The sequence below is a fragment of the Streptomyces sp. NPDC058678 genome (genome assembly GCF_042714835.1).
Lineage (GTDB): Bacteria > Actinomycetota > Actinomycetes > Streptomycetales > Streptomycetaceae > Streptomyces.
Genome location: NZ_JBHXSG010000001.1, coordinates 187172 through 415625 on the forward strand (window position 1 = coordinate 187172; position 228454 = coordinate 415625).

At 71.9% G+C, this 228454-nt stretch carries 187 protein-coding genes, 5 tRNA genes, 8 pseudogenes and 1 riboswitch (2 of these 201 cut by a window edge); of the genes and pseudogenes, 115 read left to right on the forward strand and 85 right to left on the reverse strand.

What is annotated here, in order from left to right:
• Window positions 1–223, reverse strand: the 5' portion of a protein-coding gene (locus tag ACFWWR_RS00770) for an ABC transporter substrate-binding protein (RefSeq protein WP_384301214.1). 746 nt of this gene lie to the left of the window's left edge; the window shows 223 of its 969 coding nt (coding positions 1–223); the start codon lies at window positions 221–223; the stop codon falls past the left edge of the window.
• 160 nt (window positions 224–383) lie between these two features.
• Here ACFWWR_RS00770 and ACFWWR_RS00775 point away from each other — a divergent pair, with 160 nt between their 5' ends.
• Complete coding sequence (locus ACFWWR_RS00775; RefSeq protein WP_383866265.1) at window positions 384–1202, forward strand: IclR family transcriptional regulator C-terminal domain-containing protein; 819 nt, start codon at window positions 384–386, stop codon at window positions 1200–1202.
• Here the strand turns inward: ACFWWR_RS00775 and ACFWWR_RS00780 are convergent.
• The 3 genes from ACFWWR_RS00780 to ACFWWR_RS00790 are packed head-to-tail and all read right to left on the reverse strand — an operon-like array spanning window position 1153 to window position 3334.
• A complete protein-coding gene (locus ACFWWR_RS00780; protein ID WP_384301217.1) occupies window positions 1153–2088 on the reverse strand; it encodes a PDR/VanB family oxidoreductase in 936 nt (311 codons plus the stop codon). The two genes, ACFWWR_RS00775 and ACFWWR_RS00780, sit on opposite strands and share 50 nt — an antisense overlap.
• Window positions 2085–2270: a hypothetical protein gene (locus tag ACFWWR_RS00785; RefSeq protein ID WP_383866269.1), complete on the reverse strand. Its 186-nt coding sequence runs from the start codon at window positions 2268–2270 to the stop codon at window positions 2085–2087. The genes ACFWWR_RS00780 and ACFWWR_RS00785 overlap by 4 nt, the downstream gene beginning before the upstream one ends.
• Window positions 2267–3334, reverse strand: coding sequence for a Rieske 2Fe-2S domain-containing protein (locus ACFWWR_RS00790; RefSeq protein WP_383866271.1), 1068 nt, complete (start codon window positions 3332–3334; stop codon window positions 2267–2269). The genes ACFWWR_RS00785 and ACFWWR_RS00790 overlap by 4 nt, the downstream gene beginning before the upstream one ends.
• A gap of 252 nt (window positions 3335–3586) precedes the next feature.
• Between ACFWWR_RS00790 and ACFWWR_RS00795 the strand changes: the two genes are divergently transcribed.
• Genes ACFWWR_RS00795 through ACFWWR_RS00825 form a run of 7 tightly spaced genes read left to right on the forward strand, consistent with a single transcriptional unit; the run spans window position 3587 to window position 10960 of the window.
• On the forward strand, window positions 3587–4888 hold the full coding sequence (locus tag ACFWWR_RS00795; protein ID WP_384301220.1) for an extracellular solute-binding protein: 1302 nt from the start codon (window positions 3587–3589) through the stop codon (window positions 4886–4888).
• Window positions 4889–4895: 7 nt separating this feature from the next.
• Entirely contained in the window at window positions 4896–5798 is a 903-nt protein-coding gene (locus ACFWWR_RS00800; protein ID WP_383866275.1) for a carbohydrate ABC transporter permease, read from the forward strand.
• Entirely contained in the window at window positions 5795–6676 is an 882-nt protein-coding gene (locus tag ACFWWR_RS00805; protein WP_383866277.1) for a carbohydrate ABC transporter permease, read from the forward strand. The genes ACFWWR_RS00800 and ACFWWR_RS00805 overlap by 4 nt, the downstream gene beginning before the upstream one ends.
• 14 nt (window positions 6677–6690) lie before the next feature.
• Window positions 6691–7821, forward strand: coding sequence for an ROK family protein (locus ACFWWR_RS00810; RefSeq protein ID WP_383866279.1), 1131 nt, complete (start codon window positions 6691–6693; stop codon window positions 7819–7821).
• A gap of 57 nt (window positions 7822–7878) precedes the next feature.
• The gene (locus tag ACFWWR_RS00815; protein ID WP_383866281.1) at window positions 7879–9405 is read left to right on the forward strand and encodes a GMC oxidoreductase; all 1527 of its coding nucleotides are present in this window, start codon (window positions 7879–7881) and stop codon (window positions 9403–9405) included.
• A gap of 14 nt (window positions 9406–9419) precedes the next feature.
• Window positions 9420–10031, forward strand: coding sequence for a nucleoside deaminase (locus ACFWWR_RS00820; RefSeq protein ID WP_384301224.1), 612 nt, complete (start codon window positions 9420–9422; stop codon window positions 10029–10031).
• Window positions 10028–10960, forward strand: a complete 933-nt coding sequence (locus ACFWWR_RS00825; RefSeq protein WP_383866285.1) for a sugar phosphate isomerase/epimerase family protein — start codon at window positions 10028–10030, stop codon at window positions 10958–10960. The genes ACFWWR_RS00820 and ACFWWR_RS00825 overlap by 4 nt, the downstream gene beginning before the upstream one ends.
• Here the strand turns inward: ACFWWR_RS00825 and ACFWWR_RS00830 are convergent.
• A complete protein-coding gene (locus ACFWWR_RS00830) occupies window positions 10949–12235 on the reverse strand; it encodes an MFS transporter (protein WP_383866287.1) in 1287 nt (428 codons plus the stop codon). The genes ACFWWR_RS00825 and ACFWWR_RS00830 overlap by 12 nt on opposite strands.
• Window positions 12236–12401: 166 nt before the next feature.
• Between ACFWWR_RS00830 and ACFWWR_RS00835 the strand changes: the two genes are divergently transcribed.
• Entirely contained in the window at window positions 12402–14453 is a 2052-nt protein-coding gene (locus tag ACFWWR_RS00835) for a phosphocholine-specific phospholipase C (protein ID WP_383866289.1), read from the forward strand.
• 64 nt (window positions 14454–14517) lie between these two features.
• Complete coding sequence (locus ACFWWR_RS00840) at window positions 14518–15333, forward strand: phospholipid scramblase-related protein (protein ID WP_383866291.1); 816 nt, start codon at window positions 14518–14520, stop codon at window positions 15331–15333.
• Window positions 15334–15351: 18 nt separating this feature from the next.
• Here ACFWWR_RS00840 and ACFWWR_RS00845 read toward each other — a convergent pair whose 3' ends face one another.
• Both ACFWWR_RS00845 and ACFWWR_RS00850 read right to left on the reverse strand, forming a co-directional pair.
• The gene (locus tag ACFWWR_RS00845) at window positions 15352–16365 is read right to left on the reverse strand and encodes a DMT family transporter (RefSeq protein WP_384301229.1); all 1014 of its coding nucleotides are present in this window, start codon (window positions 16363–16365) and stop codon (window positions 15352–15354) included.
• Window positions 16362–17159, reverse strand: a complete 798-nt coding sequence (locus ACFWWR_RS00850; protein ID WP_383866295.1) for a phosphatase PAP2 family protein — start codon at window positions 17157–17159, stop codon at window positions 16362–16364. Before ACFWWR_RS00850 ends, ACFWWR_RS00845 begins: the two co-directional genes overlap by 4 nt.
• Window positions 17160–17370: 211 nt before the next feature.
• Here ACFWWR_RS00850 and ACFWWR_RS00855 point away from each other — a divergent pair, with 211 nt between their 5' ends.
• Window positions 17371–17985 carry a TetR/AcrR family transcriptional regulator C-terminal ligand-binding domain-containing protein gene (locus ACFWWR_RS00855; protein ID WP_384301233.1) on the forward strand — a complete coding sequence of 205 codons (615 nt, stop codon included), beginning with the start codon at window positions 17371–17373 and terminating at the stop codon, window positions 17983–17985.
• A 156-nt stretch (window positions 17986–18141) separates the two neighbouring features.
• Here the strand turns inward: ACFWWR_RS00855 and ACFWWR_RS00860 are convergent, their stop codons facing one another.
• Window positions 18142–19182, reverse strand: coding sequence for a DUF2510 domain-containing protein (locus tag ACFWWR_RS00860; protein ID WP_383866299.1), 1041 nt, complete (start codon window positions 19180–19182; stop codon window positions 18142–18144).
• A 264-nt stretch (window positions 19183–19446) separates the two neighbouring features.
• Between ACFWWR_RS00860 and ACFWWR_RS00865 the strand changes: the two genes are divergently transcribed.
• The gene (locus ACFWWR_RS00865) at window positions 19447–22131 is read left to right on the forward strand and encodes an ATP-binding protein (RefSeq protein WP_383866301.1); all 2685 of its coding nucleotides are present in this window, start codon (window positions 19447–19449) and stop codon (window positions 22129–22131) included.
• Window position 22132: 1 nt separating this feature from the next.
• On the opposite strand, the gene ACFWWR_RS00870 is transcribed toward ACFWWR_RS00865, so the two are convergent.
• The 6 genes and pseudogenes from ACFWWR_RS00870 to ACFWWR_RS00895 form a co-directional block, all read right to left on the reverse strand.
• Entirely contained in the window at window positions 22133–22924 is a 792-nt protein-coding gene (locus tag ACFWWR_RS00870; RefSeq protein WP_384301237.1) for an SDR family NAD(P)-dependent oxidoreductase, read from the reverse strand.
• Window positions 22925–23000: 76 nt separating this feature from the next.
• Window positions 23001–24128 carry a 3-oxoadipate enol-lactonase gene (pcaD, locus tag ACFWWR_RS00875; RefSeq protein ID WP_383866305.1) on the reverse strand — a complete coding sequence of 376 codons (1128 nt, stop codon included), beginning with the start codon at window positions 24126–24128 and terminating at the stop codon, window positions 23001–23003.
• A complete protein-coding gene (gene pcaB, locus ACFWWR_RS00880) occupies window positions 24125–25456 on the reverse strand; it encodes a 3-carboxy-cis,cis-muconate cycloisomerase (protein WP_383866307.1) in 1332 nt (443 codons plus the stop codon). The genes pcaD and pcaB overlap by 4 nt, the downstream gene beginning before the upstream one ends.
• Window positions 25453–26058, reverse strand: a complete 606-nt coding sequence (gene pcaG, locus ACFWWR_RS00885; protein WP_383866309.1) for a protocatechuate 3,4-dioxygenase subunit alpha — start codon at window positions 26056–26058, stop codon at window positions 25453–25455. Before pcaG ends, pcaB begins: the two co-directional genes overlap by 4 nt.
• 6 nt (window positions 26059–26064) lie before the next feature.
• Window positions 26065–26838, reverse strand: coding sequence for a protocatechuate 3,4-dioxygenase subunit beta (pcaH, locus tag ACFWWR_RS00890; protein WP_383866311.1), 774 nt, complete (start codon window positions 26836–26838; stop codon window positions 26065–26067).
• 17 nt (window positions 26839–26855) lie between these two features.
• A pseudogene (locus ACFWWR_RS00895) lies at window positions 26856–27107 on the reverse strand (3-oxoadipyl-CoA thiolase); the annotation flags it as partial.
• 250 nt (window positions 27108–27357) lie between these two features.
• On the opposite strand from ACFWWR_RS00895, the gene ACFWWR_RS00900 reads away from it, so the two are divergent.
• Complete coding sequence (locus tag ACFWWR_RS00900; protein WP_383866313.1) at window positions 27358–27825, forward strand: MarR family winged helix-turn-helix transcriptional regulator; 468 nt, start codon at window positions 27358–27360, stop codon at window positions 27823–27825.
• Window positions 27826–27839: 14 nt separating this feature from the next.
• Here the strand turns inward: ACFWWR_RS00900 and ACFWWR_RS00905 are convergent, their stop codons facing one another.
• Window positions 27840–28856, reverse strand: a complete 1017-nt coding sequence (locus ACFWWR_RS00905; RefSeq protein WP_383866315.1) for a DUF3048 domain-containing protein — start codon at window positions 28854–28856, stop codon at window positions 27840–27842.
• Between the two features lie 193 nt (window positions 28857–29049).
• Here ACFWWR_RS00905 and ACFWWR_RS00910 point away from each other — a divergent pair, with 193 nt between their 5' ends.
• Window positions 29050–30240 carry a zinc-dependent alcohol dehydrogenase gene (locus ACFWWR_RS00910; protein ID WP_383866317.1) on the forward strand — a complete coding sequence of 397 codons (1191 nt, stop codon included), beginning with the start codon at window positions 29050–29052 and terminating at the stop codon, window positions 30238–30240.
• A 23-nt stretch (window positions 30241–30263) separates the two neighbouring features.
• Here ACFWWR_RS00910 and ACFWWR_RS00915 read toward each other — a convergent pair whose 3' ends face one another.
• On the reverse strand, window positions 30264–31334 hold the full coding sequence (locus ACFWWR_RS00915; RefSeq protein WP_383866319.1) for an ATP-dependent DNA ligase: 1071 nt from the start codon (window positions 31332–31334) through the stop codon (window positions 30264–30266).
• 74 nt (window positions 31335–31408) lie between these two features.
• Here ACFWWR_RS00915 and ligD point away from each other — a divergent pair, with 74 nt between their 5' ends.
• Window positions 31409–32446, forward strand: a complete 1038-nt coding sequence (gene ligD, locus ACFWWR_RS00920; protein WP_383866320.1) for a non-homologous end-joining DNA ligase — start codon at window positions 31409–31411, stop codon at window positions 32444–32446.
• 48 nt (window positions 32447–32494) lie between these two features.
• Here the strand turns inward: ligD and ACFWWR_RS00925 are convergent, their stop codons facing one another.
• Both ACFWWR_RS00925 and ACFWWR_RS00930 read right to left on the reverse strand, forming a co-directional pair.
• Entirely contained in the window at window positions 32495–34717 is a 2223-nt protein-coding gene (locus ACFWWR_RS00925; RefSeq protein ID WP_384301241.1) for an OmpL47-type beta-barrel domain-containing protein, read from the reverse strand.
• Complete coding sequence (locus tag ACFWWR_RS00930) at window positions 34714–37209, reverse strand: ThuA domain-containing protein (protein WP_383866324.1); 2496 nt, start codon at window positions 37207–37209, stop codon at window positions 34714–34716. The genes ACFWWR_RS00925 and ACFWWR_RS00930 overlap by 4 nt, the downstream gene beginning before the upstream one ends.
• A gap of 189 nt (window positions 37210–37398) precedes the next feature.
• On the opposite strand from ACFWWR_RS00930, the gene ACFWWR_RS00935 reads away from it, so the two are divergent.
• Together ACFWWR_RS00935 and ACFWWR_RS00940 are read left to right on the forward strand one after the other, a co-directional pair.
• On the forward strand, window positions 37399–38364 hold the full coding sequence (locus ACFWWR_RS00935) for a multicopper oxidase domain-containing protein (protein ID WP_384301245.1): 966 nt from the start codon (window positions 37399–37401) through the stop codon (window positions 38362–38364).
• Window positions 38365–38470: 106 nt separating this feature from the next.
• The gene (locus ACFWWR_RS00940; RefSeq protein WP_383866328.1) at window positions 38471–39505 is read left to right on the forward strand and encodes a LacI family DNA-binding transcriptional regulator; all 1035 of its coding nucleotides are present in this window, start codon (window positions 38471–38473) and stop codon (window positions 39503–39505) included.
• 31 nt (window positions 39506–39536) lie between these two features.
• On the opposite strand, the gene ACFWWR_RS00945 is transcribed toward ACFWWR_RS00940, so the two are convergent.
• Window positions 39537–40331 (reverse strand): VOC family protein, encoded by a 795-nt coding sequence (locus ACFWWR_RS00945; protein ID WP_383866330.1) that lies wholly within the window; start codon window positions 40329–40331, stop codon window positions 39537–39539.
• A 255-nt stretch (window positions 40332–40586) separates the two neighbouring features.
• Between ACFWWR_RS00945 and ACFWWR_RS00950 the strand changes: the two genes are divergently transcribed.
• The 6 genes from ACFWWR_RS00950 to ACFWWR_RS00975 all read left to right on the forward strand — a co-directional run bounded on the left by ACFWWR_RS00950 (window position 40587) and on the right by ACFWWR_RS00975 (window position 43706).
• On the forward strand, window positions 40587–40832 hold the full coding sequence (locus ACFWWR_RS00950; protein WP_383866332.1) for a WhiB family transcriptional regulator: 246 nt from the start codon (window positions 40587–40589) through the stop codon (window positions 40830–40832).
• An 86-nt stretch (window positions 40833–40918) separates the two neighbouring features.
• Window positions 40919–40990 (forward strand) — tRNA-Gly (locus ACFWWR_RS00955).
• Window positions 40991–41000: 10 nt separating this feature from the next.
• Window positions 41001–41075: transfer RNA gene (locus ACFWWR_RS00960), tRNA-Asp, on the forward strand.
• A gap of 28 nt (window positions 41076–41103) precedes the next feature.
• Window positions 41104–42432, forward strand: coding sequence for an SDR family NAD(P)-dependent oxidoreductase (locus tag ACFWWR_RS00965; protein ID WP_383866334.1), 1329 nt, complete (start codon window positions 41104–41106; stop codon window positions 42430–42432).
• On the forward strand, window positions 42429–43616 hold the full coding sequence (locus ACFWWR_RS00970; protein WP_384301249.1) for a ribonuclease inhibitor: 1188 nt from the start codon (window positions 42429–42431) through the stop codon (window positions 43614–43616). The genes ACFWWR_RS00965 and ACFWWR_RS00970 overlap by 4 nt, the downstream gene beginning before the upstream one ends.
• A gap of 17 nt (window positions 43617–43633) precedes the next feature.
• A tRNA-Trp gene (locus ACFWWR_RS00975) sits at window positions 43634–43706 on the forward strand.
• A gap of 13 nt (window positions 43707–43719) precedes the next feature.
• On the opposite strand, the gene ACFWWR_RS00980 is transcribed toward ACFWWR_RS00975, so the two are convergent.
• The 4 genes and pseudogenes from ACFWWR_RS00980 to ACFWWR_RS00995 all read right to left on the reverse strand — a co-directional run bounded on the left by ACFWWR_RS00980 (window position 43720) and on the right by ACFWWR_RS00995 (window position 47815).
• Window positions 43720–44697, reverse strand: a complete 978-nt coding sequence (locus ACFWWR_RS00980; protein ID WP_383866338.1) for an acyl-ACP desaturase — start codon at window positions 44695–44697, stop codon at window positions 43720–43722.
• A 210-nt stretch (window positions 44698–44907) separates the two neighbouring features.
• A complete protein-coding gene (gene ddaH, locus ACFWWR_RS00985) occupies window positions 44908–45684 on the reverse strand; it encodes a dimethylargininase (RefSeq protein ID WP_384301252.1) in 777 nt (258 codons plus the stop codon).
• A gap of 180 nt (window positions 45685–45864) precedes the next feature.
• Window positions 45865–46182, reverse strand: a pseudogene (locus tag ACFWWR_RS00990) (excinuclease ABC subunit UvrA); the annotation flags it as partial.
• Window positions 46183–46192: 10 nt separating this feature from the next.
• Window positions 46193–47815: an ABC-F family ATP-binding cassette domain-containing protein gene (locus ACFWWR_RS00995; protein ID WP_383866342.1), complete on the reverse strand. Its 1623-nt coding sequence runs from the start codon at window positions 47813–47815 to the stop codon at window positions 46193–46195.
• Between the two features lie 296 nt (window positions 47816–48111).
• On the opposite strand from ACFWWR_RS00995, the gene ACFWWR_RS01000 reads away from it, so the two are divergent.
• Both ACFWWR_RS01000 and ACFWWR_RS01005 read left to right on the forward strand, forming a co-directional pair.
• Window positions 48112–48747, forward strand: coding sequence for a GPP34 family phosphoprotein (locus ACFWWR_RS01000; protein WP_383866344.1), 636 nt, complete (start codon window positions 48112–48114; stop codon window positions 48745–48747).
• A gap of 508 nt (window positions 48748–49255) precedes the next feature.
• The gene (locus tag ACFWWR_RS01005; protein WP_383866346.1) at window positions 49256–49444 is read left to right on the forward strand and encodes a hypothetical protein; all 189 of its coding nucleotides are present in this window, start codon (window positions 49256–49258) and stop codon (window positions 49442–49444) included.
• Between the two features lie 143 nt (window positions 49445–49587).
• Here ACFWWR_RS01005 and ACFWWR_RS01010 read toward each other — a convergent pair whose 3' ends face one another.
• Window positions 49588–50004: an SsgA family sporulation/cell division regulator gene (locus tag ACFWWR_RS01010; RefSeq protein ID WP_307678515.1), complete on the reverse strand. Its 417-nt coding sequence runs from the start codon at window positions 50002–50004 to the stop codon at window positions 49588–49590.
• 243 nt (window positions 50005–50247) lie between these two features.
• On the opposite strand from ACFWWR_RS01010, the gene ACFWWR_RS01015 reads away from it, so the two are divergent.
• Complete coding sequence (locus ACFWWR_RS01015) at window positions 50248–51360, forward strand: WD40/YVTN/BNR-like repeat-containing protein (RefSeq protein ID WP_384301257.1); 1113 nt, start codon at window positions 50248–50250, stop codon at window positions 51358–51360.
• 71 nt (window positions 51361–51431) lie between these two features.
• Window positions 51432–51758 (forward strand): plasmid stabilization protein, encoded by a 327-nt coding sequence (locus ACFWWR_RS01020; protein WP_383866351.1) that lies wholly within the window; start codon window positions 51432–51434, stop codon window positions 51756–51758.
• A gap of 3 nt (window positions 51759–51761) precedes the next feature.
• Here the strand turns inward: ACFWWR_RS01020 and ACFWWR_RS01025 are convergent, their stop codons facing one another.
• Window positions 51762–52058 carry a YciI family protein gene (locus ACFWWR_RS01025; protein ID WP_384301260.1) on the reverse strand — a complete coding sequence of 99 codons (297 nt, stop codon included), beginning with the start codon at window positions 52056–52058 and terminating at the stop codon, window positions 51762–51764.
• Window positions 52059–52106: 48 nt separating this feature from the next.
• Between ACFWWR_RS01025 and ACFWWR_RS01030 the strand changes: the two genes are divergently transcribed.
• On the forward strand, window positions 52107–52796 hold the full coding sequence (locus tag ACFWWR_RS01030; protein WP_383866354.1) for an endonuclease V: 690 nt from the start codon (window positions 52107–52109) through the stop codon (window positions 52794–52796).
• A gap of 6 nt (window positions 52797–52802) precedes the next feature.
• On the opposite strand, the gene ACFWWR_RS01035 is transcribed toward ACFWWR_RS01030, so the two are convergent.
• On the reverse strand, window positions 52803–52985 hold the full coding sequence (locus tag ACFWWR_RS01035; protein WP_383866356.1) for a hypothetical protein: 183 nt from the start codon (window positions 52983–52985) through the stop codon (window positions 52803–52805).
• 134 nt (window positions 52986–53119) lie between these two features.
• On the opposite strand from ACFWWR_RS01035, the gene mmpA reads away from it, so the two are divergent.
• Window positions 53120–53266 (forward strand): morphogenic membrane protein MmpA, encoded by a 147-nt coding sequence (gene mmpA, locus ACFWWR_RS01040; RefSeq protein ID WP_383866358.1) that lies wholly within the window; start codon window positions 53120–53122, stop codon window positions 53264–53266.
• A gap of 7 nt (window positions 53267–53273) precedes the next feature.
• Here the strand turns inward: mmpA and ACFWWR_RS01045 are convergent, their stop codons facing one another.
• A complete protein-coding gene (locus tag ACFWWR_RS01045) occupies window positions 53274–54452 on the reverse strand; it encodes a saccharopine dehydrogenase family protein (RefSeq protein ID WP_383866360.1) in 1179 nt (392 codons plus the stop codon).
• Window positions 54453–54543: 91 nt separating this feature from the next.
• On the opposite strand from ACFWWR_RS01045, the gene ACFWWR_RS01050 reads away from it, so the two are divergent.
• From ACFWWR_RS01050 to ACFWWR_RS01070, 5 genes are all read left to right on the forward strand, one after another.
• Window positions 54544–54924, forward strand: a complete 381-nt coding sequence (locus ACFWWR_RS01050) for an MmcQ/YjbR family DNA-binding protein (protein WP_383866361.1) — start codon at window positions 54544–54546, stop codon at window positions 54922–54924.
• Between the two features lie 115 nt (window positions 54925–55039).
• Window positions 55040–56170 (forward strand): CaiB/BaiF CoA transferase family protein, encoded by a 1131-nt coding sequence (locus ACFWWR_RS01055; protein ID WP_384301262.1) that lies wholly within the window; start codon window positions 55040–55042, stop codon window positions 56168–56170.
• Window positions 56167–57309, forward strand: coding sequence for an acyl-CoA dehydrogenase family protein (locus ACFWWR_RS01060; protein ID WP_383866365.1), 1143 nt, complete (start codon window positions 56167–56169; stop codon window positions 57307–57309). The genes ACFWWR_RS01055 and ACFWWR_RS01060 overlap by 4 nt, the downstream gene beginning before the upstream one ends.
• Window positions 57310–57329: 20 nt before the next feature.
• Window positions 57330–58544: an acetyl-CoA C-acetyltransferase gene (locus tag ACFWWR_RS01065; RefSeq protein ID WP_383866367.1), complete on the forward strand. Its 1215-nt coding sequence runs from the start codon at window positions 57330–57332 to the stop codon at window positions 58542–58544.
• 47 nt (window positions 58545–58591) lie between these two features.
• Entirely contained in the window at window positions 58592–60766 is a 2175-nt protein-coding gene (locus ACFWWR_RS01070) for a 3-hydroxyacyl-CoA dehydrogenase NAD-binding domain-containing protein (protein ID WP_384301264.1), read from the forward strand.
• A gap of 60 nt (window positions 60767–60826) precedes the next feature.
• Here the strand turns inward: ACFWWR_RS01070 and ACFWWR_RS01075 are convergent, their stop codons facing one another.
• Complete coding sequence (locus tag ACFWWR_RS01075) at window positions 60827–61528, reverse strand: MerR family transcriptional regulator (protein WP_384301266.1); 702 nt, start codon at window positions 61526–61528, stop codon at window positions 60827–60829.
• 255 nt (window positions 61529–61783) lie between these two features.
• On the opposite strand from ACFWWR_RS01075, the gene ACFWWR_RS01080 reads away from it, so the two are divergent.
• Window positions 61784–63247 carry an amino acid permease gene (locus ACFWWR_RS01080; RefSeq protein WP_383870525.1) on the forward strand — a complete coding sequence of 488 codons (1464 nt, stop codon included), beginning with the start codon at window positions 61784–61786 and terminating at the stop codon, window positions 63245–63247.
• 42 nt (window positions 63248–63289) lie between these two features.
• Complete coding sequence (locus ACFWWR_RS01085; protein WP_383870522.1) at window positions 63290–63769, forward strand: macro domain-containing protein; 480 nt, start codon at window positions 63290–63292, stop codon at window positions 63767–63769.
• A gap of 18 nt (window positions 63770–63787) precedes the next feature.
• On the opposite strand, the gene ACFWWR_RS01090 is transcribed toward ACFWWR_RS01085, so the two are convergent.
• Together ACFWWR_RS01090 and ACFWWR_RS01095 are read right to left on the reverse strand one after the other, a co-directional pair.
• Window positions 63788–64732, reverse strand: a complete 945-nt coding sequence (locus ACFWWR_RS01090) for an arginase family protein (protein ID WP_384301268.1) — start codon at window positions 64730–64732, stop codon at window positions 63788–63790.
• Between the two features lie 36 nt (window positions 64733–64768).
• Entirely contained in the window at window positions 64769–66298 is a 1530-nt protein-coding gene (locus tag ACFWWR_RS01095; RefSeq protein ID WP_384301270.1) for a M1 family metallopeptidase, read from the reverse strand.
• A gap of 207 nt (window positions 66299–66505) precedes the next feature.
• On the opposite strand from ACFWWR_RS01095, the gene ACFWWR_RS01100 reads away from it, so the two are divergent.
• Together ACFWWR_RS01100 and ACFWWR_RS01105 are read left to right on the forward strand one after the other, a co-directional pair.
• Window positions 66506–68458 carry a Xaa-Pro dipeptidyl-peptidase gene (locus ACFWWR_RS01100; protein WP_384301272.1) on the forward strand — a complete coding sequence of 651 codons (1953 nt, stop codon included), beginning with the start codon at window positions 66506–66508 and terminating at the stop codon, window positions 68456–68458.
• Window positions 68455–69699 carry a M14 family metallocarboxypeptidase gene (locus ACFWWR_RS01105; RefSeq protein WP_384301275.1) on the forward strand — a complete coding sequence of 415 codons (1245 nt, stop codon included), beginning with the start codon at window positions 68455–68457 and terminating at the stop codon, window positions 69697–69699. The genes ACFWWR_RS01100 and ACFWWR_RS01105 overlap by 4 nt, the downstream gene beginning before the upstream one ends.
• Before the next feature lie 7 nt (window positions 69700–69706).
• Here ACFWWR_RS01105 and ACFWWR_RS01110 read toward each other — a convergent pair whose 3' ends face one another.
• Entirely contained in the window at window positions 69707–70660 is a 954-nt protein-coding gene (locus tag ACFWWR_RS01110) for an FAD-dependent oxidoreductase (RefSeq protein WP_384301278.1), read from the reverse strand.
• Window positions 70661–70726: 66 nt separating this feature from the next.
• On the opposite strand from ACFWWR_RS01110, the gene ACFWWR_RS01115 reads away from it, so the two are divergent.
• A complete protein-coding gene (locus tag ACFWWR_RS01115; protein WP_383870506.1) occupies window positions 70727–71746 on the forward strand; it encodes an oxidoreductase in 1020 nt (339 codons plus the stop codon).
• A gap of 51 nt (window positions 71747–71797) precedes the next feature.
• A complete protein-coding gene (locus ACFWWR_RS01120; RefSeq protein WP_384301280.1) occupies window positions 71798–73438 on the forward strand; it encodes an ABC-F family ATP-binding cassette domain-containing protein in 1641 nt (546 codons plus the stop codon).
• Here the strand turns inward: ACFWWR_RS01120 and ACFWWR_RS01125 are convergent.
• The 4 genes from ACFWWR_RS01125 to ACFWWR_RS01140 all read right to left on the reverse strand — a co-directional run bounded on the left by ACFWWR_RS01125 (window position 73435) and on the right by ACFWWR_RS01140 (window position 77710).
• Window positions 73435–73992: a putative glycolipid-binding domain-containing protein gene (locus ACFWWR_RS01125; protein WP_383870502.1), complete on the reverse strand. Its 558-nt coding sequence runs from the start codon at window positions 73990–73992 to the stop codon at window positions 73435–73437. The two genes, ACFWWR_RS01120 and ACFWWR_RS01125, sit on opposite strands and share 4 nt — an antisense overlap.
• A gap of 81 nt (window positions 73993–74073) precedes the next feature.
• Entirely contained in the window at window positions 74074–76467 is a 2394-nt protein-coding gene (locus ACFWWR_RS01130) for a Tex family protein (RefSeq protein WP_383870499.1), read from the reverse strand.
• A gap of 147 nt (window positions 76468–76614) precedes the next feature.
• Window positions 76615–76746, reverse strand: a complete 132-nt coding sequence (locus tag ACFWWR_RS01135) for an LPFR motif small protein (protein ID WP_252100478.1) — start codon at window positions 76744–76746, stop codon at window positions 76615–76617.
• A 94-nt stretch (window positions 76747–76840) separates the two neighbouring features.
• Entirely contained in the window at window positions 76841–77710 is an 870-nt protein-coding gene (locus ACFWWR_RS01140) for a hypothetical protein (protein WP_384301282.1), read from the reverse strand.
• Between the two features lie 126 nt (window positions 77711–77836).
• On the opposite strand from ACFWWR_RS01140, the gene ACFWWR_RS01145 reads away from it, so the two are divergent.
• Window positions 77837–78796 (forward strand): GlxA family transcriptional regulator, encoded by a 960-nt coding sequence (locus ACFWWR_RS01145; RefSeq protein ID WP_383870492.1) that lies wholly within the window; start codon window positions 77837–77839, stop codon window positions 78794–78796.
• A gap of 10 nt (window positions 78797–78806) precedes the next feature.
• Window positions 78807–79442 carry a DJ-1/PfpI family protein gene (locus tag ACFWWR_RS01150; protein ID WP_384301285.1) on the forward strand — a complete coding sequence of 212 codons (636 nt, stop codon included), beginning with the start codon at window positions 78807–78809 and terminating at the stop codon, window positions 79440–79442.
• Here ACFWWR_RS01150 and ACFWWR_RS01155 read toward each other — a convergent pair.
• Entirely contained in the window at window positions 79429–80184 is a 756-nt protein-coding gene (locus tag ACFWWR_RS01155) for an enoyl-CoA hydratase/isomerase family protein (RefSeq protein ID WP_383870487.1), read from the reverse strand. The genes ACFWWR_RS01150 and ACFWWR_RS01155 overlap by 14 nt on opposite strands.
• A 297-nt stretch (window positions 80185–80481) precedes the next feature.
• On the opposite strand from ACFWWR_RS01155, the gene ACFWWR_RS01160 reads away from it, so the two are divergent.
• Complete coding sequence (locus ACFWWR_RS01160) at window positions 80482–80991, forward strand: ATP-binding protein (RefSeq protein ID WP_383870484.1); 510 nt, start codon at window positions 80482–80484, stop codon at window positions 80989–80991.
• A 6-nt stretch (window positions 80992–80997) separates the two neighbouring features.
• Here the strand turns inward: ACFWWR_RS01160 and idi are convergent, their stop codons facing one another.
• From idi to galE, 3 genes are all read right to left on the reverse strand, one after another.
• Complete coding sequence (gene idi / locus ACFWWR_RS01165; RefSeq protein ID WP_383870481.1) at window positions 80998–81591, reverse strand: isopentenyl-diphosphate Delta-isomerase; 594 nt, start codon at window positions 81589–81591, stop codon at window positions 80998–81000.
• A gap of 187 nt (window positions 81592–81778) precedes the next feature.
• The gene (locus ACFWWR_RS01170) at window positions 81779–82714 is read right to left on the reverse strand and encodes a cation diffusion facilitator family transporter (protein ID WP_383870478.1); all 936 of its coding nucleotides are present in this window, start codon (window positions 82712–82714) and stop codon (window positions 81779–81781) included.
• Between the two features lie 152 nt (window positions 82715–82866).
• Window positions 82867–83838 carry a UDP-glucose 4-epimerase GalE gene (galE, locus tag ACFWWR_RS01175; protein ID WP_383870475.1) on the reverse strand — a complete coding sequence of 324 codons (972 nt, stop codon included), beginning with the start codon at window positions 83836–83838 and terminating at the stop codon, window positions 82867–82869.
• Window positions 83839–84125: 287 nt separating this feature from the next.
• Here galE and ACFWWR_RS01180 point away from each other — a divergent pair, with 287 nt between their 5' ends.
• The 20 genes from ACFWWR_RS01180 to ACFWWR_RS01275 all read left to right on the forward strand — a co-directional run bounded on the left by ACFWWR_RS01180 (window position 84126) and on the right by ACFWWR_RS01275 (window position 105284).
• Entirely contained in the window at window positions 84126–85958 is a 1833-nt protein-coding gene (locus tag ACFWWR_RS01180; protein ID WP_383870472.1) for a DUF5941 domain-containing protein, read from the forward strand.
• Window positions 85955–86707: a sugar phosphate nucleotidyltransferase gene (locus ACFWWR_RS01185; protein ID WP_383870469.1), complete on the forward strand. Its 753-nt coding sequence runs from the start codon at window positions 85955–85957 to the stop codon at window positions 86705–86707. Before ACFWWR_RS01180 ends, ACFWWR_RS01185 begins: the two co-directional genes overlap by 4 nt.
• Complete coding sequence (locus ACFWWR_RS01190; RefSeq protein WP_383870467.1) at window positions 86695–87756, forward strand: iron-containing alcohol dehydrogenase family protein; 1062 nt, start codon at window positions 86695–86697, stop codon at window positions 87754–87756. Before ACFWWR_RS01185 ends, ACFWWR_RS01190 begins: the two co-directional genes overlap by 13 nt.
• Window positions 87734–88513 carry a CDP-alcohol phosphatidyltransferase family protein gene (locus ACFWWR_RS01195; RefSeq protein WP_383870464.1) on the forward strand — a complete coding sequence of 260 codons (780 nt, stop codon included), beginning with the start codon at window positions 87734–87736 and terminating at the stop codon, window positions 88511–88513. The genes ACFWWR_RS01190 and ACFWWR_RS01195 overlap by 23 nt, the downstream gene beginning before the upstream one ends.
• Before the next feature lie 44 nt (window positions 88514–88557).
• Entirely contained in the window at window positions 88558–89403 is an 846-nt protein-coding gene (locus ACFWWR_RS01200) for a glycosyltransferase family 2 protein (RefSeq protein WP_383870541.1), read from the forward strand.
• A 96-nt stretch (window positions 89404–89499) separates the two neighbouring features.
• Complete coding sequence (locus tag ACFWWR_RS01205) at window positions 89500–90429, forward strand: ABC transporter permease (protein WP_383870461.1); 930 nt, start codon at window positions 89500–89502, stop codon at window positions 90427–90429.
• On the forward strand, window positions 90422–91210 hold the full coding sequence (locus ACFWWR_RS01210; protein ID WP_383870458.1) for an ABC transporter ATP-binding protein: 789 nt from the start codon (window positions 90422–90424) through the stop codon (window positions 91208–91210). The genes ACFWWR_RS01205 and ACFWWR_RS01210 overlap by 8 nt, the downstream gene beginning before the upstream one ends.
• 402 nt (window positions 91211–91612) lie before the next feature.
• Window positions 91613–92500 carry a squalene synthase HpnC gene (hpnC, locus tag ACFWWR_RS01215; RefSeq protein WP_384301288.1) on the forward strand — a complete coding sequence of 296 codons (888 nt, stop codon included), beginning with the start codon at window positions 91613–91615 and terminating at the stop codon, window positions 92498–92500.
• Window positions 92497–93447 (forward strand): presqualene diphosphate synthase HpnD, encoded by a 951-nt coding sequence (gene hpnD, locus ACFWWR_RS01220; RefSeq protein WP_384301291.1) that lies wholly within the window; start codon window positions 92497–92499, stop codon window positions 93445–93447. The genes hpnC and hpnD overlap by 4 nt, the downstream gene beginning before the upstream one ends.
• Complete coding sequence (locus ACFWWR_RS01225; protein ID WP_384301293.1) at window positions 93447–93587, forward strand: DUF6380 family protein; 141 nt, start codon at window positions 93447–93449, stop codon at window positions 93585–93587. Before hpnD ends, ACFWWR_RS01225 begins: the two co-directional genes overlap by 1 nt.
• Window positions 93584–95011, forward strand: coding sequence for a hydroxysqualene dehydroxylase HpnE (gene hpnE, locus ACFWWR_RS01230; protein WP_383870447.1), 1428 nt, complete (start codon window positions 93584–93586; stop codon window positions 95009–95011). The genes ACFWWR_RS01225 and hpnE overlap by 4 nt, the downstream gene beginning before the upstream one ends.
• Before the next feature lie 71 nt (window positions 95012–95082).
• Entirely contained in the window at window positions 95083–96147 is a 1065-nt protein-coding gene (locus ACFWWR_RS01235; protein ID WP_384301582.1) for a polyprenyl synthetase family protein, read from the forward strand.
• A gap of 119 nt (window positions 96148–96266) precedes the next feature.
• Window positions 96267–98258: a squalene--hopene cyclase gene (gene shc / locus ACFWWR_RS01240; protein WP_383870444.1), complete on the forward strand. Its 1992-nt coding sequence runs from the start codon at window positions 96267–96269 to the stop codon at window positions 98256–98258.
• Window positions 98258–98899 (forward strand): 1-hydroxy-2-methyl-2-butenyl 4-diphosphate reductase, encoded by a 642-nt coding sequence (locus ACFWWR_RS01245; protein ID WP_384301295.1) that lies wholly within the window; start codon window positions 98258–98260, stop codon window positions 98897–98899. Before shc ends, ACFWWR_RS01245 begins: the two co-directional genes overlap by 1 nt.
• Before the next feature lie 5 nt (window positions 98900–98904).
• A complete protein-coding gene (hpnH, locus tag ACFWWR_RS01250) occupies window positions 98905–99927 on the forward strand; it encodes an adenosyl-hopene transferase HpnH (RefSeq protein ID WP_384301297.1) in 1023 nt (340 codons plus the stop codon).
• 4 nt (window positions 99928–99931) lie between these two features.
• On the forward strand, window positions 99932–101089 hold the full coding sequence (gene ispG, locus ACFWWR_RS01255; protein ID WP_384301299.1) for a flavodoxin-dependent (E)-4-hydroxy-3-methylbut-2-enyl-diphosphate synthase: 1158 nt from the start codon (window positions 99932–99934) through the stop codon (window positions 101087–101089).
• A 27-nt stretch (window positions 101090–101116) separates the two neighbouring features.
• Window positions 101117–103036: a 1-deoxy-D-xylulose-5-phosphate synthase gene (gene dxs, locus ACFWWR_RS01260; protein WP_384301301.1), complete on the forward strand. Its 1920-nt coding sequence runs from the start codon at window positions 101117–101119 to the stop codon at window positions 103034–103036.
• Window positions 103033–104451 carry an aspartate aminotransferase family protein gene (locus ACFWWR_RS01265; protein ID WP_384301303.1) on the forward strand — a complete coding sequence of 473 codons (1419 nt, stop codon included), beginning with the start codon at window positions 103033–103035 and terminating at the stop codon, window positions 104449–104451. Before dxs ends, ACFWWR_RS01265 begins: the two co-directional genes overlap by 4 nt.
• Before the next feature lie 72 nt (window positions 104452–104523).
• Entirely contained in the window at window positions 104524–105165 is a 642-nt protein-coding gene (locus ACFWWR_RS01270; RefSeq protein WP_383870429.1) for a helix-turn-helix domain-containing protein, read from the forward strand.
• Complete coding sequence (locus ACFWWR_RS01275; protein ID WP_384301305.1) at window positions 105162–105284, forward strand: DUF6126 family protein; 123 nt, start codon at window positions 105162–105164, stop codon at window positions 105282–105284. Before ACFWWR_RS01270 ends, ACFWWR_RS01275 begins: the two co-directional genes overlap by 4 nt.
• 4 nt (window positions 105285–105288) lie before the next feature.
• Here the strand turns inward: ACFWWR_RS01275 and ACFWWR_RS01280 are convergent, their stop codons facing one another.
• On the reverse strand, window positions 105289–106086 hold the full coding sequence (locus ACFWWR_RS01280) for a tyrosine-protein phosphatase (protein WP_384301307.1): 798 nt from the start codon (window positions 106084–106086) through the stop codon (window positions 105289–105291).
• A gap of 181 nt (window positions 106087–106267) precedes the next feature.
• Here ACFWWR_RS01280 and ACFWWR_RS01285 point away from each other — a divergent pair, with 181 nt between their 5' ends.
• From ACFWWR_RS01285 to ACFWWR_RS01300, 4 genes are all read left to right on the forward strand, one after another.
• On the forward strand, window positions 106268–108340 hold the full coding sequence (locus ACFWWR_RS01285) for an alpha-galactosidase (protein WP_383870421.1): 2073 nt from the start codon (window positions 106268–106270) through the stop codon (window positions 108338–108340).
• A 303-nt stretch (window positions 108341–108643) separates the two neighbouring features.
• Window positions 108644–108804, forward strand: a riboswitch (cyclic di-AMP (ydaO/yuaA leader).
• Between the two features lie 4 nt (window positions 108805–108808).
• A complete protein-coding gene (locus ACFWWR_RS01290) occupies window positions 108809–109801 on the forward strand; it encodes a peptidoglycan DD-metalloendopeptidase family protein (protein WP_383870418.1) in 993 nt (330 codons plus the stop codon).
• Between the two features lie 250 nt (window positions 109802–110051).
• Window positions 110052–110768 carry a DUF6250 domain-containing protein gene (locus tag ACFWWR_RS01295; protein WP_383870415.1) on the forward strand — a complete coding sequence of 239 codons (717 nt, stop codon included), beginning with the start codon at window positions 110052–110054 and terminating at the stop codon, window positions 110766–110768.
• Window positions 110769–110913: 145 nt separating this feature from the next.
• Window positions 110914–111699, forward strand: a complete 786-nt coding sequence (locus ACFWWR_RS01300; protein ID WP_383870535.1) for an SGNH/GDSL hydrolase family protein — start codon at window positions 110914–110916, stop codon at window positions 111697–111699.
• Window positions 111700–111876: 177 nt separating this feature from the next.
• Here ACFWWR_RS01300 and ACFWWR_RS01305 read toward each other — a convergent pair whose 3' ends face one another.
• Window positions 111877–112488 (reverse strand): TetR/AcrR family transcriptional regulator, encoded by a 612-nt coding sequence (locus ACFWWR_RS01305; RefSeq protein WP_383870413.1) that lies wholly within the window; start codon window positions 112486–112488, stop codon window positions 111877–111879.
• A gap of 121 nt (window positions 112489–112609) precedes the next feature.
• Window positions 112610–113788, reverse strand: a complete 1179-nt coding sequence (locus ACFWWR_RS01310; protein ID WP_384301309.1) for a Glu/Leu/Phe/Val dehydrogenase dimerization domain-containing protein — start codon at window positions 113786–113788, stop codon at window positions 112610–112612.
• A gap of 144 nt (window positions 113789–113932) precedes the next feature.
• On the opposite strand from ACFWWR_RS01310, the gene ACFWWR_RS01315 reads away from it, so the two are divergent.
• Both ACFWWR_RS01315 and ACFWWR_RS01320 read left to right on the forward strand, forming a co-directional pair.
• The gene (locus tag ACFWWR_RS01315) at window positions 113933–115192 is read left to right on the forward strand and encodes an MBL fold metallo-hydrolase (protein ID WP_384301311.1); all 1260 of its coding nucleotides are present in this window, start codon (window positions 113933–113935) and stop codon (window positions 115190–115192) included.
• Window positions 115193–115382: 190 nt separating this feature from the next.
• Window positions 115383–116942: pseudogene (locus ACFWWR_RS01320) on the forward strand (diguanylate cyclase domain-containing protein); the annotation flags it as partial.
• A 562-nt stretch (window positions 116943–117504) separates the two neighbouring features.
• On the opposite strand, the gene ACFWWR_RS01325 reads toward ACFWWR_RS01320, so the two are convergent.
• Genes ACFWWR_RS01325 through ACFWWR_RS01340 form a run of 4 tightly spaced genes read right to left on the reverse strand, consistent with a single transcriptional unit; the run spans window position 117505 to window position 123414 of the window.
• Window positions 117505–118746 (reverse strand): toll/interleukin-1 receptor domain-containing protein, encoded by a 1242-nt coding sequence (locus tag ACFWWR_RS01325; RefSeq protein WP_384301313.1) that lies wholly within the window; start codon window positions 118744–118746, stop codon window positions 117505–117507.
• 32 nt (window positions 118747–118778) lie between these two features.
• The gene (locus tag ACFWWR_RS01330; RefSeq protein ID WP_384301315.1) at window positions 118779–121367 is read right to left on the reverse strand and encodes a hypothetical protein; all 2589 of its coding nucleotides are present in this window, start codon (window positions 121365–121367) and stop codon (window positions 118779–118781) included.
• Window positions 121364–122512: a hypothetical protein gene (locus ACFWWR_RS01335; RefSeq protein ID WP_384301317.1), complete on the reverse strand. Its 1149-nt coding sequence runs from the start codon at window positions 122510–122512 to the stop codon at window positions 121364–121366. The genes ACFWWR_RS01330 and ACFWWR_RS01335 overlap by 4 nt, the downstream gene beginning before the upstream one ends.
• On the reverse strand, window positions 122509–123414 hold the full coding sequence (locus ACFWWR_RS01340; RefSeq protein WP_383870396.1) for an AAA family ATPase: 906 nt from the start codon (window positions 123412–123414) through the stop codon (window positions 122509–122511). The genes ACFWWR_RS01335 and ACFWWR_RS01340 overlap by 4 nt, the downstream gene beginning before the upstream one ends.
• Window positions 123415–124028: 614 nt before the next feature.
• On the opposite strand from ACFWWR_RS01340, the gene ACFWWR_RS01345 reads away from it, so the two are divergent.
• From ACFWWR_RS01345 to ACFWWR_RS01400, 12 genes are all read left to right on the forward strand, one after another.
• The gene (locus tag ACFWWR_RS01345; RefSeq protein WP_384301319.1) at window positions 124029–126149 is read left to right on the forward strand and encodes a sensor histidine kinase; all 2121 of its coding nucleotides are present in this window, start codon (window positions 124029–124031) and stop codon (window positions 126147–126149) included.
• 68 nt (window positions 126150–126217) lie between these two features.
• Window positions 126218–126652: a roadblock/LC7 domain-containing protein gene (locus ACFWWR_RS01350; protein WP_383870390.1), complete on the forward strand. Its 435-nt coding sequence runs from the start codon at window positions 126218–126220 to the stop codon at window positions 126650–126652.
• Between the two features lie 2 nt (window positions 126653–126654).
• Window positions 126655–127026, forward strand: coding sequence for a DUF742 domain-containing protein (locus ACFWWR_RS01355; protein WP_383870532.1), 372 nt, complete (start codon window positions 126655–126657; stop codon window positions 127024–127026).
• Window positions 127004–127603 carry an ATP/GTP-binding protein gene (locus tag ACFWWR_RS01360; RefSeq protein ID WP_383870387.1) on the forward strand — a complete coding sequence of 200 codons (600 nt, stop codon included), beginning with the start codon at window positions 127004–127006 and terminating at the stop codon, window positions 127601–127603. Before ACFWWR_RS01355 ends, ACFWWR_RS01360 begins: the two co-directional genes overlap by 23 nt.
• A 61-nt stretch (window positions 127604–127664) precedes the next feature.
• Window positions 127665–128243, forward strand: coding sequence for a GAF domain-containing protein (locus ACFWWR_RS01365; RefSeq protein ID WP_383870383.1), 579 nt, complete (start codon window positions 127665–127667; stop codon window positions 128241–128243).
• Between the two features lie 324 nt (window positions 128244–128567).
• Window positions 128568–129596 (forward strand): L-threonine 3-dehydrogenase, encoded by a 1029-nt coding sequence (tdh, locus tag ACFWWR_RS01370; RefSeq protein WP_383870381.1) that lies wholly within the window; start codon window positions 128568–128570, stop codon window positions 129594–129596.
• Window positions 129597–129612: 16 nt separating this feature from the next.
• Window positions 129613–130812, forward strand: coding sequence for a glycine C-acetyltransferase (locus tag ACFWWR_RS01375; protein ID WP_384301584.1), 1200 nt, complete (start codon window positions 129613–129615; stop codon window positions 130810–130812).
• Between the two features lie 54 nt (window positions 130813–130866).
• Window positions 130867–131769, forward strand: coding sequence for a LysR family transcriptional regulator (locus tag ACFWWR_RS01380; protein ID WP_383870378.1), 903 nt, complete (start codon window positions 130867–130869; stop codon window positions 131767–131769).
• Between the two features lie 48 nt (window positions 131770–131817).
• Window positions 131818–133179: a B12-binding domain-containing radical SAM protein gene (locus ACFWWR_RS01385; protein ID WP_384301586.1), complete on the forward strand. Its 1362-nt coding sequence runs from the start codon at window positions 131818–131820 to the stop codon at window positions 133177–133179.
• A 51-nt stretch (window positions 133180–133230) separates the two neighbouring features.
• The gene (locus ACFWWR_RS01390) at window positions 133231–133815 is read left to right on the forward strand and encodes a helix-turn-helix domain-containing protein (protein WP_383870372.1); all 585 of its coding nucleotides are present in this window, start codon (window positions 133231–133233) and stop codon (window positions 133813–133815) included.
• Window positions 133812–134363 carry a GNAT family N-acetyltransferase gene (locus tag ACFWWR_RS01395; RefSeq protein ID WP_383870369.1) on the forward strand — a complete coding sequence of 184 codons (552 nt, stop codon included), beginning with the start codon at window positions 133812–133814 and terminating at the stop codon, window positions 134361–134363. The genes ACFWWR_RS01390 and ACFWWR_RS01395 overlap by 4 nt, the downstream gene beginning before the upstream one ends.
• A 30-nt stretch (window positions 134364–134393) precedes the next feature.
• The gene (locus ACFWWR_RS01400) at window positions 134394–134753 is read left to right on the forward strand and encodes an MmcQ/YjbR family DNA-binding protein (RefSeq protein ID WP_383870366.1); all 360 of its coding nucleotides are present in this window, start codon (window positions 134394–134396) and stop codon (window positions 134751–134753) included.
• 122 nt (window positions 134754–134875) lie between these two features.
• Here the strand turns inward: ACFWWR_RS01400 and ACFWWR_RS01405 are convergent, their stop codons facing one another.
• Together ACFWWR_RS01405 and ACFWWR_RS01410 are read right to left on the reverse strand one after the other, a co-directional pair.
• Window positions 134876–135796, reverse strand: a complete 921-nt coding sequence (locus ACFWWR_RS01405) for a transketolase family protein (protein ID WP_383870363.1) — start codon at window positions 135794–135796, stop codon at window positions 134876–134878.
• Between the two features lie 43 nt (window positions 135797–135839).
• Window positions 135840–136553 carry a transketolase gene (locus ACFWWR_RS01410; RefSeq protein WP_384301321.1) on the reverse strand — a complete coding sequence of 238 codons (714 nt, stop codon included), beginning with the start codon at window positions 136551–136553 and terminating at the stop codon, window positions 135840–135842.
• A 135-nt stretch (window positions 136554–136688) separates the two neighbouring features.
• On the opposite strand from ACFWWR_RS01410, the gene ACFWWR_RS01415 reads away from it, so the two are divergent.
• Window positions 136689–136762: transfer RNA gene (locus ACFWWR_RS01415), tRNA-Pro, on the forward strand.
• Here ACFWWR_RS01415 and ACFWWR_RS01420 read toward each other — a convergent pair.
• Together ACFWWR_RS01420 and ACFWWR_RS01425 are read right to left on the reverse strand one after the other, a co-directional pair.
• Window positions 136744–138921, reverse strand: coding sequence for a 2-oxo acid dehydrogenase subunit E2 (locus ACFWWR_RS01420; RefSeq protein WP_384301323.1), 2178 nt, complete (start codon window positions 138919–138921; stop codon window positions 136744–136746). The two genes, ACFWWR_RS01415 and ACFWWR_RS01420, sit on opposite strands and share 19 nt — an antisense overlap.
• A gap of 1 nt (window position 138922) precedes the next feature.
• A complete protein-coding gene (locus tag ACFWWR_RS01425; RefSeq protein WP_383870354.1) occupies window positions 138923–140065 on the reverse strand; it encodes a thiamine pyrophosphate-dependent enzyme in 1143 nt (380 codons plus the stop codon).
• Window positions 140066–140311: 246 nt separating this feature from the next.
• Between ACFWWR_RS01425 and ACFWWR_RS01430 the strand changes: the two genes are divergently transcribed.
• The 9 genes and pseudogenes from ACFWWR_RS01430 to ACFWWR_RS01470 all read left to right on the forward strand — a co-directional run bounded on the left by ACFWWR_RS01430 (window position 140312) and on the right by ACFWWR_RS01470 (window position 162826).
• The gene (locus tag ACFWWR_RS01430; protein ID WP_384301325.1) at window positions 140312–141658 is read left to right on the forward strand and encodes a cysteate synthase; all 1347 of its coding nucleotides are present in this window, start codon (window positions 140312–140314) and stop codon (window positions 141656–141658) included.
• Window positions 141655–149391 (forward strand): amino acid adenylation domain-containing protein, encoded by a 7737-nt coding sequence (locus ACFWWR_RS01435; RefSeq protein ID WP_384301327.1) that lies wholly within the window; start codon window positions 141655–141657, stop codon window positions 149389–149391. The genes ACFWWR_RS01430 and ACFWWR_RS01435 overlap by 4 nt, the downstream gene beginning before the upstream one ends.
• Window positions 149388–155258 (forward strand): annotated as a pseudogene (locus tag ACFWWR_RS01440) (amino acid adenylation domain-containing protein); the annotation flags it as partial. The gene ACFWWR_RS01435 and the pseudogene ACFWWR_RS01440, both read left to right, overlap by 4 nt.
• Window positions 155259–155309: 51 nt before the next feature.
• A pseudogene (locus ACFWWR_RS01445) lies at window positions 155310–155528 on the forward strand (phosphopantetheine-binding protein); the annotation flags it as partial.
• Between the two features lie 147 nt (window positions 155529–155675).
• Window positions 155676–157013: pseudogene (locus ACFWWR_RS01450) on the forward strand (condensation domain-containing protein); the annotation flags it as partial.
• A gap of 31 nt (window positions 157014–157044) precedes the next feature.
• Window positions 157045–160941, forward strand: coding sequence for an amino acid adenylation domain-containing protein (locus ACFWWR_RS01455; RefSeq protein WP_384301329.1), 3897 nt, complete (start codon window positions 157045–157047; stop codon window positions 160939–160941).
• Entirely contained in the window at window positions 160938–161150 is a 213-nt protein-coding gene (locus tag ACFWWR_RS01460; protein WP_383868200.1) for an MbtH family protein, read from the forward strand. The genes ACFWWR_RS01455 and ACFWWR_RS01460 overlap by 4 nt, the downstream gene beginning before the upstream one ends.
• Window positions 161151–161172: 22 nt before the next feature.
• Complete coding sequence (locus ACFWWR_RS01465; RefSeq protein WP_383868202.1) at window positions 161173–162399, forward strand: cytochrome P450; 1227 nt, start codon at window positions 161173–161175, stop codon at window positions 162397–162399.
• Window positions 162400–162493: 94 nt separating this feature from the next.
• Window positions 162494–162826 carry a DUF2218 domain-containing protein gene (locus ACFWWR_RS01470; protein WP_384301331.1) on the forward strand — a complete coding sequence of 111 codons (333 nt, stop codon included), beginning with the start codon at window positions 162494–162496 and terminating at the stop codon, window positions 162824–162826.
• Between the two features lie 241 nt (window positions 162827–163067).
• On the opposite strand, the pseudogene ACFWWR_RS01475 reads toward ACFWWR_RS01470, so the two are convergent.
• The 6 genes and pseudogenes from ACFWWR_RS01475 to ACFWWR_RS01500 all read right to left on the reverse strand — a co-directional run.
• Window positions 163068–163184: pseudogene (locus tag ACFWWR_RS01475) on the reverse strand (hypothetical protein); the annotation flags it as partial.
• A complete protein-coding gene (locus ACFWWR_RS01480) occupies window positions 163172–163699 on the reverse strand; it encodes an NUDIX hydrolase family protein (protein ID WP_383868354.1) in 528 nt (175 codons plus the stop codon). The pseudogene ACFWWR_RS01475 and the gene ACFWWR_RS01480, both read right to left, overlap by 13 nt.
• Window positions 163700–163741: 42 nt before the next feature.
• Window positions 163742–164911, reverse strand: coding sequence for an amidohydrolase family protein (locus ACFWWR_RS01485; RefSeq protein ID WP_383868206.1), 1170 nt, complete (start codon window positions 164909–164911; stop codon window positions 163742–163744).
• A 1-nt stretch (window position 164912) separates the two neighbouring features.
• A complete protein-coding gene (locus ACFWWR_RS01490; protein ID WP_383868208.1) occupies window positions 164913–166316 on the reverse strand; it encodes a glutamine synthetase family protein in 1404 nt (467 codons plus the stop codon).
• 45 nt (window positions 166317–166361) lie between these two features.
• A complete protein-coding gene (locus ACFWWR_RS01495) occupies window positions 166362–167174 on the reverse strand; it encodes an SAM-dependent methyltransferase (RefSeq protein WP_383868210.1) in 813 nt (270 codons plus the stop codon).
• Between the two features lie 116 nt (window positions 167175–167290).
• Window positions 167291–168142 (reverse strand): hypothetical protein, encoded by an 852-nt coding sequence (locus tag ACFWWR_RS01500; RefSeq protein ID WP_384301333.1) that lies wholly within the window; start codon window positions 168140–168142, stop codon window positions 167291–167293.
• Between the two features lie 272 nt (window positions 168143–168414).
• On the opposite strand from ACFWWR_RS01500, the gene ACFWWR_RS01505 reads away from it, so the two are divergent.
• Window positions 168415–169824 (forward strand): cytochrome P450, encoded by a 1410-nt coding sequence (locus tag ACFWWR_RS01505; protein WP_383868214.1) that lies wholly within the window; start codon window positions 168415–168417, stop codon window positions 169822–169824.
• 7 nt (window positions 169825–169831) lie between these two features.
• Here ACFWWR_RS01505 and ACFWWR_RS01510 read toward each other — a convergent pair whose 3' ends face one another.
• From ACFWWR_RS01510 to ACFWWR_RS01525, 4 genes are all read right to left on the reverse strand, one after another.
• Window positions 169832–170527, reverse strand: coding sequence for a response regulator (locus tag ACFWWR_RS01510; protein ID WP_384301335.1), 696 nt, complete (start codon window positions 170525–170527; stop codon window positions 169832–169834).
• A gap of 72 nt (window positions 170528–170599) precedes the next feature.
• On the reverse strand, window positions 170600–172618 hold the full coding sequence (locus ACFWWR_RS01515) for an FtsX-like permease family protein (protein WP_384301588.1): 2019 nt from the start codon (window positions 172616–172618) through the stop codon (window positions 170600–170602).
• Between the two features lie 32 nt (window positions 172619–172650).
• Entirely contained in the window at window positions 172651–173373 is a 723-nt protein-coding gene (locus ACFWWR_RS01520) for an ABC transporter ATP-binding protein (RefSeq protein WP_383868218.1), read from the reverse strand.
• A 19-nt stretch (window positions 173374–173392) separates the two neighbouring features.
• Window positions 173393–173761 (reverse strand): DUF4333 domain-containing protein, encoded by a 369-nt coding sequence (locus tag ACFWWR_RS01525; protein ID WP_384301337.1) that lies wholly within the window; start codon window positions 173759–173761, stop codon window positions 173393–173395.
• A 171-nt stretch (window positions 173762–173932) separates the two neighbouring features.
• On the opposite strand from ACFWWR_RS01525, the gene ACFWWR_RS01530 reads away from it, so the two are divergent.
• A complete protein-coding gene (locus ACFWWR_RS01530; RefSeq protein ID WP_383868222.1) occupies window positions 173933–175081 on the forward strand; it encodes a sensor histidine kinase in 1149 nt (382 codons plus the stop codon).
• 51 nt (window positions 175082–175132) lie between these two features.
• Here the strand turns inward: ACFWWR_RS01530 and ACFWWR_RS01535 are convergent, their stop codons facing one another.
• The 4 genes from ACFWWR_RS01535 to ACFWWR_RS01550 form a co-directional block, all read right to left on the reverse strand.
• A complete protein-coding gene (locus ACFWWR_RS01535) occupies window positions 175133–175972 on the reverse strand; it encodes an SAM-dependent methyltransferase (protein ID WP_383868224.1) in 840 nt (279 codons plus the stop codon).
• A gap of 170 nt (window positions 175973–176142) precedes the next feature.
• A complete protein-coding gene (locus ACFWWR_RS01540) occupies window positions 176143–176484 on the reverse strand; it encodes a DUF3140 domain-containing protein (protein ID WP_383868226.1) in 342 nt (113 codons plus the stop codon).
• Between the two features lie 66 nt (window positions 176485–176550).
• Window positions 176551–177033: a Dps family protein gene (locus ACFWWR_RS01545; RefSeq protein WP_383868228.1), complete on the reverse strand. Its 483-nt coding sequence runs from the start codon at window positions 177031–177033 to the stop codon at window positions 176551–176553.
• Window positions 177030–177308 (reverse strand): WhiB family transcriptional regulator, encoded by a 279-nt coding sequence (locus ACFWWR_RS01550; RefSeq protein ID WP_383868230.1) that lies wholly within the window; start codon window positions 177306–177308, stop codon window positions 177030–177032. The genes ACFWWR_RS01545 and ACFWWR_RS01550 overlap by 4 nt, the downstream gene beginning before the upstream one ends.
• A gap of 144 nt (window positions 177309–177452) precedes the next feature.
• Between ACFWWR_RS01550 and ACFWWR_RS01555 the strand changes: the two genes are divergently transcribed.
• The gene (locus tag ACFWWR_RS01555; protein ID WP_383868232.1) at window positions 177453–178640 is read left to right on the forward strand and encodes a thiolase family protein; all 1188 of its coding nucleotides are present in this window, start codon (window positions 177453–177455) and stop codon (window positions 178638–178640) included.
• 174 nt (window positions 178641–178814) lie between these two features.
• Window positions 178815–179588, forward strand: a complete 774-nt coding sequence (locus ACFWWR_RS01560) for a sulfite exporter TauE/SafE family protein (RefSeq protein ID WP_383868234.1) — start codon at window positions 178815–178817, stop codon at window positions 179586–179588.
• Here ACFWWR_RS01560 and ACFWWR_RS01565 read toward each other — a convergent pair.
• The gene (locus ACFWWR_RS01565; protein WP_383868236.1) at window positions 179568–180389 is read right to left on the reverse strand and encodes an HAD-IIA family hydrolase; all 822 of its coding nucleotides are present in this window, start codon (window positions 180387–180389) and stop codon (window positions 179568–179570) included. The genes ACFWWR_RS01560 and ACFWWR_RS01565 overlap by 21 nt on opposite strands.
• Window positions 180390–180473: 84 nt before the next feature.
• Between ACFWWR_RS01565 and ACFWWR_RS01570 the strand changes: the two genes are divergently transcribed.
• The gene (locus ACFWWR_RS01570; protein WP_383868238.1) at window positions 180474–181220 is read left to right on the forward strand and encodes a cobalt-precorrin-6A reductase; all 747 of its coding nucleotides are present in this window, start codon (window positions 180474–180476) and stop codon (window positions 181218–181220) included.
• On the opposite strand, the gene ACFWWR_RS01575 is transcribed toward ACFWWR_RS01570, so the two are convergent.
• The 3 genes from ACFWWR_RS01575 to ACFWWR_RS01585 all read right to left on the reverse strand — a co-directional run bounded on the left by ACFWWR_RS01575 (window position 181207) and on the right by ACFWWR_RS01585 (window position 183488).
• The gene (locus ACFWWR_RS01575; protein WP_383868240.1) at window positions 181207–181632 is read right to left on the reverse strand and encodes a hypothetical protein; all 426 of its coding nucleotides are present in this window, start codon (window positions 181630–181632) and stop codon (window positions 181207–181209) included. The two genes, ACFWWR_RS01570 and ACFWWR_RS01575, sit on opposite strands and share 14 nt — an antisense overlap.
• Before the next feature lie 146 nt (window positions 181633–181778).
• Window positions 181779–182549: a precorrin-6A synthase (deacetylating) gene (cobF, locus tag ACFWWR_RS01580; protein ID WP_383868242.1), complete on the reverse strand. Its 771-nt coding sequence runs from the start codon at window positions 182547–182549 to the stop codon at window positions 181779–181781.
• A gap of 411 nt (window positions 182550–182960) precedes the next feature.
• Window positions 182961–183488 (reverse strand): DUF309 domain-containing protein, encoded by a 528-nt coding sequence (locus ACFWWR_RS01585; protein ID WP_384301339.1) that lies wholly within the window; start codon window positions 183486–183488, stop codon window positions 182961–182963.
• A 142-nt stretch (window positions 183489–183630) separates the two neighbouring features.
• On the opposite strand from ACFWWR_RS01585, the gene ACFWWR_RS01590 reads away from it, so the two are divergent.
• Together ACFWWR_RS01590 and ACFWWR_RS01595 are read left to right on the forward strand one after the other, a co-directional pair.
• Window positions 183631–183704: transfer RNA gene (locus ACFWWR_RS01590), tRNA-Pro, on the forward strand.
• A 339-nt stretch (window positions 183705–184043) separates the two neighbouring features.
• On the forward strand, window positions 184044–185858 hold the full coding sequence (locus ACFWWR_RS01595) for an ABC transporter ATP-binding protein (RefSeq protein WP_384301341.1): 1815 nt from the start codon (window positions 184044–184046) through the stop codon (window positions 185856–185858).
• A gap of 223 nt (window positions 185859–186081) precedes the next feature.
• Here ACFWWR_RS01595 and ACFWWR_RS01600 read toward each other — a convergent pair whose 3' ends face one another.
• Both ACFWWR_RS01600 and ACFWWR_RS01605 read right to left on the reverse strand, forming a co-directional pair.
• On the reverse strand, window positions 186082–187578 hold the full coding sequence (locus tag ACFWWR_RS01600) for a tryptophan 7-halogenase (protein ID WP_383868248.1): 1497 nt from the start codon (window positions 187576–187578) through the stop codon (window positions 186082–186084).
• On the reverse strand, window positions 187575–195758 hold the full coding sequence (locus ACFWWR_RS01605; protein WP_384301343.1) for a type I polyketide synthase: 8184 nt from the start codon (window positions 195756–195758) through the stop codon (window positions 187575–187577). The genes ACFWWR_RS01600 and ACFWWR_RS01605 overlap by 4 nt, the downstream gene beginning before the upstream one ends.
• 196 nt (window positions 195759–195954) lie before the next feature.
• On the opposite strand from ACFWWR_RS01605, the gene ACFWWR_RS01610 reads away from it, so the two are divergent.
• Entirely contained in the window at window positions 195955–196617 is a 663-nt protein-coding gene (locus tag ACFWWR_RS01610) for an NUDIX domain-containing protein (RefSeq protein ID WP_383868252.1), read from the forward strand.
• Window positions 196618–196742: 125 nt separating this feature from the next.
• Window positions 196743–197729 carry an aldo/keto reductase gene (locus ACFWWR_RS01615; protein WP_383868254.1) on the forward strand — a complete coding sequence of 329 codons (987 nt, stop codon included), beginning with the start codon at window positions 196743–196745 and terminating at the stop codon, window positions 197727–197729.
• 72 nt (window positions 197730–197801) lie between these two features.
• Here the strand turns inward: ACFWWR_RS01615 and ACFWWR_RS01620 are convergent, their stop codons facing one another.
• The 3 genes from ACFWWR_RS01620 to iolC form a co-directional block, all read right to left on the reverse strand.
• Window positions 197802–198587, reverse strand: a complete 786-nt coding sequence (locus tag ACFWWR_RS01620; protein ID WP_383868256.1) for a GntR family transcriptional regulator — start codon at window positions 198585–198587, stop codon at window positions 197802–197804.
• Between the two features lie 35 nt (window positions 198588–198622).
• Entirely contained in the window at window positions 198623–200524 is a 1902-nt protein-coding gene (gene iolD / locus ACFWWR_RS01625) for a 3D-(3,5/4)-trihydroxycyclohexane-1,2-dione acylhydrolase (decyclizing) (protein ID WP_384301345.1), read from the reverse strand.
• Window positions 200525–200602: 78 nt separating this feature from the next.
• The gene (iolC, locus tag ACFWWR_RS01630) at window positions 200603–201595 is read right to left on the reverse strand and encodes a 5-dehydro-2-deoxygluconokinase (RefSeq protein ID WP_383868258.1); all 993 of its coding nucleotides are present in this window, start codon (window positions 201593–201595) and stop codon (window positions 200603–200605) included.
• 283 nt (window positions 201596–201878) lie between these two features.
• Between iolC and ACFWWR_RS01635 the strand changes: the two genes are divergently transcribed.
• From ACFWWR_RS01635 to ACFWWR_RS01650, 4 genes are all read left to right on the forward strand, one after another.
• Complete coding sequence (locus ACFWWR_RS01635) at window positions 201879–202898, forward strand: sugar ABC transporter substrate-binding protein (RefSeq protein WP_383868260.1); 1020 nt, start codon at window positions 201879–201881, stop codon at window positions 202896–202898.
• The gene (locus tag ACFWWR_RS01640) at window positions 202898–203974 is read left to right on the forward strand and encodes an ABC transporter permease (RefSeq protein WP_383868262.1); all 1077 of its coding nucleotides are present in this window, start codon (window positions 202898–202900) and stop codon (window positions 203972–203974) included. Before ACFWWR_RS01635 ends, ACFWWR_RS01640 begins: the two co-directional genes overlap by 1 nt.
• 5 nt (window positions 203975–203979) lie before the next feature.
• Window positions 203980–204897 carry an ATP-binding cassette domain-containing protein gene (locus ACFWWR_RS01645; RefSeq protein ID WP_383868264.1) on the forward strand — a complete coding sequence of 306 codons (918 nt, stop codon included), beginning with the start codon at window positions 203980–203982 and terminating at the stop codon, window positions 204895–204897.
• Window positions 204898–205108: 211 nt separating this feature from the next.
• The gene (locus ACFWWR_RS01650) at window positions 205109–206137 is read left to right on the forward strand and encodes a Gfo/Idh/MocA family protein (RefSeq protein ID WP_384301350.1); all 1029 of its coding nucleotides are present in this window, start codon (window positions 205109–205111) and stop codon (window positions 206135–206137) included.
• Window positions 206138–206201: 64 nt separating this feature from the next.
• Here the strand turns inward: ACFWWR_RS01650 and ACFWWR_RS01655 are convergent, their stop codons facing one another.
• The 4 genes from ACFWWR_RS01655 to ACFWWR_RS01670 form a co-directional block, all read right to left on the reverse strand.
• The gene (locus ACFWWR_RS01655) at window positions 206202–207224 is read right to left on the reverse strand and encodes a Gfo/Idh/MocA family protein (RefSeq protein WP_384301354.1); all 1023 of its coding nucleotides are present in this window, start codon (window positions 207222–207224) and stop codon (window positions 206202–206204) included.
• Entirely contained in the window at window positions 207221–208225 is a 1005-nt protein-coding gene (locus ACFWWR_RS01660) for a Gfo/Idh/MocA family oxidoreductase (protein WP_384301359.1), read from the reverse strand. The genes ACFWWR_RS01655 and ACFWWR_RS01660 overlap by 4 nt, the downstream gene beginning before the upstream one ends.
• Before the next feature lie 143 nt (window positions 208226–208368).
• On the reverse strand, window positions 208369–209145 hold the full coding sequence (locus tag ACFWWR_RS01665; protein WP_383868272.1) for an SDR family oxidoreductase: 777 nt from the start codon (window positions 209143–209145) through the stop codon (window positions 208369–208371).
• 15 nt (window positions 209146–209160) lie between these two features.
• Entirely contained in the window at window positions 209161–210324 is a 1164-nt protein-coding gene (locus ACFWWR_RS01670) for a phytanoyl-CoA dioxygenase family protein (protein ID WP_383868274.1), read from the reverse strand.
• Between the two features lie 105 nt (window positions 210325–210429).
• On the opposite strand from ACFWWR_RS01670, the gene ACFWWR_RS01675 reads away from it, so the two are divergent.
• Entirely contained in the window at window positions 210430–211464 is a 1035-nt protein-coding gene (locus tag ACFWWR_RS01675; RefSeq protein WP_383868276.1) for a LacI family DNA-binding transcriptional regulator, read from the forward strand.
• 36 nt (window positions 211465–211500) lie between these two features.
• Here the strand turns inward: ACFWWR_RS01675 and ACFWWR_RS01680 are convergent, their stop codons facing one another.
• On the reverse strand, window positions 211501–212166 hold the full coding sequence (locus tag ACFWWR_RS01680) for a hypothetical protein (protein ID WP_384301362.1): 666 nt from the start codon (window positions 212164–212166) through the stop codon (window positions 211501–211503).
• Window positions 212167–212287: 121 nt separating this feature from the next.
• A complete protein-coding gene (locus ACFWWR_RS01685; RefSeq protein WP_384301365.1) occupies window positions 212288–213451 on the reverse strand; it encodes a Gfo/Idh/MocA family protein in 1164 nt (387 codons plus the stop codon).
• A gap of 109 nt (window positions 213452–213560) precedes the next feature.
• Here ACFWWR_RS01685 and ACFWWR_RS01690 point away from each other — a divergent pair, with 109 nt between their 5' ends.
• Window positions 213561–214565: a LacI family DNA-binding transcriptional regulator gene (locus ACFWWR_RS01690; RefSeq protein WP_384301367.1), complete on the forward strand. Its 1005-nt coding sequence runs from the start codon at window positions 213561–213563 to the stop codon at window positions 214563–214565.
• On the opposite strand, the pseudogene ACFWWR_RS01695 reads toward ACFWWR_RS01690, so the two are convergent.
• From ACFWWR_RS01695 to ACFWWR_RS01705, 3 genes and pseudogenes are all read right to left on the reverse strand, one after another.
• Window positions 214555–214707: pseudogene (locus ACFWWR_RS01695) on the reverse strand (cupin domain-containing protein); the annotation flags it as partial. The gene ACFWWR_RS01690 and the pseudogene ACFWWR_RS01695 overlap by 11 nt on opposite strands.
• Window positions 214708–214778: 71 nt before the next feature.
• Window positions 214779–216260 carry an MFS transporter gene (locus ACFWWR_RS01700; RefSeq protein ID WP_384301369.1) on the reverse strand — a complete coding sequence of 494 codons (1482 nt, stop codon included), beginning with the start codon at window positions 216258–216260 and terminating at the stop codon, window positions 214779–214781.
• Window positions 216261–216388: 128 nt separating this feature from the next.
• Window positions 216389–217675 carry a sensor histidine kinase gene (locus ACFWWR_RS01705; RefSeq protein ID WP_384301373.1) on the reverse strand — a complete coding sequence of 429 codons (1287 nt, stop codon included), beginning with the start codon at window positions 217673–217675 and terminating at the stop codon, window positions 216389–216391.
• A gap of 309 nt (window positions 217676–217984) precedes the next feature.
• Between ACFWWR_RS01705 and ACFWWR_RS01710 the strand changes: the two genes are divergently transcribed.
• The 7 genes from ACFWWR_RS01710 to ACFWWR_RS01740 all read left to right on the forward strand — a co-directional run bounded on the left by ACFWWR_RS01710 (window position 217985) and on the right by ACFWWR_RS01740 (window position 224603).
• Window positions 217985–218491 carry a MarR family winged helix-turn-helix transcriptional regulator gene (locus tag ACFWWR_RS01710; protein ID WP_384301375.1) on the forward strand — a complete coding sequence of 169 codons (507 nt, stop codon included), beginning with the start codon at window positions 217985–217987 and terminating at the stop codon, window positions 218489–218491.
• Between the two features lie 443 nt (window positions 218492–218934).
• On the forward strand, window positions 218935–219585 hold the full coding sequence (locus ACFWWR_RS01715) for a GntR family transcriptional regulator (RefSeq protein WP_384301377.1): 651 nt from the start codon (window positions 218935–218937) through the stop codon (window positions 219583–219585).
• A 48-nt stretch (window positions 219586–219633) separates the two neighbouring features.
• Window positions 219634–220386 carry a PIG-L deacetylase family protein gene (locus ACFWWR_RS01720; protein ID WP_384301381.1) on the forward strand — a complete coding sequence of 251 codons (753 nt, stop codon included), beginning with the start codon at window positions 219634–219636 and terminating at the stop codon, window positions 220384–220386.
• Window positions 220383–221087 carry a 4-carboxy-4-hydroxy-2-oxoadipate aldolase/oxaloacetate decarboxylase gene (locus ACFWWR_RS01725; protein ID WP_383868292.1) on the forward strand — a complete coding sequence of 235 codons (705 nt, stop codon included), beginning with the start codon at window positions 220383–220385 and terminating at the stop codon, window positions 221085–221087. Before ACFWWR_RS01720 ends, ACFWWR_RS01725 begins: the two co-directional genes overlap by 4 nt.
• A gap of 32 nt (window positions 221088–221119) precedes the next feature.
• Window positions 221120–222196, forward strand: coding sequence for a 4-oxalomesaconate tautomerase (locus ACFWWR_RS01730; protein WP_383868358.1), 1077 nt, complete (start codon window positions 221120–221122; stop codon window positions 222194–222196).
• Complete coding sequence (locus ACFWWR_RS01735) at window positions 222193–223143, forward strand: catechol 2,3-dioxygenase (protein WP_383868294.1); 951 nt, start codon at window positions 222193–222195, stop codon at window positions 223141–223143. Before ACFWWR_RS01730 ends, ACFWWR_RS01735 begins: the two co-directional genes overlap by 4 nt.
• Before the next feature lie 128 nt (window positions 223144–223271).
• Entirely contained in the window at window positions 223272–224603 is a 1332-nt protein-coding gene (locus tag ACFWWR_RS01740; protein WP_383868296.1) for an MFS transporter, read from the forward strand.
• A gap of 79 nt (window positions 224604–224682) precedes the next feature.
• Here the strand turns inward: ACFWWR_RS01740 and ACFWWR_RS01745 are convergent, their stop codons facing one another.
• The gene (locus ACFWWR_RS01745; protein WP_383868298.1) at window positions 224683–225426 is read right to left on the reverse strand and encodes an MBL fold metallo-hydrolase; all 744 of its coding nucleotides are present in this window, start codon (window positions 225424–225426) and stop codon (window positions 224683–224685) included.
• A 34-nt stretch (window positions 225427–225460) separates the two neighbouring features.
• On the opposite strand from ACFWWR_RS01745, the gene ACFWWR_RS01750 reads away from it, so the two are divergent.
• On the forward strand, window positions 225461–225724 hold the full coding sequence (locus ACFWWR_RS01750) for a hypothetical protein (protein WP_384301385.1): 264 nt from the start codon (window positions 225461–225463) through the stop codon (window positions 225722–225724).
• 62 nt (window positions 225725–225786) lie between these two features.
• Here the strand turns inward: ACFWWR_RS01750 and ACFWWR_RS01755 are convergent, their stop codons facing one another.
• Together ACFWWR_RS01755 and ACFWWR_RS01760 are read right to left on the reverse strand one after the other, a co-directional pair.
• Window positions 225787–226728: an alpha/beta hydrolase fold domain-containing protein gene (locus tag ACFWWR_RS01755; protein WP_383868300.1), complete on the reverse strand. Its 942-nt coding sequence runs from the start codon at window positions 226726–226728 to the stop codon at window positions 225787–225789.
• Window positions 226729–226863: 135 nt separating this feature from the next.
• A complete protein-coding gene (locus ACFWWR_RS01760) occupies window positions 226864–227442 on the reverse strand; it encodes a TetR/AcrR family transcriptional regulator (RefSeq protein WP_383868302.1) in 579 nt (192 codons plus the stop codon).
• A gap of 304 nt (window positions 227443–227746) precedes the next feature.
• Between ACFWWR_RS01760 and ACFWWR_RS01765 the strand changes: the two genes are divergently transcribed.
• Window positions 227747–228454, forward strand: the 5' portion of a protein-coding gene (locus tag ACFWWR_RS01765; protein ID WP_384301387.1) for an MFS transporter. It continues 735 nt past the right edge of the window; the window shows 708 of its 1443 coding nt (coding positions 1–708); it begins with the start codon at window positions 227747–227749; the stop codon falls past the right edge of the window.

Here is a 228454-nt window from a genome sequence, read left to right on the forward strand (position 1 = left end):
GGGCGGCCGTCAACTCCAGCTTCAGGCCGCGCTTTTCGTAGAAGCCCTTCTTCTGGCCGAGGTAGAGGGGCGCGACATCGACGATCGGGATGAGCCCGACCTTGACCGTGGTGGTGCCGCCCGACGACGGGCTCGCGTCCGACGAACCACCGTCGGACGAGCCGCAGGCCGTCCCGGCGAGCAGGAAGGCGCCGGCGGTGAGACCGGCGAACAGACGACGCATGGCTCCTCCTGTACAGACAGCGGTGCAGCGGTGTTCCGACAGGTTGTGCGCAGACCGCACAGTAGTGCGCAGGCCTGCCCAGCGGGAAGGTGGAACTCGCAACGGTTCAGGGCCAATTGGGCCGGCTGACCACATTGTCGACAGTTCTGGAGGCCCCACGATGTCCGAGCCGGTCCGCGCAGCGCACTTCGTGAGGTCCTTCGAGCACGGGCTCGCCGTCATCCGGGCCTTCGACGCCGAGCATCCGGAGCGCACGCTCAGCGAGGTCGCCCGCACCTGCGACCTGACCCGCGCGGCCGCCCGCCGGCTGCTGCTGACCCTCGTCGACCTCGGCTACGTCCACCAGGACGGCCGCGCGTTCCGGCTCACCGCGCGCGTGCTGGAGCTCGGCTACTCCTACCTGTCGAGCTTCTCACTGCCCCAGATCGCCGAACCGCATCTGGAGCAACTGGTCGAACGCACAAGGGAGTCGTCGTCCCTGTGCGTACTCGACGGCGACGACGTCGTGTACGTGGCCCGGGTGCCCGCCCGCCGCATCATGACCGCGGCCATCACCGTCGGCACCCGTTTCCCGGCCCACGCGACCTCCGTGGGCCGGGTGATCCTCGCCCATCTGCCGGAGGGGGACCTTGAGGCGCGGCTCGCCCGCGCCGACCTGCGTCCGCTGACCGCCCGCACCATCGTGTCGGTGAAAGCGCTGCGTGCCGAGCTCGACCGGGTACGCCGGCAGGGGTACGCCCTCGTCGACCAGGAACTGGAGGAGGGGCTGCGCTCGATCGCCGCCCCGGTGCGGGACCGGGGCGGCGAGGTGGTGGCGGCGGTGAACATCCCGGTGCACGTCAGCCGCAACTCCCTGGCGTCGGTGCGCCGGGACCTGCTGCCGCCCCTGCTGGCGGCGGTCGCCGGCATCGAGACCGACCTCGGGCTGTCTACAGGTCGAGGACGAGCCGCTTCCCCCGGCACCGGGACACACAGATGAGCATGGTCTCCCCGGCCTCCCGCTCCTCGTCCGTGAGTACCGAGTCCCGGTGGTCCGGGGTGCCTTCGAGGACGTCGGTCTCGCAGGTGCCGCAGGTGCCCTCGGTGCAGGAGAAGAGCACCTCGACGCCGGCGGCGCGCACGGTGTCGAGCACGGAGACGTCCTTCGGGACGGTGAGGGTACGGCCGCTCTGCGCCAGCTCGACCTCGAACTCGGTGTTCTCGCCGGTCTCCTGCTCCTTGGGCTGGAACCGCTCGACCTGCAGCACCCCGGCCGGGCAGCGGGCCTCCACGGCGTCGAGGAGCGGTCCGGGACCGCAGCAGTAGACGAGGGTGCCCTCCGGGACGTCGTCGAGCACCGGGGCCAGGTCCAGCAGGCCGGTCTCGTCCTGCGGGGCGATCGTGACGCGGTCCCCGTAGCGGGCCAACTCCCCGGCGAACGCCATGGATTCACGGCTCCTACCGCCGTACAGCAGCGTCCACTCGGCGCCCGCCGCCTCCGCCGCGGCCAGCATCGGCAGGATCGGCGTGATGCCGATGCCGCCCGCGACGAAGCGGTAGCGGGGCGCGGGGCGCAGGGCGAAGTGGTTGCGCGGACCGCGCACCCGTACCTTGTCGCCCTGCCCCAACTGCCCGTGCACATGGGCGGATCCACCGCGCCCGTCCGGCTCGCGCAGGACGGCGATCCGCCAGGCGTCCCGGTCGGCGGGGTCGCCGCACAGCGAGTACTGCCGCTCCAGGTCCGGCCCCAGCACGACGTCGATGTGCGCGCCGGGTTCCCAGGCCGGGAGCGGTTCGCCCAGCGGGTGGCGCAGAGTCAGGGCGAGCACTCCGTCGGCCGCGAACTCCCGCTGCGCGACGACGAGTTCGGCTTCGTACAGGGTCATGAGCTGGTTCCTTGCGGCTCGTGTCCTTGCGGCTCGTGTCCTTGTGGGTGGGCGAGCATCCACTCCCACATCTCGATCGGGTCCTGCGAGGTGTGCTCGCGGCCGCAGTGACAGGTGCCGTGCAGGATGTCGGTGCCGGGCAGCCAGTCGATGCGGTAGACCTCACCGGTGGGGCTGGTCACTGGACCTTCTCCATCGGCTTCTCGCCCTCCTCGACCAGGCGGGCGAGGATACGGCGGGCGGCGAGGCCGCCGGTGTCGATGTTGATGCTCAGCTCCTGGTAGCCGGTGCGCTCGCTGCCGAGCGTCTCCTGGAGCAGGTTCAGCGCGTCGACGTCCTGCATGACGACCGTGTGGTTGTTGCCCCGCAGGAACTCCGTGACCTCGGCGTCCTGCGTGGCCCAGTCGCGCGAGACCATCCAGAAGTCGTACACCTTGCCGTCGGCGGACGGCGTGATGGCGTACGTGATCTCGGTGTGGAAGCCGTTCGGGTCGCTGCCGTCCGCCTCGGGCACGACACCGACCGGCGCGATCCGGCTGTGCAGCAGGTAGAGGCAGGGCGCGTGGTACTCGATGTCCTGCCAGCGCGTGATCCGGCCCTCGATACCGGTGGAACGGGCGTAGAACGGCGGGCACTCCGCGTCGTCCATGTGTCGGCTCACCCGTACGATCCCGGCGCCCTCGTCGACCTCGGTGGTGATCGGCGTCTCGGCGACCTCGGGGGTGCCGATGTAGCCGCCGTGCAGATACGTCTCGTGGGAGAGGTCGAGGAGGTTGTCGACCAGCAGGCCGTAGTCGGCGTCGATCGGCTCCATGCCGCGTACGGTCACCCAGCCGGGGGAGTCGAGGTGGCGGGCGCGGGGGATGGCCTGGGGGTCGGCGAGCGCCGGGTCGCCGATCCACACCCAGACCAGGGAGTCCTGCTCGACGACCGGGTAGGAGGCGACGCGGGCGGTGCGCGGGACGCGCTTCTGCCCCGGCACGTACACGCAGGCGCCCGTCTTGTCGTACGTGAAGCCGTGGTAGCCGCAGACGATGCGGTCGCCGTCGAGTCCGCTCTTGGAGAGCGGATAGCGGCGGTGCACGCACCGGTCGTGCAGCGCGACGGGCGTCCCCTCCTCCTCGGTGCGGTAGAAGACGAGCGGCTCACCGAGGATCGTCCGGCCGAGCAACTCCTCGCGTCCGACCTCGTGGCTGTATGCGGCGACGTACCACTGGTTCCTGGCGAAGGCGGTGGTGTGAGGCATGGAAGCGGCTCCGTCTCTCTGTGATGGCGTCATCATCCGGAAGAGCGTCACGGCACGGCAATGCCTCTTCCGTCTCGCGGAAGGCGGGCGGCGGCCCCCGCGCGGCTCGGGCACCCTCGCTGATTTCGCTACACGTTCCGAAATTATTCGGGACGGCTCCGTGCATGTGGCCGAAATGCATCGCTCATAGCTTCGCTCCTGGGTCCGTCGGACCGAAAAAGCTACTTCCCCCTGAAATCCCAGGAGCCCAAGGTGCCCAACCTCTCCAGACGCGGTGCCCTGAAGCTGACCGCAGGCATGGCCGTCCTCGGCACCCTCGGCCTGACCGGCTGTGGGCGCGAGGACGGCACCGCCGCCGCGAAAGCCTCCGCCAAGCCGATCGACGACTCCCCGGCCACCGGCACCATCAGCGTCTGGGCCGCCCAGGGCGACGCCGATGTGCTGGAGAAGGTCATCAAGCCCTTCAAGAGCGCGAACCCCGAGGTCACCGTGAAGTTCACGCTGATCCCGAACGCCGAGTACTACACCAAGCTCCAGGCGGCGATCGCGGCGGGCAAGGGGCCCGACGTGGCGCAGTTCTTCCCCGAGTCGCAGTCGCAGTTCCTCGATCCGTCGATCCTCCGGGCCGTTCCGGACGGCCTCGTCGACCCGGCCGGCTTCTTCAAGAGCCTGTGGGACGCGGGTGTGGTCGACGACGTGGCCTACACGGTGCCCTGGTACGCCTACACGTACGCCCTCGTCTACCGCTCCGACCTGGCCGAGAAGGCGGGCGTCGAGGCGCCGGCCACGTGGGACGAGATGGTGCCGTTCTTCAAGGCGCTGCAGGGTGCCGGCGCCAGGCACGGCCTCGGGGCCGACAACGGCTGGGACCTCTTCAACGGCCAGGACGTGGCGATGTACGCCTGGCAGGCCGGTGGCTCGCTGCTCTCCGCCGGCGGGAAGTGGACGCTCGACACACCCGCGATGGTCGACGCGCTCAAGTACAACGCGTCGTTCTTCACCTCGGGCGTCGCCGACACCGCCACGCCCACGTTCCTCGACGCGCAGCCGTACTTCGTCAGCGGGAAGACCGCCACGATGATCACCGGGCCGTGGGTGGTCGGGCAGCTCGACACCGCCGCGAAGAGGGACGGCTGGACGGCGTCCCACGTGGCCACCGCACCGCTGCCGGCCGGTTCGTCGGGCAGCGTCTCCTTCTCCGCGGGAGGCAGCTGGGGGGTGCTCGCGGACAGCGGCAACGCGGACGCGTCGTGGAAGCTCGTCCGGCACATCGCGAAGCCCAGCACCCAGGTCGCGCAGTACGAGGCGTACAGCTCGCTGCCGGCGGTCATCTCCGCCTGGGACGACCCCGCCATCAAGAACCAGCCACTGCTCGACGCGTTCCTCACCCAGCTCAAGAACACCCGGACGTTCCCGCGAGTCACCACCTGGCAGCAGATCGCGACCCGCATGGGCAAGGAGATGGAAGCCGTGGCCAAGGGGACGGCGACCGCCGAGAAGGCCGCCGCGAACATCCAGTCGTACGCCGAGAGCCTCGGCACGGGCGCGAAGTGAGCCGCGGATGACCATCACGCCTTTTGTGGGCACCCGGCGGCGCGCCCGTCGTACGGCCGTCGCCTGGCTGTTCCTCACGCCGTTCGCCCTGGTGTTCCTGCTCTACACGGCCGTCCCCACCGTCGCCGCGCTCGGCTTCAGCCTCACCGACCTGCGCGGCACGGATCTGCGGCATCCGCTCGCGGTCGACTTCACCGGCCTGGACAACTTCGTCCGTCTGTTCCAGGACGAGAGCTTCCTGCGCGACATCCGGAACACCGTCCTGTTCGTGGTCGTCGGGGTGCCCCTGACCATGGGGGTCGGCTTCGGACTGGCCCTCGCGCTGAACTCGGGCATCCGGCGCCTGCGCGGCACGTTCCGCACGCTCTTCTTCGCGCCGGTCGTCACCAACGTCGTGGCGGTCGCCCTGATCTGGCAGTACGCCTTCCAGGCCGACGGCACCGTCAACAAGGTGCTCGGCGCCGCGGGCCTCGCCGGACCGAACTGGCTGGACGACCCGGACCTCGCCATGCCCGTGGTGATCCTGCTCGGCGTCTGGCGCAACTTCGGCACCGCGATGGTCCTGTTCCTCGCCGGTCTGCAGGCGATCGGGGACGACGTGTACGAGGCCGCCTCCCTCGACGGGGCGGGACCGTGGCGGCAGTTGCGGCACATCACCCTGCCGCTGCTGCTGCCGACCACCCTGATGGTGTCGGTGCTGCTGACCGTCTTCTACCTCCAGGTGTTCGACGAGCCGTACCTGCTCACGAACGGCGGCCCGCTCGGCTCCACCGAATCCGTCGCGCTGTACACCTACCACCAGTTCGGGGCCGGCGAGTTCGGGATGTCCTCGGCCGCGTCCTTCGTGACGCTCGTCATGGTGGCCCTGGTGAGTCTTGTCCAGTTCCGGCTGCTGAGGCCCCGCGCATGACCGCCGTCGCCGCGTTGCGGAACGCCGAAACCGCCACCGACCGGGGCGCCGTGCGCTCCCGGTCCGTCGCCCGGCCGCTGCTGTACGGCGCGCTGGTGCTGTGCGCGCTCCTCACGATGCTGCCGTTCGCCTGGGTGATCAGCGGCTCGCTGCGCGGTCTCGACGAGATCCGGTCCGACCCCGGTGCCTGGCTCCCGCACCATGTCACTCTCGACAACTTCGTGCGGCTGTTCGCCACCGAGGGCTTCGGCCGGTTCATGGCCAACAGCGTCGTGGTCGCGGTCCTCGTGGTGGCCGGCAACATCGTCGCGGCGTCGGCCGCCGGCTACGCGCTCGCGAAACTCGACTTCGCGGGCAGGAGGCTCGCGTTCGGCGCGGTCATGGCGGCGATGATGGTGCCGTTCACCGCGGTCTTCGTCACGCAGTTCGTGATCACCGTCGACCTCGGCCTGGCGGACACCCTCACCGGTATCGCCCTGCCCGGCGTGGCGATGCCCATGTCGGTGTTCATCATGCGGCAGTACGCGATGTCCATCCCCGACGAACTGCTGGAGGCGGCCCGGATCGACGGCGCGGGCGAGCTCCGGATCTTCTTCCGGATCTTCCTCCCGCTGGCGGGCCCCGCCGTCGCGACGATCACGATCATGTCGTTCCTCACCTCGTGGAACAACTTCATCTGGCCGCTCATCGTCGCCCAGAGCATGTCCACCTACACGCTGCCGGTGGGCCTCGCCGCCACCAGCCAGGCCGCCGCCCACGTCACGGACTACGGCCTCATGCTCGCCGGTGCGATCGTCGTGATGCTGCCGGTGCTGCTGCTCTTCCTGTTCCTGCAGCGCTATTTCGTGCAGGGCATCTCCGGAACGGGAATGCGGTGAGCGTGATGTCGGGGATGAACCAGAGCGCCGTCCGGCGCGTCAACACCTCGGTCGTCCTGCGCGCGCTGGCGGTGTCGGCCGGGCCGACGACGCTGACCGCGCTCGCCGAGCGGGCGGGCCTCTCCCGCCGCACCATCGAGCTGATCCTGGACTCGCTGGTCGAGGCCGGCCGGGTGGCGGAGCTGGACCGGGTGCCGGTCAGCGGCTCCGCCGGGCGCCCCGCCCGACGCTACGAACTGCGCGCCGAACACGCGCTGTTGGCTGCTGTCACCATCACCACGTCGGACGCGTCCGCGGTCGTCGCCGACGTCCGCGGGCGCATCCTCGGCCGGGCCCACGGGCCGCTGCGCGCCTACCAGGACCCGCAGGTCACCCTCGACGACGCGGCCGCCCTGGTCCGGGCGGCGCTCGGCGACGCGGGCGGGTCGGCGGACCGGCTGCGCGCCGGCGCGGTCGCGGGCGGCGGCGCTATCGACGACGACGGAGTCGTACGGCGCCTGGTGCACACGACACACTGGGAAGGCGTGCACCTGCCCCAAGAACTCAACCGCCGCATCCCGGTGCCCTGGTTCGCGGACAACGACACCAACCTCGGTGCGCTCGCGGAGCGTTGGCGGGGCGTGGCGGGCGACCACGACAACGTCGTCTGGGCGATCCTCGGCAACCGCACGGGCCTCGGCATCCTCATCCGGGGCGACGTGCACCGCGGTCTCGACGGCGCCGCGGGCGAGATCGTCGAGGCGCGCTCCATACCGGCCGGCTCGGTCGAGCACCACCCGGTGGCCTGGCTGACGTCACCGGACGCGGCCCAACGCGGCGTCGCACTCGGCCGGTTCGACGCCGCACGCGCGGGCGAGGCGGCCGCACTCGCCGAGGTCGACGAGTTCGTGGAGAACATCGCGTCGATCCTCACCATCCTGTCGTGGACGGTCGCCCCGTCGCTCATCGTGCTCGGCGGCGGTCTGGAGGACGCGGCCGACGTCCTGCTGCCCCGGGTGCGCGCGGCGATGCGCGACGCCCGCACCCCCGCGATCGAACTGCGCGCCACCGGCCTGGGCCGCGACGCCGCCCTCGTCGGCGCCGTCAAGCTGGCCCTCGACCGCATGGACACCGAGCTGTTCGGCCCGCTCGTCCCGCGCACGTGAGCGCACACCCCACCCACCCTGCTCCGGCACCCGTGGCCCGACACCTGGAGTCTCACCTTGACCGACACCCCCCGCACCGACGTCCTCATCGTGGGCAGCGGCATCATGGGATCCGTCGTGGCCCGACAGCTGCGCGACACCGATCCGGCGCTGGACATCACCATGGTGGACGGCGGCAGCGCGATCGGCGAGAGTCCCGGCCTGCACCTGCACGACCTCGACGACCCGCTCCTGTGGGCCCGCTACAACGAACAGGTCGCCACCGGCGTCCAGGGCATGTACACGGGTGCCGAGGTGGTGCGCGAGGTCCCCGACAGCCTCCCCGGCCTGAGGCCCGGCATGGTCCACGCCCTGGCCTTCGGCGAGGACGCCGAGGCGATGCCCGCGACGGCGCTCGCCTGGAACGCGGGCGGCATGGGAGTGCACTGGACCGCGGCGACACCGTGGCCCGCCGGACACGAGGTGTTCGACTTCGGCAACCCGGCCCGCTGGGCCGCCGACCTGGACACCGCGCGCCGGGTCCTCGCCGTCACGCCCGCCGCGATCGGCCCGACCGAGGTCGGCCGGACGGTGCTCGACGTCCTGAGCCGACGCTTCGACGGCGCGGGACCGCACGACCGGCGGCCACAGCCGATGCCGATGGCCGTCACCCCGACGACCTCGGGTCCCATGCCCCGCACGGCACCGGGAACGATCTTCCCCGCCCTCGCGACCGGCGGGGACCCGTCCTTCACCCTGATGACCGGCACGCTCGCGACGGCCCTGCTCGTCGAGGACCACCGCGTCACCGGCGCCCGGCTGCGCCGCGTCGCCGACGGCGCCGCGTCCGTGCTCCTCGCGGACACCGTCGTGGTGTGCGCCGACGCGCTGCGCACCCCGCAACTGCTGTTCGCCTCCGGCATACGGCCCCACGCGCTCGGCCGTCACCTCAACGAGCACGCGTTCATCACCGCCCGGGTCCTGCTCGACCTCGACCGGTTCGGCATCGACCTCGACGACCTGCCCCCGCAGCGCCCCGGCGAGTTCAGCACGGACTCGCTCTGGCTGCCGCAGAACGGGGCGGCGCAGCCCTTCCACGGCCAGATCATGAACCGCACGTACGTGGACGAGGACGGCCGACCGCTCGCGCACTCCGTGGGCCTCTCGCTGTACGCCCCCGTCGAGTCGCGCCCCGAGAACCGGCTCGTGTTCTCCGAGACCGAGACCGACCTGGCCGGGATGCCCCGGATCACCGTCGAGTTCGGCTACTGCGACGCGGACCGTGCGCTGATCGCCCGGGCACTGGACGAAGTCCGGTCCACGGCCGAGGAGTTCGGTCCCTTCGACCCCGCGACCGAAAGCGCCCTGCTGCCGCCCGGCTCCTCGCTGCACCAGACCGGCACGGTCCGGGCCGGCGCCGCCGACGACGGCACCAGCGTGTGTGACCCGGACGGCAGGGTGTGGGACTACGACAACCTGTACCTCGCCGGCAACGGCGTGATACCCACCGCGATGGCCGCCAACGTCACCCTGACCGGCGCGGTGACCGCCGTCCGGGCCGCCCGTGCCGTAGCCCGGCGGAACACCGCGCTCGCCACCCACTGACAGGAAGCACCATCATGATCGACATCGCCAGGCAGTACCAGGTGGCTCTGCCGGCCTGGATCGACGACGAACTGGCCGACGTGCCCGCCGTCGTCCCCGACCGCGAGGACCGCATGCGCCTCGTGCACCGCCTCGCCGACCGCAACTGGCGCGAGGGCGACGGCGGCCCGTTCGCGGCCCTGGTCGCCGAGCGGGACACCGGCCGGATCGTCTCGGCCGGCGTGAACGTCGTCCTCGCCTCCGGCGTCTCCAGCGCCCACGCCGAGGTCGTCGCGCTCGGCCTGGCCCAGACGGCGACCGGCGGCTGGGACCTCGGCGGCGACGGGATGCCTGCGCACGAGCTCGTCGTCAACTGGCGCCCGTGCGTCCAGTGTTACGGCGCCGCCATGTGGTCCGGCGTGCGCGCTCTCGTGGTCGCCGGCGAGGGCCCGGAACTGGAGGAGATCACCACCTTCGACGAGGGCCCGCTCGGCGCGGACTGGGCCGGGCAGTTCGAGGCACGCGGCATCGAGGTCGTAGGGGATGTGCTCCGGGAGGAGGCGCTCGCCGTGTTCCGCGGCTACCGCGATGCCGTCGACAGCGCCGACGGCATCGTCGTCTACAACGCCCGTGGTGGTGCCGAATGACGCCCCGCTTCGCGACCGACGTCATCACCTTCCACCACCCGGCGTTCTGGGGTCTCGCGTCCGCGGACGCCGTTCGGGACTGGGCCCGGCAGCACCCGGAGCGGTTCTGGGAGCGGGTGATGGACGCGCTGGTCGACGCCTCGGTCACCGGCATCGAGTTGACCTTCGCGCCCGGCGACATCGACTCCGCCCTGCGCGCCTTCGGCAGCGCACCGGCGTTCCGCCGTGAGCTCGCGGCCCGGGGCCTGTCCGTCGTGAGCGCCTTCATCGCCGGCAGCGACTGCCCCGACTGGCGGCACGGCGAGAACCTGGCCGCGATCGTCGCCGACGCCGAACGCCGCGCGGCCTTCCTCGCCGAGGCCGGGGCGGAACTCCTCGTCGCCGGACTGCCCATGCGGACGACGTACGGGGCCCGGCCGCCCTTCTTCGTCGACGCCGCGTACATGACCCGCATGGCAGGCATCGCGCACGCGGTCGGCGAGGCGGTGTCGCGGCACGGCGTGAAACTCGCCTTCCACACGGAGTCCAACAGCACCCTCTGGTACGAGCGGGACATCGACCTGTTCATGGCCCTCACCGACCCGCGCTACGTGTGGCTGTGCCCCGACTCCTGCCACATCGCCCTCGGAGGAGGCGACCCGGTAGCCGTCGCACGCCGCCACACCCCGCGCATCGCCCTGGCGCACTGGAAGGACGCGGTCAGGCCCATCGACGTGGAACTCACCATCGACGACACGGTCTTCGCCCGGCAGCAGCCCTACATGACCGAACTCGGCACGGGCATCGTGGACTGGAAGGGCTGGGCCGACGCGATGTCCCGCACCCCCGGCGCCGGCACGGTACTCATCGAACTGGACGAGGCGGCCGACCCCGTGGCCGCGCTCCGGGCGGGACGGGCCGTGGCACAGCGGTGGACCTCAGCGCCGTAGCGCCGTGTGGGCCGTCTCCGGCAGCCGCAGATACACCAGCGACGACACGAGGCACAGGACGGCGACGTACCAGGGGAAGAGCCCGGTGTGCCCCGACTCCGTGAAGAGGGTGCCCACATACGGTGCCGTCCCGCCGAACAGTGCCACCGTCAGCGAGTAGGGGAAGCCGATACCGGCCGCCCGCACCCGGGGCGGGAAGATCTCGGCGTTGACGGCCGCGCTGATGGAGGTGAACCCGGTCAGCAGCACCATGCCCGCGCACTGGACGAGGAGCAGGACGGCGAAGGAGTCGCGCAGGGCGTGCAGCAGCGGCACGCTCAGAAGGGCGAAGCCCAGGCCGAAGAAGAGCAGCAGGGGGCGCCGGCCGAAGCGGTCGGAGAGCAGGCCGCCGAGTGGCTGGAGCAGACCGAAGAAGGCGAGCGAGATCGTGCCCGCGAGCAGTGCGTCCGACTTGGCGACGCCCGCGTTGAGCTCGGCGTACGTCGGCAGGTACGACGTCCACGTGTAGTAGGCGATCGTGCCGCCCGCCGTGATCCCGCAGATCAGCAGGGACTCGCGCGGGTGGCGGCGCAGCGCCTCCAACAGGCCGGGGCGCGGCGCCTGTTGCTGCTCCTCGCTGCGGGTCTCCTGCGCGCCCTGCCGGATCCAGAAGCCGACCAGGCTCAGCACCGCTCCGAGGACGAACGGGACCCGCCAGCCCCAGCCGTTCATCTGCCTGTCGCTCAGCGTGTCCACGAGCAGGGTGGCGATCCCGGACGCGACGAGCTGCCCGGCGGTCGTGGACACGTACTGGAAGCTGGAGAACAGTCCGCGCCGGCCCGGCCCCGCCGACTCGACCAGGAACGTCGTCGAGGCCGCGAACTCCCCGCCGACGGACAGGCCCTGGAGCAGCCGCGCGAGGACGAGGATCACGGGAGCGAGGACACCGGCCGCCGCGTACGTCGGCGTCAGTCCGACCAGCAGACTGCTGCCGCCCATCAGCAGGATGGTGACGGTCAGCGCGGCGCGCCGCCCGTGCCGGTCCGCGACCGTGCCCATGAGCAGTCCGCCGACCGGCCGCATGAAGAAGCCCACCGCGAAGACCGCGAACGTCGACAGCAGCGGCACCAGTGAGTTGTCCGCGCTCTTGGGAAAGACCTCGGCGGCGATATAAGTGGCCAGGAACGTGTAGGCGTACCAGTCGTACCACTCCACGGCGTTGCCCACGGAGGCGGCGAGGAGCTGGCGTGCGGGCCGTTTCGTCGGCGTGGACGCCGAGGTGTGCGTCTCTGTCATGACCGCGTCCCTCCCCGCGCTCCGGCCCGGCACACCCTGCGTACTCACGACTTTCACATCAGCGCCACCGGACCCTTCCCTGACGTTTGGTGCTCTTGGAACACTCCATTCGCGCACCTTCCGTCACGTTCCGGCCATCCGTTCCGCAGGATGAGAGGCCTCACCCATGCCCGACGTCAACCGGCGCCGCTTCCTCCAGCTCACCGGCGCCACCACGGCGTTCACCGCGCTGTCCAACAGCATCCAGCGTGCCGCCGCGCTCCCGGCCCACCACCGCACGGGGACGATCGAGGACGTCGAGCACATCGTCGTCCTGATGCAGGAGAACCGTTCCTTCGACCACTACTTCGGCTCGCTCAGAGGCGTCCGCGGCTTCGGCGACCCGCGTCCGGTCACGCTCGACAACGGCAGGTCGATATGGCACCAGTCGGACGGCACCAAGGAGGTGCTGCCGTTCCGCCCGGACGCCGACGACCTCGGCATGCAGTTCCTGGAAGGCCTGCCGCACGGCTGGCCCGACGGGCAGGCCGCCTACAACGGGGGCAAGTACGACAAGTGGGTGCCCGCGAAGGGCACCACGACCATGGCGTACCTGACCCGCGAGGACATCCCCTTCCACTACGCCCTCGCCGACACCTTCACCGTCTGCGACGCGTACCACTGCTCGTTCATCGGCTCGACCGACCCCAACCGCTACTACATGTGGTCGGGCTACACGGGCAACGACGGCCGGGGCGGCGGCCCGGTCCTCGGCAACGACGAGCTCGGCTACGGCTGGACGACCTACCCGGAACGGCTGGAGAAGGCCGGGATCTCCTGGAAGATCTACCAGGACACCGGCGACGGCCTCGACGCGAAGGGCAGCTGGGGCTGGATCGAGGACGCCTACCGCGGCAACTACGGCGACAACTCGCTGCTGTACTTCAACACCTACCGGGGCGCCGAGCCCGGCGACCCGCTGTACGACAAGGCCCGCACCGGCACCGACGTCAAGAACGGTGACGGCTACTTCGACCGGCTGAAGGCGGACGTCAAGGCCGGCCGGCTGCCGCAGATCTCCTGGATCGCCGCCCCCGAGGCCTTCTCCGAGCACTCCAACTGGCCCTCGAACTACGGCGCCTGGTACATCGCGCAGGTTCTCGACGCGCTCACCTCCAACCCGGCCGTGTGGGCGAAGACGGCCCTGTTCATCACCTACGACGAGAACGACGGCTTCTTCGACCATGTGGTGCCGCCGCTGCCGCCGGCGTCCGCCGCGCAGGGCAGGTCCACGGTCGACGTCTCCCCGGACCTCTACCCGGGCGACAGCAAGCGCCCGGCCGGCCCCTACGGCCTCGGCCCGCGCGTGCCGATGCTGGTCGTCTCGCCGTGGAGCAAGGGCGGATACGTGTGCTCCGAGACCCTCGACCACACCTCGATCCTCCGGTTCATGGAGCGTCGCTTCGGCGTCGGCGAGCCGAACATCTCGCCCTGGCGGCGCGCGGTCTGCGGCGACCTGACGTCCGCGTTCGACTTCTCCCGCAAGGACACCAGGCCGGCCGCGCTGCCGGACACCGACGGCTACGAACCGCCGGACCGCGAGCGTCACCCCGACTACCGCCCCACGCCGCCGGCCGACCCCGGCATGCCCGTGCAGGAGCGCGGCCTGCGCCCGGCCCGCCCGCTGAAGTACGCCCCGTCCGTGAACGGTTCGGCGGACGCGGTGGCGGGCACGTACACGCTCACCTTCGCCTCGGGGGCGAAGGCGGGGGCCGCCTTCCACGTCACCTCCGGCAACCGCGCCGACGGTCCGTGGACGTACACCACCGAGGCCGGCAAGAGCATCGCCGACACCTGGAACTCGGCGCACTCGAACGGCTCGTACGACCTGACCGTGCACGGCCCGAACGGCTTCCTGCGCGTCTTCGAGGGCCCGAACGACAGCGCCGGCCTCGAGGTCACCGCGCGCCACAGCGGCGACGACGTCGAGCTCGCCTTCGCCAACAAGGGCTCCGCCACCGTGCGGTGGAAGGTCACCAGCGGATACGGCGACCGGGCCAGGACCTTCACCGTGCGCGCCGGCGCCACCGTGAAGCACACCTTCGACCTCACGGCGAGCAGGCGCTGGTACGACCTGACCGTCACCTCCGACACCGAGCCGGCGTTCCTGCGCAGGTTCGCCGGCCACGTGGAGAACGGACGGCCGGGGGTGAGCGACCCGGCTGTCATGACTGGGTAAAGGCTCCCCGAGGGCGCGGATCCGGGCTGGTCGGGGACGGGGAGACTCGGGATAGTGTGCCTCGGTGACCACGCAATCGAACACACCTGCAGGCTGGTACCCGGATCCGCACGGAGCGGCCCAGACGCTCCGCTACTGGGACGGCGCGCAGTGGACGGACCACACGAACCAGCAGGCCGCGGCCGCGCCGCAGGTGCCGCCGCAGTCGGCCGGTCCGGACCAGCGCGTCCAGCGCCAGGTGCAGCAGCAGGCCGGGGTCGCGGCGGGCGGCCCCGGCGGCGGCAGCCTGTTCAGCGAGCCGGTCCTGGTGGTGAACCAGAAGGCCAAGCTGATCGAGCTGACCAACGAGTACACGGTCATGGACCAGAACGGCAACCAGCTCGGCTCGGTCGTCCAGGTCGGTCAGAGCGCGCTGAAGAAGGCAGTGCGCCTGGTCGCCAGCGTCGACCAGTTCATGACGCACAAGCTGGAGATCCGCGACGCGTACGGCCGGCCGGTGCTGCTGCTGACGCGCCCCGCGAAGTTCCTCAAGTCACGGGTGGTCGTGGCGCGTCCGGACGGTCAGCCGGTGGGCGAGATCGTCCAGCAGAACATGATCGGCAAGATCAACTTCGCGATGAACGTGGACGGCCGGCAGGTCGGCGCGATCAAGGCGGAGAACTGGCGCGCGTGGAACTTCGCCATCGTCGACGACACCGGCAAGGAGGTCGCCCGGATCACCAAGACCTGGGAAGGCCTCGCCAAGACGATGTTCACGACCGCGGACAACTACGTCCTGCAGATTCACTACCAGCTGCCCGAGCCGCTGCTGAGCCTGGTCGTGGCGACGGCGCTGACCGTCGACACGGCGCTCAAGCAGGACTCGCGGGGACTCGGCTGAGCCTGCCCGCGACGGCGCTCACAGTCGGGTGAGGTGTCCCGGCCCGGACAGCCGGGGCACCCACGCCGGTTCGGCCGGCCGGGGCACCCACGCCGGTTCGGCCGGCCGGGGCACCCACGCCGGTTCGGCCGCCGCCGATTCCGGCCGCAGGGCCAGGACCGCGGCCACGGGGTGTTCCTCGTGGTCGTGTCCGTCCAAGTCCTCGGCGTCCCCGGCGCGCGGCACCCGCGAGAGCAGCACCACGCCCCACGCCGCGAGCCCCGCACCCGTCAGCGCGAGCAGGACGCCCGCCGCACCGCCCTGCAGTCGCTCGCCGAGCAGTGCGAGGCCGATCGCCGCGGCGGCCACCGGGTTCGCCAGCGTCACCACCGCGAGCGGGGCACCGAGGCCGCCCCGGTAGGCGGTCTGGGACAGCAGCAGTCCGCCGGCCGCGAAGGCCGCGACCAGCAGGGCCACCCCGATCACCTCCACGCTGAGCAGGGACTGGGTGCGGTCCGTCACGGCCACCGTCACGGTCTGGGTGAGCGCCGAGGCGACACCGGAGGCGAAGCCCGACGCGGACGCGTGGCGCAGGCCCGGCCGGGCGCCCCGCCGTGCCAGTACGCCGATCAGCGTGGCTGTCACGGCCGCGACCGCCACCGCCTCGGGCACGCTCAGCACGTCCTCGGGCGCCGGCCCGGACGCCGTGACCAGGATCGCGGACAGACCGAGCAGCGTCAGCGCGGTGCCCCGCCACTCCGCGGCACTGACCCGCCGCCCCGCGACCCGCGCCCCCATGGGCACCGCCGCGATCAGGGTGAGCGCACCGAGCGGCTGGACCACGGTCAGCGGCCCGTACTTCAGGGCGACCACATGCAGCAGTGCGGCCGCGGCGTTGAGTACGACCGACCCCCACCAGGCGCCCGAGCGCAGCAGCCGCAGCGTGCCGGAGCCCGGGTTGCGGGAGGCCAGCCTTTCCTGGGCGACGGCGGCGGCGGCGTAGGCGACGGAGGAGAAGAGGGACAGGACGACGGCGAGAACGGTGGCGTTCATCGGCCCGCCCCCACGAGAACCTGCTCCTCGGCGGGCACCAGCCGGCCCTGACCACGTCCGGCGGTGGTGACCGTCCGGTGCGGCAGGTGGATCAGTGCGAGCGCGAGACCGAGCAGCGCCCCCGCGGCGATCGCGTCCAGCCAGTAGTGGTTCGCCGTCCCGACGATCACCAGCAGCGTCAGCAGCGGGTGCAGCAGCCACAGCCACCGCCAGCGGGAGCGGGTGGCGACGATCAGGCCGATCGCCAGCATCAGCGCCCAGCCGAAGTGCAGCGACGGCATGGCCGCGAACTGGTTCGAGAGGTGGTCGGTACGCGGCGGGCCGTACACGGAGGGTCCGTAGATCCGTGCGGTGTCCACCAGTCCGGTGACGGCGAGCATCCGCGGCGGGGCCAGCGGGAACAGGAGGTGCATCACGAGCGCGGCGCCGGTGAGCGAGGCCAGGACGCGGCGGGCCCAGACGTAGTGCGCGGGGCGGCGCAGGTAGAGCCAGACCAGGAAGGCCACGGTGGCCGGGAAGTGGACGGTCGCGTAGTAGGTGTTCGCGAGGTGCGCGAACGTGTCGCCGTGCAGCAGCAGGGACTGCACCGAGCCTTCGCCGGGCAGCCGGAGGGTTCGCTCCAGGTCCCACACGCGGTGCGCGTTGTGGTAGGCCTCGCCGGTGTGGCCCGTCGCCAGTTGCCGGCCGAACTTGTAGACGAGGAAGAACCCTGCGACGAGCAGGAGCTCACGGACGAGCGGCGGCCGCGCTATCGCGCTCGGCGCCGCTGGTGAAGGCTCGGTGCGGGCATTCATCCCCCGGCCCTTTCGCTGACGTGGTGCGTGTGCTGGTGCTGTTCCGGACGGGCTTGTGACTCGTCCGGCCCCGGCAAATCATCGATACTGGTGCGTACCGATACGACAGTGTACCGATACGAACCCGTACCGGTACACTCGAGTTTCGATAGACGTACGACACACTGGAACGTGAGCCCCCCGGCCACGGATACGAGCGAGGAGAGAGTCGATGACGTCGCAGGCCGCAGACGGACCGGAAACGGTCGCCGCCTCGCGCCGCTCCAAGATCACGCCGGAGCGTGAGCGGGAGTTCTTCGACGCCGTACTCGAACAGATTCGCGAATTCGGCTACGACTCCGTCACCATGGACGGCGTCGCCACCAGCACGCGCTGCAGCAAGTCGACGCTGTACCGGCAGTGGAAGACCAAGCCCCAGTTCGTGGCGGCGGCCCTGCGCGGCAGCCGCCGGGTGCGCTTCGCCGGCATCGACACCGGCTCGCTCGCCGAGGACCTGCGCCAGGCCGCACGGGCGGCGGGCGCCTGGTCGACGAGCGACACCAAGCTGGTCCAGGCGCTCGGCCACGCCGTCACTCAGGACGAGGAACTCGCGCTGGCGCTGCGCGAGGCGCTGGTGGAACCGGAGATCGTCGCGCTCCAGGAGATCCTTCGGCGCGGCATCGAACGCGGCGAGATCGCCGCCGACCATCCGGCGGTGGAGTACATCCCGGCCCAGATGTTCGGCGTCCTGCGCGCGCGGCCCGTCCTGGAGGGCAAATACGCCGACCCGGACTACCTCGTCCGGTTCGTGGAGGCCGCTGTGCTGCCGGCGCTCGGCCTGACCTGAGACTCAGGCCGCCGTCCACGGGATGACCGGGACGGTGACCTGCTCGCGCCGCACCGTGGGGACGGGGGCGGCGCGGACCCCCCGGCCGGGTGGAGTACCTCTTGAGCGGAGAGGTGCCCCACCCGGCCGGCATGTCCTCCGGGGGCCTGCCGAACGTCAGACGTCCTGGCCGCTGCCGCCACCCGTCGACACCTTGATGCCCTTGGTGATCTCGTCGAGCACGGCCTGTGTCTCCTCCACGTCGACGCCGAAGCGGACGACGACCATCTGCTGGGAGTTCGCCGGGGAGGGGAAGGCCAGTGACTGGACGTAGCCGTCGGAGCCCTTGCTCGTGACGGCCTTCCAGCGGACCAGGTAGCCCTTCTGTCCGGCAACGGTGACGGCCTTGGAGGCCAGCACGTCGTGCGAGGTGATCTCGCCGTAGGTCGAGCCGCCGTAGGAATCCTCGGCGTTGGCCGCGATGTCCGCCTTCGCGATCTCCTCGGCCGTGGTGCCCTTGGTGCCGAGCGCGAGGGCGGGGGCCGAGTACGCGCCGCCCTTCGTGCAGGACTTGGAGGTGTCGCCGGGGCAGTCGTAGGAGTCGTTCGACGTGACCGACGCCCCCACCGACAGCTGCTGGCCGTACCAGTCCTCCGGTATCGGCAGGCTGATCCCGTCGATCGCGTCGGTCACCGAACCGCTCTCGATCTTCGGCGCCTCGGACTGGTCGGGCGAGGGCGACTGGCCCCCGGACCCCCCGGACCCCCCGGACCCGCCGGAGCCCCCGGACCCGCCGGAGCCGCCGTCGCCCCCGGATCCGCCGTTGCCGCCGAAGGGGCCGCCCGTGGAGCCGTCCTGGCCGCCCTGTCCGCCCGGCCCCTGTGAGTTCGCGGTGTTGCCGTTGCCGCCGTCGTCGCCGGAGAGGGCGTACACGCCCACGCCGATGCACGCCAGGACCACCACGGCCGCCGCGACGGCTGTGCCCGTGCGCAGACCGCGCCGCGAGCCGGCCGGCGGCTGCGCGGGATACCCCGGATACCCCGGATGCGCCGGGAACGGCCCGGCCGCCGCCACCTCCGGAGGACCCCACGCGGCGGCCGACCCCGCGGGCCGGGTCTGGTCCGTCCATGCCTTGCCGTCCCACCAGCGCTCGGTGGCGGGGCCGTCACTTGTCTGCCCGGGATCGGGGTACCACCCGGAGGGAGTCGCCTGCGTCATGTCCCCACCGTATGAGGCCTCGGTGAAAGAGGCATGAGAAGGTCGACTTCCGAATTCCCCCTAATACGGGACGAGTCCTGTCGGTCGGGAAGAAATTGACCGACGGCCAAGTTTGGGGCCGCCGGTCAGGGGCAGGGCCCGTCGCCCGCAGGTGACCGGCGTCGCCCGGCACGGCAACTGGTGCCCTGACCGGCCTCCGCTTCGGCACCCGGACGGCTACGCTCAAGTCTGTACGTCGTGCGGGCGACTTGGGGAGGTAGCGCGATGACGGAGGTACGGCCCCCGGAGGCCGTCCCGGCCTCGCTGTGGGAGCGTGACGAGGAAGTCGCCGCCGTCGTACGGGCCATCGACACCCTGGGCGCGGACAACTCTTCCTCGGGCAGCCTGCTGATGATCAGCGGCGAGGCCGGCTTCGGCAAGACCGCCCTGCTCGCCGAGACCCGCCGCATCGCCGAAGGACGCGGCTGCACGGTGTGGTCGGCGCGCGGCGGCGAGACCCTCAGGTCGGTCCCCTTCAACGTCGTACGACAACTGCTGCAACCCGCCCTCATGTCGCTGATGCCGGAGGAGGCCCGCGAGTACCTCGGCGACTGGTACGACATCGCGGGCCCGGCCCTCGGCCTCACGGAACCCGGTGAGCGCCAGGCCGACCCGCAGGGCGTCACCGACGGCCTGGTCGCCGCGGTGCGCCGGCTGGCCCGGCGCGACTGGCCGCTGGTCCTGCTGATCGACGACGCCCACTGGGCCGACCAGGAGACCCTGCGCTGGCTCGCCGCGTTCGCCGAACGCCTGGACGACCTGTCCGTCCTGGTCGTGGTGGCCCGCCGCCCCGGCGAGATGACCGGTGAGAGCGCCCGGCTCCTCGACGCGGTCGCCGCCACCGCGGGCCACCCCGCCACCACCCTGAGCGCCCTCACCCCGGACGCCACCGCCGGCCTCACCCGCGCCACGTTGGGCGGGCACGCCGACGCCGCGTTCTGCCGCGAAGTCTGGGCCGTCACCGCCGGCAACCCGTACGAGGCCGTCGAACTCCTCGCCAAGGTCCAGGACAGCGAACTGGAGCCGACCGAGAGCGCGGCCGGCGAACTGCGCGCCCTGAACCGCGCGGCCCGCGGCGGCGGCCTCGTCGCCCGCCTGGAGGAACTCGGCATCGACGCCACCCGGTTCGCCTGGGCGGCCGCCATCCTCGGCACCGGCATCTCCGTCGACCTGGTCGCCAAGCTCGCCACCCTCGGCCGCGACGACGCCGTGCGCTGCGCCGAACTGCTGCGCAGCGCCCGCATCCTCACCGCACCCGACCCGGCGAACGGCCGGACCGACGAGGGCGACCTGGAGTTCGTCCACCCGCTGATCGCCACCGCCGTCTACAACTCCATCCCGCCCGCCCTGTGCACCGCCATGCACGGCATCGCCGCCCAGGTCGTCACCGACTCCGGGCGCGGCGCCGCGGCCGCCGCCCGCCACCTCCTGCAGGTGCACCCGGACGACGACGAGGAACTCGTCGAGCAACTGCGGGAGGCCGCCCGCGAGCACCTCGCCGTCGGCGCCCCCGACGCCGCCCGCCGCTGCCTGGAACGCGCCCTGGTGGAACCCCCGCGGCCCGAGGTGCACGCACGCGTGCTCTTCGAACTCGGCTGCGCCACCCTCCTGACCGCGCCCGCGAAGACCATCGACCACCTCCAGACCGCGCTCGCCATGCCGGGCCTCGAAGGCGACGCACGCGTCGACGCCGTCTTCCGCCTCTCCCAGGCCCTCCTGCACAACGACCAGCTGGAGGAGGCCGTCCGCACCGTCGAGGCGGAGGCCGTCCGGCACACGGCCGGACCCGCAAGGATGCGGCTGCAGGCCGTGCAGTACATGTGGGAGGGCATCTACGCGGGCGAGGCCACCTCACCGGGCCGCTCCGAGCGCCTCGCCGAACTCGCCCGCACCTGCACCGGCCGGGACAACTCCGAGCGCGCCCTGCTCATGCTGCGCGGCTTCGACGCCATGACCCACGGCGAGAGCGCCGAGGAGGTCGTCGACCTGTGCGACCGCGCCCTCGTCAACGGCCGGCTCGCACCCGGCCTCGGCTGGACCGACACCGAGTGGGGCGTCGAACTGCTCCTGATGCTGACCAACGCGTACGCCTACACCGACCGGCTCGACCGGGCCGACGCCCTCTACTCCGAGGCGCTGCGCGCCTACGAGTCGGCCGGCTGGAGCGGCGGTCACCTCGCCCTGGCCCACGCCTACGTCGGACTCGGCCACCGCCGCCGCGGCCGCCTCCGGGAGGCCGAGACGTCCCTGCGCGAGGCGCTGCGCCTGGCCGAACGCGTCGGCCGCGGACTGCCCCTGTACTGGACCGCGAGCTGCAACCTCGTGGACACCCTGCTCGCCCGCGGCCACGTCGAGGAGGCCTGGGCGATCGCCGAGCAGTGCGGCTTCGCCCCGCCCTACCCCTCCACCATCGTGCTGCCCGACCCCCGCTCCGTGCGCGGCCGCCTCCTGCTCGCCGTCGGCCGCACCAAGGAGGGCATCAACGAACTGGAGGCCGCGGAGAAGGCGGCGGCCGTCCGCGGCCACCACAACCCGGTGCTCGTTCCGTTTGCCTTCGACCTCGCCCGCGCCCTCGCCACCGAGGACCCGGGCCGCGCCGCCCGGCTCGCCACCGACGTCCGCCGGCACGCCGAACGCCTCGGCACCGACACGGCCATCGGTGAGGCCCTGCGCTGCGCCGCCGCGCTGGAGACCGGCCAGCGCGCGGTCCGGCTGGCCGCGCAGGCGGTCGCCTACCTGGAGGCATCGCCCTGCCAGTACGAACACGCGGCGGCCCGCGTCGAGTACGGCATCCTCGCCCGCTCGGTCGCCGAACTGGGCCGGGGCCTCGCGCTGGCCCGGTCCTGCGGGGCGGACGGGCTGGTGGCGCAGGCGAGGGCGGTGCTGGAGACGGGCCGCGGGCTGCGGTAGGTCAGGCGTCCAGCAGCCGGTCGGTGACGGCCTGCAGACGCGTCTGCACGTCCCTGTCGTACGCCGCCCGGTGCGCCCGGGCCGCCCGCGTCCCGTCGAAGTAGCCGCCGCTGCCCAGGTCCCGGGTGGCCAGGTCCAGGACGCCCGGAGCGCTGTCGGCAACCGTGTTCCACGGGCTGATGCCGCCCTCACGGACCATCGCCGTGTCCATGTAGGTCGCCGGGTGCAGCACGTTCACCGAGACACCGGTGCCGTCCAGCTCCTCGGCCAGGGCGAAGGTGTGCGCGGCGAGCGCGAACTTGCTGCGGCAGTAGGCCGACAGACCGCTGTATCCCCGGGTGAGTTCGGGATCGTCGACGACGAGGGGCTCCTGGCCGGCCGAGCCGACGTTGACGATCCGCGCGGGCGGGTTCGCCCGCAGCACGGGCAGTAGGGCGCGGGTCAGCGCGACCGGCGCCAAGTAGTTGACGGCCAGCCTGAGTTCGTGCCCGTCGGCGCTCACCTCCCGCCCCGAGCCGGGCGAACCGCCGCCCACCCCCGCGTTGTTGACCAGGACGTCGAGCTCGGGGTGCGCCTCGGCCACCCGGGTGCCCAGCTCGCGCACCTGCGCCAGTGAGGCCAGATCGGCGACGAACCCCTCGGCCGCGCCCTCGCCGCGCAGCTCCTCGACGAGCCGCCGCGTCCGGGCGGCGTCACGGCCGTGGGCGAGGACCAGGTGTCCGGAGCGGACCAGTTCGAAGGCGACATGGCGGCCGAGACCGGAGGTGGCGCCGGTGAGCAGAATCGTGGACATGCCCCCACCGTAGGCACGTGGCGGGGGCATCGGCGTGGTGCTGCCGAAGCTACGACCGGCAGGGTCACCCTCCTGCTCACCCTTCGGCGTCGTCCTCCTCCGCCAGGACCCGCTGAGCGGTCGCGAACGCCGAGTTCGCCGCCGGGACCCCGCAGTACACGGCCGTCTGCAGCAGCACCGCGCCGATCTCCTCGGGGGTGAGGCCGTTGCGCCGGGCCGCCCGCACATGCATCGCCAGCTCGTCGTAGTGGCCGTGCGCGACGAGCGCCGTCAGCGTGATCATGCTGCGTTCGCGGCGGCTGAGCGTCGGGTCGGTCCAGATCTCGCCCCACGCGTAACGCGAGATGAAGTCCTGGAAGCGCGCGGTGAAGGGCGTCTGGCGGGCCTGCGCCCGGTCAACGTGCTCGTCCCCGAGGACCCCGCGCCGTACCTCCATGCCCCGTTTGGCACCACCGTCGAAATGCGCCCGCAGCGCGGTCAGGACGGCCTCGGGGCACTGCGCGGGCGCCAGATGCGAGGCGCCCGGGATCTCCACCAGCGCGGCGCCCGGCACCGCGTCCGCGATCTCCCGCAGATGCGCGGGCGGGGTCGCGGGATCCTCGCGGCCGGCGACCAGCAGCGTGGGTGCGGAGATCTCCGCCAGCCGCTCCCGCAGGTCGAACGCGGCCAGCGCGTCACAGCAGGCGGCGTACGCCTCGGGGTCCGCTTCCCGGTGGTCCCGGACGAGCTCCGGCACGGTGAACCCGGACGTGAACCAGCGCGCGCCGGCACCGTCCGCGAGCTGGTCCAGGCCCTCGCTCCGGACGCGCGCGGCCCGCTCCTCCCACGGCTTGGAGCCGTTGAAGTGGGCGGAGGAACAGATCGCGGCGAGCGACGACACCCGTTGCGGATGGTGCACGGCCAGATGCAGCCCCACCGCACCGCCCAGCGACACCCCGGCGTACGCGAACCGCTCGATGCCCAGGGAGTCGGCGAGCGCGAGCACCAGATCGCCGAGATCCCCGACGGTCGCGCCCGATCCGATCAGGTCGGCCGCCGAACCGCCGTGCCCCGGCAGGTCCCAGCGGATCACCCGGTGGGTGAGGGACAGCTCGGGTGCGACCCGGTCCCACAGGGCGTACGAGGTGCCCAGCGAGGGCCCCAGCAGCAGCGGGGGAGCGGAAGCGGGCCCTTCGGCACGGTGGTTGAGTCGGGTGTCGGTCAACGTCGCTCCAGAGCACGGTCGGTGAGGGCTCCCGCGGAGCCGGTGTAGCGGGTGGGGTCGGTGAGCTCGTCGAGGTCGACGTCCTTCAACTCCGGCTGTTCCGAGAGGAGTTCGCCGAGGCTGCGCCCCTCGGCGTAGGTGCGCCCGGCGAGGTCCGTGAGCAGTTCCTTGGCGCGGGCGCGGCCCAGGACGGGTGCCAGCTCGGCGGACAGCCGCTCGGAGACGACCAACCCGTGGGTGAGGCCGAGGTGTTCGCGCATGACGTCCGTGTGGATTCGCAGGCCCGCGGTGAGTTCGGCCGCGTCGCGGGCGGCTCCGCCGACCAGCCGGAGCAGGTCCCGCAGCGGCTCCCACTCGGCGTGCCAGGCCCCGGCCGGCCGCTCGTCCTCGGCGACCAGCGAGCCGTACAGGGTGGCCGCGAGCTGCGGGGCCCGCCGGGCGGCGGCCGCGATCAGCGTGGACCGTACCGGGTTCGCCTTGTGCGGCATGGCGGACGAACCGCCGCCGCTGCCCTCCGTGACCTCGGCGATCTCGGTCCGGGACAGCGTCAGCACGTCCACGGCGATCTTTCCCAGTGCCCCCGCCGTGAAGGCCAGACAGCCGGCGAGATCGGCGATCGGGGTGCGGAGGGTGTGCCAGGGCAGGGGCGGCGCGTCGAGCCCGGTCTCGCGGGCGAAGGAGGCGAGCAGTGCGGTCGGATCGTCCGCGCCGTACGCCGTGAAGGCCGCCAAGGTCCCGGCCGCACCGCCGAGTTGGGCAGGAAGCGAGTCCCGTACGGCCGTCACCCGGTCCCGGGCGTCCAGCACCGACGACCGCCACCCGGCCGCCTTCAGCCCGAACGTGGTCGGCACGGCGTGCTGGGTCAGCGTCCGCCCCGGCATCGTGCTGTCGCGGTGTTCGGCGGCCAGCCGGGCCAGCACCCGCTCGGTGCGGCCGAGGTCGTCGAGGACCAGGTCCAGTGTGCGTCGGGCGACCAGCATCATCGCCGTGTCCAGGATGTCCTGGCTGGTCGCGCCCCGGTGGACGTACGGCCCGAACTCCTCGCCCACCGCCTTCGTCAGATCGGCGACCAGCGGAATGACGGGATTTCCGCCGCCCCGGGCACGCTCCGCCAGCGACCGTACGTCGAAACGACCGGCGTCGGCCGCCTCGGTCACCGCCGTCGCCGCCCCGGCCGGGGCGAGCCCCCGCGCCGCCTGGGCGCGGGTCAGCGCCGCCTCCGCGTCCAGCAGCGCCTGCAGACAGGCGCGCTCGCTGGTCGCGGACGCGGCCGGGGAGCCTGCCCACCCGGGGGCGAGCAGGCCGGTGTCCGCTTCTTCGGATGTCACTGGAACTCCAGGAAGACCGTCTCGCCTTCGCCCTGAAGGCGGATGTCGAAACGGTACGTTCCCCTGCCCGCGTCGGTCGCGATCAGCGTGTCGCGTCGCTCCGCGTCCAGTCGCGCGAGCAGCGGGTCCGCGGCGAGCGCCGCCTCGTCGCCCGGCAGGTAGATCCGGGTGAACAGGTGCACCAGCAGCCCGCGCGCGAAGACGCACACACTGAGGTACGGGGCGCTCTGCCCGCGCGCGCCGGGCCGCAGCGTCCGCGCGGACCAGTGGCCGCTCGCATCCGTCTGGATGCGGCCCCAGCCGGTGAACTCCACGCCGTTGCGCCCGAGGAAGCCGCCGCTCGCCGGGTCGCGCCGCATCGAACCGTCGACCGTCGGCAGATTGCCGTCCGGGTCAGGACCCCACAGCTCCACGAACGCGTCGGGCAGCGGGTTGCCCTCGCCGTCGTGGACGTGACCGTGGACGGTGATCGTGTCCGGGTGGCCGATCGGGGCGACGTCACCTCCGCCGGGGAACGGCAGGGCGTGGCCGTAGAAGGGGCCGACCGTGTGCGACGGGGTCGGCAGCACGGTCTCCGGACGACTCGTGTCGATCTTCGTCATGGCTGGTCAGCGCCCTTCTTCGATCCAGGTGGCGTTCGGCCCGTCGAGCACGATGTCCCAGTGGTAGCCCATCGAGAACTCCGGCACCGACAGGCTGTGGTCGTACGTCGCCACCAGCCGCTGCCGAGCCGTGTCGTCCGTCACCGACTGGATGATCGGGTCGTAGGGGAACAGCGGGTCGCTCGGGAAGTACATCTGCGTCACGAGCCGCTGCGTGAACGCCGAACCGAACAGCGAGAAGTGGATGTGCGCCGGCCGCCAGGCGTTGACGTGCTGACGCCACGGGTAGGGGCCCGGCTGGACGGTCGTGAACTGGTAGAAGCCGCTGCCGTCGGTCAGCGTGCGGCCGACGCCGGTGAAGTTCGGATCCAGCGGGGCGTCGTGCTGCTCGCGCTGGTGCGCGTAACGGCCGGCCGAGTTCGCCTGCCAGATCTCGACCAGCTGGCCGCGGATCGGGCGCCCGTCGCGGTCGAGGAGCCGGCCGGAGACGGTGATGCGCTCACCGATCGGCTCGCCGTTGTGCTGCCGGGTGAGGTCGTTGTCGATCTCGGTGATGTCCCGCTCCCCGAAGGCGGGGGAGGACAGCTCCACCAGCTCCGGGTCCTGGCTCACGTCGATCGCGACCGGCGGCTGCTTGGGGTGCCGCAGGACCGAGGAGCGGTACGGCGCGTAGTCGCGACGCGGCTGGTGCTCGACGGGGGCGCCGTCGGCGAGGCGCTTCTCGTACGCGGCGTGCTCGGCCGCGATCTCCAGGTCGATGTCCGCTTGGGTGAGAGTCATGGGGTTCCTAACGCTTCCTAGCGCTCGAGGACGAGGGCGAGGCCTTGGCCCACGCCGATGCAGAGGGTGGCGACGCCGGTACCGCTGCCCTGGCGGGCGAGCTGGTGGCCGAGGGCGGCGGCACCACCCTGCGGCTTGGGGATCGCCGGGTCGAACTGGGGCCACCCGGCCACACGACCCGGCACCTGGGCGGCGAAGGCCTCGTTCAGCGACGCACCGTCCGGCACATCGGCCACCGCCTCAAGGGCGGTGGCGAACACCTTGTCCATCCGTGCGGCCCCATCCCGTCCGAGCGCCCCATCCGCAGTTAGTCAGGGCACTGATTATTTCAGCGAGGTGTAGTTCACGCTGCCACCGCAGGGGCGAGGCGTCAAGACCCAGGAGAATCACTAGGTCAGTTCCCCTGTGCGCACCGCAGACAGTCCAGACACCGCCCGGTATTGTTCAGTGCACCTACGAAGTGCCACCTACGAAGTGCAGCAACGAAGTACACCGACGAAATCGACCTCGGGAGCGCACATGGCCGCGGTGGACCTCTCCACCCACCCCGGGCACCTGGCCCGGCGGCTTCAGCAGGCGCACTACCTGCTGTGGAACACCATGGTCTCCGAGGAGATCACCTCGCCGCAGTTCGCGGTCCTCAACGCGCTCGTCGGGGAACCGGACCGTCTGGACCAGCGGACCGTCGGGGAACGCGTGGGCCTCGACCGGTCGACCATCGCCGAGGTGATCAGCCGGCTCGGCCGGCGCGGGCTCCTCGACAAGGTGCGCGACCCGCAGGACGGCCGCCGCTTCCTGTTGCGCCTCACGGACGAGGGGCTGCGCACCCACCGCAAGCTGACCGTGCGCACCGCCCGGATGAACCAGGTCTTCCTGGCCCCGCTCTCGGCCGAGGAGCAGAGCGTGTTCTTCGACCTCATCCAGCGGGTCGCGGACGCGGCCGAGGGGCTCCGCAACCCGGCGGAACCCCTCGCCACCCGGCCCTGAGCGCGCTCAGCGGCTCACGAGGCCTTCGCGAACACCACCCACACCTGCCCCTCGGCGAAGTTCACCGGCTCACCGTCGTTCGTCGTGAACGCGGTGCCCGCCGTGGCCTCGGGGCGCGACCAGTTCACGTCGTAGGCCCGTCCCCCGCGCAGTACCTCCGCCGTCCCCGAGCCGACCGTCTCGGTGTACGGCGTGTTGTTGCCGAGGAAGTCGTGGAAGGCGGACTTGCGCACGTTCACGTACTGCACGACGACCGTCGCCGGTGCCATCCGCTTCCCGTCGGTCGTCACCGCGGGCGTCCCGTCCATCGAGACCAGCCAGCGCTCCCGGTCCGCGGACCAGCTGAAGGTGAACGCGGCCGCGGGGTGGCGCACGGTCCGCGAGGTCTCCTTCCGGCCTCCGGCGGGCGCGGCGCCGTACCGGAAGCCGGTGGTCAGCGCGTCCGCGCCCGGTGCGGCGGACAGCAGCCGGTCGGGGCGGAGGTAGAGGTTGTGCGGGGAGGGCTTGCCGGTGCCGCGGTAGTAGGCGCCGGACACCTTGCCTGGCGTCTGCACGACCAGCGGCGCCTTGTCGATCAGCGGCATCAGCTTGCCCTGGGCCCCGGAGAAGGCGAGCGTCGGCCGGTCGAACTGGCGCAGCAGCTCCAGGTCCGACTCGCGGGCGCTGCGCACCGGACCGACGACCTTCGGCAGCTTGGTCGCGTAGACCGCCATCAGCCGGCTCATTCCGCCCTCGACCTGCTCGGCGTACACGACGTCCGCGGAGTTCAGGCCCGTATGAGGGCGGGCGGCACGCGCGTTGTCGATCTTCACGGCGAGCACCGGGCCGGCCTCCGCGCGCTCGCTCGGGCTCTGGCTCGGCCTCTCGCCAAGGCCCTCGCTCGGGCTCTCGACGGGCGTGCGCAATTGCCCGCGCGCGTCGTCACCCGCGTCGCGCCCGCCCGTGCAGCCGGCCGTCAGCGAGGCGGTCGCCGCGGCGGCGAACAGCGCCACCACCGTGACGGTGCGTCGCGTGCGCGTCCTGTGTCCCATGCCCACCGTGGCCACCCGTCTGTTGTCATTGATTGTGCGCTCATACGTTCATTGATGGCCATACCCGCTCGATTCTGATCGGCGGCGTTCGCTACGTCGATCGGCTCAGGTGGGGGCGATTCGGCCGGGTGGCGGCCGGGTACCCGGCCCGCACCGCAGACCGGACACGCCGACGTGACCTAGGGAGCGTGCGATGAAGGCAGTGACCTGGCAGGGCAAGCGGGACGTACGGGTGGAGAGCGTGCCCGATCCGACGATCCAGGAGCCGACGGACGCCGTCATCCGCGTCACCTCCACCGGGCTGTGCGGCTCCGACCTGCACCTGTACGAGGTGCTCACCCCGTTCATGACACCGGGCGACATCCTCGGCCACGAGCCCATGGGCATCGTCGAGGAGGTCGGCGCCGGGGTGCCCGACCTCGCGGCCGGCGACCGGGTCGTGGTGCCGTTCCAGATCGCCTGCGGCAACTGCTGGATGTGCATGACCGGCCTGCCGACGCAGTGCGAGACCACCCAGGTCCACAGTGAGGGCATGGGGGCCGCCCTCTTCGGCTACACCCGTCTGTACGGCTCCGTCCCGGGAGGCCAGGCCGAGTACCTGCGCGTCCCGCAGGCACAGTTCGGCCCGATCAAGGTCCCCGAGGGCCCGCCCGACGACCGCTTCGTCTACCTCTCCGACGTCCTGCCCACCGCCTGGCAGGCGGTCGCCTACGCGGACGTCCCGCAGGGCGGGAGCGTCGCCGTGCTCGGCCTCGGGCCGATCGGTGACATGGCGTGCCGCATCGCCCAACTGCGCGGCGCCGGACAGGTCTTCGGCGTGGACCTGGTGGGCGAGCGGCTGCGCCGGGCACGGTCGCGCGGTGTGCAGACGTACGACCTCAGGCGCTTCGACAACGAGAAGGAACTGGTCCAGGCGATCCGCGACGAGACGGACGGACGCGGCCCCGACGCCGTGATCGACGCCGTCGGCACCGAGGCCCACGGCAGCGCCGCCGCCAAGCTCGCCCAGCAGGCCTCTTCGATGCTGCCGCGGAAGATCAGCGGACCGTTCGCGGAGCGCTTCAGCGTCGACCGGCTCGCCGCCTTCCACACCGCCATCGAGCTGGTGCGCCGGGGCGGCACGATCTCGCTGTCCGGTGTGTACGGCGGGATGGCCGACCCGCTGCCGATGCTCACCATGTTCGACAAGCAGATCCAGGTCCGGATGGGCCAGGCCAACGTGCGCCGCTGGAGCGACGAGATCATCCCCTACCTCACGGACGAGGACCCCCTCGGCGTCGACGACTTCGCCACCCACCGGCTGCCGCTCAGCGAGGCACCGAACGCCTACCAGATGTTCCAGCGCAAGCGGGACGGCGCGGTCAAGGTGCTGATGACTCCCTGAGTCACGCCCTGAGTCACGCCGAGTCACTCAGGGGGACCGAAGATCTCCGCCAGGTCGTAGCGCACCGGCTCCTCCAACTGCGCGTACGTGCAGCTCTCGGGAGTCCGGTCCGGGCGCCAGCGGCGGAAGCGGGCCGTGTGCCGGAAGCGGGCGCCGTTCTCCATGTGGTCGTACGCCACCTCGACCACCCGATCCGGCCGCAGCGGCACCCAGGACAGGTCCTTCTTGCCGGACCAGCGGCTGGGCGCCCCGGGCAGCCGGGCCGTCTCGTGCGCCGCCTCCTCCGCCCAGGCAGCCCACGGGTGTCCCGTGACGTCGTCCATGCGCAGCGGCTCCAGCTCCTCGACCAGCTCGGCCCGCCGCTTCATGGGGAAGGCCGCAGACACGCCCACGTGCTGGAGAGCACCCCGGTCGTCGTACAGGCCGAGCAGGAGCGAGCCGACCACCGGGCCGCTCTTGTGGAGGCGGTAGCCCGCGACGACGACATCCGCCGTCCGCTCGTGCTTGATCTTGAACATGGCACGCTCGTCCTGGAGGTACCGCCCGTTGAGCGGCTTGGCGATGACACCGTCCAGGCCCGCCCCCTCGTACTGCTCGAACCACTGCTGGGCCACGTCGATGTCGGTCGTCGCCGGCGCCACGTGCACGGGCGCCGTCACCTCGGTCAGGGCCGTGGTCAGCAGCGCCCGCCGCTCGCCGAGCGGCACGTCCAGCAGCGACTCGTCCGCCAGGGCGAGCAGGTCGAAGGCGACGAACGACGACGGTGTCCGCTCCGCCAGCATCCGCACCCGGGAGTCCGCCGGATGGATGCGCTCGGTCAGCGCGTCGAAGTCCAGCCGCCCCTCCCGCGCGATGACGATCTCCCCGTCCAGCACGCACCGCTCGGGCAACCGCTCCCTCAGCGCCGCCACCAACTCCGGGAAGTACCTGGTCAGAGGCTTGCCGGTGCGGCTGCCCAGCTCGACCTCGTCCCCGTCACGGAACACGATCGCCCGGAACCCGTCCCACTTCGCCTCGTAGTGCATGTCCGGCGGGATCTTCGCCACCGACTTGGCGAGCATGGGCTTCACGGGCGGCATGACGGGCAGATCCATGCTCCGATTCTGCGCTCGAACGCCGTGAAATGCCCGGTGTGCGAGGTGTGCGCAGTGCGCCTACCGTGGCTCGCATGGGCGAAGCGGTGGAACTGGAGGCGGGTGGCCGGACCGTACGGCTGTCCAGCCCGACCAAGGTCTTCTTCCCGGAGCGCGGCTTCACCAAGCTGGACCTCGCCCGCTACTACCAGGCCGTCGGGCCCGGCATCCTGCGCGCCCTGCGCAACCGCCCCACCACGCTGGAGCGCTACCCGGACGGAGTGGGCGGCGAGTCCTTCTTCCAGAAGCGGGCGCCGAAGAACATGCCCGACTGGATCCCGACCGCACACATCACTTTCCCCAGCGGCCGCAGCGCCGACGAGATGTGCCCCACCGAGGAGGCCGCCGTGCTGTGGGCCGCCCAGTTCGGCACCCTCACGTTCCACCCCTGGCCGGTCCGCCGCGACGACGTCGACAGCCCCGACGAACTGCGCATCGACCTCGACCCGCAGCCCGGCACCGACTACGACGACGCGGTCCGCGCCGCCCACGAACTGCGCGCGGTGCTCGACGAGCACGGCGGCCTGCGCGGCTGGCCGAAGACGTCGGGCGGGCGGGGCCTGCACGTCTTCGTACCGATCGAACCGCGCTGGACCTTCACCCAGGTCCGGCGCGCCGCCATCGCCGTCGGGCGGGAGATGGAACGCCGGATGCCGGAGCGGGTGACCATCAAGTGGTGGAAGGAGGAGCGGGGCTCGCGCATCTTCATCGACTACAACCAGACGGCCCGGGACCGCACGATCGCCTCCGCCTACTCCGTACGGCCGCGCCCGCACGCCCCGGTCTCCGCGCCCCTGCGCTGGGACGAGGTCGGTACCGCGCACCCCCAGGACTTCGACATCGCGACCATGCCCGCCCGCTTCGCCGAACTCGGCGACGTCCACGCGGACATGGACGACCACGCCTTCTCCCTCGAGGCCCTCCTGGAGCTGGCGCGCCGCGACGAGCACGATCACGGGCTCGGTGATCTGCCGTACCCGCCCGAGTATCCGAAGATGCCGGGAGAACCCAAGCGGGTGCAGCCGAGCAAGGCGAGGAAGGAGGCGCCCCCGCCGGAGGCACCTCCTGCCTGACCTGCCTGACCTGCAAGGGCACCCGCTACGAGGTGCCTCTGCCGGGACCTACAGCTCCTTGATCCTGATGTCCCGGTACGAGACCACGTCCGTGGTGCCGTGCACCTGGAGTCCGATGTAGCCGGAGGCGAACCGCCGCCCGTCCGTGCCCGGGTCGTCCGAGCGCGGCGGGGAGAAGTCCTGGCCGCCGACGTTGTCGAACTCGTTGATCAGCACGCCGTTGCGGTAGACCGCGTAGTGCTGGTCGACCACCCGGATCTCGTAGTCGTTCCACGTGCCCTTCTGGGTGACGCCGGCCCCGGCCAGTCCGACCCGGTCGAAGCCGTAGACCGAGCCCGTCTTGTACATGTCCCCGTCGGGCCGGTCGAGCACCTGAACCTCGTGCCCGTACTTGATGGCGACCCACTCCGGCCGCGACTCCTCCGGGTGGTCGAGCACCCACGGGAACCGCACGAACACCCCGGAGTTGGCGTTGCCGGTGCCCGGAGCGTCGTCACGCCACTGGAGCCTGAGCGAGAAGTCGCCGTACTTGCGCTGCGGGAACCACAGCATGCCGAGCCCGGCCCTGGTGGTGCCGGAGGTGATCGATCCGTCGGGGTTCGGTGCGAACGAACCGCCGCCCACCTGCTGCCACTTGGCGAAGGACTCCGCGCTGCCGTCGAGGATCGTGCGGTAGCCCTCGGTCTGTCCTGGCCTGCCGATGCCGGACTGGCGGGCCGCCTTCTGGATCGCGTCGTACTCGCGCTGGTCGACGACGCCTTCCGTCAGCAGCTTGTCGAGGACCGCCTTGACGTGCTTCAGGAACAGCGCGTGGGACGTCCACTCCTTCTCGTCCTCGATCAACTCGTTGATCCGGCACCGGTTGTCGGTGACCCGGTTCGGCACGCCCGAGTCGACCGCGCCGACGATGACCGTCAACCGTTCGTCGTATTCCGCGCAGTTGGGCGCGGGCACCCCGCCACCGGCCACGACAGCGAAGCTGACGGTCCGTGCGGCGGAGGTGTTGCCCGCCTTGTCGATGGCCCGGTACGCGAGGGTGTGCGCGCCGGCACGGTCGACCACCACGGGAATGCTGTATGCGATGTACGGTCCACCGTCGAGTGAATACTCGATCCGGTCGACACCCGACCCGCCGTGTTCGTCGGTCGCGCTCACGGTCACCTTGGCGTTCCCGACGTAAGCCCCGTCGGAGTTCCGCGTGCCGTCCACGGTCACGCCGGTCACCGGCGGGGTCGTGTCCTGCGGTGGCGCGGCGACGACCGTGAACCGCACGCTCTTCTCGGCGGCCACGTTGCCTGCCTTGTCGGTGGCCCGGTAGCGCACCGTGTGCGTCCCGACCTGGTGCACCATCACGGGGGCGGTGTACGGCTGCCAGGCACCGGAGCCGACGGCGTACTCGATGGTGTTGACGCCGGATCCGGTGTCCGAGGCGCTGACGGTGACCGTCGCCATGTCGACGTACGTCCCGTCGGCGTTCTGCTCACCGCTCACCGTCGCCGAGGTGTCGGGCGGTGCGGTGTCGTCGGAGGCCGGTGGGACGACGGTGAACTCGACGCTCTTCTCGGCCGACACGTTGCCCGCCTTGTCGAGGGCGCGGTAGCGGACCTTGTGGCTGCCGACCTGGTCGACGACGACCGGTGCGGTGTACGGAATCCAGTCGCCCGCCTCGCCGACCGCATACTGGATAATGTCGACCCCGGACCCGCCGTCTTCGTCGGTCGCGCTGATCGCGACACTCGCCGAGCCGACGTACTCGCCCTGCGCGTTCTGCGTGCCGGTCACCTGCGCGGCCACCTCGGGCGGTGTCGTGTCCTCGCCGCCGCCCTCGGTCACCACGAGGATGCCCTGCATCTGGCCGTGGCCGGGAATCGTGCAGTGGTAGAAGTAGCGGCCCGGCGAGAGCGTGACCTCGGCGGTGTGACGGCCGCCCTGGTCGTCGCCCGGATTGGCGAGGATGTTCAGCTGGACGTCGCTGTTGAACTCCGGATCGCTCGTCACGAACGTCAACGTGTGCGGCATTCCGATGGTGTTGCCGGTCGCCGCACTGTTCTCGAAGACGATCGTCGCCGCGCCCGCCACGGCCGTCGCGGGCGCCGACGTGTACTTGTCGATGTCGTTTCCGGCGGTCCAGGTGAGCACCTGGGCCGCGGCCTGCTTCTGGGGCTGCCGGGTCTCCTGCCGGGTCTGCCCCGCTGCGGGCAGCGCCTGCAGCCCGAGTATGACGAGCAGCGCGGCCAACAGGGCCGTCCAGACTCTTCGTTGCCGTGTCACTGCGTCCCCCTCGCCAGCTGGCCGGCGGCCGGAGTCGGCCCGCCGCCCGTGTAAGTGACCCGCCACAGCGCCGACCTGGCGTCCGAGGTGAAGAAACCACGGCCGTAGTCGAGGACGTACAGGGCGCCGTCCGGACCGAACTTCCAGTCCATGAGGTTCCTGATGCCGTTGTTGCCGACCGGCACGATCTTCTTCAGGGACTCCGAGTGGACCGGCAGACCGCCGTCACCGTGGTTCTTCGGATCGGTGATGACCGCGTTGCGCGGCTGGTCGGCGTCGTAGAAGTCACCGACGAACCACTTGCCGTCCCAGTAGGAGGGCCACTTGGCGGCGCTCGTGCTCGCCGCGTCGTACCGGTAGACCGGCCCGTTCATCGCGGCCTGGCCTCCGCCCTTGAGCCACGGCAGCCGATAGGTGGCCTCCTCCTGCTTGTACGAGGGGATACCGTTCGTGTCGCGCGGGTAGTCGGGGGCGCCGCCCTGGGGCGAGTACCAGATGTTGTTGCCGGTGACGGGCGGCAGGTTGACCAGGCCGTCGTTGTTGGGCGACTCGTTCTTCGGGTGGTCGCAGTCGTACCAGCCGAGCGGCCGGGTGGGATCGGGCAGGTTGCGGTCCCGGTAGGGCTGCTTGTTGCCCATGCAGTACGGCCAGCCGCGGTTGCCCGCCTCGGTGATGACGGCGAAGGTGTCGTACTTGGCGGGACCCCAGGTCGTCGAGGGCGCGCTCGCGTCGGGGCCGACCCAGCCGGCGTAGAGGGTGTCGGTCTGCCTGTCGACGAAGATGCGCGCGGGGTTGCGCACGCCCATCACATAGATCTCGCCCCGTGTCTTGCCGCCGCCCTCGTCGGTCTCCCTGCCGGTGAAGAGGTTGCCGTCGGGGAGGGTGTAGGTCCCGTCGGGTTCCGGGTGGATGCGCAGGATCTTGCCGTTGAGGTTGTTGGTGTTGCCGGCGGTGCGGCGTGCGTCGGCGAAGGAGACGCCTTTGTAGTTCGGCTGCGGGTTGTTGCCCGAGTAGCCGTCGCTGAAGCCGCTGGAGTTGTTGTCGCCGGTGGCGATGTACAGGTTGCCCTGGGAGTCCCAGGCCATCCCGCCGCCCGCATGGCAGCAACTGTGGATCTGCACCGGCCACTTGAGCAGCACCTTCTCGCTGCCCAGGTCCAGCTTGTCGGTGGCGGGGTCGAGGGTGAAGCGGGAGACGCGCCGCTCGGCCATCCGGGTGTCGCGGTTGATCTGCGCGTGCGGCGTGTAGTGCAGGTACACCCAGCCGTTCTGCTCGAAGCGCGGGTCGAGATCGATGCCGAGCAGGCCCTCCTCGACCTTGACCAGTTCGTCGCCGCCGCCCTTGTTGCCGAAGACGGTCAACGCGCCTGCCAGGGTGACCTTCTTGGTCGCGGGATCGTAGACGTGGATCTCGCCCTTGCCCTTTCCGATGTCGGGGTTGTTCCAGTCGGTGATCACGGGCTGGGAGGAGTCGGCGCCGCCCCGGCCGATGTAGAACACGCGGCCGTCGGGCGCGGTGACCAGGCCGTGCGGTTCGCCGATCTGGTCGTTCTGCCCGGGCTGGTTGGGCTGGGTGAGCCGCTCCGCCTTGTAGTTGCCGGTGACGGTCGCCTTGCAGTCGGCCTGCGCCAGCCGGGTGGTCCACAGCAGCGCGCCCCGCAGATGCGCGCGGAAGTCCGTCTCGTCGTACGACGACACCGTGCCGCCCATGCCGGTGTAGAAGGACCGCCCGCCGTCGTAGTCCCGGCACCAACTGACCGGGTGGTCCCAGCCGTTGGCGCTCGTACCCGGCTGGTATGTCGACTCCCTTACACGGGCGACCGTATGCACGTCACCCGACGGGTTCTTCACCCAGTTGAGCCACCGGTCGGGGCGCTTCCACTGGAGAGGCAGGTCCTTGGTGGCCGGATGTCGGCGGTCGCCGACCTCGACGGTGGCCCGCTGCGCGTTCGTCGGACCGGACGCGGCCGGTCGGGCGCCGACGAGGCCCGTGAACCAGTCCGAGTACGGCTCGGCGCGGGCCGCGTCATGGATGCCGAGGAAGCCGCCGCCGGCCTCCATGTAGGCCTCCAGGCCCGCTTCCTGATCGGGATCGAGGACGTCCCCGCCGCCGGTCAGGAAGGCGATGGCGTTGTAGCGTCCCAGCCGCGTGTCATCGGTGAAGACGGACGGGTCGCCCGTGGCCTCGACCTTGAAGCGCCCGCCCGCCGGGCCGGTCAGGCCGATCTGCTCGATCGCCTCGATGCCGGCGTTCACGACCGGCGACTCGTCCCCCGCGGCGGCGGACCCGTGGAAGATCAGCACCCGTACGTTCGCGCCGCCCGGCGGCGACTTGACGGACATCGTTGTCGGGGACGGCTCCGGGGCCGGACGCGCGTTCGCGGCGGGCCCCGACAACAGTCCGGCGGCGACGACCCCGGCGGTCACGGTGGCCGCCCAGGCCCGTCTTCTCCCGTTTCTCGTGCTTCTTGCGCTCAACCCTCGTAAGTGCATGGGCACCTCCTCGGTCACAGCAACAGCGCGATGGAAGCTAGACCACTTTGCACAACTCGCCAATACCTATGACCGAGTTACGACGAACTTTGTCCTGAGTGTGGATGAACGGCGGAACGGCCGGTACCGTCTCACCGGTTCATCACAGGTACGTCTCCGCAAATTCCGTATCAGGGTGGGGAGTTCCGCATGGACAGACGCGGGTTCAACCGACGAGTACTGCTGGGCGGCGCGGTCGTGGCGACCTCGTTGTCCCTCGGGCCCGAGGCCATGAGTGCCGACACACCGGCGAAGACCGCCCCGGCCGGGGGCGCGGTGAGACACATCAGGCTGTACGCCGAGAAGCTCGCCGACGGGCAGATGGGCTACGGCTTCGAGAAGGGGAAGGCCACGATCCCCGGACCGCTGATCGAACTCAACGAGGGCGACACCCTGCACATCGAGTTCGAGAACACGATGGACGTGGCGGCGAGCCTGCACGTGCACGGCCTGGACTACGAGATCTCCAGCGACGGCACGAAGATGAACAAGAGCCACGTCGAGCCGGGAGGCACCCGCACCTACACCTGGCGCACCCACGCCCCCGGGCGTCGCAAGGACGGCACCTGGCGGGCAGGCAGCGCGGGCTACTGGCACTACCACGACCACGTCGTGGGGACGGAGCACGGGACCGGCGGAATCCGCAAGGGCCTGTACGGGCCGGTGATCGTCCGCCGCAAGGGAGACGTCCTGCCGGACCGGACCCACACCATCGTCTTCAACGACATGCTGATCAACAACAGGCCCGCGCACTCCGGCCCCGACTTCGAGGCCACCGTGGGCGATCGGGTCGAGTTCGTGATGATCACGCACGGCGAGTACTATCACACCTTCCACCTGCACGGTCACCGCTGGGCGGACAACCGCACGGGCATGCTCACCGGACCCGACGACCCCAGTCAGGTCGTCGACAACAAGATCGTGGGCCCGGCGGACTCCTTCGGCTTCCAGGTGATCGCGGGGGAGGGGGTCGGAGCCGGGGCGTGGATGTACCACTGCCATGTGCAGAGCCACTCCGACATGGGGATGGTGGGGCTGTTCCTGGTGAGGAAGACCGACGGGACCATCCCCGGGTACGAGCCGCACGAGCCGCACGAGCCGCACGAGTCCCACTGAGACGATCGCGGACTTCCGCGCTTCGAAGACCGCTCCGAGAGCGCTCTCACCCCGCTCCACGCCCGACGCTATCCTGATCGGCACCCCGCCGATGAGGAGCCCTGAAGTGACCGAGACAGCGCCGCGTCCCACGCTGGAGGCCGTGGCCGCGCGGGCCGGGGTCTCACGGGCCACCGCCTCGCGGGTGGTCAACGGCGGGGACGGGGTCAGGGAGCCGCTCGTGGAGCGGGTGCGGCGCGCGGTGGACGAACTCGGGTACGTACCCAACCAGGCCGCCCGCAGCCTGGTGACCAGACGCCACGACGCCGTCGCCGTCGTCGTCGCCGAACCGGAGACGCGGGTCTTCGCCGACCCCTTCTTCGCCCTGCAACTGCGCGGCATCAGCAAGGAGTTGACGGCCCTCGACAACCAGCTGGTGCTGCTGCTCACCGAGGGCCGCGACGACCACGCCCGGGTCGGCCGCTATCTCGCCGGCGGTCATGTCGACGGGGCGCTGGTGTTCTCGCTGCACCTCGAGGACCCGCTGCCCGGGCTGATCCGCCGCGCCGGCGTCCCGACCGTCTTCGGCGGCCGCCCCGGCTGGAGCGACGGCGAGGGGGGCGACGTCGTGTACGTCGACAGCGACAACCGGGGCGGCGCCCGCGACGCCGTACGCCATCTCGTCGGCCTCGGCCGGAGGCGCGTCGCGCACATCACCGGCCCGCTCGACCAGACCTCGGCGGCGGACCGGCTCGACGGGTACCGGGACGTCATGGCCGACGCCGAGACGCCACTGGTCGCGCCGGGCGACTTCACACCGGCCGGCGGCGAGCGGGCGATGCGCGCACTCCTCGACCGCTGCCCCGACGTGGACGCGGTGTTCGCCGCCAACGACCTCACCGCCGCCGGCGCCCTGCGCGTACTGCGCGAGCACGGGCGGCGCGTGCCCGAGGACGTCGCCGTGATCGGCTTCGACGACATGCTGCCCGTCGCCGAACAGACCGACCCTCCCCTGACCACGGTCCGTCAGGACATAGAGGAGATGGGCCGGTTGATGGCCCGCCTGCTCCTGCGCGGCCTCGATCGCCGCAACGCCGACGAAAAGACGCGGCCGTCCAGCATCGTCCTGCCGACGACACTGATCCGCCGCGCCTCCGCCTGACGCGCCACGGCCGCGCCGACGCCTGCCTCGGCTAGGTCTGCTGCTGTGGCGGCGCGCTCTTGATCACCGCGAAGCGGGCGCCGTACGGGTCGGCGAGCTCGGCGATGCGGCCGACGTCCTCCAGGTCCGTCGCCGGCATCCGGACCGTGCCGCCCCGCTCCTGCGCCGTGCCGACCGCGGCGTCCGCGTCCGGGACTTCGAAGTACGGCAGCCAGGCTCCGGTCCGCGCCTTGGTCGGGTCGTCCTCCAGCGGGACGATGCCGCCGAACATGGCACCCGGCTCGGTTCCCGACGGGTGGACGGTGGTGTAGGTGTCCCCGGCGAAGGTGAGCGCGGAGGTCTCCCAGCCGAACAGCCTGTTGTAGAACCCGGCGGCCGCGGGGAGGTCCGGCGTGTACAGCTCCAGCCAGCACAGCGAGCCCTGCTCCTGCACGACGTCCAGGCCCTTGTTGGCCGCGGGCTGCCAGATGCCGAAGGACACGCCCGCCTGGTCGGCGAGGATCGCCATGCGGCCCTGGTCCAGGACGTCCATGGGCTGCATCAGCACCGAGCCGTGCGCCTGCTCGGCCGCCTTGGCGGTGGCGTCGGCGTCCGGTGTCTGGAAGTACACGGTCCAGGACGGCGGGCCCTGTTCCGGGGTGGTCTGCATGCCGCCCGCGGCCGTCCTGCCGTCGAGCTGGAAGAAGCCGTAGCCGCCGACCTCGGGCCCGCCCGACCGGAACTCCCAGCCGAAGAGCCCGCCGTAGAAGGTGGAGGCGCCCTCGATGTCGGGTGTGCCGAGATCGAGCCAGTTCGGAGCGCCGGTGACATAACGGGTGGTGAGCATCTCTGCCCTCCTTCGAAGGGTCCCGTTGCCTGCACTGCCGAGTCTCGCACCGCCCACTGACAATCGCGCGGGGCAGGACCACGGGCCTGGTTACCCTGCGTGTTCGCAGGAACTCGTCTTGTCGTACGGCGTCCCGCGCGCCGCCGTGCGCGCGGGTGCCCGGCAGGGTCATCATCGGTCGGCCGGAGGCCGTGCGGGCCCGGCGTTGATCGCGCGTTGATGGAACGTTTTTCGCGCCCGGGCACGATCGCGCTCATGCACATCGACACCATCACCCCGGCCGACCTCGGCCGGCAGACGCAGGCCCTGTGCGCGCAGACCGGGGCGGACTTCTTCTTTCCCGAGCCGGGCAGCTCGGTGCGCGAGGCGAAGCGCATCTGCGGCATGTGCGAGATGCGCTCCGCCTGCCTGGAGTACGCGCTGTCCAACGACGAGCGCTTCGGCGTCTGGGGCGGCCTGTCCGAGAAGGAACGGCTGCACCTCAGGCGCACGAGTGACTGACCGCCCCGCTCGCCGTCCGGCCGCCGGGCGAGCCGTAAATTCGTGCGACCGGCCGGTGGGCGTGCGGTTAGGATCCGGGGGCGCGGCCGGGCGTAGCGCAGAGGCAGTCGCGCCGCCTTGCCCAGGCGGATACGCCGGTTCGAATCCGGTCGTCCGGGCCGCGCGGGTGGGTCGGTAGCGCAGAGGCAGGCGCACCGCCTTGTCAGGGCGGAAACGCCGGTTCGAATCCGGTCCGGCCCACCACAGCACGGCACCGGACGGGCGGGGACACATGCGTGACGCACTCGGCGAGGAGGAGCTGGCCGCCTTCCACCGCACGGTCGCCCGACTGCGGGCGCTGCCCGTCGACGACCCCGTACGCCTGCACGCCGAGCAGGTTGCCGCCTCCTTCGCGAGGGACGGACGTCTGCGGCGGCGCAGGGCCCGCGGTGCCGAACTGTCCGCCGCCGACGCCGAGGTGATGGCCGCGACCGCGACCGGCGCGCCCGACCGGCGCGAGGACGCCCCGCTGGTCGCCGCGGGCACCGGCGGGGTCTTCCGCAGGCCGCGCACCTGCTATGTCTGCAAGTCGCCCTATCGGCAGGTCGATTCCTTCTACCACCGCCTGTGCCCGCGCTGCGCCGCCGACAACACCGCCCGCCGCGACCTGAGCACCGACCTGAGCGGGCGCCGGGTGCTCCTCACCGGTGGCCGGGTCAAGATCGGCTTCCAGCTGGCGCTGATGATGCTGCGCGACGGCGCGCGCCTGCTGGTCACCTCGCGCTTCCCGCACGACACCGTGCGCCGCTTCCGGGCCGAGCCGGGCAGCGAGAAGTGGCTGGACCGGCTGACCGTCCTAGCCGTCGACCTGCGCGACCCGCGCCAAGTGCTGGGGCTGTGCGAGGAGTTGCGTCAGGAGGGCGAGCCGCTGGACGTCCTCGTCAACAACGCGGCGCAGACCGTGCGGCGCCCGCCCGAGTCGTACGCGCTGCTCGCGGCGGGGGAGTACGACGCGCTGCCCGAGGGCGCACGTCACGCCCCCGGTTTCACCCCGATGCGAATGCTGGGCGGCGGTGCCGCGTCCCTGCCGGTCGCGCTGCGGGAGGCCGACGAGGCCGGACTGCTGCCCGACCCGGCCCCGGAGAACTCCTGGTCGGCCCGGCTGGGTGCCCTCGACCCGGCCGAGGTCCTGGAGACCCAGCTGGTCAACGCGCTCGCCCCGGCCCTGCTGTGCGACCGGCTGCTGCCCCTGCTGCTGGCCTCGCCGCACCCGCGCCGGTACGTGGTCAACGTGACGGCCGTGGAAGGCCGGTTCGCCGTCCGCAACAAGATGGCCGGCCACCCGCACACCAACATGGCCAAGGCCGCGCTCAACATGCTCACCCGCACCAGCGCCGCCGAACTCGCCGGGCAGGGCGTGCACATGTGCGCCGTCGACACCGGCTGGATCACCGACGAGAACCCGGCGCCGAAGAAGGCCCGGATGGCGGACGCGGGCTTCCGCACACCACTGGACATCGTGGACGGCGCGGCCCGCGTGTACGACCCGATCGTGCGCGGCGAGGCCGGGGACCCCGTGTCCGGGGTCTTCCTCAAGGACTACCGGGAGGCGGAGTGGTGAGCGAACAACCCGTGGCGGGCTTCGCCGGAGTCCCGCACGTCGTGCCGCGGCCGCGCGCCGAACTCGCCCCGCTGCTGGACTGGTTGCGTGCCGGTCGACCGGCCGGGGAGCGCCTGGACTTCACGGCCGGCACGGCGCTGCCAGACGGCCGCCTCGACCTGTGCAAGCAGGGACTGGGTGCCCAGGGCGCCGCCCTGGTCGCCGAAGCGCTCTCCCAAGGGCCGTCGCCGGTACGGCACCTGCTGCTCGGAACCGACGCGCTCGGCGACGCGGGCGCCACCGCCGTGGCCGGTGCGAACACCGGCGTCGAGACCCTCTACCTCGGCTGCAACAACATCACCGCGGGTGGCGCCTGCCGGATCGCCGACCAGCTGCGCGCCTCCCCGCAGGTGGTCACCGGCGTCTGGCTGAAGCGCAACCCGCTGGGCGGAGGGGGAGGCCGGGCGGCGGCCGAACTGGTCGAGTCGGCCCGGTCGTTGCGCACCCTCGACCTCGTCCAGACCGGCCTCGACGCGGCGGGCGGCGCCGTCCTCGCCGACGCACTGCTCGCGGCCGCCGACAACGGACGCCGTATCGAACGGCTCTTCGTCGGCGGCAACCCGCTGGGGGAAGCCGGGGCGGAACCGCTCGCCGCGGTCATCACGGCCGGGGCGATCGACGAACTGTACGTCTCCGCGGCCGGGTTGGGTGACGCGGGCGCACACCAGCTCTCCCGTGCCCTGGAGCGGGCACCGTACGGACGACTCGCCCGCCTGTCCGTGGCCTGCAACGGCATCGGTCCGCAGGCCGCGGCCCGGCTGGTGTCGGCGGCTGCCGCGGCCGGAGTCACCCTGCTGGATCTCGGCCGGGTGCGGGCGGCGGCGGTACTGGGCGCGGCCGACAACCGCATCGACGTGTCGGCCGCCGGGACGATCGCGGAAGTCCTCGCAGGTGCCACCCACCGCCTCAGCCACCTCGTCCTCACCCACACCGGCATGCGCAGCCGCGAGGCGCACCGCCTCCTCGACGCCGCACCCCGCGCCACCACAGCCACCCGCTTCGTCCTGGGCCGGGGCATCGCCACCAGCGTCAAACGCCGCCTGGAGGCTCTCAGCGCCCACGTCCCGCCCCCGACGGTCCCGGCCGACGTGGCAGCCGTACGCAGTGTGCACAGGACAGCCCCCCGGCCGGAGCCGGAGGGCTAGTCTCTTGCGTCAAGGGCGGGGTCGTAGCGCAGAGGCAGGCGCGCCGGTCTCCAGAACCGGCACACGCTGGTTCGAATCCAGTCGGCCCCGCCCCCCAGGCAGGTCAGCCGGCCGCGCGGGCCGCCATCCGCGCCTTGCGCGCCGCCAGCTTCTCGTCGAACTTGGAAGCCTCCGAGTCCAGGCCGCTCATGTACAGGCCGAGTTCCTCCTGGGCCTTGAGACCCTCGGGGCCGAGGCCGTCGATCTCCAGGACCTTCAGGAAGCGCAGGACGGGCTGGATGACGTCGTCGTGGTGGATTCGCATGTTGTAGACCTCGCCAATGGCCATCTGCGCGGCCGCCCGCTCGAAGCCGGGCATGCCGTGGCCGGGCATCCGGAAGTTCACGATCACGTCGCGCACCGCCTGCATCGTCAGGTCGGGCGCGAGGTCGAAGGCCGCCTTGAGCAGGTTGCGGTAGAAGACCATGTGCAGGTTCTCGTCGGTCGCGATGCGCGCCAGCATGCGGTCGCAGACCGGGTCGCCGGACTGGTGGCCGGTGTTGCGGTGCGAGACGCGGGTCGCCAGCTCCTGGAAGGCGACGTAGGCCACCGAGTGCAGCATCGAGTGGCGGTTGTCCGACTCGAAGCCCTCGGCCATGTGGGCCATGCGGAACTGCTCCAGCTGGTCCGGGTCGACCGCGCGCGAGGCGAGCAGGTAGTCGCGCATCACGATGCCGTGCCGGCCCTCTTCCGCGGTCCAGCGGTGCACCCAGGTGCCCCAGGCGCCGTCGCGGCCGAAGAGGGAGGCGATCTCGTGGTGGTAGCTGGGGAGGTTGTCCTCGGTGAGCAGGTTCACGACCAGGGCGATCCGGCCGAGCTCGGTGACCTTGGACTGCCCCTTCTCCCAGGCCTCGCCGTCCTCGAAGATGCCGGGGAAGTTACGGCCGTCGCTCCACGGCACGTACTCGTGCGGCATCCAGTCCTTGGCGACCTTCAGGTGGCGGTTCAGTTCCTGCTCGACTACTTCCTCCAGCGCGTACAGCAGCCGGGCGTCGGTCCAGGCCGAGGACGGGCTGCCGAGGTGAGGGGAAGTGATCGTCACGGGTACTCCAGGGGGACGCGGTTCTGAAACGGGAGAATCCGGCGAGCGGTGCCGGGCCGGTACCTACGGAATCGTAGGCTACGTTTCCGTAGGTTACGAGACCGTAGGTTAAGAGCCGTGTAAAGATCCCTGATCAGCGGTGTTCCGCGGGCATGACAAGTGGCCCCGGAACCGCAGGTCCGGGGCCGAGGGGGTGAGGTGCGCGCTCGGTCAGGCGTAAAGATCGCGCATGCGCACAGAGAGGCATGTCACACATCCTTCGAGTTTCTCGAACTCGCTGATGTCCACCGGGACCGGCTCGTGGCCGAGGTCGCCCAGCAGTTCGGCCGTCTTCGGCGCGCTCGCCGCCATCAGCAGCTTGGCGCCGCCGAGGAGTACCACGTGCGCCCCGGACTCCTCCGGCACCGGCAGGAAGCGCGGGAACAGCGAGGGCGAGTCCAGCAGGGGGATGCGCCCGAGGACGGTTCCGTCGGGCAGTGCGGTGACCGCGCTCTTCAGATGCAGCACCTTGCTCACCGGTACGGCGACGATCCGCGCCCCGAGCGGTTCGAAGGCGGCCCGCAGTTGCTGGACCCCGGCCGCGTTGGTGCGGCCGCCCCTGCCGACGTAGATCGTGTCACCGATCTTCAGCACGTCACCGCCGTCCAGGGTGCCCGGCTCCCAGATCCAGTTGACCGAACAGCCCAGGCGGGCCACGGCCTCCTCGACGCCGACGGTCTCCTCGCGCCGGGACTCGGTGCCGGGCCGGGTGATCAGCGCGACGTTCCTGTACATGACGACCGTGTCCTCGACGAACACCGAGTCGGGGCAGTCGTCCTCGGGATCCACCTCGATGGTCTCCCAGCCGTGCGCGCGCAGGGCCTCGACGTACGCCTCCCACTGTTCGAGGGCGAGGTCGACGTCGACCTTCTCGCGCTCGATGTGCGTCACCAGGCCTTCGGCGAGGCGCGGGCTGGGGCGGCGGACGAGGGCCTTCTTGCTGGGCACGAGGGGATCTCCGGATCGGTGGGACAGGGTGTGGCCTGCCCGCCATCATGCAGGGCCGGTGCGCGCGGGCAAAACCCTCGTTGTCAGGCTGTGGCCCTCCTGAGATGCTCCGCCGTGCCGGAGCCGGGGGCGAAGAGGAGCTCCCGAGGGGTCCCTTCGCGGAGCACCCGCCCGCCGTTCCCAGATGTCGGTCAGCGTGGCGACCGCGGACCGGGAGCGGCCCCCGACCGGCCGCTGGTCGACGACGATCGCGGGCGTCAGATCCTCCAGGGCGTCCGCGTGCGGCCGCTCGTACTTGGGCAGCCGGTTGCGGACGAACCAGGTGAACGTCTCGTTGAGCTGCCGCTGCGACTCGACCGCGATCGTGTCGAAGACGACCGACGACTTCCCCGATCCCGAAACGCCGGTGAACACGGTCAGCCGGCCTTTCGGGATGCGGAGGGTGACGTCCTTGAGGTTGTTCTCCCGGGCTCCGGTGATGGTGATGAATTCGGGCATGCACCCGACGCTAGGCCGGATACCCGACAGCTTCTGGCGTGATTTCCTTGAGTTCTCCGTCGAGAAGCAGCCAGCGTGTGATGCCGATCGACTCCAGGAACGGCAGGTCGTGACTGGCCACGATCAGCGCCCCCTCGTACGACTCCAGGGCCGTCGTGAGCTGCCGCACGCTCGCCATGTCGAGGTTGTTCGTCGGCTCGTCCAGCATGAGCAGCTGCGGCGCGGGCTCGGCCAGCATCAGCGCGGCCAGCGCCGCCCGGAAGCGTTCGCCGCCGGACAGCGTTCCCGCCTTCTGGTCGGCGCGGGCGCCCCGGAACAGGAAGCGGGCCAGCCGCGCCCGGATCCGGTTGTTGGTGGCAGCCGGCGCGAACCGGGCCACGTTCTCGGCGACCGTCCGCTCGTCGTCGAGGACGTCGAGCCGCTGCGGCAGGAACCGCATCGGCACGTGCGCCTTCGTCTCGCCCGCGACCGGCCGGAGCTCCCCGGCGATCGTGCGCAGCAGCGTCGTCTTGCCCGCGCCGTTGCGCCCGATCAGCGCGATCCGCTCCGGACCGCGCAGGTCGAGACCGCCCGCCACGCGTGCGCCGTACGCCAGTTCCAGATCCTGGAGGGTGAGGACGGTACGGCCCGGCGGTACGGCCGTGTACGGCAGGTCGACGCGGATCTCGTCGTCGTCCCGCACGGCGTCCACCGCCTCGTCGAGCCGTTCCTTGGCCTCGGCGAGCTTCTCCTCGTGCATGATGCGGTGCTTGCCCGCGGACTCCTGTGCCGCGCGCTTGCGTGCCCCCATGACGATCTTCGGCTCACGCTTCTGGTCCCACATCTTCTGCCCGTACCGCTTGCGCCGGGCCAACTTGACGTGAGCGTCCGTCAGTTCACGCTTCTGCTTCTTCAGATCCGACTCGGCGACCCGCACCATCCGCTCCGCCGCCTCCTGCTCGGTGGCGAGCGCCTCCTCGTAGGCGGAGAAGTTGCCGCCGTACCAGGTGACCTCCCCGGAGTGCAGGTCGGCGATCTGGTCGACCAGTTCCAGGAGTTCGCGGTCGTGGCTGACCACGACCATGACGCCGGGCCAGGACGCGACGGCCGCGTACAGCCGCCTGCGCGCGTACAGGTCCAGGTTGTTGGTGGGCTCGTCGAGCAGCAGGACGTCCGGGCGGCGCAGCAGCAGCGCGGCCAGCCGCAGCAGCACCGACTCGCCGCCCGAGACCTCGCCGGTCGTCCGGTCCAGCTCGATGTGGCCCAGTCCGAGTTCGCCGAGGGTGGCGAGCGCGCGCTCCTCCACGTCCCAGTCGTCGCCGACCGTCTCGAAGTGCTCCTCGGCCACGTCACCCGCCTCGATGGCGTGCAGCGCGGCCCGCTGTGCGGCGATGCCGAGCACCTCGTCGACCCGCAGGTGGGTGTCGAGGGTGACGGTCTGCGGAAGGTAACCGACCTCGCCCGCGACGCGGACGGTGCCGTCGGCAGGGGTGAGCTCCCCGGCGATCAGCTTCAACAGGGTCGACTTCCCCGACCCGTTGACGCCGACGAGGCCGGAGCGGCCCGGGCCGAACGCCACGTCGAGGCCCTCGAAGACGGGGGTGCCGTCGGGCCAGGCGAACGCGAGGGAAGTGCAGGTGATGGATGTAGACATACGGGTCTCCGCGGTTGCTTGAGGCGGTCGGGGGCAAACGCGTATCGAGACACCTGCGACCAAGGGGAAAGGGCCCCGGGGGCATGGGAAAAGCCCTGTTCCGGAGGACGGCTCGAACGCCGAGGTCGCACACAGCGCACACACACCTCATGTGTGTGACGTGGTGTCTCATGACCTCAGACGAGCAACGTCCTTCTCCAATCGACGGCAACAGGACCGCTCTACACCGTATGAGCGGCCCAGATGGCTGTCAACGCATTAACTGAGCCCCGAACCCACCGCCCGAAGGAGACCCCGTGGCCCACGGCTCGCTCTCGCTCCCGGCCCGGCTGTGCCTGCTGGCCTGGGACAGCACGGAGGCGGAGGTCACCGGCGCCGGCCGGCTGCCCCCTCTGGTCCGGTCCGGCGCCCTCGTCGAGCTGGCCCGGCGCGGCCTGCTCACCGACGAGGACGGCATCGCCACGCCGGCCGACCTGGACTCCGAGACGGGGGACCCCGTTCTCGACGGCCTCCTCGAACTGGTCCGGGAGTCCCGGCCGCACCGGTGGCGGACCTGGGTGACCCTGCACGCGCGGATCACCCTGGACGCCGTACGGGAGCAGTTGGCCGCCGGAGACCACCTGCGCGCGGAGAAGCGACGGGTCCTCGGGGTCTTCCCGACCGTGGAGTACGTCCTGGAGCGCGTCGACATCGTGGCCGCGCTGCGCGAGGAGGCGCGGGCGGCTCTGCGGGGACCGGTGCCGGTCGCGGAGGTCTCCGAGCGGGACGCGGCCCTCGCCGCGCTCGCGGACGCCGCGGGGCTGGTGTCCGACGACGAGCCCGACCGGGGGCGTCTCGAAGAGCTCGTCGAGCGCGGCGGGGCGGCACCCGTGCTGCGGACGGTCCTACGGGAGGTGCAGACGGCGCGGACGGCGGCGTCCGCCGTCAACTGACCCTCCGCACGGCCAGGTCGGACACTTGCCGGACCCCCGGGGGGTCGCATCGGCGACGTCTCGCACAGCACCTTCGCCATCGGCAGCCACGCGCATGCCGAGAGCCACCACGGTACGGCGGTACAGCGCGACCAGGCCGCAGGTCGAGTGACGCGCATGACGAACCAGACCGCCCTCGGCGACCGCGCCCTCGCCTTCCGCCGGCTGGACGTCCCGGCAGCCCGCTCGTGCTGTGCCGAACGCGTGGGACACCCGTGCGCGCATCGTCGAGGACGCCGGTGCCGCCGCGGTGGCGACCACCAGCGTGGGCTCGCCCGGGCGCGGCGGACGGCGACACGCAGGCCCACGACCGGGCCCTCGCGGCCGTGGCGTGCGTCGCGGGCGCGGCGGACGGCGACACGCAGGCCCATGACCGGGCCCTCGCGGCCGTGGCGTGCGTCGCGGGCGCGGTCGGCGTGCCGGTCGGTGCGGACGTGGCGAGCGGCTGGGCGCAGGACCCGGCCGGGGCGTGGGCGCCGACAGGATCTTCGTCCCCGGGGCCGTCGACCCGGAGACCGTGACGCTGCTCGCCGACGGCGTGGACGCTGTGTCGCACGTGATGGCCGGTCCGGGTGCCCTGCCGTCGCGCAGTGGGCAGCCCTCGCCCCGATGGGGGTCCCTCCCGCTCGAGCGAAGCCGGGAGTGGGGGAGCGGGTGAGTGAGCATCGGCTCGGGGATCGCCCAGGCCGTGCACGCCCTGGTCCGCCGGGGAGCTGCCGGGCGCGGGACGGACGACGTGCCGACGGCGGGCTCGAGCACGGCGAGCTCAACGCGCTGTTCGGTCGCCGAACCCGGTCGGGCTCAGCAGGCGTCCCGCATCAGCTCCGCCAGGTCGTGGTCCAGGTCGAGCTGGAGATGCTCCAGACCGACCGGCACCAGCTCGCTGGTCGCCTCCAGGAACCGGCGCAGCTCGCCCGAGCGGACGTGCACGACGGCGGTGCCCTCGGGGGCGTGGAACTCCAGCACGGTGCGGTCGTAGCCGTACGGCCGCACCCGCACGTCGCCGTGGCCCTCGGGCTCCTGGAGGCCGGCCGTGAGGAGTTCGCGGCTGAAGGTCCAGCAGACCTCCACGCCCTCCAGGGTGGCCGGGGCCGGGAAGGTCATGCGGACGGCGAACGGATCGCGGCGGTCGTAGTGCAGCGTGGCGGGAATGCTCGGCATCCGCGGCGCGGCGGCGACGAGACGGGCCTCGACGGGCTGCTCGATGACGATGGACAACGCCTTGCTCCCTTGTGACGGCGGGACGGACTTCCGGGGATGAGGCCGGGCACTGGAAGAGACGTCGGAATGAGTCAATCCGTGCACACCGATGTCTAGTGACCTCTGTCACCGTCTTCATTCACGGGAGTGGCCAGTCTCTTCTCCCGGGGTGTGAAAGACAGTTGTGACGAGTGTGGTGGCCCGATGAGGCGGTCGGGGTCCTCTGGACGGCACCCTGACGGTGGGCTAGCTTCGCCCGCCATGAGGCGCTTGGGGATCACGCGACGCACGAGACGGCCGGGACGGACGAGGCGAGCGGTGGGCGCGGGGGTGGCATGCGCGGCGGCACTGGCCGCCCTGACCGCCGTACCCGCACAGGCGCAGGAGCCCGGGGAGCGGACACCGCACTGGGAGCTGAAGGACACCGGCAGTTCCGGTGTGCGGTTCCGGGGGCTCGCGGCCGTCGGCCGGGACACCGCCTGGGTGTCCGGCACCCAGGGCACCGTCCTGCGGACGACGGACGGCGGAGCGAGCTGGCGAAACGTCTCGCCGCCGGGCGCCGCCGAGCTGCAGTTCCGGGACATCGAGGCGTTCGACGCCCGGCGCGCGGTGGTGCTGGCCATCGGTGAGGGGGAGGCGTCCCGCGTCTACCGCACCGACGACGGCGGTGACACCTGGACCGAGTCCTTCCGCAACACCGACGCGCGGGCCTTCTACGACTGCCTCACCTTCTTCGACCGCCGCCACGGCCTCGCGATGAGCGACCCGGTCGACGGGAAGTTCCGCATCCTCTCGACGAGCGACGGCGGCCGCTCCTGGAAGGTGCTGCCCAGCGGCGGCATGCCGGCCGCCCTGGACGGCGAGGCCGGGTTCGCGGCGAGCGGCCAGTGCCTGGTCTCCGCCGGCCCCCGGGACGTCTGGCTGGCCACCGGCGGCGCCGCACGCGCGCGCGTGCTCCACTCCGCCGACCGCGGCCTGACCTGGACGGCCTCGGACACGCCGGTTCCGGCGGGCGGCCCGGCCCGCGGTGTCTTCGCGCTCGCCTTCCGGGACCGCGCCCACGGTCTCGCGGTCGGCGGCGACTACCGCCCCGACCAGACGTCCACCCGGCCGGCGGCACGCACCGCCGATGGCGGCCGCGCCTGGCAGTCCGCCGCCCAGCCGCCACCCGCCTACCGCTCGGGCGTGGCCTGGCTCCCGTACAGCCGTACGGCCGCCCTCGCGGTCGGACCCACCGGCACGGACCTGACGACGGACGGCGGCCGTACCTGGCGGACGGTGGACACGGGCTCTTACGACACCGTCGACTGCACGCCCGACCTGGGCTGCTGGGCGGCGGGCGAACAGGGGCGCGTCGCCCGTCTGGAGGGCTGAGGGCGCTCGGTGTGGCGCATGGATCCGGAAAACGGGTACCCGTTCACCGAACGTGAGAGGAGCGAGCGGACATGCCACGTGGTTCGAGTCCCAAGCGGGAGCGCCAGTACGAGCACATCAAGGAGAGCGCCGAGGACCGGGGCGAGAGCACCGGCCGCGCAAAGGAGATCGCCGCGCGGACGGTGAACAAGGAACGCGCCCGGTCCGGCGAGTCGAAGACCGCCAGCCGCACCTCGACCAAGGACATGTCGTCCGGCAAGCGGGGCGGCCAGCGGTCCGGCCAGGGCTCCCAGGGGCCCACCTACGACCAGCTCTACGAGGAGGCCAAGAAGCGCGGCATCCAGGGCCGTTCGGACATGAACAAGAGCCAGCTGCAGCAGGCACTGGGCAAGAGCTGAGCCTCAGGCCGGCGTCTGCCGGTACCGCTCCAGGCCCGGTGCCGTGTTCGTGGCGGTGAACTCGGCGATGCGGTACTCGCACACCCCGGCGGTGACGAAGGGGTCGCCCGCGGCGATCTCCGCGATCCGCGCGCGGTCCTCCGCGACGGCGAGGATCACTCCGCCGTCGCGGGGGTTCTTGGGCCCGGACGCGAGGAAGACACCCTGCGCGTACTGCTCGTCGAGCCAGGCGACATGCGCCGGGAGCGCGGCGTCGACGGCGGCCGGCGGGGCGGTGTAGGTCAGCTCCAGTACGAACATGATCACGAGGTTACCCGTCCGGGTGACGGCCAGTAGGCTCGTCCCATCATGACGACGGTGAGAATTCCCTCCGACTGGCCCGCGACCGAGGAACACGCCCGCGCCGTCCAGGACGAGTTGCGCGAGCGAGTGGTGCTCGACGAGCCGGGACCGCCGGTCGGCACGGGCCGGGTGACCGGTGTCGACGTGGCCTACGACGACGAGCACGACGTGGTCGCCGCTGCCGCCGTCGTGCTGGACGCGGCGAGCCTCCAGGTCGTCGCCGAGGCCACGGCCGTCGGCCGGATCTCCTTCCCCTACGTGCCCGGCCTGCTCGCCTTCCGCGAGATCCCGACGGTCCTCGCCGCCCTCGACGCCCTGCCCTGCCCGCCCGGCCTGGTGGTCTGCGACGGCTACGGCCTCGCCCACCCGCGCCGCTTCGGCCTCGCCAGCCACCTCGGCGTGCTCACCGGCCTGCCCACCATCGGCGTCGCCAAGAACCCCTTCACCTTCACCTACGACGACCCCGCCACCCCGCGCGGCAGTACGGCCCCGCTCCTCGCCGGCGCCGAGGAGGTCGGCCGCGCCCTGCGCACCCGGGCGGCGGTCAAGCCGGTCTTCGTCTCGGTCGGCCACCGGGTGAGCCTGGACAACGCCTGCGCCCACACCCTCGCGCTGACCCCCGCGTATCGCCTGCCCGAGACGACCCGCAGGGCCGACTCCCTGTGCCGCAGGGCGCTGCGCGACGCGACACGCTGAGGGCGGCTACTCGATGCGCCAGCCTCCCACCTCGCGGTAGTCCGAGTCGTAGATCACCGATTCGTCGCCGGGCCGCAGCGGGTAATGGCGCAGGTTCCCGGCCCAGTAGCGCAGGATCCGGCCCAGCTCGCCCGCGGGATCCTTCGCCAGTGCTTCGTCGTCCATCGTGACTTCGAGAAGGAACTTCATGCCCTCAATCGTTTCATTGAACCGCCCGTTGAGACTTTTGCTCCCTGAGCGCCTCACCTGACACGTGGTCTGAGTACGTGGTCTGAGTACCTGTACGGATGTGGGGCCGACCGCCGGCTCGACAGGCTGTGCGCATGACTTCGCACCGTTCCCCGAAGCCCCTCGCCGACCCCGAGCGTCCCGTCGAGCGTGCCGTGACCGCCGCGCTGGTGCTCGCCACCCTGGCGGGCCTCGGGTGGATCTGCGGGATGATCTACACCGTCGCCCAGTGGCCGCTGTAGGGCCGGCTCACCGGCTCCCGGCCACCCGGAAGGTGATGTGGGCCCGCCGCAGCCGCTCGGTCAGCGCGTCGCCCATCGCGACCGCGGTGGTGACCTGACCGGCGGTCGGCGGAAGGTCGTCGAAGGCCAGGGACAGCGCCGACTCGGCGAAGATCTTCGCCGTCTCGCCGTACCCGGGGTCGCCGCCCGCGACCTCCGTGTACACGCGCCGCCCGCCGCCCTCACCGACGAAGCGGACCTTGAACCAGCTCTTCGCGCGCTGCTCTGGGCCGGGGCCCTCACCAGGCTTGAGCCGGTCGGACAGCCACCGCCGGGCGGGCGGCAGTTGGGCCGCGGCGATCAGCGCGCCCACGGCGGCCACCCCGCCCACGGCGACCGGCAGGTTCCGTACCGCCGCGTACTCGCGGTAGCGGAAGTCGGGGCCGTAGCGCTCCAGCGCCTGCGCGGACCGGCGGACGATCTGGGCGTCGATCGTCGGCAGGGGCAGCGCCCAGGCGCCCACCTCCGGGGCGAACCGCGGGACGCCGGTCGGTGCGGAGGCCCGCCGGCCCACCAGGCGCGGCTCGTGCCGCCCGCGCTCCCGGGCGGCGGCCACCATCTGCCGGCCGCGCGCGAACTGGTTGAGCGCCGAGGCGAACGTGCCGCCCGAGAAGGTGGCGTTCGCGGTCACGAAGCCGTCCACCCTGAGGGGCACCCCCTCGGGCAGTTGCCGGACCGTGAAGTACGCCCCCAGGTCGTACGGCACCGAGTCGAAACCGCACGCGTGCACCAGCCGGGCGCCCGTCTCACGCGCGCGTGCGTCATGGCGGACGTACGTCAGGTCCACGAACTCCGGCTCGCCGGTGAGGTCCAGATAGTCCGCTCCGGTGTCCGCGCAGGCGGCGACGAGCTCCTCGCCGTAGGTCACATACGGGCCGACCGTGGTGGCCACCACGCGCGCCTGCTCGGCGAGCGCACGCAGTGAGGCCGGATCCGACACGTCGGCCTTCAGTACGCCGACGTCCGTTCCGCCGGGCAGCCGCTCGCGCAGTTCCTCCAGCTTGCGCTCGCTGCGCCCGGCGATCGCCCAGCGCAGCCCGTCCGGGGCGTGCGCGGCCAGATACTCCGCCGTGAGCGTCCCCACGAAGCCGGTGGCTCCGAAGAGCACGATGTCGTACGGACGGTCCGTCCTGTTCAGCCTGCTCATGACACCCCTCGGTCTCGCCGCACGCGCCGTTGTCGGTGGCCGAGGCTAGCGTGAGGAGTGCGGAGCCCGACGACGAGGCCGGAGGTAGCAGGTGGCCGTGCCGAAGAACGCCCTGAAGAAGTGGGAGAAAGTGCGTGAGTTCGCCCTCGGGCTTCCGGGTGCCACGGAGGAGTTCCCCTGGGGCGAGACCGTCGCCAAGGTCAACAAGAAGGTGTTCGTCTTCCTCGGCGTCGACGACGGCAGCTATCCGCTGGGCGTCACGATGAAGCTCAAGGACGAGGCCGCCCATGCCCACGCGCTGACCTGCCCGGGCGCCGAGCCCGCCGGGTACGGCCTCGGGAAGTCCGGCTGGGTGAGCGTCCCGTTGGAGCACAAGGGCGCCCCCGGTGCCGAGCTGCTGTGCGACTGGGTGGAGGAGAGCTACCGCACGATTGCGCCGAAGCGGCTGATAACCGAGCTGGACGGTCGCTGAGCCGACCGGCGGGGCACAATCGACTAAGCGCTTGCTCTCCAGGTCTTGTGTCCGCTGGAAGGCGTTCTTAGCATCACTGGTGTTACATCGGTTGTGTCATACCTCTGGGGGCTGAATGGCAACGACGCGAGGGCCGGGCCCGCTCTCCGGCGTACGTGTGGTCGAGCTGGCCGGTATCGGGCCGGGCCCGTTCGCCGCCATGCTCCTCGCCGACCTGGGTGCCGACGTCGTCCGCGTGGACCGGCCCGGCGGCGCCGGACTCGCCATCGACCCGGAGTCCGACATCACCAACCGCAACAAGCGCTCGGTGATCGTCGACCTGAAGGCACCCGACGGACCCGCCCGCGTCCTCGACCTCGCCGCCCGCGCCGACGTCCTGATCGAGGGCTACCGGCCTGGGGTCGCCGAACGCCTCGGTGTCGGCCCCGAGGACTGCCACGCCCGCAACCCGAGACTCGTCTACGGCCGGATGACCGGCTGGGGCCAGGAAGGCCCCCTCGCCCCGCGCGCCGGCCACGACATCGCCTACATCGCGCTGACCGGCACCCTCGGCATGATCGGCGAACCGTCCCGGCCTCCCGCCGTCCCGGCCAACCTGCTCGGTGACTACGCGGGCGGCTCCCTGTACCTCGTCGTCGGCGTCCTCGCCGCCCTGCACCACGCCCGTGCGACCGGCACCGGCCAGGTCGTCGACGCCGCCATCGTCGACGGCACCGCCCATCTCTCCGCGATGATCCACGGCATGCTCGCCGCCGGCGGCTGGCAGGACAGGCGCGGCGCCAACCTTCTGGACGGCGGCTGCCCCTACTACGGGACCTACGAGACCGCCGACGGGAAGTACATGGCGGTCGGTGCCCTGGAGCCCCAGTTCTACGAGGAGTTCCTGAACCTGCTCGGCATTGGGGAGCACACCGCGGCGCGCAAGGACTGGACCCGCTGGGGGGAGCTGCGCGAGGCGGTCGCCGCCCGCTTCTCGTCCCGCACCCGTGAAGAGTGGACGGCCGTCTTCGAGGGCTCCGACGCCTGCGTGGCGCCCGTACTGTCCCTGCGCGAGGCCCCGCACCACCCGCACCTCGCCGCCCGCGGCACCTTCACCGACCACGGCGGCATCACCCAGCCCGCGCCCGCGCCCCGCTTCTCCCGGACCCCGACAAAGGTCCGCACCGGCCCCGCTCGCCCCGGCGCCGACACCGCGGACGTGGCACGAGACTGGGACGTACCCGATCTCCTGAAGGGCCTCGCATGAAGCGGCAGATCTTCGCGCCCGAGCACGACGCGTTCCGCGAGACCGTGCGCGGTTTCCTGGCCAGGGAGGTACTGCCGTACTACGAGCAGTGGGAGAAGGACGGCATCGTCGCGCGTGACGCCTGGCGGGCGGCCGGCAAGCAGGGGTTGCTCGGGCTCGCCGTGGACGAGGAGTACGGAGGCGGCGGCACCGACGACTTCCGCTACAGCGCCGTCCTCGCCGAGGAGTTCACCCGCGCGGGCGCCCCGGGTCTCGCCCTCGGGCTGCACAACGACATCATCGGCCCGTATCTGACCGGTCTGGCCACCGAGGAGCAGAAGGGGCGCTGGCTGCCCGGCTTCTGCGACGGCACGCTGATCACCGCCATCGCCATGACCGAGCCCGGCGCCGGCTCCGACCTCCAGGGCATCCGCACCCACGCCGAGGACCGGGGCGAGCACTGGCTGCTCAACGGCTCCAAGACGTTCATCTCCAACGGGATCCTGGCCGACCTGGTGATCGTCGTGGCGAAGACGACTCCGGAGGGCGGAGCCCACGGCCTGTCGCTGTTCGTCGTCGAACGGGGCATGGAGGGCTTCGAACGCGGCCGCAACCTCGACAAGATCGGCCAGAAGGCCCAGGACACCGCCGAGTTGTTCTTCCAGGACGTGCGCGTGCCCAAGGAGAACCTCCTCGGCGAGCCCAACGGCGCCTTCGTCCACCTCATGACCAACCTCGCCCAGGAGCGCCTGAGCATCGCCGTCGCCGCGATCGCCGCGGCCGAGCACCTCCTGGAGATCACCACGCAGTACGTCAAGGAGCGCGAGGCCTTCGGCCGGCCTCTGGCCACCAAGCAGCACATCCGCTTCGAAATAGCCGAGATGGCCACCGAGTGCGCCGTGACCCGCGCCTTCCTCGACCGTTGCGTCGAGGAGCACTCCCGCGGCGGTCTCGACGCCGTGGACGCCTCCATGGCCAAGTGGTGGGCGACGGAACTGCAGAAGCGGACCGCCGACCGCTGCCTCCAACTGCACGGCGGCTACGGCTACATGACCGACCACCCGGTCGCCCGGGCCTTCACCGACGGGCGCATCCAGACCATCTACGGCGGGACCACCGAGATCATGAAGGAGATCATCGGTCGTTCCCTGCTGGGCTGACCCTTCCCGAAAGGCTTGATGTGAGCACCGAAGCGTACGTGTACGACGCGATCCGCACCCCGCGCGGCCGCGGCAAGGCGAACGGCGCCCTGCACGGCACGAAGCCCATCGACCTGGTCGTCGGACTCATCCACGAGATCCGCGACCGCTTCCCCACCCTCGACCCGGCGGCGGTCGACGACATCGTGCTCGGCGTCGTCGGCCCGGTCGGCGACCAGGGCTCGGACATCGCCAGGATCGCCGCCGTCGCCGCCGGACTGCCGGACACCGTGGCGGGCGTACAGGAGAACCGCTTCTGTGCCTCGGGTCTGGAGGCCGTCAACATGGCCGCCGCCAAGGTGCGTTCCGGCTGGGAGGACCTCGTCCTCGCGGGCGGCGTCGAGTCGATGTCCCGGGTGCCCATGGCCTCGGACGGCGGCGCCTGGTTCAACGACCCGATGACCAACCTGGCCGTCAACTTCGTGCCACAGGGCATCGGCGCCGACCTCATCGCCACCATCGAGGGCTTCTCCCGCCGGGACGTCGACGAGTACGCCGCGCTCTCGCAGGAGCGGGCGGCGACCGCCTGGAAGGAGGGCCGCTTCGACCGGTCCGTCGTCCCGGTCAAGGACCGCAGCGGCCTGGTCGTCCTCGACCACGACGAGCACCTGCGCCCGGGGACGACCGCCGACTCCCTCGCAGGGCTGAAGCCGTCCTTCGCCGACATCGGCGACCTCGGCGGCTTCGACGCCGTGGCCCTGCAGAAGTACCACTGGGTGGAGAAGATCGACCACGTCCACCACGCGGGCAACTCCTCCGGCATCGTGGACGGCGCCTCGCTGGTCGCGATCGGCTCGAAGGAGGTGGGTGACCGCTACGGGCTCACCCCGCGCGCGCGGATCGTCTCCGCCGCCGTCTCCGGCTCCGAGCCCACCATCATGCTCACCGGCCCCGCCCCCGCCACCCGTAAGGCCCTCGCCAGGGCCGGACTGACCATCGACGACATCGACCTCGTCGAGATCAACGAGGCCTTCGCGGCCGTCGTCCTGCGCTTCGTGAAGGACATGGGTCTGTCCCTCGACAAGGTCAACGTCAACGGCGGCGCGATCGCGCTGGGCCACCCGCTCGGCGCCACCGGCGCCATGATCCTCGGCTCGCTCGTCGACGAACTGGAGCGTCAGGACAAGCGGTACGGCCTCGCCACGCTGTGCGTCGGCGGCGGCATGGGCATCGCCACGATCGTCGAACGCGTCTGAATCCCCGGCGGAACCCGGATCCAAGAGACCTCTACGGAGACCCTGTCATGACACAGAGCACCACCATCCGCTGGGAACAGGACCGCACCGGCGTCGTCACCCTCGTCCTCGACGACCCGGACCAGTCCGCGAACACCATGAACCAGGCGTTCCGCGATTCCCTCGCGGTGATCACCGACCGCCTGGAGGCCGAGAAGGACACCATCCGCGGCATCATCATCACCTCCGCCAAGAAGACCTTCTTCGCGGGCGGTGACCTGCGCGACCTCATCCGCGTCACCCCCGAGACCGCACAGGAACTGTTCGACCTCGGCATGGCCATCAAACGCGACCTGCGCCGCATCGAGACCCTCGGCAAGCCGGTGGTCGCCGCGATGAACGGCGCGGCCCTCGGCGGCGGCTACGAGATCGCCCTGGCCTGCCACCACCGCATCGCCCTGGACGCGCCCGGTTCGAAGATCGGCTGCCCCGAGGTCACCCTCGGCCTGCTCCCGGGAGGCGGCGGCGTCGTCCGCACCGTACGCCTGCTCGGCATCGCCGACGCGCTGCTGAAGGTCCTCCTCCAGGGCACCCAGTACAGCCCGCGGCGCGCCCTGGAGAACGGTCTCGTCGACGACGTGGCCGCCACCCGGGAGGAACTCCTCGCCAAGGCCCGCGCCTTCATCGAGGCCAACCCCGCCTCGCAGCAGCCCTGGGACAGGCCGGGCTACCGGATCCCCGGCGGTACGCCCGCCAACCCCAAGTTCGCGGCGAACCTCCCCGCCTTCCCCGCCACCCTGCGCAAGCAGACGGCCGGAGCGCCCTACCCGGCCCCGCGCAACATCCTGGCGGCCGCCGTCGAGAGCTCCCAGGTCGACTTCGAGACCGCCCAGGTCATCGAGGCCCGCTACTTCGTGGAACTGGCCGCCGGGCAGACCTCGAAGAACATGATCCAGGCGTTCTTCTTCGACCTCCAGGCCGTCAACTCCGGTGCCAACCGCCCGAGGGGCGTCGAACCGCGCCAGGTCCGCAAGGTCGCCGTCCTCGGCGCCGGGATGATGGGCGCGGGCATCGCCTACTCGTGCGCCCGCGCGGGCATCGACGTCGTCCTCAAGGACGTCTCCCTGGAAGCGGCCGTCAAGGGCAAGGGCTACTCCGAGAAGCTGTGCGCGAAGGCCGTGTCCCGGGGCCGTACCACCCAGGACAAGGCGGACGCGCTGCTCGCCCGCATCACGCCCACCGCCGACCCCGCCGACCTGGCGGGCTGCGACGCCGTCATCGAGGCCGTCTTCGAGGACACCTCGCTCAAGCACAAGGTGTTCCAGGAGATCCAGCACGTCGTCGAGCCGGACGCGCTGCTGTGTTCCAACACCTCCACCCTCCCCATCACCGCCCTCGCCGAAGGCGTCGAGCGTCAGGCCGACTTCATCGGGCTGCACTTCTTCTCGCCCGTCGACAAGATGCCGCTCGTCGAGATCATCAAGGGGGAGCACACCGGCGAGGAGGCCCTCGCCCGCGCCTTCGACCTGGTCCGGCAGATCAAGAAGACCCCGATCGTGGTCAACGACTCGCGCGGCTTCTTCACCTCGCGCGTCATCGGGCACTTCATCAGCGAGGGCGTGGCCATGGTCGGCGAGGGCATCGATCCCGCGTCGGTCGAACAGGCGGCGGCCCAGGCCGGTTACCCGGCCAAGGTGCTGTCTCTGACGGACGAGCTGACGCTCACTCTTCCGCGCAGGATCCGCAACGAGGCGAAGCGGGCGGTGGAGGAGTCGGGCGGCACCTGGACGTCCCACCCCGCCGACGCCGTCATCGACCGCATGGTCGACGAGTTCGGCCGCACCGGCCGCAGCGGGGGAGCGGGCTTCTACGAGTACGGCGAGGACGGCAAGCGGGCCGGCCTGTGGCCCGGGCTCCGGGAGCACTTCCCACGAGAAGGCGCACAGATCCCCTTCAGGGACATGCAGGAGCGCATGCTCTTCTCCGAGGCGCTCGACACCGTCAAGCTTCTGGAGGAGGGCGTCCTGACGTCCGTAGCCGACGCCAACATCGGCTCGATCTTCGGCATCGGCTTCCCGGGCTGGACCGGTGGCGTCCTCCAGTACATCAACGGCTATGACGGCGGGCTGCCGGGCTTCGTGGCCCGCGCGCGTGAGCTGGCCGAGCGGTACGGGGAGCGGTTCGCGCCGCCCGCGCTGCTCGTGGAGAAGGCGGAGAAGGGGGAGCGGTTCGGGGACGGATGATCCCAGGTCCCCAGGTCCCCAGGTCCCCAGGTTCTTTCGCCCCCGCCGCCCCGCGTCCGGTCACCGCGTGAGCCACTCGCGCAGCTCTTCCTTCAGCGACCGCTGGAAGGTGGTCAGCAGCGCCTGCACGACCAGCGGATGCATGTGCGCGGACAGCGACTTCACGTCCCGCGCGTCCCGCTCCGACACCTCGCCGCGGAAGAGCTCCGCCAGTTCGTGCGCCGCCGCGCGCGAGTGCTCGACGAGGACCTTCCGCGACGCGAGGATCGCCTCCTGCGACAGCGGTACGTCGAGCAACTGGACGCCGAGCCGGAGCAGGCCCAGGTCGACGTGGTACGAGTCGCCGTCCGCCCGGACCACCCCCATCGCGGCGAGCCGCGCCACGTCCCCGTCGGCCAGCTCCCGCCCCGCCCGCCGCTGAAGCTCCTCCCGGGACACGGTCTCCACCGTGTCCGGCGCCCAGGAGGTCACCACGGCCCGGTGGATCGCGAGGTCGTGCGCGCTCAGGTCCGGCGACAGCTGCCGCAGGTAGCGCTCGATGGCCGCCAGCGTCATGCCCTGCTGCTGCAACTCCTCGATCAGTGCGAGCCGCGCGAGGTGCTCCCGGCCGTAGTGCCCGACCCGCCGCGGGCCGATCACCGGCGGAGGCAGCAGGCCCTTGGTGCCGTAGAAACGGACCGTGCGGACCGTGACACCCGCCCGAGCGGCCAGCTCGTCGACGGTGAGGGCCGGATCCCCGGCATCCGTGGTGTCGGTCGTCATGTGCAGCAGTATCGCTGTCTCACCAATGGTGTGAAACCTCTTGGGCATCATCGCCGATCATGAGCCGCACGGCTACGCGCCCCTGGGGCGCTCGTTCCCCAGGTGCCCTCTGTGACGCGTGCCACCGCGTGTGAGGTGGTTTCCCGGGAAGGCGCCCCCTCGGCCTGTGCCGGTCGCCACCAAGGGGCACGGGCCGAGTCACGTCCGGACACCCGAGCGAGATCCGCCGGGGCGCACCAGAGAGTGGAACCACCCGTGAGCAAGGACGCCGTTCGATCGGCACAGACCGGCTCCCGCACCGGGGCGGCCACGACGCCCGCGGACGCGGGCGACGCCGGCTACAGCAAGGACCTCAAGGCCCGTCACGTCAACATGATCGCCATCGGCGGCGCGATCGGCACCGGACTCTTCCTGGGTGCGGGCGGCCGCCTGCACGACGCGGGCCCGGCGCTCGCGCTCGCCTACCTCGTCTGCGGCGTCTTCGCCTTCTTCGTCGTGCGGGCGCTCGGCGAGCTGGTCCTCTACCGCCCGTCGTCGGGTTCCTTCGTGTCGTACGCGCGGGAGTTCCTCGGCGAGAAGGGCGCCTATGTCGCCGGCTGGATGTACTTCCTGAACTGGTCGACGACCGGCATCGCCGACATCACCGCGATCGCCCTCTACACGCACTACTGGAGCCTGTTCACCGGCATCCCGCAGTGGACGCTGGCCCTGATCGCCCTCGCGGTGGTCCTGGCCGTGAACCTGATCTCGGTGAAGATCTTCGGCGAGATGGAGTTCTGGTTCGCGATCATCAAGGTCGCCACCCTCGTCGGCTTCATGCTGATCGGCATCTTCCTGCTGGCCACCCAGCACGAGGTGGGCGGCCGGACCCCCGGCACGAGCGTGATCACCGACAACGGCGGCGTCCTCCCGCACGGCCTGATGCCGGTCGTCCTCGTCATGCAGGGCGTGATCTTCGCGTACGCCGCCCTGGAGCTGGTGGGCGTGGCCGCGGGCGAGACCGCCGAGCCGGAGAAGGTCGTCCCGCGCGCGGTGAACTCGATCATGTGGCGCGTCGGCCTGTTCTACGTCGGCTCCGTCGTCCTCCTTGCCCTCCTCCTGCCCGGCTCGGTGTACACGGCCGACGAGAGCCCCTTCGTCACGGTGCTCTCGAAGATCGGCGTCCCGGCGGCTGGCGACGTGATGAACCTGGTGGTCCTGACGGCCGCCATGTCGTCCCTGAACTCCGGTCTGTACTCCACCGGCCGCATCCTGCGCTCCATGGCGATGGCGGGCTCGGCGCCCAGGTTCACCGCCCGCATGAACCGCAGCCAGGTCCCCTACGGCGGCATCCTGCTGACCTGCGCGGTCTGCGTCCTCGGCGTGGGCCTCAACTACCTCATGCCGAGCCAGGCCTTCGAGATCGTGCTGAACGTCGCCTCCCTCGGCGTCATCAGCACCTGGGTGATCATCATGGTCTGCCATCTGGTCTTCGTCCGTCGCGCCCGGGCAGGCCTGCTGGCCCGCCCCTCCTTCCGTCTCCCCGGCAGCCCGGTCACGGAGATCACCACGATCGCCTTCCTGCTGGCCTGTCTCGGCATGATGGGGAACGACCCCGAGGTCGGCCGCAAGACGCTGCTGCTCATCCCCGTGATCGGGGTCCTGCTGGTCGGCGGCTGGTTCGGGGTCCGGCGCAGGGTGTCGCAAACCGCCGACCGGGAACTGTCGCAGCTCAGGTGATCGCGGAGGGCCACTGTCAGTGGTGGCCTCTACGGTGGCGTCATGTCGGAGATCAGCTATGTCCAGGGTGACGCCACCGTTCCGTCGGTCAAGGGCGTGAAGCTGATCGCTCACGTCTGCAACGACATCGGGGGCTGGGGGAAGGGCTTCGTGCTGGCCCTGTCGCGGCGCTGGCCGGAGCCCGAAGCGGCGTTCCGCGCCTGGCACCGCGACCGCGCGGCGAACGACTTCGGGCTGGGCGCGTGCCAGTTCGTCCAGGTCGAGCGGTACGTGTGGGTGGCCAACATGGTCGGCCAGCGCGGTATTCGCACGGGCAGCAAGGGCGTCCCCGTGCGCTACGAGGCGATCGACGCGGCGCTCGGGCGGCTGGCCGACAAGGCGGTGGAGCTCAACGCCTCGGTACACATGCCCCGCATAGGGTGCGGCCTGGCCGGGGGCAAGTGGTCGCGCGTCGAGCCGCTGATCACCGAGCGGCTGGTGCGCCGGGGGATCGCCGTGACGGTGTACGACCACGGGGACTGACCCGGGCCCGGCCGCCCGTCAGGCGCGAAACGCCCGGACCAGGCACTCGGTGAGGCGCGCCGCGACGGCTCCGTCCGGGTCGAGCCGGGGATTGAAGATCGCGACGTCGAAGCCGACAGCGCCCGGAGCGGAGAGCGCCGTGCGCAGTACGGTCTCCAGCTCCCGCCAGGTCAGCCCACCGGGCTGCCGGTAGTCGACGGCGGGCATGACCTCGTCGTCGAGGACGTCGGCGTCCAGGTGTACCCAGTAGCCGCCGCCCCCGGTGAGCAGGGCGACGGCTCGGCGCGCCGCCTCGCCCGCACCCAGCACGCGCACCCTGTCGAGGTCCATCGCGAGCAGCCCGGCCGGCAGCGGCTGCATACCGGCCGTCGTGGACTCCTGGGTGTCCCGGAAGCCCAGGGCGACCACGTCCTCGTCCCGCACCAACGGCCCCCGGCCCTCCAGGTCGGCAAGGACGGCCGGTCCGCGTCCGGTGGCCAGGGCGAGCTCCATGGACGCCACTTCACCGGCCGGTTCCGCCGCGGGCTGGTAGAAGTCGGTGTGGCCGTCGAGGAAGAGCAGACCGTGGCGACCCCGGCGGCGCAGCGCGAGCAGGCTGCCGAGCAGGACACTGCAGTCACCGCCCAGGATCACCGGGAACCGGTCGCGATCGAGGACACCGCCCACCGCGTCGGCCAGCGCGACGGAGTACGCCGCGATGCCGTCCGGGTTGAGGACCCCGGTGCCGGGGTCACGTCGCGGGTCGTACGCGGGCGGCACGACCCGGCCCGCCCGCATCGCCCCCAGCCCTTCGGCCAGCCCGGCCCCGAGCAGCGCCTGAGGCAGTTCCTCGACCCCGGTCGGCCGCAGCCCCAGCACGGACGGAGCCTCGATGATCGCCACGTCCCGCACGTCCCGCACGTCCCGCACGTCCGGCACCTCCGTCAGCCCGGCGGCGCCGGCCGGCGCACGCATCCGGCGCATGAACCAACCGTAGACCGCCGGGCAGAACAGGGCTCCTCAGCGACCGCGCTCGTGCCCGTGCTCCTGCTCAGGCTCCTGCTCATGCACGCCGTTCGTCGCCGCGATCTTCTTCCACGACCTCGGCTGGACGGGAGCCGCCGCGGCCCGGCCCAGGGAGGCGTCCCGCGCCGCGGGCGCCGCCGGCTTCACCGGCTGGAACAGCCACGTGTCGAACAGCGCGCCCAGCGGCTTCCCGGCCACCTGCTCGGCGTACTTCCGGAAGTCGGCGACCGACGCGTTGCCGTGCGCGTACTTCTGCGGCCAGCCCTTCAGGACGGCGAAGAACGCCTCGTCGCCGATCTCGTTGCGCAACGCCTGCAGGGCCAGCGCACCGCGGTCGTAGACGGCGAGGTGGAACTGGTTCTCCGGCCCCGGATCCCCTGGCTTCACCGTCCAGAACGGGTCGTCGGCCGGATGCGAGGCGTACACGTAGTCGGCGAGTTCCTGCGCCGTCCCCTCGCCCTCGTGCTCGGACCACAGCCACTGGGCGTACCGCGCGAAGCCCTCGTTGACCCAGATGTCCTTCCAGCCGGCGACGGACACGAGGTCGCCGTACCACTGGTGGGCCAGCTCGTGCACGACCACGGAGGTGTTCGAGCCGCCCGCGAACTGGCGCGGGCTGTAGAAGGGGCGGGTCTGTGTCTCCAGGGCGTACCCGGTGGTGGTGTTCGGCACGTACCCGCCGAGCGCGTTGAACGGATACGGCCCGAAGTAGCCGGTCAGCCAGTCCGCGATCTCCCCGGTCCGCTCGATGCTGGACCGCGCCGCGCCGTAGTTGTCGCCGAGGTCCTTGCTGTAGGCGTTGACGACCGGGATGCCGCTCTCGGTGGTGCCGGTCGTGATGTCGAACCTGCCGACCGCCAGCGTGGCGAGATACGTGGCCTGCGGCTTGTCGGAACGCCAGTTGTAGCGGGTCCAGCCGAGGCGTGAACTCGTCGACTGCAGCGTGCCGTTGGAGATGGCCTGGGTGCCGTCCGGCACCAGCACGGACACGTCGTAGGTGGCCTTGTCGAGAGGGTGGTCGTTGCTGGGGAACCACCACCAGGCCGCCTCGGGCTCGTTGGCTCCGACTCCGCCGTCCGGGGTGCGGTGCCAGCTGGTGAAACCGTACGCCTGCTTCGACGACGGCACTCCGCCGTAGCGCACCACGACGGTCACCTCGGTGCCCTTCGCGAGCGGGGTCTTCGGGGTGATCTCCAGCTCGTGCTCGCCTGAGGTCGTGAACGACGCCTTCGCGCCGCCCACCCGGACCTCGCTCACGTCCAGCAGAAAGTCCAGATTGAACCGTGAGAGATCCTTTGTGGTGCGGACCAGCAGGGTGGCCGTGCCCTCCAACTCGTCCGTCGCCGGCTGGTACTTCAGCCGCAGGTCGTAGTGCGAGACGTCGTATCCGCCGTTGCCGTAGTCCGGGTAGTAGGGGTCGCCGATGCCCGGCGCACCAGGGGAGAGGCTCGCGGCCGATGCCGGGATCGCCAGCAACACGGTGGCCGCCGCGAGTGCGCCCGGCGCGATGATTCTGCGGTGCACGGAAGCTCCAAGTCGTAGGGGCACGAGGTCTGTTCGGAGCCTATTGATTCGCTGTGCGCCCCAGTCTGTCCACGGCCACCGCTGTCACGCGAATGCCATTCGGCCGTCATGAACCCACCGTTCCGCAAAGCCATATGAGCCTCCTGAGCCTCGTAGGCGTCCGATTGCCCTCTTCTGCGCGGGAGTTGACCGATGTACCGTCCGCGCATGCCGATACGCATGCGCTTCATGACCTGGAGATCGCTCGCCACGGCCGCCGTCGCACCCCTGGTGGCAGGCCTCGTCACCCCGATGGCCGCCCACGCCGCCCCACAGGAGAGCAGGCCGGTCCACTCGTACGAGAACGCCGTCCGTGAGGCCGTCTGGGTGGACACCGGACTCGACGGCGACAGTGACGGGAAGACGGACCGCGTCGCCGTCGACATCGTCCGGCCGCGCGAACCCGCCCAGCAGGGCCGCAAGATACCCGTGATCATGGACGCCAGCCCGTACTACTCCTGCTGCGGGCGCGGCAACGAGAGCCAGAAGAAGACGTACGACGCCGCCGGCAACGTCGTCCGGATGCCGCTGTTCTACGACAACTACTTCGTGCCCCGGGGCTACGCCGTCGTCGGCGTCGACCTCGCCGGAACCAACCGCTCCGACGGCTGCGTCGACGTGGGCGGACGCTCCGACATCCAGTCCGCGAAGGCCGTCGTCGACTGGCTGAACGGCCGGGCCAGGGCCTACACCAGCCGCACCGGCACCACCACCGCCAAGGCCACCTGGACCAACGGCAGGACCGGCATGATCGGCAAGAGCTGGGACGGCACCATCGCCAACGGCGTGGCCACCACCGGAGTCAAGGGACTGAAGACCATCGTCCCGATCAGCGCCATCTCCACCTGGTACGACTACTACTTCTCCAAGGGCGCCCCGCTCTACGACTCCGGCCCCGACTGGCTGTCCGACTACGTCGACAGCCCCGACGCCCGCGCCAAGTGCGCCGCCGTCCAGCAGAAACTCGTCGACGGAGCCCCGCGCACCGGCGACCGGACCCGGCTCTGGAGCGAGCGTGACTACGTCAAGGCCGCCTCGAAGGTGAAGGCGAGCGTCTTCCTGGTCCACGGCATGCAGGACCTCAACGTCCGTATGCAGCACGTCGGTCCGTGGTGGGACGCGCTCGCGAAGAACGGTGTCGAGCGCAAGATCTGGCTCTCCCAGACGGGCCACGTCGACCCGTTCGACTTCCGCCGCGCCGCCTGGGTGGACACCCTGCACCGCTGGTTCGACCACGAACTCCTCGGCTACGACAACGGCATCGACCGTGAGCCCATGGCCGACATCGAACGCCACCCCGACCAGTGGGTCACCTCCAAGGCATGGCCGCCGCGCGACACCGCCACCACGACCCTGCGTCCCGCCGAGGGCAGCCAGGACGGCGTCGGCACACTCGGCCTGCGCAAGGGCAGCGGCACCGAGACCTTCACCGACGACCCGCAGCTGAGCGAGACCGACTGGGCGGCGCGGATCGACACGGCCACATCCGACAAGGCGGGCTTCGTGACCGCCCCGCTCACCCGCGATCTGCGCGTGTCCGGCTCCTCCAAGGTCACCGTCACGGCGACCCCCACCACCTCGACGGCCCACCTGTCCGCCGTCCTGGTCGACCTCGGCCCCGACACCGTCCGCGACTACGCGGCGAGCGGCGAGGGCATCAGCACGCTCACCGACCGCACCTGCTGGGGCGTGAGCACCACCGGTGACAGCGCCTGCTTCTTGGAGACGCAGGCCAAGACCACCGACGTCGACCACACCGTCGTCAGCCGTGGCTGGGCCGACCTCGGCAACTACGCCTCCGGCACCGGCGTCCCGCTCACCCCGGGCAGGGCGTACACCATCACCCTCGACCTCGGGGCCACCGACCACGTCGTCCCGGCCGGCCACCGCCTCGCACTGATCGTCGCGGGCACGGACAAGGACCTCATCGACCCGCCGTCCAGCACCCCGACCCTGACGGTCGACCTGTCCCGTACGTCCGCTCGCGTGCCGCTGGTCGGCGGCGCGGCCTCGTTCGCGCGGGCCACCGCGGGCTCCGTGTCCGCCGCCCCCGAGGCCACGACCCTCGACGGGATCCAGGCACCGCGCTCCGTCCGGCGCGTCCCGGAGGGAGGCCGGTGATCCGTACCCTGACCCTCGTGACGGCGGCCCTGGCCGCGTCCCTCGTGGCGACACCGGCCGAGGCCATCGAAACCCCTCCCCGCACCGGCTTCGAGGAGTCGAACGGCGCCCGCTGGACGGGGGAGTCGCAGGAGCGGGACTTCCTGGCGGCCGTCGACAGGGGAAGCGGCCGCGTCTCCATCGCCTCCATCGGTACGACGAAACAGGGCCGGCCGCTCCACCTCGTGCGGGTCGGCGCGCGAAACGCCCCGAACAAGGTGCTGCTCGTGTGCAGTCAGCACGGCGACGAACCGTCCGGCCGCGAGGCCTGCCTCACCACCGTGCGGGACCTGGCGTACGCGCAGGACGGACCGACCCGACGCTTCCTGGACCGCACCACCGTCCTCGTCGTCCCCACCGCCAACCCCGACGGCCGCGCCGCCGACACCCGCGGCAACAGCGACGGCGTCGACGTCAACCGCGACCACCTCGCCCTGCAGACCGCCGAGGGCCGCGCCATGGCCAAGGTCATCCGGGACCGACGCCCCGACGTGATCTACGACTTGCACGAGTACGGCGCCACGCCCCCGTACTACGACAAGGACCTCTTCGATTTGTGGCCGCGCAACCTCAACACCTCCGCGGCGGTCCACGACGAGGCGGAGACCCTGTCCCGGGACTACGTACGTCCCGCCGCGCGGCACGCCGGGTACACCACCGGCACGTACGGCATCTGGACCGACCCCGTCACCGGCGAACCGGTCCGGCAGGTCGCCGGGGACGGCCAGGAACGCATCCTGCGGAACATGTCCGGAATCAAGCACTCGCTCGGCCTGCTGATCGAGAGCCGGGTGGAGCCGCTGACCGGTGTCGAGGACGCGGTCAACAACCGGCGCCGGGTCGACTCCCAACTCGCCGCCCTGAAGGGCCTGTTCGGGTTCGCCGACCGGCGCCGGACCGAGGTCGAGGCCACGACGAACACGGCCCGGCGGGCCGGCTACGCCGACACCGGCCCCGTCTACGTCGGCGGCGCGGACAACGACCCGCCCGAACCGGCCGAGGTGATCCAGGACCCGCCCTGCGGCTACCGGCTCACCGCCGACCAGTACGCGCAGGTGCGGGACGAACTCGCCCTGCACGGGGTGAGGACGAAGGGTACCTACGTCCCGCTCCGCCAGTCCCTGCGCGCCCTCGTCCCGCTGCTCCTCGACGAACGCGCCCCGTACCACCTCACGGCCGGTGAACCGGTGGCCGCCTGCTGAGCCCGCGTCAGGAGGGGGCGGCCAGTCCGGCCGCCTCCTCCGCGCAACCCCAGGCCACGGTCACCCCTGCCCCGCCGTGACCGTAGTTGTGCACCAACACCCGCCCGTCGGGAAGGAGTTCACGCTCCAGTCGGACCGCGCCACGTGCCGGCCTGAGCCCCACCCGGTGCTCCAGTACCCGCGCCCCGGCGATCTCGGGCCGCAGCGCCGCACACCGCCGTACGATCGCCTCCGCCACCGCGGGATCGGGCTCAAGAGACCAGTCATCCTCGTCGGCGGTGCCTCCCAGCACGAGCCGGCCCGGCTGCGGGAAGAAGTACGCCGTCTCCCCGGCGGCGTCCGTGGAGACCAGCCAGGTGCGGATGCCGGGGTTCTCCACGATGACCAACTGTCCGCGCACGGGACGCACCAAGGTGTCCGGCACCAGTTCCCGGGCGCCGAGCCCCGTGCAGTTGACCGCGACCGGTGCCCCGATCCCGGCCAGGTCCGACACCGTACGTGTCTCGATCATCCCGCCCGCCGAGAGGAACCGCTCCCGCAGCCAGGGCAGATGAGTCGACATGTCGATGAGCGGCAGTCGCGCCCACATCCCCGTCCCGCTGTACTCCTCGTCCGTCGCCACCCGCAGCCCCGGCAGCCGTGCGCCCGCCCACGCCACGGCCCGGTCCAGGTCCGCCTCCCCCTGTACCCCTTCGACCATCCGTACGCCGGTCGCCTCGGGAGAGCCCGCCAGCTCCTCGTAGACGTCCAGTGAGCGCAGCGCCCAGGTGTGCGCGGACTCCGCCGGCTCGATCGCGTAGGGCCACCACAGTGCCCCGGCAACCGCCGAGGTGGTCCGCTCGACCGGGTCCCGTGTCCACACCCGCACCCGGCGGCCGCGCTCGGCCAGCGCGAGGGCCGTCGTCAGCCCGATGACACCGCCGCCGACCACGACGACGTCGTCCTTCAGTTCGCTCTTCACGCGGGGACGTTAGCGGAATATGTCATGCCGTGCTCACATCGGGCCCAGTCTGGGGATACTCACAGCATGTGTGCCGAGTACGCGACCTTCGGCCTGGCACCGGCGATGCGTGCCGGTGGAGTCCTCGCCAACGGTGACTTCCAAATCCACCGGGACTTCGTGGACTTCATCGTCGACGGACGCCCGCTGCTCTTCCAGCTCTCCGACCTCGACGCCGTCTCCCCACTCGCCTCCGACGTCCCACCCGCGATCTTCACCGCCCAGGTCCGCAGCCTGCTCCTGGAGGCGGAGGCCCCGCTGCCCGGCGGCCGCTACGTCGTCTACGGCTGCCCCGAGTGCGAGGACCTGGCCTGCGGGGCCGTCACCGCCGTGATCGACCGTGACGGCGACGACTTCATCTGGCGGGACTTCGCCTGGCAGACAGACGAACACGCCGACCTGGAGCTCAACGGCTACCACGGCATCGGCCCGTTCCGCTTCGAAGGCGCCGAATACCGTACGGCGCTGAACTCCCTCCTGGACACCTCCGCCGACACCCGCCGCCGCGTCCTGCTCATCGGCGCCCGCGTCGCCCTCCTCGCCAAGCTCGCCGCAGCCCTGCGCACCATCGGCATCGGCGCCGACATCACCCGTGACGCGCACGACGTCCCCGCCGACGAACTGCGTGCCTACGGTGCCGTCGCCTTCGGCCGTGCGATCACCGAGGAGGAACGTGGCGCCGTACGTCAGTCCTTCGAGCGGGCCGGTGTCGACGTGACCTATGTCGACGGCCTCGCCCCGATCGTCCCTCTCCTCGTCGCCCAGATCGAGCACGCCCTCGACCCCAGTCCCGTGGAACGGCGGCGGCTGACCCGCCTGGTCGCCGCCGACGGCGAGGCGGGCGTCGAGGTCACCTCTCCGTGCCGGGTCCGCCTCACCGCGTACCGCCTCGACCGCCTGTACCGCACCCACACCCACGAGCTCTTCGACGGCATCCTCGAACCCGGCCGGCACCGCATCGCCCTGGACGCCAGAGCGGTCCGGGGGGAGTCCTTCGTGGTGGCGCGGACGTCGGGGAGTGTGCTGGTGGAGGCGATGGTGCACTGAGAACAACCGGGAAGCGGACCGCCGGGGCGGGCCACTATCATCGGCGGTCTGATGACTGCCACCCTCGTCGTGAAGAACCTCGCCGCCGGCCACGGCGACCGCTCCCTGTTCGCCGGGCTCGACCTCGTCGTCGCGCCCGGCGACGTCATCGGGCTGGTCGGAGCCAACGGCGCGGGCAAGTCCACGCTGCTCAGGATGCTCGCCGGCCTCACCGCCCCGGAGGAGGGCGAGCTGCGGCTGTCCCCGCCGTCGGCGGCCGTCGGCCACTTGCCGCAGGAGCCGGAGCGACGCCCCGGCGAGACCGTACGGGACTTCCTCGCCCGCCGCACCGGCGTCGCCGAGGCCCAGCGGACGATGGACGAGGCGACCCAGGGCCTGGTCGACGGCGCGCCGGGCGCCGACGACGCCTACGCGACGAGCCTGGAGCGCTGGCTGGACCTCGGCGGCGCCGACCTGGACGAGCGGGCGGAAGAGGTCGCCGACTCGCTCGGCCTGGCCGTCGACCTGGACCTACCCATGACGTCGCTTTCGGGCGGCCAGGCGGCACGAGCCGGCCTCGCCTCCCTCCTCCTGTCCCGCTACGACGTCTTCCTCCTCGACGAGCCGACGAACGACCTCGACCTGGACGGCCTGGAGCGCCTCGAACGCTTCGTGAGCGGTCTGCGCGCCGGCACGGTCGTCGTCAGCCACGACCGCGAGTTCCTCACCCGCACGGTCACCAAGGTCCTCGAACTCGACCTGGCCCAGCAGCAGATCACCCTCTACGGCGGCGGCTACGAGGCCTACCTGGAGGAGCGCGAGGTGGCCCGCCGGCACGCCCGCGACGACTTCGAGGAGTACGCCGACAAGAAGGCGGCCCTTCAGGACCGGGCCCAGGTCCAGCGGTCCTGGATGGACAAGGGCGTGAAGAACGCCCGCCGCAAGGCGGGCAACGACAACGACAAGATCGGCCGCAAGTTCCGCAGCGAGGCCAGCGAGAAGCAGGCCGCCAAGGCCCGCCAGACCCAGCGCATGATCGAACGCCTCGACGTCGTCGACGAGCCCCGCAAGGAGTGGGAGCTGCGCATGGAGATCGCGTCGGCCCCCCGCTCGGGCGCGGTCGTCGCGACCCTCCGCGACGCCGAGGTACGACGCGGCGACTTCGCACTCGGCCCGGTGTCCCTCCAGATCGACTGGGCGGACCGGGTGGCGGTGACGGGAGCCAACGGCGCGGGCAAGTCGACGCTGCTCGGCGCCCTGCTCGGGCGGGTCCCGCTCGACGCGGGTTCGGCATCCCTCGGCTCGGGCGTCCTGGTCGGCGAGGTCGACCAGGCCCGCAAGCTCTTCCACGGCCCGGAATCCCTCATGGACGCCTTCAGCGCGGCCGTCCCGGACACCGAACCCGCCGAAGTCCGCACGCTGCTGGCCAAGTTCGGTCTCAAGGCGAACCATGTCACGCGCCCGGCGTCGACCCTCTCCCCGGGCGAGCGCACCAGGGCCGCGCTGGCCCTGTTGCAAGGCCGGGGCGTGAACCTCCTGGTCCTGGACGAGCCGACCAACCACCTGGACCTGCGGGCCATCGAACAACTCGAGTCGGCCCTGGACGCGTACGAGGGCACGCTGCTCCTGGTGACCCACGACCGCCGCATGCTGGACGCTGTCCATGTGACCCGCCGCCTGGAGGTGGCGGACGGAAAGGTGACGGAGCACTAAGGCGAGGTGAGACGGCGTGCCAGGCCCGGATAGTCGACCACACAGCCGTCCTCGTCGAACTCCAGGTCGCTGCGGAAGTCGCCTGAGGCGAAGCGCACCAGTCCCTGGCGGAGGTGGGTGTAGGTCTGTCGGGACGGCTCCACCTCCAGGTCGGGGACCGAGACCCACGCCATCAGGAACTCCCGCTCCCCGGGCTCCCGCTGCAGGCCGTGACGCAGCACCGGCATGGTGTTGGTGAGGGGACACAAACCGAGGTCGCAGTCGAGGGCCCCGTCGACCTGGGGGATCGGCTCGCCGTTCATGGTCCAGTGGCCCTCGCCGTCGTGGCGCAGGTCCAGGACGCGGGTGCCGTGCGCGGTGGCGGCCTCCACCAGCAGGCGGCGGGTGACGAAGCCGTCGGTCGTGTCCAGCCGGTACGAGACCCAGTACATCTCGGGCACGGTGCCGACCGCCCTGCCACGTGCTTTCAGCACACGGTCGTACAGATCGATCCAGGCCGTCTCGTAGCCACGGCTTCCGGACACGGCCCAGGTGATCACACGTGATGTCCGCATGGCTTTCAGCCTACGGACGAACCGGCCCGGACCCCCGTGTCGTACCGGAGAGTCCGGGCCGGACGGCTCAGCCCCTGGCGCTCAGCGCCTGCCCTTCTTCGGGTCGACGAGTCCGGCCTTGCGCAGGGCGTCGGCCATCGCGCTGTTGGCGGGCGGGGAGGCCTGGCGCGAACCGCCAGCGGCACCGCCGCCCCCGCCGCCACTCCGGTTCTGTCGCTGTTGGGGCGGACGCCCGCCCCGCTGCCGGCGCTCGCCGCTGCCTTGGCCCTGCTGCCGCTCCTGCGGTGCCGCCTCGTCGTCCAGCCGCAGCGTCAGCGAGATCCGCTTGCGCGGGATGTCGATGTCCAGCACCTTCACCTTGACGATGTCGCCCGGCTTCACCACGTCCCGCGGGTCCTTGACGAACGTCTTCGACAGCGCGGAGACGTGCACGAGCCCGTCCTGGTGGACACCCACGTCGACGAAGGCCCCGAAGGCCGCCACATTCGTGACCACGCCCTCCAGGATCATCCCGGAGGCCAGGTCGGAGATCTTCTCGACGCCCTCCTTGAAGGTGGCCGTCTTGAACGCGGGCCGCGGGTCACGCCCGGGCTTCTCCAGCTCCTTCAGGATGTCCGTCACGGTCGGCAGACCGAACGTCTCGTCCACGAAGTCCTGCGGCTTCAGCGACCGCAGCACACCGGTGTTGCCGACGAGCGAGGTGACCTGCTGCCCGGCCGTCTTCACCATGCGCCGCACCACCGGATACGCCTCGGGGTGCACGCTGGAGGCGTCCAGCGGGTCGTCGCCCCCGCGGATACGGAGGAATCCCGCGCACTGTTCGTACGCCTTCGGGCCGAGCCGGGCCACGCCCTTCAGCTGGGTGCGCGACTTGAAGGGGCCGTTGCTGTCGCGGTGCGCCACGATGTTCTCGGCGAGCCCGGAGGTGATGCCGGAGACCCGGGCGAGCAGCGGAGCGGACGCCGTGTTGACGTCGACACCGACGCCGTTGACACAGTCCTCCACCACCGCGTCCAGCGAACGCGACAGCTTCACCTCGGACAGGTCGTGCTGGTACTGGCCGACACCGATCGACTTCGGGTCGATCTTCACCAGCTCCGCGAGGGGGTCCTGGAGCCGCCGGGCGATCGACACGGCGCCGCGCAGCGACACGTCCATGTCGGGCAGTTCCTGCGAGGCGAAGGCGGAGGCCGAGTACACGGACGCGCCCGCCTCGGACACCATGACCTTGGTGAGGTTCAACTCCGGGTGCCTGGTGATCAGTTCACCGGCGAGTTTGTCGGTCTCGCGGGACGCCGTGCCGTTGCCGATCGCGATCAGCTCGACCGCGTGCTCCTTCGCCAGGCGGGCCAGCTTGGCGATCGCCTCGTCCCACTTGTTCGCCGGGACATGGGGGTGGATGACGTCCGTCGCCACCACCTTGCCGGTCGCGTCGACCACGGCCACCTTCACGCCCGTACGGAAACCGGGGTCCAGCCCCAGCGTCGCGCGCGTGCCGGCCGGTGCGGCGAGCAGCAGGTCGCGGAGGTTCGCCGCGAAGACGTTCACGGCCTCGTCCTCGGCGGCCGTGCGCAGCCGCAGCCGCATGTCGATGCCGAGGTGCACGAGGAGGCGGGTGCGCCAGGCCCAGCGGACCGTGTCCTGCAGCCACTTGTCACCCGGACGGCCCCGGTCGGCGATCTTGAACCGGTGCGCCACGATTCCCTCGTACGAGGACGGCCCGGGCTGCTCGGAAGGCTCCTCCGGCTCCAGGACCAGGTCCAGGACCTCCTCCTTCTCTCCGCGCAGCATCGCCAGGATCCGGTGCGAGGGCAGCTCCGTGAACGGCTCGGAGAAGTCGAAGTAGTCGGCGAACTTGGCGCCCGCCTCCTCCTTGCCCTCCCGCACCTTGGCGGCCAGCCGTCCGCGCACCCACATCCGTTCCCGCAGCTCGCCGATCAGGTCGGCGTCCTCGGAGAACCGCTCGGTGAGGATCGCCCGGGCTCCGTCGAGGGCGGCCTGCGGATCGGCCACGCCCTTGTCGGCGTCCACGAAGGCCGCCGCCGCGGCGAGGGGCTCCACGGTCGGGTCGCCGAGCAGCCCCTCGGCCAGCGGCTCCAGCCCGGCCTCCCGCGCGATCTGCGCCTTGGTGCGGCGCTTCGGCTTGAACGGCAGGTAGATGTCCTCCAGGCGCGCCTTGGTCTCCGCGGCCCGGATCCGCGCCTCGAGCTCCTCGGTGAGCTTGCCCTGCTCGCGCACCGAGTCGAGGATCGCGGTCCGCCGCTCCTCCAGCTCCCGCAGGTAGCGCAGCCGCTCCTCGAGCGTGCGCAGCTGCGCGTCGTCGAGCATCTCGGTCGCTTCCTTGCGGTAGCGGGCGATGAAGGGCACCGTCGAACCGCCGTCGAGCAATTCCACGGCAGCCCTGACCTGCCGCTCCCGGACGCCGAGTTCCTCGGCGATCCTGCCTTCGATGGACCCTACGAGGGGTGTCGTCACGATCCCGTACCGCCTTCTCCACTGGGGTTGCGCGGCAATTGTGGCAGGTGGCGCCGACAGTCGGGGATCAGGGCGGCAACCCGGGCGGGCCGCGGAGGGGCCGCCGGCCGCGGCACGCCGCCGCGGGCTCGGCGAACGTCCCCCCGCTCAGGCCCGGCGGCTGCGGGTGGAACTCGACGCGCCGCCGAAGAGCCGGGCCAGCGCCCGGAAGGGCAGCGTCACGACGGTGGCGATGGCCCCACCGATCTGGCGCAGTACGTCTGCGATCGCACGGAACACGAGTTTCCCCTTTCCTCTCCCGGCCACCACGACCGGGAAGGAGCGGGTACCTCGTCCGCGGCCCGGCATGCTTCCTCGCCGCGAAGCGGATCGATCAGCGCTTGCCGAGCAGATCCGCCGGGAAGGCGCCGGCGGCGAGCGCGGCGCGCGCGAACCCGCTTCCGAGCTCGGTCAGGCGTGCGACGCCGTCGGCGCCAAGGTGTTCGTACGGGGCCCGGTCCAGCCGGTCCGTGTCCCGCTCGACCCCCTCGCGCAGGGCGAGTCCCTGTTCGGTCAGCTCGCCGGCCTCGTCGAGCAGTCCGCGCTCCCGCAGCCGCCCGGCCGCGGCGTCCCAGTCCTCAGGGGTCCAGCCGCGGGTGTCGCGCACCCACTTCGGCGTCATGCCCTTGCCGGTGGCCGTATGGGTCACCATGGCCTCCAGGCCGTCCAGCCACGCGGACATCAGAGCGGCGAGATGTCCGTCGCCGCGGTGCTCGCGCAGCAGCGTCGCCGCGTGCCAGTACGCCAGGTGCGGTTCCTCGGGGACCGGCAGGTCGGCGTGCGCGGAGTACAGGGGCCGGGCGCTGCGCGAGCAGGCCTCGGCGGCGCGCAGGGCCAGGCTCGCGGCCTCCGCCATCTCCGGGGACGCCACCGTTTGCTCGCCCAGCAGGCGGCGCAGCGTCGCGTCGACGGCACGCGCGCGTGCCGCCAGCACCTGCTCGGGGGTCGCCGTCTCCCACACCGCGGGCACGTGCCGGGCCACCAGGTCGTGCTTGTAGTTGTAGAACGCCGCCGTCACCGTGCCGGCCCCGACCGGTCCCAGCGCGGCCGACCGCACCGCGAAGTTGACGGCCCGGGGGTGCGTGACGCCGAGCGCGCCCAGCTCCCGGCCGAGGTCGGGGGAGAAGTAGTGCGTGGCGTGCAGGGAGTTGAGCGCGTTGTGGCAGCGGCGGCCCGCGCGCGGGTCCAGAGCAACGGTAGTCATGCCCCAGCACGTTACCGACCGGTAGGTATCTGTTCCAGGCCCGGGTCGCCCGGGCTTCGGCCCATGGCAGGAAAGGTGGGGTACTCGTCATTGCGGCCGGACTCCCCCCGCCCAAGAATCATGGGCATGCCGCAGCGAACCGTCCTCGTCCTCCTCTTCGACGGCGTCCAGAGCCTGGATGTCACCGGTCCCGTCGAGGTCTTCGCCGGGGCCGAGAGCAGCACCCCGGGCACGTACCGCATCCGCACGGCCTCCCTGGACGGCGCTCCCGTGCGCACCTCCAGCGGCCTGACCCTCGTACCGGACGAGACCCTCGGCGAGACCCCGCGCCCGCACACCCTCCTCGTCCCGGGCGGCCAGGGCACCCGAAACCCCGCCCCGCGCCTGACCGGCTGGCTGCGCGAGCACGGCCCGCGCGCGCGGCGACTCGTCTCCGTGTGCACCGGCGCCATCCTGCTGGCCGAGGCGGGCCTGCTGGACGGCCGCCGCGCCACCACCCACTGGGCGTACTGTGACAAACTCGCCCGCGACCACCCCGCCATCGAGGTCGACGCGGATCCCATCTACGTACGGGACGGGCACGTCGCCACCTCGGCGGGCGTCACCTCCGGCATCGACCTGGCCCTGGCCCTCGTCGAGGAGGACCTGGGCCGGGACGTGGCGCTCGCCGTCGCCCGGCACCTGGTCGTCTTCCTGCGCAGGCCCGGAAACCAGGCCCAGTTCAGCGCCCAGCTGACCGCCCAGACGGCACAGCGCGAACCGCTGCGGGAGGTGCAGCAGTGGATCACCGAGCATCCCGCGGACGACCTCGGTGTCGAGTCGCTCGCCGAACGCGCCCGCCTGTCCCCCCGCCACTTCGCCCGCGCGTTCCGCGATGAGACCGGCATGACACCCGGCCGCTACGTCGACCGCGTCCGCCTCGAACACGCCCGCCGCCTCCTGGAGGACACCGGCGACGGAGTCGAGGAGATCTCCCGCGCCAGCGGCTACGGCACCCCCGAGGCCATGCGCCGCGCCTTCCTCAAGGCGCTCGGCGCCGCCCCGACCGAGTACCGCCGCCGGTTCCGCCCCGCACCCACCCGCTGAAAGGAAGCAGATGCAGATCGCCATCGTCCTCTTCGACCGCTTCACCGCCCTGGACGCCGTCGGCCCGTACGAGACCCTGGGCCGCCTCCCGGACGCGGAGACCGTCTTCGTCGCCGAGCGGACCGGCCCCGTGCGCACCGACACCGGAAACCTCGCCCTCACCGCGGACCGGACCCTTGCCGAGGTGCCGGGCCCCGACATCGTGGTCGTACCGGGCGGTCCCGGCCAGACTCCGCAGATGGACAACGGCATCCTCCTGGACTGGCTGCGCACCGCCGACGCCACCAGCACCTGGACGACCTCCGTGTGCACCGGCTCCCTGCTGCTCGCCGCCGCCGGACTCCTCCAGGGCCGCCGAGCCACCTCGCACTGGCTGGCGCTCGACTTCCTGAAGCGGTTCGGGGCCGAGCCGACGGGAGAGCGGGTCGTCTTCGACGGCAAGTACGTCACCGCGGCCGGCGTCTCCTCCGGCATCGACATGGGCCTGACCCTGCTCGGCAGGATCGCGGGCGACGAACACGCCCAGGCGGTACAGCTGTTGACGGAGTACGACCCGCAGCCGCCCTACGACGCCGGATCCCCGCACAAGGCCCCGGCGCACCTGGTCGAGCAGTTCCGCGCCAAGAGCCGCTTCATCCTGACGTAGGCACGTTCCATGTGAAGCGCGGCTGCCTGCGCTCCAGGAACGCGGCGACCCCCTCCGTGGTGTCGCCGCTGCCGCGCGCCTGCCCTGCCCAGTACGTGTCCCGGTCCGTACGCCCGTTCGCGAACTCCTTCGCCGCCGCCTGGGTCAGCTGCGAGCGGGACACCAGGATCCGGGTGAACTCCCCGACCCGCTCGGCGAGCTCGCCCTCCGGCAGTACCTCGTCCACCAGGCCGCTCCGCAGCGCCCGCTCCGCGTCGATCAACTCGCCCGAGAACAGCAGGTACTTGGCGGCGGCCGGTCCCACCAGCGACACCAACCGCCGGGTGGAGGACGCCGGATACACGATCCCGAGCTTCGCCGGCGTCACCCCGAACAGCGCGCCCTCCTCGGCGAACCGCAGATCACACGCGGCCGCCAGTTGCGATCCGCCGCCCACGCAGTGCCCGCGGACCGCCGCGAGCGTCGGCTTCGGGAAGGCGGCGAGGGCCTCCTCGGCACGCACGGCCAGCCCCTGCGCCTCATCCGGCGACCCCCGGAGCGTGGAGATGTCGGCCCCCGCACAGAACGTCCCGCCCTCACCGGTCAGCACCAGCGCCCGTACGTCGGGATCGGCGGCCAGTGTGCCGAGCAGTGGCGGCAGCGCCCGCCACATCGCGGCCGTCATGGCGTTGCGCTTGGCCGGATGGTGGACGACGACGGTGGCGACCGAGTCGGCGACGGTGTGCAGCAGCTGCGGCTCCATGCGCCGGATGCTATCCGCCCAGGCCGGGGGGCCGATGAAAGGGGTCGCACGCGCAAGTACGACGCGAAGGCGACAGGGGATGAACCGGATAAGGAGGCCGTCAAACCCGTACAACCCGAATAGTTCGCGAAGTGGGCGAGAAGGGGACAAGAGCGGTCCCACAACTGACGCTGTCATACGCCAACGGTCAGAACCACTCGATAATCGCTGACTTCTGTTCAGTTCTCAGGAGTGGAGCGGCTCGTTGCCAACACTCGAGATGTGGTGACAATCGAGCGCAAGGGTGGCGACCGGACGATGGAAGACCATGGGCGCGGGTCCGCTCCACGCCCAGCAGGCGGCACGGACGAGCCCTTGGAGCCGAGTCCGCCGGATCCGTTGCCGTACGAGGGTGTGTGGCGGTTCACCGCTCCCGCTGTCGACGTCTCGGTGCCGCAGGCGCGGCACGCGGTGCGTGACCTGCTGTACCGCCAGGGAGTGCCGGTCTCGGAGGACCTGGTGCAGGGGCTGCTGCTGATCGTCTCCGAGCTGGTCACCAACGCGGTGCGGCACGCGGCGCTCCTCTCGCCGATGCTCGCCGTGGAGATCGCCGTCGGCGCGGACTGGGTGCGGGTGTCCGTCGAGGACAACCACCCCTACCGGCCGACCGCCCTGGAGGCCGACCACGGTCAGACCGGCGGCCGCGGTCTCCTCCTGGTGCGCGAGGTCACCCGGGAGGCGGGCGGGATGTGCGACGTCGAGCACACGGCGAGCGGCGGCAAGGTGATCTGGGCCGCCCTTCCGCTCAAGCCCGCGCGGGTGCCGTAGGACCGCTCACCAGCCGGCGGACGGGCCCGTCAGCTCGCCGACCGCGGGGCGGGCCGCGTCCAGGACGGTCATGAACCAGGAGGAGAAGGTGTCCTTCGCGTGCCGCTCCGCCAGTTCGGCGGGCGTCACGAAGGCCGTCGCGCCGACCTCCTCCGGGTCCGGCCGCAGCGGGGACTGCACCAGGCCGACGAAGAGGTGGTTGTACTCCTGCTCGACCAGGCCCGAGGCCGGGTCGGGATGGTTGTAGCGGACCGTGCCCGCCTCGCCGAGCAGCGACGGCGAGACTCCCAGCTCCTCGTGCGTGCGCCGGGCGGCCGCGGCGAAGGGCGCCTCACCGGGGTACGGGTGGCCGCAGCAGCTGTTGGACCAGACGCCGGGGGAGTGGTACTTGCCCGGGGCCCGCTGCTGGAGCAGCAGCCGGCCCTGCTCGTCGAAGAGGAACACCGAGAAGGCGCGGTGCAGCTGTCCCGGCGGCTGGTGGGCGGCGAGCTTCTCCGCGGTGCCGATCGTCACACCGTGCTCGTCGACCAGTTCCAGCAAAATCGCGTCCACGGTGCCGTTCGACGAACTGTGCGTCGCGGTGGCAGGTGTGATCGGCATACCCATCCTTCGCATTGGTCTTCGCGCCCCAAGTGTGCCGTACGAAACCGGCTCCCCCGGCAGTTGATCGTGCCCGGCGCGGCGGCCGCGGAACCGTCCGGGGCGGGCCTGTGAGCATGAGGACGCAGCCGTGCACCGGACCGATGCGTTCCGTCCGAACCCGGGTTTCAGTGTCCGAACCGGTGTCTCAGTGGCACAGCCGCGCCTCGTGCTCCGCGTGTCCGATCGGCTCCAGCTGGAAGGTGCAGTGCTCCACGTCGAAGTGGTCGCCGAGGCAGCCCTGGAGCTCGTGGAGCATCTTCTCGTGACCGATCGCGTTCAGGACGTCGGTGCGCACGACCACGTGCGCGGACAGGACCGGCATGCCGGACGTGATGGTCCACGCGTGCAGGTCGTGGACGTCCTCGACGCCGTCGAGGGCCAGTACGTGGGCCCGCACCTCCGCGATGTCGACGTCCTTGGGCGCCGCCTCCAGCAGCACGTCCAACGTCTCGCGCAGCAGCTTCCAGGTGCGCGGCACGATCATCAGGCCGATGACGAGCGAGGCGATCGGGTCGGCCGCCTGCCAGCCGGTGGTGAGGATCACCACCGCCGAGATCAGCACCGCGACCGAACCGAGTGCGTCCGCGGCCACCTCCAGGAACGCGCCGCGCACGTTCAGGCTGTCCTTCTGGCCGCGCATCAGCAGCGACAGCGAGACCATGTTCGCGACCAGGCCGATCGCGCCGAACACGATGGTCGGCCCGCCCTCGGTGCCGGCGGGTGTGACGAACCGCTGGATCGCCTCGTACAGGACGTATCCGCCGACCCCGAGCAGCAGCAGGCAGTTGGCGAGGGCGGCGAGGATCTCGGCCCGGGCCAGCCCGAAGGTGCGCCGGTCGCTGGGCGGCAGGCTCCCGAAGTGGATCGCGAGGAGCGCCATGCCGAGGCCCAGCGCGTCGGTCGCCATGTGCGCCGCGTCGGCGACCAGCGCCAGCGAGTCGGCGACCACGCCTCCGATGATCTCGACCACCATGACGCCGAGCGTGATGGACATTGCGACCCGCAGTCTCCCGCGGTACGCGGCGGTCGCCGTACCCGCCGGCGGACCGTGCGCATGCCCGTGATCGTGCCCAGCCCCCATGAGAAGCGCCTCCTGTATTCCGCCCGGGAGCACAGTGAACTACGGGCGGGAGGTATGGGGCAACGCGGCACTGAACACCGTTGTCATGTGCCCTGACCTGCAGAAACGATCCGCAGGTCAGGGCTTCGGCAATCCCTCGCGGCGCGCGCGGCTCACCCGCCGTGGTGCCGCAGCCACCCCTGCCACGCCGACTCGACCATCTCGCGCACCCCGCGCCGGGCCGTCCAGCCCAGCTCCCCGGCGGCCCGCGCGGCCGACGCCACCGCGCGGGGCGCGTCCCCGGGGCGCCGGGCCTCGACGAGCGGCGGCCGACGGTCGCCGCTCACTTCACCGATGACCGTGATCAGTTCCCGTACGGAGACGCCCTCACCGCGACCGATGTTGACCGTCAGATCCCCGGGAGTGGCGTCCTCGGTCAGCCGCCGGGCCGCCGCGAGGTGGGCCTCGGCGAGATCCGCGACATGGATGTAGTCACGGACACAGGTGCCGTCCGGTGTCGGATAGTCGTCGCCGAAGATCCGCGGGGCCTCGTCACGGGTGAGCCGGTCGAAGACCATGGGGACGATGTTGAAGACGCCCGTGTCCGCCAGCTCCGGCGCGGCCGCCCCGGCGACGTTGAAGTAGCGCAGGCACACGGTCGAGATGCCGTGCGCCCGGCCCGCGGCCCGCACCAGCCACTCCCCGGCGAGCTTCGTCTCGCCGTACGGGTTCACCGGGGCGCACGGAGTGTCCTCCGTGATCAGGTCCACGCCGGGATTGCCGTAGACGGCAGCCGACGAGGAGAAGAGGAAGCGTGTGACGCCGGTCTCGGCGGCCGCCTCCAGGAGCGTGGCGAGACCGCCCACGTTCTCCTGGTAGTAGCGCGTCGGCCGCGCCACGGACTCGGCGACCTGCTTGCGGGCCGCGAGATGCACCACGCCGGTCACCCCGTGTTCGGCGCACACCCGCTTCAGCAGGTCAGCGTCCAGCGACGAGCCGCGGACGAGCGGGACGTCCGCCGGGAGCCGCGCGGGCACGCCGGCCGAGAGGTCGTCCAGTACGAGGACGCGCTCGCCGGCGCCTGTCATGGCCCGCGCCACATGTGCCCCGATGTACCCGGCACCGCCGGTGATCAGCCATGTCATGGTCGCCCACCCTATGCCGCGGCCCCCACGCCAGCCGCAATGTCCAAGATGCCCGGTCTGGGAGCGCAAGTTTGTGGCCGGGGCCCGCAATCACCGATGATGATCGCGGCGAAGGCCGGTGGAGCCGGTGTCGATCTGCCCGTGAACGGGCGGTGAACGCGGCCTTCCGGGGATCCGATAGCCTCTGCCGACACGCCGCCCGGGGGTGCATCCCAGCCACGCCGAGGGGCGCCCCCACCACGCACATGCCCGGCGCCCACGCGCCGGCACCCAGGGAGTGAGTTCGGTTGTCGACCGCCATCCTCACCGGTCAGCCGGTCCCCGGATCGTCGATCGAGGGCGATCTGCGGTCCCTCGGCTTCGACGTCCGGATCGCCTCCGACGCCACCGACGCCGAGGCGCTCCTCGCCCAGGTGCCGGGTGACCAGCGGGTCGCCGTGGTCGACGCCCGATTCGTGGGCCACGTCCACGCGCTGCGCCTCGGCCTCACCGACCCCCGCTTCCCGCTCGCCGCGGTACGGGGCGCGGTGACCGCCCAGCCGGCCGGCCGTCAGGCCCTGACCCGGGCGGTGGCCCGCGAGAACTCCGCGGGCGGCGGCACGGCGGGTGGGGGTGCCCCCGCGCGAGCGAAGTCGAGCGTGGGGGATGTCGACAGCCTCGCCGACCGCATCGTCACCGCCCTCGCCGCGGACGGCACCGACGTGCACCGCCCCGAACTCGGCAGCCTGGTCGCCGAGGTGCCCGTGGACCCGCAGGCCGGCAACGAGGCACGGCAGGCCGTCGCCGCCGTCGACGACGAGGCCGTGCGCCTGAAGTCGGCCGTCAAGGCCCGCGACGGCTTCTTCACCACCTACTTCATCAGCCCGTACTCCCGCTACATCGCCCGCTGGTGCGCCCGCCGGGGCCTGACCCCGAACCAGGTCACCACCGCCTCCCTGATCACCGCGCTGATAGCGGCCGGCTGCGCGGCCACCGGGACGCGCGGCGGGTTCATCGCCGCGGGCATCCTGCTGATCTTCTCCTTCGTCCTCGACTGCACCGACGGACAGCTCGCCCGCTACTCCCTGCAGTACTCGACGCTCGGCGCCTGGCTGGACGCCACCTTCGACCGGGCCAAGGAGTACGCCTACTACGCGGGCCTCGCCCTCGGAGCCGCCCGCGGCGGTGACGACGTGTGGGCCCTCGCCCTCGGCGCGATGGTCCTGCAGACCTGCCGGCACGTCGTGGACTTCTCCTTCAACGAGGCCAACCACGACGCCACCGCCAACACCAGCCCCACCGCGGCCCTCTCCGACAAGCTCGACAGCGTCGGCTGGACGGTGTGGATTCGGCGGATGATCGTCCTGCCGATCGGCGAGCGCTGGGCGATGATCGCCGTCCTCACCGCGGCGACCACGCCTCGCATCACCTTCTACGTGCTGCTCATCGGCTGCGCCTTCGCGGCGACGTACACCACGGCCGGCCGGGTGCTGCGGTCGCTGACGCGCAAGGCCCAGCGGACGGACCGGGCCGCGCAGGCGCTGGCGGACCTCGCGGACAACGGGCCGCTCGCCTCCCTCGTGGCGCGCGCCACGCGCGCCCGCCTCGGTGCCCCGCTGCTGGTGGCGCTCGCGGGGACGGCCGTCCTCACCGTGGCCCTCTTCTCCGGCGTGACCTGGGCGCCCGTCGTAGGTGCCGTCGTGTACACCAACGCCGCCGGTCAGGCGCTGTACCGCCCGCTCAAGGGCGCCCTCGACTGGCTCGTCCCCCCGCTCTTCCGCGCCGCCGAATACGGAACCGTCCTGGTACTGGCGGCCAAAGCGGACGTGAACGGGGCCCTTCCTGCGGCTTTCGGCCTGGTGTCGGCGGTCGCCTACCATCACTACGACACGGTGTACCGCATCCGCGGCAACGCCGGAGCGCCTCCGGCCTGGCTGGTGCGCGCCCTCGGGGGGCACGAAGGGCGGACGCTGCTCGTCACCGTCCTGGCCGCGGTGCTCTCCGCCTCGCAGTTCACGGTCGCGCTCACGGTTCTCGCCGTGGCCGTGGCCCTGGTGGTGCTCGTCGAGAGCATCCGCTTCTGGGTGGCCGCCCACCAGGGTGGCGCGCCCGCCGTACACGATGAAGGAGAACCCGCATGATCGGCCTCGTGCTGGCGGCCGGCGCCGGACGGCGTCTGCGCCCCTACACCGACAGCCTTCCCAAGGCGCTGGTGCCGGTGGGGCCCGCGGGCATAGAGGGCGAACCCACGGTCCTGGACCTGACACTCGCCAACTTCGCCGAGATCGGTCTGACCGAGGTCGCGATCATCGTCGGCTACCGCAAGGAAGCCGTGTACGAGCGCAAGGCGGCCCTGGAGCAGAAGTACGGCCTCAAGCTCACCCTCATCGACAACGACAAGGCCGAGGAGTGGAACAACGCCTACTCCTTGTGGTGCGGTCGTGACGCCCTCAAGGACGGCGTGATCCTCGCCAACGGCGACACCGTCCACCCGGTCTCCGTCGAGAAGACACTGCTCGCCGCCCGCGGCGAGGGCAAGAAGATCATCCTTGCCCTCGACACGGTGAAGTCCCTGGCCGACGAGGAGATGAAGGTCGTCGTCGACCCCGCCAAGGGCATGACGAAGATCACCAAGCTGATGGATCCGTCCGAGGCCACCGGCGAGTACATCGGCGTCACCCTCATCGAGGGCGCCGCCGCCCCGGAGCTGGCCGACGCGCTGAAGACCGTGTGGGAGACCGACCCGCAGCAGTTCTACGAGCACGGCTACCAGGAGCTCGTGAACCGCGGCTTCCGTATCGACGTGGCGCCGATCGGCGACGTCAAGTGGGTGGAGATCGACAACCACGACGATCTCGCCCGTGGACGGGAGATCGCGTGCCAGTACTGACCCGGCTCATCCCCTCCCCGCTCGTCGTCGACATCCGCCCGGGTGCCCTCGACGACCTGGGCTGCGTCCTCGCCGACGAACGCATCTCGCACTCCGGCAAGCTCGCCGTCGCCGTCAGCGGCGGCTCCGGCGCCAAGCTCCGGGAGCGCATCGCCCCCTCGCTGCCCGGTGCCACCTGGTACGAGGTCGGCGGCGGCACCCTCGACGACGCGGTCCGGCTGGCCAGTGACATAAAGGCCGGCCACTTCGACGCCGTCGTGGGCCTCGGCGGCGGCAAGATCATCGACTGTGCCAAGTTCGCCGCGGCACGCGTGGGCCTGCCGCTGGTCGCCGTACCGACGAACCTCGCGCACGACGGCCTGTGCTCGCCGGTCGCCACCCTCGACAACGACGCGGGCCGCGGCTCCTACGGCGTCCCGAACCCGATCGCGGTCGTCATCGACCTCGACGTCATCCGCGAGGCCCCGGTGCGCTTCGTACGCGCCGGCATCGGCGACGCGATCTCCAACATCTCCGCGATCGCCGACTGGGAACTCGCCAACCGCGTCAAGGGCGAGAAGATCGACGGCCTCGCCGCGGCCATGGCCCGGCAGGCCGGTGAGGCCGTGCTGCGGCACCCGGGCGGCATCGGGGACAACGACTTCCTCCAGGTGCTCGCCGAGGCGCTGGTCCTCAGCGGCATCGCGATGTCGGTCTCCGGCGACTCCCGCCCCTCCTCCGGGGCGTGCCACGAGATCAACCACGCCTTCGACCTGCTGTTCCCCAAGCGGGCGGCCGCCCACGGCGAGCAGTGCGGACTGGGCGCGGCCTTCGCGATGTACCTGCGCGGAGCCCACGAGGAGTCCGCCTACATGGCCGAGGTACTGCGCCGGCACGGGCTGCCGGTGCTGCCGGAGGAGATCGGCTTCACGGTGGCCGAGTTCGTCCGGGCCGTGGAGTTCGCCCCGGAGACCCGGCCCGGCCGCTACACGATCCTCGAACACCTCGACCTCAAGACCGAACAGATCAAGGACATCTACGCCGACTATGTCAAGGCCATCGGTAGCTGAACTCCGTCCGGTCGTTCACCCCGCAGGGGTGAAGGACCGGCGCAGCGGTGAGCACTGGATGGGGCGCCTCTACATGCGTGAGGTGTCCCTGCGGGTCGACCGCTATCTGGTCAACACCAGGGTCACGCCCAACCAGCTCACGTACCTGATGACCGTCTTCGGTGTCCTCGCGGCCCCGGCGCTCCTGGTGCCGGGGATCCCGGGGGCCGTGCTCGGTGTGGTGTGCGTCCAGATGTACCTGCTGCTGGACTGCGTCGACGGCGAGATCGCGCGCTGGAAGAAGCAGTACTCGCTCGCCGGGGTCTACCTGGACCGGGTCGGCGCCTATCTGACGGACGCGGCGGTGCTCGTCGGCTTCGGCCTGCGAGCCGCCGACCTGTGGGGATCCGGGCGGATCGACTGGCTCTGGGCCTTCCTCGGCACGCTCGCCGCCCTCGGCGCGATCCTGATCAAGGCCGAGACCGACCTCGTCGGCGTCGCCCGCCACCAGGGCGGCCTCCCGCCCGTCAAGGAGGCGGCGTCCGAGCCCCGCTCGTCCGGCATGGCGCTGGCCCGCAGGGCCGCCGGGGCACTGAAGTTCCACCGCCTGGTGCTCGGGATCGAGGCGTCCCTCCTCATCCTGGTCCTGGCGATCCTGGACACGGTCCGGGACGACCTGTTCTTCTCCCGCCTCGGCGTCGCGGTGCTGGCCGGCATCGCACTCCTGCAGACCCTGCTGCACCTCGTGTCCATCCTCGCGTCGAGCAGGCTGAAGTGAGCACCGCGGCTGCCTCCCTCAAGGTCGGCGCGGTCATCATCACCATGGGCAACCGCCCCGACGAGCTGCGCGCCCTGCTCGACTCGGTCGCCAAGCAGGACGGTGACCGTGTCGAGGCGGTCGTCGTCGGCAACGGCTCGCCCGTCCCGGACGTCCCCGAGGGCGTCCGCACCGTCGAACTGCCGGAGAACCTCGGCATACCGGGCGGTCGCAACGTCGGCATCGAGGCCTTCGGCCCCAGCGGCCGGGACGTCGACATCCTGCTGTTCCTCGACGACGACGGCCTCCTCGCCGGCCACGACACCGCCGAACTGTGCCGTCAGGCCTTCGCGGCCGACCCCGAGCTCGGCATCATCAGCTTCCGCATCGCCGACCCCGAGACCGGGATCACCCAGCGCCGCCACGTCCCGCGGTTGCGCGCCGCCGACCCGATGCGCTCCTCCCGGGTCACCACCTTCCTCGGCGGCGCCAACGCCGTCCGCACGCAGGTCTTCGCCGAAGTCGGCGGCCTCCCCGACGAATTCTTCTACGCCCACGAGGAAACCGACCTGGCATGGCGGGCCCTCGACGCGGGCTGGATGATCGACTACCGGTCCGACATGGTGCTGTACCACCCCACGACCGCGCCCTCGCGGCACGCGGTCTACCACCGCATGGTCGCCCGCAACCGCGTCTGGCTGGCCCGCCGCAACCTGCCCAGGCCCCTGATACCCGTCTACCTGGGTGTCTGGCTGCTGCTCACCCTGGTGCGCCGCCCCTCGCGCCCCGCCCTGAAGGCGTGGCTCGGCGGATTCCGGGAAGGCTGGACCACGCCCTGCGGCCCGCGCCGGCCCATGAAGTGGCGTACGGTGTGGCGGCTGACTCGACTGGGCCGGCCCCCTGTCATCTGACAAGCTCGTTCCTGAGAGCACCGGGGCCGTACCGAGGTTCCGGGCTCACGCCATGCCCGCACAGGCTGCGCATCCCGAAGACGAAAGTTTCCACTAGTGAGTGAGACAACGCACGACGGCACGGTCGCGGTGAGCGCGCCCGTACCGCCCGACGAGGGCCTGACGGCGGCACGGCTCGCCGAGAAGTACGGGCTGACCGTGAGCGGCGCCCGGCCCTCCCTCGTCGAGTACGTCCGCCAGCTCTGGGACCGGCGTCACTTCATCCTCGCCTTCTCGCGGGCGAAGCTGACCGCCCAGTACAGCCAGGCCAAGCTCGGGCAGCTGTGGCAGGTGGCCACCCCGCTGCTGAACGCGGCCGTGTACTTCTTCATCTTCGGCGTCATCCTGAACGCCAGCCGCGGCATGTCGAAGGAGGTGTACATCCCCTTCCTGGTCACGGGCGTGTTCGTGTTCACCTTCACGCAGAGCTCGGTCATGGCGGGCGTGCGCGCGATCTCCGGCAACCTCGGGCTGGTCCGCGCGCTGCACTTCCCGCGTGCCTCGCTGCCGGTCTCCTTCGCGTTCCAGCAGCTCCAGCAGCTGCTGGCCTCGATGATCGTGCTGTTCGCCGTGGTGGTCGGCTTCGGCCACTATCCCGACCTGTCCTGGCTGCTGATCGCGCCGGTCCTGGTCCTGCAGTTCCTCTTCAACACGGGCCTCGCGCTGATCATGGCCCGCGCGGGGGCCAAGACGCCGGACCTGGCGCAGCTCATGCCGTTCGTGATGCGCACGTGGATGTACGCGTCCGGCGTGATGTTCTCCATCCCGATCATGCTGGAGGACAAGCCGGACTGGATCGCGACGGTCCTGCAGTGGAACCCGGCGGCCATCTACATGGACCTGATGCGCTTCTCCCTCATCGACGGGTACGGGTCCGAGAACCTGCCCGACCACGTCTGGGCTGCCGCGGGCGGCTGGGCCGTGCTCTTCGCCCTCGGCGGCTTCGTGTACTTCTGGAAGGCGGAGGAGAGGTACGGCCGTGGCTGAGGACAGGAACGACGCACACATCCCCACCGTCATCGCGGACGAGCTGCACATCGTCTACCGCGTCAACGGTGCCAAGACCGGCAAGGGCAGCGCCACCGCCGCGCTCAGCCGCATACTCAAGCGAGGCTCCGACGACGCGGAGCGCGGCGTACGCAAGGTGCACGCCGTCAAGGGCGTCTCCTTCGTCGCCTACCGCGGCGAGGCCATCGGCCTGATCGGCTCCAACGGCTCCGGCAAGTCGACGCTGCTGCGCGCCATCGCGGGCCTGCTGCCCGCCGAGAAGGGCAAGGTCTACACCGACGGCCAGCCCTCCCTGCTCGGTGTCAACGCGGCCCTCATGAACGACCTCACCGGCGAGCGGAACGTCATATTGGGCGGGCTCGCCATGGGGATGACGCGCGAGCAGATCAAGGAGCGCTACCAGGAGATCGTCGACTTCTCCGGCATCAACGAGAAGGGCGACTTCATCACTCTCCCGATGCGCACCTACTCCTCCGGCATGGCCGCTCGTCTGCGGTTCTCCATCGCCGCCGCCAAGGACCACGACGTCCTCATGATCGACGAGGCCCTGGCCACCGGCGACCGCAAGTTCCAAAAGCGCTCCGAGGAGCGCATCCGGGAGCTGCGCAAGGAGGCCGGCACGGTGTTTCTCGTCAGTCACAACAACAAGTCGATCCGTGACACCTGCAACCGTGTCCTGTGGCTGGAACGGGGCGAGCTGCGCATGGACGGTCCGACGGACGAGGTCATCAAGGAGTACGAGAAGTTCACGGGCAAGTAGTCCACCCGGACCCGGGCGAATGAGCCCACCCCGCTTCCCAGGGCCCCGCCGGAACTGCTCCGGCGGGGCCCCGCGTCTGCAAAGGAAACGTCAACTTCGGCCCCGTTTGGGAATCTTGAGGCCAATCGGTGTGTTGTTGTGATGCGCAGGACACCCCGGAGATCCTTGGCGCGTTGTACAACGTAAGCTGGACCGGTCCCGAATCGCGGCAAGTGGGGCGATAATGCGCGACACCCTCCAGTGGGGCGGCTGCGCGGAAGGCCGGGCGGCGTGTCCGAAATAGTGCGCATTGGGTCGGCGGTGTAGAACGGGAGATGTGACGGCAATGGCTACGGAAACTCCCCAGCTCCACGCACCATGTGCCGTCCCAGCCCCGGGCAGTCAGCGGTGACGGGCTCCGGCATGCCGCGCCCCGGCGAGACGGAGCGCGGCACGCTCGACAAGGCCGCGGCGGAGAACTTCCCGGTGGCTCCCTTCTTCCTGCCCAGGGCCTGGCGCGACGACCTCATGGCCGTCTACGGCTTCGCCCGCCTCGTCGACGACATCGGCGACGGCGACCTGGCCCCCGGCGGTGCCGACGCCCGCCTGCTCGGTGTGGCGCCCGGGGACGCCGAGGACCGGCTGCTCCTGCTGGACGCCTTCGAGGCGGACCTTCGCAGGGTCTTCGACTCGACCCCGCGTCACCCGCTGCTGCGCCGTCTCCAGCCGACCGTCCGCCGCCGCGCGCTGGCCCCCGAGCCCTTCCTCGGCCTGATCGCCGCCAACCGCCAGGACCAGCTGGTCACGCGCTACGAGACCTACGACGACCTGCTCGCGTACTGCGAGCTGTCCGCCAACCCCGTCGGCCGTCTCGTCCTTGCCGTCACCGGCACCTCGACCCCCGAGCGGGTCCGGCTTTCCGACGAGATCTGCACGGCCCTCCAGATCGTCGAACACCTCCAGGACGTCGCCGAGGACCTCGGCCGCGACCGCATCTACCTGCCCGCCGCGGACATGAAGCGTTTTCACGTCCAGGAAGCGGATCTCGCCACGAAAACCGGGAGCGCATCGGTGCGTGCCCTGGTTGCATACGAAGCGCAACGCGCCCGCGATCTCCTGAATGAAGGCGCCCCCCTGGTGGGTAGCGTCCACGGCAGGTTGAGGCTGCTGCTCGCAGGGTTCGTGGCGGGAGGAAGGGCGGCGATCCGCGCGATCGCCGCCGCCGAATACGACGTACTTCCCGGCCCGCCCAAGCCCGGCAAGATCCAGTTGCTGCGTCAGGTGGGCGTGACTCTGCGAGGAAAGGGGTGATCCGGACCGTGGAGTCGGAACAGGACGTGCCCGCACCGGTACTCGCCGCCTACAGCTACTGCGAGGCCGTCACCGGACAGCAGGCCCGTAACTTCGCGTACGGCATCAGACTGCTGCCGACGCCCAAGCGCCGCGCGATGTCGGCGCTCTACGCCTTCTCCCGGCGCGTCGACGACATCGGCGACGGCGCGCTGGCAGGCGACGTCAAGAGCATGAGGCTCGAGGACACCCGGGCGATGCTGGCCCGGGTGCGCCAGGGCTCGGTCGCCGAGGACGACACCGACCCGGTCGCGGTCGCCCTCGCCCACGCCGCCGAGACCTTCCCGATCCCGCTCGGCGGCCTGGACGAACTCATCGACGGCGTCCTGATGGACGTCCGCGGCGAGACCTACGAGACCTGGGACGACCTGAAGGTGTACTGCCGCTGTGTGGCGGGCGCCATCGGGCGGCTCTCGCTCGGGGTGTTCGGTACGGAACCGGGGGCGCGCGGCGCCGAGCGCGCGCCGGAGTACGCCGACACGCTCGGACTCGCGCTCCAGCTCACCAACATCCTCAGGGACGTGCGCGAGGACGCCGAGGGCGGGCGCACCTATCTGCCCGCCGACGACCTCGCCAAGTTCGGCTGCTCGGCCGGCTTCAAGGGGCCGAAACCACCGGAGGGCGCCGACTTCGCGGGCCTCGTGCACTTCGAAGTGCGTCGGGCCCGCGCCCTTTTCGCCGAGGGCTACCGGCTGCTCCCCATGCTCGACCGGCGCAGCGGCGCCTGTGTCGCCGCCATGGCCGGGATCTACCGCCGTCTCCTTGACCGCATCGAGCGCGACCCGGAGGCCGTGCTGCGCGGCCGGGTCTCGCTGCCCGGGCGGGAGAAGGCGTACGTCGCGGTGCGGGGCCTGTCCGGCCTGGACGCCCGGCACGTGACCCGGCGGACCGTCAGGAGGCGCGCCTGATGGACATTCCGGTCCAAGGTGATGCCGTCGGAGAAAAGTGGCACGCAACCCTCCGGCGGGGCACCGCGTCCCTGACTGCGACGGCCTGCCGCGTACGGATCACTTCGCCCGGCGGGCGCTCGGGGGAGGGTGCACGATGACGGACGGTACGCAGTCCGACGGGTCGCTCGCGGACGCGTCGGGACGGCCGGGGCGGGACGCCGTGGTGATCGGCGGAGGGCTCGCCGGCATCACCGCCGCGCTCGCGCTCGCCGACGCCGGAGTCCGGGTGACGTTGCTCGAAGGCCGGCCACGACTGGGCGGGCTGGCCTTCTCCTTCCAGCGCGACGGACTCACCGTCGACAACGGACAGCACGTGTACCTGCGCTGCTGCACCGCCTACCGCTGGTTCCTCGACCGCATCGAGGGCGCGGCGCTGGCTCCGCTGCAGGACCGTCTGGACGTGCCCGTACTCGACGTCGCACGGCCCGAGGGACGGCGGCTCGGCAGGCTGCGGCGCGACGCGCTGCCGGTGCCCCTGCATCTGGGGCGCAGCCTCGCCACGTACCCGCATCTCTCGCTCGCCGAACGTGCCAGGGTCGGGCGTGCCGCGCTCGCGCTCAAGGGGCTGGACCTCGCCGATCCGAACCTGGACACGCAGGACTTCGGCAGCTGGCTGACCGCGCACGGTCAGTCGGCGCGTGCCGTCGAGGCCCTGTGGGACCTGGTCGGGGTCGCCACCCTCAACGCGGTCGCGGGCGACGCCTCGCTGGGGCTCGCCGCGATGGTGTTCAAGACCGGTCTGCTGTCCGACCCGGGCGCGGCCGACATCGGATGGGCGCACGTCCCGCTGGGCGAACTGCATGACCGGCTGGCCCGCAAGGCGCTCGACTCCGCGGGCGTGCGTACCGAGATCCGTACACGCGTCACCTCCATCTCTACTGACGAGAACGGGACCTGGAGCGTTCAGGTTCCCGGCGAGACGCTCCGGGCGGACACGGTCGTCCTCGCCGTACCGCAGCGCGAGACCCACGACCTGCTGCCCGTGGGGGCGCTCGACGCGCCGGAGCGGCTGTTGGAGATCGGCACCGCGCCGATCCTCAACGTCCATGTCGTCTACGACCGGAAGGTGCTCGGCAGGCCGTTCTTCGCGGCCCTCGGCAGCCCGGTGCAGTGGGTGTTCGACCGGACCGAGGCATCGGGACTTCACCAGGGCCAGTACCTGGCTCTGTCCCAGTCGGCCGCGCAGCACGAGATCGACGAACCCGTCGCCGCGCTGCGCGAGCGCTACCTGCCCGAGCTGGAGCGGCTGCTGCCCCGCGCGCGGGGGGCCGCGGTGCAGGACTTCTTCGTGACCAGGGAACGTACGGCGACGTTCGCTCCCGCTCCCGGCGTCGGGCGGCTGCGGCCCGGCGCCCGCACCAAGGCACCCGGCCTCTACCTGGCCGGAGCGTGGACCGCCACCGGGTGGCCCGCGACCATGGAGAGTGCGGTCCGCAGTGGTGTGAGCGCGGCGGACGCCGCACTCGACGCCCTGGGCCGGCCCCGCCCCCGTCGGCTCTTCGAGTTCGAGGAGGCGGCCTGATGCTCGATCAGCACGGCACGGCCGGCCCCCGCACCTTCGGTACCGCAACAAGAGGAGAGACTGTGCCCACTGTGCCCCCGGCCTCGAAGGCCGCTCGGAGGACCGCGGTGGACGTGACCGCGCTCCTGGAGCGCGGCCGGACCCTTGCCACGCCGGTACTGCGGGCGGCCATCGACCGCCTGGCACCTCCCATGGACACTGTTGCCGCCTACCACTTCGGCTGGATCGACGCCGAGGGCAACCCCGCGGACGGGGACGGCGGCAAGGCCGTACGTCCCGCCCTCGCGGTGCTCTCCGCGGAGGTCACCGGCGCCTCGCCCGAGGCCGGCATCCCCGGCGCCGTCGCCGTGGAGCTGGTCCACAACTTCTCGCTGTTGCACGACGACCTGATGGACGGCGACGAACAGCGCCGGCACCGCGACACGGTCTGGAAGGTGCACGGTCCCGCCCAGGCCATCCTGGTCGGTGACGCCCTGTTCGCGCTGGCCAACGAGGTCCTCCTGGAGCTCGGCACGGCGGAGGCCGGACGGGCGACCCGCCGTCTGACCACCGCCACCCGTGCCCTCATCGACGGTCAGGCGCAGGACATCTCCTACGAGCACCGCGACCGCGTCAGCGTCGAGGAGTGCCTGGAGATGGAGGGCAACAAGACCGGCGCCCTGCTGGCCTGCGCCAGCTCCATCGGCGCGGTGCTCGGCGGCGCGGACGACCGCACCGCCGACACCCTGGAGAAGTACGGCTACCACCTGGGCCTCGCCTTCCAGGCCGTCGACGACCTGCTCGGCATCTGGGGCGACCCGGTCTCCACCGGCAAGCAGACCTGGAGCGACCTGCGCCAGCGCAAGAAGTCCCTGCCGGTCGTGGCCGCGCTCGCGGCGGGCGGTGCCGCTTCTGAGCGGCTCGGCGAGCTGCTCGCCGCCGACGCCAAGAGCAGCGACTTCGAGAACTTCTCGGAGGAGGAGTTCGCGGCCCGCGCCGCCCTCATCGAGGAGGCGGGCGGCCGCGAGTGGACCGCCGCGGAAGCACGGCGTCAGCACACCATCGCCATCGAAGCCCTCGATGCCGTCGACATGCCCGACCGGGTGCGGGCGCAGTTCACGGCACTCGCCGACTTCGTCGTCGTACGAAAGAGATGATCACTATCGGTCGAATAGCCCTCGCGTAGTCGCCGGCCGGTGTTGCGAGGAAGACGAGCACCGGCCGACGGCGGACCCACAGCAGACGCACCGTATGCACACTGCACGAAGGGGAAGCCATGACAGCGACGACCGACGGAAGCACCGGGGCCCTGCCGCCCCGCGCTGCCGCGGCCAGCGAAACCGACATCAACACCCCCGTGGCGGCCGGGGTGCACGACGCCGCCGTTCGCGCCGTGCAACGCGCCACCGACTTCCTGCTGTCGAGGCAGGACGCCGAGGGCTGGTGGAAGGGCGACCTCGAGACCAACGTCACGATGGACGCCGAGGATCTGCTGCTGCGCCAGTTTCTCGGTATCCGCGACGAGTCCACCACCCACGCAGCCGCCCTCTTCATCCGCGGCGAGCAGCGCGAGGACGGCGCCTGGGCCTCCTTCTACGGTGGACCCGGGGAACTCTCCACCACCATCGAGGCGTATGTCGCCCTCCGCCTGGCCGGGGACGCGCCGGACGCGCCGCACATGGCGAAGGCGTCCGCCTGGATCCGTGCGCGGGGCGGCATCGCCGCCGCCCGGGTCTTCACCCGGATCTGGCTGGCCCTGTTCGGCTGGTGGAAGTGGGAGGACCTGCCCGAACTCCCGCCGGAACTCATCTACTTCCCCACCTGGCTGCCGCTCAACATCTACGACTTCGGGTGCTGGGCCCGGCAGACCATCGTCCCGCTGACGATCGTCTCCGCGAAGCGGCCGGTACGGCCCGCGCCCTTCCCCCTCGACGAACTGCACACCGACCCGGCGGACCCCAACCCGCTCAAGCCCCTTGCTCCGGTGGCGAGTTGGGACGGTGCCTTCCAGCGCCTGGACAAGACGCTGCACGCCCTGCGCAAGGTCGCGCCGCGCCGACTGCGCAGAGCCGCGATGAACAGCGCCGCCCGCTGGATCATCGAGCGGCAGGAGAACGACGGCTGCTGGGGCGGCATCCAGCCGCCCGCCGTGTACTCGGTCATCGCCCTGCACCTGCTCGGCTACGACCTCGAACACCCCGTGATGCGTGCGGGGCTCGAGTCGCTGGACCGTTTCGCCATCTGGCGCGAGGACGGGTCCCGGATGATCGAGGCGTGCCAGTCTCCGGTCTGGGACACCTGTCTGGCGACCATCGCGCTCGCCGACGCCGGGGTGCCCGCCGACCATCCGCAGCTCGTCAAGGCGGCGGACTGGATGCTCGGCGAGGAGATCGTGCGACCCGGCGACTGGGCGGTCAAGCGCCCCCAACTGCCGCCCGGCGGATGGGCGTTCGAGTTCCACAACGACAATTACCCCGACATCGACGACACCGCCGAGGTCGTCCTCGCGCTGCGCCGCGTCAGACACCACGACCCGGACCGGGTGGAGAACGCGATCGGGCGCGGAGTGCGCTGGAACCTCGGGATGCAGTCGAGGAACGGCGGGTGGGGTGCCTTCGACGTCGACAACACCAGCCCGTTCCCCAACCGGCTGCCGTTCTGCGACTTCGGAGAGGTCATCGACCCGCCGTCGGCGGACGTCACCGCGCACGTCGTCGAGATGCTGGCCGTCGAGGGGCTCTCGCACGACCCGCGCACCCGGCGCGGCATCGAGTGGCTGCTCGCCGAACAGGAGCCGGACGGCTCGTGGTTCGGACGCTGGGGCGTCAACTACGTCTACGGCACCGGGTCCGTCGTACCCGCCCTGACCGCCGCCGGAATCCCCGCCTCGCACCCGGCGATCCGCCGCGCGGTCACCTGGCTGGAGGCCGTGCAGAACGACGACGGCGGCTGGGGCGAGGATTTGCGCTCCTACAAGTACGCCAAGGAATGGAGCGGGCGGGGTGCCTCCACCGCCTCGCAGACGGCGTGGGCGCTGATGGCCCTGCTGGCGGCCGGGGAGAAGGACGCCAAGTCCGTGGAGCGTGGCGTCGAGTGGCTCGCGAGCACGCAGCGCGAGGACGGTTCCTGGGACGAGCCGTACTTCACCGGCACCGGCTTCCCCTGGGACTTCTCCATCAACTACCACCTCTACCGCCAGGTGTTCCCGCTCACCGCACTCGGCCGGTACGTCCACGGAGAGCCGTTCTCCGGGGTCAAGGGGGGCTGATGAGCACCCAGTCCGCTCCGGTCCCGCTCCTCGTGGCCTGCGCGCTCGGCATCGAGCACCTGGCGCTGCGCAGCGGCGACCGCGGCGGCGCCGACGGGCCGGTCACCGTCCTGCGCACGGGCATGGGGCCGGCCGCGGCCGAGCGCTCCGTGACCCGGGTGCTGGCCGACCCGGCGCTCGGCGAGGCCGCCGTACTGGCCACGGGCTTCTGCGCGGGGCTGGCCCCCGGCATGCACCCCGGCGACCTGGTGGTCGCCGACGAGACCCGGGACCCACGCGGCACCGTCCCGTGCGTCGGGACGGACCTGCTCGTCAAGGAGCTCGTACGGACGCTGCCCGGACGCACCGTCCACACCGGGCCGCTCACCGGCTCCGATCACGTCGTGCGTGGTCACGAACGGTCGGATCTGCTCGCCACCGGCGCGATCGCGGTCGACATGGAGTCCGCGGCCACGCTTCTGAGCGCCGTCCGCGCGGGCGAGCGCCCTGTTGCGGCCGTCCGGGTGGTCGTGGACGCTCCAGAACATGAACTCGTCCGGATCGGCACGGTGCGCGGTGGAATATCAGCCTTCCGCGTCCTTCGTTCCGTCCTTCCCGCTTTCTACGAATGGCACCGTTCCTTGCTGCTCCCCAGGAGGTGAGCCAGATGGCCATGCCGCTGCGTCAGTCCATCAAGGTCGCTACATACTTGGCCGAACAGAAGATCCGCAAGCGGGACAAGTTCCCGCTCATCGTGGAACTGGAACCCCTTTTCGCGTGCAACCTCGCATGCGAGGGCTGCGGCAAGATCCAGCACCCCGCCGGGGTGCTCAAGCAGCGCATGCCGGTGGCCCAGGCCGTCGGGGCGGTGCTGGAATCCGGTGCGCCGATGGTGTCCATCGCCGGCGGTGAGCCGCTGATGCACCCTCAGATCGACGAGATCGTGCGGCAGTTGGTGGCGAGGAAGAAGTACGTCTTCCTCTGCACCAACGCCATGCTGCTGCGCAAGAAGATGGACAAGTTCAAGCCCTCTCCCTACTTCGCCTTCGCCGTGCACATCGACGGGCTGCGGGAGCGGCACGACGCGTCGGTGGCGAAGGAGGGTGTGTTCGACGAGGCCGTGGAGGCGATCAAGGAGGCCAAGAAGCGCGGCTTCCGGGTCACCACCAACTCGACCTTCTTCAACACGGACACCCCGCAGACCATCATCGAGGTGCTCAACTTCCTCAACGACGACCTCCACGTCGACGAGATGATGATCTCCCCCGCCTACGCCTACGAGAAGGCGCCCGACCAGGAGCACTTCCTGGGCGTCGAGCAGACCCGTGAGCTGTTCAAGAAGGCCTTCTCGGGCGGCAACCGGCGCCGCTGGCGGCTGAACCACTCCCCGCTCTTCCTGGACTTCCTGGAGGGCAAGGTCGACTTCCCGTGCACGGCCTGGGCGATCCCGAACTACTCGCTCTTCGGCTGGCAGCGCCCCTGCTACCTGATGAGCGACGGGTACGTCCCGACGTACCGCGAACTCATCGAGGAGACCGACTGGGACAAGTACGGCCGCGGCAAGGACCCGCGCTGCGCCAACTGCATGGCGCACTGCGGCTACGAGCCCACCGCCGTCCTCGCCACCATGGGTTCCCTCAAGGAGTCGCTGCGCGCCATGCGTGAGACGGTCTCCGGAAACCGGGAGTGAGGCCATGACCGCCGTCTCCTTGGGCGTCCCCGAGGTACCGGTCCGGCCGATCGCCGAGCGGCGCGTGTCGCGGCAGATCCAGGTCGGGCCGGTGGCGGTCGGGGGCGGGGCCCCGGTGTCGGTCCAGTCGATGACGACGACCCGTACGTCCGACATCGGCGCCACCCTGCAGCAGATCGCGGAACTCACCGCGTCCGGCTGCCAGATCGTCCGGGTCGCCTGCCCCACGCAGGACGACGCGGACGCGCTCGCGGTCATCGCGCGCAAGTCGCAGATCCCGGTGATCGCGGACATCCACTTCCAGCCGAAGTACGTGTTCGCCGCGATCGAGGCCGGCTGTGCGGCCGTACGGGTCAATCCCGGCAACATCAAGCAGTTCGACGACAAGGTGAAGGAGATCGCGCGGGCCGCGGGGGATCACGGCACGCCGATCCGGATCGGGGTCAACGCGGGTTCCCTGGACCGGCGGCTGCTGCAGAAGTACGGCAAGGCCACGCCCGAGGCGCTGGTGGAGTCGGCCCTGTGGGAGGCCTCGCTGTTCGAGGAGCACGGCTTCCGGGACATCAAGATCTCCGTCAAGCACAACGACCCCGTGGTGATGGTGAACGCCTATCGGCTGCTCGCCGAGAGGTGCGACTACCCGCTGCACCTGGGTGTCACGGAGGCCGGTCCCGCCTTCCAGGGGACCATCAAGTCGGCCGTGGCCTTCGGTGCCCTGCTGAGCCAGGGCATCGGCGACACCATCCGGGTGTCGCTGTCGGCCCCGCCCGCCGAGGAGGTCAAGGTCGGCCTCCAGATCCTCGAGTCGCTGAACCTGAAACAGCGGCGGCTGGAAATCGTGTCGTGTCCGTCCTGCGGGCGTGCCCAGGTCGACGTCTACAAGCTGGCCGACGAGGTGACGGCGGGCCTGGAGGGCATGGAGGTGCCGCTGCGGGTCGCCGTCATGGGATGCGTGGTGAACGGCCCGGGAGAGGCGCGCGAGGCCGATCTGGGCGTCGCCTCCGGGAACGGCAAGGGGCAGATCTTCGTGAAGGGCGAGGTCATCAAGACCGTCCCCGAGTCGAAGATCGTGGAGACCTTGATCGAAGAGGCGATGAAGATCGCCGCACAGATGGAGCAGGACGGCGTCGCCTCGGGGGAGCCGGCCGTCACCGTGAGCTGAACAGCACGGACCGATAGGGGGCCCGACGTGACGATTCTGGAGAACATCCGGGGACCACGCGACCTGAAGGCGCTGTCCGAGGCGGAACTCGGCGAACTGTCCGAAGAGATACGTGAGTTCCTGGTGCACGCGGTCGCCAGGACCGGCGGTCACCTCGGACCCAACCTGGGAGTGGTGGAACTCTCCATCGCCCTCCACCGGGTCTTCGAGTCGCCCGCCGACCGCATCCTGTGGGACACCGGCCACCAGAGCTACGTACACAAACTGCTGACCGGACGTCAGGACTTCTCCAAGCTGCGCAGCAAGGGCGGCCTGTCCGGCTATCCCTCGCGCGAGGAGTCCGAGCACGACGTCATCGAGAACAGTCACGCCTCCACCGCGCTCGGCTGGGCCGACGGGCTCGCCAAGGCCCGCCAGGTGCAGGGGGAGAAGGGGCACGTCGTCGCGGTGATCGGCGACGGCGCGCTGACCGGCGGCATGGCCTGGGAGGCGCTCAACAACATCGCGGCCGCCAAGGACCGGCCGCTGATCATCGTCGTCAACGACAACGAGCGGTCGTACGCGCCCACCATCGGCGGCCTCGCCAACCACCTGGCCACCCTGCGCACGACCGACGGCTACGAGAAGGTGCTGGCCTGGGGGAAGGACGTGCTGCTGCGGACTCCGCTGGTCGGCAGCACGGTCTACGAGTCACTGCACGGCGCCAAGAAGGGCTTCAAGGACGCCTTCGCACCGCAGGGCATGTTCGAGGACCTCGGCCTCAAGTACGTCGGCCCGATCGACGGGCACGACCTGGGGGCCGTCGAGTCGGCGCTCAGGCGCGCGAAACGCTTCCACGGGCCGGTGCTGATCCACTGTCTGACCGAGAAGGGCCGTGGCTACGAACCCGCCCTCGCCCACGAGGAGGACCACTTCCACACCGTCGGTGTGATGGACCCGCTCACCTGCGAGCCGCTCGCGCCCTCGGGCGGGCCGTCCTGGACCTCGGTGTTCGGGGACGAGATCGTGCGGATCGGAGAGGAGCGCGACGACGTCGTGGCGATCACTGCGGCGATGCTGCACCCGGTGGGGCTCGGCAAGTTCGCGGCCCGTTTCCCGGACCGGGTGTGGGACGTCGGCATCGCCGAGCAGCACGCCGCCGTGTCCGCGGCCGGCCTCGCCACGGGCGGGCTGCATCCGGTCGTCGCCGTCTACGCGACGTTCCTGAACCGCGCCTTCGACCAGCTCCTGATGGATGTCGCCCTGCACCGGTGCGGCGTCACGTTCGTGCTGGACCGGGCCGGCGTCACCGGTGTCGACGGCGCCTCCCACAACGGCATGTGGGACATGTCGATCCTCCAGGTCGTCCCCGGCCTCAGGATCGCCGCGCCACGCGACGCCGACCAGCTGCGGGCGCAGCTCAGGGAGGCGGTCGCGGTGGACGACGCGCCGACGCTGGTGCGCTTCCCGAAGGAGTCGGTGGGGCCGTCCGTCCCGGCGATCGACCGGGTGGGCGGGCTGGACGTCCTGCACCGTGGCTCGCAGACCCCCGAGGTGCTCCTCGTGGCCGTCGGCGTGATGGCGCCCGTCTGCCTGCAGGCCGCCGAACTGCTGGAGGCACGCGGCATCGACTGCACGGTCGTCGACCCGCGGTGGGTCAAGCCCGTCGACCCGGCGCTCCCGGGCCTCGCGGCCGAGCACCGGCTGGTCGCCGTCGTCGAGGACAACAGCCGGGCCTCCGGGGTCGGCGCCGCGGTGGCGCTCGCCCTCGGGGACGCCGAAGTCGACGTCCCGGTACGGCGGTTCGGCATACCGGAACAGTTCCTCCCGCACGCCAAACGGGGCGAGGTGCTCGCCGACGTCGGCCTCACGCCCGTCGAGGTCGCCGGACGGATCAGCGCGAGCCTCGCCGTCAAAGAAGCGTGCCCGGCCGCCCCTGAAGAGTTGTCCAAGGAGAAACAGGCATGACAACCGCCAAATCCGCGTCGTCCTCCTCGCAGGCCGGGGAGTTCGACCTCGGCGCGCTGCTGGCCGAGCGCGGAGCCGAGCGCTACGAGCTGCACTCCAGACACCTCAACCACCAGCTGCCGCGCATGCTGCACACCATCGGCTTCGACAAGGTCTACGAGCGCGCCGAGGGCCCGTATTTCTGGGACGCGGACGGCAACGACTACCTCGACATGCTCGCCGGGTTCGGGGTGATGGGCCTGGGGCGCCACCACCCCGTCGTCCGCAAGGCGCTGCACGACGTCCTCGACGCCCAGCTCGCCGACCTCACCCGCTTCGACTGCCAGCCGCTGCCCGGGCTGCTGGCCGAGAAGCTGCTCGCGCACAGTCCGCACCTGGACCGGGTGTTCTTCGGCAACAGCGGTACGGAGGCGGTCGAGGGCGCGCTGAAGTTCGCCCGTTACGCCACCGGAAAGCCGCGCATCCTGTACTGCGACCACGCCTTCCACGGCCTGACCACCGGGTCCCTGTCGGTCAACGGCGAGGACGGTTTCCGGGACGGCTTCGCCCCGCTGCTGCCCGACACTGCGCTCCCGCTCGGCGATCTCGACGCCCTGGCGAGGGAGTTGAAGAAGGGCGACGTCGCCGCCCTCGTCGTCGAGCCCATCCAGGGCAAGGGCGTGCACGAGGCCCCGCCCGGCTACCTGCGCGCCGCCCAGGAACTGCTGCACAAGCACAAGGCGCTGCTGATCCTGGACGAGGTGCAGACCGGCCTCGGCCGCACCGGCGACTTCTACGCCTACCAGCACGAGGACGGCGTCGAGCCCGACCTGGTGTGCGTGGCCAAGGCGCTCTCCGGCGGCTATGTGCCGGTCGGCGCCACCCTCGGCAAGGACTGGATCTTCAAGAAGGTCTACTCGTCGATGGACCGGGTGCTGGTCCACTCCGCGAGCTTCGGCTCCAACGCGCAGGCAATGGCGGCGGGCCTCGCCGTGCTCTCCGTCATGGAGAACGAGCAGGTCGTGGCGGGCGCCCGGGCGACCGGGGAGCAGCTGAAGTCCCGGCTGACCGCACTGATCGACAAGTACGAGCTGCTCGCCGACGTGCGCGGCCGCGGCCTGATGATCGGCATCGAGTTCGGCCGGCCCAAGTCGCTCAAGCTGCGCAGCCGTTGGGCCATGCTGCAGGCCGCCCGCAAGGGGTTGTTCGCGCAGATGGTCGTCGTGCCGCTGCTGCAGCGCCACCGGATCCTCACCCAGGTGTCCGGCGATCATCTGGAGGTGATCAAGCTGATCCCGCCGCTGATCATCGGGGAACGGGAGGTGGACCGGTTCGTCGACGCCTTCACGGACGTGATGGACGACGCGCACAGTGGTGGCGGTCTGATGTGGGACTTCAGCAAGACGCTGATCAAACAGGCGGTTGCCAACCGGTAGGGGCGCTCCTGGGATTTTGCCTCTGAGGCAAGAAACTTGCCGCAGAGGCAAGGCTCGGGCTGAATGGAGAGCATGAGCTCTCCCGAGTTTGAGCCCCCCGGGCCGTCCGGGCCACCTGCGCCCTCTGTCGAGGCGATCCCACTGGTGGCACCGCAGTTGCGTGCCCTGCGCCGCCGTGCCTCCCTCACCCTGGAGGCCGCGGCCCGCGCCGCCGGTCTGTCGCCCGCCCACCTCTCCCGGCTGGAGACCGGGCAGCGCCAGCCCTCGCTGCCGATGTTGCTGGGTCTCGCCCGGATCTACGGTACGACGGTCTCGGAACTGCTCGGCGAGACGGTCGCCGACCGGGACGCCGTGGTGCGCGCCGCCGACATGGAGCCGACCGGGGCGGGCGGCTGGACCTACTGGCAGGCCGGCGCACCCGGCCGTGGCATGCAGGCCCTGCGGGTCCACGTGCCCTACGGCTCCCAGGGCGACATCGTGCGCGTGCACCCCGGCGAGGAGTGGCTGTACGTCCTCGAAGGGCGGCTGCGGCTGCGCCTCGGGGACACCACGCACCTGCTCGCGACGGGCGACAGCGCCCACTTCGACTCGCTGACCCCGCACCGCATCGTCGCCGAGGACCGCGGCGGGGTGGAGCTCCTGTTCGTCCACACCCTGCTGCAGAGCCCCACGGCCGCGCTGTGCCTGGGCCCCACCATCGGAGACATGCCATGAGCAACATTGAGGAGAAGTTCCCCCGCGCCCTGTGGGTGCGGCTGATCATCTACCTGGCGGTGGGGCACCTGTTCGCGGCCTTCGTCTATCTGCTGTTCGCGCTGGGGGCCCAACAGTGAGCGCTCAGTCGAGCAGGCGCTCCCGCAGCCGCTCCCGGATCGCCGGAGTGACTCCGAGCCCCTGCTCCAGGTACGTCTCCACGCTGCCCCACGTCTCGTCGATGGTGTCGAAGGCCGTCGCCAGATACTCGGCGCGCGCGTCGAACAGGGGGCTGAGCAGTTCCATGACCTCGGGGGAGTAGGCCGAGGCTGCGCTGCTGCTGCGGCGCACCTTGTAGCGGCGGTGCCTGGCGTTCGACTTCAGGTAGTCGGTGACGATCGCCTCCCGCTCCACGCCCAGGGCCAGCAGCGTCACCGCTATCGACAGCCCGGCGCGGTCCTTGCCGGCCGCGCAGTGCATCAGCACCGGGACGCTGTCCTCGGCGACCGAGTACAGCACGCGGGAGTGCTCGGCGGTGCGCTCCTTGATGATCATGCGGTACGACGCGATCATCCGGTTGGCGGCCCTGCCGTCGGACAGCAGCTCGCGCAGCTGGTCGAGGTCGCCGTCGCGGACCATCTTCCAGAACTCCGCGCCGTCCGCCGGGTCGCTCAGCGGCAGGTTCACATTCCGCACGCCCCGCAGTTCGACGTCGGGACCCTCCAGCTTCTGGTCCGCGGCATTGCGGAAGTCGAAGATCGTGTGCAGGCCCAGGGACTCGAGGAACGCGCGGTCCTCCTCCGTCGCGTGCGCGAGGTGGCCGCTGCGGAACAGCACTCCGTGCCGCACCCGCCGTCCGTCCACCGTCGGCAGCCCGCCCACGTCCCGGAAGTTGCGCACTGCGGCCAGCTGCGGTTCGGTCGACGGGACCTGCTGCGTCACGAAAGCTCCTCCCACTCCGTCCCGCCGACGCGGCTCGGCGACGGGCACCCACTCGACGATACGACATGGGTTCCTGGGGCAATGAGTTGTCCACAGGCGTTGCACGGAGGGCTCGCGCACCTTGATGATGTTGGGGCTTGAGTGCACCTGTTCGTGCCTGTTCGAATCTGTGAGGGACTGCATGCTGGAGATCGCCGAGAACGGCCGCACATGGCTCCTGTCGGGGCCGACCAGCGGTTACGCCGTCCACCTCACCGCTGACGACGAGCTCCTGCACCTGCACTGGGGGCCACGGATCGCCCTCGCCGACGCCGAGGCGCTCGCTGTCCGCCCGCTGCCCGACTACTGGCCCTTCGAGTCCCCGCTCGACGGCCGCGAGGAGTACCCCGTCGAGGGTGGTCCCCGCTTCGTCCGGCCCGCCCTGTCGGTGCGCACGGAGGAGGGGCGCGGCACCGAGTGGCGCTTCGAGGCGTACGAGCGTGCCGAGGACGACGGACTGCGGCTGCGGTTCCGCGACGGCGGGCTGGCGATCACGCTGCACTACCGGATGCGCCACGACGTCCTCGAACGCTGGGTGACCCTGGACAACGACGGGCCGGCCCGGGAGCTCCTGCGCGCCGACTCCGCCGTCTGGACCCTGCCCGACCGCGACGGCTGGCGGCTGTCCCAGCTGCACGGCCGCTGGGCCGCGGAGTCCCGGCTCGTGCGCTCCCCCCTCACCTACGGTGAGAAGGTCATCGGCAGCCGCCGCGGCCACACCGGACACCAGCACCTGCCCTGGGTCGCGCTCGACACCGACGCCACCGAGGAGCGCGGCGAGGTCTACGGCTGCGCCCTCGGCTGGTCCGGGTCCTGGCGGATCGCCGTGGCCCAACTCCCGGACGCCCGCGTGCAGATCACCGGCGGGGCCGGGTACGACGACTCCGGCCTGCTGCGGCTGGCGGCGGGGGAGTCCTTCACGACGCCCGTGTTCGCCGGCCTGTGGAGCGACGGCGGCTTCGGCGGGGCGAGCCGCGCCTGGCACGCGTACCAGCGTGCGTATGTGATCCCGGACGCGGACCAGGACCGGCCGGTGCTGTTCAACTCCTGGGAGGCCACGGAGTTCGACATCTCCGAGGAGCAGCAGGGGGTGCTGGCGCGGCGGGCCGCGGCGATCGGCGTCGAGCTGTTCGTCGTCGACGACGGCTGGTTCGGAGCCCGCACCAGCGACCGCGCCGGGCTCGGCGACTGGAAGCCCAACCCCGACCGCTTCCCCGGCGGCCTCAAGCCGCTCGGCGACTACGTGCACGCCCTCGGTATGCGGTTCGGCATCTGGGTCGAGCCGGAGATGGTCAACCCGGACAGCGAGCTGTACCGGGCTCACCCGGACTGGGTGCAGTACCAGTCGGGACGAAAGCGGACGGAACTGCGCAATCAACTCGTACTGAACCTCGCGCGCGAGGACGTCCAGGAATACCTCTGGGGGCAGCTCCACGAGCTCCTCTCCAGTGCCCCGATCGACTACGTGAAGTGGGACTTCAACCGCTGCTTCACCGACGCGGGCTGGCCCGGCGAGTCCTATCCGCAGCGCCTGTGGGTCGACCACGTGCACGCCCTGTACCGCCTGTTGGACCGGCTGCGGGCCGCCCACCCGGGCGTCGCCTTCGAGTCCTGCTCGGGCGGCGGCGGCCGGATCGACCTCGGCGTGATGAGCCGTACGGACCAGGTGTGGACCTCCGACAACACCGACCCGCTCGACCGGCTCGCCATCCAGCACGGCTTCAGTCAGGTCCACCCCGCCCGGGTCATGGCCGCCTGGGTCACCGACAGCCCCAACACCCAGCTCAACGGCCGGGTCAGCTCGCTGCGGTTCCGCTTCGTGAGCGCCATGGCCGGGGTGCTCGGCGTCGGCGGGGACCTCGCCGAGTGGACCGAGGAGGAGCTCGCCGAGGCCGGTGACTGGGTGGCTCTCTACAAGGAGATCCGGCCCCTCGTGCAGCGCGGCGACCTCTACCGGCTGCGGCCCCCGGAGGGCGGGCTGAGCGCGGTGCAGTACGTGCTGGGCGACGAGGCCGTCGTCCTGGCCTGGCTCCAAGCGCAGCGCTACGGCGAGCCCGTGCCGGCGCTGCGACTGCGAGGCCTCGACCCGTCAGCGTCGTATGAATGCCGCGAAACGGGCGAAGTTCACAGAGGTGCCGTACTGCTGCATCACGGACTGCGGACGCAGGTGCGCGGTGACCTGGATGCGACGATTCTCCGCCTGCGTCGTATCTAGGGTTTCTGTCTGAAATGGCGCCTTCGTTCCAACTCCGGTCGGAGCAAAGGCGCCTGGGGGGCGGCCACGTGAGGAGCGTCATATTCGTGACCGTGCGTTGCCCGTCATGTTCACGTAATCAACACGCTTTTCATGGGTGTTTGGCCAAAAGGGCAGTCCCCTAATGCACTCAGTGTGACCGGGAATTCTCTCAGGTGACCAACAGAAAGGTATTCGGGGGCAACCACTTACTTGTCCCTTTGCGTCCTGGTCGCTTACGTTCACCACTCATCCGGACGGACGCCCAATCCTGCCGCCGCCCGGAACCCGCACACACCCACCCGTACACGGCAGGAGCGGGGGACCCACAGGTACAACGCCTGTTCCGGTCTCCGGAACGGCTAGGGGTTAAGTCGTACTTCGGTACGGCCGGGCATCTCCAGTCCGCACCCGACAGCTCACCTCGCAGGCGCCGGAGAGGAATTCGCCATGCCCGCGAAGGGTAAGCACCGCCGACCGAAGTCCCAGCGCTTCACTCGCTCCATCGCCGTCGCCGGAACCGGCGGCGCCGCACTTGCGCTCCCGCTTCTCGGGGCCACCGGCGCGCACGCCGCCACCCCGCAGTCCGTCTCGGAAAAGGCCGTTCAGTCGTCCGTTCCGGCCACCGTGCAGAAGGTGGCCGAAAAGGCGGCGGCCGAAAAGCAGGAGGCCGCGCAGACTTCGGGCGCGAAGACCTACTCCGTGCGAGCCGGTGACTATCTCGCGAAGATCGCGGACGAGCAGAACGTCAGCGGTGGCTGGAAGAAGCTCTACTCCGACAACCGCGCGGCCGTCGGCGACGACCCGTCGCTGATCCACCCCGGCCTGAAGCTCTCGATCGGCAAGAAGGCGGCGACGAGCACGCCCAAGTCGTCGTCCTCCTCGGACTCTTCCTCTTCTTCGTCCAAGTCGTCGGATTCGTCGAAGCCGTCCAAGTCGTCGGATTCGTCTGATTCATCCGCGTCGTCGCAGTCGTCCTCCTCGTCGAAGACCGAGGCGGCCGCCCAGAGCGCCGACACCGCCGGCAACTCCAGCGGCTTCAGCCTCCCGGTGAGCGGTGCCTCCGTCGGTACCGCCTACCGCACGGCGGGCAGCATGTGGTCCAGCGGCTACCACACGGGCGTCGACTTCGTCGTCCCAACCGGCACCTCCCTGAAGGCGGTCGGCGCGGGCACGGTCGTCTCCGCGGGCTGGGGCGGCGCGTACGGCAACCAGGTCGTCATCAAGCTCGCCGACGGCTACTACGCCCAGTACGCCCACCTGTCCTCGCTCTCCGTCTCCAGCGGCCAGTCCGTGACGGCCGGCCAGCAGGTCGGCCTCTCCGGCGCCACCGGCAACGTGACCGGTCCGCACCTGCACTTCGAGATCCGCACCACGCCCGACTACGGCTCGGACGTGGACCCGGTCGCCTACCTCCGCTCGAAGGGCGTGGCCGTCGGCTGACGCTCCTTCCAGCGCCCCTGAGGGTGGCGCCCCACACACCACCGAAGGCCGGACCCCGATCCCCGGGTCCGGCCTTCGGTGCGTTCGCCCTTCCTCACTCATGATCACTTCGTTGCGGTCTTGTGGCAGGGGTGCACGGAGCGTCGACAGTGAGGGGAGAGAGGGGACACAGTGAACTCCGCACCGGTGCAAGCGCTTTCTCCGTCTGTGCCGAAGCCCTCGATCACCCTCCTGGAAGGAGCCGTCTCCCGTGACGACCACGCGTAGAGCCTTCGGAGCCCTCACCGCGGGCGCCGCCCTGGCCGCCCTCGCGCCCGCGACCGACGCGAGCGCCACGCCCCGTCATCGCCGGCTGATCGCCCGCGACGACTTCCGCCACGGTCTCGGCCGGTGGGCGGTGGAACTCGAGAAGGGCGGTACCGTCACCGCCTCCCGCGGGGTCCTGGACATCGACGTGCCCGCCGGCGCGACGGTCTGGTTCAAGGAACGGCTCGAAGGCCCGTACGTCCTGGAGTACACCGCCACTCCGGTGTCGGCGGGCGGGGTCAACGACCGGGTCTCCGACCTCAACAACTTCTGGAACGCCGTCGACGTCCGTTCCCCCGACGACCTTTTCGCCACGCAGCGGGGCGGGGCGCTGGCGGAGTACGACTACCTCAAGACCTACTACTCCGGATACGGCGCCAACTACAACACCACGACCCGGCTGCGCCGCTACGTCGGAGAGGCGGGCGTCCGGCCGCTCGTGTACGACTACACCGAGCCGCTGCTCGTGCCGAACGAGCCGAACCGGGTCCGGATCGTCTCCGACGGCTCGGGCGTCCGGTGGTGGAACAACGGGAGGCTCGTCTTCGACTACGGCGACCCCGAGCCCTACACGAGCGGGCACTTCGCCTTCCGGACCACCTGGAGCCACTTCCGGATCAGCGGGTTCCGGGTGTGGCGGTTGCAGCCCCAACAGCGGTGAAGGCAGGGCTATTCCTGCTTTGACCAATCCTTGAAGAGTGGCTTATCTCACCGCCCGTCAACCCCTTCCTACGGTCGCGTAGCTCACATCCCAAGGGGAATCATGGGCCGACGTGGCAGACGATTCGAAGAGTGACAACAGATCAGTGATCGGGTCGTACGTGGCGGTGGGGGACAGCTTCACCGAGGGCGTCGGCGACCCCGGCCCCGACGGGTCGTTCGTCGGCTGGGCCGACCGGTTCGCGGTACTGCTCGCGGACCGGCGACCCGAGGGCGACTTCAGGTACGCGAACCTCGCGGTCCGCGGGAAACTGCTCGACCAGGTGGTGGAGGGCCAGCTTCCGCAGGCCCTCGAACTGGCCCCTGACCTGGTCTCTTTCTGTGCCGGTGGCAACGACATCCTGCGGCCCGGCACCGACCCCGACGAGGTGGCCGAGCGTTTCGAGCGGGCGGTGGTGCAGCTCACCGCCGTCGCGGGCACGGTGATGGTGACGACCGGGTTCGACACCCGTGGCGTGCCCGTCCTCAAGCATCTGCGCGGCAAGATCGCCACCTACAACGGACATGTGCGGGCCATCGCCGACCGCCACGGCTGTCCGGTGCTCGACCTGTGGTCCCTGAAGACCGTTCAGGACCGGCGGGCATGGGACGGCGACCGGCTCCACCTGTCGGCGGACGGGCACACGCGCGTGGCGCTGCGCGCGGGGCAGGTCCTCGGTCTGGAGATCCCGGCCGACCCGGACCAGCCCTGGCCGCCGCTGCCGCCGCGCGGCACGCTCGAGGTCCGGCGGGACAACGTGCACTGGGCGCGCGAGTACCTGGTGCCGTGGATCGGCCGTCGGCTGCGCGGGGAGTCCTCGGGCGACCACGTGACCGCCAAGGGCAGGCTGTCGCCGGACGACATCAAGACGCGGATCGCTTCCGTGGCGTGAGTGCGTGAGTGCGTGAGTGCGTGAGTGCGTTAGGGCGTGGGGGGCTTCAGGGCTTCAGGGCTTCAGGGCTTCAGGGCTCGAGGGTGCCCGGTGCGTGCCGGCCCGCGGGCGGGGCGGCTGGGCACTCGGCTCGTCCGGGCGGGGGCCGGCTCGTGCGGGGCAGCGGGCTCGGCGCCGCTAGGTCGTCAACGCCGCCCGTGCCAGCCCGAGTTCCCGGGCGAGCGCCTCGTCGACCCATTCCTGTGCCCGCGCCCGCGAGACCGCGCCCGAGTACGACGTGAGCTGTACGGCGAGCCCGTCCAGCAGGGCCGTGAGGCGCAGAGCCGTGCCGCCCGGGTCCGGGCAGTGGAACTCGCCGGCGGTCACGCCCTCGGCGATCACCTCGGCGAGGGCGGCCTTCCACCGCCGGTCGAGGTCCCGGGTGACGTCCTGGAGTGCGGGCTCGCGCAACGCGGCCGCCCAGCCCTCGATCCACAGCCGCCAGCCCTTGGCCGGGCCGGTCGGGGCGTACCAGCGCACCGCCGCCCGCAGCCGGCGCAGCGCCGTGGTGCGGCGGCCGAGCAGCTTGCGCAGGTGGGTGAGGTCGTCCTCGGCCGCGTACGAGAACGCGGCGGCGACCAGTTTCTCCTTCGTGGAGAAGTGATAGAGCACCAGTGCGTTGCTCACACCGAGCGCCGAGGCCACGTCGGCGATCCTGACCGCCGCCACGCCCCGTACCTCGATCTGTTCGATCGCGGCCCGCAACAGCTCCTCGCGCCGCTCCGCCACGCTCAACCGCACTCTCGCCACGCGGTCACCCTAATCCGTGGTGCTTGTGGGCCGCCGGACGGAGGGCGATTCCCGGCCGCGACGGTCCTGGCCGGTCATCACCCCTGACAGGGCCGTTCGCGCCGAGGAACGGGGGCCGCGCCTACCGGTACCACCCGAACCGTTCGGCGATCACCGGCAGCCGGTCCGCGACGATGGCGTGCGCGGCCGCCCGCGGGCTCGTCCCGTCCGTCTCCGCGCGGGCCAGCATCTGCTCGACCAGGGCGCGCATCGAGCGGCGCGTGTGGGCGAACGCCGCGTCCGCGTCGGCTTCGACGTCGCCGAACAGTGTCCACCACCACCAGGCGTTCGTCCCGGAGTTCACGATCACGTCCGGCAGCACGGTCACCCCGCGCGCGGACAGCAGTTCCTCCGCCTCGGGGAGGACCGGCATGTTGGCCGCCTCGATGATCCAGCGGGCCGTGATCCGCTCCTGGTTCGTGGTGTCGACGGCGTACGAGACGGCCGCGGGCACCAGCACCTCCGCGCCCGCCGACAGCCAGGCGTCACCCGGCAGTTCACGGTCGCCCGGACGCAGCACGGCCCGGTCCACCGTGCCGTGGGCGTCCCGCGCCGCGAGCAGCGCCTCGACGTCGAGCCCCGCCGGGTTGGCGATCGTGCCCTTGATGTCGGCGACGGCCACGACGGTGAGCCCCGCGCGCGTGAGGAAGCGCGCGGTGGCCCCGCCCATGGTGCCCAGGCCCTGCACGGCGACCCGCGTTCCCGTATACGCCACGCCGGCCCGGTCCAGGGCCGTCAACGCCGACTCCGCCACTCCGCAGCCGCCGACCAGCTCGTCGAGCCCGATGCCGTCGACCTCGACCGCGAAGGCGTCCGCGAGCCGCCGCCGGGCCGTGACCTCGTCGTCGAGCAGCGGATACACCGCCTGGATCGAAGAGACCAGTCCCGCTTCCGAGGCCGCCCGGTCCACCAGGTCCTGACTGAGGCCGAGGTCCTCGCCGGTGGTCCACAGGCTCTCGACGTACGGCCGCATGGCGCGCAGGTAGCGCACCAGAAGCTCGTACGCCCCCGGCTCCCGGGGATCGCAGTCGATACCGCCCTTGGCGCCGCCGAGGGGGACGTAGCGGCCCTCCGGGTTGTAGTGCAGGGCCTCCTTCATGGTCATACCGCGGGCGAGCTGGGCGACCTCGTCCAGAGTGCAGCCCGCGCGCATGCGCAGCCCGCCGCTGGAGACGCCGCGCACCAGCCGGTCGACCACCAGGAAACCCTGACGACCGGTGAGGTGGTCGGTCCAGGTGAGCGACATCAGGGGGGCGGTCATGCGGTCTCCTCCAACTGAACGGTGAGTCAGTATCCAGATGCTGGCCGTGTCCTGTCAACGAGGGAATGGATCACGGGTGCAACCCGGTTGTCAGAGGGGGCGACCATAATGGAACGCCTCACCGACTCCCCCTGGAGGTACACCGTGACCGGTTTCCGTTCCCCGAGCTCCGGGCTTCGCGCGCTGCGGCCCGCGGCCTTCGGTGCGGACCCGAGCGGTGAGCGCCTGGCGCGCATCCGCAGATCGCCCCACTTCAAGGACGGGGTGTTCCAGAATCCCGGGGGCACCACCAGTACCCGGCCCTCAGGTTCGTCGAGGGAGTTCGCGAAGACCTTCTTCGACAAGGACGAGCGGGCCCGCCGCGCCCCGACGGGCACGGTTCCGGTGCACGCCACCACGCTCGCCGACATCGCCGAGCCCCCGGCCACCGGGCTGCGGCTGACCTGGATGGGGCACTCCAGCGTGCTCGCCGAGATCGACGGGCACCGCGTGCTCTTCGACCCCGTCTGGGGTGAGCGCTGCTCCCCGTTCGCCTTCGCCGGCCCCAAGCGGCTGCACCCGGTGCCCCTGCCGCTGGCCGCGCTCGGACCGGTGGACGTCGTCGTGATCTCGCACGACCACTACGACCACCTCGACATGCCCACCATCAAGGCGCTGGCCGGCACGGACACGCTGTTCGCCGTGCCGCTCGGCGTCGGCGCGCACCTGGAGCACTGGGGGGTGTCCGCCGACCGACTGCGCGAGCTGGACTGGAACGAGGCGGCCAAGGTCGGCGGTCTCACCCTGACGGCCACGCCGGCCCGTCACTTCTGCGGCCGCGGTCTGCGCAACACCCAGCACACGCTGTGGGCCTCCTGGGTCGTCGCCGGGGACGAGCACCGGATCTACCACAGCGGCGACACGGGGTACTTCGAGGGCTTCCAGGACATCGGCGCCGAGCACGGCCCCTTCGACGCGACGATGATCCAGATCGGTGCGTACAGCGAGTTCTGGCCGGACATCCACATGACGCCCGAGGAGGGCGTGCGTGCCCACCTCGACCTCCAGGGCGGACGGCCGCACGGTGTGCTGCTGCCGATCCACTGGGCCACCTTCAACCTCGCGACGCACGCGTGGACCGATCCCGGCGAGGGCACCGTCGCGGCCGCCCGCACGGTGAAGGCCCCGATCGCCCTGCCCCGGCCCGGCGAGCCCTTCGAGCCCACGGCCGGGACCGTGCCGACCGAGCCCTGGTGGCGAGGGGTCGCCCTGACCCCCGCGGGCGGGTGGCCGGCTTCCGACGTGCCGGCCGCGGCGGCGATCAAGACCTCGGCCGACTCGGCGGCCCGGGCGCAGGCCGACAGGGCCGGTGACGCGCCGGAGGGCGAGGCCAGTGGCGAGCCGGAGCCCGTCCCGGCGGGCTGAGGTTCCGGGCGGGCGGCCGGGCCTGGCCGCCGGTGCCTCGGCGACGCGCCCCCACAGGATCCCCGCCGGACAGGCCCCGGTACCTGCTGGTGGGCGCGTCGACCTCCTATCCTGAATTCCCAGGGGGAGTCCGGAGTTGGGGGCGCACATGGTGGCGGAGGATGCTCCGGTCGGTGGGTCGTACCTGCCGATGAAGACGGAGAGCGAGCCGTACGTCCGACTGGCGAGTCTGCGGCGGTTGCATCAGACCATGGCCGACGTCAACACCGCGCGGAGTCTCGCGGACACGCTGCAGACGGTCGCCGACGGAGCTGTCGAGGCCCTGGGGTACGAGCTGGGCAGTGTGCATCTCGTACGCCCCGACGGCGACGTCGTCGTCGCGGCGGTCGCCGGGGGCGGTGCGAGGGAGGCGGATCGGGCCGGACTCGTGGTCTCCCGCGAGCCCTGGGATCGACGGCTGGAAGCGGGCGAGGAGTGGGGCGACCTGCGCTTCGTGCCGTACACCGAAGGCCGGGAGTTCGGGGACTACGACCTGCCGGGCTACCCCGACGAACCGGTGACGAGCTTCGCGGACGAGTGGCACCCGGGCGACCGGCTCTTCGCGCCGATGTTCACGCCGGGTCAGCCCGGCGGCGTGTGTGGTGAGCTGATCGGCGTGGTGTCCGTGGACCGGCCGCGCAATGGCCGCCGTCCGGGCGCGTGGGGGCGCGAAGCGCTCCAGATGTACGCCTTCCAGTCGGCGATCGCGATCAGCAACGCGCGTCTGCGTGCCAATATGCAGCGTGCACTGGTCAGGCTCGAAAGGGAGCAGCAGGCCCTGCGCGCCAGCGAGGAAAGCTTCCGCCAGGCCTTCGAGTACGCCCCCTCCGGCATGGCCGTCGCCGAGATGGGCGGCGACCTGCACGGCCGGATCCTGCGCACCAACGACGCCCTGTGCCGCCTGCTGGGCCGCCCCGCCTCCGCGATGCGCCGCTACTCCTTCTCCGACCTCGTCCACCCCGAGGACATGGGCACCCTGCTCCGCACCTCCGCCGAGGGCGGACGAGCCGAGCTGCGTCTCGCCCGCCGCGACGGCACGTACGTCTGGGTCCACCTGCGCAACTCCGTCGTCGCCGATGCCGTCGACGGTCCCCGGTTCCTCCTCACGCACGTCGAGGACATCGAGGAGCGCAAGCGCCGCGAGCTCCAACTCGTCCACCGCGCCTCGCACGACGCGCTCACCGGCCTGCCGAACTCCACGGAACTGCGGACCCGGCTCGGAGGGCGGCTCTGCGACGACCCCGCCGGCCGGGCAGAGGAACAGCACGTCCACACGGTGGATCCCGACGGCCACGAGGACGGCCGTACGAAGGGCCTCGCCGTGATCTTCTGCGATCTCGACGGGATGCAGTCGGTCAACGAGCGGTTCGGGTACGACATCGGCGACTCCGTCCTCGTCCAGGTCGGCCGGCGACTTGCAGAAGCGCTGCGTGACGGGGACACCGTCGCCCGCTTCGGGGGCGACGAGTTCGTCCTGCTGGCCGACGGGCTCGGTGCGGAGGAGTGCCGGGAACTGACGGAGAGCCTCAGGGCGGCCGTCACCGCCCCGATGCGGATCGACGGGCGCGTGGTGCGCGTGGGAGCCAGTTTCGGCAACGCCTGGGCCGCCTGCGGAACGTCCGTCAAGGACGTGCTGAACACCGCCGACATGCGCATGTACGACGACAAGAGATCCCGCGCGACAATCGTCCCCGAGGAGACGCGCCGGGCGGTCGTGTCGGAACACAGGATCGCCGGAACGCTTCCCGAACGTCCCCTCACGCCCTGGGTCCCGCAACGGGCCGTCGTGCACCGGAAGATCGTCAGGACGTGGCCCACCGACGGCACCCGCACCGCCCCGGCCGCCGAGACGGTCGAGGTGCGGTCCGGCGAGGAGCTCGTCCGGCTCGCGGACACCGCCCACGTCCACCACGTCGTCTGCCGGGGTGACATCGCCGACCTGAGCCCACTGCACCGTCTTCCCGCCCTGCGGTCGCTGGTGATCGCCGACAACCAACTGCTGTCGTACCTGGACGAACTGGAGGGCTGCCGCCGGCTCCGCTTCCTCACCGTGACCGGCTGCGGGCCTTTGCGGGACTGGGTCGGGGCGGCCCGGACCGGGGTGATGTTCGTCGAGGTCGGCCCCGGCCACGCCGTACCGCCGCTGAAGGGGCTGACGGAAGCCGGCCGGCTGCGGCGGCTCACGCTGCGGGAGGCACTGGACGACGAGGACCCGGAACTCGTCGAACTGCGCCGCTCCCTGGCCGAGGTGCAGGTGCGCGTCGCGGCCGGGGTTACTGGCTGAACTGCTGGTAGGTGCTCAGCATGTCGTGCTCCTGACTCGGCGTCAGGGCCTGGAGACGTGTGTGCTCCTGCGGGCTCGGGCCGGTGTCGACCTCCTGGTGCGCGAAGAGGAACAGCAGCCGGGGGAACGCCGTCAGCAGGCGCCGTAGCATCTCGGCGTCCGGCTGGACGCCCAGGACGATCGTGACGGGCCCGGACTCCTCCTCTTCCCGGGCCAGCCAGCGGTGCAGCTCGTCGTCGTCGAGCGTGTCGAACACCAGGAACCGGTTGAGGAGGAACTCGCGGACGTCGGCGATCACACTGTCGACGAAGTCCATGCCGGGCCGCGGCACGGGTGTGTGCACCGGCCAGGGGTCCGGGGATTCACTGGCACGTCGTACGTACAGCTCCGCGGTCTTGGTGGTCCGCGCCGTCAGCAGGGCGACGCGGCTCTCCGGTGCGGTGTCGCACAGGTCGTTCAGCTGTGCGGCGGCCGCCCCGGGCACCCGGGCGAACGGCACCACCATGTCGACGACGTCCTGGCGGTGCTCCCGGTGCCTCAGCAGCGGCAGCAGGCCGCGCAGGGCCTTGCGCATCGCGCACGCCGCGCCGAACTCCGCCACCGGACGCTCGCTCAGCAGACCAGCGGAGACCACGTGGTTCATGTGGTCGGCGGCGTAGGCGATGTGGGCCACGCCCAGCAGCCGGGCGATGTCCGACAGCCTCGTGGCCGGCACCTGCTCGAGGCGGCTCGCGACGTACTCCGTCACCTCCGGGTGGGGCAGCGATCCGTGCCGCTCCACGAGCACCCGCAGCCGGTCCGTCACCTCGGCGGGGCCGGTCGCCGTGGCCCAGTCGGCCATGTCGAGGCGTTCGAGCTCGAGGTGTGCCAGCAGGCTGCCTCCGAGGTCGTCGCGCCCCGCGCCGGGCAGCATCACGGGCAGGACCAGGAACCGTTCCCCGGTCACCTCCCTCAGGAGCACGGACAGTACCGCCTCGTGCATGACGTACTCGGATTCGAAGGCGTGCGGTGACAGCAGAAGCACCGTGCCCTGGCAGCGGGACAACTCCAGGGTGAGCTTGCGGTGCCACTCGTCGCCGACCCTGAGGACGTCCTGGTCGACGACGGGCTCGCAGCCCAGCTCGGTCAGGAGTGTGACGACCGCCTCGCGGTGCGCGACGCAGGCACAGCCACCGGCGGCGCACTTGTCCGCGCCGGAGCTGTGGCTGACGAAGATTCTCGGGGGTGCCATGTACGGACTCCTGCCGGCGGTCGTGGTGGTTCTCATGGGGCGGGCATCCGGAACCACCGGACGGAGCTCGCCGCCAGGGGCAGGGGCACGGCCGCCCCCTCGGGCAGGGCGAGGACGGAACCGTCGAGGGCGTCCTGCAGCCGGGCCGTGCCCCCGAGGCGGCGGGCGTCGAGCACGGCCGTCGTCGGGACCTGCGCGACGTTCACCAGACACAGGACCGCGTCGTCGCCGTACCGGCGCAGCACGGCGAGTACCTGAGGGCTGCCGACGTCGACGACCTCGCACAGTCCACGGGTCAGCGCCAGATGGTTGCTCCGCAGTTCCAGCAGCGGGCGCAGCGCGGGACCGGTCGCGGCGTCGTCCAGGAGCATCCGGCCGGGCAGGAGCGGACACCCGGGAAGGGCGAGCAGGATCGCGGCGGCCAGCCGCCGGGCGGCCGGTGGCAGCGCGGGCGGCAGATCGAGTCCCCACTCGGCCGGTTTCACCTGCCGGGCCGGCCGGGACGCGGGCGCGAACGTGGTCTCGATCTCGCTTCTGAGCTGGGCGAGCGCCTGTTCGAAGGCCCCGCCCGGCATCGAACGGCTGCGGACGGCGAAGCCGAGCGCCGAGACCAGTGCTGAGGCGGGCAGCACATGGAAGACACCGCGAGGGGGATCCGCGGGCGCGGCGGCGCACAGGAGCAGGCGCCCGTCGTATCCGTCCAGGAGATGCCGTACGTCCTCCAGCAGGGCCGCCCCGACGCCTTCCGCGCCGGTGAGCCGTACCCCGTCGACGTCCTGGTCCAGCCAGTGGACGAGGGCGTCGAGGACCTCTTCGCCCGGCCCGGACACGTCGATGCCGACCACGACCCGAACGCCTTTCCGGCGTGCCGCGGCCAGGTGCGTAGCGAGGTCCTCCGGTTCACCGGCGCCGACGGGACGGGGGGCATCGGCCGTCAGACAGTCCACGCCCGGCAGCGCCGCCAGGGCCTCCATCAGTCCCACGGGCGCCTCGACCACGGCACAGCCCCGGCCCCAGGCGGGAACGGCGGGGGTCTCGGCGGCCCGCTCGGTGTCCGGCAGGACGCGGTAGGCCCGGCCGTCCTCGGTGCTCAGCTCCACCGGCCCGCCGTTGCCGGCGACCACCCAGCTGTCGTCGCCCACGGCGAAGACCCGGTCGGCGCAGAAACGCAGCAGGGTCTCCCACTGGTTCACCGCGCGGTCCCCCGAGACCAGGGAGGTGCCGGGGAAGGGGAGTTCGAGGAGCGTCGCGTCGTTTCCGACCGCCGCCACCAGCCGCCTGGGGCCGCTCACGGCGAGTGAGGTCACCTGCCACGGTGCCTGCCCGATCTGGCGGGTCGTCGGCTCGCCGTACGGGCCCGTCGACGTGGCGAGGATCCGGCCGTCGGCCGTGGCCCGGACGCTCACTTGACCGTCCCCCGACCTCGCGCCGGGCCCGGCCGTGACCTCGCTCGGGACCTGCGACGCACTCTGCCCGTCCGAGCCGGTCCCCGCCGCGGCGCCGACGCGCAGTGGCCGATGGTGCCGGACGCCGTCCTGGACGTACGACACCACGCTCCCGTCCGTGGACAGCGTCAGCCCGCTCCGTGCACGGGGCGTCGGGTCCGGCGCCAGCCGCGCGGTCTCCGTCCCGTCACCGCCGTGCAGCACGATCGTCCCGTCCGGAAGCAGCACCGCGCAGTGCGCCGCCTCGGGGCCCGTGCCGGTGAAGTCGCAGACCGCCACGTCCAGGGCCGCCCCCGGATGGCTGAGGCTCATGAGCACGTCGCCCTCGGGGCCGATCCGCTGCACCACCGTGAAGGGCAGGTGCACGCTGTGCCCGTCCAGCACTTCGAGGCGGACCGGATCCGGCGTGTGGGTGAGCGAACTCAGCGCGTCGATCCGCACCTTGTGCCGGGTCCCCTTGGCGTGCAGGATCCGCGCGCCGCCCGCCGGTGGTCTGCTGAGGACGATGCCGTCCGACCTGGCCGTCACGCCGACGGTCAGGGTGTGCTGGACCCGGGCGCGGGCCTGTGCCGTGACCGTCGCCGGCCGGCCGGCCGGATCCCGGGGCGGATCGAGGCCGAGGCGCTCGCACGAGGCGACCTGGATCCGCCAGACGTCGTCGCGGCTCCGCAGGTGCCGCGGCAGCCGGTGCGCGTAGTGCAGGACCCAGCGGCCCATGTCGTCGGCCACCCCCTCGGCCGTGTCCTGCCCCGACACGGCCCGCAGGACGAGGTCCGCGTGGCGGGCCACCTCGGGCTCGGCGTCCTCGGCCGGGTGCAGACCGGACCAGAGGAGCTCCTCGCAGAGCCGCACCACGAGCGGGGCCCGCGCGTGCTCGGAGGCGGTGAAGTCCCGTATCTCCCGCAGTAGTTGCGGCGAGCGCCGGGCGAGGTCCGTACGCAGGTGCTCCGCGGCCTCGGGATACAGGAGCAGGGACTGACTGCCGGCCGCCTCCACCAGGGCGGAGAACCACAGTTCGGCCTCCAGCCCGGCTGTCGTGCGGGGCAGGAAGCGCAGACGTGCCTTGCGCAGGAAACCCTGGTCGACGCTGATCGTCAGCGAGACGCACGTGGCCAGTTCGACGAGTTCGGGCCGGGTCCGCGAGAGGTGTGCGATCGTCTCGGCCGTCCGCGTCATGACCGCTCTTCCAGCAGCCGATGGATCTTCCGGGTCGCCTCCCGCGCGTGCCGGAGCGAGATCCGCCGGTCGAACGGGATCAGGGCGACCCTGTCGCGCACCGGCGGGAGATACGCCGTGGCGGGGAACGGGGTGAGGCACGTCGGCGGACAACCGCAACGCAGTACCTGGTCGAGGAAGTCCAGCCACTCGTGGACCCGGGCCGTCCGGTCGCCGGTGAGGGGCGGCCGGAGCATGCCGAGATCGGACACGAGGACGACGGGGGTACCGGGAGCGGGTGCCCGATAGGCCTGCGGCCCCGCGGACGAGCCGACGTGCACGACACCGCGCCGGGGAGAGCCGGAGAAGCGCAGCACCTCCACCCGGTCCCGGCCGGCCACGCTGGCCATCAGCCCGTGCAGCCACCGCCGGTCGTCGTGGAAGGGGACCATGCCGGGACTGTGGTCGAGCAGCAGTTGGACCCCGCGCCGGGTGCTGGGGCGGCGCTGCCACGGCACGGCCCTCAGGACCTGCTGCCGGGAGACCTTGCGGACCAGGGCCCGCTGGTCGAGCCGTCTGCTCGCGACGGGGGCGGACACGGCGGCGACCATCACCCCGCGCGCCCACTCGGGAGTCCAGGGCGGTTCGAGGCCGGCCGACCGGACCGCCCCCGAGCTCTCACCGGGCACTTCCCCCGTTCCGTCGTCCGTCCTGCCGGTGGCCGGTCGGTGCCGGTCCTCCGACGGCGGCCGGGTCAGGGCGAGCGAGAACGCGACGGGGCGCTCCCTCAACCTGAGGGCGGGGGCAGGCCGTTCAGCGAGCGCGAGCGGCGGAGAGACCATCTCGTCCGGGACGGCCTGCTCCGGTACGGCGTCCCCTCCCGACGCGACGGCGCCCACGGGCGCGGGACGGTCGGCGGCGGCGGCGGCGGCGGCAGCGGCGGAGGCGGGTGAGGGCGGCGGTTCTTCGGCCTCGGGCCCGGCGAGGGCCGCGTCCGCGACGGACGCGGGCCCCGCGGTGAGTCCGGAGGGCACGAGCAACTCCTGCCCTCCGGGGCCGAGTCCCACCAGCCGGGCCATGGCGACGGCCGTGGCCCGGTCCCGGGGGTGCAGTAAGGAGACGGCTTTGACCAGGTCCCCGAGGAAGAGACCGCCGCGTGCGCTCATACGGTTCGTCCCGAACCCTCACGCCGCTTCAGCAGCGTGACGGCCTCCAGCACGTCCCACTCCGTGGTGCCCGGCGCAACCCCCAGCTGATGGCTGGCCTTGAGCGCGTCCAGGTACTCCGCGGTACTGGGGCCGGCCGGATCGTCCTCCCGGTCGCCGCGGATCTCCAGGAGGAGATCGGCGATGCTCCCGGCGAGTCCCTCGTCGTAGTGCGCGCCCAAGTGCTGTTCGGCCACCCGGAGAAGGTGCCGTCGGGTGGGAGGGCTCAGGTCGAACACGATGCAGCGACGGAGGAACGGCCGCGGCAGCTCCCGCTCGTCGTTGGTGGTGATGACGACGAGGGGAGCGTGCTCCTCGGCGACGGTGACGTGGCTGCGGTCGTCCCAGGGCCTCGGGAAGGACAGCGAACCGAGCGGTCCCAGCAGGCTGTTGGGCAGGTCCGGGTCGGCCTTGTCGATCTCGTCGATGAGCACGACACACCGCTTCTCGGCGCTCCCCGCCTCGAAGGCACGCCACAGGGGCCCGGGCGTGTAGTAGTCCGCCATCTCGTCGCTCAGCATCTGCGCCTGGGCGTCGTTGAGGCGCTTCATCGCGTCGAACCGCCACAGCAGGTCCTCGGGCTCGGTGCGGGCCGTCACGACATGGGCGTGGTACTCCCAGTCGAGGATGCGTGCGACATTCGGCGCCAGCGACGACTTCCCGGACCCCGGCGGACCGAACAGCAGCAGCGGCCGACCCGTCTTCAGCGCCACGTTGACGGCGAGCACCAGACGGTCGTCGTCGAAGACGTATACCTGGTCGTCCGCCGCGTATCCGGGCCCGGGAGCGTGCTCCGCCGCGCGGCCGCCGCCCGTCGTGGAGACGTCGACGGCTGGGTCGAACTCCTTCTCGTACTGGAGCACGTGTCCTCCGGTGTCCGGTCAACAGGGGTCTGGGGCGGGTGACTTCGCCGGACGCGCAGTCGATCGACATTCTGTACCCGACCGGTCGCAGGGTGGAGCGCCCGCCCGCAATTCCGTCCGGCATATCCCGTGGGAGAGCACCTCCGAGCGGCCCAATCCATCACGCAGCGTGAAGCTCCCGGGGGTGCTCGCGGCGGGTCGAAGGAGGCCCGGAATGTTCGCGTCCGGTGCCGGAGGCGGTGTGGGAGCGGCCGGGAGCGGCGAACGGGACGGAGTCCGAGGAGGGTGACCCCTTGGCCCGCCCTTCGCTCGTGACCGGTTCTGACCAGCCTTGATCGATCCCTGGTTCGATGGAAGCGGGTGCCTGACGAACTTATCGGTCTGTCGTACGAGGACTCATACCAGAGCGGGACGCTGTCGGTGGGACTTTGGCAACTGCCCACCGCACATACTTCGTCGACGACTACTGTCAGTGTCCGTCGGGCGACGCAGGGCCGGAAAGTTCGGTTCCGCCGATCGACACCCGCATGCGCATGCCCGCGTACGCATCCGACATGTGCAGCAGCGAGCCCCAGGGCAATCAGGCCCGACGGACCAGTACGACGAGGACACCGATGTCTCACCTCCGCGCACCGGCCGCACGCGCAGACCGCCGTGAGGGCGGGCGGCACGGCCGGCCGGCCGCCCGAGCCGTTCCCGCGCTGCCCGAGACCCACATACGGCCGCAGCTGCTGCGGCTGGCCGTGCTGCCGCCCGTCGCCGTCGCCCTGAGCGCCTGTGCCGCCGTACTGTTCACCGTCCGCTCCACCGGCGCCCGCCCCAGCCTGACCCTGTGGTGCGTGCTCGCCGGGGCCGTCTCGGTGACCTGCGCGGGCATCCTGATCGCCGCCGTGGCCGCCGACCGTGCCGCCCACTCGGTGAGCGACCGCATCGGCTCCCTGCGCCGCAGCAACGCGCGCGGCGAGGCCGACCTGCGGGCCCTGGTCGAGGCCCTGCGCCGCGGTGAGAGCCCGCCCCAGCGCAAGCCGCACAGTGCCCCGCCCGAGGACGCCGACGACTTCGAACTGCTCGCCGCCGATCTCGCACGCGCCCACGACGGCGCCGTCACCGCCGTCGTGCAGGCCTCCCAGCTCTCCAGCCAGGCGGGCAGCGAACAGAAACTCGAGGTCTTCCTCAACCTCGCCCGGCGCCTCCAGTCGCTCGTGCACCGCGAGATCTCGATCCTCGACGAGCTGGAGAACGAGATCGAGGACCCCGACCTCCTCAAGGGCCTCTTCCACGTCGACCACCTCGCCACCCGCATCCGCCGCCACGCCGAGAACCTCGCCGTGCTCGGCGGGGCCGTCTCCCGTCGGCAGTGGAGCAACCCGGTCCCGATGACGGAGGTGCTGCGCTCCGCCATCGCCGAGGTCGAGCAGTACTCACGGGTCAAGCTCGTGCCGCCGATCGACGGCACCCTGCGCGGCCACGCCGTCGCCGACGTGATCCACCTGCTGGCCGAACTCGTCGAGAACGCCACCGTGTTCTCCGCGCCGCACACCCAGGTGCTGCTGCGTGCCAACCTCGTCACCTCGGGGCTCGCCGTCGAGGTCGAGGACCGCGGGCTCGGCATGCCCGTCGGCGAGCAGAGCCGGATGAACGCCCTGCTCGCGGACCCGGACCAGGTCAACGTGGCGAGCCTGCTGGCCGACGGACGCATCGGGCTGTTCGTGGTCTCGCAGCTCGCCAAGCGGCACGGCATCCATGTCCGGCTGCAGACCAACATCTACGGCGGAGTCCAGGCCGTCCTCGTGGTGCCGCAGGTGCTGCTGGGGGCGACGCCGGGCGTCCTCGGAGCCGTACCGCAGCCGCCGGACGCGCCGGCGGGCGGGGCGGACCCCTCCGAGCCGGTCCTGCTGCAGCAGCAGTACCAGCCGCAGCCGCAACCGGGACCTGAGCCGGGACACCGGGTCGCACCGAGCGTGCCCGCGGCCCCGCCGCGCCCTCCACAGCGGGAGACCGCGCAGCCGGTGAAGAAGGGCGGCGGACCGGCACCGCTGCCCGTGCGCGGGGCCCGCGAGCAGCGGCCCACCCCGGCGGACGCCGTGCCCGGCGTCCGGCCCGACCACCGGCACCTGGTCGAGGAGCACGTGGCGACACCGCCCACCCCACGCAACGGCGCCGTGCGCGGCACCATGGGCAAGCCGCAACTGCCCCGGCGCCGCGCCCAGGAGCACATCGCGCCCCAGCTGCGCGACGGGCCGGCGCCCCGCCAGGATTCGGAGTACCTGGCCGGCCACGACCCCGGCCTGATGGCCGCCTTCCAGCGGGGCATCGGCCTGGCCGAGGCCCAACAGCACTTGGAGGCGGCGTCCGGCGAGCCGACGACACCCCCGGGGCAGCCCTCCGGCCCGGCCATGGGCTCGGCCGGCGTGGCGCCCACCCTCCTGGACCCCGTACGCGCGCCCGTGCCGCATCCCCGCACGGCGCCCCTCACGTCCCTGGACCTCGGCCGCACGGACGTCACGGACACGGCCACTCCGCTCCCCATGGACGTACGCCGCACGGACGTCACGGACATGGCCACTCCGCCCTCCATGGACCTACGCCCCACGGACCCGTCCCACATAACCGAGGCGCGCCCCGCGCACGGGCCGGGGTCGCACGACGTACGCGGCGTGCGGGACGGCGTGTCCGCGCCCGGGCTCGATCTCGACCACACCACCCGGCACGACGGGAGCGCACCCGCCGGATGACCACCCCCGCGTTCACCCCACCCCCCAGCGCTCCCGCAGACCTTCGTACCTCAAGGAGTCGATCCACCATGGCGAGCGAAGCGCCGACCGGCCATGTATCCGATCTCGACTGGCTGATGAGCGGCCTCGTGCAGCGCGTACCGCACACCACCAGCGCGGTCCTCCTGTCCAGCGACGGGCTCGTGAAGTCGGTCCACGGTCTCGACACCGACAGCGCCGACCACATGGCCGCCCTGGCCTCCGGCCTCTACTCCCTCGGTCGCAGCGCGGGCGTCCGCTTCGGCGACGGCGGTGACGTCCGCCAGGTCGTCGTCGAACTCGACGCGACCCTGCTGTTCGTGACCACCGCCGGATCCGGTACCTGTCTCGCCGTGCTGGCCGGCCGCGAGGCCGACGCGGCGGTACTCGGCTACGAGATGGCCATGCTGGTCAAGAGCGTCCGCCCCTACCTGGTGACCGCCCCCCGCCAGTACTCCGTCGAACCGTCTGCGATGAGGCCTTGAACGTGGCGGCGGCCGGCGACGGGCCCTGGCTCGACGACGCGGCCGGACGGCTGGTGCGCCCCTTCACGGTCAGCAACGGCCGAACCCGGCCCACCATCGCGCTCGACCTGCTGTCGCACGTGATGGCCACCGGAGCCACCCCTCTCGGCTACCTCGGCCCCGAACACGCTCAGGTCCTCGACATGTGCCGCGTGCCGGTCTCGGTCGCCGAGGTCGCCGCCCACCTGAAGCTGCCGGCGGTGGTCACCAAGGTGCTGCTGGCGGACCTCGTCGACTGCGGGGCGCTGACCACCAAACCCCCCGAGTTCACCCACAACCCGACTGACCGGGCCCTTCTGGAGGCAGTGCTCGATGGACTACGACGACAGCTCTGACCCCTTCCCCACCGCACTCAAGATCCTGGTGGCGGGCGGGTTCGGAGTAGGCAAGACGACCTTCGTGGGCGCGGTCAGCGAGATCGCGCCCCTGAGCACGGAGGAACTGCTCACCACGGTCAGCGCCGCGACCGACAGCCTCGAAGGCATCGAGAACAAGGTCGAGACGACGGTGGCCATGGACTTCGGCCGCATCACCCTCGACCCGGAACACGTCCTGTACCTGTTCGGCACACCCGGACAGGAGCGGTTCTGGTTCATGTGGGACGAACTGTCCGAGGGTGCGCTCGGCGCGGTCATCCTCGCCGACACCAGGCGTCTGGAGGAATGCTTCGCCGCCGTCGACTTCTTCGAGCAGCGCGGTCTCGGCTTCATCGTCGCGATCAACGAGTTCGACGGCTCCTACCGCTACGACCCCGAGGAGGTTCGCGCCGCCATCGACCTCGATCCGCAGATCCCCGTCGTGCGCTGCGACGCCCGGATCTCCAGCTCGGGCGTCCAGACCCTGCTGACCTTGGTACGGCATCTGATCGCCCACAGCCCGGCACCCGCGCCGAGCCACGGCGCCCACATGTGACCCCCGCACACCCCGCAACGGAGCCGCATATGACGTACGCCCACAGCGACGGAGCCCGCCCATGAGCTACGACCTGCCCCGCCCGGCCGGTCGACTGCTGCTCACCCCCGAGGACAAGGAGGCGCCCGCCCGTGCGCGGCGGCTGCGCCTGCTGGGGCTGGGAGAGCATCCGGAGCCTGCGCTCGACGCCTTCGCGGCCCATCTCGCGGAGCGGGCGCAAGCGCCGTACACCATGGTCAACTTCATCGACGAACACCGGCAGTTCTTCGCGGGCCTACGGGTTCCGGACGTCAGACCCCCCACGTCCCCCGACGAGGAGGCCAAGCCGGAGATCGGCCGCTTCATGGAACGCGACCACGGGTTCTGCCCCCATGTGGTCGTCCGGCGCAAGGCGTTGGTGCTGGAGGACGTCAGGGACTATCCACGGTTCGCGGGCAACCCGGTCGTCGACGAGTTCGGCATCCGCTCCTATCTCGGCGCTCCGCTCATCGACGGCACCGGCATGGTGCTGGGCACGGTGTGCGTCGCCGACACCGAGCCGCGCCCCTGGGGCAGGTCCGGGCTGGAGACCATCAAGGCGGCGGCCGCCGATCTCGTCGTACGGGTGGAGCGGCGGGAGGCCGGCGGGTTCTGGCTCTGACTGCGCGCGGGGTCTGCCGGTGCGGTCCGTGCGGTTCTTTCGGTCCGTGTGGAGGTTCATTCGGTCCGTGCGGAAAGGAGGGCGCACGGACACCTCGCCGGTGTCTGCGCGGATCGTGGGGGCGGCCGGGTTCGGGTCACCGAGTCACCGGCAGAGGGAATGAGGGGCGGCAGGCGTGAAGCGGAGCTGTGGCGCCGCTTAAGAAATCCTCGATGGACCGGGGCGCCGCCGTACGGCAGATTGCTACGCGATTCCACCCCTCTCCCCGGAACGGGCCGGTTCGGCATGCCAGGACCCGGGGACCCACGCACAGGAGCCGTAGCGTTGAAGGCGCTGGTCAAGGAGAAGGCGGAGCCGGGGCTGTGGCTCGCGGACGTGCCCGAGCCCGCAGTCGGACCCGGCGACGTACTGATCAAGGTGCTGCGCACCGGGATCTGCGGCACCGACCTGCACATCCGGTCATGGGACGGCTGGGCGCGGCAGGCGATCCGCACCCCGCTCGTGCTCGGGCACGAGTTCGTCGGTGAGGTCGTGGCGACCGGTCGTGACGTCACCGACGTCAAGGCGGGCGACCGGGTCAGCGGCGAGGGCCACCTGGTCTGCGGCAGGTGCCGCAACTGCCTCGCCGGGCGGCGGCACCTGTGCCGGGCCACGGTCGGGCTCGGGGTCGGCCGCGACGGGGCGTTCGCGGAGTACGTCGCGCTGCCCGCCGCCAATGTGTGGGTGCACCGTGTCCCCGTCGACCTCGATGTGGCCGCGATCTTCGACCCGTTCGGCAACGCCGTGCACACCGCGCTGTCCTTCCCGCTGGTCGGCGAGGACGTCCTCATCACCGGCGCCGGCCCGATCGGCCTGATGGCCGCCGCCGTCGCCCGACACGCCGGGGCGCGGAACGTCGTGATCACCGACGTCAGCGAGGAGCGGCTGGAGCTGGCCCGCAAGATCGGTGCGAGCCTCGCGCTGAACGTCGCCGAGTCGAGCATCGCCGACGGACAGCGGGAACTCGGTCTGCGCGAGGGCTTCGACATCGGCCTGGAGATGTCCGGCCGCCCCGAGGCCATGCGGGACATGATCGCCAACATGACGCACGGCGGCCGGATCGCGATGCTCGGTCTGGCGGCCGAGGAGTTCCCGGTCGACTGGGCCCGGATCGTCACCTCGATGATCACGATCAAGGGCATCTACGGCCGCGAGATGTTCGAGACCTGGTACGCGATGTCGGTGCTCCTGGAGGGCGGCCTCGACCTCGCGCCCGTCATCACCGGCCGGTACGGCTACCGCGACCACGAGGCGGCGTTCGCCGACGCGGCGAGCGGCCGCGGCGGCAAGGTCATCCTCGACTGGACCCTCTGACCACCAAGGACTGATGATGTTCGACTCCGTGCGCGACGACCTCCGCGCCACCCTCGACGAGATCCGCGTCGCCGGCCTGCACAAACCGGAGCGTGTGATCGGCAGCCCGCAGTCCGCGACCGTGCACGTCACCGCGGGCGGCCGTCCCGGCGAGGTGCTCAACTTCTGCGCCAACAACTACCTCGGCCTCGCCGACCACCCCGAGGTGATCGCCGCCGCCCACGAAGCCCTGGACCGCTGGGGCTACGGCATGGCGTCCGTACGCTTCATCTGCGGCACGCAGGAGGTGCACAAGGAGCTGGAGACGCGGCTCGCGGCCTTCCTCGGCCAGGAGGACACGATCCTGTACTCCTCCTGCTTCGACGCCAACGGCGGTGTGTTCGAAACGCTGCTGGGCCCCGAGGACGCGGTGATCTCGGACGCGCTGAACCACGCCTCCATCATCGACGGCATCCGCCTGTCCAAGGCCCGCCGCTTCCGCTACGCCAGCCGTGATCTCGCGGATCTGGAACGGCAGTTGAAGGAGGCCACCGAGGGCGGGGCGCGTCGCAAGCTCGTCGTCACCGACGGCGTCTTCTCCATGGACGGCTATGTGGCCCCCCTGCGCGAGATCTGCGACCTCGCCGACCGCCACGACGCCATGGTCATGGTCGACGACTCGCACGCGGTCGGCTTCGTCGGCCCCGGCGGCCGTGGCACCCCCGAGCTGCACGGCGTCATGGACCGCGTCGACATCATCACCGGCACCCTCGGCAAGGCGCTCGGCGGTGCCTCCGGCGGTTACGTCGCCGCCCGCGCCGAGATCGTCGCCCTGCTCCGCCAGCGCTCCCGGCCCTACCTCTTCTCGAACACCCTCGCCCCGGTGATCGCCGCCGCCTCCCTGAAGGTGATCGACCTGCTCGAATCGGCGGACGACCTGCGCGTCCGGCTGGCCGAGAACACCGCGCTGTTCCGCCGCCGGATGACCGGGGAGGGCTTCGACGTCCTGCCCGGCGAGCACGCCATCGCGCCCGTGATGATCGGCGACGCGGCGAAGGCGGCGCGCCTGGCGGAGCTGCTCCTGGAGCGCGGCGTGTACGTGATCGGCTTCTCGTATCCGGTCGTGCCGCAAGGGCAGGCACGCATCCGCGTGCAGCTGTCGGCCGCGCACTCGACGGCGGACGTGAACAGGGCGGTCGACGCGTTCGTGTCGGCGCGCGCGGAACTCGAGGGCTGACGGCCACAGGGACAGACGTACAGACCGGCCGGACATATTGCGATAATCGTTCGCATGATCGAAGCGCGGCGGCTCCACATCCTCCGTGCGGTGGCCGACCACCGCACGGTGACCGCGGCTGCCGCCGCGCTGTACCTCACGCCCTCGGCGGTCTCCCAGCAGCTGACCGCCCTGGAGCAGGAGACCGGCCACCGGCTGGTCGAGCGCGGGGCGAAGGGCGTACGGCTGACCCCGGCCGGCGAGATCCTGCTCAGCCACACCCATGTGGTCCTCGCCCAGCTGGAGCGGGCCGAGGCCGAGCTCGCCGCGTACGGCTCGGGCGCCGCCGGCACCGTCACCGTCGCCTCCTTCGCGACGGGCATCGCCCTGGTCGTGGCGCCCGCGGTGGCCCGCCTCGCCGAGTCGGCGCCCGGCATCCGCATCCGCGTCCAGGACGCCGAGGGTGACGCCAGCCTGCCGATGGTGCTCGACCGGCAGGTCGACGTCGCCGTGGCCGTCGAGTACCGCGGGGCGCCGCCCGCCGACGACCCCCGGCTCACCCACGTACCGCTCTACGCCGAGCCCTTCGACGCGGTCCTGCCCCTCACTCACCGCCTCGCCGGCGCCGCCGAGGTCCCGCTGGCGGACCTGTCCAAGGATCCGTGGATCGGGCCCTACCCCGGCAACCCCTGCCACGACGTGGTCGTCCTATCCTGCGAGAGCGCCGGTTTCCAGCCGCGCCTCGAACACTCCTCGGACGACTTCCGCGCGGTCGTGGCCCTGGCCTCCGCCGACGCGGGCGTGGCGCTCGTACCCCGCTCGGCGCTGATCGGCATGGACCTCGCCGGTGTGGTCGTACGGCCGGTCGACGGGGTCGCGCCCACCCGCCGGGTCTTCGCGGCCGTACGCCGGGGAGCCGAGGAGCACCCGCTGATCCGGCCGGTCCTCGACGCGCTCGAAGACGCCGCACAGGGGTAGGGAACCAGCCACCGGCCGCACGCAGTCTGGATGGTCATGCGTGTGACGATGATCCTTCCGGCCCTGACCGAGGCGACGAGCCCGCTGTTCCGGCCCATCAAGTACTCGCTGTTCCCGCCGCTCGGCCTCGCGACCCTGGCCGGCTACCTGGACCCCGACGACGAGGTCACGCTCTACGACGAACACGTGGAGCGCCTCGATCTCGAAGCCCTCGACACTCCTGACCTGCTGGTGGTCCAGCCGTACATCACCTCCGCCCGCCGCAGCTACGAGATAGCCGACCACTTCCGCGCCCGGGGCGTCCATGTGGCGATGGGCGGCCTGCACGTCACCTCGCTCCCCGACGAGGCGGCCGCCCACGCCGACACGATCTTCACCGGCCCCGGTGAGGACGTGTGGCCGCTGTTCCTGAAGGACTTCCGCGACGGCGTGCCCGCCCGCCGCTACGACTCGACGCTGCGCACACTGGCCGGGCTGCCGCCCATAAGACGTGACCTGATCAAGCGTCACCTCTATCTCGTGCCCAACTCGATCGTCGTGTCGCGCGGTTGCCCGCACCACTGCGACTTCTGCTACAAGGACGCCTTCTTCGAGGGCGGCAAGTCCTTCTACACCCAGGCCGTCGACGACGCCCTGGCCGAGATCGACCGCCTGCCCGGCCGCCACCTCTACTTCCTCGACGACCACCTGCTCGGCAACAGACGGTTCGCCGAGGCCCTGTTCGACGGGATGAAGGGGATGGGACGGCTGTGGCAGGCGGCCGGCACGGTCAACTCCGTCCTCAAGCCGGACCTGTTGGAGCGGGCCGTGGAGGCGGGGCTGCGCAGTCTGTTCGTGGGCTTCGAGACCGTCAACGACGCGAACCTCGCCGAACGCCGCAAGAACCAGAACATCGGCACGGACTACGCGGCGGCGGTACGGCGCCTGCACGACACCGGAGTCATGGTCAACGCCAGCTTCGTCTTCGGGCTCGACCAGGACGGCCCCGACGTCTTCGACCGCACAGTGGAGTGGGCCGTCGGGCAGGGTATCGAGACGGCCACCTTCCACATCATGACGCCGTATCCGTCGACCGGACTGTGGAAGCAACTGGAGTCCGAGAACCGCATCGTGCACCGCGACTGGGACCTCTACGACACCCGTCATGTCGTCTACGAGCCCAGGAACATGACCCCCCGTCAGCTGGAGGACGGCTACTGGCGGGCGTACCGCGACTTCTACCGCTGGTCCAACATCTGGCGGGGTTCCGCGGCCCAGCCGGGACCGCACGAGCGGATGCGGCACCTGGCGTACTCCGGCGGCTGGAAGAAGTTCGAGCCCGCCTGGGACCTGCTGATCCGGTCGAAACGGGTGGTGCGGGCGCTGCCGGCGCTGGAGCGGACGCTGGCGGCGTTCGGAGGGCGGGCATGACGTGACGGGAGTCATGGTCTGGCGTTTCACATACGGGATAGGGTCCCGGATATGAAACATGAAGTCGTCGAGACCGGGCCGGATCCCGTCGACGCCCGGCTGGGCGCCCGACTGGCCGAACTGAGGGCCGAACACGGCTGGTCACTGGGGGAGTTGGCGGAGCGGAGCGGGGTGAGCAAGTCGACCCTGTCCCGGGCCGAGCGGGCGGAGATCAGTCCCACCGCCTCGCTGCTTAACCGGCTGTGCGGCGTCTACGGACGCACCATGTCCCGGTTGCTCAGTGAGATCGAGGCGGAGCCGGCGCTGCTGGTCAGGGCAGCCGACCAGCCGGTGTGGGAGGACCGGACCTCCGGATTCGTACGGCGCTCCGTGTCACCGCCGCACGCCGGCCTGCGCGGCGAACTCGTCGAGGGGCGACTCACCCCGGGCGCCGACATCGCCTACGACCGGCCGCCCGTGCCCGGTCTTGAGCAGCACATCTGGGTCCTCGAAGGGGTGCTCGACGTGACGGCACAGGACACCGAGCACCACCTCGCCGCCGGCGACTGCCTGCGGCTGCGGGTGTGGGGGTCCACGCGGTTCCGGTGCGCGGGCCCCGAGCCGGTGCGGTACGTGCTGGCGGTGGTGCTGCCGTGATCGTGAGCCGACTGAACGGGACCCAGGTACTCGACCACGTCGACGCGTTGGCCGACCTGCTGGTCGACACCGTGGACGGCGGCGCATCGGTGGGCTTCCTCGTCCCGCTCGACCGGGCGGCGGCCCTCGCCTGGTGGAAGGAGCGGGCGGTGGGCGTGACCGTCGGGCAGCTCGCGGTGTGGGTCGCGCAGGACGACGGCCGGACGCTCGGCACCGTGAGCCTGGCGTTCCCCGACAAGCCCAACAGTCGTCATCGCGCCGAACTGGTCAAGCTGATGGTGCACCGGGAGGCCCGCGGCCGGGGCCTCGGCCGCAGACTGCTGGCGACCGCCGAGGAGGCGGCCGTCGGTACGGGCGTCACTCTCCTCCACCTGGACACCGAGACCGACAGCCCCGCCGAGCACCTCTACACGACCGCCGGCTGGACGCGGGCGGGAGTGATCCCCGACTACGCGGCGGACCCCGCCGGGGTGCTGCGGCCGACGACGCTCTACTACAAGTACGTGGGGGCGGCCGCAGGGAAGGGAGCCGAGGCTCTCACCAGGTGATTGTCAGTGGGAGCCACTACGGTGCCTGTCATGCCGGACGCCGAAGACGTACGCCGAATCGCCTTGTCCCTGCCGGAGACGACGGAGAAGATCGCCTGGAGCATGCCCACGTTCCGGGTGGCGGGGAAGATGTTCGCCACGCTGCCCGAGGACGAGACCTCCCTCGCCGTGCGCTGCCCCAAGGAGGAGCGCGACGAACTGGTGCTGGCCGAGCCGGACAAGTTCTGGATCGCCGACCACGAGGCGCAGTTCGCCTGGGTACGGGCCCGCCTCGCCGCACTGGAGGACGAGGACGAGGTGCGTGACATCCTCGCGGACTCCTGGCGTCAGGCCGCACCGACCCGACTGCTCGACGCGCATCCGGAACTGGGGCTGCCGGCGGGGCAGTGAGACACGCGGGCTCGGGTTCGGCGGCGGCACGGGAGCGGACGGCCTCGGGGGAGAACGCCGGCCCGGCCAAGGGACCGACCCCACCGACCCGCCTCACGCCGGCTGCTCACGACCGGTCCGTGTCACGAACGCCCCGCCACCACCCCGCCCGCCAGGAACCCGCCGATCCGCTCCCGCAGGAACCGCGCATCGAGGCCGTGCGCGGCGACGTGTTCCTCGACGCGGCCGTAACGCCGCAGCTCGCGGCGGCCCACGCCCAGGCCCAGCACCCGGTGGGGTACGTCGGAAAGTGCGTCGTTCGCGGCCGCCGTCGACGTGCCCGCAAGATACGGCTCGACGAGCACGACGTCGCTTCCGGCCGTCTCCGTGGCCCGGCGCAGGGCGGCCGCGTCGAAGGGCCGTACGGTCGTCGCGTACAGCACGGTCACGTCCAGGCCCGCCACGGCGGCGAGCACCGCGTCCAGCATGGGCCCGACGGCGACGACCACGCCCGAGCGGCCCTCGCGGACCGTGCGGAACCGCTCGCCGTCGACCGGGAGCGCTTCCCGGTTGGCCTGCACGGACAGCCGTACGTACACCTTGTCGTCGCCCGCGGCGACCGCGTGCCGCAGCAGGGTCTCGGCCTCGTCCGGATGGCCCGGCACGTGCACCGTCCAGCCGTCGAGGGTGTCGAGCAGCGCCACGTCTCCGGGGGACATGTGGGTGTACCCGCCCGCGGGCCAGTCGAAGGAAGCGGCGGCGCTGACCAGCACCGCCCCCACGTCCTGGTGCCCGAGGTCCAGCTTGATCTGCTCGAAGGGGCGCTCGACGAGGAAGCTGGCGAAGGTGTGCACGACGGGCCGCAGCCCGGTCAGGGCCATTCCCGCGGCCGCCCCCACGAGGAGCTGCTCGCGGATGCCGACGTTGACGACCCGGTCGGGGTGCCGGTGCCAGGCCTCGGTGAAGCCGTCCCGGCCGATCTCGGCGAGGACGACCGCGACCCGCGGATCCTCGTCGAGCAGGCGCGAGACGACGGCGGGGAGACGGTCACGCATGGTGTCCATGGAAGATTCGGACCTTTCCGGGAGATGGCAGGGTGGCGGACGTTCAGGCGGACTTCGGCTCGACCCGGGCCACCACCACGTGCGGGCGGCCCGGGTGCGGGGCGGTGAAGGCGGCGTACAGCGCCTCCTGGTCGCGGCCGTCGACCGTGACCGCGGACCAGCCGGCGGCCGCGAAGCGGGCGGCGATCCCGCCGGGCCGGGCGTGACTGGCGGAGGCGTTGTCGATCACCACGGTGTGCAGCCGCTCCAGCGCCGCGGGACCGGCGAAGGCGATCGCCTCGTGGTTGCTGCCTTCGTCCAGCTCGGCGTCCCCCACCAGCACCCACACCCGGGGTTCGTCGAGCCCTTGGGCGCGCAGCCCCAGCGCCGTGCCCACGGCGATCGGCAACCCGTGCCCCAGTGACCCGCTGCCGATCTCGGCCCCCGGCACGAGCACGCGGTCGGGATGGTGGCCGAGCGGCGAGTCGTAGGAGCCGAAGCCCGGCAGCCAGTCCACGGGTACGAAGCCCTTGGCGGCCAGCACCGCGTAGTACGCCATCGGGCCGTGCCCCTTGGACAGCAGGAACCGGTCCCGCCCGGGATCGTCCGGCCGCTCGGGCCCGACCCGCAGCACCCGGTCGTAGAGGACCCACAGCGCGTCCAGCGTGGACGTCGCCACCGGCCCGTGCTTCTCGTCGCCCGTCATCAGCCCCATGAGGCGGGGCAGGTCGCCGTACGCGTACCCGTACGTGCGACCGCGTTCCTCGGTGATCGTCATGCCGTTGATCCTGCAACCTCGAGCAAGGTTGAGGTCAAGGGGCGGGCGCGGTGAAACCCGGGCGCGACCACGGACCCGAGTGCGGTATTGTTTCCCTGCGTGTTCGGCCAGGGGAAACCCCAGGTCAGACGGCACCGGGACGTGGCGCAGCTTGGTAGCGCACTTGACTGGGGGTCAAGGGGTCGCAGGTTCAAATCCTGTCGTCCCGACGGTGCGAAGGGTCTTCGCAGGCGAGAGCCTGCGGGGGCCCTTTTCGTGTGGGCCGGGCGCTTTCGGGAGCGGTGACGCCCTCGACGACGTGACGCAGAAAGCCGGCCGCGGTGCCGCCGTCACAGACACGGTGGTCGAAGGTCAAGGACAGGTTGACCACCTTGCGCACCTCCACGCGGCCGTCCACCGCCCAGGGGCGGTCGGTGATGCGGCCCACGCCGAGCATGGCGGCCTGCGGATGGTTGAGGATCGGGGTGGCGCCGTCGACGTCGAAGACACCGTAGTTGTTCAGCGTGAACGTGCCGCCGGTGCGGTGCCGCGCCGGGAGCGCGTCGCGTCGCGCGAGGCCGGTCAGCCGTCCCAGTTCGGCCGCGAGGTCGTCGGGCGAAAGGCTGTCGGCGTCCCGTACGACCGGCACCACCAGGCCGTGCGCGGTCTGCGCGGCGAAGCCGAGATGCACCCCGGGCAGGCGGACCACCTCCTCGCGTTCGGCGTCGACGCGGGCGTTGAGCTCGGGGAACGAGGCGAGTGCGGCCAAGCACGCCCGGGCGAGCAGCGGGAGCAGGCCCTTCCCGAGCAGGGCCCGGGTGGCGAGCAGGGTCGTGGCGTCGGCATCGGCCCAGATGGTCACCGCCGGGGTGTCGCGGTGACCGCGGACGAACTTCTCCGCGGCGGGGCCGAGCGGCGTCCGGATCCCGGGCTCCGCGATGCCGGCCTCGGCTGTTTCGGCCCCGGCCGTTCCGGCCTCGCCTCCCGTCCGGGACCACCGCTGCGACGCACCGGTCCCGTACCCGGTCAGTACGGCCCCGGAGTCGTCCGCTGCCTCCGGCCCCGCGTGCGTGTCCGCGTCCGCCCCCGCATCCGTGTCCGCCCCCGCGTCCCTGTCCGCGTCCGTCTGCGCCACGGTCAGCAGCGCCGCCCCCACGCCGACGACCTCCCCGGCGTGACAGTGCAGGGCCGTCACCGTCCCCGCGAACGGACTCGGCAACGTCACCACGGACTTGGCCGTCTCCACCTCGGCGACGACCTGGTCGTACCCGACGGCGTCGCCCACGGCGACCTTCCACTCCAGCAGCTCGGCGTCCGTCAGTCCCTCGCCCAGGTCCGGCAGGCAGAAGGTCCGGCCGGGAGGGACGGTCTCCGTACGCTCGGTCGCCGGACGGGCTGTCCGTCGACCGGAGCCGGTCGGCATCAAGCGCCTCAGCCCTTCCAGTACCCGGCCGACGCCCGGCAGATGGGCACCCTCCAACAGCGGGGGCGGGTAAGGAATGTCGAAACCGGTGACCCGCAGCACCGGCGCGCGCAGCGCGTCGAAGCACCGCTCCTGCACCCGGGCCGCGATCTCGGCGCCGACACCGGCGAAGCCCTGCGCCTCGTGCACCACCAGGCAGCGGCCGGTCCGCCGCACCGACGCGGTGAGCGTGTGATCGTCCAGCGGCACGAGGGTGCGCAGGTCGAGCACCTCGACGTCCAGGCCCTCGGCGGCCGCCACGCCGGCCGCTTCCAGGGCCACCGCGACCGAGGGGCCGTACGCCACCACGGTCGCGTCGCTTCCGCTCCGCCGTGTCGCGGCCGTACCGAACGGCCCGGTACGGACGGGCAGTTCGAGGATCTCCTTCGTCCAGTATTGGCGCTTGGGTTCCAGGAAGACCACCGGATCCGGGTCGTCGATCGCCTCGCGCAGCAGCGAGTAGGCGTCCGCCGCCGTCGCCGGGGTCACCACCTTCAGGCCCGCCGTGTGGACGTAGTACGCCTCGCTGGAGTCGCTGTGGTGCTCGACGCCGCCGATGCCGCCGCCGTAGGGAACACGGACGACGAGCGGCAGCGTGAGGGCGCCACGGGTGCGGTTGCGCATCTTGGCCATGTGGGAGGCGATCTGCTCGAACGCCGGGTAGGCGAAGGCGTCGAACTGCATCTCCACCACCGGTCGCCACCCGGTCATCGCCATGCCGACCGCGAGACCCGCGATGCCGGCCTCGGAGACCGGCGTGTCGAAGCAGCGCCCGGTACCGAACGTGTCGGTCAGTCCGTCGGTGACCCGGAAGACACCGCCTAGCCGGCCCACGTCCTCGCCGAAGACGACGACGCGTTCGTCCGCGTCGAGCGCGTCCCGTAGGGCGGCGTTGAGGGCCTGTGCCATCGCCGTGCCGACCACCATCTCAGCGTCCCTCCAACTCTGCCCGCAGCGCGGCCCGTTGCTCGGTCAGGTGCGGGGTCGGTGAACTGAACACGTGGTCGAAGAGGGCCAGGGGGGCCAGGTCGGGTGCCACGGCCACCCGATCGCGGACATCGGCGGCGTACGCCTCCGCCTCGTCGGCCGCGGCCTTGACGTCGACGTCGGTGAGCAGGCCGCGCTCGCGCAGTGCCGCCTCCAGCCTGACGATCGGGTCGCGGCCCCGCCAGTGCTCCGCCTCCGCGGCCGTGCGGTAGCGGGACGGGTCGTCGGCGCTGGTGTGCGGGCCGACGCGGTAGGTGTGCGCCTCGATCAGCCACGGTCCGCCGCCCGCCCGGGCGTCCTCGACCGCCGTGGCCAGCACGGCCAGTACGGCCGCGGCGTCGTTGCCGTCCACCTGCTCGGCGCGGACGCCGTAGCCGACTCCCTTGTACGCCAGGCTCGGTGCCGCGCACTGGTCGGACAGCGGGACCGAGATGGCGTACCGGTTGTTCTGCACCAGGAAGACCACCGGCGCCCGCAGGACGCCGGCCAGATTGACCGCCTCGTGGAAGTCGCCCTCGCTGGTGGCGCCGTCGCCGACGAGCGCGAGGGCGACGGTGTCCGCGCCCTTGAGCCGCTCACCGTGGGCCAGTCCGGTGGCGTGTGCCGCGTGGGTGGCGAGCGGGGTGCACTGCGGTGCGGTGCGGTGCCGCGGCGGGTCGTAGCCGCAGTGCGCGTCGCCGCGCAGCAGCGTCAGCGCCTCCACGGGGTCGATGCCGCGGCTGACCAGTGCGACGCAGTCGCGGTAGGTGGGGAACAGCCAGTCGGTGGCGCGCAGCGTGAGTGCCGCGGCCACCTGGCAGGCCTCCTGGCCGAGGCTGGACGGGTGGACCGCGAGCCTGCCCTGTCGGGCGAGTGCCGTCGCCTGCTCGTCGAAGCGCCGCCCGAGGACCATCTTCCGGTAGGCCGCCAGCAAGGCCTCGGGCGACGGCTCGGTGTAGGTCCGGGCGTACGCCCTTTCCGTGCCATCGAATTGCATTTCTTTGCCATTCGATGACAGAAAGGAAACCGGAACCTGGGACGGGAGCCAGGGAGCAGGCCCTGCCTGTTTCTCCATGGCGGTATTCATCGGCGTTTCGACCATCATTCCGCCACCCTTTCGTCACGGCCTGTACGTCTCGGATGATCTACGGATCCGATGCTTTCTCAACTGCGGTGCGGATACGGGCGGATGAAGCGGAACTGAACACTCCACAGTCCGTCACTCGAGCTTCGGTGCAACTCCTACGTGTCAACTGCACGTCGGCGAACGGCAATTCGCACGTCGTCCTCCCGTATCCAAGTACCGGTTCCAATGGATCAGCGACACCCGGCACTGCGGAAGGCTAGGAACATGTCCCGAGTACGCCCGGGAACACGTCACTACACGGTTGTCTGTTCCTCATGCGGAACCCGTCACGAGGACGACGGCCTTCTCCTGGACTGCTCCGGTGGCCACGAACCGGCATTCCTGCGCACCGAGTACACCGGAACCGGAACGCAACCCGGTGAAAGCACCGGGCTGTTCCGGTACGCCGCACTGCTGCCGGTGGCTCGGGCCTTCCCCGACGTTCCCGGCCCGGTCGTCCACCGTGCCGAGCGGCTGGGCCGCCGGATCGGCCTCGACCGGTTGTGGGTCGCCTTCAACGGCCACTGGCCCGAACGCGGGGCGCGGTTGCCCACCTGTACGTTCAAGGACCTGGAGGCGTACACCGTGCTGGGCCGCCTGCCCGCCGCGCCGCCGGTCCTGGTGATCCCCTCGGCGGGCAACACCGCCGCCGCCTTCGCCTGGGCCGCCACCCGCCACCAGGTGCCCTGTCTGCTGGTGGTGCCCGCCCCGGCCCTGGAGCGGATGCGCTTCCCCGCGCCGCTCGACCCCTGTGTACGGCTCGTCGTCCTCGACGGCACCGCCACCTACAGCGACGCCATCGCCTGCGCCGACCTGCTCGCCCGCTTCCCCGGCCATCACGCCGAGGGCGGCTGCCGCAACGTCGGCCGCCGCGACGGCCTGGGCACCGTCATGCTGGCCGCCGCCGAGGCACTCGGGCGGCTTCCGGAGACGTATGTGCAGGCCGTCGGCAGCGGTACGGGAGCCATCGGCGCCCACGAGGCGGCACAGCGTGTCCGCAGGAGCGGCGAGGCCCTGCCCCGCCTGCTCATGTGCCAGAACGCGCCCTTCGCGCCCCTGTACGACGCCTGGCGGTCCCTCGGCACGAGCCCCTCCTCCGGCGAAGCGGCCCCGGCCGGCCGCGCATCGACGCCGGCGCACCTCGAACACGAGCCGCTCGCTCGCGAACTGACCAACCGCCGACCTCCGTTCAGCGTCCGCGGCGGGGTCCGTGACGTGCTCGCCGAGAGCGGCGGGGACGTCCTGTGCACGGACAACGGGGCCGCGCTCGCCGCGATGGCGCTCTTCGAAGAGGCCGAGGGCATCGACATCGAGCCGGGCGCCGGAGTCGCCCTCGCCGCCCTGGCCGACGCGGCGCGGGCCGGGCGGGTCCGGCGCGACGAACTGGTGCTTCTCAACATCACCGGGGGCGGGCGCGCCCGCCAGGCCCGCGACCTCGCCCTCGTGCCCGCCGAGCCCTGGCTCCGTCTGCCCTGGCCCGGCCGCGAGGCGGGTCCGGCCGTGGTCGCCGAGCAGGTGGCCCGCCAGCTGACCGGCGCCGCCGCACCCGTCGTCGCTGAGGCCGGCCGATGAGCGCCCCGGGCGGGCTGGACCTGTCCGCCGCCCAGCGCTCGATGTGGTTCGGGCAGCGCCTCGACGCGGCCGGGCCCGCCTACAACGTGGGCGAGTACACCGAGATCCACGGGCCCGTCGACCCTGTCTCGTTCCGGGCCGCGGTACGGCAGGTCGTGGACGCCACCGAGACCCTGCGGGCGCGTTTCGCGACCGACGGCGGCTCCGTCCGCCGGCTCGTCGAGGCCGACCCGGCCTGGGAGTTGCCCGTCGTCGACCTCACGGACGAGCCCGACGCCCGCTCCGCCGCCGACGTGTGGACGGCCGCCGACTTCGCCACGCCGTTCGACCTCGAACGGGCCCCGCTGTTCCGGTACGCGCTGCTGAAGCTGACGGACGCCCACTGGATCTGGTACCAGCGCTACCACCACATCGCCGTCGACGGCTACAGCTGTTCGCTCATCGCCCGACGGGTCGCCGACGCGTACACCGCGCTCGTCACCGGGACGCCCCACAGCCCGGCATCGGCGCCCCTCGCCCCGCTGGTCGCCGAGGACGAGGCCTATCGTGACGGCACCCGCCACACGTCGGACCGCGCGTACTGGGCGCGTGTCCTCGCCGACCGTCCCGACCCCGTGAGCCTGTCCGAGCGCCCGCCGCAGGTCGCCGACCGGTTCCTCCGCCGTACCGGCCATCTGGCCGAAGTGGCTGGGGACTTGGTGCACGCGGCCGCCGAACACGCCGGCACCCGCTGGTCGCGTGTGGTCCTCGCGGCGACCGCCGCCCACCTGCATCGGCTCACCGGAGCCGGGGACGTCGTCCTCGGCCTCGCCGTGACCGCTCGCGAGAGCGAGACGGCGCTGGCCACGCCGGGAATGGCGTCCAACGTGCTGCCGCTGCGGCTGTCCGTGCGGCCCGACATGGCCGCCTCGGACCTCGTACACCAGGCGGCCACCGCCACCCGCGACCTCCTGGCACACCAGTGCCACCGGGGTGAGGACCTGCGCCGGGACCTGGACTGGCCGCGGGACGGGCGACGCTTCTTCGGGCCCGTCGTCAACATCATGGCGTTCGGACCGGAGTTGCGGTTCGCGGGACATCCGACCACCCGCCACAACCTGTCCACGGGACCGGTCGAGGACCTCGCCGTCAACGTCTACGACCGTGCGGACGGCGCCGGCCTGCGCGTCGACTTCGACGCGAGCCCCGCCCTCTACGCGGACGCCGAACTCGCCGCCCACCACCGGCGTTTCGTCCGCTTCCTCGAACGGTTCGCCGCCGCCGTGCTCGCCCCGGGCTCATCGGTGGGACAAATCGAGCTCGCGATGCCCGAGGAGGCGCCGAGAGCACTGCTCGACGGCGCCGCGCCCCGCGGTCGTGAGACGACCGTGCCCGCGCTCTTCGCGGAGCGCGTCGCGGCGGCCCCGGACGCGACGGCCCTCGTCCAGGGCGAACGCGTCACCACCTATCGGGAGTTGAACGAGCGCGCCAACCAGTTCGCGCACCGGCTGCTCGGTCTCGGGGTCCGGCCCGAGAACCGGGTCGCGGTTCTGATGGACCGCTCCGACAACCTTGTCGTCGCGCTGCTGGGCGTCCTCAAGGCGGGTGCCGCCTACGTCGGCCTCGACCCACGCGCTCCCGCGGCCCGCGTCCGGCGGATCCTCGCCGAGACGGACGCGGCGGCCCTGCTGACGGACACCGCGTTCGCCGGCGCGGCGAAGGAGGCGTACGAGGGCCCCCTCGTCGTCACCGACGCCGATCCGACGCTCGACACCGAACCGGACACCGACCCCGCCGTGCCCGTGCACCCCGCCCAACTGGCCTACGTCAGCCACACCTCGGGCTCCACCGGCACACCGAAGGGCGTCGCCGTCACCCATCGCGACATCGCCGCCCTCGTCACCGACTCGGCGTTCGGCGACGGCGCTCACGCATGCGTGCTGGTCCACTCGCCGACCGCGTTCGACGCCTCCACCTACGAGATGTGGGTGCCGTTGCTGACCGGCGGCACGGCCGTGATCGCCGACCCGGACCAGGACGTGGACGCCGCCGCGGTAAGGAGCCTGACGGGGCGTCACCGACTGACCTCACTGTGGCTCACCGCCGGGCTGTTCCGGCTCGCCGCCGACGAGGATCCGGGCTGCTTCGCGGGGCTGCGCCAGGTGTGGACCGGCGGCGAGGCCGTCCCCGCCCCAGCCGTCCGCCGGGTGCTCGCGAGCTGCCCGGAGCTGACCGTCACCGACGGTTACGGCCCCACCGAGACGACCACCTTCGCCACCAGCCGCCCCTGCCCCGCCGGTTCGCCCGTCCCGGACCCGCTGCCCATCGGCCGGCCGCTCGACGGGATGCGCGCCTACGTTCTCGACGGCGCGCTCCGGCCGATCCCGCCGGGCACGGTGGGGGAGTTGTACGTCGCCGGGCCCGGCGTGGCCCGCGGCTACCTGGGGCGTCCCGGCGCGAGTGCCGAGCGGTTCGTCGCCGACCCCCACGGCCCGGTCGGCACCCGGATGTACCGCACCGGCGACCGCGTCCGCGTGACCCCCGACGGCGAACTGGAGTTCCACGGCCGAGCCGACGGCCAGGTGAAGCTGCGCGGCTTCCGCATCGAACCCGGCGAGATCGAGACGGCCCTCGCCGCCCACCCAGAGGTCGGCCAGGCGGTCGCCGTCGTTCGCGAGGACCGCGAGCGGCACCTGGTCGCGTACGCGATCCCCGCCGAGGGCGCGGCCCCGGACCCCGGCACCCTGCGCGAGCACCTCGCCGGCCGACTGCCCGACTTCATGGTGCCCTCCGCCGTCGTCGTCCTCGACCGGCTGCCGCTGACCGTCAACGGCAAGCTCGACCGGGCCGCGCTGCCCGCTCCGCCGACGGCGGCGGCCGTACCGGCGAAGGCAGCGCGCACCGCGCACGAAGAAGTCCTGTGCGCCCTGTTCGCGGACGTGCTGGGCCGGCCGGACGTCGGCCCGGGCGACAGCTTCTTCGCCCTCGGCGGCCACTCGCTGCTCGCCCTGCGGCTCCTCGGCCGGATACGCACGGCGCTCGGCATCGAGCCGACGCTGCGGGACGTGTTCCGGACGCCCACCCCGTCCGGCCTCGCCCGGCTGGCCGACACAGGGAGCGCCGTACGGGCGGTCGGCCCGCGGCCGGTCCCGCGCACCGCCGCCACCGAGGCCCCGCTGTCGTCCGCGCAGCGGCGGCTGTGGTTCCTGCACCGGCTGGAGGGAACCGGGGCCGCGTACCACATCCCGCTCGCGACCCGGCTGACCGGCGGCCCGCTCGACGCGGACGCGCTCGGCGCCGCCCTCGCGGACGTCGTCGCCCGGCACGAGCTCCTGCGGACCGTGTACCCGGACACCGACGGGATCCCCCGTCGGCGGCTGCTGGACCGCGTACGGCCCGAGATACGGGAGGAGCGCGTCACCGAGGCCGAACTGAACGCGCGGCTGGCGGAGTTGGCCGACGAGAGGTTCGATCTGGCGGAGGAACCGCCGATCCGCGCCCACCTCCTCGTCCTGGGTCCGGAGGATCACGTCCTCCTCCTCGTCCTGCACCACGTCGCCGCCGACGGCTGGTCGCTGGCCCCTCTCCTCCGCGATCTGGCGACCGCCTACCGGGCCCGACTGGCCGGGAAGCAAGCCGAGTTCGAGCCACTGCCCGTCCAGTACGGCGACTACTCCGCCTGGCAGCACGAGTTGCTCGAACACGACCGGGGACGCCAACTCGACCACTGGCGGCAGGCATTGGCGGGACTCCCCGACGAACTGGCCCTTCCCGCCGACCGGCCCCGGCCGGCCCGCGCCACCCACCTGGGCGGCGACATCCCCGTCCGGCTCGACGCGGACCTGCACCGAAGGCTGCGCGAGCTCGCCACCGAGAGCGGGGCGACCGTGTTCATGGTCGTGCAGGCGGGGCTCGCCGCCCTGCTCAGCCGGCTGGGCGCGGGCACCGACATCCCGCTCGGCACGCCGGTCGCCGGCCGCGCCGACGAGATGTTCGACGACCTGGTCGGCTGCTTCGTCAACACCCTGGTCCTGCGCACCGACACCTCGGGCGACCCGTCCTTCCGGGACCTTCTCGGCCGGGCCCGGGAGGCCGACCTGGCGGCCTACGCCCACCAGGACCTGCAGTTCGAGCACCTTGTCGAAGCACTCAACCCACCCCGGTCCCTGGCCCGGCACCCGCTCTTCCAGGTGATGCTCGCCTTCCGCCCCACCGACGGACCTCTCCTGGACCTCCCCGGCCTCGACGCCCGGACGCTGCCCGTGGAGACCGGCACCACCAAGATCGACCTGACGTTCAACCTGGGCGAGCACCGCGCACCCGACGGCTCCCCGGCCGGCATCGACGGTTTCCTCCAGTACAGCGCCGACCTCTTCGACCGCCGTACGGCCGAGGAACTGGCCGCACGGCTCGAACGGCTGCTGCGGGCCGCCGCGGACGCCCCTGACCGGTCGATCGGCGCGCTCGACATCCTCGCACCGGACGAACGCCACCGCCTGCTGGTCGAGTTCAACGACACCGCACGGGAGGTTCCGGACACCCCCTTCCCCCGGATGTTCGAGGCGCGGGCCGTCGAGGCTCCGGACCACGTGGCGGTGACGGACGCGGAAGTCTCGCTCACCTATGGCCAACTCGACGCCCGTTCCGACCGGTTGGCGCGCGCACTCACGTCGTACGGTGCCGGTCCGGGCCGGATCGTCGCCTTCTCGCTGCCCCGCTCGGTCGACCTCGCGGTCGCCGTGCTCGCCGTCCTCAAAGCGGGCGCGGCCTATCTGCCCCTCGACCCGGAGCATCCCGCCGAGCGCACGGCCCAGCTGCTCTCCGACGCGGCTCCGGTGTGTCTGATCTCGTGGGACGGACCCGACGCCGGCCTTCCCGTCGTAAACCCTGACGCGACCCCGAACGACCCGAGCCCGCCCCTTGCCGAGGCCCGCCCCGCCGATCCCGCCTACCTGATCTACACCTCCGGGACCACCGGCCGCCCCAAGGGAGTCGTAGTCGAGCACCGGAACCTCACCACCTATGTGGCCCGGTGCGTCGAGGAGTACCCGGGTCTGCGCGGCACCTCGCTGCTGCACGCGACCATGTCCTTCGACGCCACCGTCACCACCCTGCACGGGGCGCTCGCCGCCGGCGGTCGTGTCCACATCGCGGCCCTCCACGAGGCGGGTGCCACGCCGTCGCCCGACGGCTACACCTTCCTCAAGGCCACCCCGAGCCATCTCCCGCTGCTGCCCGCCCTGCCGCACGACCTGTCGCCCGGCGAGGAGTTCATGCTGGGCGGCGAGGCGCTGGTGGGCGAGGCCCTGCGAGCGTGGCGCCGCGACCACCCGTACGTCCGCCTGGTCAACCACTACGGACCCACCGAACTGACCGTCGGCTGCACCGACCACCGCATCGAACCCGGCGACGAGCTGCCGAGCGGCCCCGTGCCCATCGGCCGGCCCATGTGGAACACCCGGGCGTATGTCCTGGACGCCCGGCTGAACCCCGTACCGGTGGGCGTCGAGGGCGAGCTGTACGTGGCCGGCGACCATGTGGCGCGCGGCTACTGGAACCGGCCCGGACCGACCGCCGAGCGGTTCGTCGCCGACCCCTTCGGGCCGCCCGGCATCGGGGCACCTCCCGGGCGGAGCGGGCGCATGTACCGCACGGGCGACCTGGCCGTGCGCCGCGCCGACGGCACGCTGGAACTGCGCGGGCGGGCCGACGGACAGCTGAAGATACGGGGGCTGCGGATCGAACCCGGCGAGGTCGAGGGTGTGCTCACCGCCCATCCCGCCGTCGCGCAGGCCGCGGTGGTCGTACGGGAGGGCCGGGAGGGCGTACGACGTCTGGTCGGGTACGTCGTCCCGGCCGCCGGGTCCGCCGGAGCTGCCTGGGTTGTCGGGGACGCCGGGTCCGACGGGGACGCCGGGTCCGCCGGGGACGCCGGGTCCGACGGGGACGCCGAGGCCGACCGCCCGGCCCTCCTCGCGCACGCCGCCCGGCAACTGCCCGCTCACATGGTCCCCGAGGCCCTTGTGGTGCTCGACGCCCTGCCGATGACCCCCAACGGCAAGCTGGACCGGGCGGCACTGCCCGCCCCGAACACGGGGCGGGAGGAGGCGTCCGGCGTGGACAGCGGGCCTCGTACCCCGCAGGAGGAGATTGTTCGGGAGCTGTTCGCCGAGGTGCTCGGCGTGGCCGACGTGCGGGTCGACGACGGGTTCTTCGATCTCGGCGGCGACAGCATCACCTCCATCCACCTCGTCAGCCGCGCGCTCGCCTCGGGACTGCGGCTGACCCCGCGTGACGTGTTCGAACAGCGGACCGTCGCCGCGCTCGCCGCCCTGGCGGCGGACCGTCCGGCGCCCGATCGGGTCCCGGAACGGGAACCGGCGACCGGTGAGCTGCCTCTGACCCCGGCCATGCACCGGCTGCGCGAACGGGGCGGCCCCATCGGTTCGTTCAGCCAGTCGGTGCTGCTGGTCACTCCGGCGGGTGCCGACGAGAAGCGGCTGACGGCGGCACTCCAGGCGCTCGTGGACCACCACGACGTGCTGCGGATGCGCCTGACGGCCGACGACTGGACGGCGCTCGTCCCGCCTCCCGGAAGCGTCGAGGTTCCGTTCGAGCAGGTCGAGGACTTCGCGGCAGCGCGCCTTCCGATCCAACTGCGTCCGCAGAACGGTCAGTTGGTGCACGCGGTCTGGTGCGACGCCGGGCCGGAGCGCCCTGGCCGACTGCTTCTGACCGTGCATCACCTGGCCGTCGACGGCGTCTCCTGGAGCATCCTGTGCTCCGACCTGGCCGCCGCCTGGCGCGAGGAGGAGCTGTCCACGCCGGGCACCTCCTTCCGGCACTGGGCCCGGCTGCTGGAGCGGGAGGCCCGCACCCCGGCAAGGACGGCCGAACTCGCCGTCTGGCAGGGGATGTCGGAACCAGCTGATCCTCTGCTCGGGGCCCGGGCCCTCGACCCTCTGCGGGACGTGGTCGGCGCGATGCGCCACCTCACCCGGCAGCTCCCGGCCGAGACCACCGCCGACCTGCTCACCTCCGTGCCGGCCGCCTTCCACGCCGGAGTCGAGGACGTGCTGCTGGCCGCGCTGGCCGCCGCGTTCGTGCGGTGGCGGCGGCAGCCGTCCCTGGTGCTGGACGTCGAGCGGCACGGCCGTGAGGAGATCGCCGACGGCGTCGACCTCTCGCGCACGGTCGGCTGGTTCACCAGCGTCGTGCCCGCCCGGCTCGACCTCACCGGAGTCGATCCCGACGACCCGGCCGAGGTCCTGAAGAGCGTCAAGGAGCAGTTGCGAGCCGTGCCCGACCACGGCATCGGCCACGGTCTGCTCCGGCACCTCAACCCCGGGACCGGGCCGGTCCTCGCCGCGCTCCCGGCACCGCAGATCGGCTTCAACTACCTGGGCCGGACAGCCCGTTCGACCGGGGCCGACTGGTCGGTGGCCCCGGAGACACCGCGCAACCTGGGCGCGGCCCACGACCCCGCGACACCCGTCACGCACGGCCTGGAGATCACCGCCGTGACCACCGCGGACGGCCGGCTCGACGCCACCTGGTCCTGGGCCCCCGGCATCTGGACCGAGGACGACGTACACGCCCTCGCCGACCTGTGGTGCGCGGAACTGACAGCCCAGGCCCACGGCACTCCGGCGGGCGGACACACCCCTTCCGACCTGCCGCTGGTGGCCCTGTCCCAAGCAGAGATCGACGAACTCGAAGCCGAGTTCACAAGCGATGGAGGTACCACACGGTGACCAGGTCCGGAATCGCCGACATCCTGCCCCTGTCGCCGTTGCAGGAAGGCCTGCTCTTCCACGCCCTGTACGACGACGAGCAGTCGCCCGACGTCTACGCCGCCCAGCAGGTCCTGGAGCTCGCGGCCCCGGTCGACCCCGCGGCCGTACGCGCCGCCGGACAGGCCCTGCTCGACCGGCACCCCAACCTGCGCGCCTGCTTCCGTCGCCGGGAGGCCGGACAGCCCGTGCAGATCGTGCCCACGGACGTCGAACTCCCGTGGTCCGAGGCAGACGTGTCCACCCTCGGCAAGGACGAGCGGGACAAGGAGTGGGAGCGGCTGCTCGACGAGGAGCGCACCCGCCGCTTCGACCTCGCGAAGCCGCCGCTGCTCAGGTACCTGCTGGTCCGGTGGAGCGCCGACCGCCACCGCCTGGTCCTCACCAACCACCACATCCTCCTCGACGGCTGGTCCAAGCAGTTGCTCGTGCGCGAGTTCAGCGCCCTGTACGCCGGTGAGCACCCGACCGCCCTGCCCCCGCCGCCCGCCTACCGCGACTATCTCGCCTGGCTGGCCCGGCAGGACCGGGCCGCCGCCGAGGTGGCCTGGCGCGACGCCCTGTCCGAGGCGGGCGACCCCACCCTGCTGACCTCCGCCGCCACCGGAAGCGGGACCGTCCTGCCGGACGAACTCGTCGTCGAACTCACCGAAGAGCTGAGCCGCGCCGCCGACACCACGGCCCGCTCCCTCGGCATCACCCTCAACACCCTGGTCCAGGGCGCCTGGGGTGTGCTGCTCGGCCGGCTCACCGGCCGTACCGACGTCGTCCACGGCCAGACCGTCACCGTCCGCCCGCCCGAGCTGACGCACATCGCCTCCATGGTCGGCTTCTGCATCAACACGGTGCCCACCCGTGTCCGTTGGGACGACGACGGCACGGTTGCCGATCTGCTCACCGGCCTCCAGAACCGGCAGGCCGCCCTGCTGCCGCACCAGCACCTGGGCCTCGCCGACATCCGACGTGCGGCGGGCACCGGCACCGGTGGCGAGCTCTTCGACACCCTGCTCGCCTTCGAGAGCCACCCGGGCTCGGCCGGTCCCGGCACGTCCCACGTCACCCAGCTGACCGGCCGCGACGCCACTCACTACCCCCTCACCCTCTCCGTCCTGCCCGGCCGTCGTCTGGCCCTGCGCCTCGGCTACCGGCCCGACCTGTACGACGACACGGGCGCCCGGGTGCTCCTGGACCGTTTCGCCGTCACCCTGGAGGCCCTGGTCGCCGACCCGTCGCGCCGCGTCGGCGAGGTGGAGGTCCTGCTCCCGGGGGAGCGGGAACGCCTGCTGGAGGGAAGCTCCGACGGAGTCCGGCCGACGACCACCCTCCCCGAACTCTTCGCCCGCCAGGTCGCCCGCACCCCCGACGCCACCGCCGTCGTCCACGACGGCACCCGGCTGACGTACGCCGAACTGGACGCGCGGGCGAGCCGTCTGGCCCGGCTGCTCGCGGCCCGCGGCGCGGGACCGGAGAAGCTGGTCGCCCTCGCGCTGCCCCGCACGCCGGAGCTGGTGGTGGCCGTACTGGCCGTGCTCAAGACGGGTGCGGCCCATGTGCCGTTGGACCCCGCCTACCCGGCGGAGCGGCTGGCGTTCATGCTGGCCGACGCGGCGCCCGTGCTGCTGCTGACGACCGAGGCCACCGCCCCCGGCCTGCCCGCCACGAAGGTCCCCCTCGTTCTGCTGGGCGAGGAGCCGCCCGAGGACGCGCCCCTGCCCGTACCGCACCTGACGGGTGATCACCTCGCGTACGTCATCTACACCTCCGGCTCCACGGGACGGCCGAAGGGCGTGGCCGTACCGCACCGGAACGTGATCCGGCTGTTCGAGTCGACCCGGCACTGGTTCGACTTCGGCCCGGACGACGTGTGGACGCTGTTCCACTCCTATGCCTTCGACTTCTCGGTCTGGGAACTGTGGGGAGCGCTGCTGCACGGCGGCACGCTCGTGGTGGTGCCGTTCTCGGTGAGCCGCGAGCCGGAGGAGTTCCTGCGGCTGCTCGCCCGTGAACGGGTCACCGTGCTGAACCAGACGCCGTCGGCGTTCGGTGAGCTGCTGCGGGTCGGCGTCCCGGACGATTCGGCGCTGCGGTACGTCGTCTTCGGCGGCGAGGCCCTCGATCCCGACCGGGTCGTCGAGTGGTTCACCCGCCACCGGCAGGACGGGCCCGTCCTGGTGAACATGTACGGCATCACGGAGACCACGGTCCACGTCACCGGACAACCGCTGACCGCGGGCGACGTCACCGGGATCGGCCGGCCCATCCCCGACCTGCGCGCCTACGTCCTCGACGCCGGGCTCCGGCTCGCGCCCCCGGGAGCGACCGGCGAGCTCCACGTGGCGGGCGCGGGCCTGGCACGCGGCTACCTGGGCCGTCCGGCCCTGACGGCGGGACGGTTCGTGGCGGACCCGTTCGGGGCGCCCGGGGAGCGGATGTACCGGACGGGCGACCTGGCGCGATGGTCGGCCGACGGCGAGCTGGAGTACGCGGGCCGTGCGGACGACCAGGTCAAGATCCGCGGCTTCCGCGTCGAACTCGGCGAGGTCGAGGCCGCCCTGGCCGCGCACCCCGACGTGGCGCAGGTGGCGGTGATCGCCAGGGAGGGGCGGCTCGTCGGGTACGTCGTCGCGGGCGACCCGTCCTGCGGGGTCGGCCCGGCGGCACTGCGGCAGCACGCGGCCCTGTCGCTGCCGGACCACATGGTGCCCTCGGCCGTCGTCGTCCTGGACCGGATGCCGCTCACCGCCAACGGCAAGCTGGACCGCGAGGCCCTGCCCGCCCCCGCCGCGGGGGCCGGCCCCCGCCGTGGGGCACGAACGCCGCGGGAGGAGATCCTCTGCGGCCTCTTCGCCGACGTCCTCGGACTGGACGCCCACCGAGTCGGCGGGGACGACGGCTTCTTCGAGCTCGGCGGCGACTCTCTGCTCGCCATGCGGCTCGCCGACCGGATCAGGGGGGCGCTCGGCACCGCGTTGCCCGTCCGCGCGGTCTTCGAGACGCCGACGCCCGCCGGGCTCGCGGCCCGCGCGGACGAAACGGCGGGTGAGCCGCGTCCCGAGCTCACCCGCCGGGACCGGCGCCCCGACCCGCTGCCGCTGTCGTACGCCCAGCAGCGGCTGTGGTTCATGAGCCGCCTCGACGGCGGCAACACCGGCTACACCGTGCCCTGGGCGCTGCGGCTGACCGGGCCGCTCGACCCGCACGTCCTGACGGCCGCCCTCGGCGACGTCGTGGCCCGTCACGAACCCCTGCGCACGCTCTACCCGGATGTCCGGGGCACCCCGTACCAGCGGATCCTGCACCCGGACGAGGTACGGCTGCCGGTGGTGGTCGTCCGGGCGTCCGAAGCCGAGCTGCCCGCACTGCTCACCGCCGCCGCGGGTGACCGGTTCGACCTCGCCGACGACCTTCCGCTGCGTGCCACCCTCCACCGACTCGGCGCCGACACCCACGTCCTGCTGCTGCTCGCCCACCACATCGCCGTGGACGGCTGGTCCATGGCACCGCTGATGCGCGATCTGGAGACGGCGTACGCGGCACGGTCGGCAGGGCGCGAACCGGAATGGGCTCCTCTGCCCGTCCAGTACGCGGACTTCGCGTGCCACCAGCGCGAGCTGCTCGGTGCCGAGGACGCCCCCGGTGACTTGATGGCCCGTCAGATCAACTTCTGGAAAGAGGCGTTGAAGGGCGTCCCGGAGGAGCTGGCCCTCCCCGCCGACCGTCCCCGGCCCGCCGAGCCCAGCGGACGGGGCGACCGCGCCGCTCTCACGCTCGACGCGGAACTGCACGCCGCGCTGACCGGCCTGGCCTCGTCCTCGCGCGTCACGCTCTTCATGGTGCTCCAGGCGGGTCTCGCCACCCTGTTGACCAGGCTGGGCTCCGGCACCGACATCCCCGTCGGCACCCCGGTCGCGGGGCGGACCGACGGCAGGCTCGACGACCTCGTCGGCTTCTTCGTGAACAGTCTCACCCTGCGCACCGACACCTCCGGCAACCCGACCTTCCGTGAACTCCTGCACCGCGTCAGGGACTTCGACCTGGCCGCGTACGCCCAGCAGGACGTGCCGTTCGACCTGCTCGTGGACGCGATCAGCCCGGAACGCTCCCTCGCCCGCCACCCGCTCTTCCAGGTCATGCTGGCGTTCACCGGTCACACGGCCGAGCCCGGCCTGGCCCTGCCCGGTCTGCGCGTCGCCCGCGAGCCCGTCGAGACCGGCGCCGCCCGCTTCGACCTCTCCCTCTACCTCACCGAGCACCGCCACGACGACGGCTCACCGGCCGGCATCGACGGCGTCGCCGAGTACAGCACCGACCTGTTCGACGCCGACACCGCCGAGCGGCTCACCCGGCGGCTCGTGCGGCTCCTGAACGCCGTCGCCGCCGACCCCGGCCGGCGCATCGGCGACCTCGACCTCCTCGACGCCGAAGAGCACGAGCGCCTCGCCGAGTGGAACGCCACCTCGGACGACACCGCACCGGCATCGCTGGCCGACCTGTTCCTTGAACAGGCCCGGCGGACCCCCCACGCGCCGGCGCTCAACGAGCTGTCGTACGCCGAACTCGAGTCGCGCGCCGACCGGCTGGCGCGTGTGCTCGCCGGGACCGGGGTCCGGCCCGGCGATGTGGTGGCGGTGCTGATGCCGCGTTCCACGGACCGGATCGTCGCCGTCCTGGCGGTGGCGCTCGCGGGCGCCGCCTTCCTGCCGGTGGATCCAGGGCTGCCCCACGAGCGCGTCGGCTTCCTGCTGGCCGACGCCCGACCGGCGTACGTGATCCGCGACGTGGCCCTCGACGGCCTGCCGGGCGAGCTGCCCACGGCGTACCACCCGCACCAGGCCGCGTACGTCATCCACACCTCGGGCTCGACGGGCGTACCGAAGGGTGTCGTCGTCGAGAACCGTGGGCTCGCCGCCCTGGCCCGGACGCAGATCGAGCGCTTCGGACTCGGCCCCGGATCCAGGGTGCTCCAGTTCTCCGCGCCCGGCTTCGACGCGTCGGTGATGGAGCTGCTGATGGCCTTCGCCTCGGGCGGGACGCTGGTCGTGCCGTCGCAGGACGGTCCGCTGGTGGGCGATGTGCTCGAGCGGGCGCTCCGGGCGGGCCGGATCACCCACGCGCTCATCCCGCCCGCCGCCCTCGCGACGCTCCCCGCCGGCCACTTCCCCGAGCTACGGACCCTGGTCGTCGGCGCGGAGGCCTGTCCGGGCGAGCTGGTGGCCCGCTGGGCGCCGGGCCGACGGATGGCCAACGCCTACGGGCCCACCGAATCGACGGTGTGCGCCACGATCAGCGTGCCCCTCGCGGGTGACCAGGCCCCGCCCATCGGCCGCCCGGTGGCCGGCACCCGGACGCATGTGCTGGACGCCTGGCTGCGGCCGGTCCCACCCGGCGGGGTGGGGGAGCTGTACCTCGCGGGCGTGGGGGTGGCACGCGGATATCTGGGGCGGCCGGGGCTCACGGCCGGGCGATTCGTGGCGGACCCGTTCGGTCCGCCCGGCGAACGGCTGTACCGCACGGGCGACCTGGTGCGTCGGTCGGCCGACGGTGAGCTGGAGTACGTCGGCCGCGCCGACGACCAGGTCAAGCTCCGCGGCTTCCGCGTCGAACCCGGCGAGATCGAGGCCGTACTGGCCCGGCACCCGGACGTCGCCCGTGCGGCCGTGGTCCTACGGGAGGACGAGCCCGGGGACCGGCGCCTGGTCGGGTACGTCGTTCCGGCCGACCCGCGTTCCACCCCCGACCCGGCGGTCCTGCGCGCGTACGCGGAGGAGGCCCTGCCGGACTACATGGTGCCGTCGGCACTCGTCGTCCTCGACGCGCTGCCGCTGACCCCGCACGCCAAGCTCGACCGCAAGGCGCTGCCCGCGCCCACGGCGACCGCGGTGCCCGGTGACGGCCGCGGGCCCGCGACGGAAGCCGAACGCGTCCTGGCCGGCCTCTTCCGCGACCTCCTCAAGCTGTCCGGCTCCGACGTGCCACTGGACCAGGGCTTCTTCGCTCTCGGCGGAGACAGCATCTCCTCCATCCGGCTGGTCAGCCGGGCGGCGGAGGCAGGCGTGGTGATCAGCCCGCGTGACGTGTTCGAACAGCAGACGGTGGCCGGCCTGGCGGCGGTGGCGCGGGGGCCGGTCGGAGCGGGAAGCGGCTCGGACGAGGACGACGGAGTCGGGGCCCTGCCTCTCACGCCGGTGATGCGGTGGCTTCTGGAACGCGGCGGACCGATCGACCGGCTCAGCCAGACCGTCCTCCTGACGGTCCCGGCGGGCGCCGAACAGCCGCGCCTGACCGCGGCCCTGCAAGCCCTGATCGACCACCACGCCATGCTGCGCGCCCGGCTCACCCAGGACGGCGAACTCGACGTGGCCGACGCGGCCGGCTGTGTGCGCGCCGCCGATCTGCTCGACCGCAGGGACGTCTCAAGGATCGACGACCTGCGCGCGGCCGTGGCCGAGGAGTCCGAACGGGTGCCGGGCCTGCTCGATCCGGCGGCCGGGGTGATGGTGCGGGCCGTGTGGTTCGACGCGGGCCCCGACCGCGCGGGGCGGCTGCTGCTCGTCGTCCACCACCTGGCCGTGGACGGCGTGTCCTGGCGGATCCTCGTGCCCGACCTGGCGGCGGCCTGGGCGGCCCTCGCTCAGGGCCGTACCCCGAAGCTCCCACCGGTCGGTACGTCGTTCCGCCGCTGGTCGGCACTGCTCGGCGAGGAGGCCCGGCGGCCCGAGCGGGTCGCCGAGGCCGGGCTGTGGCGCCGTGTCCTCGCCGCCCCCCGCACCCCGCTGGGAGGCCGCCCGCTGGACCCGGCCCGGGACACCGCCGCCGGCCTGCGCTCGCTCCGCCTCACCCTGCCGGCCGGGACGACGGGACCGCTGCTGACCACCGTCCCGTCCACCTTCGGCACCGGCACGCAGGAGGTTCTGCTCACCGGCCTCGCTCTCGCCGTCGCCGACCGGCAGGGCACCGAGCACGTTCTGGTCGACGTCGAGGGACACGGCCGTGAGGAGCTGACACCCGGACTGGACCTGTCCCGCACGGTCGGCTGGTTCACCTCGCTCTACCCGGTCCACCTCGACCTGACGGGTCTCGACCTCTCTGACGCCCTGGCCGCCGGACCCGCCGCCGAGACCGCTGCCCGGCGCGTCGGGCAGCGGCTGCGCGAACTGCCCGACCGTGGGATCGGCTTCGGGCTCCTGCGCCACCTCAATCCCGACACCGCCCCCGGCCTCAGCGAGCACCCGGCTCCCGCGATCGGCTTCAACTACCTGGGCCGTTTCGCCGCCCCCGGCCATGCCGCCGAGTGGGCCTTCGCCCCGGAGTCCGGGTCGCTCGGCAGTGGGACCGAGCCCGGCCTCGGTACCGCCCACACCCTCGACCTCAACGCGGTCGTCCACGACCTGGACACCGGCCCCCGTCTGGTCGCCGACTGGACGTGGCCCGACGGCGTCCTGACCGAGCCGGAAGTGCGCGCCCTGGCCGACAGCTGGTTCGCGGCGCTCACCGCGCTCGTCGTACGGGCGGACGGAGCCGCGCCCCTGACGGACCTGTCCCAGGACGAACTCGACGAACTCGCCGCCGGCCTCGACGGCTAGCACCACCCCAAGGAGACGGTGAGAAAACCCCATGGTCACCCAGCCCGCGCCGGTCGACGTCCTGCCCCTGACCCCGCTCCAGGAAGGCCTGCTCTTCCACGCCGGGTACGAACACGAGCGGGACGCCCGGGACGTGTACCTGGTCCAACTGGTCTTCGACCTCGACGGCGTCGTGGACGCCGCCCGGCTGCGGGCCGCCGCCCAGGCCCTGCTGGACCGCCACCCGACCCTCCGCGCGGCCTTCCGGCGCCGCCGCGGCGGCCAGCCGGTACAGGTCGTGCCCCGCCGGGCCACGCTCCCGTGGACCGAGACCGACCTCACCGGGCCCGGCCCGGACACCGACGCGGAGTGGGCCCGCCTGCTGGACGAGGATCTCCACCGCGGCTTCGACCCGGCCACCCCGCCACTGCTGCGCTGCACCCTGGCCCGCATCGGGGAAGAGCGGCACCGCCTCCTGATCACCCACCACCACATCCTGCTCGACGGCTGGTCGGTCTCCGTCCTCCTGCGCGAACTCCTCGCCCTGTACGAGGCGGGCGGCGCCCCCACCGCACTCCCGCCCGCCCCGCCCTACCGCACCTTTCTGGACTGGCTCGGCCGCCGGGACCGTACGGCCGCCGAAGCCGCCTGGCGGGACGCGCTGGCCGGAGTGACGGAACCGACCCGCCTGGCGCCGCACGCCTTCGACAGCCGAGGCTCGGGCGAACTCGCCCAGGCCCGAACCGAGTTGTCGACCGAAACCGGCACGGCTCTGACCGCCGTTGCCCACCGGCTCGGCGTCACCGTCAACACCCTCGTCCAGGCCGCCTGGGCGATCCTGCTCAGCCGTACGACGGGACGCGACGACGTCGTCTTCGGCGCCACCGTCTCCGGCCGCCCGGCCGAGCTGCCCGGCGTCGAGTCCATGGTCGGCCTGTTCATCAACACCATCCCCACCCGGATCCGGCTGCGCCCCGACGAACCGCCGAGTGAGCTGCTGCGCCGGGTCCAAGACGGATACGTCCGTCTCCTCGACCACCATCACCTGGGCCTCGCCGACATTCAGCGGGCGGCCGGCGTCCCCGAACTCTTCGACACGCTCGTCGTGTTCGAGAACTATCCGACGGACGAGCAGGAGACGGACCCCGGCGAGGGGATGCGGGTCGCCGGAACGGGCGGCCGGGACGCCACCCACTATCCCGTGACCCTCGTGGCGCTCCCGGGACCCCGGCCGCGTTTCCGACTGGCCCACCGGCCCGACCTCTTCCACGCCGACTGGGCCGACGCCACGCTCGACCGCCTCGTACGGATCCTCCAGGCCATGGCGGCCAACCCGGAACTCCCGCTGGGCCGCATCGGGTTGGGCTCCCGCCCCGAACGCCACCGGGAAGCCGCCCTCCCGACGACCGGCACACTCACCGGCCTGTGGGCGGCCCAGGTCGCGGCCACCCCGGACGCCGAGGCCGTGAAGTGCCAGGGCGAGACCCTGTCGTACCGCGAACTGGACGAGAGAGCCGACCGGTTGGCCCGTCGGCTCCTGGCACTCGGCGCCGGACCCGAGCGGGTCGTCGGCATCGCGCTGCCGCGCACCGCCGACCTGGTCGCCGCGGTCCTCGGCGTCCTGAAGACCGGTGGCGCCTATCTGCCGCTGGATCCCGCCTATCCGCCCGACCGCCTCGCGTATCTCGTCGAGGACGCCCGGCCGGTCGTCGTCCTCGCCACCCAGGAGACGGCGGCGGTGCTGCCCGAGGGGACCACGGTGTGCCTTCCGGATGCGACGGACCATCAAGACCCGGTGCCCGCACCCAGGGTCTTCCCCGGCAACCTCGCCTGCGTCACCTACACCTCCGGCTCCACCGGCCGCCCCAAGGGTGTGGCGGAAACCCACGGGAGCATCGTCGAGTTCGTCGAGTGGACGCACACCACGCTCGGCCCCGAGCGACTGGCCAAGGTGCTGTTCTCCACCTCGCTCAACTTCGACGTGTCGGTGTTCGAGATCTTCTCACCGTTGCTGTGCGGCGGCCGGATCGACATCGTCGAGAACCTGCTGGCACTCACCGCGGGAGAGGGCCGGGACGCGAGCCTGATCAGCGGAGTGCCCTCGGTCATGGCCACCGTGGTCGCCGACCGCCCGGGCATCTCGCCCCGGGTCGTGGCACTGGGCGGCGAACCGATCCCCGAGCAGCTCCTCGCCGACCTCGAAGCCGCCTTCCCCGGAGCCCGGATCATCAATTTCTACGGGCCCACCGAGGCCACCGTCTACGCGACCGCCTGGCAGTCGGACATCGACGCGTCCGGCAAGGAAGGCCCGCCGCCCCTCGGACGCCCCCTCGCCCGCAACCGCCTCCACCTCCTCGACCAGGCCCTGCAACCCGTGCCCGACGGCGTGCCGGGAGAGGTGTACCTGGCGGGCGGCGGACCGGCCCGCGGCTATCTGGGCCGGCCCGGACCGACCGGGGAGCGGTTCGTGCCCGACCCGTTCGGGGGCCCGGGGGAGCGGATGTACCGGACCGGCGATCTCGCGGTGCGCGGCTTCGACGGACAGCTGCGGTTCCTCGGCCGGGCCGACCACCAGGTGAAGATCCGCGGCTTCCGCGTCGAACTCGGCGAGATCGAGACCGCGTTGGCGGCGCACCCGGACGTGACGAAGGCGGCGGCCGCCGTGCACGAGGACCGACGCGGCGAGAAGCAGCTCGTCGGCTACGCCGTGACGGCCGCCCAGCCCGCCCTGCTGCGAGCCCACCTCGCCCGGACGCTGCCCGCCCACATGGTGCCCGCCGCGGTCGTCGTCCTGGACGGACTGCCGCTCACCGTCAGCGGCAAGCTGGACCGCAAGGCCCTGCCCGCTCCCGGGACACCGGCCCCCGTGGCGGGCGGCACCCCGCGCACCGAGCGGGAGCGGCGGCTGCGGGCGCTCTTCGCGGACGTCCTCGGCCTCGATCCTCTCCAAGTCGGCGTCCACGACAGCTTCTTCGACCTCGGTGGGCACTCCCTGCTGACTCCCCGGCTGACCACCAGGATCCGTACGGAGTTCGGCACCGGGCTGCCCGCGCGGGCGGTCTTCGAGACGCCGACCGTGGCGGCCCTGACCCGACGGTTGACCGGCAGCACCGCGACATCCGGGGCCGCGGCCGCGCTGGACGTCGTACTCCCGCTGCGCACCCACGGTGACCGAGAACCGCTCTTCTGCCTCCCGCCGGCCTCCGGACTGGCCTGGGGCTTCGCCGGACTCACCCGCCACCTCGACGCGGACCGGCCACTGTACGGACTCCAGTCCCGCGGACTGGTCCCGGGAGCCGAGCGTTCGGACACCCTGGCCGAGGCCGTCGCCGACCACACGGCACGGATCCGAGAGGTCCAGCCGCGCGGCCCCTACCACCTCCTGGGCTACTCCATGGGCGGTCTCGTCGCCCACGGCGTCGCCACGGCACTCCAGGCGCAGGGGGAGCGGGTCGCCCTGCTCGCGATGCTCGACTCCTTCCCCGGCGCGTGGACCGGACGGGAACCGCGTCCCACCGGCCGGCCGGCCGTGCTGCGCGGCCTGCTCACCATCCTGGGGCGGGAGGTGCCGCCGTCACCGGACGAGCTGACCGATGCCCGGTTCGCCGAGCTGGTGCGCGCCGTGCCCGACCTGCCGGGCAGCCTGGACGACGACGAACTCGCGGCTCTCGTCGAAGTGACGGCGAACAACCGCCGTCTGCTGGAGGAGTTCACCCCCGCCTCGTACCGCGGCGACCTGCTGTTCTTCGCCGCCGCACAGGATCCCGACGCCCACCCGGAACGGCACCGCACCTGGCGGCCGTACGTCTCGGGCCGCGTCGACAACCACGACGTTCCCTGCGCCCACGGCGAACTGACCCGGCCCGCGGCGCTGGACCGGATCGGACCCGCCCTCGACCGAGCACTACGCACCCCCACCTCCGCACCCGACAGGAGCAACTCCGCATGACCATCAACCCGTTCGACGACGACACCCTCGAGCACCACGTCCTGGTCAACGACGAGGGCCAGCACTCGCTGTGGCCGGCCTTCGCCGAGGTCCCGGCCGGATGGACCGTCGTCCACGGCCGCGCGAGCCGCCAGGACTGCCTGGCGTACGTCGAGGAGCACTGGACCGACATGCGTCCCCAGAGCCTGATCCGGGCCATGGGTGAGTGACGGACCACGGGGAGACGAGAAGATGAGCACGCGGCGGACGATCGCCCCGGAGGAGCTCGACACGCTCGACCTGGCCGACCCGCGGCTGCACGCCGAGAGCGACCTGTCCGCCGTATGGCGCCACCTGCGGGAGCACGAGCCGGTCCACTGGAACCCGGCGACCGGCTCGGCGCCCGGCTTCTGGGTGGTGACCCGGCACGCCGACGTCACCGCCGTGTACCGGGACAGCACCCGCTTCACCTCCGAGGGCGGCAACGTCCTGGAGACCCTGCTCGCCGGCGGCGACTCCGCGGCCGGCCGCATGCTCGCGATCACCGACGGCGAGCGCCACGCCGGGCTGCGCCGACTGCTGATGTCCGCGTTCACACCACGTGCCCTGGAGCCGATCGTCGCGAGCGTGCGGAGCACGGTGGAGCGGCTGCTGCGGGACGCGATCGACAAGGGCAGCTGCGACTTCGCCGCCGACGTGGCCGCGGGCATCCCGCTCGGCGCGATCTGCGACCTGCTCGGCGTGCCCGACAGCGACCGGGCCCACGTCCTGAGTCTGACGTCCTCGGCGCTGGGCTCGCACCACGCCGACAGCACGGCGGCCGACGCGTGGATCGCCAAGAGCGAGATCCTGCTCTACTTCGCGAACCTCGCCCGCGAGCGGCGCGAGGGCCCGCACGCCGACGTCATCGCGCTGCTGGCGAGCAGCCGGGTGGACGGGCTGCCGCTGGACGACGACGAGATCATGCTCAACTGCTACAGCCTGCTCCTCGGCGGCGACGAGACGGCCCGCCTGTCCATGGTGGGTGCCGTCCTCGCCCTCCTGGACCACTGTGACCAGTGGGAGGCGCTCAGACGCGGAGACGCCCGCATCGACACCGCCGTCGAGGAGATGCTCCGCTGGACGACCCCCGCCCTGCACTCCGGGCGCACCGCGACCATTGACACCGTCGTCGGCGGGCGGGACGTCGGGGCCGGGGACATCGTCACCGTGTGGAACGCCTCCGCCAACCACGACGAGCGCGTCTTCGGCGACCCCGGCCGGCTGCGGCTGGACCGTACGCCCAACAAGCACGTCACCTTCGCCTACGGCCCGCACTTCTGCCTCGGCGCCTACCTGGCCCGGGCCGAGATCGGTGCCGTCCTCGAAGGCCTGCGCGACCTGGTGGCGCAGTGGGAGCAGACGGGCCCGGCACGGCCGGTCTACTCCAACTTCCTCAGCGGCATCAGTTCGCTGCCGCTCACGCTGAAGGGCACGTGAACCCGGCTCTCACGCACGAAGGTGCTTGTTCCGCGCGCCACTGCGGCACCATCGAGACGTTCGCCGCACCACACCGCCATCCCCGGAGTACGCCATGCCCCGTTCCGAAGCCCGCGTCGTCACCGACCGACCGCACCGCTACGCCAAACAACTCGCCTCCCACCTGAGCCGGCGCAGCGAGACCCACTGGGACGAGGAGACCGGCGAGGGCCGACTGATCTTCCAGAACGGAACCGGCTCGCTCACCGCGGTCGACGGCGCCCTGCTGCTCGCCGTGGAGACGGAGGCCGAACACCTCGACCTCCTCGAAGACGTCGTAGGCCGCCACCTGGTCCGCTTCGGTACGAAGGACGAACTGGTCGTCGAGTGGCGGCGGGACACGGGCGAGCCCGGCACGACCCAGCGCAGGCCCGAAGACCCGGAGTGACCTCGCGCGGCGGCCCGTGCAGCGCGGAGTGACTGTGCGCGTCGGCCCGCGCCGCGCACCAACCGGCACCGGCGCGGTTCGGCGGCGGCCTCCGGCAGCTCGGACGCGAGGCGCCGGTGGCCGGCCAGGACGGCCCCCGCAGATCGCGCGCGCCGCCCGGCCGGCCGCCTCCGCACCCGCCGATCCGCGCGAAGGACCCACCGGTCACACCCGTGGCCGGGGCCGGCCCCCGGTCGACCAGGGTCACGGGGGCTCGCGGCGGGCCAGGGTGGTACGCGATCGACGAACCGGCGATCCCCGCACCGACGACGACGACGACGACCGGCCCGGCCGCCGCCGGACCGCTCAGACCGAGCAGCCCACGTGCGCCAGCGCCTGCTTGAGCAGCACGCCGTGCCCGCCCGGCATCTCGCTCTGCATCGCGGGCGACAGGGCGTCCTGCGGGCTGAACCAGACCAGGTCGAGGGCGTCCTGCCGGGGGCGGCAGTCGCCGCTGACCGGGACGACGTAGGCGAGGGACACGGCGTGCTGACGGGGGTCGTGGTACGGCGTGACGCCGTGCGTGGGGAAGTACTCGGCCACGGTGAAGGGCTGCAGGGAGGACGGGATCCGGGGCAGCGCCATCGGGCCGAGGTCCTTCTCCAGGTGACGCAGCAGGGCGTCGCGGACCCGTTCGTGGTGCAGGACGCGGCCGGAGACCAGAGTCCGGCTGACCGTTCCGTCGGACCCGATGCGCAGCAGCAGGCCGACGCTGGTGACTTCGCCGCTGTCGTCGACGCGCACGGGCACGGCCTCGACGTAGAGGATCGGCATCCGGGCGCGCGCCATCTCGAGCTCGTCGGAAGTGAGCCAGCCGGGCGTGGTATCGGTCATGTCAGACATTGCTTGATCATACTTTCCGGGATTCGCGAACGCTCAGTCGCGGTGGGGACTGGGACGAGGGGGATCGGGGTCGGTCGGGGGAAGTCCGTAGAGGCGGCGCGCGTTGTCGCCGCCCGCCCACGCCGCGATCCGCAGCGCGTCCGGCAGGCTCAGCTCGTCGGCGTCCACCCGCTCCTGGAGCAGGCCGGCCAGGCCGTGCCGGAAGGCCAGCGCGCCGAGATGGTAGAACTCGGCCACACCGTACGCGTCCGAGCTGTACAGCAGTTTGCGGAACGGCGTGATCTCCGTCGCCTCCGCCAGAACCGCCCCGGCCCGGGCGGGGCCGACGTAGTGCAGGGTGAGCCCCACATCGAGGTACACCCGTTCGAACACGGCCGCCAGGTAGGCCGCCTGCCGCTGGTAGGGCCAGCAGTGCAGCAGGAGGACGGGGATCGCGCCGGCGGTCAGGTGCAGCCAGTCCGTCAGGTGGGTGGGGTCCACCCGGTGCAGCCGGATGTCCGCGTCGCCGAAGCCCGTGTGCAGCTGGAGGGGCAGCCGCAGATCCACGGCGGTCCACAGCAGCTGCCGTACGAGGACCGGATCGGCCAGTCGGCCGCCGCCGTCGGCGAGCCAGCGCCGGGCCGCTGCGGTGACCTCCGTGTCCGAGGGCCTCACCGGGTCCAGGTCGAAGCCGGTGCGGTAGGCGGCGACCGACTTCACCGCCACCACGCCCGGCCGCGAGACGGCCTCCAGAGCGGCCGCGCGGAACGCTTCGGCGTACTCGTCCGGTTCCACCCCGCCCGCCGCCACCGCTTCGGCCACGGCCTCCAGCCGTACCACCTCGTACGCCGTCCCGCCCGCCGCCTCGGCCAGCTCCCGCGGCGCGGTGAGGCGGTCCGGGGTGAACCCGGTGTCGACGCAGAACACCTCGGTGCCCGCGGCCGCGAGGAACCGGCGGTTCACCTCGCGCGCACCCAGTTCGGCCCGCCGCGCCACGTACTCCTCGGGGGCCGCGTGGCGCGGCAGGTCCAGGAGAGGAGCGCAGTGGCGGCGGACGGCCACACCGACCGGACTGTCGAACGGCGAGATCCCGGGCCAGACCCCGCCCTCGGTGAGCAGAGACTCGAAGCCCGCCCGGTCGAGGTCGGCGGCGACCACCCCGTGGCAGTGGTGGTCCACCAGCCGCACTGCGGCGAGTGTCTCGTGCACGGGTCCCGCGCCCATGTCAGTACTTCCAGCGGTACGCCGCCGCCACGCCCTCGTCGTCCAGCCCGGCGACGGCCGCGACCTCCCCGAGGCGTACGGCGATCACCGCGTCGGCGAGGACGGGGCCCAGGGCGGCCCGCAGCAACTCGTCGGCGCGGAACGCCTCGACGGCCTCGGACAGGGAGGTCGGCAGCCGTCGTACGCCCCGGGCCGCCGCCTTCCCGGCGTCCAGCCGGGCCGGATCCCCGGTGATCTCCTCGGGCAGCGGCGCGGACGAGGTCAGGCCGTCCAGACCGGCAGCGATCAGGCAGGCCAGCGCGAGATAGGGGTTGGCGGCCAGGTCGACCGGCTTGACCTCAAGGTTCGCGGCCCGGTCGCGGACCCCCGCGGTCCCCGTGACCACCCGCAGCGCCGCCTCGCGGGTCTCCCGGCCCCAGGCGGTGAACACCCCGGCCCACTGGGACGGTTGGAGCCGCAGCCGGCTCGCGGGACTCGGCGCGGTCAGCGCCGTGAGCGCGGGGAGACGGGCCAGGATGCCCGCCGCGAAGGACTCGGCCTCGGCCGTCATGCCGTACCGGCCACCGCCCCCGGAGTGCAGGTTCACGCCGTCGCGCCAGGCGGACAGGTGGACGTGGCCGCCGTTGCCGACGCCCTGGGCGAAGACCGCCGGGGCGAAGGAGACGACGAGGCCGTGGCGCCCCGCCACCGCGCGGATCGTCTGCCGGACCAGCACGCTGCGGTCGGCCGCCGCCACCGGGTCGAGCGCGCCCACCGACACCTCGAACTGGCCGGCCGCGTACTCGGGATGCAGCTGCTCGACCTCCACGCCCTGCGCGGCGAACGCGGCCAACAGGTCGGCGGTGTAGTCGCTGAGCTCGACCTGCCGGGTGGCGCTGTACGCCGGTCCCGTCGTCGCGGGCACGAAGTCCCCGTCGGCCGACGGCCCTTGACCGACGGCCCACTCCACCTCGATGCCCGCCTTGAAGGCGAGGCCGTGGCGCTCGGCGGCCTCCCGGACGATCCGCCGCAGCACGGTGCGGCCGCACCCCGGATGGGGCTCGCCCTCCTGCGTGATCCGGTCCACCGGCGCCCACGCCCAGCCGGGCTGCCCGACCAGCGCCACCAGGTGGTCGAGGTCGGGATACAGCCGCAGATCACCGTCCGGCGAGCCCAGCACGTCGGTGGCGACGATCGAGTCGTCGGCGAGGAAGGTGTCGAACACCGGCGACATGCCGACGCCCCAGGTCACCGCCGCCGCCAGCCGCGCCGTCGGGACGGTCTTGACCCGGGTGACGCCCGCGGTGTCGACGTAGGAGAGGACGATGCCGTGCACACCCCGCCCGGCCAGCTCGTCGGCGAGCGCGGCGGCCCGTTCGGCCTCTCCGGGACGTCCGCCGGGGACGGGATCGGCAAGGGTGGTCATCTGTCCTCCACGACGAGCTCGGCCGGATCGGCGGCGGCGTCAGCGTCAGGGTTTCACGGCCACCGCGCCGAACTGCGGTACCACGAGGGGGGAGCCGGGCTCGGCACGCCACTGCGAGCACGACACCAGCCCCGGCTCCAGCAGCTCCAGTCCCTCGAAGAAGGCGGCGATGTCCTCGCGGCTGCGGGCGCAGATCGGCGGTGTCGCGTTCTCGTTCCAGAACTTCATGGCCGGGATCTGTCCCTCGCCGCCGAGGTCGGCGTCGAAGGTGGGATGCGTCAGCGCCAGGTAACTGCCGGAGGGCAGCTCGGCCATGACGCGGCGCGCGATGTCCCGCGCCTCCCCGGTGTCGAGGACGAAGTTGAGGATGCCCAGCATCATCACCGCGACCGGCTTGCCGAAGTCGAGGGTCCGTGCGGCCCGTTCGAGGATGGCGTCCGGGTCGTGGACGTCGGCGTCGATGTAGTCCGTGACGCCGCCGGAGGTGCTGGTGAGCAGGGTGCGGGCGTGCACCAGCACGATGGGGTCGTTGTCGACGTACACGATCCGCGACTCGGGCGCGATCCGCTGGGCGATCTCGTGGGTGTTCTCCACCGTCGGCAGCCCGGTGCCGATGTCGAGGAACTGACGGACTCCCTGCTCGGCGGTGAGGAACCGGACCGCCCGGCCGAGGAACCAGCGGTCGGCGCGGGCGATGTCCCGGATGATCGGGAACATCTTGGCGACGTGCTCGCCGACCTGCTGGTCGACCTCGTAGTTGTCCTTGCCGCCGATCCAGTAGTTCCACACGCGTGCGTTGTGCGCCACACCGGTGTTGAGCCTCGCCGATCGGCCTGACGGGGTGTCGCTCTCGCTCACGTCACTGCTCCTTCTCGCGCCCGCGTCCGTCGCCGCCATTGTGCCGTCCGATGATCAGCTTGTCCCGGAAACGGCCGAGCGGAAACGCGGTGCGGAAGGGGACGGGCCTCCAGGGATCAGTCGATCCCGCCGGGGTCCGGGGAGGGCGTACGGCCCGCCTGGACGTCCTTCAGCCGCGCGGTGCCCTGCTGGACCGCCCGCTCGACCGAGTCGTCCTCGCCCCCGGCGAGACCGCCGGCGGTGACGGTGATCGCGTCGGTGCCCACCCGTACGACGGCGACGTCCAGGGTGAGGGTGGCGGGCGCGTCGGCGGCCGTGCCCTGGACGGTGATGTGCAGTCCCTGCCGGGCGTCGCCCACGTTCGGCACGGAGGTCTCGGTCACCTGGACCGTGCGCTCGTCGCCCGTGTCATCGGTCGCCGTGAACTGGTCGCACTCGGTGGGCAGGGTCTTCAGCCAGGCCAGGGACTCGTCGAGGGCCACCTTGTCGTAGGCGGCGACCTGCTGGAGAAGGCGGGAGTCACCCTGTTCGAAGCCCCTCAGCGCGCCCGCCCCGGACGGCTTGCCCAGCAGGTCGTCGCTGTAGAGGGTGTCGAGCAGCTTCTGGCAGTCGGCGGCGTCGGACTTGGCGGTCAGGAACTCCGCGACGTCGACCTTGCCGACGAGCAGACTCTCGCGCCACGACGCGGCCTCCTTGTCGCTCACCTGCGCCCAGTCGTCCTCCAGGTCGGCCTCGGTGACCAGCGCGGCCCGGGCCCCGGCCGCGGTGAGACGGCCGGCCGGCGAGACGGTCGGCGACTTCGCGGCCAACGGCGAGGCGGCACGCGACCGCTCGGCCACGGGCGACGCGGCGACGTCGGAGGCCGCCGAACCGCCGTCCTCGTCCGAACAGGCCGCGACGGTCAGCAGTGCGCCCGCCGCCAGGGCCGAGGAGAGGAGCCGGACAGTACGGGACGGACGAGCGGTCATGCCTGTGCCTCCTGAGGACGCGGACGTGCCCCCAGCGCACCACCGGCCCCCTGGGCACACCACCGCACCGGCCTGTTCGGGTGACCGGCCGGACGACGCGAACGCCCCGCCCGGCCCGCCCGCCGGGGCCGCCGCGGGGCGGCGCGCTTGTCGTTACCGGCTGGTACCCCGGGGGTGGGACTCGGGGGGTGCCTGAGGTACGGTCTCCGAGATCCGCAACCACGCACAGGCTGCAGACCGCTACAGGCGGTGTCGAAGGGGACGGCAGAACGATGGAGTTCCATGTGGTCGACGAAGGGGAGCCGACGCCGGGCGGCGCGCGGCTGGAAGCCCTGGACCCGGAGCCCCTGCTGACCCGGGACTACGAGACGCGTCCCGGGCTCGTCTACGAACGGCTGCGACAGCGGCACGGGCCGGTCGCGCCGGTCGACCTGCTGGGCGTGCCCGCCTGGCTCGTGCTGGGCTACCGCGAGGCGCTCGAGGTGCTGCAGGACGACACCGGCTGGCCGAAGGGCCTGGAGAAGTGGCGGGCCCGGTCGGAGGGCAGGGTGCCGGCCGACTGGCCGCTCGGTCCCTCCCTCGAGGTCAACCACATACTGATCCAGGGCGGCCCGGGCTACCCCGCACTGCGCGCCGCGTGGGACGCCGCACTCCGGCCGTTCCAGGACCCGAGGAACCCGCAGGCCAAGCGGCTCAAAGCGGCCGTCACGGTCTACGCCGACGAGCTGATCACCCTGCTCGCACAGGGCGGCCGCACGGGTATGGCCGACCTGTCGGCCCAGTTCTCCCGCCCGCTCCCCCTGATGGCGGCGAGCCACCTGCTCGGTTTCCCCGGCTCGCAGGGCGACGACGCCCTGATGGACATGTGGCGGGTGCTGGACGCCGGCCCGGACGCGGAACCCGCCCTGGAGCGGCTCCTGAAGACGCTCTCGGAGCTGGCCGCCGCCAAGATCGAGCAGCCCGGCGACGACTTCCCCTCCCACCTGCTGGCCGCCCACCCGGACCTCTCGGTCGACGAGCTGGCCAGGGAACTGTTCATGCTGCTCGGCATGACCTCCGACCACGTCGGCATCCTCATCTCCAACACCGTGGTCGAGGTGATCTCCGGGGAGCGCGAGGGCGGAGTGCGCAGCGCCCTGTCCGCCGGGATGGTCCGCGAGACCATGAACCGGGTGGTCATGCGCAAGCCGCCGTTGGTCAACTTCGTGCCGCGGTTCGCGGCCAAGGACACCCGGCTCGGGAACTACACCATCCACGCAGGCGACCCCGTGTGGGTCTCGTCGGCCGCCGCGCACGCCGACCCCCTCTTCGCCGGGCAGATGACACCGGGTTCCTCCACCATCAGCAGCCGCGCGCACCTGTCGTGGGGCGCGGGGCCTCGCCAGTGTCCCTCCCGCGAACTGGCCTCGACGATCGCGTCGGCGGGAGTCAGCCGCCTCTTCGAACGCTTCGGGCACCTGGAACTCGCCCTCCCGGCCGACCAACTGCCCTGGCGCTCCTCGCCGTTCATGCGAGGGCTGCGCTCGCTGCCGGTGCGCTACGAACTCGCCGCGTCGGCCGTACGGTACGTGCCGGCGCCCCAGGACGCCGAGGCTCCCGCGACGGACGTACCGGACCAGGCCGCCAAGCGCCGGTCGTCGCTGTGGCGGTACCTGACCGGGCTCATCCGCTCGGAGGGCTGAGCGCCGGTCAGGATCCGGTCCGTACCTGGCCGTTCTGCCACGCCCAGGCCGCGATCTCCACCCGGTTCCGTGCCGCCAGCTTGAGCTGGACGCTGGACAGATGCGTCTTGACCGTGGACAGGGAGACGTACAGCTCGGCGGCGATCTCGGCGTTGGTGCGGCCGAGGGCGACCAGGCGGACCACGTCGAGTTCGCGGTCGGTGAGGGGCTCGGACGGGAACGCGGGGCGGCTCGGGGCGTTCGCCTGCGGGGTCTCGGTGACATGCCGCAGGAGACGAACGGTGACCGACGGGGAGACCAGGGAGTCACCGGCCGCGGCCGCGCGGACCGCCTCCGCCAGGAGGGTCGGCCCCGAGTCCTTGAGCAGGAACCCGCACGCGCCGCCGCGCAGCGCCCCGTACACGTACTCGTCGAGGTCGAAGGTGGTCACCACGACCACCCGCATCGGGTCGGCCACCTCGGGCCCCGCCAGCATCCGGGTGGCCTCCAGCCCGTCCAGCTTCGGCATCCGGATGTCCAGCAGGCACACGTCCGGCCGCACCTTCCGGGCCAGGGCGACCGCCTCCGCGCCGTCGGCGGCCATGGCGACCACCGTGATGTCGGGCTGCGCGTCCAGGAAGAAGCGGAAGCCGGTACGGACCATCTCCTGGTCGTCGGCGATGAGGACACGGATGGGGGCGCCGGGCGGGGTGGGGCTCGTCATGGCTCGATCATGCCTCAGGGGTGGGTGGGAGAAAGGCCCGCCGACAGGTGCGGCGGACCTCCCCCGTGTTCATCAGTCCGCGCTCTGGGCCGGATCGGCCGTCACCTTCCGCAGCAGTGGTCTGCTGCCGGCGATGGCGGCGAACATCGCCAGCGCGCCGATGACCACACAGGCGGCCAGTTGCAGGGCGCCGGTGGCGTTGATCGTGAGGTCGGCCGCCTTGTTGAGCTTGTAGGAGCCGTACACGCCCGTCGCGGTGGTGCCGCCGGCCAGGACGACCAGGGGGAGGACCGTCTCGCGCACCCGGGCCCGGTTCAGCACCCGCAGCGGGGTGCCGGCCAGCCGCAGCAGGCCGTAGACGCGCCGCCGGTCCAGGACGTTCGCCGCCGCGGTGAGGCCGGCCGAGGCGGTCGCCACGGCGAAGCTCAGGGCCAGGGTGGCGGTGCTGACGGCGGAGAGGCGGTCGACGGCGGTGCGGTCGTACGCCGTCGCGTAGTCCTCGGTGTACGGGGGCGTGCCCGTCGCGACGGGGGTGAGAGCGGTGACAGCGGCGTCGATCCGCTCCGTACCGCCCGGGACACGGGCGATCACCCCCGGGCCGCCGCCCAGCAGGTTCTCCGAGTCGTCGGCGCCGCCGGTGGTGACCGTCGCGGTGATGCCCGCGCGGTCGAGCAGCGTGCGGGCCTCGGTGGCGGCGTGCCGGGCGGCGGCGGCGCTCGGGCTGGTCACGGCGACCTGCTCCCGGTAGTCCAGGCCGTACAGGCCGCCCAGCTGGCTCACGGAGAAGAACCCGGCCACGAACCCGGCGAGCACCAGCCCGCTGACGGTGCGCCAGGCGCCGCGCGGGTCGTCGCTGAGCCGCCGCGCGGCCAGCAGGGTCGCCGGGCGGCGGGCGAAGCGGCCCGCGATCCGGCCCAGCCGGTCCACCACCCACGGGCCGAACAGCCAGAAGGTGCCGTAGAACAGCCCCAGCAGGACGAGCGCCTGCCGGGACGACATCTCACCGCCGCTCGCGGACTGCCAGATGTAGATCAGGGCCGCCGCGAACAGGGCCAACCGGATCCAGCGGGTGCGGCGCGGATTCGCCTCCTGGGCGACGCCCAGCGGCGCGGTCGCCACCTGGCGCAGCATCGACACCGCGCTGACGGTGAGGAGCACGGTGACGCCGGCCACCACGGCCGCGCACCACGGCAGACCCACCCACAGCTGACCGGTGTACCAGCCGCCGACGCCGTAGGGCACTTCGGCCAGGACCGGCAGCAGTGCCACGTACGCGAGCGCGCCCGTCAGGGCTCCGGCCGCGCCGACGGCCGCCGCCTCGACCGCGGTCATCGTGAGGATCTGCCGGGGTGTTGCCCCCGCCAGACGCAGCGCTGCCAGCCGTTGCTCGCGCCGGGCCGCGCCGAGCCGCCCGGCCGCCGAGGACAGCACGATCACGGGCATCGCCAGCAGCACCAGGCCCAGCAGCACCGCACCCTTGTCCGAGCTGGTGACCAGAAGCTTCTGCGTACCGTCGAACCCGGAGATCTCGGCACGCGCGCCCTGGCCGTCGTCGAACCACAGGGTGCCGCCCTTGGCCGCCTCGGACACCGCCGGATCGCTCGGCGCACGGCCCACCACGGCGACCAGCTCGTCGGGCGAGGCGAGACCGGCGGCGCCGATCGTGCCGTACGACTTCACCCTCGGGAGGCGGTCGGCCAGTTGGTTCGCGGGGAGCCTGCGCAGCAGCTCCGCCAGGGCGGGGGAGACGAACACCTCGCCCGTCCTGGGGAAGGTGCCCAGGCCGGGTGGGGCCGGGGTGCTCCCGCGGCCGGGCAGGCGGGCCAGCGAGACGACGGTCACGGGTTCGTGGCGGACGTACGTCGTGGCGAGCGCCTGGACGGCGGTGGCCTGCTTCGCCGGTACGGCGGCGGGTGTACGCCATGTGGTGTGGTCGGCGCGGGTGCCCGCGCCGACGCCGGCGGCGATCATCACCAGCATGACGAACGAGCCGACGGCGGCGGCCCCGGCCGCCAGCAGCTGGCTCTGCAGGCCGCGGCGGCCGGCGGACCGGGCCAGATGCCAGGTCAGGGGCAGGACGGGGGAACGCATCGGCATCTCCGGAGGTTCTCGGCGCGAGGGGATCAGGCGGCCGTGTACTGGTCGTGGTTGCTGATCCGGCCGTCCCGGACCTGGAGGATGCGGTCGCAGTGGGCGGCGACATCCGCGTCGTGCGTGACCATGACCAAGGCGGCGCCCTGGTCGCGGGTGACCGAGGTCAGCAGCCGGACGACCTCGGTACTGGTGGTCTGGTCCAGCGCGCCGGTCGGTTCGTCCGCGAAGACCACGTCCGGTTCGACGACCAGGGCGCGGGCGATCGCCACCCGCTGGGCCTGGCCGCCGGACAGCTGGCCGGGCCGGCGCCTCTCCAGCCCGTCGAGACCGAGCGGGGCGAACCAACGCCGGGCCTGCTCGACGGCCCGCGCGCGGGGCGTGCCCTCCAGCATCAGCGGCAGGGCCACGTTCTCCTCCGCGGGCAGCTCCGGCAGCAGCTGGCCGAACTGGAAGACGAACCCGAAGCGCTTGCGGCGCAGGGCGCTGAGCCGGTTCTCGCCCAGCTTGTCGATCCGCCCCCAGCCTTCGGCCGGGGGGACCCCCATCTCGCTTCGCTCGCCGCGCAACAGCACCTGGCCGCCGTCCGGGCGGACGATCCCGGCCAGGATGTGCAGCAGCGTGGACTTGCCGGACCCCGACGGGCCCATGATCGCCAGCGAGTCGCGCTCGCCGACCTCGACGTCCACGCCGGACAGGGCGGTGGTCGAGCCGTACTTCTTCACGAGGCCTTGACCGGCCAGAACGATGCTCATGATGTGGCGTGGCCCTTTTCTAGCGCTCGAACTTCCAGGTGACGGAATCGGCCGTGGCCTTCACCACGGTGACCGGGATGTCGACGGGCTTCCCGTCACTCTTCTTGCCGGTGCAGGTGACGGAGGCCCCGACCACGGCCTTGAGCCCGGTGGGGCAGGTGACGCCGGAGACCTTCGCCCCGACCCAGGGGAGCGGGTGGTACTTGCTCTCGGTGCGGCCCGCGACGACGTTGGCCGCCAGTGCCCTGTGACCGCCGACCGACTCCGTGGACTGTCCGTCGAGCCCGGTGGTCGACTTGGTTCCGGACAGCAGATGGGTGCCGACACCGAAGAGGGCGGCGACGGCGGCCGCACCGCCGACCGCACCGACGAGGAACTTGCGCTGCATCACGTACTCCTGATGACTCTGACGCCTGAGGCCGAGGTGACCACGGGAAGTGGCTCCACCCTCGCCCGTGCGTCCGGGCGCGCGCCTCGGCCATAAGGTCAGGGTTCGCGGGGTGCCGCCTCGGTCGTTCGGCCGATCCCGCCGCCGTCCGTGCCGCATACGGTGAGCAGCATGAAGTCCGTTTCTCTCCGGGGCCTGGCCCGGGGCTTCGGTGTCGGCGCCCTCGTCAGTGCGGCCGCCGTCGACCTGGCCTACTCCGTCGGCCAGGACGTCGGTCCCTGGCCGGCCGCGGCCGTCCTGCTGGCCGGTGGCGCCGCCGTGCTGTGGCCCGCCGACCGGCGCCCCGCTTGGCTGACCCCGCAGGTGCGCACCGCCGTGCCGGCCGTGGTCTCCGGCTTCTACACGGTCGCCTCGGTGCAGTACCCGGGGGCTCTGTTCGGCCCGGGCGAGCTGACGATTCTGCTGTGCCTGTTGTTCATCGCGGTCCGGCACTGTCCGCGCCGCTCGGCCGTGGTGTGCGGCGTGCTCGTCGGCGGTGCCGTCCTGGCGCTGCCGGTGCGAGCCCTGCGCAGCACGCCGGGCACCATGCAGGGGTTCATGCTGGTCGGGCTGGTCCTGATCGGCCTCGCCGCCGGGTTCGCGGCCTATCTGCGGTCCATGGACTACCGCCGGACCGTGGCCGTCAGCGAGACCCGCCGCTCGGAACGCCTCGCCATCGCGGCCGACCTGCACGACTTCGTCGCCCACCACGTCACCGGGATCCTCGTCCAGACCCAGGTGGCCCGCATGATGGCCGACGCCCGTCAGGACGACCTCGACCCGGTCCTCGCCGGAATAGAGCGCGCCGCGACCGAGGCGCTGGCGTCCATGCGCCGCACGGTCGGCGTGCTGCGCGACACCGGCACCGAACCGGCCGACCGCCGACCGGTGGGCGACCTCGCGGGCATCGCCGGTCTCACCGACGGCTTCGCCGGTCCCCTCCAACAGGTCACCCTGCTGTGCGACCCCACCGTCCGCGACGACCTCCCGCACGAGGTGCAGGCGGCCGCCTTCCGCGTCGTCCAGGAGTCACTGACCAACGTACGACGCCACGCGGGCGACGCCACCCGGATCACCGTCCGGCTGCGCCACGAGGGGCGTCGGCTGGAGGTCTCGGTCACCGACGACGGCCGCGGCGGCAGCCAACTCCCGGACGCCGCGCACGGCGGTGGCTTCGGCCTCGTCGGGCTGAAGGAGCGAGTGACGGCGCTGGGCGGTGACCTGCACGCGGGGCCGCGCGCCGGTCACGGCTGGGAGGTGCGGGCGGTGTTTCCCACGTGAAGGGGACCAGCCGGTGCGGCCGGGGGCGTCGCGGATGCGAAGACCAGGGCGTCAGAGCTTGAGTCCGACGGCCCCGTACAGCGACACGGGCCCTTCCCCGTCGGGCTTCTCACCCGTCGCGGCGAGCTCCGGATGCCAGTCGGCGACCGACACGATCCCCGGGTCCATCACCTCGAGTCCCTTGAAGAAGCCGCCTATTTCGGCTTGCGACCGGGCCACCAGCGTCACCCCGCCCGCCGCATACGTGGCGATGCCCCGCCGTACGTTCTCCGGCTCGAAGTCCGCGGTCATCGCCGACAGCACCAGGCAACTGCCCGGCGCGAGGGCCTCGACCAGGGTGTCCACCAGCTCGTAGGCGCCGTCCTCGTCCGCGACGAAGTGCAGCAGGGCGATCAGGGACAGGGCGATGGGCCGGTCGAAGTCGAGGACGCGGCGGGTCTGTTCGAGAATGCTCCGCGGATCGCGCGCGTCCGCCTGGAGGTACTCCGTCACGCCCTCGGGTGTGCCGCGGAGTAAAGCCTCGGCGTGGGCCAGGACGATCGGGTCGTTGTCGACGTAGACGACCCGGGCGTCCGGGGCGACGGACTGGGCGATCTGATGGAGGTTGGGCTCGGTGGGTATGCCGGTGCCGATGTCGAGGAACTGGCGGATTCCCGCCTCCCGGGCGAGCCGACGCGTGGCACGCTGCATGAACCGGCGGTTGGCGCGCGCCGCCCGCGGGGCTCCGGTGTCGATCGAGGTGATCTGTCGGCCGAGTTCCTCGTCGACCGGGTAGTTGTCCTTGCCGCCGAGGAACCAGTCGTAGACCCGGGCCGGATGCGGTCTGGTGGTGTCGATCCGGTTCGTGCCGGTCCGGTTCGCGTCGGTCCGCTGGACGGCCGGCTCGGTCACGCTGTACTCCTCTGCTCGACGAGGCCCGCTGGATTCTTCGGCGGGTCGTTCGAGCAGTCTGGCACGATCATGACGTGTGGCAGAGGCGGTCTTCGGCCACCTGTTCGGCCAGGCGCCGCCGCGTCAACGCGGCGGCGGGCAAGGCCGGTTCGGAGCTGTGGACCGTCCGGTCACGGCCTGAGCGGGTCGTGGCCGATCGTCATCAGACGCTGCCGGCGGGCCGTGGAGGCCGCGTCCTCGGCCGCGGGCTCGTTCTCCAGGTCCGTCTCATCGGTGACGGTGTCGACGACCTCGTACATCACGCTGATGTCGTCGTCGGTGAGATCCGTGCGCCGTTTCTGCAGAATCGCGAGGACATGCTGCCCCGTGGGGGTGCCCGCGTGCTCAGGCAGCGGCTCCGCGTTCTCGTCCGCGTCGCTGACCCGCAGCCACGCGGCCAGCTCCTGCGAGGTCATGTTCACCACGCGGTGGAAGTCCTGCCACAGAGCGTCGAGTTCGAGGGCGTCGGTCATCAAGTGCCCCTTCGTGCGTGTGCGTCGGGTACCGATCGGCGTCGTACGGGTGCGTCCGGGTGCCGGTCAGTCTTCCTTCGGCCAGTTCTCCGCGTCGAACATCCAGCGCTGCTTCTCCAGTTCGGCGGTGACCGTGATCAGCAGGTCCTGGGTGACCGGATCGGCCTTCTCGGTCGCCTCGATGCGCTCGCGCAGCCGTCCGATGGCCGCCTCCAGGGACTCGACCATCACCTCGACGACCTCCGAGTCACGGACCCAGCCGTCCTTGGGGCCGGGCAGCGTGAACGCGGACGCGATCGTCTCCGGCCGGCCGTCGGGCGGCAGGCCGAGCGCCGAGGAGCGCTCCGCGACGGTGTCGGCGAACTCTCGTGCGGCCGTGACCACTTCGTCGAGCTGGAGGTGGATCGAACGGAACCGCGGGCCGACCACGTTCCAGTGCGCCTGCTTCCCGATGAGGGAGAGCCCGAGAAGATCCACCAGCGTGCTCTGCAGTGCGTCCCCGGTGACCTGACGGGCGGATTCGGGAATCGTGCTCTTCACGACAGTCATACGGTGCTTCTCCTTGCGGCGTCGTCTCTGGTCGTACGGAGCAGTGCGTCGCGCTCCTCCTCGCAGGTTCCGCCCCACACGCCCGAGGTCCGCCCGTCGTCCAACGCGAACGTCAGACACTGGACGGTCACCGGGCAGCGGGCACACACGCGCTTGGCGGCCGCGATGTCCCGCAGCGCCGGTCCGGACGTGCCCACGGGAAAGAACAACTCGGGGTCCTCACCCACGCAGGCCGCACTGCGCAACCACTCCATGGCGGCGCGGGTGCCCAGCATGCACCAGCGCAAACACCGCGAAGACGGCCGCCCCACCGGCGGGTGCCGGGCGTCTTCCCAGGGGAAACAGCCGGGCCTATAGTCAAAAACTAGCAGCGCTAATTACATGTCCGATGCCGAAGACGTCGCCCAGGAGCCCCCCTCGTGCGTCCCGTCCACTTCGCGGCCGCCCGCCGCACCCCCATCGGCAGGCTGCGCGGCGCCCTGTCCGCCGTACGCCCCGACGACCTCGCCGCGAGCGTGATCCGCGCCCTCGTCGCCGACGTCCCCGCGCTCGACCCCGCACGCATCGACGACGTCTACTGGGGCGCCGCCAACCAGGCCGGCGAGGACAACCGGAACGTCGCCCGCATGGCCGCGCTGCTCGCCGGCCTGCCCGAGACCGTGCCCGGCGCCACGGTCAACCGGCTGTGCGCCTCGGGCCTCGAAGCCGTCACCACCGCGGCCCGCACCATCGCCGCCGGCGAGGCCGACATCGTGCTCGCCGGCGGCTCCGAGTCGATGAGCCGCGCCCCCTTCGTGCTGCCCCGCCCGGACGAAGCCCTGCCGCACCGGATCGAGACCGTCGACACCCGGCTCGGCTGGCGCCTGGTCAACCCGGCGATGAAGGACCTCCACGGCCTGCTCTCCATGGGCGAGACCGCGGAGGAGGTCGCCGAACGGTACGGCGTGACCCGCGAGCGGCAGGACGCCTTCGCGCTGCGCAGCCACCGACTGGCCGCGGACGCCCGCAAGAACGGCCACTTCGACGACGAGCTGCTGGCGGTGGAGCGCCCCGACGGCGTCGTCGTCGACACCGACGAGTGCATCCGCGAGGACACCTCACCGGAGAAGCTGGCGCGCCTCAAGCCCGTCTTCCGGGAGGGCGGCACGGTCACCGCGGGCAACGCCTCGCCGATGAACGACGGCGCCGCCGGACTGCTCCTGGTCAGCGAGGAGGCACTGAACGAACTCGGCCTGGAGCCGCTCGGCCGCTACGTCGCCGGCGCCTCCGCCGGAGTCCATCCCGACGTGATGGGCATCGGCCCGGTCCCCGCCACCCGCAAGGCGCTGGCCCGCGCCGACTGGAGCGTCGCCGACCTGGAGGAGGCCGAGTTCAACGAGGCGTTCGCCGCACAGGCCCTGGCCTGCGTCGACCAGCTCGGCATCGACCCGGACCTGGTCAACCCCAGCGGCGGGGCGATCGCCCTCGGCCACCCCCTCGGCTGCTCGGGCGCCCGCATCCTCACGACACTGCTGCACCGGATGCGGCGGACGGGGGCGGCGCGGGGCCTGGCGACGATGTGCGTGGGCGTGGGGCAGGGGAGCGCGGTGCTGGTGGAGCGGCACTAGGTGAGCCGACCGCAGGTTGATGACGCGGTTGGCTGGTGTCGACCGCTGACTCCGGTGTGAGGTCGGTGGCAGTGGTACCGGTCCAGCCAGGCGGGAAACGCGGCCGGCAACACCGGCCATCTGGCGAGACGCTCCTTACGCCACCGGTTACCTGCACATAGCATCGGTGTCCGCATGAACACCATGAGCCTCTGGCACATCACCGGCTGGGAATTCGCCGCCCTCGCCTCCGCCGCCCTGCTCGTCGGCTTCTCGAAGACCGCCGTGAGCGGGGCCAACACGGTCAGCCTGGCGATCTTCGCCGCGGTACTGCCCGCCCGCGCCTCCACCGGCGTGCTGCTGCCGATCCTGATCGCCGGGGACGTGCTCGCCGTGCTCACCTACCGACGCCACGCCCACTGGCCCACGCTTTGGCGACTGTTCCCGGCGGTCGCGGTCGGTGTGGTCGCCGGCACGCTGTTCCTGGTGTGGGCGGACGACGAAATCGTACGGACGTCGATCGGGGCGATCCTGCTGCTGATGGCCGGGGTGACGGTGTGGCGGCGCCGCACGGCCGACACCGAGGAGGAACCGGACTCGGTCGCGACCCGGTCCGGCCGCGTCAAGGCCCGCTCCTACGGCGTCCTCGGCGGATTCACCACCATGGTCGCCAACGCGGGCGGCCCGGTGATGTCGATGTACCTGCTCTCCGCCGGCTTCCGCAAGCTCGGCTTCCTCGGCACCTCCGCCTTCTTCTTCCTGATCGTCAACGTTTCCAAGGTGCCCTTCAGCGTCGGACTCGGCCTGATCGACGGCCGCTCGCTGCTCCTCGACGCCGCGCTCGTGGTGTTCGTCGTGCCCGGCGCGTTCATCGGCAAATGGGCTGTGAACAGGATCAACCAGCGATTGTTCGAGCAACTGGTGATCGGGGCGACGGTCCTGGGCGGCCTACAACTGCTGCTTCGCTAGCCCCAGCAGGGCGGGCAGGTCCGCGAAAGACTCGATCACATGGTCGGGCGTGCCGCTCGCCCCCTCATGGGTCTCCGGGAGGTACTTGCCGGTCTTCACCAGCACCCCGGTGACACCGGCGCGCTGCGCCGCCAGGACGTCGGACTCGATGTCGTCGCCGACCATCACCGCGTCCTGCGCACCGGCCCCGAGGTGTGCCAGCGCCGCCGCGAAGAACGCCGCCGACGGCTTGCCCGTCACCACGGCCTCGACCCGCGCCGCCTGCTCCAGGCCGACCAGGAAGGCCCCGGAGTCGAGCCGCAGTCCGGCGTCGGTACGCCAGTACAGGTTGCGGTGCATCGCCACCAGCCGGGCACCGCGCTGCAGGTGGCCGAAGGCCCGGTCGAGCGCCGCGTAGTCGAACTCGGGGCCGGCCCCGCCGACGACCACGACATCCGGAACGGCGTCGCCGTCGCCCCTGCCCCCCTCCTCACCATCGTCGACGAGGGTGACGCCTTCCAGATCCTCCCGGATGTCACCGCTGTTGAGCAGGACACACCGCGCGCCGGGCCACTGCTCGGCGAGATACGCGGCCGTGACGGCCGGAGCGGTCAGGATGTCCCCGGCGGTCACCTCGAAGCCCGCGTCCGCCAGCGTCGCGGCGATCGACGCCCGTGTCCGGGAGGTCGTGTTGGTGACCAGGGCCACCGGGAGACCGGCCTCCCGGACCTCCCGCAACGCCTCGACCGCCCCCGGCAGCGGCTGCCACGACACGGTGAGGACCCCGTCGATGTCGATCAGTACGGCACGCGCGGATTCCATGTCCGGACGATAGCCATCCATGCCCGGGAAGTCGGCCGTACCCGGCGTGTCGTCATCCGTCCGGCACCTCGTAGGCTCGGCGCCATGCCCTCGCACGTCCTCATCCTCGGCGGTACCGCCGAGGCCCGGGAGCTGGCCGCCGTGCTCGCGGCCCGCCGCGGTCTCCGTGTCACCACCTCGCTCGCCGGACGCGTGGCCCGGCCGGGCGTGATCGCCGGGGACGTACGGATCGGCGGCTTCGGCGGGGCGGACGGACTTGCCGACTGGCTGCGGGAGGGGCGTGTGGACGCGCTGGTCGACGCCACACATCCCTTCGCCGCCAAGATCACCGAGAACGCGGCGGCGGCCGCGGCGGCGACCGGGGTCGCGGCGGTGGTGCTGCGCCGCCCGGCCTGGCGTCCCGGCCCCGAGGACCGCTGGCACCCGGTTGCGTCGTTGAGCGCGGCCGCGGACCTGCTGCCGCGGCTCGGCCGACGGGTGTTCCTGACCACCGGACGCCTGGGCCTCGCCGCCTTCGCGCATCTGACGGACCTGCACTTCGTCGTACGGTCCGTGGAGCTGCCCGAACCGCCGATGCCACCGCACACCGAAGTCCTGCTGGCCCGCGGCCCCTTCACCGTGGCCGACGAGTCCGCGCTGCTGTACGACCACTGCGTCGACGTACTGGTGACCAAGGACAGTGGTGGAGAGGCGACGGCCGCCAAGCTGACGGCCGCGCGGGAACTGGCGTTGCCCGTCGTGGTCGTAGGACGCCCGCCGCTGCCGGAGGGCGTGACGGCGGTGCCCGATGTGGCGACGGTCCTGGAGTGGCTCGGCCTCAGTCCGCGGTGACGACGGAGGCACGGAGGCGGTCGATGGCGCGCAACACCTCGTCGCGGTTCCCGGCGCTCTTGATCCAGGCGGGCAGGCGGGCGACGTAGGTCATCTTCCGGCCGTGTTCGTACCAGGGCGCCCGCTCCCGCAGCGTCGCGGCCACGAACCGGCGGAGCAGGTCGAGGTGTTCGAGGTTGTACGCCCAGATCTCGCCGTGCCTGGTCTCGGCCTGCAGCCACAGGGCCGGCCGGGCGCACCGGGCCGTGGCCTTGGACAGGCCGCAGGACCGGCAGACCAGACGGGATTCGGCGGGCGTCCGGCGCTCGAAGTGGGCGATCCGATCACAGCGCGGGCAGCGGACCAGCACCGACGTGCTGAAGGCGGATGCCGTGCTGCCGGGATCGTGGAAGCGGACGGGCGCGGGGGACATGCCGCGAGTATGGCAACCACCCCTCCCGGCCCGCCTCCGCTTTTCATGCGGTGCTCCGGGCCGGCTCCCTCCACTGCTGCTGCGGCACCATGGTGGATTGCTCCCGCATGCGGACGAGCCGCACGAGTGCCAGAGCGACCCGTGCCTCACTCCCGCCGATTGCGGCGCAGCAGATACGTGTCCATGATCCAGCCCTTGCGCTCGCGGGCCTCCGCGCGCAGCCGCTCGATCCGGGGCGCGGCCTCCGCGATCGGGCCGGCGGCGAGGATCTCGTCCGGCGTGCCGATGTAGGCGCCCCAGTAGATGTCGATGTCCTGGTCGGCGTACCGCCGGAACGTCTGGTGGGCGTCGAGCATCACGACCACGTCGTCCACGCCGTCGGGGAAGCCCTCGGCGAGCCGTCGGCCGGTCGTGATCTGGACGGGACGGGCGACCCGGTTCAGACCGGTCCGGTGCCGGGCGACGAGCGCCGAGACACTGCTGATCCCCGGCACGACGTCGTACTCGAAGGCCACCGCGCCCTGCTCGAGGATCTCGTCCAGGATCCCGATCGTGCTGTCGTACAGCGCGGGGTCCCCCCACACCAGGAACGCGCCGCTCTCGTCCTCGCCCAGCTCCTCGGCGATCAGCCGTGCGTAGATCTCCGCGCGGGCACTGCGCCAGTCCCCGACGGCGGGGGAGTAGGCGGCCCCGCCCGCTGCCCGGTCCCGCTCCGGGTCGCGTGCCTCGACGACCCTGTACGTCCCCTCGGGTATGTGCGTGTCGAGCATGTCCCGGCGGAGCTGCACCAGGTCGTTCTTCACCTCGCCCTTGTCCAGGACGAAGAACACGTCCGTACTCCGCAGCGCCCTGACCGCCTGCAGGGTCAGCTGCTCGGGGTCGCCCGCGCCGATACCGATGACATGAATCTTTCGCACGCCCCGAGTCTGCCGCACGGCACTGACAACGCGTGCACCGCGTCCACACGGGTGCCCGAGGCGTCCGCCGCCCAGGCGGCGGACGGTGCCGGCGCAGCCGGATCGAGCCGTGCGTAGGCCACCCACCGGGCCCGGGAGCACCGCTCCCCACCTGCGACGTCTCTCGGCCGAACTGGTCCCGCACCGGCCGCCCCGGCGGCACTCGCGGGCACGGCTGCCGCCGCCCGGCCGGTCGGCGGAGGACGAGCAGACCCGCGCCGACGGTGACACGGGTGCGGCCCGCACCCGCGGCGCCCGGCCCGGCGTGCCCCGGCCGGTCCGGCTCCTAGGAGGTCGCAACCGACGGCGACAGGGGTGCTGCGGCCCGTACCCCCGGCGGCCCGCCCCGGCGTGGCCCGGCCGGTCCGGCTTCTAGGAGGCCGCTTCTCCCCGCAGCCGCGGCGCCCGCGCCCCGGCGTCGATGGTCGCGAGGTCCCTCTCCACGTGCTCGGCCAGCTGCCGCGCCCAGCCCACGATCCCGGGCAGGTCCATTCCGTACGGCCGTTCCCGCCCCGCGGCCGCCGCCCACTCCTCCACGGCCGCGCCGCCGCGCCGCAGCAGCCGGGCGCCGCCCGTGACATTGCCCCGGGCGGCATGCGTGAGCCCCACGGCGAGCTGGGCGAGCCCGCGCCACAGGCCGCGCTCCTCCGCGGGCCCCGACTTCCAGGCGTCCTCGAACACCTCGTGCGCGTGGAACGGCTTCCCCGCGTCCAGCAGCTCCTGGGCCTCGGCGACGCTCTCGTCCGGGGTGCGGACGACCCCCTCGGGCTGCCGCTCCACACCGTCCGCGCCGTACGGCAGCGGCCGGCCGAGCCCGTCCCGGGGCCGCGCGTTGCGCGCCCGCCCCTCGTCGTCCCGGTCCCGCGCTTCGGCCTGTCGTCCTGAGGATGCACTGCCCATACGCCGATTGTCCCGCGCCCCCCGCGCACGCCGCCTTCACCCCCACCCCTCCTCACCCCGCCCCTCCCCGCCTTCGGCGAGGCCTGCGACGTGGGGTAAAGTGCTTTTCGCGCGATCACGCGGTTCACCGCGGGAAGCGCACCGGGACGTGGCGCAGCTTGGTAGCGCACTTGACTGGGGGTCAAGGGGTCGCAGGTTCAAATCCTGTCGTCCCGACAGGATGAAGGGTCTTCGCAGGCGAAAGCCTGGGAGGGCCCTTTTTCGTGTGGGTCGTTTCCGGCTTCGAGGGTGTCGCGGTGCGCACGGGAAACGACCGAGGCGCAGCGCTTGCCGCCGGCCGGGAAAAATGCTTGGACGCCGCGCACGCCGTCGCGGGACACTCCGTTCCCGGTCCCCTCGTACTCGCACAGTGACGTAGCCACCACTCTTCGTGTCCACCCTGAGGACCCCAGAGCGGAGGCACTCACGCGAAACCGAAGTCACGCGCGGACACCGACCACGGCACCTGCCCGCCGGAGCACCTGGCGGGCCGCCGTACGACAACACGGGATGGGGATGGAAACGCCTGCATCGCGCGAGGTCCCGCCGGGCAAGGGCCCGGTGCTCCTCGCGCTTCGTTTTTACGGACGGGAACTGGCCAGGCTCCGGTGGCTGACGGTGCCCGGGACACTGCTGCCCGCGCTGGGCAACATCGGCCTCTACTACATCGCGCCGCTGGTCGTCGCGAAGCTCGTCGGCCGTATCGCCGACGACGACGGCAGCACCGTCGGCACGGCGCTGCCCTACGTCCTCGGGTTCGCCGGGGTCATGCTGCTCGCGGAGGCGCTGTGGCGCGTCGGCCTGCACTGCCTGAACCGGCTCGACGCCCTCGGCATCGAGAACCTGTACGTGATCGGCATGGACGAGCTGTTCGCCAAGGACGCCGCGTTCTTCCACGACAACTTCGCCGGCTCGCTGACCAAGCGGGTGCTGAGCTTCGCCTCCCGCTTCGAGCAGTTCGTCGACACGCTGACGTTCAACGTGGTGGGCAACTTCGTGCCGCTGCTGTTCGGCGCGGTGATCCTGTGGCGCTACGAACCGCTCCTCGTCGTCGGGCTGCTGGTGATGATCGCGGTGACGGCGCTGTGCGTGGTGCCGCTCATCCGGCGCCGCCAGGTGCTCGTCGCACAGCGCGAGGCGGCGATCGCCCGGGTGTCGGGTCACGTAGCCGACAGCCTGATGAACATGGACACGGTCCGGGCGTTCGCCGCCGAGGAACGCGAGGCCGCGGAACACCGCTCCCGCGTCGCGGAGTCACGGCGGCTCTCGCTGCGGTCGTGGGACTACGGCAACCTGCGCATCGACACGCTGGTCGCGCCGTTGTCCGTGCTGACCAACGTGCTGGGCCTGCTGCTCGCGGTCACGCTCGGCGGGGGCGGGCACGGGGTGGAGGCGGTCGTGGTCGCCTTCACGTACTACACCAACGCGACGCGGATCATGTTCGAGTTCAACCAGATCTACCGTCGGCTGGAGAGCGCGATGACGGAGGCCGCCCAGTTCACCGAACTGCTGCTGACCCCGCCGACCGTCCTCGACCCGGTCGCGCCGGAGCCGCTGCTGCCCGGGGCCGCCGACGTCCGCTTCGACAAGGTGACGTTCGCGCACGCCGGAGCGGAGACGCTCTTCGACGGTCTCGACCTGACCGTGCCCAGCGGGACGAAGATCGGTCTCGTCGGCCGGTCCGGCGGAGGCAAGACCACGCTCTCCCGGCTGTTGCTGCGGATGACGGACATCGACGCCGGCCGGATCCTGATCGGGGGTCAGGACATCAGCAGGCTGCGCCAGTCCGACCTGCGCAGCCTGATCGCGTACGTGCCGCAGGACCCGGCGATGTTCCACCGCACGCTGCGGGACAACATCGCGTTCGCCCGTCCGGACGCCACCGACGCCGAGATCCGCCGGGCCGCCGAGGCCGCGCACGTCACCGAGTTCGCCGACGTGCTGCCGCACGGCTTCGACACGATGGTGGGCGAGCGCGGCATCAAGTTGTCCGGCGGGCAGCGCCAGCGGGTCGCCCTCGCCCGGGCGATCCTGCGTGACGCGCCGATCCTGCTGCTCGACGAGGCGACCAGCGCGCTGGACTCCGAGAGCGAGCTTCTCGTCCAGGAGGCGCTGTGGCGGCTCATGGAGGGGCGCACGGCGCTGGTGGTCGCGCACCGGCTGAGCACGGTCGCCGGCATGGACCAGCTCATCGTCCTCGACCGGGGGCGGATCGTCGAGCAGGGAACACACCAGGAACTGCTCGCGTCGGAGGGCGCCTACGCGACGCTGTGGCAGCACCAGTCGGGCGGTTTCCTCGACGACAGCCCCGCCGGGGCCGACCTGCTGTGAACACGAGCGCCGGGGCCGGCCGAGGGCGTACAGGCGCCCGCGGCCGGCCCCCCCCGGGTGCCGAGGAGGGCGGTTATCTCCCGGGCCATCGCCCCTCGCCCCTCGCCGGTCCGTCGTCCCTCACAGGGCCGCGCGGCTGGCAATCTCCGTGCCCGCTGACTCCGTGCCCGCTGACTCCGTGCCCGCTGACTCCGTGCCCGCTGTCCCTCTGGCGCAGAAGCCGTCACTCGGCCACCCAGGTGAGGCCGTCGTCCGAGGCCACGAGGCCGCCCGGGCGCAGTGGGGTCTCGTCCTCCAACGGGCCGCCGAAGACGCCTCGTTCCTGCAGTACCGCGCCCTCCTGGAACACCTGGCGGATCGTGGCGGCCTCGAAGAGCGGGTTGCGCAGGCCGTCGGAGTCCGGCAGCCGGCCCACTGCCTCGTCGAGTTCCGTGGCGGCGGCCGTCAGCCGGGCACCCGCCTGCCCGGACAGCCCGAGGGACGCGTCGCCGGACGCCAGTCCGCCCACCAGGTCGACGAAGGCCTCGACTTCCGTCGTGTCGACATGGGTGACCTTGCGGGCCTTCCAGAAGTACGACCGCTCGTCCTGGTGCATGTCGTAGAAGGAGACCAGGAACTCGTGGAACAGGCCGTACTCGTGCCGGTAGCGGGCCTGGAACTCGTCGAAGAGGCGGCCCTCGTCCAGCACCCCGGCGAGGCCGCCGTTGATGGACCGGGCCGCGAGCAGGGCGCCGTACGTGGCGAGGTGCACTCCGGAGGACAGGACCGGGTCGACGAAGCACGCCGCGTCGCCGACCAGCACCATGCCGGGCCGCCACAGCCGGGACTTCCAGTACGACCAGTCCTTGCGGACCCGCACCTGGTCGTACGGCACCTCGGTGGCTCGGGGGACGCCGCGCAGGAGGTCACGGACCTCCGGGCACGAGTCGATCAGCCCGCGCCAGGCCGTCACCGGGTCCCGCTGGATCGCGGCGGCGCTCTCCCGGCTGACCACCGCTCCGACGCTCGTGAGGTCGTCCCGGAGGGGGATGTACCAGAGCCAGCCCTCGTCGAAGGCGGCGCAGAAGATGTTGCCGTCGTCGGGCGCCGGAAGTCGCGCGCCTCCGGCGAAGTAGCCGAACACCGCGATGTTCCGGAAGAACTCGGAGTACGTCCGCCCGCCGCCGACCTCGCCGTGGATCCTGCTGCCGTTGCCGGAGGCGTCCACGACGTAGCGGGCCCGGACCTCGCGGATCTCGCCGGACGGGCCGGTCCAGTGGACGCCCCGGACCCTTTCCTCGTCGGCGAGCACGTTCTTGACGCGGCAGCCTTCCCGTACGTCCACGCCGACCCGGCGGGCGTTGTCCAGGAGGATCGCGTCGAACCGGGACCGCTCGACCTGGAAGGCGAACGAGGTCGGGTCGGCCAGCCGGGGAGACAGCGCGAAGGAGAACTGCCACGGCTCCGGGTTCCGGCCCCACCGGAAGGTTCCGCCGCGCTTCGGCTTGAAGCCCGCCCGCGCGACCTCCTCCTCCACGCCCAGGATGCGGCACACCCCGTGCACGGTGGACGGGAGCAGCGACTCGCCGATCTGGTACCGGGGGAACGTCTGCTGCTCTAGGAGGAGGACGCGGTGGCCGCGCAGGGCGACGGCCGACGCGGCGGTCGCCCCGGCCGGGCCGCCGCCCACGACGACCACGTCGAACTCCTCGACCGTCGTCTCCTCACCGATGGGGTTCACTGTGCTCCTTCTGCGGTCGGCGCCGACGGAACGTCCCTGCGGCCGAGGGAGTCGAGCCAGGTCCGGACGGCCGCCGCCGTGGTCGAGGTGTGTTCCTGCATGAACGAGAAGTGGTCGCCGGGTACGTCGACCTGGGCGTGCGGCAGCGGCCAGGACGTCCGCCACTCGTCCGGGTCCGCGCCCGCCGCCATCTCGGGGGTCGGTTGTGTGGCCCGTACCAGCAGGGTCGGGGCGCCGACCGGTTCCGGGTCCCAGTCGAGGAACATGCGGGTGTACGCGCCCAGTGCCGCCACACCCCTGTCCTCGTCACCCGTGAACTGGTTCCCGCCCAGGCGCGGCGCGATGACGGCCGGCAGGGACAGCAGCCAGTCCTTGTCGCTGTTGCGGTGGTTGATCAGGTACGTGTCGAGCAGGACCTGGCCGACGGGGGCCCGCCCCATGTCCTCGAGCCGCCGGGTCACGGCATGGGCGACGGCGCCCCCGGTGCACATCCCCACGACGGCGAAGGGCCGGTCGCCGACGTGCCGCAGCACCGTCTCCGCATGGGTCCTGGCGAGCGTGTCCCGGTCGGCCGGCACGGCACTGCCCGCCCCGATGCCGGGGTGCGGGAGTTCGAGGACGTCCAGCTCGCCCCGGAAGTGGGCGTGGAACCGGGCGAACTCCCCGCCGGGGGCGGCGAAGGGCGGGTGGTACCCGGTGAAGAAGACGAGCACCGGACGTTCGCCGGAGCCCGCCGCGCCCGCGGAGCTTTCCGAACCCTCGGAGCCTTTGGCGCGCAGCAGCGGCGGCAGTGCGTGCTCCCCGCTGTCGGCCTGCGCGAAGGTCGGGACCGCCCAGGAGGCCGTGACGAGCATGTGCATCGCGGCGACCACCTGACCGGCCTCGCAGACCCGCCGGTAGAGCGAGGAGAGTGTCTGCGCGGGTCGGTCGTCCGCCGATGTGGGTCGTGGTTCCGGCGCGGTCTCGGGCAGGTCGTCCAGCAGGCCCAGTACGTGACGGGCCAGGCCCTGGGGCGTCGGGTGCTCGAACACCACGGCGGCGGAGAGTCTGAGCCGCAGCGCCATGCTCAGCCGGTTGCGGACCTGGACCGCCATCAGCGAGTCGAAGCCGAGTTCGGCGAAGGACCTGCCGGGCGGGAGCGCGTCCGGGTCCGGATATCCGAGCACCACCGCCACGTCGGCGCTCATCAACTTCGCCAGTTCCGCCTCCCGTTGGGCGGCGGGCAGCTCGGCCAGCAGCGTGCGCCAGGCTCCCGGCCGCCAGGACTGCTCCGTACCCGGTGCGGAGCCGGTGTCGGCGTTCCCGGTTTCGGCGGAGGGCCTGCGCGACGCCAGCAGTCCGTGCAGGAGCGGCGGCAGGGGCCCTCGGGAGGACCGGAGGGCACCGCGGTCCAGCAGGATCGGCGCCAGCACGGGCTCGCCCGCGCCGAGCGCCGCGTCGAACAGGGCCAGGCCCTGCTCCACGGACAGCGCGCGCAGCACGTCACGGGCCCTTCCGTTCGGGGCACCCGCGCCGGCCATGCCGCCGTCGTGCTCCCAGGGGCCCCACGCCAAGGACACGGCGGGCAGTCCCAGTCGATCGCGGTGCCGGGCCAGGGCGTCCAGGAAGGAGTTCGCCGCCGCGTAGGTGCCCTGACCGGCGCGGCCGAGCAGTCCGGACACCGAGGAGAACAGGACGAACGCCGACAGGTCCAGATCCCGGGTCACCTCGTGCAGATGCCAGGCCGCGTCCGCCTTCGGCCGGAGCACCGCGGCCATCCGCTCGGGAGTCTGAGCCGCCAGGACGCCGTCGTCCAGCACACCGGCGGCGTGCACCACGGCGGTCAGCGCGGGCGCGCAGCCCTTCACCACCTCGGCCAGCGCGGCGCGGTCGCCCGCGTCACAGGCCACGATCCGCACCTCGGCACCCAACTCCTTCAGCACACCCCGTAGTTCGGCGGCGTTCGGCGCCTGAGGCCCCTGGCGCCCGGTCAGCAGCAGGTGTCGTACGCCGTACGAGGTGACGAGATGGCGGGCGAGTTCCGCACCCAGCGCGCCGGTACCGCCGGTGATCAGGACCGTGCCGTCCGGGTCGAAGGTGCCGCGTCCGGCGGGGAGTTCGCCGAGGGCGGCGAGTCGCGGCACCGACAACTGTCCTTTTCGTATCGACAGTTGGGGCTCACCGGTGGCCACTGCCGCGGGGAGCAGCCGTAGCGACTCGGGCCGACCGTCCACGTCGAGGAGGACGACCCGCCCGGGCAGCTCCGCCTGGGCCGCACGTACCAGCCCCCACACGGCCGCCCCGGCCAGATCCGGCTCCGGCGCGGTCGCGTCCCGCGTCACCACCACCAGAGGGGAGCCCGCCGTCCGTGGGTCGTCCTGCCAGTTCTGCAGCGTGCGGAGCACTCTGCCGGTCAGCAGGTGCACGGCGGGCAGCGGGCCGGCATCGGTCGCCGGGCCGACCGCCGTGGCCACGACGGTGTCCGGTTCGGGCGCTTCGGTGTCCACGAGGCCGGAAAGCAGTCCGCCGAGGCCCAGCTCGTCCGGGCCCGCGAGCGCCCAGCGTCCGGTGTGTACGCGATGCCGCTCGCCCTCGGGCAGCTCGACGGCGGTCCAGCCGGGGTGCAGCAGGGCGCGTCGCACCACCTCGGCCGCCTGTCCGGCCGTGTCGGCCGGCAGTTCCCGGGTGGCCAGGGAGTCCACCCGCGCGACCGGGCGCCCCGTCGGGTCGGCGAGGGTCACCGAGACCGTGTCCGTGCCGCCCGGGGCGACCCGTACGCGCACCGTCGACGCCCCTGCCGCGTACAGGCGTACGCCGTTCCACGCGAACGGCACCCGGATCGCGTCGGACTCGGGTGCGGAGCCCGCGAGCAGCGGGGCGTGCAGTGCCGCGTCCAGCAGCGCCGGATGGATGGCGAACCGGTCGGCGGTTGCCAACTCCGGTCCGGTCAGATGGACTTCCGCGAAAAGGTCGCCGTCCCGCCGCCAAAGTGCCTGTACGCCACGGAAGGCCGGGCCGTAGGCGAGACCGCGGTCCGCGAGGCCGTCGTATGCGTCGGCGAGGTCGATCTCGGTCGCGCCCTGGGGCGGCCACACGGCGAGGTCCGTCTCCGGCTGAGCGGTCTCGGTTCCGCTGAGCGCCCCGGTGGCGTGCCGGGTCCAGGCAGGCTCGGCGTCCTCCGCGGCAGGCTCGGCGTCATCTGTGACGGGCCGGGCGTAGACGTCGACCGGGCGTCGGCCGGACTCGTCGGCCGCGCCCACGACGACCTGGACGCGTACGCCCGTGGCCGCGGGCAGGGGGAGTGGGGCCAGGACCACGAGTTCGTCGAGCGTGCCGCAGCCGACCTCGTCGCCCGCCCGTACGGCCAGCTCCACGAACGCCGTGGCGGGGACCAGGACCGTCCCGCCGATCACATGGTCGGCGAGCCACGGGTGGGTCGTGGCGGAGAGCAGACCGGCGAACACCGTCCGGTCGGTGTCCGGCACGGCGAACGCCGGACCCAGCAGCGGGTGTCCGTGCGGGTCCGCGGCGGCGCCGGGGGTGCGCGGCGCGTCCAGCCAGTACCGCTGCCGCTGGAAGGCGTACGTCGGCAGGTCCACCCGCCGCGCACCGGTCCCCGCGAACACCGCGGGCCAGTCGACGTGCGCCCCGCGCACATGGAGGCGGGCCATGGCGGACAGCAGCGTCCGCGGCTCGGGCTCGCCGCCCCGCGTGGCGCCGGCGCACATCGGGGCCCGGCCCCTGTCGTCCTGACCGGTCAGGCAGTCCTCGGCCGCGGCGGTGAGCGCGGGTCCGGGGCCGATCTCCAGGAACGCCGACACCTCGTTGTCGCCGAGCCACCGCACGGCGTCGGCGAACCGCACCGGCAGGCGGGCGTGCCGTACCCAGTACTCCGGCGAACACAGCTCCCCGGCCTCGGCCGGGCGGCCCGACACGGCCGAGACCACCGGGATCCGCGGCGGCCGGAAGACCAGCCCCTCGGCGACGCGGCGGAAGTCGTCGAGCATGGGTTCCACCAGTGGCGAGTGGAAGGCATGGCCGACCCGCAGGCGTACGGTCCTGCGGCCACGCTCCTCGAAGCCGGCCGCGACCGCGAGCACCGCGTCCCGTACGCCCGAGATCACCACGGAGCGCGGCCCGTTGACGGAGGCGATCGCCACCCGGTCGCCGAACTCGGGGAGTGCGGCGAGGACTTCGTCCTCCGTCGCGTGCAGCGCCACCATCGCGCCACCCGTGGGCAGGGCGTGCATCAACCGGCCCCGAGCCGCGACGAGTTCCGCCGCGTCAGCCAGGTCCAGCACTCCGGCGGCATGGGCCGCCGCCAGTTCCCCGACGGAGTGCCCGGCCAGGAAGTCGGCGCGCACGCCCCAGGACTCCAGCAGCCGGAACAGTGCCACCTCGAAGGCGAACAGGCCGGCCTGGGTGAAGTCCGTACGGTCGAGCAGCGCGGCCTCCGGCGTACCCGGCCCGGCGGACAGCACCACGTCCAGCGGTCGGTCGAGACGGCCGTCCAGTGCCCGGCAGACCTCGTCGAAGGCCGAGTCGAAGGCGGGGAACGCGGCACGCAACTCCGCGCCCATACGCGTGCGTTGAGCTCCCTGGCCGGTGAACAGGAAGGCCGTACGGACACCGGGATCCGCGACGGCTCGCTCCGCGCCGCCCGTGCCGTCGGCGAGCGCGTTCAGCGCGGCCTGCATCCGGGTGCGGTCGTCGGCCGGCACCATCGCGCGGTGGGCGAGCGGTGCCCTCGACACGGCCAGGGAGTGGCCGACGTCGACAGACGAGAGAGTGGGCCGGGCCGCCAAGTGGGCCGCCAGACGGCCGGCCTGGGCCCGCAGGGCGCCTTCGTCGGCGCCGGAGAGCAGCCAGGGCACCGGCACCTCGGCGGTGCTCGATCCGGTGCAGGGCCGCTGCGTATCGGTCGGATGCGTATCGGTCGGCTGCGGAGGCTCTTCCAGGATGACGTGCGCGTTGGTGCCGCCGATGCCGAAGGCCGACACGCCGGCCCGGCGCGGCCCGGTGTCCCTCGCGGGCCACGGGCGGGCCTCGGTCAGCAGTTCCACCCGGCCCGCCGACCAGTCCACGTGCGGGGTGGGTGTCTGCGCGTGCAGGGTGCGCGGGAGTTCCTCGTGCCGCATGGCCTGCACCATCTTGATGACCCCGGCGACGCCGGCGGCCGCCTGGGTGTGCCCGAGGTTGGACTTCACCGAGCCCAGCCACAGCGGCGGCCGGTCCTCGGCGCGCCCCTGGCCGTAGGTGGCCAGCAGGGCCTGCGCCTCCAGGGGGTCGCCGAGCGTGGTGCCCGTGCCGTGCGCCTCCACCGCGTCCACGTCGTCCGCGCGGAGCCCGGCGTCGGCCAACGCCCGTGTAATGAGCCGCTGTTGGGCTTGGCCGCTCGGGGCCGTGAGACCGTTGGACGCGCCGTCCGAGTTGACGGCGGAGCCGCGCAGCACGGCCAGTACCGGGTGACCGTTGCGCCGGGCGTCGGACAGCCGCTCCAGCAGGACCAGTCCCGCTCCCTCGCCCCAGGCGGTGCCGTCCGCCGAGGCCGAGAAGGACTTGCAGCGGCCGTCGGGCGACAGGCCGCGCTGGCGGCTGAAGGCGGTGAACGGCTTCGGCGTCGCCATCACCGTGACCCCGCCGGCCAGGGCCAGGGAACACTCGCCGGAGCGCAGTGCCTGCGCCGCCCAGTGCAGCGCCACCAGTGAGGAGGAGCACGCGGTGTCGATCGTGATCGACGGACCGTGCAGGCCGTACACGTAGGAGATCCGGCCGGAGGCCACGCTGCCGGCCGAACCCAGGCCGAGATGGGCCTCCAGTTCGTGCCGGCCGAAGCGGGCGGAGTAGTCGCCGTACATCACGCCGACGAAGACGCCCGTGTCGCTCTCGCACAAGGTGGCCGGGGTGATCCCCGCGCGTTCCCAGACCTCCCACGAGGTCTCCAGGAGCAGCCGCTGCTGCGGGTCCATCGACAGCGCCTCGCGTGGCGAGATCCCGAACAGGCCCGCGTCGAACTCCGCGGCCCGGTGCAGGAAGCCGCCGCTGCGGGCGTACGAGGTGCCGACCCGGTCGGGATCGGGGTCGTACAGGGCGGCCAGGTCCCAGCCGCGGTCGGTGGGGAAGCCGGAGACGGCGTCCCCGCCCTCCGACACCAGCCGCCAGAGGTCCTCGGGGGAGTGGACGTCGCCGGGGTAACGGCAGCCCATGGCGACGATCACCACCGGATCGTCCGGGCTCGCCTCCCCGGCAGGGGGAGGCGCGGTGGCGGACACCGGCGTGAAGAGCGTGCCGTGCACGTGCCGGGCGAGCGCGGCCGGGGTGGGGTGGTCGAAGACCAGCGTCGAGGGGAGCCGCAGTCCGGTCGCCCCGCCGAGCCGTTCGATCAGCGTGAGGGCGCCCGCGGAGGTCAGCCCGAGGTCGGTGAAGGGGCTGTCGGCGTCCGGATCGGCGGAGGGGGTACGCCCGTCGGGCCGTTCGTACGGTCCGCCGCCGCAGACCGCCGCCGTCTCCGCGAGCACCGCCTCGCGCAGCGCGCGTTCCCGCCCCTCCGGGGGCAGCGTCAGCAGCCGCCGGCGCAGGGCTCCGTCGGCCGCCGTCGGGGCGGGGAGGGCCGGGCGGACGTCGGACACCGGCCGGGACAGGTCCGGCAGGAGGGCGTGGCGGGCGATCTTGCCGGACGCCGTACGCGGGACGGCCGCGATCTCGCGGATCTCCACGGGCAGTTTGTACTCGGCCAGCCGGGCGCGGCACGCGGCCAGCACCTGGCGGGGGTCGAACCCCTCCGGGCCCGGGACGACGTAGGCCACCGGGACCTCGCCGAGTACGTCGTGGTCCCTGCCCACCACCACCGCGTCCCGCACGCCGGGACAGTGCAGCAGGGCCTGCTCGATCTCCGTGGGGTGGATGTTCTCGCCGCCGCGGATGATCAGCTCGCTGACCCGGCCGGTGAGGGTGAGATGGCCGTGTGCGACGCGCCGGCCGAGGTCACCGGTGCGGTACCAGCCGTCCCGCAGCGCGGCCTCCGTCGCCTCGGCCCGGTGGTGGTAGCCGGTCATGAGACTGGGCCCGCGCACCCAGATCTCGCCCTCGTCGCCGTCCGTGACATCGTTGCCGGAGCCCGGATCGACGAGCCGTACGTCCATTCCGGGGACCGGCGGCCCGCAGGACCCGTCGACCCGCGGCCCGTCCGGCCGGTTCACCGCGATCATGCCGCAGGTCTCGGTGCTGCCGTACGCGTCGAGCAGCGGCGCCCCCAGGAGGTCCTCCACCGCCCGGCGCAGGGCCGGCGCGCTCGGGGCGCCCGCCACGACACACGTCCGCAGACCCGGTACGGGCGTCGCGTCCTCGCCCGCCGACGCCACCAGCTGGTGGTAGACGGCGGGCACACCGGCAAGGACGGTGTAGGGGCCGCCGAGGGCTTCGTGGGGTGTGCGGAGCTCCCGCAACAGGCCGCCGGGCGGCAGGAGTTCACCGGTGATCCGGGCACTCGCGCCGACGGCGGTGACCCCCAGGATCGCCAGCGAGTGGCCGAAGCTGTGGAACAGCGGGAGCGGCCACAGCAGCCGGTCCTCGGACGAGAGCCCGAAGATCGGGGCGTAACAGGCCGCCACCGACCACAGGGCGGCGCGCTGCGTGGACAGTACGCCCTTGGGGCGATGGGTGGTGCCGGAGGTGTAGAGCATCCAGGCCGGCTCGTCGAGTCCGAGGTCGTCCCGGGGCGGTTCGCGGTCGTCGGACTCGGCCGCGTCCCCGAAGAGGACCGTGCCGTCGGGGGCGTCCGCCGGGACCGGTCCCGTGCCGGTGAGCAGGACGCGCGGACGGCGGTGCCCGGGACCCGCGGGGTGCAGCCGGGCCAGGTGCGCGGAGTCGGTGACGACGACCGAAGCCCCGCTGTCCTCGAGGAAGTGGGCCAGTTCGGCGTCGGAGGACCGCGGGTTCAGGGGCACGCCCACCGCCCCCGCCCGCACGGTGGCGAGCACGCTCTCGACCATCTCCACGCAGTTGCCCAGACAGATAGCGACCCGGTCCCCGCGCCGCACACCCACCCGGGCGAGATACCCGGCCAGCCGGCCGGTGCGCCGCTCCAACTCGGCGTAGGTGACGCCCCGCACGTCGTCGGCGTACGCCACCCGTAACGGCCACTTCTCGGCGTGCGCCCTCAGTAACTCCGGCAGCGGCCGGATCAGCCCGTCGCCCGTCATGTACCCACCCCTCCGGCCCGTGTCGCGGCACGGCCGACGTCAAAGTCCCTGCATGTCAACGCCGTTGAGCCTACGGTCCGGCCGGTGTGATGATCGCGTGTTTCGGCGACCGGCGTTGCGGAACGTCCCGGCGCCGCCGGATGGTAGAAGCGAGCATGACCAACTTGCACTCTCCCTCGTCCGCGGCGGGTATCCGATGACCGCCGGTATCGACACCCCCGACCGCCGGGGCCGCACCGGACTCGACCGCACCGGCCGGGACCTCACCGGAAACCCGCGGGTCAAGGTGCGGGACGTGACCCTCCTGTCCAGCCACTGGTACGTCGAGCGCACCACCGTCTTCGACTTCCAGCACGCCGACGGCACCTGGAGCACCCAGGAGCGCGAGACGCACGACCGCGGCAACGGGGCCACCATGCTGCTGTACGACGCCGAACGCGAAACCGTGCTGCTCACCCGCCAGTTCCGGTTCCCGGTGTACGTCAACGGGCACCCCGACGGCCTGCTGGTCGAGACCCCGGGCGGCCTGCTCGACGACGAGGACGAGCACCCGGAGATCGCCGTACGCCGGGAGGTCGTCGAGGAGACCGGCCACACCATCGGCGAGGTCCAGCACGTCTTCGACGTCTACATGAGCCCCGGCTCGGTCACCGAACGCGTCAGCTTCTACGCCGCCGCCTACGGCCCCTCGACCCGCACCCACGAAGGGGGCGGCCTGGACGACGAGGGCGAGGACATCGAGATCCTCGAACTGCCCTTCCGGCGGGCCCTGGAGATGATCCGCACCGGGGAGATCGCCGACGCGAAGACGATCATGCTGCTGCAGTGGGCGGCGCTGGAGGGGCCGTTCGCACGCTGAGCGAAGCGGAGGGCAGGCACCGCCTCCTGTCACCAATTCCCGGCGTACACACTTGACTTGAAGAGCACTCGAAGATGAAAACTCCCGTTCGTGCCCCGAATGAGGGCGCGAACGGGAGGAACGTCATGAAGTACCGCGCCATCGGCAGCGACCCGGACAACCGCCGAGAGGTGAGCGTGCTCGCCCTCGGTGCGATGCTGTTCGGCTCCCGGACCGACGAGGAGACCTCCTTCGCCGTACTCGACCGCTACGTCGAGGCCGGCGGGAACTTCGTCGACACGTCCGACAACTACGCCTTCTGGTTCGACGGCGGCCAGGGCGGACAGAGCGAGGAACTGCTGGGCCGCTGGCGGCGCAGCCGCGGCATCGGCGACGAGGTCCTCATCGCCACCAAGCTCGGCGCCCGCCCCCTCGCCCCCGGCACGAGCTACGTCGACAACGCGGAGGGCCTGTCGGCGAAGGTGATCCGCGAGGCGGCGGAGCGCAGCCGCGAGCGCCTGGGCGTCGAGAAACTGGACCTGCTCTACGCCCACATCGAGGACCACACCGTCCCGCTCGAGGAGACGGTCGAAGGCTTCGCCTCACTGGTCGCGGAGGGCACGGTCGGCCTGCTCGGCGTCAGCAACCACGCCATCTGGCGGGTGGAACGGGCCCGCGCCCTGGCGGCCGCCGCCGGACTGCCCGGCTACGAGGTGCTCCAGTACGAACACAGCTACCTGAGGCCCCGCACCGACATACCCGGAGACCTCTTCCCCGACGGCACGCTGGGCGCGGCGGGACCGGACCTGTTCGGCTACCTGAGGGCCGAGCCCGCCCTGACCCTGGTCGCCTACTCACCCCTCCTGAAGGGCACGTACGCGCACCCCGACCGACCTCTCCTGCCGGGTTACGACCACCCGGGCACCCCGGCCCGCCTCGCGGCCCTGCACGAGGTGGCCAGGGAAACCGGCGCGACCGTCAACCAGGTCGTCCTGGCCTGGCAGATGGGCGGCGAACTGCCGATCCTTCCCCTGGTCGCGGTCTCGTCGGTGGCCCAGCTGGAGGAGAACCTGGCGGCGGTGGAGCTGGAGCTGACGGGGGAGCAGCGGAGGCGGCTGGACGAGGTCCATTGACGTCGGCCGTCGCACGCCGTGGTCGAGCAGTTCCCCGCAGGCGTGACCGCCGACGAGACCGGCCCCGCCGGTTCAGGGTCTGACCAGCAGCTGGAAGTCGAACGCGTACCGGGAGGCGCGGTAGATGTGCGTGCCGTACTCGACCGGCCGGCCCGTGTCGTCGTACGCCGTGCGCTGCATGGTCAGCAGTGCGGCGCCCTCCTGCTCGTCGAGGAGGGCGGCCTCCTCGACGGTGGCGGAGCGGGCACCGATGGTCTGGCGGGCGCTGTGCAGGGTGATGCCGGCGGAGCGCATCATCCGGTACAGGCCGGTCGACTCGAGCCTGGGCGTGTCCAGGTCGAGCAGGCCGGTGGGGAGGTGGTTGCACAGGAAGGCCACGGGCTGGCCGTGGGTGGAGCGCAGCCGTTCCAGGACGGTCACCTGGCTGCCCTCCGCGACACCGAGGGCGGCCGCGACGTCGGCGGGCGCCGGGACGCTCTCGTTGCGCACGACCCGGGTGGCCGGTCCCTGCCCGGCCGCCTCCAGGTCGTCGTACAGGCTGCTGAGCTCGAGCGGGCGCTTGACCTGGCTGTGCACCACCTGCGTGCCGACCCCCCGCCGCCGCACCAGGAGGCCCTTGTCGACCAGGGACTGAATGGCCTGGCGGACCGTAGGCCGGGACAGCCCGAGGCGCACCGACAGGTCGATCTCGTTGCCGAGCAGGTTGCCCGGGGCGAGCACGCCGTGCTCGATGGCCGCCTCCAGCTGCTGGGCGAGCTGGTAGTACAGCGGCACCGGACTGCTCCGGTCCAGGGCGAAGTCCAGGGAGCTCAGCGTGGGGGTGGTCGCGGCACGTGGGTAGCCGCCGGTGTTCGCCATGGACGTACCTCCCTCGGAGGGTCGGGAGCGGGGGGTCAGAGGTGGTGGCGGCGGGCGGCGACCTGGCGGTCGTACTCCTGCCGCGCTCGTACGGCCGCCTCGCGGGAGGCCACCTCGGCCACCGGCACGTCCCACCAGGCCTCGGCCGCGGGAGCGGTCGGCGCCGGGTCGGTCTCGACGTACACACAGGTCGGCCGGTCCGAGGCGCGGGCCGTCGCCAGTGCCTCGCGCAGCTCCCGTACCGTCTTGGCGCGCAGTACGTCCATGCCGAGGCTCGCCGCGTTGGCCGCGAGGTCGACGGGGAGCGGGGCGCCGGTGAAGGCGCCTCCCTCAGACTTCGTCCGGGGGGACCCCCAGGCCCGGAAGCGGTAGGGGGTGCCGAAGCGCTCGCCGCCCACCGCCTCGGACAGGCCGCCGATGGAGGCGTAGCCGTGGTTCTGGACGAGGACCAGGTTGATCGGCAGGCCCTCCTGGACGGCCGTGACGATCTCGGTCGGCATCATCAGGTAGGTGCCGTCGCCGACCAGCGCCCACACGGGCGTGTCCGGCTTGGCGTGCTGGACACCGATCGCGGCCGGGATCTCGTAGCCCATGCAGGAGTAGCCGTACTCGACGTGGTACTGGCGCGGGCCGCGGGCCCGCCACAGCTTGTGCAGGTCGCCCGGGAGCGAGCCCGCCGCGTTGATCACCACGTCCTCGTCGCCCACGACCGCGTCCAGCGCGCCGAGCAGCTGGGTCTGGGTCGGTACGGCGTCCTGGTCGTCGGCGCGGAAGGCGGCCTCGACGACCTGCTCCCAGCGGTCCCTGCCGGTGCGGTACTCGCTCTCGTACGCCGGGTCCACACGGTGGCCTTCGAGGGCGGCGGCCAGCGCCTGCAGCCCTGTCCGGGCATCGCAGACCAGGGTCCGTGCCGCCTGCTTGTGGGCGTCGAACGCGGTGATGTTCAGGTTGACGAACCGGACGTCCGGGTTCTGGAAGAGCGTGCCGGAGGCGGTCGTGAAGTCGGAGTACCGCGTGCCCACGCCGATCACCAGGTCCGCGGTGCGGGCGATGTCGTCGCAGGCCGCCGTGCCGGTGTGACCGATGCCGCCCAGGTCGGCGGCGTGATCGTGGAGCAGGGAGCCCTTGCCGGCCTGCGTCGAGGCGACCGGGATGCCGGTGGCGTCCACCAGCGCCTTCAGGACGCCCTCGGCCTCGCTGTGGTGCACCCCGCCGCCCGCGACGATCAGGGGGCGGGAGGCGGCCCGGACGGCGCGCACGGCCTCGGCCAGCTCGGCCGGGTCGGGCGCGGGACGCCGTACCCGCCACACGCGCTCGGCGAAGAACTCGGCCGGCCAGTCGGAGGCCTGCGCTTGGACGTCCTGCGGCAGGGCGAGGGTGACGGCGCCCGTCTCCACCGGGTCCGCGAGGACCCGTACGGCGTTCAGCGCGGAGGGGATCAGGGCCTCGGGGCGGGTGACGCGGTCGAAGTACCTCGACACCGGGCGCAGGGTGTCGTTGACGGACACGTCGGCCTCGGATGGGTGCTCCAACTGCTGGAGCAGCGGCTCGGCGGGGCGGGCGGCGAAGTAGTCGCCGGGCAGGAGCAGGACCGGCAGCCGGTTGATCGTGGCGAGGGCCGCGCCGGTGACGAGGTTCGTGGCGCCCGGGCCGATCGACGTGGTGACCGCCTGCGCGGACAGCCGGTTGAGTTGGCGGGCGTGGCCCACGGCCGCGTGCACCATGGCCTGCTCGTTGCGGCCCTGGTGGTACGGCATCGCGTCCACACCCGCCTCCAGGAGCGCCTGGCCGATCCCCGCCACGTTGCCGTGGCCGAAGATGCCCCAGGTACCGGCGATCAGCCGGTGCCGTACGCCGTCCCGCTCGGTGTACTGCGCGGCCAGGAACCGCACCAGCGCCTGGGCGACGGTCAGGCGGACGCTCGTGGGGTGGGTCATCGGGGCCTCACTGGAAAGGGCGGCGGGGCAGGCGGCGGGGTAGGGGGCGGAACGGCGGCAGTGCGGGCAGGCCCCGTCTCAGGCGGTCGTACTCGGCTCCGCGGCCCCCGCGAGCAAGGTCTCGACCTCGGCCCCGGTCGGCATCGCGGAGGAGCAGGCGAGGCGGGAGGCCACGTGGGCGCCGGCCGCGTTGGCGTACCGCATGGTGCGCTCCAGCTCCCAGCCCGAGAGCAGGCCGTGGCACAGGGCCCCGCCGAACGCGTCGCCCGCGCCGAGACCGTTGACCACCTCGACCGGGACGGGCGGGACCTGGGCCGTCGTCCCGTCGCGGTGCACGGCGAGGACACCCTTCATCCCTTGCTTCACCACGGCCAGCTCCACGCCCGCCGCCAGCAGCGCCTCGGCACACGCCTGCGGTTCGCGCACACCCGTGGCGACCTCGCACTCGTCGAGGTTGCCGACGGCGACGGTCGCGTGCCGGAGTGCTTCGGCGTAGTAGGGCCGGGCTTCTTCCGGATCCCGCCACGCCGTGTCGCTCCACAGCGCGGGGCGCCAGTCGAGGTCGAACACCGTCGTTCCCGACTTGTCCCGGGACTTCAGGGCGGCGAGCGTCGCCGACCGGCTCGGCTCCTCACTGAGGCCGGTGCCGGTGATCCAGAAGATCCGGGCGGCGCGGATGGCGAAGTAGTCCAACTCGTCGGTGTGCACGGCCAGGTCCGGGGCGCTCGGACGGCGGTAGAAGTACAGGGGGAAGTCGTCCGGCGGGAAGAGTTCGCAGAACGTCACCGGCGTGGGGAGCCGGTCCACCGGTGTCACCCAGCGGTCGTCGACCCCGAACTCCCTGAGCTGCTCGTGGAGATAGACTCCGAACGGATCGGCGCCGGTGCGGGTGATCACCGCGGTGGAGCGGCCGAGCCGGGCGGCGGCGACCGCCACGTTCGCGGCCGAACCCCCGAGGAACTTCTCGAAGCTTTCCACGCGTGCCAGCGGCACGCCGGACTGCTGGGGGTAGAGATCCACTCCGATTCGGCCCATAGTGATCAGGTCGAAGAAATTGGCTGATCCGGCCATGTGCGACCTCCTCGAGCTGTGCGGGGGGAGACGGGTCCCGTGGGACCTGCCGCCCCCAGGTGTAGGCCGCGGGGGGTCGCGCTGTCAATGGTTTGTACTTACATTCGGACCTGCTTGTGAAATGATGTCTTAACAAAGTATTGACAGCGGGCGTGGCAAGGGATTGGATCCCGTCCCAGCGCAACTGCCGCGTTCTCGCAGCACAACGACCCGGATCTTCCGAGGTCCGGGCCCTGAAACCCCGTGATGGCTTTCGCCAGTAGCACAGTGAGGTGCAGGAAAGATGGACCGCTCTTCTCGCTTCCGCTCCCGCAGAATGACCCCGGTGGTGGCCGTCGCCGCGGCTGCGGCCCTGACCCTCGCAGGCTGCTCCAGCAGCTCTGGCGGCAAGAAGGCCGAGGAGAGCGAGGCCGGTGCCTCCGCGGGCAAGGCCACCACTCCTCGGATGACGGTCGCGCTGGTGACCCACCAGTCGCCCGGCGACACCTTCTGGGACATCGTCCGCAAGGGTGCCGAGGCCGCGGCCGCCAAGGACAACATCAAGCTCATCTACTCCGCCGACCCGAACGCGGGCAACCAGGCCAACCTGGTCCAGAACGCGATCGACCAGAAGGTCGACGGCATCGCCATCACCCTCGCCAAGCCGGACGCCCTCAAGGACGTCGTGGGCAAGGCGAAGGCCGCGAACATTCCGGTGGTCGGTCTCAACTCCGGTGTGAGCGAATGGAAGAAGCTCGGCCTGATGGAGTTCTTCGGCCAGGACGAGACCGTCGCCGGTGAGGCGCTCGGCAACAAGCTGAACACGACCGGCGTCAAGAACGCCGTCTGTGTCGTCCAGGAGCAGGGCAACATCGGCCTGACCCAGCGCTGCGACGGCGTGGAGAAGACCTTCTCCGGCAAGCTGCAGACGCTGTTCGTCAACGGCACCGACATGCCGTCGGTGAAGTCGACGATCACCGCCAAGCTCAAGCAGGACTCCTCCATCGACCAGATCGTCACCCTCGGCGCCCCCTTCGCGCTGACCGCGACGCAGTCGGTGTCCGAGGCCGGCAGCAAGGCGAAGATCGCCACCTTCGACCTGAACAAGCAGCTGACCAGTGCCATCGACCAGGGCACGATCGAGTTCGCGGTCGACCAGCAGCCGTACCTCCAGGGCTACCTGGCGATCGACTCCCTGTGGCTCTACAAGAACAACGGCAACTACATGGGTGGCGGTGAACAGCCGGTGCTGACCGGGCCGGCCTTCGTGGACAAGTCCAACGTCGACGCCGTGGCCTCGTTCGCCGCGAAGGGCACCAGGTGATGAGTATGACCCAGCATGCCGAGCCGGCGGTGACCACACCGCCGGCCTCCGGCCCGCAGAAGACCGACGGCCGTTCCTCTCAACGGCCGCTGGTGTTCAGGCTGTTGGCCCGTCCCGAGGTGGGTGTCTTTCTCGGTGCCGCCGCGGTGTACGTGTTCTTCCTGATCGCGGCACCCCCGGTGCGTGACGGCAGCTCGATGTCCACGATCCTCTACCAGTCGTCGACCATCGGGATCATGGCCCTGCCGGTCGCGCTGCTGATGATCGGCGGCGAGTTCGACCTGTCGTCCGGCGTCGCGGTGCTCACCTCGGCGCTCACCGCGAGCATGCTCAGCTACCAACTGACGCTGAACGTCTGGGTCGGTGTGTTCGCCGCGCTGATCGTGTCGCTGGCGGTCGGCTTCTTCAACGGCTGGATGGTGGTCAAGACCGGACTGCCCAGCTTCCTGGTCACCCTCGGCACCTTCCTGATCCTCCAGGGCGCCAACCTCGCGGTCACCAAGCTCGTGACCACCAACGTGGCCACCGACGACATCAGCGACATGGCAGGCTTCGACCAGGCCAAGAAGATCTTCGCCTCGTCCTTCGACATCGGCGGCGTCCAGGTGAAGATCACGGTCTTCTACTGGCTGGTCTTCGCGGCCATCGCCACCTGGGTCCTGCTGCGCACCAAGTACGGCAACTGGATCTTCGCGGTCGGCGGCAACAAGGAGTCCGCGCGCGCCGTCGGTGTGCCGGTGACCTTCACCAAGATCTCCCTGTTCATGCTGGTCGGCCTCGGCGCCTGGTTCGTCGGCATGCACCAGCTGTTCACCTTCAACACCGTCCAGTCCGGCGAGGGCGTCGGCCAGGAGCTCATCTACATCGCCGCGGCGGTCATCGGCGGCTGTCTGCTGACCGGCGGCTACGGCTCGGCGATCGGCCCGGTCTTCGGTGCCTTCATGTTCGGCATGGTGAACCAGGGCATCGTCTTCGCCGGCTGGAACCCCGACTGGTTCAAGGCTTTCCTCGGCGTGATGCTCCTCGGCGCCGTCCTGATCAATCTGTGGGTCCGCCAGTCGGCGACCCGGAGGTGACCCACATGACAACCAACGAATCCGGCACCCACGGCGCCGTCCTTCCCGACAGCGACGCCGCCCCGGACACGGACGCCGCGATCGTCGAACTGCGCGGTGCGGGCAAGTCGTACGGCAACGTCCGTGCCCTGCACGGCGTCGACCTCCAGGTCCATCCGGGCCGCGTCACCTGCGTGCTGGGCGACAACGGCGCCGGCAAGTCCACCCTCATCAAGATCATCTCCGGGCTGCACCAGCACACCGAGGGCGACTTCCTCGTCGACGGCACCCCGGTGCGCTTCTCCACTCCGCGCGAGGCCCTCGACAAGGGCATCGCCACCGTCTACCAGGACCTGGCGACCGTCCCCCTGATGCCGGTGTGGCGCAACTTCTTCCTCGGCTCCGAGATGACCAAGGGTCCCTGGCCCGTGCGTCGCCTCGACATCGAGCGGATGAAGAAGACCGCCGACGAGGAACTGCGCAACATGGGCATCGTCCTGCACGATCTGGAACAGCCCATCGGCACCCTCTCCGGCGGCCAGCGCCAGTGCGTCGCCATCGCCCGCGCGGTCTACTTCGGCGCGCGCGTCCTCATCCTCGACGAGCCGACCGCCGCCCTCGGCGTCAAGCAGTCCGGCGTGGTCCTGAAGTACATCGCCGCCGCCCGCGACCGTGGCCTCGGCGTCATCTTCATCACCCACAACCCCCACCACGCCTACATGGTCGGCGACCACTTCAGCGTGCTGCGCCTCGGCACCATGGAGCTGTCCGCCTCCCGCGACCAGGTCAGCCTCGAAGAACTCACCAACCACATGGCGGGCGGCTCCGAACTCGCCGCCCTCAAGCATGAGTTGTCCCAGGTACGAGGCGTCGACGTCGAGGAACTCCCGGAAGCGGAGGATCTCAAAGCGTCCGTGGCGGCCACCGGCGAGGGGAAGTCCTGAGGTGGCCACTCGGCCCGACGGCCTCCGGGCCGGCACGGCCACCCCGACTCCTGGGGTGTGTGCTTCCCCGACGACCCGGTACAGGTGCCCTGGGGACGCTTCCCGGACGAGGTCGCCGAGGCCGGCTGCCCCTGCGAGCCGGACCGGCCGCTGCCGGTCGCGGTACGCACCCGCAAGTTCCTGAGGTTCTGTGGCGCCTGAAGGGACGACCATGACACCCCGTGGCACGAGCGAGGAACTCGGCGTCGTCGTCATCGGCACCGGCCGGATGGGCGCCGACCATGTCCGCCGTATCCAACAGGTCACCAGCGGAGCCCGGGTGACCGCCGTGGTCGACGTCGACGCGGAGCGCGCCAAGACGGTTGCGGCCCGCGTCGACGGCTGCACCGCGTACACCGACCCGGCCTCCGCGATGGCGGCGGCCGACGTCGACGCCGTCCTGATCGCCTCCCCGGGCCCCGCCCACGAGGCCGCCCTGCTGACCGCCTTCGAGCACGGCCTGCCGGTGCTGTGCGAGAAGCCGCTCACCCCCGACGCGGCCTCCGCGCTGCGGGTGCTGGAGGCCGAGCAAAGTCTGGGCCGGCGACTGGTCCAGGTCGGCTTCATGCGGCGCTACGACGCCGAGTACGTCAGGCTCAAGGCCCTTCTGAAGACAGGTCAGTTGGGCCGCCCGCTCATGCTGCACAACCGGCATCGCAACGTCGCCAGCCCGCCCGGCTTCACCAGCGGCATGCTCATCAGCGACTCCGTGGCACACGAGACGGACGTGACCCGCTGGCTGCTCGGCCACGAGATCACGGCCGTCACGGTGCTGCGCCCCACTCCGTCCGCGAGCGCGCCGGACGCCCTCCAGGACCCGCAGTTCGTCGTGTTCGAGACGGACGGCGGCGCGGTGTCCGACGTCGAGATCTTCGTCAACTGCGGCTTCGGCTACCAGGTCCAGGCCGAGGTGGTCTGCGAACGAGGCACCGCCCGCGTCGGCGACGGACACGCCATGGTCACCAACATGGCCGGCCGCTGGGGCGGCACCATCGACCAGGACTACACCGTGCGCTTCGCCGACGCCTACGACCGCGAGATCCAGACCTGGGTCGACGCCACCCGCCGCGGCGAGACCGTCGGCCCGAGCGTCTGGGACGGTTATGCCGCGGCGGCGGTCTGCGAGGCGGGCGTGCGGGCGCTGGAGGACGGCGGCCGGGTGCGGGTGGAACTCGTGGAGAAGCCCGCGCTGTACCGGTGACCGAAGCCGTGGAGGTGGCGACGCCGGCCCGCCGTGTCCGCGGGCTGGCGCACACCCCCGGACATCAGCCCCCGGCCGTCATGCGGGGGCGCGGCTCGAACCCCGCCGCCCGATAACACGCGTCGATCAGAGTCATCGTCGCCACCGCGTCGTCCGTGTCCGGCGGTACCGGTGCGCCGCCCCGCACCCGGTCCGCGAACGCCTCCAGCTGATACGTGTACGACGACCGCGTCCCGAGCCGTTCCGTCCGCTCGCCTTCCGGCGTACGCACCACGACCCGGTCGTCCACGTGCGGCAGCACGAAGTTCGGTGCGCTCGCCTCACCGCGGGTGCCGACGATCCGGCAGCTCATCTCCAGTTCGGCGTACGCCATGTGGCAGCGGGCCGACGCGACGGCGCCGCCCGGGTACTCCAGTTCGGCGTCCAGCCACTCGTCGACGCCGTGCGCAGCCGCGCGCTCCCCGGCCCGCGCGGAGACGAGGCGCGGCTCGCCGCCCGCCCAGGGCGCGAGCATCCGCGCCGCGTGGAGGCTGTAGCAGCCCAGGTCCATCACCGCTCCGCCGGCCAGCGGCAGCGACCAGCGCGGGTCGGAGTCTTCCGGGGCGGGGATGGCGACGAGCGTCTCCACCCGCCGCAGTTCACCGAGTTCACCGCTTTGCAGGATCTCGTGCAGACGCCGAGTCACCGGGTGGAAGAGGTAGTGGAAGCCCTCCATGAAGACGGCCCCGGACTTCGCCGCCGCCTCCCGCACCTCGGCGGCCTCCTCGGCGTTGCTCGCCGACGGCTTCTCCGTCAGGACGTGCTTGCCCGCCGCGAGGGCGGCGAGGTTCCACGGCCCGTGCAGGCCGTTCGCGAGCGGGTTGTAGACGGCCTCGACCTCGGGGTCGGCGATCAGGTCGGCGTACGAGCCCGCCACCCGCTCCACGCCGTGCGCCGCGGCGAAGGCCTCGGCGCGGGAGCGGTCGCGGGCGGCCACCGCGACGAGGCGGTGGCCGGTCGCCCGGGCCGGGTCCACCAGGGAGCGTTCGGTGATGCGTGCCGCGCCCAGTACTCCGATGCGTAGTGGTTCCCGGCCCGGTTCGCTCATGCCTGCCGTACCTCCTCGATCGTCACGGGACGGTGCTCGCCCAGCGACAGTGTGCACGCATCGGCGATCCAGCCCGCCTCCAGGGCGTCCTCGATCGTGCACGGGGAGGTGCGGGTGCCGGCCACGACCTCGGTGAACGCGGTGAGTTCGGCGCGGTAGGCCTCGGTGAAGCGGTCCATGAAGAAGTCGTGCGGGGTGCCGGCCGGGAACGTCACACCGGGCTCGACCGAGCGCAGCGGCAGCTTGTCCTCCAGGCCGACGGCGATGGAGTCGGTGAAGCCGTGGATCTCCATGCGGACGTCGTAACCGCGGGCATTGTGCCGGGAGTTGGAGACGACCGCGATGGTGCCGTCGTCCAGCGTGAGGATCGCGCCCGTGGTGTCGGCGTCCCCCGCCGCCTTGATGAAGTCGGCGCCCCGGTTGCCGCCGACCGCGTACACCTCGGTCACCTCGCGGCCGGTCACCCAGCGGATGATGTCGAAGTCGTGCACCGAGCAGTCGCGGAAGATGCCCCCGGAGGCGGCGATGTACGCGGCCGGCGGCGGCGCCGGGTCCAGCGTGGTCGACCGTACGGTGTGCAGCTTGCCCAGCTCACCGCTCTGCACGGCGGCCCGCGCGGCGACGAACCCGGCGTCGAAGCGCCGGTTGTAGCCGATCTGGATCGGCACGGCGCTGCCCTGGACGGACTTGAGGACCTCGACGCCCTCCCGCATGGTGCGGGCGACGGGCTTCTCGCAGAACACGGGCACGCCCGCCTCCACGGCGGCGCGGATCAGCGCGGGGTGGGCGTCGGTCGCCGCCGCGATGACGATGCCGTCCACGCCGGCGGCCAGTACGGCCTCGGGGGAGTCCGCGACCTCGGCGCCGAACCGCTCGGCGGCGGCCTTGGCGGCGTCGGCGAACGGGTCGGCGACGACGAGCGAGGTGACCGCGTCGAGTCCGGAGAGGGTCTCGGCGTGGAAGGCGCCGATGCGGCCGAGGCCGAGGATTCCGATACGCATGGGGGACTTGCTCCTTGGGATGCGGGGGTCTTACGAGCGGGTGGGGCTGCGAGCGGCTATGGCTACGAGCGGGCGAGGCGAAGGCGGGGGTGGAGAAGACGAGGGTGGAGAAGACGAGGGTGGAGAAGGCGAGGTGGAGACGGTCAGTCAAGTCCGCCCAGTACGTTCTGGTCCCAGTCGATCACCGAGCCGGTGACCACTCCGGACCGGTCCGACAGGAGGAAGACCACAAAGTCGGCGATTTCGTCCGGCTGGCCCAGTTTGCCCATCGGCAGCCGCGCCGCGGCCTGCTCGCGCCAGTCGTCGCCGGCGCCGTGGAAGGTCTTCTGCGTCGTGTCCTCGCCCTCGGTCGCGGTCCAGCCGATGTTCAGCCCGTTGATGCGGACCCGGTCGAAGCGGTGCGCGTGTGCCGCGTTGCGGGTCAGGCCGATCAGCCCGGCCTTCGCGGCGACGTACGGCGCGAGGAACGGCTGCCCGCCGTGCGCCGAGGACGTGATGATGTTGACGACCGTGCCGGGCGCCTTCCTGCCCACCATGTCGGCGACGGCGGCCTGCATGGCGAAGAAGGGCGCCTTGAGGTTGATGGCGATGTGCTGGTCGAACAGTTCGGGTGTGGTGTCGAGGAGAGTGCCCCTGGACGTGAGACCGGCCGAGTTCACCAGACAGTCGACCCGGCCGTACGCCGCGACGACCTGTGTCACGGAAGCCCTGGCCTGCTCGGCGTCCGCCAGATCGGCCCGTACGAACATCGCCTTGCCTCCCGCGGCGGCCAGCTCCGCCACCAGGGCCTCGCCGGGCTCCGGGCGGCGGCCGGTGACGGCCACCACCGCGCCCTCCCGGACGGCGGCCCGCGCGATGGCGGCGCCCACCCCCTGGCTGCCCCCGTTGACCAGGACGACCTTGTCGTCGAGAAGTCCCATGATTTACCTGCCCTTTCAGCTCGTGCGGCGCTCGGCGCCGGCCCGCAGTTCGTCCCGCAGCGCCTCGGGCGTCCACGCCTCGCGCACCGCCCGCCGTACCGTGTCCGCCTGCGACGGCGGGGCCAGGCCCGCGACCGGCGGATCGCTGTCGAGGTTGGTGGGGAAGGCGTATCCCTCCGCGCTCGCCGCGATCACGTTGTCCAGCCACTCCTCGTCCGCTCCCTGGGCCCGGCGCTCGAGCAGTACGGGGAACACGGCGTTCGCGACGGCCTCGCGGTCCACCGTCTCCATCGCCCGGCCGAACGCCGAGGACACCTGGAGGAGGTTCGCCGTGCGCCGGATGTCCGCGGAGCGGTTGGTCCCGGCGGCGTGGAACAGCGCCGGGTTGAAGAAGGCCGCGTCGCCCTTGGCCAGCGGGAGCTGGACGTGCCGCTCCTCGAAGTACGCCCGGAACTCGGGCAGGCGCCACGCCAGATAGCCCGGTTCGTAGGTCTGCGAGTACGGCAGGTACATCGTCGGCCCGGACTCGACCGGCATGTCGCAGTGCGCGACCGCGCCCTGCAGGGTGAGCACGGGGGAGAGGCGGTGCACGTGCGCCGGGTAGGCGGCCGCCACCTCGTTGGACAGGAAGCCCAGGTGGTAGTCGCGGTGCGCCGTCTGCGCCGCGCCGCCCGGGTTGACCACGTTGACCTGCGAGGTCACCTGGTAGCCCGGACCGAGCCAAGCGGCCGAGACCAGCGCGAGGAGGTCGTTGGCGTAGTAGTCGGCGAATGCCTCCGGGTCGTACCGGGCCGCCTTCTCCAGGGCGTTCCACACCCGGTCGTTGGCGCCCGGCGTGGCGAAGTGGTCGCCGGCCGTCGCACCGGAGGCGTGCTGCTCGGCGATCAGCGCGTCGAACACGGCGGAGAGCCGGTCGACCACCGCCGGATCCGGGAAGGCGCCCCGGAGGACCACGATGCCGGGCCCGTCGGCGAGGGCGCGGACCAGTTCGGCCTGGACCTCGCGCCGGTCGGCGGCGCGCAGCCGCGCACTGTCGTAGATCAGGACGCCGCGCTCCACCGAAACGGCGTACGGGTAGCCGGAGAGGTCCGTCGAGCGCTCGACGAGCGCGCGCAGACCGGCCAGGTCGCAGTCCTGCTCGGACAGCCAGGCACGGCGTTGCACGGAGGTGAAGGACATCGTCGTCCTCTCGATGACAGGGGTGACTCGCCCTGTCATTCTTGTCAGTACAAACCCCTCGAACAACCGGCAGCGAGCCATCAAAAACCCCTCAAGGAGCCTCAGGTGGGCCACCCCTTCCCGGTCCGGGAGATCGCACGTCAGGCGGGCCTGAGCGAAGCCACCGTCGACCGGGTCCTCAACGGGCGGGGCGGCGTGCGCGAGAGCACCGCGCGGGAGGTGCGGCAGGCCATCGCCGACCTCGACCGGCAGCGCACCCAGGTCCGGCTGGTCGGCCGCACCTTCATGATCGACATCGTGATGCAGGCCCCGGAGCGGTTCTCCACCGCCGTCCGCGCCGCCCTGGAGGCCGAGCTGCCCTCCCTGCACCCGGCGGTCGTGCGCTCGCGCTTCCACTTCCGTGAGACCGGCCCGATCCAGGAGCTCACCCGCACCCTGGACCGGATCGCCCGGCGCGGCTCACAGGGCGTGGTGCTCAAGGCCCCGGACGTCCCCGAGGTGACCGCGGCCGTGGGCCGGCTCGCGGAGGCCGGCATACCGGTCGTCACCCTGGTCACCGACCTGCCCGCCACCGCCCGCCTCGCCTACGTCGGCAGCGACAACCGGGCGGCCGGCGCGACCGCCGCGTACCTCATGGGCCAGTGGCTCGGGGACCGCCCCGGCAATGTGCTCACCAGCCTCAGCAGCGGCTTCTTCCGCAACGAGGAGGAGCGCGAGATGGGCTTCCGCAGTGCCATGCGCGCCCTCCACCCCGACCGCACCCTGGTCGAGATCGCCGAGGGACAGGGCCTGGACGCCACCCAGTACGACCTCGTCCGGGCCGCCCTGGAACGCGACCCGGACATCCGGGCGGTCTACTCGATCGGCGGCGGCAACATCGCGACCCTGCGCGCCTTCGACGACCTGGACCGCCCGTGCGCGGTGTTCGTCGCCCACGACCTCGACCACGACAACACCCGGCTGCTGCGCGACCACCGCCTGTCCGCCGTGCTCCACCACGACCTGCGCCAGGACCTGCGCGAGGTCTGCCACCTCGTGATGCGCGCCCACGGCGCCCTGCCGCCGGCGGGGCCCACGCTGCCGTCGGCGATCCAGGTGGTCACGCCGTACAACATGCCGCCCCAGGCGACGGCCGGCTGAACCGGTGGCCTGGGGCGGGCTCTGCGAACGGGAGCGTCAGTGCGGCAGCGCGGGCGATTCGCTCGGCGTGACCCGTCCGGCGCTGCGGTGGACGGAGATGCCCACGGCCAGCAGCCAGTAGCTGAGGACGGCCCCCATCAGCGCGGTCGTGCCCCAGCCGTTCGCCGCGTAGAAGTTCGCCGGCGTGTTCCCGAAGAACAGGGACGGCACGAAGGCCAGGTTGATCCCCGCGAGGACGTACGCCGACCGGCCGGTCCAGCGCGGCAGCAGCCGGGTGCGGGAGACGGCGTACCCGAACGAGATCAGGAACAGCGCCAGCATGACGCGGGAGATCGACCCGTAGAGGATGTACGTGCCGCTGACGTCGACGGTCGGATCGATCGGACGGTCGGCGGCGATGACCGCGCCCGCCTCGAGACCCATGGAGACCAGGGTGATCGTCGCGTAGACCAGCCCCGTGGCGGAGGCCATCGAGCCGACCCACTCGTGGGCGGGGCTCACCCGCCGGACCAGTTCGCGGAAGGCCGTCACGAACACGACCACGAGCGCGAGCGCGACGATCCCGATCAGCAGCCGGGACAGGACGTTCGCGTCCGGCGGCGGACCCGAGTAGACGAAGTACAGCGGTACTTCGACGATGAGCGCGGCCGCGGCGGAGATGCCCGCGAGGCCGGTCAGGCGCCTGGCGAAGGTCTCGTTCATGGGTTCCCCCGAGTGTCGGTGGGCGGCTCGGCGTCGGCGTGTGTGCCGACACCTTGAAGCCTGCCGTCCCGGGGGCGCGCCGTCCCTGGGCCTGGGAGCCGGATCGGGGGTGGTCCTACCGTCACCCTCCCCGGTGTACGTCCACCCAGGCGCCGCTCTCGGCCGACCGCACCATCGCGTCCAGTGCGGCGGCGCTGTGCACGGCGTCCGTGAGCGTGGCCCCGTGCGGGGTGCCCTCGGCGATCGAGCGGAGGAAACGGTACGCCTCGATCACCTTGAGGTCGTCGTAGCCCATGGCGTTGGCGGAGCCGGGCTGGAAGGCCCCGTACTCGCCCTCGCCGGGGCCGATGTACACCGTGCTGACCGGCTGGTCCTGGTAGCGGTCGCCACGGCTGACGCCGAGTTCGTTCATCCGGCGGAAGTCCCAGAACACCGCGCCCTTGGTGCCGTGCACCTCGAAGCCGTACGCGTTCTGCTCACCGACCGAGACCCGGCAGGCCTCGAGAACACCGCGGGCGCCGGAGGCGAATCGCAGCAGGCAGCTCACGTAGTCCTCGTTCTCGACCGGGCCGAGCTCGCCGCCGGACGCACGGCTGTGACCGGCCGTGGCGCCGGTGGGGCGGGACCGCTCCGGGACGAAGACCGCGGTGTCGGCGGTCAGGGAAGCGATGTCGCCGAGCAGGTACCGGGCCAGGTCCACGCCGTGCGAGGCCAGGTCGCCGAGCACTCCGCTGCCGCCCCGCTCCCGCTCGTACCGCCAGGTCAACGCGCCCTCGGGATGGGCCGCGTAGTCGCTGAACAGGCGGACGCGGACATGGGTGACCGTGCCGATCCCGCCGCTGCCGATCAGCCGCCGGGCCGACTCGACGGCGGGCGCGTTGCGGTAGTTGAAGCCGACCGTGCCCTGCACACCCGCCGTCGCGACGGCGTCGGCGACCGCACGGGCGTCCGCCACGGTCAGACCGACCGGCTTCTCGATCCAGACGTGCTTGCCGGCCTCGGCCATCGCGACGCCGATCTCCCGGTGCAGGAAGTTCGGCGCGGTGATGCTCACGGCCCGCACCCGCGGGTCGGCGGCCACCTCGCGCCAGTCCCGGACGGCCGTGGTGAACCCGAACTGTTCGGCGGCCTCCTCGGCCCGCCCCGGCACTTCGTCGGCGACCGTCACCAGCTCCGGCCGGAGGCCGAGCTTCGGGTAGTGGTGCAGGACACGGGCGTACGCCTGGGTGTGCACCCGGCCCATCCAGCCGAATCCGACGACGGCGACACCGAGCGTATCGACCATGAGCACCTCTTTGGACCGGTCCACGAACTGTCCAAGCCACCCTGAGCGGGCTTTCTACAGGTGTCAACCCCTTTGACAAGGTGGCGCGCCGCATGGAACGGTCCAGAGCATGAGACAGCCGACGATCCGGGACGTGGCCGAGAAGGCCGGCGTCTCCAAGTCGCTGGTCTCGCTCGTACTGCGCGGCTCCGACCAGGTCCGCCCGGAGAAGCGGGAGGCCGTACTGCGAGCGGTGCGGGAGCTCGGCTACCGCCCCAACGCAGCCGCCCGCAGCCTCAGCGAGCAGCGCAGCCGCACCGTCGGCGTGCTCCTCAACGACCTGCGCAACCCGTGGTTCGTCGACCTCCTCGACGGCCTGAACCCGCTCCTGCACGAGCACGGCCTGCACATGCTGCTGGGCGACGCCCGCCTCAACCGCCGCACCGGCCAGGACCTGGCCCGGCCCTTCCTGGACCTCCAGGCCGACGGCCTTGTCGTCGTCGGCACCCTGCCCGACCCGGCCGCGCTCGGCACCGTCGCCGAGCGGATACCGGTCGTCGTCGCGGGCGCCCGCGAGCCCGTCCCGCCCGGCGTCGACGTGGTCGCGGGCGACGACGAGCAGGGCGCCCGGCTGGTCACCGAGCACCTCATCGGCCTCGGTCACCGCCGCATCGCGCACATCGCGGGCTACGGAGCCGTCGGTGAGCTGCGCCGCCGCAGCTTCGAGGCGGTCATGTGCGCCCACGGCCTCGCCGACCGGGCACTCGTCGAGACCGGCGACCTGACGGAGGAGGGCGGCTTCCGGGCCGCCGTACGGCTGCTCGGCCGACCGGGGCGGCCCACCGCCGTCGTCGCCGTCAACGACATCACCGCCGTCGGCGTGCTCTCGGCCGCCGCGGAACTGGGCCTGCGCGTCCCGTACGACCTGTCCGTCACCGGCTACGACGACACGAGCATCTCCCGGCTGCGCCACCTGTGGCTCACCACCGTCGACAACGCCGGCCATGAAGTCGGCCGCCGCGCCGCCCGCTGCCTCCTCGACCGCTTCGAGGGAGCCGAGGGAGCGGGGCGGCTCCACCTGGCCACCCCGACGCTGGAGATCCGCGGCACCACGGCCCCGCCGCTCACAGGTTGACCGCGTACGCCTTCCGCAGGGTCTCGTGCACCGTCCACGTCGTACGGTCGCCCGCGCGGTACGGCCATGTCACCGGGCCCGACCGTCAGCGTCGGCCCGCCCTCGACCTCCACCTGGCGGACCCGCTGACCACGTCGAACAGCCGGGTGACATCAGAGGCGGCCGCCCCCGTCGTCCGGGTGGCGGCCGCCTCGGTCGTCGTAGGGCGTGCGGTCACACCTTGGCCGCGGCGGCCTCCGTGGTCTCGGCCGGGCCGTCGGCGCCGGGTGCGGTCCGCGGGGCGCGGTGCCTGGGGATGAAGGTGGCGATGAGGAAGGCGAGGAGGGCTGCTCCGGCGCCGAGGGCCATGACCACCTTGAAGCCGTTCTCCGAGGGGAGGGCGTAGCCGCCGAAGTCGGTGGTCATCTGGGCGAGGATGACGCCGGCGATGGCGCTGGCGAAGCTGGTGCCCAGGGACCGCATGAGGGTGTTGAGGCTGTTGGCGGCGCCGGTCTGGGTGGGGTCGACGGCGCCCATGATGAGGGCGGGCATCGCTCCGTAGGTGAAGCCGATGCCGCCGCCGATGACGCAGGAGACCAGGACGAGGTGCCAGACCTCGGACATGAGGACCATGTTGAGGCTGTAGCCGGAGGCCACGATCAGTGCGCCGATCATCAGCGTGAGCTTGGGGCCCTTGGCCTTGGTGATGGCCGCGGACACGGCGGACATGGCCATCATGACCAGGCCCTGCGGGGCCAGTACCAGGCCGACGGTGAGCATGGACTTGCCGAGGCCGTAGCCGGTGGCCTCGGGCAGCTGGAGCAGCTGCGGCAGGACCAGGGACATGGCGAACATCGAGAAGCCGAGCGCGACGGAGGCGAGGTTGGTGAACAGCACCTGGGGGCGGGCGGTGGTGCGCAGGTCGACCAGCGGCCGGCTGCTGCGCAGCTCGTAGAAGCCCCAGGCGAGCAGGATCACGACGGAGGCGATGCCCAGGCCGAGCGTGGTGACGGACGTCCATCCCCAGTCGCCGCCCTTGGAGACGGCCAGCAGCAGGGTCACCAGTCCGGCCGACAGGCCCAGCGCGCCGACCAGGTCGAAGCGTCCGCCGGCCCGCACCTTGGACTCCGGCACGATCAGCAGCACCAGCATGAAGGCGACGGCGCCGAGGGCGGCGGAGGTCCAGAACAGGAGGTGCCAGTCCCACCTGTCGGCGATGAAGGCCGCCGAGGGCAGGCCGAGGGCGCCGCCGACGCCGAGGGAGGCGCTCATCATGGCGGTGGATCCTGCGAGCCGTTCGGCGGGCAGGACGTCGCGCATGATGCTGATGCCGAGGGGGATGACGCCGGCGGCCAGGCCCTGCAGGGCGCGTCCGGCGATCATCGGGACGACGGAGTCGCTGAGCGCGCAGACGACGGAGCCGGCGATCAGCAGGACGATGCTGACGAGCAGCATGCGGCGCTTGCCGTACATGTCGCCGAGGCGGCCGACGACGGGGGTGGCGACGGCGGCGGCGAGCAGGGTGGCGGTGACGGCCCAGGCGGTGTTGGACGCCGAGGCGTCGAGGAGCTTGGGCAGTTCCGGGACGATCGGGATGACCAGGGTCTGCATCAGCGCGACGACGATTCCGGCGAAGGCCAGCACCGCCACGACGGCGTTCGACCTCGGCGGGGCGGACGACCCCGCTGCGGCGGGTCGGGCAAGGGCGTCGGACATGGCAAGGCCTCCGGTCAGAGCAGGGGGTTCGGCTGTCGGTATTGCTTGACTCACTCAAGTTAATCTCAATTGATTGACTTAAGCAAGCGGAAGGGGGGTGTGGCGAGCGCCACGGGCGGGGAGCGGCTTCAGCCGGCCGCTGGTTCCTCCAGCCGGTACGACTGCACGGGCAGCTCGGCGACGACTTCGAAGCCACCCTGCGGGCGGTGTCCCATGCGGATGCGCCCGCCGACCGAGTGGGCGCGCTCGCGCATGCCGATGAGGCCGTAACCGCCGCCTGGGGAAGGTGAGTTGGGTCGTCTCGCACCGTCGGCGTTGACGACCGTGACGACCAGGCGGTCGTGGGTGTAGGCGAGCCGCACGTCGGCCGCGCCGGTGACGGCGTGCTTGGTGACGTTGGTCAGGGCCTCCTGCACGATCCGGTACACCGTGAGGGCGGCGCCGACGGACACGGGTCGCGGATCGCCGTCGGTGGCGAGGGTGACCGTGAGGCCGGCGTGGAGGAAGGAGGAGACGAGGTCCGGGAGCTCGGCGAGGCCGGGGGTGGGCTCGGGCGGCTTGTCGGCGTCGGTCGTGCGGGTCCCGCGGCCCTCGTCGTCGGTGGGGCGGGCCGCCGGATCCCCGGTGTCGACAGAGGGGGCCGTACGGTCCGCCTGGTGTCGCAACAGGCCGACGGTGGACTTGAGTTCGCGCAGCGCGGAGAAGGTGGTGCCGGACAGCTCGTCGGCGATCCTCTCCGCCTCCTCGGGCCGCACGGGCAGCATCCGGACGACCGCGCCCGCCTGCAGGTTCGCCAGGACGAGATGGTGGGCGACGACGTCGTGCAGGTCCCGGGCGATGCGCATGCGCTCCTCGGCGACGCGTCGTCGCGCCTCCTCCTCCCGTGTGCGTTCCGCGTGCTCGGCGCGTGCCTGCACGGCTTCCAGGTAGGCGCCGCGCAGCCGGGTCACGGTGCCCAGGGAGGTGGGCAGCAGCAGCCAGGCCGCGGGGCCGAGCAGCTTGAGGACCAGCGGTTCGTCGCCGGGACCGACGGCCAGGGTGGCGCCGACCAGGAGGACTATGCCGGTGCAGGCGAAGGTGTTCGCGGTCCTGCGGTCGGTGCGGACGGCCAGCGAGTGCAGCGCGACCATCAAAGGACCCAGCAGCAGGACCGTGAGGATGTAGCCGAGCGCCGAGACGGCCGTCGCGCAGACGATCGTCACCGCCGTCGTCGTACGGGGCCGGCAGCGGCGCCACAGCAGCGCGGCGCAGGCGACCCCGGTGAGCAGGACGCCGGGCCACCACGGCACGCCCGGGTCGTGCCCCGGGAGGGTGACCAGGCTGCCCGGCAGGGAGCAGGCGAAGAGGGCGGCGGCGAGTCCGGCGTCCACGGCGTGGGGACGGGCGGTCGGCAGGCGTTGCAGGTTGTCGATCATCGTGTGGGCTTCCCGTCCGGTGCTGTCGCCGCGGTGCGGACCACCAGGTCCCCGCCGGCCGAGGCGGCGGCCGGGACCGGAGGTCGGTTTCCGTCGCCGGGCCGGCAGTGGACGGGGGAGTGTTCCGCCTGCCGGCCCGACGACCGCACCGCGCCTGTCCCCACAGGTTCGGCGCGAGGGGGCCGCCTCCGCTGGGGGCGACCCCCGTTCGGGGTGTCTTGCTTGACTTAGGCAAGCACGGGCGTATTACTTAAGTCAAGCAACCTTTTGAATATTGCTTAAGTAAGGCAACGACCCTGAGGTGATGTCATGCCCGCACAGCCGTCCCCCGCAGCACCCGTCTCCGTGAACGTGGCGGAGATCGAGCGCGTCCTCACCCGTGTCACGCACCTGGCCGGCCGCGCCCGGCAGCACGAGCGGCTGATGGCCGTGGCAGGACTGGCATTGGACCGGGCCGCCGTGGCCATCCTGCGACACATCGCGGAGAGCGAGCCGCTGCGTCCCGGAGTGCTGGCGGTCCGCCTGTCGGTGGAGGCCTCCCATGTCACGCGCCAACTACGGCAGTTGGAGCAGGGCGGGTACGTGATCCGGGTCGCCGACCCCGACGACCGGCGCGCCCAGCGCGTCCAGATCACGGACGCCGGCCTGGCCGCGGTCGAGCGCATACGTGAGGTGAGCCGCCGGGGCGTGGAGATGGCCCTGGCCGACTGGTCCGAGGAGGACCTCGAACGCCTCGCCACGCTCTTCCGCCGGATGGTCGGCGACTTCGTGGCCCATGCCGAGGACCGGCTCGACGTCCCGGCCGCCGCCTCCTGACCGACGGGCCGGCGCCGTGAGGCGCTGTCCCCACAAGAATGGTCCTGCGGGGCCTCGCCCGGGACGGCCGGACCGCACCTGCGGACCCGCCCTCCGCTGCTCTTCCTGTCCGGCTGCCACGCCCTGCACGGCCTCGTCCCCGACCTCGGCCCGGGGCGGGAGGACTGCGTCACCAAACCCGAAACCCGTCCGGATCGCCGAAGTGCCGGCCCGGGTCCAGGTCCTGGCTGTGGCGCAAGGTGGACCGGGAGGGCTCCGCTCTCATCCGCGCCCGCCCCGTCTTCGGCTACCGGCTGGGCTGCGCCACCCGCTGAACCGACCGCGAAGAGCCCTGCGGGACACTCCTGGGGAAGATCTATGCCTGCAATACGGCGGACAAAATTGTTGACAATCTTGTTTGGCTAGATTTAGGTTCGACAGGCACTCACTCAGGGAGGGCAACGATGCCGAAAGAAGCCCGTCCGAGCACCGGAGAGCAGGCCAAACAGCATGCGCTCGCGCAGCTGCGGCAGGCGATTCTGCACGGCGAGATGGCACCGGCGCAGCGGCTGGTGGAGAACGAGCTCGCCGAGCAGTTCGGTGTGACACGGGCCAGCATCCGTGCGGCACTGATCGACCTGGAGTCCCAGGGACTCGTCGAGCGGATCCGCAACCGCGGCTCGCGGGTCCGGGTGGTGACCGTGGACGAAGCGGTCGCCATCACCGAGTGCCGCATGGTCCTCGAAGGACTGTGCGCGGCGAAGGCGGCCGTCGCGGCCAGCGACGAGCAGCTGGGTGAACTGACCGACCTCGGCACGGCGATGACCAAGGCCGTCGCCGACGGCGAGCCCGTGACCTACTCCGACCTCAACCACGAACTGCACACCAGGATCCGGGAGTTCTCCGGGCAGCGGACCGCCCTGGAACTCCTGGAGCGGCTCAACGCCCAACTGGTGCGCCACCGTTTCCAGTTGGCGCTGAGGCCGGGACGTCCGCAGCAGTCCCTGAACGAGCATCTGGCGTTGATCGAGGCGATCAGGGCCAGGGACCCGCAGGCGGCCGAGACGGCCGTCCGCGCCCACCTCACCAGCGTGATCGAGGCGCTGCGCGACTGAGCCGCGCGAGGCGGGCGCCCACCTGTCACCCCAAGGAGAATTCGAGCAATGACGCACCCAGGCGCGCCCGCCACCACCGCCCGTTCGACACTCGTCGTCACCGCGCACGCCGGGGACTTCGTGTGGAGAGCCGGTGGAGCCATCGCCCTGGCCGCCTCCCGCGGGGAGAAGGTCACCATCGCCTGCCTGACCTTCGGCGAGCGGGGCGAGTCCGCCAAGGCCTGGCGCGAGGGCAGGAAACTGGACGAGATCAAGGCGATACGCCGGGACGAGGCCGAGCGGGCCGCCGCCACCCTCGGCGCCGAGGTCCGCTTCTTCGACGCCGGTGACTACCCGCTGCTCGTCAGCCCCGAGCTCACCGACCGGCTCGTCGAGGTCTACCGCGTCACCCAGCCCGACGTCGTCCTCACCCACCCGACCGAGGACCCGTACAACGGAGACCACCCGGCCGCCAACCGGATGGCCCTGGAGGCCCGGGTCCTCGCCCAGGCCATCGGCTATCCGGGCCCCGGCGAGATCATCGGCGCCCCGCCGGTGTTCTTCTTCGAACCGCACCAGCCCGAGATGAGCGGCTTCAGGCCCGAGGTGCTGCTCGACATCACCGAGGTGTGGGACACCAAGCGCAAGGCCATGGAGTGCCTGGGTGCCCAGCAGCACCTGTGGGACTACTACACCGACCTCGCCGTCCGCCGAGGCGTGCAGCTCAAGCGCAACGCCGGGCCGAACCTGGGGCTCGCGCACAAGACCATGGCCGAGGCCTACATGCGCCCCTACCCGCAGATCGCGAAGGAGCTGGCATGAGCGGCGTCATCGTCACCAACCCCCCGAAGGCCGACGTCAAGGACGTCGACGCGCTGGCGGGGTACGGCGTGGCCACCGTCAGCGAGGCCATGGGCCGCACCGGTCTGCTCGGGCCTGGGATCCGCCCGATCCAGCAGGGCGTACGGGTGGCGGGCACCGCGGTCACCGTGCTCAGCTGGCCCGGCGACAACCTCATGATCCACGCCGCCGTCGAGCAGTGTGGCGAGGGCGACATCCTGGTCGTCACCACCACCTCCCCGTGCACGGACGGCCTGTTCGGGGAGCTGTTCGCGACCGCCCTCCACAAGCGCGGGGTGCGCGGCGTCGTCATGAACACGGGCATCCGTGACACCCAGGAACTGCGGGAGATGGGCTTCGCCGCCTGGTCGCGGGCGGTCTCCTCGCAGGGCACGGTCAAGGCCACCGGCGGTTCGGTCAATGTGCCGATCGCCATCGACGGTCAGGTCATCCGCCCCGGCGACGTGATCCTCGCCGACGACGACGGTGTGGTGGTCGTACCCCGCGAGCGCGTGCCCGCCACCGTCGAGGCGTCCGAGGCCCGCGAGGTCAAGGAGGCCAAGGCCCGCGCCGCCTTCGTCGATGGCCAACTCGGCCTGGACCGCTACGGGTTGCGGGAGACGTTGAAGAGGCTGGGTGTCGAGTACAGGACGTATGACGAGTACGAGAGGGAGCGGTCGTGACCGCCGTGCCCGGGGAGGTGCCCTGCCTGCTGATGCGGGGCGGCACCTCGAAGGGTGCCTATTTCCTCGCCGACGACCTGCCCGGCGAACCGGCCCTGCGGGACGAGCTGTTGCTGCGGATCATGGGCAGCCCCGACGAGCGGCAGATCGACGGCCTGGGCGGCGCGCACCCGCTCACCAGCAAGGTGGCCGTGGTCTCGCCCTCCGCCGATCCGCGAGCGGATGTCGACTACCTCTTTCTCCAAGTCGCCGTCGACCGGCCTGAGGTGAGCGACCGTCAGAACTGTGGGAACATCCTCGCCGGCGTCGGCCCGTTCGCCGTCGAGCGCGGACTGGTCCCGGTGGGGGAGCGGGAGACCTCGGTCCGGATCCGCATGGTCAACACCGGTGACCTCGCCACGGCGACCTTCCCGACCCCCGGCGGCCGCGTGGACTACACGGGCGACGCCCAGATCTCGGGCGTACCGGGGACGGCCGCGCCGGTCGTGATCGAGTTCCCGCCCGGCGCCGGCAAGCTGCTCCCCACCGGCAACGTCCGGGACGAGATCGACGGCGTGCCCGTGACCTGCGTGGACAACGGCATGCCCACGGTCCTCATCGAGGCCGCCTCGCTCAAGGTCACCGGCTACGAGTCGCCCAAGGACCTGGAGGAGGACGTGGCACTCGCCGACAGGCTGCGCACGATCCGCCTGGAGGCGGGCCGCCTGATGGGCCTCGGTGACGTCTCGAACGCCACGGTGCCCAAGCTCACGCTGCTCGCCGCGCCCAGGGACGGCGGCGCGGTCACCACCCGTACCTTCATCCCGGTGCGCTGCCACACCTCGATCGGCGTGCTCGGCGCGGCCGGCGTGGCCGCCGGCCTGCGGATCGAAGGCAGTGTGGGGGCCGGGCTCGCGAAGCTCGACGCCGATGGTGACCGCGTGCGCCTGGAACATCCCACGGGGTTCCTGGACATCGAGAGCAGCCTCGCCACCACTCCCGAGGGCCGGCCCTGCGCCCGCCGCACCGCCGTGGTCCGCACCGCCCGCAAGATCTTCGACGGCACCGTCTTCCCGCGGTCGGCCGGGACGGCACCGATCCCCCCGCAACCCCATGGAGGTCAACGATGACTCCGCCGCTCGGCGACATCGCCCACATCGGCCATGCCCAGCTGTTCACCCCGGACCTGGACGCCAGCGTCGCCTTCTTCACCGACTATCTGGGGCTCACCGTCAACGGGCAGGACGGCGACACGGTCTACCTGCGGACCTTCGACGACTACGAGCACCACAGCCTGGTCCTCACCGCCCGCGAGCAGCCCGGCCTCGGCCGGCTCGCCCTGCGCACCTCCAGCGAGGAGGCGCTCCGGCGCCGCGTCGAGGCGGTCGAGGAGGCGGGCGGCACCGGCCACTGGGCCGAGGACGAACCGGGCCTGGGCAAGCTCTACGTCACCACCGACCCGGACGGCCACGAGCACGCCCTGTACTGGGAGAGCGAGCACTACCGGGCCCCCGACGAGCTGAGGCCGGCGCTGAAGAACCAGCCGCAGGCCAAGCCGAACCGGGGCGTGGGCGTACGCCGCCTGGACCACGTCAACTTCCTCGCCGCCGACGTGCTCGCCAACGCCGAGTTCCAGCGACACGTTCTCGGTGCCCGGCCCACCGAGCAGATCCGCCTCGACACGGGGAAGATCGCGGCGCGCTGGCTGACGTACACGAACAAGTCGTACGACGTCGTCTACACCTCGGACTGGACCGGCTCGGCCGGCCGGCTGCACCACATCGCCTTCGCGACCGACACCCGCGAGGACGTCCTGCGCGCGGCCGACCTGGCGATCGACGCGGGTGTGTTCATCGAGACGGGCCCGCACAAGCACGCCATCCAGCAGACGTTCTTCCTCTACGTCTACGAGCCCGGTGGCAACCGCATCGAGCTGTGCAACCCGCTCACCCGGCTGGTGCTGGCCCCCGACTGGCCGCTGATCACCTGGACCGAGGAGGAGCGGAAGAAGGGGCAGGCCTGGGGCCTGAAGACCATCGAGTCCTTCCACACGCACGGCACACCGCCGGTTGCGTAACACCCCCGGTCCTCCGTGCCGCCCCGACGCGTCTTGATTGTCGATGAGATTGTTGACAAAAACGTTGACGAACATCGTCGCGGGTATCTGGCGTCGGGGCACCCCGCCCGCACGAGAGGAAAACAAGGATGTCCTCCTCCCCCTCCCCTCTGTCCGCCCGCGGCAGCAGACTGGCCCTCCTGGTCGTCGGCCTGTGCTGGCTGGCCGTCCTCTTCGACGGCCTGGACATGTTCATCTACGGCTCGGTGCTCCCGCACCTGCTGGAGACGAAGACCTTCGGCCTCACCCCGGACCAGGCCGGCGACCTCGGCAGTTACGCCACCTTCGGCATGCTGGTCGGCGCCCTGACCGCCGGCACGATCGCCGACCGGATCGGACGCAAGAAGCTGATGGTCTCCTGCGTCGTCCTCTTCTCGCTGGCCTCGGGCGTGTGCGCCCTGGCGGACAGCGTCGCGGTCTTCGGCCTCGGCCGGACCCTGGCCGGTGTCGGCCTCGGCGGCCTGCTGCCCACCGCGATCAGCATGGTCTCCGACTACGCCCCGCGCGGCCGCGGCGCCCTCGTCATCGGCCTGCTGATGACCGCCCACCACGCGGGTGGCATCCTCTCCGCCTACGTGGCCAAGTGGCTCGTGGACCCGGTCGGCTGGCGTGCCGCGTTCTGGGTCTGCGTGTTGCCGCTGCTGTTCGCCCCGGTGCTCGCCAGGTTCCTGCCCGAGTCGCTGAGCTTCCTGGTCGCCAAGGGGCGCGGGGAGGAGGCCCGTGAACTGGCCGCCCGCTACGACGTCGAACTGCCCGCCGCCAAGTCCGGCAAGCCGGCCACCGCCGACCGCTGGACGAACCTGGTGAACCTGTTCCGCGGCGGCGAGTGGGCGCAGACCCTGCTGTACTGGTCGGCCTCCTTCGGCGGTCTGCTGCTGGTCTACGGCGTCGCCACCTGGCTGCCCACCCTGATGCGCGCCGAGGGCTACGAACTGGGCTCCGCCCTGTCCTTCGTCGTCGTCTTCAACCTCGGCGGCATCGTGGGCATGCTGGTCGCCGGCCGGGCGGCGGACCGCTTCGGCGCCCCGCGCATCTCGGCGATCTGGTTCGCGCTGACCGCCGCGGGCGTCTTCCTGCTCAGCGTCCACATGCCGATGAGCCTGACGATGATCGTCGTCTTCTTCACGGGCGTCTTCCTCAACAGCGCCCAGACGATGATCTACGCGACGGTCTCCATCCGCTCCCACGCGGACAACCGCGCCACCGCCGTCGGCTGGACCTCCGGCATGGGCCGCTTCGGCGCCGTCTTCGGCCCGTGGCTCGGCGGCCAGCTCCTCGCCGCGGGCAACGGCGACTGGGGCTTCACCGCCTTTGCCCTCGCCGGACTGTCGTCCATGGTCTTCATCGGCATCGCCGCGGTGCGAAGCGCCGGGCAGACGCCGAAGAACAGCGCCGAGAAGGAACTGATCAGCGCCCACTGAGGACGCACGGCGCGCCGCCCGACAGGGCGAGGGCGGACGCCGGCCCACCGCAGCGGATGCGGCAGGCCGGCGTCCGGCGTCAGAGGTCGATGACCAGGTCCGGCGTGGCGACGTCCAAGGGGCCGACGAAGGCTTCCGCGGCTGCCTTCACCGCCTCCGAAGGGTCCGTGCCCGGCCACAGGTGCGTGAGCAACAGCCGGGCGGCGCCCGCCTGCCGGGCGTACTGGCCGGCCAACCGGGCGGTCAGCAGGTACGGCGCGTCGGTGGGGGAGGGGACCCGGTGGACGTACGTGGCCTCGGACAAGAAGAGATCCGCGCCTTCGGCGAGGCGCGGAATGTCGTCGCTGGGGCCGGTGTCACCGGTGTAGACGAGCACGGATCCGGGGGTACGCAGCCGGATGCCGGCGTTGGGCACGAAGTGCGGCAACAGCCGGGTGTCGGCGGTGAACGGGCCGATCTCCAGCCGTTCGCCGGGACGGAACCCGTGCAGACGGTACGCCTCGGCGAGCATGCTCGGCTTGTCGAGGGCCAGCACGGCGTCCACGGACCCGTGCGGTGCGAAGACCGGCAGGGCCGGGGGAGGCGCGTCGCTCAACCCCCGCGCCCGCAGCAGGGGGTTGAGGTCGGCGCAGTGGTCGGGGTGGCCGTGGCTGACCAGCACGGCGTCGATCGCGTCGACCGTGGTGTGCAGGAGCAGCCGGGGCAGTGTGGCGTAGCCGGGGTCGACGAGCAGGCGGAATCCCGCGTATTCGACGAGGTAGCCGCTGCATGCCTGGGCGGCGGTGGGCCAGGCGCCGCACCCGCCGAGAACCGTCAGTCTCATGGCAGGACCTTAACGGCCGTTCCCGGAAGGGCGGTTGGTGATATTCCTTGCCCATCTGGTCCTCGGCGGACAGGTGTTCACCGTGAGCTCGGCGGGCGGCAGGCCCCGCTCGAACGCTCTGCTCATCGCGGTCGACCGGGCCGCCTTCGGTGGGGCGGAGGGCTTCACCGAGGGCGTCGAGGCCACGCTGTCCACGCTCAAGGGTTTGCCGGTGGCCGACGGCACCGACGGCGGGTACTACCCCGGCGAGCGCAGCGCGGTTGTGGTCTTGGAGCACGCCGAAACACCGTTCGCCTGACGGGAGCGCGGGGACCGGAGGCCGCCCGCTGCCGGAGGGGACGGCAGGCGACCTCTGTCTCCTCAGGAGTGGACGGCCTCGCGTACGTGGCGGGCGATCAGTCCGTACGTCTCGCGCGCCCTGTCGTCGTCCGAGCCGTCGTATCCGTGGTCGGCCCCGGCCACGTCGTGGTGCCCGACCAGGGATCCCGTCTTCCGCAGCCGGTCGGCGTAGCTCACGGCCTCCGCCCGCAGCAGGTCGTACTCGGCCGTGACGACGAGGGCCGGGGCGATGCCCGTCAGGTCCGCGGTGTCGGAGGGATGGGCGGGCGACACCAGCCGGTCGGTGCGCAGCCGGACGTCCGGGACGTACGACGTGTCGAAGACGTCGGCCATCCAGGGCCGCAGCATCGGCCGGTCGACACTGGCGCGCTTCAGACGGGCACCGGTCGCGAGGTCCAGCGGGGGATAGTGCAGGACCTGGAGCGCGATCGAGGGACCGCCCTCTTCGAGTGCCTGGCGTGCCACGGCCGCCGCCAGCCCGCCGCCCGCGCTCTGCCCGCCCACGGTGAGGCGGCTGCCGTCCCAGCCGTGTTCGGCGCCGTGCTCGGCGACCCAGCGGACGACCTCGTACGCCTGCCTCGGCGGAGCCGGGAACGGATGCTGCGGAGCGACCACGTAGTCCACGTTGATCACCACGACCCCCGCCTCCGCTGCGAGGAAGCGGCACAGCGGGTCGTCCAGCTCCGTGAGCGACATGACGTAGCCGCCGCCGTGGAAGTTGACGTGCACCGGGGGCGCCGCCCGGCCGGCCTCCTGGGCCACGGGCAGGTACACCGTCACCCGGGCCGGGGCGATGGCCGTCGGGATGGTCAACTCCCGCACAGTGCGCGGGAACTCGGGGAAGCGGGCGTGCGAGGACGCCGCGGAGCCGCGCCCGCCGGAGCGCCGGTCGGCGAGCAGGGTCATCCGTTGCATCGTCTTGGCGGCGAGGGTGGCCACCGCCGGCCGGGCCAGGAGAGGCATGTGGCTCCGTTCGCTGGGACTGCGGCGGGCCCGGGGGAGAGGGCTGCGCCTGACGGGCAGCGTGCCGCTGGTGCTGCCGGTGTTACCGGTGCCAAATTTACTTGAGTCAGGCAATAAAAAGCTAGGGCGTGGATCTCAGCGCCGGGTGCGTACCCCGTCGAGGGCGACGGACAGGACCCGGTCGCGCTGGGCGTCGTCGTCGAAGGTCGTCGCGCTGATGCCCGCGACCATGCGCAGCAGGTCGACGAAGTCCATGTCCGTGCGCGCCTCGCCGGCCTGCTGGGCCCGGACGAACAGCGGCCCTCCGGCCGCGTACAGGGAATCGCGGCAGGCGGCGAAGATCTCCGACTCGTCGTTGAGGGCCTCCCGCACGGCCCGCTTGGTCACCATGTAGCCGGCGAACCGGTCCAGCCAGGCGGTCAGGGCGTCCCAGGGTTCCCGGTCGGCGACCTCCTCGGCGACCCGGCACAGCGCGTTGACCTCGTTCGCGTAGACGCTCTCGAAGAGGTGGCGGCGAGTGGGGAAGTTCCGGTACAGCGTCCCGATGCCGACGCCCGCGCGCCGGGCGATGTCCTCCAGCGAGGCCTCCGAGCCGTGCTCCGCGAAGGCCTCGCGGGCGGCGGCGAGGAGGGCGTCGTAGTTGCGGGCCGCGTCCTTGCGGTGCGGTCGCCTCGACGCGACGATCTCGCTGACGGGGAACGACTGGGCGGTCACGGCTGCCTCCCGGGCGGGCGACTCGGTTGAAGCGGAGGGTTGCCTCCGCTAGAGTGGAGGCGTACCTCCACTTTAGCAGTGCGGGGTGCGTTCACCGTGGACGCGTGCGGCCGCACGCGCCCATGACGTCTCCAGCAAGTCCGGCGGACCCTGCCTTACAGGCACCGTCCGCCCCCACCACCCCCTCCGCGACCGCTCACCGCGGCCGTCCGCGTCCCGGTGCCGCCCGCAGGGCACACCGGGTCCGTACGGACGACCGTGATCAGAGGCTTCGGCCGCGTTCTGTGTTCGGAGAGGCTTTTTCATGCCCCGCAAGTCCACCCGTCTCACCTTCGTGGTCCTCGCGGCCGGTGCCGGCGTGTTCTCCATGCTGCAGTCGTTGATCGCACCGGCCCTGCCGACCGTCCAGCACGCCCTGCACACCTCCCAGTCCACCGCGACCTGGGTGATGACGGCCTATCTGCTGTCCGCCTCGGTCTTCACGCCGATCCTCGGCCGCGTCGGCGACCTGGTCGGCAAGAAGCGCACCCTGGTCGCCGTCCTGGTGACCGTGGCGGTCGGCTGTCTGCTCGCCGCGCTCGCGCCGAGCATCGGCGTACTGATCGTCGCCCGGGTCGTCCAGGGCGTCGGCGGTGCCCTGTTCCCCCTCTCCTTCGGCATCATCCGGGACGAGTTCGCCCCGTCCGAGGTGAGCGGCAGCATCAGCAACCTGTCCGCCGTGATCGCCGCGGGCGGCGGGGTCGGCATGGTCGCCGCCGGACCCATCGTGACCGCGCTCGACTACCGGTGGCTGTTCTGGATCCCGGTCGGCATCGTCACCGTGGCCACCCTCATCGCCCTGCGCTATGTCCCCGAGTCGCCCAACAGGGCCGAGGGCCAGGTCAACTGGCTCGGCGCCGCGCTGCTGTCCGCCTGGCTGGTGGCCCTGCTGCTGCCGCTCAGCCAGGCCTCCGTGTGGGGCTGGGGATCGACCCGGGTGCTCGGCCTGTTCGCCGCCGCCGTCGCACTCTTC

Coding starts and splice junctions, on each gene's coding strand:
- ACFWWR_RS01045 (WP_383866360.1), bottom strand. CDS start 54,452: ATGAGCAGGCTGAACAGGACGGACCGTCCGTACGACATCGTGCTCTTC.
- ACFWWR_RS00860 (WP_383866299.1), bottom strand. CDS start 19,182: ATGACGCAGGCGACTCCCTCCGGGTGGTACCCCGATCCCGGGCAGACA.
- ACFWWR_RS01610 (WP_383868252.1), top strand. CDS start 195,955: ATGACCGCCGGTATCGACACCCCCGACCGCCGGGGCCGCACCGGACTC.
- ACFWWR_RS01325 (WP_384301313.1), bottom strand. CDS start 118,746: ATGGCACCCCCGAGAATCTTCGTCAGCCACAGCTCCGGCGCGGACAAG.
- ispG (WP_384301299.1), top strand. CDS start 99,932: ATGACCGCCGTCTCCTTGGGCGTCCCCGAGGTACCGGTCCGGCCGATC.
- ACFWWR_RS01330 (WP_384301315.1), bottom strand. CDS start 121,367: ATGACGCGGACGGCCGAGACGATCGCACACCTCTCGCGGACCCGGCCC.
- ACFWWR_RS00930 (WP_383866324.1), bottom strand. CDS start 37,209: ATGCACTTACGAGGGTTGAGCGCAAGAAGCACGAGAAACGGGAGAAGA.
- idi (WP_383870481.1), bottom strand. CDS start 81,591: ATGCCGATCACACCTGCCACCGCGACGCACAGTTCGTCGAACGGCACC.
- ACFWWR_RS01335 (WP_384301317.1), bottom strand. CDS start 122,512: ATGAGCGCACGCGGCGGTCTCTTCCTCGGGGACCTGGTCAAAGCCGTC.
- ACFWWR_RS00965 (WP_383866334.1), top strand. CDS start 41,104: ATGCGTGACGCACTCGGCGAGGAGGAGCTGGCCGCCTTCCACCGCACG.
- ACFWWR_RS01030 (WP_383866354.1), top strand. CDS start 52,107: ATGACGACGGTGAGAATTCCCTCCGACTGGCCCGCGACCGAGGAACAC.
- ACFWWR_RS00950 (WP_383866332.1), top strand. CDS start 40,587: ATGCACATCGACACCATCACCCCGGCCGACCTCGGCCGGCAGACGCAG.
- ACFWWR_RS01660 (WP_384301359.1), bottom strand. CDS start 208,225: ATGCGTATCGGAATCCTCGGCCTCGGCCGCATCGGCGCCTTCCACGCC.
- ACFWWR_RS01720 (WP_384301381.1), top strand. CDS start 219,634: ATGACGCACCCAGGCGCGCCCGCCACCACCGCCCGTTCGACACTCGTC.
- shc (WP_383870444.1), top strand. CDS start 96,267: ATGACAGCGACGACCGACGGAAGCACCGGGGCCCTGCCGCCCCGCGCT.
- ACFWWR_RS00830 (WP_383866287.1), bottom strand. CDS start 12,235: ATGACAGAGACGCACACCTCGGCGTCCACGCCGACGAAACGGCCCGCA.
- ACFWWR_RS01640 (WP_383868262.1), top strand. CDS start 202,898: ATGAGTATGACCCAGCATGCCGAGCCGGCGGTGACCACACCGCCGGCC.
- ACFWWR_RS01480 (WP_383868354.1), bottom strand. CDS start 163,699: ATGACCGATACCACGCCCGGCTGGCTCACTTCCGACGAGCTCGAGATG.
- ACFWWR_RS01420 (WP_384301323.1), bottom strand. CDS start 138,921: ATGGTGGTCGGCACGGCGATGGCACAGGCCCTCAACGCCGCCCTACGG.
- ACFWWR_RS01155 (WP_383870487.1), bottom strand. CDS start 80,184: ATGGAGCCGCAGCTGCTGCACACCGTCGCCGACTCGGTCGCCACCGTC.
- ACFWWR_RS01225 (WP_384301293.1), top strand. CDS start 93,447: ATGGACATTCCGGTCCAAGGTGATGCCGTCGGAGAAAAGTGGCACGCA.
- ACFWWR_RS01365 (WP_383870383.1), top strand. CDS start 127,665: ATGAGCTACGACCTGCCCCGCCCGGCCGGTCGACTGCTGCTCACCCCC.
- ACFWWR_RS00855 (WP_384301233.1), top strand. CDS start 17,371: ATGACGTCGCAGGCCGCAGACGGACCGGAAACGGTCGCCGCCTCGCGC.
- ACFWWR_RS01730 (WP_383868358.1), top strand. CDS start 221,120: ATGCGGGGCGGCACCTCGAAGGGTGCCTATTTCCTCGCCGACGACCTG.
- ACFWWR_RS00805 (WP_383866277.1), top strand. CDS start 5,795: ATGACCGCCGTCGCCGCGTTGCGGAACGCCGAAACCGCCACCGACCGG.
- ACFWWR_RS01740 (WP_383868296.1), top strand. CDS start 223,272: ATGTCCTCCTCCCCCTCCCCTCTGTCCGCCCGCGGCAGCAGACTGGCC.
- ACFWWR_RS01570 (WP_383868238.1), top strand. CDS start 180,474: ATGCCCTCGCACGTCCTCATCCTCGGCGGTACCGCCGAGGCCCGGGAG.
- ACFWWR_RS01200 (WP_383870541.1), top strand. CDS start 88,558: ATGGGCAACCGCCCCGACGAGCTGCGCGCCCTGCTCGACTCGGTCGCC.
- ACFWWR_RS00820 (WP_384301224.1), top strand. CDS start 9,420: ATGATCGACATCGCCAGGCAGTACCAGGTGGCTCTGCCGGCCTGGATC.
- hpnC (WP_384301288.1), top strand. CDS start 91,613: ATGCCGCGCCCCGGCGAGACGGAGCGCGGCACGCTCGACAAGGCCGCG.
- ACFWWR_RS01670 (WP_383868274.1), bottom strand. CDS start 210,324: ATGTCCTTCACCTCCGTGCAACGCCGTGCCTGGCTGTCCGAGCAGGAC.
- ACFWWR_RS01055 (WP_384301262.1), top strand. CDS start 55,040: ATGGCAACGACGCGAGGGCCGGGCCCGCTCTCCGGCGTACGTGTGGTC.
- ACFWWR_RS01060 (WP_383866365.1), top strand. CDS start 56,167: ATGAAGCGGCAGATCTTCGCGCCCGAGCACGACGCGTTCCGCGAGACC.
- ACFWWR_RS01615 (WP_383868254.1), top strand. CDS start 196,743: ATGAAGTACCGCGCCATCGGCAGCGACCCGGACAACCGCCGAGAGGTG.
- ACFWWR_RS01710 (WP_384301375.1), top strand. CDS start 217,985: ATGCCCGCACAGCCGTCCCCCGCAGCACCCGTCTCCGTGAACGTGGCG.
- ACFWWR_RS01665 (WP_383868272.1), bottom strand. CDS start 209,145: ATGGGACTTCTCGACGACAAGGTCGTCCTGGTCAACGGGGGCAGCCAG.
- ACFWWR_RS01290 (WP_383870418.1), top strand. CDS start 108,809: ATGCCCGCGAAGGGTAAGCACCGCCGACCGAAGTCCCAGCGCTTCACT.
- ACFWWR_RS01085 (WP_383870522.1), top strand. CDS start 63,290: ATGTCGGAGATCAGCTATGTCCAGGGTGACGCCACCGTTCCGTCGGTC.
- ACFWWR_RS01015 (WP_384301257.1), top strand. CDS start 50,248: ATGAGGCGCTTGGGGATCACGCGACGCACGAGACGGCCGGGACGGACG.
- ACFWWR_RS01385 (WP_384301586.1), top strand. CDS start 131,818: ATGATCCTTCCGGCCCTGACCGAGGCGACGAGCCCGCTGTTCCGGCCC.
- ACFWWR_RS01375 (WP_384301584.1), top strand. CDS start 129,613: ATGTTCGACTCCGTGCGCGACGACCTCCGCGCCACCCTCGACGAGATC.
- ACFWWR_RS01150 (WP_384301285.1), top strand. CDS start 78,807: ATGCAGATCGCCATCGTCCTCTTCGACCGCTTCACCGCCCTGGACGCC.
- ACFWWR_RS01595 (WP_384301341.1), top strand. CDS start 184,044: ATGGAAACGCCTGCATCGCGCGAGGTCCCGCCGGGCAAGGGCCCGGTG.
- ACFWWR_RS01635 (WP_383868260.1), top strand. CDS start 201,879: ATGGACCGCTCTTCTCGCTTCCGCTCCCGCAGAATGACCCCGGTGGTG.
- ACFWWR_RS01490 (WP_383868208.1), bottom strand. CDS start 166,316: ATGACCACCCTTGCCGATCCCGTCCCCGGCGGACGTCCCGGAGAGGCC.
- ACFWWR_RS01605 (WP_384301343.1), bottom strand. CDS start 195,758: ATGACGGGCGACGGGCTGATCCGGCCGCTGCCGGAGTTACTGAGGGCG.
- iolC (WP_383868258.1), bottom strand. CDS start 201,595: ATGGCCGGATCAGCCAATTTCTTCGACCTGATCACTATGGGCCGAATC.
- ACFWWR_RS01650 (WP_384301350.1), top strand. CDS start 205,109: ATGACACCCCGTGGCACGAGCGAGGAACTCGGCGTCGTCGTCATCGGC.
- ACFWWR_RS01125 (WP_383870502.1), bottom strand. CDS start 73,992: ATGCGGACATCACGTGTGATCACCTGGGCCGTGTCCGGAAGCCGTGGC.
- ACFWWR_RS01745 (WP_383868298.1), bottom strand. CDS start 225,426: ATGAGACTGACGGTTCTCGGCGGGTGCGGCGCCTGGCCCACCGCCGCC.
- ACFWWR_RS01390 (WP_383870372.1), top strand. CDS start 133,231: ATGAAACATGAAGTCGTCGAGACCGGGCCGGATCCCGTCGACGCCCGG.
- ACFWWR_RS01075 (WP_384301266.1), bottom strand. CDS start 61,528: ATGACGACCGACACCACGGATGCCGGGGATCCGGCCCTCACCGTCGAC.
- ACFWWR_RS01530 (WP_383868222.1), top strand. CDS start 173,933: ATGAAGTCCGTTTCTCTCCGGGGCCTGGCCCGGGGCTTCGGTGTCGGC.
- ACFWWR_RS01585 (WP_384301339.1), bottom strand. CDS start 183,488: ATGGGCAGTGCATCCTCAGGACGACAGGCCGAAGCGCGGGACCGGGAC.
- ACFWWR_RS01690 (WP_384301367.1), top strand. CDS start 213,561: ATGAGACAGCCGACGATCCGGGACGTGGCCGAGAAGGCCGGCGTCTCC.
- galE (WP_383870475.1), bottom strand. CDS start 83,838: ATGACATGGCTGATCACCGGCGGTGCCGGGTACATCGGGGCACATGTG.
- ACFWWR_RS01035 (WP_383866356.1), bottom strand. CDS start 52,985: ATGAAGTTCCTTCTCGAAGTCACGATGGACGACGAAGCACTGGCGAAG.
- ACFWWR_RS00905 (WP_383866315.1), bottom strand. CDS start 28,856: ATGGGACACAGGACGCGCACGCGACGCACCGTCACGGTGGTGGCGCTG.
- ACFWWR_RS01410 (WP_384301321.1), bottom strand. CDS start 136,553: ATGACGATCACCGAGGAACGCGGTCGCACGTACGGGTACGCGTACGGC.
- ACFWWR_RS01515 (WP_384301588.1), bottom strand. CDS start 172,618: ATGCGTTCCCCCGTCCTGCCCCTGACCTGGCATCTGGCCCGGTCCGCC.
- ACFWWR_RS01380 (WP_383870378.1), top strand. CDS start 130,867: ATGATCGAAGCGCGGCGGCTCCACATCCTCCGTGCGGTGGCCGACCAC.
- ACFWWR_RS01565 (WP_383868236.1), bottom strand. CDS start 180,389: ATGGAATCCGCGCGTGCCGTACTGATCGACATCGACGGGGTCCTCACC.
- ACFWWR_RS01160 (WP_383870484.1), top strand. CDS start 80,482: ATGGAAGACCATGGGCGCGGGTCCGCTCCACGCCCAGCAGGCGGCACG.
- ACFWWR_RS01405 (WP_383870363.1), bottom strand. CDS start 135,796: ATGGACACCATGCGTGACCGTCTCCCCGCCGTCGTCTCGCGCCTGCTC.
- ACFWWR_RS01645 (WP_383868264.1), top strand. CDS start 203,980: ATGACAACCAACGAATCCGGCACCCACGGCGCCGTCCTTCCCGACAGC.
- ACFWWR_RS01550 (WP_383868230.1), bottom strand. CDS start 177,308: ATGCTGGGCACCCGCGCCGCCATGGAGTGGTTGCGCAGTGCGGCCTGC.
- hpnE (WP_383870447.1), top strand. CDS start 93,584: ATGACGGACGGTACGCAGTCCGACGGGTCGCTCGCGGACGCGTCGGGA.
- ACFWWR_RS01425 (WP_383870354.1), bottom strand. CDS start 140,065: ATGATGGTCGAAACGCCGATGAATACCGCCATGGAGAAACAGGCAGGG.
- ACFWWR_RS00810 (WP_383866279.1), top strand. CDS start 6,691: ATGAACCAGAGCGCCGTCCGGCGCGTCAACACCTCGGTCGTCCTGCGC.
- ACFWWR_RS01655 (WP_384301354.1), bottom strand. CDS start 207,224: ATGAGCGAACCGGGCCGGGAACCACTACGCATCGGAGTACTGGGCGCG.
- ACFWWR_RS00780 (WP_384301217.1), bottom strand. CDS start 2,088: ATGACCCTGTACGAAGCCGAACTCGTCGTCGCGCAGCGGGAGTTCGCG.
- ACFWWR_RS00825 (WP_383866285.1), top strand. CDS start 10,028: ATGACGCCCCGCTTCGCGACCGACGTCATCACCTTCCACCACCCGGCG.
- pcaH (WP_383866311.1), bottom strand. CDS start 26,838: ATGACTCTCACCCAAGCGGACATCGACCTGGAGATCGCGGCCGAGCAC.
- ACFWWR_RS01525 (WP_384301337.1), bottom strand. CDS start 173,761: ATGCAGCGCAAGTTCCTCGTCGGTGCGGTCGGCGGTGCGGCCGCCGTC.
- hpnH (WP_384301297.1), top strand. CDS start 98,905: ATGGCCATGCCGCTGCGTCAGTCCATCAAGGTCGCTACATACTTGGCC.
- ACFWWR_RS01540 (WP_383868226.1), bottom strand. CDS start 176,484: ATGACCGACGCCCTCGAACTCGACGCTCTGTGGCAGGACTTCCACCGC.
- ACFWWR_RS01560 (WP_383868234.1), top strand. CDS start 178,815: ATGAACACCATGAGCCTCTGGCACATCACCGGCTGGGAATTCGCCGCC.
- ACFWWR_RS01090 (WP_384301268.1), bottom strand. CDS start 64,732: ATGCGCCGGATGCGTGCGCCGGCCGGCGCCGCCGGGCTGACGGAGGTG.
- ACFWWR_RS00915 (WP_383866319.1), bottom strand. CDS start 31,334: ATGGATCTGCCCGTCATGCCGCCCGTGAAGCCCATGCTCGCCAAGTCG.
- ACFWWR_RS01470 (WP_384301331.1), top strand. CDS start 162,494: ATGCCCCGTTCCGAAGCCCGCGTCGTCACCGACCGACCGCACCGCTAC.
- ACFWWR_RS00835 (WP_383866289.1), top strand. CDS start 12,402: ATGCCCGACGTCAACCGGCGCCGCTTCCTCCAGCTCACCGGCGCCACC.
- ACFWWR_RS00945 (WP_383866330.1), bottom strand. CDS start 40,331: ATGCTCACCACCCGTTATGTCACCGGCGCTCCGAACTGGCTCGATCTC.
- ACFWWR_RS01140 (WP_384301282.1), bottom strand. CDS start 77,710: ATGACTACCGTTGCTCTGGACCCGCGCGCGGGCCGCCGCTGCCACAAC.
- ACFWWR_RS01245 (WP_384301295.1), top strand. CDS start 98,258: ATGAGCACCCAGTCCGCTCCGGTCCCGCTCCTCGTGGCCTGCGCGCTC.
- ACFWWR_RS01195 (WP_383870464.1), top strand. CDS start 87,734: ATGTCAAGGCCATCGGTAGCTGAACTCCGTCCGGTCGTTCACCCCGCA.
- ACFWWR_RS00845 (WP_384301229.1), bottom strand. CDS start 16,365: ATGAACGCCACCGTTCTCGCCGTCGTCCTGTCCCTCTTCTCCTCCGTC.
- ACFWWR_RS01575 (WP_383868240.1), bottom strand. CDS start 181,632: ATGTCCCCCGCGCCCGTCCGCTTCCACGATCCCGGCAGCACGGCATCC.
- ACFWWR_RS01545 (WP_383868228.1), bottom strand. CDS start 177,033: ATGACTGTCGTGAAGAGCACGATTCCCGAATCCGCCCGTCAGGTCACC.
- ACFWWR_RS00790 (WP_383866271.1), bottom strand. CDS start 3,334: ATGCCTCACACCACCGCCTTCGCCAGGAACCAGTGGTACGTCGCCGCA.
- ACFWWR_RS00865 (WP_383866301.1), top strand. CDS start 19,447: ATGACGGAGGTACGGCCCCCGGAGGCCGTCCCGGCCTCGCTGTGGGAG.
- ACFWWR_RS01505 (WP_383868214.1), top strand. CDS start 168,415: ATGGAGTTCCATGTGGTCGACGAAGGGGAGCCGACGCCGGGCGGCGCG.
- ACFWWR_RS01755 (WP_383868300.1), bottom strand. CDS start 226,728: ATGCCTCTCCTGGCCCGGCCGGCGGTGGCCACCCTCGCCGCCAAGACG.
- ACFWWR_RS01100 (WP_384301272.1), top strand. CDS start 66,506: ATGCCGATACGCATGCGCTTCATGACCTGGAGATCGCTCGCCACGGCC.
- ACFWWR_RS01725 (WP_383868292.1), top strand. CDS start 220,383: ATGAGCGGCGTCATCGTCACCAACCCCCCGAAGGCCGACGTCAAGGAC.
- ACFWWR_RS01680 (WP_384301362.1), bottom strand. CDS start 212,166: ATGAACGAGACCTTCGCCAGGCGCCTGACCGGCCTCGCGGGCATCTCC.
- ACFWWR_RS00910 (WP_383866317.1), top strand. CDS start 29,050: ATGAAGGCAGTGACCTGGCAGGGCAAGCGGGACGTACGGGTGGAGAGC.
- ACFWWR_RS01345 (WP_384301319.1), top strand. CDS start 124,029: ATGTCTCACCTCCGCGCACCGGCCGCACGCGCAGACCGCCGTGAGGGC.
- ACFWWR_RS01270 (WP_383870429.1), top strand. CDS start 104,524: ATGAGCTCTCCCGAGTTTGAGCCCCCCGGGCCGTCCGGGCCACCTGCG.
- ACFWWR_RS01435 (WP_384301327.1), top strand. CDS start 141,655: ATGAGCGCCCCGGGCGGGCTGGACCTGTCCGCCGCCCAGCGCTCGATG.
- ACFWWR_RS00935 (WP_384301245.1), top strand. CDS start 37,399: ATGGACAGACGCGGGTTCAACCGACGAGTACTGCTGGGCGGCGCGGTC.
- ACFWWR_RS01275 (WP_384301305.1), top strand. CDS start 105,162: ATGAGCAACATTGAGGAGAAGTTCCCCCGCGCCCTGTGGGTGCGGCTG.
- pcaG (WP_383866309.1), bottom strand. CDS start 26,058: ATGACGAAGATCGACACGAGTCGTCCGGAGACCGTGCTGCCGACCCCG.
- ACFWWR_RS01285 (WP_383870421.1), top strand. CDS start 106,268: ATGCTGGAGATCGCCGAGAACGGCCGCACATGGCTCCTGTCGGGGCCG.
- ACFWWR_RS00775 (WP_383866265.1), top strand. CDS start 384: ATGTCCGAGCCGGTCCGCGCAGCGCACTTCGTGAGGTCCTTCGAGCAC.
- ACFWWR_RS01430 (WP_384301325.1), top strand. CDS start 140,312: ATGTCCCGAGTACGCCCGGGAACACGTCACTACACGGTTGTCTGTTCC.
- ACFWWR_RS01620 (WP_383868256.1), bottom strand. CDS start 198,587: ATGGCGAACACCGGCGGCTACCCACGTGCCGCGACCACCCCCACGCTG.
- ACFWWR_RS00870 (WP_384301237.1), bottom strand. CDS start 22,924: ATGTCCACGATTCTGCTCACCGGCGCCACCTCCGGTCTCGGCCGCCAT.
- ACFWWR_RS01735 (WP_383868294.1), top strand. CDS start 222,193: ATGACTCCGCCGCTCGGCGACATCGCCCACATCGGCCATGCCCAGCTG.
- mmpA (WP_383866358.1), top strand. CDS start 53,120: ATGACTTCGCACCGTTCCCCGAAGCCCCTCGCCGACCCCGAGCGTCCC.
- ACFWWR_RS00995 (WP_383866342.1), bottom strand. CDS start 47,815: ATGTCTACATCCATCACCTGCACTTCCCTCGCGTTCGCCTGGCCCGAC.
- ACFWWR_RS01185 (WP_383870469.1), top strand. CDS start 85,955: ATGATCGGCCTCGTGCTGGCGGCCGGCGCCGGACGGCGTCTGCGCCCC.
- ACFWWR_RS01310 (WP_384301309.1), bottom strand. CDS start 113,788: ATGACCGCCCCCCTGATGTCGCTCACCTGGACCGACCACCTCACCGGT.
- ACFWWR_RS01460 (WP_383868200.1), top strand. CDS start 160,938: ATGACCATCAACCCGTTCGACGACGACACCCTCGAGCACCACGTCCTG.
- ACFWWR_RS00850 (WP_383866295.1), bottom strand. CDS start 17,159: ATGAATGCCCGCACCGAGCCTTCACCAGCGGCGCCGAGCGCGATAGCG.
- ACFWWR_RS01700 (WP_384301369.1), bottom strand. CDS start 216,260: ATGTCCGACGCCCTTGCCCGACCCGCCGCAGCGGGGTCGTCCGCCCCG.
- ACFWWR_RS01510 (WP_384301335.1), bottom strand. CDS start 170,527: ATGACGAGCCCCACCCCGCCCGGCGCCCCCATCCGTGTCCTCATCGCC.
- ACFWWR_RS01520 (WP_383868218.1), bottom strand. CDS start 173,373: ATGAGCATCGTTCTGGCCGGTCAAGGCCTCGTGAAGAAGTACGGCTCG.
- ACFWWR_RS01120 (WP_384301280.1), top strand. CDS start 71,798: ATGACTGCCACCCTCGTCGTGAAGAACCTCGCCGCCGGCCACGGCGAC.
- ACFWWR_RS01500 (WP_384301333.1), bottom strand. CDS start 168,142: ATGACCGCTCGTCCGTCCCGTACTGTCCGGCTCCTCTCCTCGGCCCTG.
- ACFWWR_RS01020 (WP_383866351.1), top strand. CDS start 51,432: ATGCCACGTGGTTCGAGTCCCAAGCGGGAGCGCCAGTACGAGCACATC.
- iolD (WP_384301345.1), bottom strand. CDS start 200,524: ATGACCCACCCCACGAGCGTCCGCCTGACCGTCGCCCAGGCGCTGGTG.
- ACFWWR_RS01145 (WP_383870492.1), top strand. CDS start 77,837: ATGCCGCAGCGAACCGTCCTCGTCCTCCTCTTCGACGGCGTCCAGAGC.
- ACFWWR_RS01115 (WP_383870506.1), top strand. CDS start 70,727: ATGTGTGCCGAGTACGCGACCTTCGGCCTGGCACCGGCGATGCGTGCC.
- ACFWWR_RS01350 (WP_383870390.1), top strand. CDS start 126,218: ATGGCGAGCGAAGCGCCGACCGGCCATGTATCCGATCTCGACTGGCTG.
- ACFWWR_RS01455 (WP_384301329.1), top strand. CDS start 157,045: ATGGTCACCCAGCCCGCGCCGGTCGACGTCCTGCCCCTGACCCCGCTC.
- ACFWWR_RS01400 (WP_383870366.1), top strand. CDS start 134,394: ATGCCGGACGCCGAAGACGTACGCCGAATCGCCTTGTCCCTGCCGGAG.
- ACFWWR_RS01025 (WP_384301260.1), bottom strand. CDS start 52,058: ATGTTCGTACTGGAGCTGACCTACACCGCCCCGCCGGCCGCCGTCGAC.
- ACFWWR_RS01170 (WP_383870478.1), bottom strand. CDS start 82,714: ATGGGGGCTGGGCACGATCACGGGCATGCGCACGGTCCGCCGGCGGGT.
- ACFWWR_RS01685 (WP_384301365.1), bottom strand. CDS start 213,451: ATGGTCGATACGCTCGGTGTCGCCGTCGTCGGATTCGGCTGGATGGGC.
- ACFWWR_RS01360 (WP_383870387.1), top strand. CDS start 127,004: ATGGACTACGACGACAGCTCTGACCCCTTCCCCACCGCACTCAAGATC.
- ligD (WP_383866320.1), top strand. CDS start 31,409: ATGGGCGAAGCGGTGGAACTGGAGGCGGGTGGCCGGACCGTACGGCTG.
- ACFWWR_RS00800 (WP_383866275.1), top strand. CDS start 4,896: ATGACCATCACGCCTTTTGTGGGCACCCGGCGGCGCGCCCGTCGTACG.
- ACFWWR_RS01715 (WP_384301377.1), top strand. CDS start 218,935: ATGCCGAAAGAAGCCCGTCCGAGCACCGGAGAGCAGGCCAAACAGCAT.
- ACFWWR_RS00900 (WP_383866313.1), top strand. CDS start 27,358: ATGGCCGCGGTGGACCTCTCCACCCACCCCGGGCACCTGGCCCGGCGG.
- ACFWWR_RS01265 (WP_384301303.1), top strand. CDS start 103,033: ATGACAACCGCCAAATCCGCGTCGTCCTCCTCGCAGGCCGGGGAGTTC.
- ACFWWR_RS01485 (WP_383868206.1), bottom strand. CDS start 164,911: ATGGGCGCGGGACCCGTGCACGAGACACTCGCCGCAGTGCGGCTGGTG.
- ACFWWR_RS01465 (WP_383868202.1), top strand. CDS start 161,173: ATGAGCACGCGGCGGACGATCGCCCCGGAGGAGCTCGACACGCTCGAC.
- ACFWWR_RS01705 (WP_384301373.1), bottom strand. CDS start 217,675: ATGATCGACAACCTGCAACGCCTGCCGACCGCCCGTCCCCACGCCGTG.
- ACFWWR_RS01070 (WP_384301264.1), top strand. CDS start 58,592: ATGACACAGAGCACCACCATCCGCTGGGAACAGGACCGCACCGGCGTC.